This window comes from Labilibaculum euxinicum, from assembly GCF_009795715.1.
GTDB lineage: Bacteria > Bacteroidota > Bacteroidia > Bacteroidales > Marinifilaceae > Labilibaculum > Labilibaculum euxinus.
In genome coordinates this window covers 1-193,916 of the sequence record NZ_WTCR01000010.1, presented here as the reverse complement: position 1 = coordinate 193,916, position 193,916 = coordinate 1, and the positions used below count along the sequence as shown (strand labels likewise).

The window sequence follows — 193,916 nt, the reverse complement described above, 5'->3', positions numbered from 1 at the left end:
ATGAGTTTGTGTTCTGTCTTGTCCTTGCATAAATCTCATACCATAAGATAACAAAGTGTTGAAAACCTGCCAAATACAGCAATTATAACTTATCAACAACTTATCAAGGTTTTTAGACAGTCTGACGTTGAGTATATGCAATGTAGGCGATTGCGGGCTTCAAACTTGTCAAACCGTTACAATTTTGGAGCGGGACTACTATCTCGCCTATTTTGTATATACATTGTTAGCCACTGCTATTTATAGTTTAGATTTCAACAATTCAAATAATTTGGTTTTTGAACTAGGTAATATATCTTCCCACGTCTCTAAATATTCTTTCCAAGTCATTTCGTTATGAACTTTTATTTTAGCTAGAAAAGGAATCAAACCCCAAAGTTCATGTTCGGCTTGAAAAGTGTCATAAAGATTAGTTGCTATTGCACAATTAATCTCTCTGTTTTCACAATTTTCATATAAGGTGGAAAGGTTTTGATTAATCCAGCTCCCTAAGTATTCATCAATGCTATTACTCTTTCTATTCAGGATTTCATCAGCATAATCACTAAGTGCTGCTGAGTAATCTTTCCAGTTTGGATATGGAGGTTTAATTTTCCATGATTCAGCCATTTTTTTTAGAATAAAAATTGAAGCTAATTCACAAATTGATTCCTCAAACCATCCAAATCTAGTGTTCTTACTTTTAAAATTGCTTTCAATGATATGATGGCAATATTCATGAGCAAACTGATAAGCATATTTACACCAATAAGTATCTTTTACATGTAAAAAAATGAAATTAAAATCTGGACCAATTTGAAAAAGAGGGTAATCTATTGAATTCTGATTCTTCTCTGAATTAAATATTACTAACGGTCTTGTAGAGGTATCTTCAATTAATCTATCAAATTCTTCAATTACAGAATTTAAGACACTTGAAATATCGTTCACCCTTGCAGTGCCCCAAAAAGAGGTTTCCAGTATATATCGTTCTTTTATAATTATATTTTCTTGTGTAATTAAGCCTTCGTTCATTTTACTATATCTTCTTGTTTTAGTATTTCTTGTGCAGTTGTTTTTTTATAGTTGTGGCTAACTTCTTAAATTGTGCACCATAGGTGCACTTATTTCTGCTATATCAGATAAAAAGGTGCACAATACATGCCGTATTGGGGTGTATTGTGCACCTTTTTCAATTTTACAATCCCAAACTTAGCAAATTATAATCAATACTTTTGTGCTGTTTCGAAATAATTATGTGTTGAATAAAAATTAAACTGATTGTTCTTCAGTATTCAAACCAAAAACAGATTCGCGAGCTTATACCATTTGGCTTTATAGCTCAAACTATAGTCAATTTGGTCTAAAGTACTAAATCGAAATAAAGATTCAAGCCGTCAAACCTGCCAACTTTTAGGGATGTGAGTAATTGCACAAAAAAAGCTTTTCTATTTTGGAAAAGGGCCAAGGGAGAGCCATTTTTTCTATTTGCGTTGTGCTGTTTTAGCATCTTGCTATTATAAAATCAACTACTAATCGATGTTATTTATTTTATGTGGCTAAAGCCTATCTATTCACTTCATGTTATCAGTTGCTTAAAAGCAACTGCAATAGATGTTTTGCATTAGTTTCATTTCACTTTCTCAATCATTTATATTTTTTTTTGCCTAAAAAATAAGAGCAATAAACAGTCTGGTTTTCTATTTACATCAGTAAATGCTTTGTGTTTTTTATCTATTGCAGTTCGGCTTTAGCCAACTGGAATTAAAATATTCTTAGTGTTTGGCTTTAGCATCATCTTACTTCTTCAATCTCTTGCTTGCAAGGGTATCATTAAAAAACAAAGGGCTTCACATAGTGTGAAACCCTTAGCCTTAGCTTTAAACCAATTCGCTGTCTGCCACCTTTGTTTTTTTGCGGCGTTTTACCAACTCATTGTTTTTATCGATTAATTCGGCCATGGTTTTGGCGGTAGCTTCGTAGGTGGCAGGATTTACCTTTGCCATGGTATTCATATAGCCAACCAAGTTATTATTAATCGCTGCAATGCCCTCTTTCTTTAACTTACTGGTCGAAGCCAAATCTTTCTTCACGCTTTCAGCATGCTACTGTGGTTTTACTCGAAACCTGCTGTGCTTTTGGTCAAAACCTGCTGTGGTATTACTCGAAACCATACGTGCTTTTGGATGAAACCACACGTGGTTTGCATCGAAACCTGCTGTGGTTTTCTGAAAATATCAGATTTTGTTAAATCCAGTGTCTTTTATTGCTTTTATGGGTGTTTGTAAAAAAAGACATCCCGGGCTTCTGCCTGGGATGTTTCTGATATTTTTCTTGTTTGTTGAATTGTTATTCCAATTTTGGCTGTAATGTTTTTATCTGAAAAAAGTTCCTGTAGCTGTGTCGGGAGCATTTCGACGGTCGGCAGCTTTTTTAATTACCTCTTCTTTTTCTTTGTTGGTGTACAGCGACCAGTTGCCTATTTCTTCTGTTGTTCTTCTGCATCCAAAGCATACGCCGTTGCTGTCTTGCCGGCAAATGCTAATGCATGGTGATTGTATATCTTCCATATTCGTTAAATCAATTTATTGTTATTTAATAACTATTACTTGTTTAATAAACTTCCATACCAAAAATTAGAAGTTTTTAGCTAATAGCCCTTGGCTAAAAGCTATTTAAAACAGCAGGAAATATAAATTTGGAATGCGATTCATCCAAAAAGAAAGTAAAAATCGCACATGCTATTTAAATTGAATACAAATAAAGATAAAGTTATCTGTTTTTCAAAATGGAGACGCAGATGATTGTGATTTTTTATGATCTCTGCAAATGATTTTACTTCGTGGAAATCTGTGAATTTTTAGATTAAATTTTATCAAATGAAAAATCCCGAACTGCTAAGTCCGGGATTTTCTCTAACCCTAATTACTAACCTAAATCTAATCTATGAAAAAAAACTTATCTGTTTCTACATTACAAATATAGGGTATGGAAATGCTAAAAGGATTGAATTAAAGTTAATGAAACTTAAAAGGTTATTGGTTTATTTTGCATTTTTCAGGCATTCAGTGCCCTTAAAAAAAAGAAGCTAAAATTAGAAGAAGATTTTGCAAGCTTCTTCCTTATGAATTGGTATAACAGAAAAATCCCGAACCGCGAAGTCCGGGATTTTCTCTAACCTAAATCTAATCTATATGAAAAAACATTTTCTGTTTTGTACACTACAAATGTAGGGCATAGAAATGCTAAAAGGATTGAATTAAAGTTAATGAAACTTAAAAAGTTATTGGTTTATTTCGCATTTGCATTTTTTAAATAGGCCTGAACATATCGTATTTCAGAGTAAGAGTAATCTGAACCAAGTTCTTGTTTGCATTCATTCAAGCTTTCAACACCCTCTTTTTCAAGCTGTTTTTTAATTTTTTTGATCTTTTTTTTCTCCACAAATTTATCGAGAGGTAGCATTCCCAGACCTACGTAATGCGCCAGATGTTTATCTATTGTTGTAACGGTAAGATCTCTGAATGCGGAAATTTCACGCACTGTCCGGCCATTTTTATACAATTCCAGACTTATCTCTTTCGTATCTTGTTTGTTACCGGATTTTATTATTTTCTTCGGTTCAGCCGATGTGAAATTCAACAGACCCAGATTTTGCCCCTGGCGATATTCCGTAACCATTTTGATTACATCTGCGCCGTAGTGTTCAATTTTTTTCTTTCCAAAGCCTTTCACAGCTTTTAATTGATCGGTTGTGTAGGGCAGATTGTTGGCAATATCAACCAGACTTTGCTGCGAGGCGATGTAATAAACCGGAGCATTTATTTTATCGGCCAGATTCTTCCTCCATTTTTTTAGTGTCCGGAATAAATTGGGATGTTTTACGTTTTCATCAACCACCTCTTTAGGACTCTTTAAACGGAAGTTTTGTTTTTCGAAATGAGCCTTGGCCCGCACAGTTTGGTAATTGGCAGTATCGAATTTTTTCAAACACGATTTTAAACTAACAAGTTTAACGCTTAGCTTTTCATTCAACTGTTTTAAATGACCCTCAATTACTTTCTTTATATTTTGATTATCGGTATCGAAACTAAAATCTTTCAGAATGGATTGCAGGTGTTCCTCCAGTTTCCCCACGAAATAGGCCGAAGCTTTGCTGATCCTTTCCTGCGCCTCTTTGTTTTCATGCAAGTTCTGATTATCGGCACAATATCGTTTTACCGATGGAATAAATTTTTCGCCAACCACCAGAATTTCAGGTCCAAGAAATGGAAAGGCAGCATTCATTTTATCAGCTAAATTGCCCTGAATACTGTTTCTGTTATCCTGTAAGTGCTTGTTGCAGTAATTGCAGATTCGGTAGATATCATGAAAAGAAAACAGTTCTTCGAGAAGCTGAAACTGATATTTACGAATGGAATTCTCCAGATTTTCTTCCCCCGGAGGATTGGCTTCAATATTTTGAGTGAATTTAGATACGGCGTTGTCGCAGATGATTCCCGATTTACTTAGCGTTGATTTAAGAACCAATCCTTCCAGCGACTTGCATCGGCTCAAGGCCACGTAAACCTGCCCGTGTGCAAAAGCCGCATTGGCATCAATCACCGCTCTTTCAAAAGTCAATCCCTGACTTTTATGAATGGTAATTGCCCAGGCAAGCTTTAGTGGGAACTGCGAAAAACCACCCGAAATTGTTTCTTCAATTTCTTTGCTTTCCGGGTTGATGCTGTAATTGATGTTGTGCCAGTCTTCAGGATACACATCAATTTCGAAATTGTCTGTTTTGCATTTTACATGAATTACATCATCGCCAAAACCGGTAACCGTTCCTATTTTGCCGTTAAAATAGAGCTTTTCGGGCGAGCTGTCGTTTTTTACAAACATCACCTGTGCCCCTGTTTTCAATTGCAACTGCTCTTCGGTAGGAAAGGAGTATTCGGGAAAGATGCCTGTAATGTTCGCCTTAAATTGCTGCGATTTTCCCTTTAATTGCTTTAGTTTTTCTTCGTTTATCTTCTGAGCCCGGGCATTGTGTGTTGTTAAAGTGATGTAACCATCCTTATCGGTTGGTTTAAAATCGGGCAAATATCTTTTTTCCAATTCGGTATAGGATTCCTGCGAGAGTTGGTTGTTCCTGATTTCATTCAGAATTTTAATAAAGCTTTCGTCTTTTTGGCGGTAAACATGTGTAAGTTCGATACTTATGTGCTGCGATTGCAGAAATGCACGACTGCTAAAAAAGAAAGGGGTTTCGTAATGATTCCGAAGCAAACTCCATTCTTCATTTTTCACCACAGGAGGCAATTGCTGCAAATCGCCAATCATCAGTACCTGAACACCACCAAAAGGCAGGTTTCTGTTTTTAAATTTGCGAAGCACTTCATCTATACCATCCAGTAAATCGGCGCGAACCATACTAATTTCATCAATAATCAGCAGGTCGAGAGATTTTATAATATCGATTTTTTCTTTTCGGTATTTCCGGATGGGAGAATTGGATTCGGTTTTGGGGTTTTTATCTTCGTTTAAGATTTGCCCTGGCATTATGGGGCCAAAAGGCAGCTGAAAAAAGGAATGAATGGTTACACCACCAGCATTAATGGCCGCCACACCGGTGGGGGCAACAACTACCATTCGTTTGGGCAGTTCCTCTTTTAGCTGGCGCAAAAAGGTAGTTTTTCCGGTACCGGCTTTACCCGTTAAAAAAATTGTGGTGTTTGTGAATCGTACAAACTTGTGAGCCAGATCCAGTTGTGAATTGCTTTCCATTTTGTAAACATCTGTTTTTTGAGAAACTAAAAATACGAAATGTTAACGGGATACGAATGGAAATTTATGTAAGATCCGATAATTATACTATCAGGCGGTTAACTTATTTCAATAATTCTGTTTTTTACTGCATACATTACCAAGGAAGTTGAATTTTTACAAGCCGTTTTGCTTAGTAAATTAGACCGGTGGCGGTCAACCGTTCTTTGGCTGATAAATAATTCCTCTGCAATTTCAGCATTGCTGTAGCCATCACAAATTAGTTTTAAAACTTCCAATTCCCGTTGTGATAATTTTACGGTTTCAGTTCTTAATTTGTGCAGTCTTTTCTGATCAAGAATATCAACTAAAAGTTCCTGAGAGAAGTAACTTTTTCCGGCCATTACTGCCTCAAGTGCTGCTATCAATTCATCCGCATCGGAGTTTTTAAGCAGAAAACCTTTAACCCCGGCATCTAACATCTGATCGTAATATTCCTCTTCTCCATGCATGGACAGAACAATTATTTTCATGTCAGGAAATTTCTCGAGAGCTTTTCGGGTGGCTTCAATTCCATTCATTTCAGGCATGTTAATGTCCATTAAGGCAATATCGATCGGAATAGTATCTGCCATTTCGAGAAATTCTTTTCCGTTCGAAGCTTCCCCTACGATGTTGATGTTAGGAACACTATTTAAAAGAAACCGCAACCCACTTCTAAACATTTTGTGGTCGTCTACAATCATTACCCTGTACTCACTCATGCTTTTTAATTTACAGATTAATTTCTACTACTGCCATCATGCCGCCACGTTTTGGGTGGCTTTTTATTTTGTGCGAACCATTTAACGACTTAATCCTGCTAAATACATTATACAATCCCATTCCCGTTGATGTTCCGGCATTAATCTCCTTGGCATCAAAACCAATTCCGTCGTCAATATAGATAAGAGAAACTAAATTTTCTTCTCTTGACAAGTTTATTTCAATATTTGTTGCCTTAGCGTGTTTAATTGTATTGTTAATTAATTCGCTTACTACCCTAAAAATAACGACTTCAACCTGATGGTTGATTCGCTCTTTCATATTTTCAGCATAAAAACTAATGCTGATGGCCTGCGATAAATTGATTTTGTTGGTGAAAGAACGAATGGCTTTTTCCAATCCGAAATCGTTCAAAATATGCGGGCTCAGGTTGTTCGAAATTTCTTTGATGCTTACCAACGCTTCATTTACCGCTTCAACAGAAGCTTTTATAATGTTCTTTTTCTCTGCTTCCGATTCAAATTTATTTATGGATGACAGATACAAGTTGATGCTGGAAAGAAGAGGACCAATAGAATCATGCAAATCGGTAGCGAACCGTTTTCGTTCACTTTCTTCTGTGTTAATTACTGCATTTAGAATTTTGCGCTCGGTTTTCTGGCGTTCACTAATATCATTTACCAAAGACAAAATGAGTTTACTGTCCTGCAATTCTATCAGGCTAAGGTGAATTTCAACAGGAAAGCTTGATCCGTCTTTTCTTTTTTGCATCGACTCAAAAGAAAGAGAAGGGTAGGAAGCATTCAATTTTCTCCAATAAGAATGAAGTTCCGAACTGCTGTGTCTGGAATCTATTTCGCTGTAATTCAGTGTCAGAATTTCATCAGCAGAATAGCCCAGCCAATTGCATGCTGCTGAGTTGGCATCCAGAATATTGCCGTCAGTATTGTAAATTAATATTCCATCTGATGCCTGCTCAATTAAGGAACGCCATCTTTTTTCCGATACTCTCAACTTTCGTTCTTCGCTTTTTATTGTTTCTTCGGCTTCTTTTCGTTGGGTGATATTAATAAGTGTGCCAACAATGTTTAAAGGTTTTCCATTTTGGTCATAATCAAGAATTTGTCCTTTTGCTTTGAACCACATCCAGTCTTTAGTGGTTGTGAAAATTCTGAATTCGACAATAAACAATGCACTATAACCCAATTTGTTTTGCCGGTGTTTTTGTTTGATGATGATTAAATCTTCCGGATGAATAATTTTGCAGAGAAGATCTTTGGTGTTTGAAATGGTGACAGATTTATAACCCAGTTTATCCCAGATGATCTTACTAATGTAGGTTTGATCGTTTGCGAAATTATGCTCCCAAACACCATCCGAATTTGCATCTAACATTCGAAGAAGCCTGTCCCGGCTGCTTTTAAGTTCCAGATTTGCTTCTTCTAAATTTTCGGTTCGCACTTTAACAAGTTCCAAAAGATTGTGCCGGTGATCCTCCAGCTCCTGATTTTGTTTGATAATTTGTTCGGTTTGCAACTCCAGTTTTTCGTTCGCAAACACAACTTCTTTTGTTCTGTCGGCTACTCTTCGGTCCAATTCTTCATTTTGCTGAATCAGTTTCTTCTCATTTTGCTCCCTTTTCAATTTCGAGTATCTTAAAATGATTGCAATGATTAAGCCGAATATAATTATTACAAATAGTGATGTTTGGTACTGGGGAACAATAGGAGGTGGTTGATTACTGATGATACTGCCTTTTGGAAGTTGTTTAGGGAGAATTCCAAAATGTTTCATTTGTTCAAAATCGAATTTGAAATTGTTGTATCCTGATTGTACAATTGGAATTTTATTGATCTCTTTCCCTTGCAATACCTGAAGAGAAATTTTAGCTGCTAATTCCCCTTCTTTATATCCGCTTGTGAGCATTCCTCCAACAATACCCTCGTTAAAATAGAATTCCCAACTGCTATAGATTGGTAGTTTTGTTGCCTCTCGTATAATTTCAATATTTTCCTGATAGGAGATAAAATTGCCTTCTTTATCGCGGCTAAAATTCAGGAGGTAAATAATGCTGTTGGGGTCAAGGTGTTTAACCTGATCAACCAGTTCATCAATGAGTAAATTCTCCAAAAAAACAAGTTCAACATCGGTATGTAAGTCGGGCCAAAAAGATTTAATGTTATTTCTGTTTAAGATTGCCGACTGGGTCTGATTGTCGTTAATCACAACTAATTTTGTTGCTTTTGGATGCAAGCGCAAGGCAACTTCAATTGTTTTTCTGGAGTCAATTTCTTCGGTAACGCCTGAAATGTGTTCGATCCCTTTCACCAGCTGATCGGAGAATTGATTAATAGAACAGAAAATTATTGGTGTGTTTTTAAAGAAATCGGTATAATAATCTCTTACAAAATCCAAGGCATTGTTGTCAGAAACAATGATGGCATCAAATTTATTTTTTAGATGCTTGAGGCCATAAAGATTCGCGAATTCTTTCAGATATTCTGGATTTGAATTCCTTTTTGTGTCCATGTATTCAAACATCAGCTCAACATCGTCTTCATGGCCCAAAACAGACTGTATTCCGGCACTTACATTATCGGTCCAATTCAATCCCTGATGGTAAGAATGCAAAACAAGTACTTTTTGTTTTCTTGCAGAAGCCCGAAATGCAAAAAGGAAAACGAAAAAAATCAGAAGGAGAGTCTTCCAACGAATGTTACTTCTATTACTCATATTCAGTTTATACTTCTCCATCATAAAATGGTTATATCGGGTCAGTTTCAAAGGAAGGGTAAGATACAAAGGCTAAATATGATATGCTATGTTGTAAAATACCCAATTTGGGCACCTTTATGGTTTCGGATTTTCAGATTTATTGCCTGAAATATATCTATTTAATGTTCTGTGTTAGAACAGCTTCTCCGCTTAGGATTTTTTTTGCAAGACTTTGTATGGTTCGTTTTTTTACAAGAACAGTATAATTTTTTCTTAATTCTGAAAAATCATCATGCAAAGGGCATTTGTTTTCATGATCACAATTCTTAAAGCCAAAACTACAGCTGATAAAAGATTTTTCTCCATCAATTGCTGTAATAATTTTATAGAGTTGAAGATCTTCATGCTCTTTATCAAAGAAAAATCCGCCATTTCTTCCTTTCAAGCTTTTTATTAGATCGAAGCGTGTTAGTACCTGCAATATTTTTGCAGTGAAATGTTCAGGTGATTCTATATTTTTGGCTATTTCCTTAAATCCCGGACGTTTTTCTTTCCAGTTTTGCAACTGGATATAAACCAGTGCACGAATCGCATATTCGGCAGTTTTTGAGAGCATAAATATTATGAATTGCTAGTACTTATTTAAACTTATTATAACAGAAATTAAAATCCAGAAAAAGACAAAGGGGTCTTTTAGTCGCTAAATTAGATTAATATTTTAACAATTACAAAAGGGAGGAAATAAGGGGAATGGGATTACAGAAGGTGTTTTGAGAGGGAACAAAAGAGGCAAAATCAATTTTGATTCTGCCTCTTTTTCTATTTTCAGCTCGAAATAGTCTCAGCGCTAACTGCTGACACTAATTTATTTACAATCCCAATACGTTCATTCCCTGTTTAAATACAACATCTTTTGGAATACCGGCACTGTTAATACGATCTAAATCTTTCTGAAGATCTTCACGAATAAAACCTCTGTCGGCAATCATTTGTTTTGCCGCTTCATAGTCACCATCACCCTGAACAATTAGAATTTGTTTTCCCAATTCATTCATAGCAGCTTTCATTTTCCCGAAATCAACTTTGTAAGTTCCTGTTTCTGCATTTCTTGTAAAGGCACCTTGCTCTTCGAAGAAATAGAAACGAATCATATTTGCTTTTCCGTGAGCACTGGCAGCACCAAAACGTACCGAACGGAAAATACCTGCCATAAAAGTAACATAGTTATCCATCAGCTTGTCAGCATCGAGTTCGCCCCATTCAGCCATTTGTGTAATCATGTACAAACCAAGAATATCTGCTTTTCCTTCTTCAATAGAAGTATAAGTATCCTTCAATGCTTTGCGAACGCTTTCATGATCTTTTAAAGTGTATTTAATACCCAAACCGTGAGCTACTTCGTGAAACATTACATTCTCGAAGAAAGCATCAAAAGTTACGTTCTTGCGTTGACTTTCGTCCATCAGTAAATCAGAAATAGGAACTAAAATCTTATCGAATTTAGCTTTCATTGCATTTTTTAACTGCAATTTTCTTGATCCTTTTTGAGCATGAACACGAGGATCGTTTGGCAGGTTAATAGCAATGTTCTTGCTGCCCGCGTTGCAATCGCCGGCATAGTAAATCACATCGTAAACATTCATATCCGCGTTGGCGTTCGCTTTTTCTGCTTTGTATTTGGCAGGAACAGGAAGACCTTCCTGCAGGCGTGGCAGTAATGAAGCAAATTTTGATAATTTTTTGCTCCAAACTTTGTCTTTTACCAAAATCTGACCCGAATGAGAAGCTTTGTATCCGTAAAGAGCATCTTCGTATGTTTCGATAGGACCAACTACGAAATCAAGCGTGTTGGTTTTCATATCCATCCAAGCCAAATCAGAAGCCAGATAATCATCAGTAAGAAGAGCCGTAGAACGTAGCTCAAGATATTTTTTCAGACCAGCATCTTCAGCTAATTCTGAGGCTTTTAGTAACAAATCAGCAGCTTTTTTAATTTGTTCTTTGTAAACAACATGATAAGGAACCACTTTCAGTTCTCCGTTCTCGTCACGTTCAATTTTTGTATACCAATCGGTTTTCATTTCGTCTGGAATGGCATCAAATTCTTCTTGAGTCATGTCGCCTGGATAGAAGTTTGCACCTTTAGGTTTTGCCCCAAATCCGTCTATAAAAGGCAGGTTGTCGTTCAGACGATCCCAAGGGCCGTAATTTATTTTTGAATAAGCAACAGCAGCAGGATCAGTAAGTGCTCCTAAAAATTCCGCTTTGTCTCCAATTGCATCTTTCCAGAATAACTCTTCCATAATATCAGCAACTTCCATTAAAATAGGAAGCATTTTCTTTTCTTTTTTAGTTAGTTTACTGATGTCTGTTGTAAGTTCAAATTCAGCGTACTGATCTACTAATTTTTGTATTGGAGAAACCTCAGTTTTTTTGGCTGGTTTCTCATTACAAGCTACAAAGCCTATACTCATAGCCAGCAACAGTGTAATTGAAGCGATTTTTTTCATTTTTGTGTGATATTTAAGTTAGAAAATGTTGTTTGGTTTTGATTTTTCCAACAATAAAATTGTTGAATTATTTTTACATTGCATGATCTTTTTGTTAATAATCAAAAATACAGCAAAGAATTGTTTTATCAAGATTTACCTGATAATAATTAACTTAAACAAGCTAACAATTATAAAAATGAAGAATAAATATTTAATTGCGGCCATTCTTGCATTTGGCCTGTTTCAAACATCTTCTGCTAAAAAAAAGGAAGAGGTAAAGAAAAGCTATCAGTTTACTATTGAAAAGCAATTGAAAGCAACGCCGGTGAAAAATCAGTACCGATCCGGAACTTGTTGGTCTTTTGCAAGTATTTCATTTTTGGAATCGGAAATTATTCGGTTGGGAAAAGGAGGATTGGATCTTTCGGAGATGTTTATTGTGAACCGTAACTATCATTTACGTGCCAGGGATTATGTCCGTTTTCACGGGATGAAAAGTTTTTCTGCCGGAGCTGAAGGCTGGGATGCTTTAAATGTGGTGAAGAAATATGGTCTGATTCCGCAATCGGCTTACTCAGGAAATACATTTGGTGAAACAATGCCGGTGCACGGCGAAATGGATGAGGTTTTGAAAGCCTATGTTGATGCTGTGGTGAAAAACAAGAACAAAAAAATTACTCCGGTTTGGATGAAAGGTTTTGATGGAATTTTAGATGCTTATTTAGGTGAGATACCAGAGACTTTTACGTACAATACTAAAGAATACACACCAAAGTCTTTCGCAAAGGAACAAGGCCTTAATATGGACGATTACGTAACAATTACTTCCTATACACATCATCCGTTTTACGAAAGCTTTATTTTTGAAGGACCGGATAACTGGTCGTTGGGTAAGGTGTACAATTTACCAATGGATGAAATGATGCAGGTTGTTGATAATGCCATTGAGAATGGATACAGTCTTGCCTGGGGAAGCGATGTTAGTGAAGATGGATTTGCATATCGTAAAGGTGTGGCTGTAGTTCCCGAAACCGAAGAAAAAAGCATGGATAATGCGGAAATTTCGAAATGGGAGAAAATGAGCAAGGATCAGAAAGCGGCATACGGAACAGAATATCCTGTGAAAGAAAAAGAAATAACACAGGAAATGCGTCAAACTGCGTTTGATAATTACGAATCGACTGAAGATCATTTGATGCACATGGTGGGTACTGCGAAAGATCAAAACGGGAACAGGTATTACCTGATTAAAAACTCGTGGGGAACCGACAACAATCCTTACGATGGATATTTTTATGCATCGAAGGCATTTGTACAGTACAAAACCGTTGGTTTGCTATTGCATAAAGATGCGATTCCTACCGAGATTGCCAAGAAACTGGGATTGAAATAAAATCCAAATACTAATGAAGTGGGCTTGGATGAAAATTCAAGCCCTTTTTTATACAAAACACCTCCTCCCACGTGGGAAGGAGGTGAAAAAAAAGCAATGGAAACGAATTTCCATCACGAATATCTTTTGAGCTTATCCAATTTTCGCTTTATCGGTCACTACATAGTATCTCGGATCATCAATATCTCTCAAAATAACGGTTCTAAAGTGATCATCGGCACGTTGCAGTAAAGTAATACAGTCTTCACTTAAGTGTTTCAATTTAATGGTTTTTCCGGCATTTTCATACTTCTGAACCAAATTACTAATTGCTTCAATTCCCGAATGGTCGGCTACACGCGATTCGATAAAATCAATTTCTACCGATTCAGGATCATTTTCGACATCAAATTTGTTATTGAAAGTGGTTATGGAACCAAAAAACAGAGGTCCCCAGATTTCATATATTTTAGTACCATCTTCCCGAAACGATCTTCTTGCACGGATTCTACGGGCATTTTCCCAGGAAAAAGCAAGAGCACTTACGATAACACCAACCAGTACTGCAATGGCAAGATCGAAGATAACAGTTAGGCCGGATACAAGAACCAATACAAAGGCATCGGCTTTTGGTATTTTAAGTAATACATTAAAGGTTGACCAGGCAAATGTTCCGATAACCACCATAAACATTACTCCCACAAGTGCAGCGATTGGCACCATTTCGATATAAGGAGAGGCAAAAAGAATAAATATCAATAAGGTAGATGCAGCAATAATACCTGATAGTCTTCCTCGTCCGCCCGATTTTACATTAATCAGCGATTGACCAATCATGGCACATCCACCCATTCCACCGAAAAATCCGGTAACGATATTTGCAGCTCCCTGAGCCATACATTCGCGGTTTCCGTTTCCACGGCTGTTGGTAATTTCATCCAGTAAATTCAAAGTCATTAGCGACTCAATAAGACCAATGGCTGCTAAAATTACCGCATAAGGAAGAATAAATGCAACGGTAGTCCAGTTGAAAGGAACCATTACAAACAATTGACTCTGGAAAGAAGGCAAACCACCTTTAAGACCAGTACCGCCGCCATCTCTAATAAATGATCCAACAGTGCTGACATCAAGATTCCCAAATATTACAATGGCCGATACAGTTAAAATTGCAACAAGAGCTGCAGGTATTTTACTTGTAATTTTAGGAAGAAGATACATGATACTCATGGTGAGAATTACCAAACCAACCATCGTATATAGAACTTTATCTGCTGCCCAAAAAGTTTCACGGTTTATATGTAGGGTGTAGTCTGAGAAAGAAATGGCATCCCAGTTAATTACCTGTGGAAACATCCCAAGCTGCGACATGAAAATAACAATTGCCAAACCATTTACAAACCCCATCATAACAGGGTGGGGAATGAGTCTGACGAATTTACCAAACTTGAAAACACCGGCTAAAAATTGAAGAACACCTGCCAGAATTATTGTTGCGAACAAATAGTTCAAACCCATATCCTGAACAGGATTAGCCATTGCCATTCCCAGATCATTTCCTTCCTTTACAAGGCTGACCAAAACAACTGCCATGGCTCCGGTAGCTCCGGATATCATTCCCGGGCGACCACCAAAAACAGAAGTAATTAAACCAACCATAAAGGCAGCGTAAAGTCCAACTAAAGGATCAACACCAGCCACAAAGGCAAAGGCAACCGCTTCTGGTACCAACGCAAGAGCTACGGTTAATCCGGATAATATATCATCTTTTGAATTTGCTGCTTTCTTTCTAAAAAAATCTACCATATGTTATCATCAAAATTTTGAATAAGTCGGCAAAACTAGGCTTTTAATATTTAGGAATGCTGGTATTGGGGTATAGAATTCACTTTTATTTGAGCGAAAACGATTTATGTGCGACCCAAGATGTTTCGGGAAGCTTGATTTCGTTCTCATTTTCAATTTTGTACCATTAAATTGGAAATATAAATAGACTTCTTTCCGGAGAATATTTTTTTTCATTCTCTTAAATTCCTTAAATTGAGATCAGTAATAAAAGAGGGAATGATTCTGTTTGAAACTCTTATCTGCCCGGACCAGTTTTAGGGGAATGTGAAAAAAGATTGATATCGATTATTAATCAGTGTGTGATGAAAAGAGTAATTAAGGACTTTAAAAGCATTGGTATTGAGTTGATTCAACGTCTGATAAAAACCTTTCCCGATGGAATTTATGAAGATGACTTGATCAGTATTACCAAACCAAATGGTGATAAAATAAATGTTGTGGAGTTGCGTACCGAAGACACAATCTATCTAATTAAAATGAATCAGGAACTTCAGGCCCGAATTGATTCTTTTACAGGAGATTTCGAAGGGCTTGATCCTTATTCTGATGGATATAGAGATAATCATTAACCCTCAGTTTCGGCTAAAATTTCGGTTACTGATTCTATGATTCCCAATTTGTCGTATCCACATTCACGATACAATTCCTGCTGAGTACCTTGTTCTACCCACTTATCGGGTACACCCAATCGTTTTACTCTTACCTGATAATGATTATCATTCGCAAACTCGATGACTGCAGAACCTAATCCGCCAATAATACACCCATCTTCAAGAGTGATAATTTGATTGTGCTTTCCAAGAACCTCATGCAATAATCCGGTATCAATAGGTTTCAGATATCTCATGTCGTAATGGGCAATCGAATAGCCGTCTTTTTCCAGTTCTTCAATGGCATCCACAGCTTCCACACCAATGGCACCAATCGACAAAATTGCAAGATCTTTTCCGTCTTTTAGTTTTTGGCCTTTGCCAACAGGAAGAATCTCAAAAGGTTTTTGCCAATCAAGAATACGACCCTTACCTCGAGGGTAACGAATAGAAAAAGGACCCATATTTTCTTGTTGGGCAGTAAACATCAAATTTCTCAACTCAATAGCATCAAGAGGAGAAGCAATTGTCATATTTGGAATGCATCTGAAAAATGCAAGATCGTAAACGCCGTGATGAGTTGCACCATCGGCACCAACAATACCACCGCGATCCAGGCAGAAAACAACATTTACATTTTGCAAAGCTACATCATGAATCACTTGATCGTAAGCTCTTTGCATGAATGATGAGTAAATGGCACAGAATGGTAATTTTCCTTTTGCAGCCAATCCTCCCGAGAAAGTAACGGCGTGCTGTTCTGCAATCCCAACATCAAATGCACGATCGGGCATTTTTTCCATCATGATATTTAATGAACTGCCTGTTGGCATTGCTGGTGTAATTCCAACAATTTTATCATTCATTTCGGCCAGTTCAACCAAAGTATTGCCAAAAACTTCTTGAAATTTTGGTGCTTGCGGACTCGTTGATTCAGGTTGTAAAATTTCACCTGTTACCTTGTCGAACATTCCTGGGGCATGCCAGTAAGTCTGATTCTGCTCTGCCAGTTTAAACCCTTTTCCTTTTTTTGTAATAACGTGCAAAAGTTTTGGTCCGGGAATTTTTTGTAAATCACCCAAAATTTTCACCAAGTGATTCACATCATGACCATCAACAGGTCCAAAATATCTAAAGTTAAAAGCCTCAAAAATATTACTTTGTTTTAGCAGAATGGTTTTGATTCCTTGTTCTACTTTCTGAAATAATTTTTGAGTATTTGGATTTAACCGGTTTAATTTCCCAAGAAACCGCCAAACATCATTCTTTACTTTATTATAGGTTTGAGAAGTGGTGATATCCAGCAAATAGTTGTTTAAGCCTCCAACATTAGGATCGATAGCCATATTGTTATCGTTTAGGATAACCAGTAAATCAGCATTATTGTTGGCCGCATTGTTTAATCCCTCAAAAGCCAGACCGGCAGTCATCGATCCATCACCAATTACAGCAACTGTTTTTCGATCGGTCTCTCCGTTTAGATGGGCAGCAGTCGCCATTCCTAATGCGGCAGAAATCGAAGTAGAGGAGTGTCCAACAGTAAAAGTATCGTATTCACTTTCGTTCCTGTTAGGGAAACCACTTATTCCTTTGTATTTTCTGTTCGTATGAAAAACATCTTTTCTTCCGGTAAGAATTTTATGTCCGTATGCCTGATGACCCACATCCCAAATCAGGTTGTCGTAGGGAGTATTTAGTACGTAGTGAAGTGCAACGGTAAGTTCTACCACACCCAAACTGGCACCAAAATGCCCTGGATTACACGAAACTTCTTCAATAATTTCCTGGCGCAATTCTTCGCAAACCTGAATAAGGTCGTCTTCAGATACCTTTTTCAGATCGGATGGAAAATTGATTTTATCTAAAAATTCTTTTTCAGACTTGGCCATGTACGAAATCCCCTTTTTAATCGTTTAACAGAATAAGAATTTGTTTCCCAATCATTTTTTTCAACTGATAGCGGATAAACAGATTATTCTGGAAGAAAAATATTGACGAAGATAATAATAAAAACTAAAGTATTCTTCTGTCTGGTGATGACGATACCATGTCAGATTCTTATATTTGCTTGTGTAATTGCAAGTTTCATTACTAACAAAAGTACAATTTAAACATGTTCAAAAAAACGAGTCAGCTGGTATTTATTTTAGCATCAGTTTTTCTATGCTTTTCTTGTGTTCCGACAAGACAATTTCAAGAACTCCAATCTAAGCAGCAAAACTGTCAGGACGAATTGGAGATGGAAAAGGAAAAAAATCTCACGCTAAGCGAATTGAATAATGAATTGAGTGGAAAACTTGAGGTTTTAGATGGAAAATATAAAAATATTCTTGCCGATACATTGCTGATATCAAGGCGTCTTCAGTCTGCACGGGAACGATTAAGTAGAATTGAAAAGAGTAATCAGGATTTACTAAATCAATTGGCAGGAATGCAGGCCGGAAATGCGAAAGAAACCAAAGCTTTATTAGGTCAGATTAAAAAAGCTCAAAATGAATTGAGATTGCGCGAAGACGAGGTTCTTTCATTGGAAAAAGAAATGGATGCCCGCAAACGAACCCTTGATACTTTACAGTCTGAATTGAACCGGAGAGATAAGCGATTGCAGGAGTTGGAATCGGCTTTAAATAGAAAAGATGAGGCCGTAAAGGCTTTAAAACAAAAGGTAATGAATGCCCTTACCGGATTTGAAGGCAATGGTTTGTCTATCACTACTAAAAATGGAAAGGTTTATGTCTCTATGGATGAAAAACTCCTTTTTAAATCGGGAAGTTATCAGGTGGATCAAAGAGGAGTGGAAGCATTAGGGCATTTGGCAGGTGTATTGTCCCAAAACAAAGATATTAATGTAATGATTGAAGGTCATACCGACAATGTTCCTTACAAGGGCAGCGGTGAGCTAAAAGACAACTGGGATTTAAGTGTGAAAAGAGCAACATCGATTGTTAGGATACTGATTTTAAATGCTGGAATTGATGCTGAAAGACTTACCGTTGCGGGTCGTAGTAAATACGTGCCGATTGGTACTAATGCAACCGCCGAAGGTCGTAGTAAAAATCGTAGAACTGAGATCATTCTCACCCCAAAATTGGATGAGTTGTTTAAGATTCTAGAAAGTAACTAAATAATGTTTTAATGATCTCATATCTTAATTTTGATATCTCAAATCCTTAAAATATGAAGCTTAATAAGTCGATCATCGGAATGGTGCATGTTCAGGCATTGCCTGGAACGCCGAAGAATAAATATTCCTTGGCAAAGATTTGTGAACTTGCTGTAAAAGAAGCCAGGCAGTATGAAACAGCCGGTTTGGATGCAGTCATGATTGAGAATATGCACGACGTTCCTTACCTAAAAGGTTCGGTGGGGCCGGAAATAACAGCAGCTATGGCAGTTGTTGCAAAAGCAGTGCGTGATGCGGTAAAATTACCTTTAGGAATTCAAATATTGGCAGGAGCGAATAAAGAAGCTCTGGCGGTGGCAAAAGCGGCTAATTTTCAATTTATCCGTGCCGAAGGTTTTGTATTTGGACATGTTGCCGACGAGGGTTATATTGATTCTTGTGCCGGGGAGATGATGCGCTATCGAAAAGAGATTGGGGCAGATGATGTTTTTGTGTTTACAGATATTAAAAAGAAGCACAGCTCACATGCCATTACTGCGGATGTTGATATTGCAGAAACAGCGGAGGCTGCCGAATTTTTCTTAAGTGATGGAGTTATTATTACAGGCTCTTCAACAGGGAAAACTGTTTATTTGCACGAATTAAAAAGCCTGAAGGATAAAATTCATATTCCAGTATTAATTGGATCAGGTATTACTGCTGAGAATCTTTCGGAGTATTGGGATTATGCTTCTGCTTTTATTGTCGGTTCGCATTTTAAGGAAGATGGATATTGGGAGAATGACATTTCTGATGAGCGATTGAAAATATTTATGCAGATAGTTAAGAAATTAAGAAACTAATAATTGTAAAAAAAGCTGCCAACCGGCAGCTTTTTTCAATTATTATATGGTCATGATATCTTTCTCTTTTTCAACCAGCAAGTCATCAATTTTCTTGCTGAATGTGTCGGTAAGCTTTTGAACAAAAGCTTCTGCATCTTTTTCAATATCTTCCGACAAACCATCTTTCACCAGTTTTTTTAATTCAACATTGGTATCTCTTCTGGCATTTCGGACGCTAACTTTGGCGTGTTCACATTCAGCTTTAGCCTGTTTTACCAAGTCGTTTCTGCGTTCTTCGGTCAAAGGAGGAATATGAATTCTGATTAATTCTCCGTTATTATCCGGATTAAATCCCAAATTTGAATTCATAATCGCTTTTTCGATTTGTACAATCATTGGTTTTTCCCAAGGCTGAATAGCAATTGTTCTAGGATCAGGTACACTTAGGTTGGCAACCTGAGCAAGAGGAGTCAAGCTTCCGTAGTAATCCACCATTACACCATTCAACATGCTTGGATTTGCTCTTCCAGCACGAATTTTCACTAATTCTTTTTCAAGATGGTCAACAGCCGCTTCCATCCTTTCCTGCGTATCATCCAGATACATTTGAACTTCTTCATTCATCGGAGAAAGATTTTTATATGTTTTTATTGATCAATGTATAGTGCTTACAAAAATAGCAAAAATCTATGATGAAATAAAGATAGTCCTTTTTTACTAAAACTAAAATGTATCAGTAGTAAAGAGCTTTTGGCTGTTAATTGTGAACTAATGTTCCAATATTTTCACCTTCAATCACTTGCTTTAAATTTCCTTTTGTATCCATATCAAAAACAATTATTGGTAAATTGTTTTCTTTACACATTGTTGTTGCAGTTAAATCCATAACTCTCAAATCTTTGTGATAGATTTCATCGAAGGTAATGGTTTCAAATTTTGTAGCAGTACTGTCTTTTTCAGGATCAGCAGTATAAATGCCGTCAACACGGGTTCCTTTAAGCATTACGTCAGCTTCTATTTCAATTCCTCGAAGCGAAGAGCCAGTATCTGTTGTGAAATATGGATTACCTGTTCCGGCAGAGAAGATCGTAACACAACCTTCTGAAAGGTAGTCTACCGCTTTTTGCTTTGAATAGAATTCACCAATTGGTTCCATTCGAATGGCTGTTAAAACCCTTGATTTGCATTGAATGGCTTCCAATGCGGAGTTAAGAGCAAGGCTGTTAATTACTGTAGCCAGCATTCCCATCGAATCGCCTTTTACACGGTCGAAACCTTTAGCTGCACCGCTTAGCCCGCGAAAAATATTACCGCCGCCAATTACGATTCCAACTTGAACACCTAGATCAGTTATTTCTTTAATTTGTTCGGCATAGTCACTTAATCGTTGTGAATCAATTCCATATTGTTGATCACCCATTAATGATTCGCCGCTTAATTTTAGCAGTATACGTTTGTATTTAACCATTCTTTCAGATTTTTATACCCAAAGTTGAGAAAATTCTACGATAAGATAAAAAAAAAGAGTTCCGGAAAGGAACTCTTTTTATATGTAATAATAATTGTATTAAGCATTTAATGTGAAACGCATCATTTTCGTCACAGTTAAATCTTTGTCAGATTCAGCAAGATACTGCTTAACAGTTTGCTTGTTGTTTTTAACAAAGTCCTGGTTCAATAATGTTGATTCTTTAAAGAATTTAACCAATCGGCCTTGTGCAATTTTATCAAGCATAGCCTCAGGTTTTCCTTCTAAACGAGCTTTTTCTTTTGCGATTTCAAGTTCTTTTGCAACTACATCAGCAGCAACATCATCCTTATCAATACTAATTGGAGCCATAGCTGCAGCTTGCATAGCAACGTCTCGGGCCATTTGCTCATCCATTGATTTGTTAAAACCAATCATAGTAGATAATTTGTTTCCTGCATGAATATAGGCAACAGAATATTCTGCTTCCATTTTACCAAAGAAACTCAAATCGATTTTCTCACCGATAACACCGGTTTGCTCAGTAACGTGTTCTTCAACTTTTCTTCCTTCAAGCTCTAAAGCTTTCAAAGCTTCAAGATCTGCAGGCATGTTTGCCAAAGCTAAATCAAGAATTTTAGTTGCAAATTCTACGAAACTATCATTCTTCGCAACGAAGTCAGTTTCACAGTTTAGAGTGATCATTACACCACTTTTTTTATCTTCAGAAACTTTTGCTAATACAACACCTTCAGTTGCTTCTCTGTCGGCACGTTTATTAGCAATCGCCATTCCTTTTTTACGAATAATGCTTACCGCTGCGTCAAAATCCCCTTCAGCTTCAGTAAGAGCATTTTTACAATCCATCATTCCTGCGCCAGTTGCTTTACGCAATTTGGCTACGTCTGCTGCTTTAATAGACATGATATATCTAATTTTTTGTTAGTTAATTATTCCTTATCATTCTTTTCTTCTTCAGTAGCCGGAGCTTCTGGAGTCGTTTCTGCAACTGGAGCTTCTGGTGCAACTTCTACAGCTGGAGCAACTTCAGTAACTGGTGCTTCTTTGGCAGGAGCATCTGCTTTCTTAGCTTTTTTAGGCTTAGAAGCTTTCTTTTCAGTTGATTCACTATCTTTTTCTACTTTTCTTTCCGATAAACCTTCTTTAATAGAAGCGGTTACAATGTCAAGAATGATAGAGACAGAGCTGGAAGCGTCATCATTACAAGGAACTACGAAATCAATACCATCTGGGCTTGAGTTTGTATCAACCATTGCGAAAACAGGAATACCCAAACGGTTTGCTTCTTTAACAGCGATATATTCTTTCATTACATCAACTACAAATAGAGCTGCCGGTAATCTGGTCAGATCAACAATACTACCTAAGTTTTTTTCCAACTTAGCTCTTTGACGAGATACTTGTAGTCTTTCTCTTTTAGACAGGTGGTTAAGAGTTCCGTCACCTTCCATTTTGTCAATGGTAGACATTTTCTTAACAGCCTTTCTGATAGTAGGGAAGTTAGTTAACATACCACCTGGCCAACGCTCAGTTACATATGGCATATTTACTGCTGCTACTTTTTCAGAAACGATTGATTTTGCTTGCTTTTTAGTAGCAACAAATAGAATTTTTCTTCCTGATTTAGCGATTTGTTTCAATGCTGCGGCGGCATCATCCAGCTTTACAGCTGTTTTGTGCAAGTCGATAATGTGAATTCCATTGCGCTCCATGAAAATATAAGGAGCCATTTTTGGATTCCATTTTCTAGTCAAGTGACCAAAATGGCAACCTGCTTCTAATAATTCTTCAAATGTTGTATTTGACATTTTTGTTTTTTTTAATCGTTTACATTCATTTTATGGCAATTGCTAAGTAGTTCGAAAATCGAAGTCTTACCAATTTAGATACTAAACTTGCCACAAAAATTTTAACGCTTGCTAAATTGAAATTTCTTACGTGCTTTAGGTTGACCTGGTTTTTTACGTTCAACCTCACGAGGATCGCGAGTCATGAAACCAGCAGTTCTTAGTGCTGATTTTGATTCTGCATCAATTTTAACAAGTGCTCTGGAGATTGCCAAACGAAGAGCTTCTGCTTGACCTGTAACTCCACCACCATCAAGATTTACTTTGATGTCGTATTTTTCAGCTACCTCTAAAAGGTTTAAAGGTTGCTTTACGATATACTGTAGAGTTCCGGTAGTAAAGTACTCTTTAAGCTCTTTTTTGTTGATGGTAATCTGACCTTTACCTTCGCTTACGTATACACGGGCAACAGCTGCTTTTCTACGTCCAATAGCATTAATAACTTCCATACCTACTTATTTAATTGTGTTTAAATCTAATTTTTTTGGCTGCTGAGCTTCGTGTTTGTGCTCAGGACCTACAACTACATATAGGTTTGTGTAAAGAGTTCTTCCTAAACGATTTTTTGGAAGCATACCTTTAACAGCCTTCTCAATTAATCTTTCTGGGTGTTTCGCCAAAAGATCAGCTGGAGTTTTAATTCTTTGTCCACCTGGGTGTCCGGTGTAAGAAAAATACTTTCTGTCTGTCATTTTATTTCCAGTCATACGTACTTTCTCAGCATTGATAATAATCACGTTGTCTCCACAGTCAACATGAGGAGTGTAATTAGGTTTGTATTTACCTCTAATCAGCTTTGCTACTTTAGAGCTAAGTCTACCTAACACCTGATCTGCTGCATCAATAACAATCCACTCTTTAGTAGCAGTTGCTTTGTTTGCAGAAACTGTTTTGTAACTTAATGTATCCACGTTAAAAACTTTTAATAAATAATACTTTTAATACAATTATTCCAATTTGGCTTGCAAAAGTACAAGAATCCTATAAATACACCAATTTTTTTAACGATTTATTGATGAAGAACTTAACCTGATGTGGATAATCGGGTAATGTGGAGGAGTTAAGTCTGTCAAAAAATCAAATTGATATATTTCCCAATAATGAATCCTTTACTTGCTAAGGGTAGTAGAATCAAGTTGTTGGGGTAGGGAGTCATAGTAAGTAAGCCCATCGTTACAATTTCTCTGCAAAAGTATGAAATAAATTTATTTTTGAAGTCTCTTTTTAGTATTTTTTTGGAAAGAATTGCAATTGGAAGATTTGATATGCAGGAACTAAGGAGTTTTACATTTGGTAATTAAAAATATTGAAACGAATGAGTGTTCGATTAAAAAGAGATTTTTTTCTGAAGGATATCCATATTGTTGCCCATCATCTGGTCGGAAAAATTATTGTGAGAAAATTTGATACAATGAAAGAAGAGCGGTTTCGAATAACAGAAATTGAAATGTACGTGGGGGAGGTGGATTTGGCCTCTCACGCATCAAAAGGGCGTACTAAAAGAACAGAGGTTATGTATTCTTGCGGTGGCTGTGTCTATGTTTATCTAATTTACGGGATGTATTGGATGCTGAATATTGTAACCGGGAAAAAGAATCAAGCTCAGGCAATATTAATTCGTGGTGTTGAAGGAATTGATGGTCCTGGTAAAATCGGACAGCAATTGAAGTTGAATAAGAGTTTTTATGGAGAGAATCTGGAGAACTCGAATCGAATTTGGGTGGAAGATGATGGCATGTTATGCAATTATACCCTTCATCCCAGAATTAATGTGGAATATGCGGGTGATATTTGGAAAAACAAGTTGTATCGTTATAAAATTGAGAAAGCAAAGCTTTAATTCCAGCTAATTTTTTTCAGAAAGAAATCTCCATTGATTCTTAGATAGATTGCTGTGGCGTAATTCGCATTTGAATTGACTGGATTATAATATAAATCAATTTTTCCTCCCAAATGGATGCCTTTACTTATCTTCCGCTCATAAAAATACTTAAAGGTAGCCAGTTCTCTTCTGTTTTGATATGAACCGGGTTTGCTATAGGATATTGATTGAAATAATTCTGAACCTCTTGAGGCAATGAAATGATATGCATACCAATATCCTAGTCTAAATTGAGAATGTTTCGTGTTAATGCCAATCTGCGGGTAAAAAGCATGTCCTTTATTAAAAAGGAATTCTCTAACAGAGGAGTTGTCGCTGACGTAATAAGCTAAAGCTCTGATATACCATGAAGTAAATCTGGAATTTTCAACTTTTCTTAAAAAATCAAGGCCGGATGAAAAGTTGCCAATGGTTTGAACGGATTCGTCGGAAGAGTCAATTTCACCGCCTCTGTGTGCGAAAAGAATTTGAACAGGTATAGATAGTCTGTTTTGTGAAGATGTATTATTTAATTGATAGCTGCTTGAAATTCCGAAAGTGAATTTTTCCTGAAAAGGATCCCCTTTTAAGATGAATTGTTCCCAATTAATCCATGTGTCAAGTTTTAATCGTTTTGTATGATACAAAAGTTGAATTCCACTTTCTGCTTTATCTGTAAAAAACTTTTCCGGCTCGAACATGGGCTCTGAAAGCATATGGTTGTTGTTTTGGTTTAAGCCTCCTAAAATTAAATTGACTTTACTTGAGGCTTGATAGTTTACAGAGAATATTGCTTGTGTTTCATTAAAGTTTGTTCGTCCTGAATATTGCTGAAACCGCACTCCAGCTTCAATTCGAATTTTAGAAGATGGATAATAAACCAATTTTGGTGTTGCTGAGTAGCCGATCCAGGTTGTTCCATTGGAGAAAGTGCCGGAATACTCATTGTTTTTCACAAAATTGAAATTTTCAAATCGTAAAAATAATTTATTACTGTCAGCTTTTTGAAATTCTTTATAATGTAAAAACGGCGTATTAAAATCTTGTGCCAATAATGAATATTGACTTGTCAACAGCCATAATAATATGATGAATACCTGTGTAAAGAGTCTAGCCATATTTTGATTTTACGGTAGCCAATGTACAATTATCTGAAGAAATATTTGAAAAGAAGGGGTAAATAATTATTTTTTATTTAGAAAAAGGGTTTCTCTGATTGAAGAGAAACCCTAATTTAATGAATGCTTTGGTTGTGTTTCGGTGAAAAAGACTAAATACCTTTAGAACCAAATTTGGGATAAATATTGCATTCAAATCAGACTATATTTTTATGTGCTGTTTTATGCTGTTTCGTATGAAGAATCAGGCAAAACCAATGCCAGTATAAAGTATGCAAGAAGCATTAGTGGATTGAATAAAGTTAATATCAGCCACGCAGTTCTTATAATTATTGGGTCGAGTTCCGGATTTATGTATTGAGAAATACCTCCGCAAACACCAGCTATTTTTTTCTCCTTTGATCTTATTAAGCGTTTCATCTGTCTATAATTTTAAGTTTTTGTCAGGTGGAACTTACCTTGAGTAAATAATTATTTAATCATGGACGTTTCATATTTCCTAAGTTTTTTATGTTGTTATTCCTGATCTTCGTCTTCATCGTCAAAAGTGAAGTGGGACAAAGTTTTTAATTCGTCAACACGAAAATCACCAAAAAAGGAAACTAATGAAGTTCTGTTTTCATTATGGTGTAAGACATGAAATTCGCTATATTTTTTTCCGTTTCCTTTTGCGAAGAAATGAACATCATCAGAATTTTTATCATCCCTGTCAGTTAATACTTCTTTATAGGCATTTCCTTTTGATAGTTGTGAAGAGACAATTTTTTTGAATTTGGTTTCGTCTCCGTTTACATGTTTAAACGTTAGGAATTTGATGTTTTTACATTCTCCGGTGATATTTTTCTCCAATTCGTCTTCATCAACATCAAAGTCGAGGTTTTTTAGGAAGCTACCGGCAAAACTAAAACTGCTAAAACCATCTAAATTTGAATATTTAGCATGTATTTGCTCACCTTTGGTTTGAGCTTGCATCAGGATTGGAAATACTATTGCGGCAATTATTACTACTAATTTCTTCATGATATTTTATTTTTTAGTTTACCACGTTTACACCGGCAAAGTGTGTGTTGAAAAAGGAGCCGGTGTAAAGCATGGGTTTATTTGTCGTGATATTTTAATTTGCTTAGGCCTTCTTTTTTCATGATCCACATCTTGTCAAGCATGTCGTAGTCCCATGTATTATCTACATTATCAATGTCGTGAATGATTTTTCGCATCGACTTGTCCAGATAAATCACTTTTCCTTCGGGCACCTTAATTGTGATGTGTAGTTTTTGATTTCTCCATTTACTATCTGTTGGTAGTGTGAAAAATTGATTGAAGACAATTAGGGAATCAGTTTGTTTCCATTTGTATTCAATGTTTTCAGCATTTTCGTTTGCCTGTTCATTGGATCTTCCACGTGATTTCTTTTTCAATTTAATTTCAAACTTGCCACTGTTGCTCTTTTCAATATCAAGAGTAGGTTCTCCAACTATAATTTCTTTATCATCTTTAACTATTATTTTTATATTGTCCAGACCGATGTGTCCATTATGCCAGTCAAAATCGATATTGTCAGTTGATTTTAAATATAGTGTATCTGTTTGGGTAGGCTGTATTTCAATGTTTTCTGAATAACGGGTACTGCTTTGCATGTATCCCTTTATTTGAGAAAAACTGAGACTAACCAAAAGGATAATTCCAAGTATCCAAAATGCAAGTGCTGAGAATCCTATTATTTTATTGTTGGTTTTGAAATTGAACAGGAGTTTTAATCCTGCAAAAATCAGAAGGAGTAATGGGATTCCAATCACCACAATTACGCCAATTGTGAATAGAGTGATACTGCTTCCGTCAAGAAACATGTGTGGGAGTACGGTGCCGGGAAAATGGAAATCAGAAAATGGACCAAAAAAGCTATTCACAAAAATCATTGAACCAATAAAGCTGATAAGGGTAACAAATCCTGCAAATACGAATCCAATACCAAGCAAAATAATAATCACTTTAAGGATGAGTCGAAGCGCTGTGCCCAGAAAATCAATAACTCTGTCGAAACCATCCCGAACTTGTGGTCCGTTTTTATCTCTTATTTTCTCGAAGCTTTCTTTAACTTCCTTGTATTCATCTTTAATGGTTTCTTCGATATTCGAAATATTGACTTTTTTCCCCTTCATTTCCAATTTTTGGGTTGTGGTGATTGCTTTAGGAACAGCAATCCATAAAATCACGTAAAGAAGAAATGAAAATCCATATCCCAAGAAAAAGAAAAGTGCAAAAAGAAGACGGATTACAACTACATCAATTCCAAAGTAAGCAGCTAAACCACTTGCGACACCACCCAAAACTCTATGGTCAGGATCGCGGAATAATCTGCGCTTTTTCTTTTCGGAAGTTTGTTTTGTGTCAGTTTCCTGATTCGACTCGTCTTCAATACTTTCCTCGTCAATAGCAAATATTTCTTCAGGTTTCCCCATAATTGATATAGTTTCTTCGATCATATCAACATTTACTACCTGATCTTTTGTACTCAGTTTTTCATGAAAAATTTCTGAAATTCGAGCTTCAATATCAGACATGATTTCCCGGCCTTCTTCGCTCGGACCATAGTGAGAATTGATGGTGCGTAAGTAAGCCTGTAGTTTTTCAAAAGCATCCTCGTCGATATGGAAAATGCTTCCGCTTATATTAATTGTTAATGTCTTTTTCATTTGTATGTCGGTTTAGGGGTCTTACTTTTTAATTGTATTTACAGCATCAACTAAATCTTGCCAGGATTGATCCAATTCTTTAAGAAATCCACTTCCAAGTTCGGCAATCGTATAGTATTTCCGAGGTGGACCTTGAGTTGATTCCTCCCAACGGTAGCTTAGCAGTCCGTCGTTTTTTAATCGGGTTAGAAGTGGATATAATGTTCCTTCCACAACAATCATTTTTGCCTCTTTTAGCTCCTTGATTATATCTGAAGCGTAAGCATCATTTCTTGATAAAATGGATAGAATACAATATTCCAGCACTCCTTTTCGCATTTGGGCTTTAGTATTTTCGATCTTCATGGTTGGAATAAATTAAATTCTTGATTTTGTATTTCCCGGATTGTTCCAGATGCTTTTGTGTTTCTTCTTCTCAACTACCTTAGTTTCCTCCTTTGTTAGAACAGTATCTTTTTCAATTAGGATCTGTTCCCTTGTTTGAGATGAAATATTTACAGTATCAGTGCTGTCATTATTGCCGGCTAAAATATCTTTACATACTTGTATATTTTCTTCAAAAAAGAAAAGGCTTGAGTTGAAATAGCTTTTTTCTCTGTCGATTTTTGATTCACATCCTAAAATTGCATCAGATATAATTTTCACAATAGGAGATAGTATTTTCGATTGTTTCGCAGTAGAAACAAATTGAGCATTGGATTCTGTTGTCCACGAAAATAGAACAATTAGAATCAGGCTGAGTTTGCATAGTGAATTGTTTCTCTTGTTCATGGTGATTGTATTTATATCATATACTACTGTTGCAAGCACGCAAGCTTGTTATACAAATATACGTACAAAAAAAGGTAATATGCAAAGCATAGTACTAAAAATATTTCAATTAAATATTTAAACCCCTGTAAATCAACAATGTAAATTTAATTTAAAATTATCTTATATTTGAAGATTATAAAAAAATCAATATTAAGCAGGGGTGTTATTAAAAAAATGACAAGAATAAAGCATTTTAGAGATAGGTGTATAGGTTGTGCTTATTGTGTGGGAGTAGCACCTGAATTTTGGGAGATGTGTACTGAAGATGGCAGATGTGACCTGATTGGCTCGATAAGGAAGAGAGATTGTTACGAATTAGAAATTTTTAATGATGAGGTTCAGAAAAATAGGAAAGCAGCCGATGTTTGTCCAGGCAAATGTTTTCGGGTGGAAACCAATTAATGGAATTAGCAGGGGAAAACCTGGTATTTTAGAATGTAAAAAGAGCGATTTCACAACAAGGAAATCGCTCTTTTAAAATATTGCGTTTTTAAATTTCAGTTGAAATTAAAAAATTATTTGCCTGATCTTTTACGATCGGTTTCTTTAAGAAGTATTTTTCTTAAGCGGATTGAGTTAGGAGTAACCTCAACATACTCGTCACCTTGGATGTATTCCAATGCTTCTTCAAGAGAGTGAGTGATCGGAGGTGATAATCTCACCTTATCATCAGTACCTGAAGTACGCATGTTGGTTAGTTTTTTTGTTTTAGTTACGTTAATAACCAAGTCGCCGGCACGATTGTTTTCTCCAATTACCTGACCTTCATAAATTTCAACCGTTGGGGCAACGAAAAATGTACCTCGGTCTTGTAGTTTATTTAAAGCATAAGCAAAAGTTAATCCGGTTTCCATAGCAATTAACGATCCGTTAACACGGCCTGGAATTGGGCCTTTGTGCGGTTGGTATTCAAGAAAACGATGCGAAATTACTGCTTCACCGGCAGTAGCAGTCAACATCTGATTTCTTAAACCAATAATACCTCTTGATGGGATATGGAATTCAAGGTGAATACGATCCGCCTTACGTTCCATAGTCAGCATTTCTCCTTTACGTTGAGTTACGATCTCAATGGCTTTTCCTGAAACATCTTCCGGAAGATCGATGAATAGGAACTCAACTGGCTCACATTTTTCACCACCAATTTCTTTGATGATAACCTGTGGTTGACCAACTTGAATCTCGTATCCTTCACGACGCATAGTTTCGATTAGTACAGACAAATGAAGAACACCACGTCCGTATACAATATATGAATCTGCAGAATCAGTTTTTTCAACTCTAAGAGCTAAATTCTTTTCCAGTTCTTTATTTAGTCGGTCAATTAAGTGACGGGAAGTAACGAATTTACCATCTTTTCCATAAAAAGGAGAATTGTTGATCGTAAATAACATACTCATTGTAGGTTCATCAATGGCGATTGGTTTTAGAGGTTCCGGGTTTTCAACGCTGCAAATAGAATCTCCAATATCAAAACCTTCAATACCTACTAATGCGCATATTTCTCCGGAAGCAACAGATTGAACTCTTTCTTTGCCCAGTCCCGTAAAGATATGTAGTTCTTTAATTCGTTGTTTTTTGATGCTTCCATCAGGTTTAACCAAACAAACATCCATTCCTTCACGAATCTCTCCCCGGTGAACTCGCCCTACGGCGATACGTCCAACATAAGCTGAGTAGTCAAGAGATGTGATAAGCATTTGCGGCGTACCGTTAATGGTTTTTGGCTCAGGGATGAACTCGATTACCGCATCTAAAATTGCTGTAATATCGGTCGTCGGCTTTTGCCAGTCTTTCGACATCCAACCTTGTTTGGCCGAGCCGTAGATGGTTGGGAAATCCAATTGCTCTTCAGTAGCCTCTAAATTAAACATCAATTCGAAAACCTGCTCCTGAACTTCTTCCGGTCTGCAGTTTGGTTTGTCAACTTTGTTAACAACCACAACAGGTTTAAGACCTAGAGCTAAAGCTTTTTGCAGTACAAAACGAGTTTGAGGCATAGTTCCTTCAAAAGCATCTACAAGCAGTAATACTCCATCAGCCATATTCAAAACACGCTCAACTTCTCCACCAAAATCCGAGTGACCGGGAGTGTCTATGATATTAATCTTTACACCATTGTATTCAAGAGAAACGTTCTTCGACAAGATGGTGATTCCTCTCTCTCTTTCCAGGTCGTTATTATCAAGGATTAAATCACCTGGGTTCTCATTTTTTCTAAAAATGTTACTATGCATTATCATTTTGTCAACCAAAGTGGTTTTTCCATGGTCAACGTGGGCGATAATCGCAATGTTTCTCAATTTCCTCATCTTGTATTTTATTAATTTGAGAAAAAATATCCTCTAAAAGCTAATGAAATGGGATATTGTGTTCTCTTTCTTTTTATTGTACTAGTCAAATTGAACATTCATCTAATCATCACATTCGTTGAAATTGTTGTGAGTGAATCGATTGCGCCGCTCAAAATGCGGCTGCAAAAGTACGCTTTATTTTTGAAAATATTCTTTTCATGTAGATTTAATTTTGTTTTAGATATTAATTTAATTCTTTCCTTTAATTTAATGTTAAATTAACAAACCGTTGCTGATGAAATTGTTTCTTTGTGACGTCAACGATATTTAGTGATTATCTAATTTAGAATTGAAATAAGTAGCAAGTTGTGGCATCAGAGTAAAAACTTTACAGTCCTTATATATTCTAAATTGTAAATAATAACTTTTTTATTGAGATGTTAAAATAAGTTTTAAACTAAGTTTTTGGTTAATTTTGCGATTATGGATTTCGAAAGAAAAATATTATCTTCCGTATCCATTTTTTAACAGACCTATTTGGTTAAAACTTTTGTTCTTTTTTTGTGTGATTGTTGAAAAACTGTCCCTGTTTCAGGTTTGAAATGAACTTTTTCGATGAAGAGCTAAAAGAGGAAGACGAACGGTTATTATTAGTCCGTCGAATTTTTGTTAAATAGTTAAAAAGCAACCATTTTTGTAATCCTTTTCTCCAGGAAATGTGAGATGATTTTGTGGCGACATTGCCACACAATTACTAACCTAACAAATTGTTTTATGAAAAATGCTATGAGAAGTATTTTGACAATGGCAGCAATTATGATGTTGTCCATTGCAGCTATTGCTCAAACCACTGTAAAAGGTGTAGTCGTAGATGGTAGTACCAACGAAAGTTTGCCGGGTGCTTCTATTGTTGTTGCCGGAACAACTTCCGGTACCGTTTCAGGTTTTGATGGCTCGTTTGCTTTTGAATTGCCAAAAGGAGCTACAAAGCTTGTTGTAAGTTTCGTGGGATTTCTTGACAAAGAAATTGCCTTAAAAGGTGCTCAGGATTTAGGAACTATTAAGTTGGAATCTGATGCTGTTGGATTGAAAGAAGTTAGTGTAATGGCTTCTATTGTAACAGATCGTCAAACACCAATTTCGGTATCTACTATTTCTTCGGATATAATAGAGAATAAATTGGGATCTCAGGAATTTCCTGAAATTTTAAAGTCTACACCATCTGTATATACTTCGAAAGAAGGTGGTGGATTCGGTGATGCTACAGTATATATCCGTGGTTTCGACTCGAATAATGTTGGTGTGTTGATTAACGGTATTCCTGTTAATGATATGGAATCAGGTAAAGTTTACTGGTCAAATTGGGCCGGACTTTCTGATGTTACACGTACTATGCAGGTTCAGCGCGGTTTAGGAGCTTCTAAATTGGGTCTTTCTTCTGTTGGGGGGACTATTAATGTTCTAACTAAATCTACAGACGCTAAAAAAGGCGGAGTAATTAAATCGAGCATTGGAAATGATGGTCTTAAGAAAAGCCTAATCTCTTTATCTACAGGTTTATTGGATAATGGATGGGCTGTTACAATCTTAGGTTCTCACACATCTGGTGATGGATATGTAAAAGGAACAGATTATGATGCGTGGTCCTATTTTGCGAATATCTCTAAAGTAATTAATGAAAAACACACTTTGTCTTTCATGATTACTGGCGCACCGCAATGGCATAATCAGCGTGGAAACAAGCACACAATCCAACAGTATCGCGACCATAAAGATGAATTTAAGTACAATTCAGATTATGGAATGCGTGAAGGAAAAATTTATGGTGGAGCTTATGGTTACAACTATTATCACAAACCTCAGGCACAGTTGAACCATTATTGGACTATGGATGATAAAACATCTTTAGCTACGTCATTCTATGCATCAGTTGGTTCTGGTGGTGGTCGTCGAGTATATGGAACTCAAGCTAAATTATTAGGTGTTAATTATAGTTCAGGTGAAGATTATGATGTGACAATGAGAACTCCTGATGGCTTATTGGATTTTGAAGGTGTTGCTGCTATTAATGCAGCATCAACAGCCGAAGGTTCTCAGGCAATTATTGCTAATTCAGTAAATAATCATGCTTGGTATGGTTTATTGTCTACATTAACACATGAATACAAGCAGTTTACTTTTACTGCAGGTTTAGATGCGCGTTACTATAAGGGAGAGCATTATAACGAAATTCATGATTTATTGGGAGGAGCATTTTTTCTTAATTCGAAAAATGTAAATCGTGATGCTAATACTTGGTTAAAGGCTGATGATAAAATCAATTACTATAATGATGGAGAGGTTCTTTACACTGGTCTTTTTGGTCAAACAGAATATGTAACTGATGATTATTCTGCATTTATATCTGCAGCAGTATCAAGAAAGGCATACAAGCGTACTGATTATTTCTTGTATGAGCCAGGTAACCAGGCATCGGATTGGGAAGATTTCCTACCTTGGAATGTGAAGGCTGGTTTTAATTACAAGATTAACTCTATTCACAATGTATTCGTAAATGGAGGATATGTGCAAAGAACACCTTATATGTCAAATGTATTTTTGAATAATACAAATGAAGTAAATAAGGATGTGAAGTACGAAAAAATCATTACTGCTGAAATAGGTTATGGTTATACTTCTACAAATTTTAATGCAAATGTTACTTTGTATCGTACCAATTGGAAAGACAGAGGTCTTGTAAAAAGTCTTGGTGGTGAAAATGTTAATATCTCAGGTTTAAATCAACTTCACCAAGGTATCGAGGTTGAGGGAGAATACAAGCCATCTAAGAAATTAACTGTTCGTGCTATGGTATCTATAGGTGATTGGGTTTATCAGGATGATGTGCACGCGGTTGTTTATGATGATGCACAAGTGAAAAAAGGTGAGTTTACAGCATATCTAAAAGATGTTCATGTTGGTAACTCAGCTCAATTATCAGGTTCTGCTTCTATCGATTACGAAGTTCTTCCTAAATTAAATGTAAGTGTTGATTATACCTACTATGGTAATCATTATGCTGATTTTGATGCAACTAAAAGAACTGATTTGGCAACCAGTGGTGATTCATGGGAAATGCCGGAAGCAGGGCTAGTTGATGCTGGTTTCCGTTACAAGTTTCAGATTGCTGGTCTTGACGCAACTTTAAATACAAATGTTTACAATTTGTTTGATACTGAGTATGTTTCTAAAGCGCAAGATGGTTTAAACCATACAACTAACGAAGCTTTAGTGTATTACGGATTTGGAAGAACTTGGTCAACTGGTCTTAAAATTAAGTTTTAATCAGACTTATTGTTTAATAAAAAAAATTGAAAGATGAAGAAATTATTATATATGGCTTCCTTCCTTGCTTTGGTTTTCACTTCTTGTGACCCAATGGAAGATGCTTACAAAGAAGTAGATGAAGCGAATGCTGATGCTGTAGCAGATGCGAAATTTTTCTCAGATAAAGTATTGTTAGAAACAGGATATACTTTGACTGATGCTGATTATGCATTATCCAGTAACTCTAGTGTTAGCGGTCACATGAATTTTTCGAGTTCGGCAACTGCGGCAGATAATTTACCTGAAGTATTAACAAATATGAAGGTCTATGGTGAGGCCGGTTCTGAATATACCATAAATTATAATTTTTACAGAGGTAGTTTGTCTTATGTTGGAGAATACCTTGATTACCTTGAGGTATTGGCAGCTATAGATTCTTATACTCTAACCACAGCAGATTATGATAGTATGGGAACTGCAGCTGGGGAGCCTGGTAAATACAATAATTTTGATGCTACAGTAAAAGCTTCTGATTATTTACCTAACTTTTTATTGACTAAATATCCTGATGCTGCTGATGGTTATGAGCTAGCTGTAACTTACAAATATTACAATGGTTCATCAACTTCTATGGTTACTGAATTTTGGGCTTTTGATGGTTCTGTTTGGACTAAATCTGATAAAGTTGCTCCGGCTATTCCTGGTGATGTAATGATTTATGAACTGACTACTGCGGATTACGATGAAATGGGAACAGGTTCTAACCAACCAGGTAAATACAACAACTTCTCAAGTTCTATTGTTCCTGCTGATTATTTACCAAACTTCCTTAGTTTTAAATTTCCTTTTGCTTTAGAAGGAAATAAAATTACACCGATTTACAAGTATTATGCTGGTGATGGTGTGACAGAAACAAAAGCTGTTGAATATACTTTAACTAAAGGAGTGTGGGTTGCTTATCAAAGTACTGTTGAAGCATCTTCTTTGGTTGCTTACAAAGATAAAACATGGTTGTTTGTTCCTCCAATCAAATTTGTGAAGTCGGAGAAGGCCCCAACTGTAACTTTTACTTTGGTTTATGAAGATTATGCTTTTGTTGGTAACAGTCAGTATGGTAACTTCGATGAAGAAGAAGCTGTTGTTCTTGAAAAAATTGCTAAGATTATCAAAAACAATTATGAGGTGGCTGTAGGTCAGGTTTATTCTGTTACTTACAAATATTATAATGCTGGAGTAACTGATAAAACAGTGATACTTGAAGCTGTTGAAGATATTTAACAGAAAAGAATATAATACTAAGCCCGAATCCTTATGGATTCGGGCTTTTTTTATGTCCATTGCTTAGACTGTATGCAGAGTAGATGTTTTGATTGGCGAACAGACAAACCTGTTCAGTAACATAATAATTTAACGGCTCAGATCTTGACTTTTTTACGGAAGTGTCGGAACTTCTTATTTTAATTAAAGTTAATCAAATCACATTATTATGAGTAAAGTAAATGTATGGTTATACGATAACCTGTTGACTCCCGACCCCAATGATTTCTACGGAAAAGTTAAGCCTCAGGGTACACTCCGCAATAACGATATCGCCGATGCTATGATAAAGGAAGGCACCGAATACCAAAAGGAAACCATTTTAAATATCCTCGATCGAAGCGACCGGATTAAAGTCTCTAAATTGGTTGAGGGATATAGCATTAATACAGGCGTATGTTACAGCCATATTGGTATAAATGGTGCTTTTCACGGAGCAACAGATCGTTTCGATCCTAATGAGCACCGCATTACAGCATCTTTTACCAGCAGTACTGCTTTGCGCGAAGAGTTAAAGAAAACACAAGTAGAGATTATTGGAGCTGCCACTACCGAGCCCGTTATCGGGAAAGTAATCGACAATTTAACTAAAGCAGAGGATAGCACGATTACGCCCAATAATGTAATTGTTATTAAAGGAAACAGAATTAAGATTGCAGGAGACGATTCTGGTGTAGGTGTTTATCTGGTAGATCAGGGTACCAATACGCGCTGCAAATGTGAACAAATCGTAACCAATGAGCCAAAACAATTGATGGTAATGCTTCCTGATCTGCCGGCAGGTAATTACATTTTAGAGATTGTGACACAATATTCATCTAATAACTCTACCCTAAAAGAGCCCAGAACTACACCCTTTGAACATGTTCTGATTGTAGAATAAACCAACTGAGATTGAATACATTTTATCCGGACAGAACCATCTGTCCGGATTTTTATTGATGACAAACTCAAACCTTTCGTCGTGGTAGTCTGCCATGTGTACAGGTGGTGACCTTCCACGTATGGGAGTGGTGGTCTCCCACCTGTACACATGGCGGTTCGCCATCAGGAGGGGTGGTTGTTTCGGATCTTAAAGATATTTAGAGTCCTCTACCCCAAAAAAAAGACTGTTCCATACGAGAACAGTCTTAATTAACTAGAATTTTACAACTTATTGTTTTAGTAATTTTTTGGTAATTCGTTTTCCGTCGAAAGTAACAAAGGTCACAAAATACATCCCTTTTGGCAATTTGCTAATGGAGATTCGTGTATCAGGTGATTTTATTTCCATGATATTTCGCCCGGTTAAGTTCGAGATATACATCGATTCTACATCATTCATATTTTTCAGTCGAATTTCGTTCACAGCAGGGTTAGGGTAAAAAGATGGAATTCCATCAGTATATACGTCATCAATTCCGGTAGGATTTTCTGTAGTAAAAGACCAGTCTGTAGGGGTGCTAATGCCAGCAAAAGCTATATCCTGAGCACTTACAAATGCATTATTATCAATGTTAATGTAGTATTCGGTTCCTGTTTCCAGATCATCTGATAAATCAATACTAACTTGTGTGCCGTTATAGGTTACCAAAGCGTCGGAAGCTGCAATTGCTGTTTCACTTCCATTGGTAAGGATGCGAATTGAACCATTTCCAGCTTGTACCTCTTTATCAAATGTAATTTTTAAATTGGTGCTTATTGGAATATTTTCACTCTTATCAGCCGGTGTGAATTCGGTAATTACAGGAGGGGTGTAGGTTGCTGTGAAATTCCATATCGTTTTGTCTGAAATCCCATCAAAAGCATTCGAGGAAGCATCGGTTACTACGCCGTTATCAATAACGACATAGTATCTAACTCCTTCTTCGTATTTGGCTTCGGAGTTTATTAATAGCTGATTGCCTGAATAAGTTAATCTGGCACTTGGAATTGTTAGTGTTTCAAAAGTTGTTTCGTCATTGTATCTTTTGATGGTAACACTGCCTGTTCCTTCTTTTATATCTTCGTTGAATTTGATAATAAGATTTGCGGTTAAAGAAACACCAATAGAATTATTGACAGGAGATAATTCAGTGATAGCAGGACTCTCGGTATCGGGTGGCCAGATTTCGTCAGCCCATTCGGGATAATCAATAAAAGGATTTCTGTTGCCCTGAATCGTATAAACCTTTTCGTTTCTTGCTTTTTCGGCTTCGTCAACCGGATCCTGTGTATTCCAGACTAATAAGGTGGATAGTTTACCAAAGAAAGGAGCTGAGTAATTAACCATACTGTAGGTCATGTCGTTGGTCATTTCCAAATCAGGATCACCATTTTCGCCTTCGTAACAAACTGCCATGTACAATATCATTCTGGCAATATCGCCTTTTACAGCATCGCGTGGTTCCCATGAGTCTCCATCAAACTTGCATTCTGCAGCTTCGGAATGAACCGTTCCGCCATTGTCAAAAAACTTATTGCTTCGATCAGTATTTACACTTCGGTCGCAGGCCCTAAGGTGGTGAATGTCGGTTCCAGCCCCACGCTCCGTTCCAAAATCGCCATGCGATTTAGCCCAGATGTGTTCTCTGTTCCATGAATCAGGATCATTACTTACTCCATCATCTTGTCTTGTTTTCACTTCACTTCTTCCAGTATAAATTAGAAGAATATTGTCTGTATTAGTTGGATCTTCATCCGTTATTTTAAGAGCTTCCCAAACATTGTATTGGTCACCGGCATCCTTAGTTGTGTAAGGCAGTTCGGTATGATTTCTAATAATCGAATGCAATGCAGTCTTCAATTCATCACCTGTTTTTCCGGCAGCATTTTGGTAGTATTCTTCAATAGAGGTCTGAGCTGTTGCCGAAAGCGCAAATGCAACAAAAACAGAGAGGAAAAATAAAATTTTTACGTGTAGAGTTCTTATCATATAATATGCCTTAACATGTTATTAATTTGGTTGAGTAGCATAAAATGGTTGAGTGGTTTTTACTGTACGAATAAATCAGCAAAAAGTGACTCTATTTGTTGATTTACTTCGCCTGCAAATTATAAAATATAATGCAGAAGACCTTAATTAATCTCAATAGTTTTGATGAAAAAGACAAAAAAATCCCACCGGAGTGGGATTGCGTATTTTAGAATCTCTTTTAATAGAGTTCTTACTTGTAGTTTATTGCGCTTTTTTGTTCAGTAGTAATCTATCGTAAAAATAGAGAGCAGTAACTGAGAAAAATCCGATGGCTAGTATCACATACCAAATATTAGAAGGGTTATAGGTATTCCAAAGATACTGAGTGAGCTGGTTTTGATCCATTCCCATAAGTTCACCGGCTTTGTTGAAATAATCAGTTGCACTAAAATCCTTGGATATTTCAGGAATTTGCAGTCCTCTTGCAGTAACTTCGCGAATCATTAAAGTTACTTTGTCGGACATGCTTCCATAAATATTTCCAGAGATAACACCACCTATTGTACTACCTGCAAATACGGGTAAAAATGAGCATCCCATATAAAGTCCAACTTTATCCTTGGGAGCTATTCGCCCAATGTATTCGGTAATTTTTGGAGAACTGGCCATTTCCCCAACCGAGAAGATGAAGATTGCAAGAATTACAAAAAGAACGTTTTGTGTTAGCAGGGTGAGTCCCATTCCAATTGTACAGATAAGAATTCCGCCCATCATTGCCTGCAGAGGTTTCCATCTCATTACAATTGTAGAGATGACAATCTGGAAGATAATAATAAACATGGCATCGAAATTCGTGATGAATTCTGCGTCCATTTGACCGTTAGTTCCATAAGTTTCGGTTACCGCAGGCATAAAGCTTTCGAAAAAGTGATAGACGCTTGAAGTGTCTACCCATTGGGCAATAAATACTGGCAACGTGAAGAATAATTGATAGTACATACTCCAAAATGCAGCAACCAAAAGAAGGAAAATTACAAACTTAACATCGCTGAGGGCTTTGCCAATATTGCTGAATACAGTAGCGATTGCGGCTCCAATGGATTCATTTTTAACTTCACGCTCCGGCTCCTTGTAAAATAATATCAGAATAAAATTGATTAAAATGATACCGGCAGATATGTAAAAAACGGTTGTGTATCCACTGTCTTTGTAAGCAAGAGTAACTAATGGTCCAATAAATGCACCAATATTAACCATCATATAAAAAATTCCAAAGCCAATCGATGAGGTTTCTTCGTTGGTAGTTTTTGCAACCGTCGCTGAAATAATAGGTTTAAAAAGTGCGGCACCTAATGCTAAATAAAGGTACATGGCAAATACTCCGGCAAATGTGTCAAAAAGAGGAAGTGCTATAAATGCAGTGCTGTAAATAACAAATGAAATAGCTAAAACCAGCTTGTATCCGTATTTGTCGGCTATTGCACCTGTAATTACAGGAAGGAAATACAGAATTCCTGTTCCCACTCCCATAATCGTTCCTTTTTCTGCCTGAGATAAACCTAGTGCGCCGATGTCAGTTGATCCGGTAAGGTAATTTGCAAAAAGCATGAAAAAACCATACCATGCCCATCTTTCGAATAGTTCTATAGAGTTTGCAACCCAAAAGGTTTTCGGGAATTTTTTAAAGACACTTGTTAAGCTCATAATATTGGGTTTTGGGTTGTATGAATTTGTTTGGTTAAAATTTGATTACAATTCCATTTCCATCGAAAATGACAGATTGGTTTTTTCTTTTGTGAAAATAAAGGCCTGCAAAATAGCCAATTCCTCCTCCTAAAACAACATCGGAAAACCAATGTTTGTTTCGGTACATTCTTGCAAAGCTCACGGAGGCTGGAATCGCGTAGATCCACTTGCTGTATTCTTCGGCAAAAGGAGTGAATACTGCCCAGGATACAAAAGCGTGTCCGGAAGGGAATGATTTTGTTTCGTTGCTGGTTCCTCCAAAAGCATTAAAATGCATATTTCCTCTGTTTAAGGATGGTCTGGAGCGACCGGCTATTATTTTTGTGCCTTCGGTTAAGATTGCGGCAGTGATTAAAGCTTTTCCTGAGTTGAGCGCAGTAGTTGAAAGCCTTTCATCCTTAATTGCTGTGCCAATAATCCAGGTCGCAAATGTGGCAGGAGCAATGTATTTCTTCTCACCAAATTCATTAAAGATATTGGTGTAGGAATCTAAAAAGGAATTTTGATTTAATTTCAGGCGTTTGTTCGACCATTCGTCGAGTAGAAATGAAGTGCCTAATAATCCACCAAACACCAATAGATTTTCTTTATTAAAAACCCTTTTGCCTAATCCAGGATTTAGCCGGGTTTTAGGAAATGTAACTGTAGTATCAATTTTTACCTGAGCATATCCATGAGTTGGGATACTTAAAAGCAGGATCAAAAAAAGACATATGGGTAATGAATAGTGTTTCAAAGCGTAGAATTTTTTCAATTCCAACAAAAATAGATGAAAATTTTGGATCGGAGTATCTAAAAAAAGAAAAAGCCATCCGCAATGGATGGCTTTCTGCTCCCTCTCTAGGACTTGAACCTAGGACCCTCTGATTAACAGTCAGATGCTCTAACCAACTGAGCTAAGAAGGAATACTCTGCTAAAATTGTTTTGAAAGCATTTAGCTTGCTTTTTTTTGCTCCCTCTCTAGGACTTGAACCTAGGACCCTCTGATTAACAGTCAGATGCTCTAACCAACTGAGCTAAGAAGGAATACTCTGCTAAAATTGTTTTAAAAGCATTTAGCTTGCTTTTTTTTTGCTCCCTCTCTAGGACTTGAACCTAGGACCCTCTGATTAACAGTCAGATGCTCTAACCAACTGAGCTAAGAAGGAGTATAACTTCCAAATTTTCTTCTGAGTTGCACGAATGACGTACATTCTGGAGGAAAATTGCGATGCAAAACTAATAGGATTTGTTCAATAATACAACATCTGCCGGAATATTTTTTCAAAAAAATGATTTTTTAATCTGAATTTGACTTGTTGCTATCTGTACGTAATGGCTATATGATTGTTTTTCAAGGATTGAGTTTTGCAGGATGAGTTGGTCTGAAAGGAAAATTATTTGGTTAAAAACGGAATTTGATAATAATCAACAACAAAAAAACAGTTTTTGAAAAACTCAGAAGCGAAATTTTATTGTAATTTTGGCTTGGAATTTAGAAACATATTAAACACCTAACACATATAAACAACAAACACTCATGTACGGAAAATTCAAAGATTATTTGGCAGAGGAAATTCAGTCTATTAAAGATGCCGGCTTGTATAAAAACGAAAGAGTTATAACAACTCCACAAGGTGCAGAAATTAAAGTAAATACTGGTAAAACAGTATTAAATTTTTGTGCGAATAACTATCTGGGTTTGTCTTCCAATCCTCGGGTTATGGAGGGAGCTTCAAAAGCTTTAAAGTCGCATGGATATGGAATGTCGTCTGTTCGTTTTATTTGTGGTACAACCGATATTCATAAAGAATTGGAAGAAAAGATTGCGACTTTCTTCGGAACTGAAGATACTATATTGTACGCAGCAGCTTTTGATGCAAACGGCGGCGTTTTTGAACCATTATTCGACAAGGAAGATGCGATTATTTCTGATGAGTTGAATCATGCTTCGATTATTGACGGGGTTCGTTTGTGTAAAGCGGCCAGATATCGTTACAAACATGCTGATATGGAAGACTTGGAGGCCCAGTTAAAGATCTCTCAGGCACAGCGTTTTCGTATAATTGTTACCGACGGAGTTTTCTCAATGGATGGAGATATTGCGAAACTGAATGAAATTTGTGATTTGGCTGATAAGTACAATGCATTAGTGATGGTTGATGATAGTCATGCTTCCGGTTTTATTGGTGATACCGGCCGGGGAACTCACGAATACCATAATTGTATGGATCGTGTTGATATTATCACAAGTACGTTAGGAAAAGCATTGGGTGGAGCTTTAGGCGGATTTACAACTGGTAAAGCAGAAATTATCGATATGTTGCGTCAAAGATCCCGTCCGTATTTATTCTCAAACTCGCTTTCTCCAGTAATTGTAGGAGCTTCATTAGCGGTGTTCGAAATGTTGACCGAATCTACAGAATTACGCGATAAGGTAATTTCAAATTCTAAATATTTCAGAGAAAGATTATTGGCCGCAGGTTTTGATGTAAAACCATCAGAGTCGGCTATTAATGCTTTGATGTTGTACGATGCAGTTCTATCGCAGCAGTTTGCAGCTAAATTATTGGAAGAAGGTATTTATGTGATCGGATTTTATTATCCGGTTGTAGCGAAAGGACAAGCAAGAATAAGAATTCAACTTTCTGCTGCGCATACAAAAGAGCATTTGGATAAAGCTTTGGCTGCTTTCATTAAAATTGGAAAAGAATTAAAAGTAATTGAGTAAATTCAATTTAAGATAAGGAAATGGGAGCCAATTTGGTTCCCATTTTTTTGTATTTTAGTGGCTGATAAATTAAAAAAATAGAATCGATGAGGTTTAAATCTATTATATTTTCCCTTTTGGCAATTGGTATCTGTTCTGCAGGGAAAGCTCAATACTACAAGGAAAAGGAATTGTTAGTCGGGGCTTCAGTAGGCTATCAGTATCCTTTGGGTGATTTTGGAGATCAAGCAAAAGGAGGACCAGCATTTAGGGTAACCGGTCAGATGATGCTGAATAAAAGAATAGGCGTAGGTGCCGAGATTGCTTACAGTATATTAGGACAGGATAATTTTTGGAATGGCAATCATTTTGGAAATTACGATGTGAATTACAATATTGCATCGGCCCAGTTTAAAGGGTCTTATTTTTTTGAAAGTTGGGATCGGGATTTTCGACCGTACACATCGCTTGCTTTTGGTTATTTCCATTATCAAAACAGCATTAGCTTTATTTCGACATCGGTTGGGAACTTAAATCAGAAGAGAACAATTAAAGAAAATAAAGTTGGTTTAACACCAATTATTGGTTTTTTATACAATTTATCGAGTACATGGAGTTTCGATATGAATTTGAGATACACTTATATTCCGGATTTCCCGGAAACTGTAACTGCAAAAGATGAAAATGGAGATCCGTATCAATATTTTCTTGGATTTGATAAAATCTCTCTTCCTGAATTATCAATCGGATTGTTTTACCGTTTTTAAAACAATCCGTGAATTTGAGCCTCTACCTTATCCATAATATTGTTTAAATCTTCAGGATTATCCAGAAAATCAATATTGTCGGCATCTACAATCAATAGTTTGCCACGATTGTAATTCTGAATCCATGTTTCGTATCTGGCATTCAGGTTTTTTAAGTAATCCAGACGGATGGTTTCTTCGTAATTGCGGCCTCTTTTCTGAATTTGATTGACCAATGTAGGAACAGACGATCGCAAATAGATTAGCAAATCGGGAGCTTGAACCATTGATCCCATTAATTCGAACAGGTTGTTGTAATTTTTAAAATCGCGTTGCGACATCAAACCCATATCAAATAAATTCGGAGCAAAAATCATGGCATCTTCATAAATGGTACGATCCTGAATTACATTTTTTCCCGCCTTACGGATTTCCATAATTTGGTTGAACCGACTTTTGAGAAAGTAAATTTGAAGATTGAACGACCATCGTTTCATGTCATCGTAAAAATCATTTAAATAGGGGTTCTCGTCAACGTCCTCGTAATGAGCCTCCCATCCATATTGTTTTGCAAGCAGTTCGGTAAGGGTAGTTTTACCAGAGCCAATGTTTCCAGCTATTGCGATATGCATAATTTGAAAGAATTATCAGTTTTGAATTATAAATTCGGAATTGGATTTACAAGCCAGACAGTCTTAACCTGTAATCATCAATTCACAGCTTCTTTTTAAAAGAGTCCGTTTAGCTGAGCATCAATTTTGTTGATTACCTCACTTAAGTCTTTAGGGGTTTTCAGGAAATTAATGTTGTCCACATCAATAATCAGCAGTTTACCATTTGCATAGCCCGATATCCATGCTTCATAGCGTTCATTTAAACGCTTCAGATAATCTAAACGAATGGTTTCCTCATAATTACGTCCACGCTCCTGAATATGACTTACCAGCGTAGGAATGCTTGCGCGTAAATAAATAAGCAGATCCGGTGGCTGAATTAATGAACTCATGATATTGAAAAGAGACAGATAGTTGTCAAAATCTCTTCTGGGCATTAAACTCATCGATTCCAGATTGGGAGCAAAAATATAGGCATCCTCGTAGATGGTTCTGTCCTGAATGATGTCTTTCCCGGATTTGCGTAAGGCCAAAACCTGATTAAAACGACTATTTAAAAAATGAATCTGAAGAGCGAACGACCATCGCTTCATATCATCGTAAAAATCATTTAAATATGGATTTTCATCAACATCTTCGAAATGAGCTTCCCATCCGTAGTGTTTAGCTAATAATCCGGCTAGTGTAGTTTTACCAGCTCCAATATTTCCGGCAACAGCAATGTGCATATTTATGTTTACTTTGTGTGAAAAAGGCAACTAAAATTAAGAATATTTTTCAGGAATTCAATTGGAAAAAACACCAATAAATTGCAGGTTATTTTTAATCAGAGTGTTAGTGCTTTAATTGATATTGACTTTTTATTGGAGACATACAAAATGTTGTTTTGGATGGTAAGCTGAGCATCTTTCGAATCTTCTAAATTGAAAATTAATTTGTCTTCTTTAGCCATTGGCTGAAAGGAATAAATTCCTGATTCAGTTGTGTATAGAAGTGTGTTTTTGGATATTTGGAAGTTTTTGATGCCCGGCAGTGAAATTTTTTTCTTGAATTGGCCGTTCCGATCCAGATTCAGAATTCCCATTTCCGGATAAAGGAGGTACAAATCGTTGTTGTATTCCAGCATTTTATCAGGAATACAATCCTGAAAAAAGGAGTTCAGTAAGCTGCTTTGATTTATTATTTTGCCAATGTCCGAAATATGAATTGCCTGATTGTCATTTGAATTATAAATCCAAAACCCACCATTTGCAGAAGTGCAAACCAATTCGGTTTCGTTATCCGAAAATTCAAATAAATCAATTTCGCCGCCAATTTCTGCCAGATTACGGTCCAGAAATAATATTTGATTAAAATCATTGTAAAAAATTAGTATTCGAAGTGGGTTCGAGGCATCAATATGACAGATAGAACCCAGCATGGAATTCGAAAAAACGGCCAATTTCTCTCCCTTCGAATTGAATTCCATTAATTCGGACTTATTCACGACAAATATATTGCCTAGGTGATCAACCGAAATAAAATCATGAATCTGATTGATTTGAACATTATTTTGAGATGGAAACAAAAGAGATATCCAAAGAAGGAATTGCAGCATAAATAATTAGTTGTTTTTTTGTAGTAGTTCCTCAATTAAATCACGATTATTTGAAAGTCGGGGCACTTTATTCTGACCGCCCAATTTCCCTTTTTCTTTCAGCCACTGATAAAATAAACCAGGTTTAGCGATGGTAATGTGTGGTTTCTCAAGAGTAATGTTTTTGTATCTTTTTGCCTCATAATCAGAGTTTGCACTCATTAAGGCATTGTCTAATATGAAATTGAATTCGTCAATGTTGCCGGGTGCTTTTTCAAATTCAATTAACCATTGGTGAGCCCCTTTTTGATTCGATGCCATAAACACAGGAGCGGCTGTATACTCTTTAATGATTGAATTGGTTTTGGCACACGCTGTTTGAATTGCCTTTTCGGCATTGTCAATAATTAATTCCTCACCAAAGGCATTGATGAATAGTTTGGTTCTGCCCGAAATCTTAAATTTAAACGGGGCTTTTGATGTAAATCGGATGGTGTCTCCAATTTGATAACGCCACAATCCTCCATTGGTTGTAATAACGATTACGTAGTTTGTATGAAGTTTTACCTCTTCTAAACTGATGGCTTTTGGATGATCATTGGCCAAACATCCGACAGGAATAAATTCATAATAAATTCCGTAATCCAACATCAAAAGAAGTGAATCATCCAAAGGATTATCCTGAATTCCGAAAAAACCTTCGGAGGCATTATAAGTCTCCAGATAGTTCATATTCTGCGATGGCAATAATTCTTTAAATTGTTCACGGTAAGGGTCGAAACTAACACCGCCGTGAACAAAAAGTTCAAGATTAGGCCATATTTCGTGAATGTTGTTTTTGCCTGAAGCATTTAAAATATGTTTTAACAGAACCAGAAACCAGGAAGGTACACCAGATAAACTGGTTACATTCTCATTCAGTGTTGCTTCTGTCATTTTATTCAGTTTTTCTTCCCATTCATCCATCAATACAATAGACGTATCAGGTGTTCTTATAAAATCAGCCCAAAAAGGTAAATTTTGAATTAGAATAGCCGACAAATCGCCATAGTAAGAATCATTTTTGATGTTGTTAATCTGATGACTTCCTCCAAGTGTTAATCCTTTCCCTCTAAAAATCCCGGTTTCGGGGAACAGAGAAGTATAGATGGCTAAAATGTCTTTTCCTCCTCGAAAGTGACAGTCTTCCAAAGCTTCTTTACTCACCGGAATAAATTTACTTTTCGAATTGGTGGTGCCTGACGATTTGGCAAACCATTTTATTTCGGAAGGCCAAAAAATATTTTGCTCACCATTCCTAAGTCTGTTAATGTAAGGTTCAATATCTTCATAGGTTTGAACCGGCAATCTATCTTTAAATTCAGAAAGTGTGCGAATACTTTTAAAGTCATACTTTTTTCCCCATTCAGTATTCGAAGCTTGTTCGATTAATTGCGTAAGGGTTTCTTTCTGAGTTTCAATCGGATGATTTTTAAAAAAATCGATCTGAGAGAGTCTTTTCGTATTCAGCCAACTAACAAGAGAGTTTATTAAAGCCATATTTGAATAGTTTACTGATTTAAATATAAAGAAATTTTAATTGAGGTCTTGTTTCTTATCTAAATATTATGCTCAGGTTATGTTGGTTTTTACTTATATTTGGTGATCATTGTCAAATTAGAAACGCATTACAAATGAATATTATCGATATATTGATAGGTATTCCATTGCTTTGGGTAATGGTTAAAGGTTTTAAGAATGGTTTCATCTTTGAGATTGCTACCTTGATTGCTTTAGTATTAGGGATCTATGGTGCCATTCATTTCTCCGATTTTACGGCGCAATTCATAAGGGATCGTTTTAATTACGACTCCGAATACATGGGATACATTTCATTTGGAATCACATTTATTGTCATTGTAATTATTGTTCATATCATTGGCAAGCTTCTAAATTCACTTGTTGAAGCTGTTGCTTTAGGGATGTTTAACCGAATTTTGGGAATGGTATTTGGTTTAATGAAGGGGATTATTATAATCGGTATTATTGTCTATTTTGTTGATTATTTAGATCGAAAATTTGAATTTATTTCAGATGAAAAAAAGGATGAAAGCTACTTATATAGTCCAATGACAACTGTTTCGGAAAAGATGTTTGAATTGTTTAATTCAGATTTTAGTGATACGAAAGAAAAGATTAAGGAAAAAGTGAAAGAAGAACTCCCTCTTGAAGTCTAATGAAAGAAATAATTAAGAAATACATCCAAAAACTTCCCAAAAGGAAAGTTTTTCATTTTGAGGGGTTTTGTGCTAATTGTGAACATCCGGTTAATGGAAGTTTTTGTTCCAATTGTGGTCAGTCGGTAAAAGATTTTCACAGACCTTTTTTTAGTGTCTTGTCCGAATCGCTTGGTGATGCTCTATCGCTTGATAATAAATTTCTTCATACGATAGTCCCGCTATTTGTTCGTCCGGGTTATCTTACCAAAGAATTTATGAAAGGAAAAAGAGCCAGATATACGCCACCTTTTCGACTGTATCTATTTCTTACTTTTTTTGCATTTTTACTGCTTTCCCACAACCACATGCCCGAAACTCAGGCAGAAAAAAACTTTACTTTTACAACAGAGGAAGGAAAAGATGTTGATGTATTATCCTATTTCGAGGATATGGTTGATGAAAATAAAAACCAGATAGATAGCTTGGAGTCAGATTCTTTGACCAATTCAGAATTAAAAAAAGGATTGTTTAACTTAAATATTAGTCAGGATACTGCACAAACGGCGCAATCAATTACTTTTGGCGGAAAGGGAGGGAAGAATAACAAGTTCGGAAATTCTGATATAAAACGTGTGATTGACATGTGGAAGTTAAATCCGACCTTGATGATGGATAATGTCTATAAAAAATTATCACAAACCTTGCTGATTATACTTCCGGTATTTGCTTTGTTTTTGGCACTGTTTTACATCCGAAGGAAGCATTATTTGTTAGAACATTTATTAATATCACTTAATTTCCATTCTTTTATTTTTGTGATTGTGATTGTTAGTGAGTTGTTGATAATGACTAAGTTAGAGTTTTTACAATCGTTTGCTTTTTATCTTTATTTATTGATTCCCGTACAGCTTTTTCTGGCCTTGAAATTTTATTATCGGCAATCATGGATAAAAACAATTGTGAAATTCTTTATGCTTTCTTTTATCTATAATATTTTACTGATATCGGGGATTTTATACAGCTTGATTTCACTGGTTGTTGAATAGAAAAAATTACAGCATAATAAAATGGTAAAATTCTTATCTTTGCCATTCAAATAGAAAATTGATAATTAGATTCCTATCAGGAAATTAAATACAGAACAGATGAATTTTATAGAGGAACTCCAGTGGCGGGGCATGATTCACGATATGATGCCTGGAATAGAAGAACAACTTGCAAAAGAACTAACATCAGCTTATGTAGGAATTGATCCTACGGCAGATTCACTGCACATCGGACACCTTGTTGGTGTAATGATGTTAAAACATTTTCAGGTATCAGGGCACAAGCCAATTGTATTGGTAGGTGGAGCAACCGGCATGATAGGAGATCCTTCAGGGAAATCTCAGGAAAGAAATCTACTGGATGAAAAAACTCTTCGTCACAATCAGGAATGTTTACGTGCGCAGCTTTCCAAGTTCATGGATTTTGATTCAGATGCCGCAAATGCTGCCGAAATGGTGAACAATTACGATTGGATGAAGGACTTTACTTTTCTTGATTTTATTCGTGATATTGGCAAACACCTTACTGTGAACTATATGATGAGTAAGGATTCTGTAAAGAAAAGATTAAGTGCTGATTCTAAAGCAGGAATGTCTTTTACCGAATTTACTTACCAATTAGTGCAGGGAACCGACTTTTTGGAACTTTACCGAACTAAGAACTGCAAATTGCAAATGGGTGGTTCCGATCAGTGGGGAAACATTACTACCGGAACAGAATTAATTCGCCGAAAAGAAAGTGGTACTGCTTTTGCGATAACTTGTCCGCTGATTACTAAAGCAGATGGTGGAAAGTTCGGAAAAACAGAATCAGGAAATATTTGGTTAGATCCTAAACGTACTTCGCCTTATAAATTCTACCAGTTTTGGTTGAACACCTCTGATGAAGATGCCGCGAAATACCTTAAAATATTCACACTTCTTCCGAAAGAAGAAATTTTTGCTCTGATAGAAGAACATCAGGAAGCTCCTCATATGAGAAAATTGCAGCAGAGGTTGGCTAAAGAGGTAACTATCATGATTCACTCCGAAGAAGATTACAATACAGCAGTTGAAGCATCTCAAATTTTATTTGGAAAAGCCACAGCTGATGTTTTGAAAAAATTGGATGAAGAGACATTCTTATCAGTTTTTGAAGGAGTACCTCAATTTTCTGTTAGTAAGTCTGAATTTGACAATGGCATTGATGTTTTGGAATTATTGGCTGTTAAAACAGATGTATTTCCATCGAAAGGAGAATTAAGAAGACTTTTTAAAGGCAATGCAATCAGTATTAATAAGGAAAAAGTAGATAATCCGGAGATGTTAATTACAAAAGAACATTTAATTGCAGATAAATATTTTTTGGTTCAAAAAGGTAAAAAGAATTATTTCCTTGTAGTTGCTTGCTAGTTTGCTAGCTATCAACTATTTTTATTACATAAAACTAAATCACAAACTAAAATCAGATTATATGAAATTCTTAAAGTATGCCCTTATCGTTCTTTTCTCAATAGGTATGATGAGTTGTGGCAGTAGTGGTGGTGATGACAAAGAAGATACTGTTGATCCTACAGTTACAATTGCTAGCCCAACAACAAGCACAGTAGTTACAGCAGGTTCAAATTTAAGTGTCAACTTTACTGCCACGGATAATGTTGCATTAGCATCTTATACTGTAACTGTATCGTATACTGGAGTTAAGTCTGCAAAAACTGTTGAAGAGTTTAGTTTTAATAGCCTTTCAGATACTGATGCTGCTGGCAATGCAGTACCTGCTATTTCCGGAGTATCAAAAGTAATTAGTTTTAATATAGCAACTCCTGATAATGCTAAGCCTGGAGCTTATAAGTTTTCTGTAACAGTTAAAGATACTGCTGGAAAATCAGTCTCAAAAGATATCGCTTTCGAAATACAATAAGGAAATCTTATTTAAATGTAAAAAGGACCGGCATTAGCCGGTTCTTTTTACATTTGTGTTGTTTTGAATTCAATGCCGAACAATGAGATATCATCTATTACGGCCTTATTCTTTTTTCCGATGTCAATGTGATGTATCAGATCTGCAAAGGTATCTGAAATATTTTTTTGTGTTGCGAACGTTTTGGTTAGGAACTGAACGCCTACTTCCATTTGATCATCTCTTTCCAGTTCTATTAATCCATCGGTATAGCAAAGCAGCTTTGAATGCTCATTAATCGTAATTTCTCCAATTGATATGGCTGGAATTTCATTAAGCATACCCAAACCAATACATCCTTTTTTTAGTGAGGTAGTTTCTCCATTTTCAAAATTGTAAAGAAGTGGAGGGTGATGACTGGCATTCACATATTTTAATTTTCTTGTGGTGTAATTGTAAATTCCGATAAAAAAGGTCAGGAATTTCTCACTGCTTGAGTTGTCGCATACTTTTTGGTTCAATTGAATCATGAGTTCATCCAGCGGTGTTTCAGGCCGGAAAAGCGCCCGCAATGTAGCTTGAAAATTAGACATGATTAGGGCTGCCGGGATTCCTTTTCCTGAAACATCGCCAATGCAAAATCCCAATTCCTGATCGTTAAAGTTGATAAAATCATAATAATCGCCGCCAATTTCAAAGTGTGGCTGATAATATCCGCAGGTAGAAATATATTGATTTTGCGGTAAAGAGCTTTGATTGGGTATTAGAAGGCTTTGGATTTTTGAAGCCAATTCCATTTCCTTCTTAAAAGCTTCCTGAATCAATAATTGTTTGTACAGGCGTTTGTTCTCCATTGCCACAATAATAATATTGGAAATGGTTTGTATAAAGCTAAGGTGTTTGATTGCCGGGCTCATCCCTTCCATTTCTTCATCAATATCACCAATTAGGATGTATGCAAGAACCGAATTTTTGTGGATAACCGGAATAATAAAATCAAAAGACCAGAGTACTTCGGGTAAATCACGCGAGATATATGTGATTTCAGAAATACTGCTTAAGTGTTTTCCAATTTTGATCTTATCAATGCATTCTTTTGAAATACCGGATATCAATAATTTTTCCCAGTGAGAACTAAATTTATAAACCGCAATTTTCCCAATCTTAAGATCATTAAATAAGATATTCTTATACTGCTGCAAAAGCTCATCAATTGATAAGTTTTCATTAATCGCCTGAGTAATTTTAAGGATTAGGTTGAGCTTAAATTTGCTGTTAACAGATTGTTGCTTGATCACGATAGGGGGGTTTATGTTCCATGCTAATTTAATAAATATCAAATCATCAGCCAATCGGAAATATGAAAAAAAAAAAGGATTCCATAAAGAATCCTTTTTTGATGATGAGTTTATAGGAATTATGCTTTTACGCGCTCTGAATAAGAGTGATCGCGCGTGTCAATTTTAATTAAATCGCCTGTGTTGATAAATAAAGGTACCATTATGGTCGCACCACTTTCTACAGTTGCTGCTTTTAGCGATGAGGTCGATGAACTATCGCCTCTTAAACCAGGTTCTGTGTAAGTAACTTCCATAACAACATGAGCAGGAAGATCAACATACAATGGCGTTTCTGTGTCGGCGTGGAAAACCGCCTCAACCATTTCACCTTCTTTTAAAAGGTCAGCTGCGTTAAACAATTCTTCAGGTAAAACAATTTGTTCGTATGTTTCTGTATGCATCAAATTATATCCCATATCATCTTTATAAAGGAATTGATGAGGGCGTCTTTCAATACGGGCTATGTCAATTTTCACACCAGAGTTAAAAGTATTGTCAATAACTTTACCTGTTTTAACATTTTTAAGTTTTGTTCTAACAAAGGCAGGACCCTTACCTGGTTTTACGTGTTGGAATTGAACAATGGTATATAAATCTCCTTTATAGTGGATACACATTCCATTTTTAAAATCTGTAGTAGATGCCATGATATAATATTAAATTTTAATAATCATTTCTAAGAAAAGAAAAGTTTCGTTTTCTTTTGAGTTTTGCAAAAATAGGGTAAACAATTAATATTCTGAAATATTATAAGGCTTTGTTTGAAATAGATACCTCGGAAATGGCAAAAAATTAGTCGTTATCCAATAGTGAGTCATAGGAGAAATCTGAAAAATTCATCAAATCGCAACGCAATGAACCAATAAAAAGATCGAATTGTACGCGGACCGGAATCCGGTTTGCATCAGCAGATATCCAGATAGTCATATCATCTTCATCTTTAAATGCTCTGCCTGTTGCAACAATTGGTATGAACTTATAACAGTTCACATCTCCAATTTTGCTGTTAATTGTTTCATATCCCATGAATCGGAATTGAAGAAGAAACAATTCATCAGAGAAGTGAGTTTGAATCTTGACTACTTCTCCAACTTTTAAATTTGAATTGAAATGATTGGCTCTTGCAAAGTAAAAAGCCGATAAAATATCATGTGTTCCTGCTGGTACTTTATGAATTCCGGAACGTGTTGAGTTCACTTCATTCTTTTCCCGGTTAAAAACAATTTCAGTATATCTTTTGTAATTCCCTTCGCGAATATCTCTAATTGCTTTTACCGGCAACAGAGTTTCTGTATTAATAAAACTCTCGTATGTATCTTTTACTTTATACAGCGAATTGAATAATCCGATGGTTTTCCCAGTTAGAGTTGCATGATACAGATCTTTGCCATCTATTTTTTCACGTCTGATTTTTAGGCTTGCTTTTCCTCCTCGAATAATTCCATAATGTATAACATATCTTAGATTTTCCCCCTTTTCGGCATTCTTAATAGGTGAATCGGCCAGTAAAAGTGTATGGCTTAGAAAAATTAGAAGAATGCTAAGAGATAATTTATACATATGGACTATTGTTGATTCTTAATTAAAGATATTCTTTTTAGGAGTAGTTGCAACAAAATCTTTCAGATAAAAGGGCTCAAAATAAGCTACATCTTCAAATTCCTGATTCTGAAATTTTATTTCAGCCAGTTCTATCATTCCTACTGCCGATGGTGTTACATTATCAAGAAAGATGCCATTTTTACTTTTGATTACTTCTTTGCACTTTGAAGAGCCATCACCAAAGAAAATAATTTCTCTTTCCGAAAGTTCTTTCGAGTAGGAGTTTTCATCAATAATATCAGCAGAAATATCTCCGGCCAATTCATTTTTGCAATTGAAAAAGGCCGTGTAAACTTCCATCCTTCTTGCATCAATCATCGGACAGTAGTAGGCTTTTTCAGGATTAGTCAATAGAGACGTAATTTCTTTATTCTCAAGTAATGGCTTTGTCATTGCCTGCAAAGTATTTATTGAGATTAGAGGCAGGTTAGCTCCGTAACAAATCCCTTTGGCTGTTGATACCCCAATACGTAAGCCAGTATACGATCCAGGGCCCATACTAATAACAACACCGTCTAAATCGGTTGGAGTTAAATTATTCTCCTTTAAAATGTTTTGAATAAAAACGGTTAGGTGAGTTGCGTGTTTCATTCCTTCTTTCGTTTCTTTAAGAGCCAGTAAATCACCATCTTTCCCTAATGCAACAGAACAAACCGCTGTTGATGTCTCTATATGTAATAGTAATGCCATTTGATAAAATTTAAAATCAATGCAAAATAAAGGATAAAATACTAATTGTGAACGATAACAGTTCAAATAATATGACCAATGCACTATCCAAATTTATTAAAATGGGGAAATGATATGGTTTTAAAACAGTTCTATTACTAAGACAAATAATTAGAAGGAAATACTTACTTGATAAAAAAAACTCTCAACCCGAAATGGGCTGAGAGCTTTTTTGAATTTGAAACTTGATTATAAATTTATTTCGATTCCATTATAGAAATCAAGAATTTTGGTGCGGAATATGTATTCGTATTTCGCTTGCAGTAAATCCGATTTAGATTTGAAAAGATTGTTTTTTTCCTGATTGTAATCAACTGAATTTACCAAACCTAAGTTGAATTTTTCTTCAGTATAACGGAAGGCTTCTTCGGTTGAAGAAACTGCTGTTTCACTAGAGAAAAACTTTTTCATGGCAGCCTTTGCATTGGCATGTGCTTGTTGAATATCCTTTCTCAGTGCGTTTTTAGAGTTCTCCATATTCAATTTGGAACGGTCGATATTTACTTTTGCGTTGCTAATGTTTCGATTAACACTACCTCCGTTAAAAATTGGAATGCTTAAATTGAAACCAAAGCTTTTAGATTCAAACAATCTTAATTGATCGTTCAATTTCATTTCTTTTCTGATAATAATAGGGCTTCCGTCTGTGGCGAATCCATATTCAGGTTGATTTCTGCGATAACCCGAATTCCATGATCCTGACATTGATAAAGTTGGAGTACGTTGACCTTTAGCAATAATCAAACCTTTCTCAGAGCTTTCCAAACGGTATTGTGCCGCTTTCATTTCCGGACGGAAGGTTAATGCATTAATAAAAACTGATTCAGGATCAACCATTGATTTGGTTGCATTTAAAACAGGTAGTTCAGGTGTCTGGATATCAAAATTTTTCGTGTCTTCTAAGTCCAATAGCTGAGCCAAATCGAGCAAAGCGATATCAAGAGAATTTTGTGCGTTAACTACAGCAAGATCTTCGCGTGCAGCCTGAGCTTTTTGTTCCATCAAAGTTCCTTTTGGTAAAGTTCCTGCTTCTACCAAAACTTCTGTTCTTTTAATCTGAAGCTCAGTAACTTTTAGTTGTTCCTGGGCAACTTGAAGAAGTTCTTTTTTAAATAAAATATCCAAATAGTAAGATGTGATATTTAGTGCTAAATCTTCTTTTGCTTTTTCAACATCCTGCAAATTTGCTTTAAGATCCAATTCGTTTTGTTTAACTGAATTCCATTTTTGAAAACCACTGAATAGAGTAACTCTGGAGGAAAGGCCAAGAGAACCAGTTTGACTGTTTTCGTTTACATATGTATTGTCAGCGCTTAGCGAACGTCCATAGTTAAAGTTGTATCCTGTATTACCATTTAAGTCTGGTAAAAGATCCAATTTTGATTGTCTGGTATTGTTTGCCTGAACGTCAGCATCCAGTTTTTGTAACTTAAGGTTGATATTGTGTTCCTTTGCATGTGTTATGCATTTTTCCAGATTCCATAATTCCTGAGCATAAATACCAGAAAAGGAAAAGGCAAAAGCAAGGACAAGTAATAATATTTTTTTCATGTGTGTATGTATTTTTTTGATCCGACAAAACTAGTTCTTCCGTTATTAATTTAATAATGACAAATTAAAGATGCTTATTCAATCTTTCCACTGCAATGGAAATTTTTCCTAGTCTTTCTTCTCTTTTATTTCTTCAATTTTTTTCCTTTTTTCTCCTTTAAGCTTATCGTCTTTTGTAATGCCTTCTAAAACTTCAATGTTGATACCATCCGAAAGACCAGTTTTAATAAATCTTTTTTCGAACTTTTGCTCAGAAGTTTCTACCTCTACAAAAGTTGAATCATTTTTAAACTCTAAAAGACTTTCGTTTACAGCCAATACTTTTTCTCTTTTATCAAGTACAATTTCAGCATTAGCACTGTATCCTGAGCGAATAAAGAAGTCTTTTTTAAGCTTAACAGAGGCTTTTATTTCAAATTGAATGGCACCATTCTCTTCCACACCTTTTGGAGATATGTATTCCAGATGAGCGTCAAACTTCACATCTTCAATTGCACCAATTGTTAATTCAAGGTTCATTCCCTGAACAATTTTCCCAACTTCAGTCTCATCAACTTTACCTTGGAAAATCATTTCGCCCATGTCAGCAACAATAGCAACTGTGGTTCCATCATTAAAAGTATTGCTTTGAATTACTGAATTTCCTTCTTTTACCGGAATATCAAGTATCATTCCTTCAATTGTTGAACGAATAATGGTATTGGTAGCTTTTGCAGAACTTTTGGTTACACCTTCTTTAATCAACTGCAGATTATCTTTTGCTGATTGTAACTCTTCCTTAGAATTTCGGAAAGACAATTGTGTTTTTTGGAAATCAGATTCTGATATTACTTTCTTTTCAAACAAAGCTTTATCTCGCTGATAGTTAATTTCTTTATCCTCGTAATTAATTTGTGCAATTTTTACTCTCGATTCAGCACTATTCAAATTAATCATATCAGGAATGATCTTTATTTTAGCAATAGGATCACCTTTTTTAAGCATATCCCCGGCCTCAACATATAAAGTTTCAATAATTCCGGAAACTCCCTGAGGTTTAATTGCGATTTCTTTCCTTGGTACAACAGATCCGGTTGCAACCGTCTTTTTAATAATATCTGTTATTTCAGGTGATTTTGTGTTGTAAACCACAGGTTTATCCTGCGACTTTTGATATAGGAATACAATGGTTCCTACAAAAAGGAAGATAAAAAATACAACCAATACAATTCTAAAAACTTTTTTCATGACTAGTATTATTTTCGGATTATGAATTATTTTTTTTATTCGTATCTCAATGCATCTACGGGTTTAATTCTGATGGCTCTTTGTGCTGGAAGCAACCCAGCCAAAACACCAAATAAAACCAAAACACCGAGTGCTATAAATGCAACATTTATATCAACATAAGGATTTAAAATCTGCGGGTTAGGATCACCTTCTGTCATTTTACCGATTCCTTCAACAATTAAAACACCTAAAACCAGTCCCCAGAATCCCGCAAAGGTGGTGAGGAAAACGGCTTCATTTATGATTTGACCAACAACTTCACGAGGACGTGCACCAATGGCACGTTTAATTCCTAATTCTTTTGTTCTTTCTTTTACAACTACATGCATAATATTGCTAACTCCAATAATACCGGTTAGAAGAACTCCAAAGCCTATCACCCAAAATAAGAATCCAATGCTGTTAAAAAGGCCAAATATTTTGTTGAACATCTTAGCAATATTAAAATTACCAATGGCTTGTCTGTCATCAGGATGAATGGAATGCCTTCTGGCCAGAATCTCAAATATTTTGTCTTCCAAGTCGGCAACCGATTCTCCAACCTTAGCCGTTGCTAAGAATACACGGAATTTGTCTCCTTGGTTATACAATTGCTGCAGGGTGGTAAATGGCATTTGAAGAACGTCATCGCGCATTCCCATATTTCGACTTAATGGTTTAATTGTACCAATAATTCTAAAATAAATTCCATTTACTTTAAGGTACTGACCAATTGGATCTTCATCTTTTTCGAACATTAGTTCCTGAACTCTTGGTCCAATCGTAATTACTTTTCGAAATTCTTTTAAATCATTCTGATTGATAAAACGACCGGCAGTAACTTCAACCGGGTTTACATTGTTCATTTCAGGTGAAGTCCCTTTGATTCTGAAATTTCCTTTTTTATCTTCCCGGAATGTATTGTTGGTGGCATTTCCGCTCCATCCATTTATATCAGGGGCAATATCCTGCAGCTCAGGTATCGATCTTTTAAGTACTTCCAAATCATCATTGGTAAACTGATACGATCTGTTTCGTGGCAAACCTTTATAAGCTTTGGTAGTTTTTTCTACCCAAAAAACTGTTGAATTTGTTGCGAAATTACCTAATGAGGATTGTATATTATTTTGAAAACCTCTTCCAATACCCAGTAAGGTTACCAGAATTAAGATTCCAAACATTACCCCGAGACCGGTAAGTATGGTCCGTAGTTTATTCTTTTTTAGTGCGGCAGTAATTTCCTGCCATTTATCCAAATCGAACATTAGCTGATCGTTTATTAGTCTGGTTTATTATTCGTCTCTTAAAGCTTCAATGGGTCTGATTGAAGCGGCTTTTCTTGCCGGGAAAAAACCCGCAAGAGCACCGGTTACAACCAAAACAATGGTTGCACCTATAGCTATTCCTAAATCAACCTGTGGATTTAAAAAGTAAATTGCTGCAGGTGGGTATATTTTGTTGATAAGATCAAATTTGGTGATTACTTCGAGTAAGCCTACCCCGGCAATTAGTCCGACATATCCCGAGGCTGCTGTTATAAATATTGCCTCCATTAATATCAGTCCAACTACGGAGCTTGGAGAAGCCCCAATTGCTTTTCGAATTCCGATTTCCTTGGTTCTTTCCTTAACAACAATCATCATAATATTAAAAACACCAATTACTCCTAATGCAATAGTGAAAATTCCAATAATCCATACAAACATTTCAATTGCGCTAAAAAGACCCGCAAATTGCTGAGAATTTTCGATGTTGTTCTGTATCCAAAGAGCATTCTTATCTTCTGGACTAAATTCATGTCGTTTAGCCATTTGGTAAGTAATAAATTGCTCAACTTTTTTACTCTCATCTACAGAAATATCGTTTAGTGTAAAGGATATTCTTTGAAGGTGATCGTTGTTGTTAAAAATATTTTGAGCAACAGTAATCGGGATGTAAATTTCTCTGGAATTATCATCGAAACTTGGCTGATTAAAAACACCAACTACCTTAAATTTGATGTTGTTGATATTAATTAATTTATTGATTGCCGTTTCTTTAGGGAAGAGAACCTCCTTAACAACATCCTGAATGGCAACAACTTTTCGGTTTTCCTTAATATCCTTTTCATTTAAAAATCGTCCTTCAAGTATTTCGAAATTTTTAATCTCTTTATAAGTTTCATGAACAGGAGACACATTAAAATTTCCGTAATTGTTTTTATAGGATATTATTTCAGCTCCGGGAATGTAAGACATTGCAGAAATTACATCCAATTTTTCAATTGATTTTTTAAACCCAAGATAGTCTTCATTAACCATTTGAATTCGTTTTCCTTCGGGAGTTCCTTTGTATGCTTTGGTTGTTCTGCCACCATATATTTGCATGCTGTTGGTTGCATCTTGTGCAAAAACTGAAGTCATTCCATTTCTAAGACCTCGTCCTGCACCCAAAAGAAAAATCAACATGAAAATTCCTGTTGCTACCGAAAAACCGGTCAGAACGGTTCTGGTTTTATTTTTACTAATGGTACTAAATATTTCTTGCCATTTATCTCTGTCGAACATAGCTTTATTCTAGGCGTTTAGGTTTAGATAGTTTGGTTATTCCTGAGGAACTCTGATAGTTTCCTTACTATTGATTTTATTATTCTCAATAATGGATTCGATTCTACCATCTTTTAGATTAATAATCCGATCTGTCATATGGGCGATATCATTTTCGTGTGTTACGATAATAACTGTGATACCGGATTGATTAATTTCTTTTAAAAGATTCATCACTTCAACGGAGGTTGCAGAATCTAATGCACCAGTTGGTTCATCTGCTAAAATAATTTTTGGTTGTGTGATTATTGACCGGGCTATTGCAACTCTTTGCTTCTGACCACCTGAAAGCTCATTTGGCATGTGCTCAGCCCAATCTTTTAGTCCCATTTTATCCAGATACTCCAAAGCTGTTTTATTCCTCTTTTTTCTGGCAACCTTCTGGTAATACAATGGAAGTGCCACATTTTCCATGGCATTTTTAAATGAGATCAGATTAAAGGACTGGAATACAAAACCGAGTAGATTGTTTCGAAGCTTAGCGGCTTTTGTTTCACTCATGGCTTTTATTTCTTCCTGATTAAGAGTGTAAACTCCTTCATCATGATTGTCTAAAAGACCAAGTATATTAAGAAGCGTAGATTTACCTGACCCGGACGATCCCATTATGGAAACTAATTCGCCTTCTTTTATATGCAAATCAATCCCCTTTAAAACGTGAAGTTTATTAGTACCGGTAATATACGATTTGTGAATGTTTTGTAATCGAATCATAATAGCTGTTGGTATTAAAAATAAATCTGTATACAATATTAATGTTATTACATTTTATTGCAAACAAAATTAGACAAACATGTTTACCTATCGACAAACCAGCATTTATAACTGATAATGTCTTGTTTTAATCGATAAAATAACCAAAGAAAATATTCACCCCAAATTATTGTTAGTTTATCAATTGGTGTGCCATAGGGTTAATTGTGCTGATATTTAGATTTTTACATGTAAAATGGTTTGTGGAGATTTGTGTTTTGTGTCCACTTATATTACATTGAGTGTACGATAATGTACGGTAATTTTGGTATTATGTGAGTAATTTAGTGTGAGTTGTCTTAACAAATGTGAATAAATACCAAAGGATAAGAGCAAAGCCAAATATTAGTGTAATTTTAGGTTCTATAAATTGAAAAAATGAAGTGGAATAGCTTACTATCAGCAAAAAGGTTTGGTCAGGAAGACCAATTTTCTTCTGTTCAGCAGAAAGATATCAGATCTCAGTTTCAGCGCGATTATGATCGATTAATATTTTCATCTCCTTTTCGTCGCTTACAGAATAAAACACAGGTATTTCCGTTACCTGGAAGTATTTTTGTACACAACCGTTTAACTCACAGCCTTGAGGTTTCCAGCGTAGGACGATCATTGGGGAATGCACTTGCCGACAAGCTTATTCAGCTTGATTTGGTTGATGAATCTCATTTAATTAAAGAAATTGGGAGTATTGTTGCCGGAGCGTGTTTGGCTCATGATTTGGGCAATCCACCATTTGGGCACTCGGGAGAGAAGGCATTATCTCATTTCTTTTCGGATGGGAAAGGGAAAAATTTGCAAGATAGATTTACTCAGAATGAGTGGCATGATTTGATCAACTTTGAAGGAAATGCAAATGCTTTGCGATTGTTAACCCATGCATTTCACGGAAGACGAAAGGGTGGTTTTGCATTAACTTATTCGAGTATTGCATCTATTGTTAAATATCCCTGGGAAAGTAGTAAGATTGAGGTAGTAAAGAAAAAAAAATATGGTTTTTTTCAAGCTGAAAAGGCAGATTACCTTGTGATTGCCCAAGAGCTGGGGATTCCTGAATTGTCATCAGGAATATTTGCCCGTTTCCCATTGGTTTACTTGGTTGAGGCTGCTGATGATATTTGCTATCAAATTATGGATATTGAAGATGCTCATAAGCTGAAGATACTAAGCACCGAAGAAACAAAGGATTTGTTGTTGAGTTTTTATCATCCGGACAAGGACAAAACTATTCTGAACCGAATTGATGAAACCTGTAAGGAGGTTACCGATATTAATGAGCAAATTGCATACATACGGGCAGGAGTTATTGGGAAATTAATTTCGGAATGTGTAGGTGTGTTTGTTGATCATTATGAATTAATAATGGAAGGTAAATTTCAATCAAGTCTAATTAAAGAGATCAATGAAATTTCGTTGTTTGCCTATAAAAAATGCACTCAGGTTGCTGTTTCACGAATCTATCGTCATCGTTCAGTTGTGGAAATAGAACTTGCCGGTTACAAAATTTTAGGAACTTTGCTCGATGAGTTTGTTACTGCCGTTTTGGAACCCGAAAATTTTTATTCCAGGAACTTGTTGTCATTAATTCCTGAGCAGTATAATTTGAACGGCGAATCTGATTACGAGAAAATTATGTCTGTTCTTGATTTTATTTCTGGAATGACAGATGTTTTTGCTTTGGATTTGTACAGAACTATAAAGGGAATAGAACTGCCCGGAATTAATTAATGAATTTATTTGCAAAAATTGAGATTCTAAAATTCGATTTAAATGTATCAAATGAGAAAAATAGTTGTTTTACTAGTGTTGCTTAACCTTGCAGCACCTGCTGTATACGCACAAAGCGATTGGGTAAGATCAGGATCGGAAAAATCAAAGATTAGTTTTGAATTGCCCGAAAATCCGATTATTCAGGATAAGGAGCTGAATGGAATAAAAATAGAGGTTTTTAGTTATAAAGATGCGGCAACGGTTTTTGGTGTTGTAGCTTCCGATTTTTCAGAGGTAGGTTTGGATTTTACTTATTCCGATCCCTCGGAATATTATCAGGAAATGAAAGAGGGGAGTTTGGTAACCGGAAATGCGATTTTAATTTCGGAAAACTCCGTAGCGTATCAGAAAATGTTAGGGAAGGAAATTGTTTATACACAATTGGTTGGTGAGCATGAGTATACCTACTACAAACGATTTTTCTTTCGTGGAAAGTTTATTTATCAGATTGCTATTGGAGGTCCTTCAAGAATGAAGCAATTTTTAGTTGATAAAAAGAATCTCTTTTTTGATACCGTAGAGTTTAAAGATTAGTAAAATGAATCAGATTGTAATTTCACATTACGTAAGTGTGAACTGAAAATACGTTATTAGAAACTCATATTACGTAATTATTAAATTGCCCTGAATGGTCTTGATTTTGTCCTTTAATCCTCTTAATTTTATGTTATCAGAAAAATGATAATACTCGGATTATGAAGATTTTAAGAATGATTAAAGAGTTGTTTTCTTTCTCAAGAGATGAGGATTTTGTTGTGGTTGATTTAACTACAAAAATGATTCAGTCGATGAATACTAAAGACTGGGGCAAATTGCAGAATAAGAAGAATTATATGGTGATAAAGTAATCTTTGAATTATTGCCGACTCTTTCTTTTATAAAACACAGCAAGAGTGTTTTATAAGGTATTTCTGTGTGCATTTATAAACCTTTTTAGTTCCCTTAAAATATATTACTGAACGAATAAGTAAAACGAAATTGATTTCTACAAGCTTTATTAATTCTCTTAGGTTTTTTATAGTCTGATTGCGAGGCAAATTGAAGAGAACTACAATCCCCTCATCCATTCCGGTCTCAACTGCGCGTTGGCCGGATCGTCCAAAACACCATTGATACGATTCAGCATTTCTTGTTTGTCGCGGGGGAAGTTTCCGCGCAGAATCAAATAATTGGAAGCATGATCGCTTCGAAAAATAGACTGGCTTAATTCCAGGTTCCCGATAAAGACTTTCATTTCGGCAATCAGCTCGATGGTATTGAGAGGAATAAAGTCACCTTTAAATTTTTTTATGAAATGATCTTCGCCGTAAGGGTAGCTGAGAACAAGGGTTGAAAGGAATTCAGGTTGAATTTTGTTGATAAGTTTGGCCGAGTTAAGGGCATGTTGCTGAGAAAAGATTTTGCCACCCAAACCATTTAGGATCATTACCGAAAGTTTAATGCCTGCTTTTCGGGCACGCTGCAGGGCACGACTCGTACTTTCAAAATTTTCACCTTTATCAATTGCCTTCAAAAGCTCATCATCTCCTGATTCTATACCTACATAAAGTAGTTTTAGTCCTTTTTCAGCAAGAATTTGAAGTTCTTTATCTGTTTTTACTTCTATGTCTTTTGGTATTGCGTAGGCCGAAACACGGGTTAGTCGAGGGAAAGTCGTATTTAGCTGATCCAATATCCGCGAAAGCTTATCGAAAGAAAGTACCATCGCGTTTCCATCTGCCAAAAACACCTTGCGGTAATGGTTTGAATAGGGAGACATGCTTTGGATATCAGCAAAAATGTCTTCCTCTTTACGGGCTTGAAATTGTTTACTGCTGTACATTTCGCAAAAAGCACATTTGTTCCATGCACAACCTAATGTAACCTGAATAATTAGGGAATGAGCTTCGCTTGGCGGTCTAAATAATGGTTCGTGATAATTGATCATGGGGCAAAAGTAGAAAAAGATGTTTCAAGTATCAAGTTCCAAGTGCTGGGGAGAAAGTAACAAGGTTTAAGGATAAAGTAAAAGGGGCCAAGTAGAAATATCAAGCAAGACTTAAAATTTTAGAATGAAATTCTCCCTTTTTACTGGAGATGATAGACTGAGGAGTGTTTTAATTATTAATTCTAAATTCATCATTTAAAATTCTATCTTGCATTAAAAGTGCAACAAAATGGAATGGAAATCTGTAAGCATACAAGTGTCGGGTAGGGTACAGAATGTTGGATTTCGGTATCATGCCAAGGAGGCTGCAAAGCGTTTTGGTGTTAAGGGATTTGTGCGAAATCAGCCGGATGGCACGGTTTATGCGGAAATTGTTGGGATGGATTTGGGTGTTGAATTGTTTTGTGAGTGGTGTAAAAAGGGACCTGATTGGGCTAAAGTGAAGGATGTTTTTATTTGTAATTTGCCGAATCAGGATTTTACTGATTTCGTCATAAAATAAAAAAAGCTTCTGATGAAATCAGAAGCTTGTGTTGACCCGTAAGGACTCGAACCTTAAATGCCTGGACCAAAACCAGGTGTGTTACCATTACACCACGGGTCAATTCCCGTTCAGTCATTTCTGACTAAGACGGTGCAAATATAGTAGAAATATTTGTTAGGCAAAACCAAAAAATGCAAAAATATTGCAGACTTTTATTCGTTGTTGTTGTTATATATTTGTAATTATTCTGATTGTCAATTTGAAAGGGTAGAAAAGATGGAGCAAAAAAAAATAGAATCATTAACAGGAAAGTGGCTTTACGAGGAAGATTATGGCTATGGAAGTGCAAAAGGAGAGCTTTTATTGACTCAAAACGGGAGAAAATTGAGTGGTAAAATCATTTTTTCTGAAAATGTGGAAGATGAGGAGACGTTCATGATCCAGGAAAAATTGGAAGGAGAGATAAATCTTAATCGAATTCAACTAAAAGCTATAGAGTATGATGTTATTCACTCCGATTTTGATATTTGTTACGAATTGGATTCCTGGGATGGCATGTTGATTAATGAGACAACAATTGAGGGAGATAGTTTAGATGATCAGGGAATTTCGGGTAGCTTTAAGTTTGAGAGGATTGTTGAAAAATAAACATAAAGGATAAAATAAAAAAAGCTTCGAAATATTTCGAAGCTTTTTTATTGTTGTCCCGTAAGGACTCGAACCTTAAATGCCTGGACCAAAACCAGGTGTGTTACCATTACACCACGGGACAATCATAATTGTCCTTTTTGCAAAGAACTCTGCAAATGTAATACTTTTTTTATTTGCTCAAACAAAAAGTGTAAAATTTTCAGATAGAATTCGGGGGAACTGTTAAAATTGACTATTTTCGTTCAAAATATTATCCTGCATATCGAATATAATAAACAAAAATACACACAAGATGAAATCTAATTACAATGTGGTTAATAATGTGTTAGGCTGGATGGCTTTTGTCATTGCTGCACTTACCTACTTGTTTACTATTGAGCCTACAGCCAGTTTGTGGGATTGTGGAGAATTTATTACTACCGCCTACGGATTAGAGGTTGGACATCCGCCGGGAGCACCTTTGTTCATGATTATGGCGAGGTTTTTCTCTCTTTTTGCGCCCAATCCGTCTCAGGTAGCCCTGCTAGTGAATTCCATGTCAGCTTTAGCATCGGCTTTCACAATTCTATTTTTGTTTTGGACAATTACACATCTTGCCAAAAAACTGGTAACAACTAATGGTGAAATCTCAAAAGGAAATTTAATTGCCGTGATGGGAACGGGAATGGTTGGAGCGCTTGCTTATACTTTTTCTGATACATTTTGGTTTTCGGCTGTTGAAGGGGAAGTATATGCTTTGTCATCACTGTTTACGGCAGTTGTTTTTTGGGCAATTCTGAAATGGGAAAATGTTGCGGATGAGAAGTATGCAAACCGATGGATTATTTTAATCGCGTATTTAATGGGATTGTCGATTGGTGTTCACCTGCTGAATCTTTTGGCTATTCCTGCAATTATATTTGTTTACTATTTTAAAAAATATACACCTACCCGAAATGGAATAATAGGAGCATTTTTACTTTCGGTTCTTATTTTGGGAGTGGTTATGTATGGGGTTATTCCTGGTGTAATTACGATTGCATCGTGGTTCGAGTTGTTATTTGTAAATCAATTTGGTTTGCCTTACAACACTGGTGTAATGTTTTATGCGGTAGTGCTTATTGCTCTTGTAGTTTGGTTGATTAACTTCTCCATTAAACGTGGAATGGTGGTTTTGAACACGATTGTAACAGCTTTTGTGGTGATCATGATTGGCTATTCTTCTTTTGCCATGATCGTGATCCGCTCTTCGGCTAATCCCCCAATGGACGAAAATAATCCGGATAACGTATTTGCTTTGCTTTCCTATTTGAATCGGGAGCAATATGGCGACAGACCTCTTGTGTACGGAGAGTATTACAATGCTCCTGCAGTTGACCTGATTGAAACCAGTCCTGTTTACATTCAAAAAAAGGATAAAAATAATAAGGATAAATATGTTATTGCATCGCACAAACAGGAATATAAATTCGATTCACGTTTCAATACCTTGTTTCCAAGAATGTATAGTTCCCGGGCCAATCATGTTCATGAATATGAATACTGGGGAGATGTAAAAAAGAACAATCCAATTCAGGTTGGCGATGAGACTCTTTACAAACCAAGTTTTGGATCAAATCTTAGGTTTTTCTTGACCTATCAGGTAAATCACATGTATTGGCGGTATTTCATGTGGAATTTTGTAGGCCGTCAGAACGATATTCAGGGGCATGGCGATATCCTGAATGGAAACTGGATTTCGGGGATTCCTTTTATCGATGAAATGAAAATTGGAAATCAGGATAAGTTATATCCTGAAATGGCAAATAAAAAGTCAAGAAATACTTACTTCTTTTTACCGTTTATACTTGGTTTAATAGGTTTGTTCTATCATTATAAATCGAGCAAAAAAGGCAAACAGGATTTCTTTGTGGTGATGTTGCTTTTTATTTTTACAGGTTTGGCAATTGTTGTTTACCTGAATCAATCACCTTATCAACCACGTGAACGTGATTATGCATATGCCGGTTCATTCTACGCGTTTGCCATTTGGATAGGTTTTGGGGTAATGGGTTTGTATCAATGGTTGAGTAAAAAAGGACCATCTGTTGTTACCGCAGGAGCAGTTACTGCAGTTTGTTTAATTGCCGTTCCCGGATTATTGGCTCAGCAGAATTTCGATGATCATGATCGTTCGGGAAGACATGCTACTTTGGCCTATGCAAAAGATTATCTAAATTCTTGTGCACCTGATGCTATTTTATTTACCTATGGCGATAACGATACCTTTCCGCTTTGGTATGCGCAGGAAGTGGAAGGGATTCGAAGAGACATCCGGATTGTAAATTTGAGTTTACTTGCCGGCGATTGGTACATCAATCAGATGAGACGAAAAGCCTACGATTCAGATCTGATTCCTATGTCGCTTACTGCGGATAAAGTTGAACCAGGTATTCGCGATCAGGTTCCTGTTGTAGAGCGATTGAAAGGACAAGAGCTTTTGAGTGAAATGATAAAATTCGTAGGAAGCGATAATGATGCCGCAAAAGTAGAAACCCAATCGGGTAAAAAGCTTAATTATTTCCCTGGAAGAAACGTTTATATTCCTGTTGATTCGGCTAAGGTGCTTGCAAATGGTACTGTTCAGCCCGAAGATGCTCATTTAATTGTAGACAAGTTAGAGTGGAAGATCAAGAGAAGTTATTTGTATAAAAATGACATTATGGTTTATGATATCATTGCAAATAACAATTGGGAACGCCCTGTTTATTTTTCTGTAGGAATGGGGACTGAAAGCTTTCTTGGCTTAGAGAAATATTTTCAGTTGGAAGGTGCTGCTTATCGTTTGGTTCCAATTGAAACAAAACCGGAACGAAATGGTATTGGCCATGTAAATACAGAATTGTTGTATGATAATTACATGAATAAATTCACTTTTGGCGGGATAAAAGATCCGGATGTATACGTTGATCAATTTCATATTTTGACAGTGAATATCATGTCGTTCAGAGCAAATTACAGCCGATTGGCCAGTGCTTTAAATGACGAGGGAAAGAAAGAAAAAGCCATTGATATTTTGGATAGATGTATGGAAGAACTGCCAACCAATAAAATACCGGTTGATAATACACTGATTGGATTCATTCAGGAGTATTACAGAGCAAATGCAGTAGATAAAGCAAATGCTTTACTGTTGAAAGTGGCACAACAATCATACGATAAAATGAATTACTTCTTAAGTTTGGATCCTCAGCATGCCAATGCTTTTAGATCAGAACAGGAGCGTGAAGTGCGGGTTGTGCAGATGCTTTTAGGTTTAGCTGATATGGGTGAGCAAACTAAGTTGAGGGAAGATTTACAATTAAAATTCGAACTGCTTTTTAAGTCTGCTGCAGGGGAGTAAAAGATTTATAATAAACTTTAAATGGCTGTCTTCATGTAAAGACAGCCATTTTTTTATGTCGTTTTTTTGATTTCTTAAATCAAAGTAATTCTTCTTTCTACAAACTAATGCAAAGCGTTCATTTGTAAAAAAGAATATTGACGACTATGTTGATCTTGAAATATCGAAAGTCTGTTAAGATTTTTTCACATAATACAAATCAATTCTTTTTGTCAAAAGTGGTAACTTCGCTGTCTGTACCATAAAATCTAACCTTTATTTTGATAATATATGAGTAAGTACCAAAAAACAAATATTATTGTCGGATGGATATCATTTGCAATAGCTGCAGTTGTCTATTTTTTAACCCTTGAACCTACAGTTAGTTTTTGGGATTGCGGAGAATTTATAACTTCTGCTTATAAATTAGAAATTGGACACGCTCCGGGAGCTCCGTTTTTTCTGCTGTTGGCTCGTTTTTTCTCTATGTTTGCTTCGGGTACCGAGAATGTTGCTCTCATGATAAATTCCATGTCTGGTTTGGCAAGTGCTTTTACCATTCTGTTTTTATTCTGGACAATCACCCATTTGGCTAAAAAGTTGGTTGTTGCAGGAGATAAAATATCAGAATCTCAGATATGGACAATTATTGGCAGCGGATTTATTGGAGCCATGGCTTATGCTTTTACCGATACATTTTGGTTTTCAGCTGTTGAGGGAGAAGTTTATGCTACATCTTCACTGTTTACTGCAGTTGTTTTCTGGTGCGTTTTAAAATGGGAAAACGAAGAAGGCAAGGCTTATGCAAACAGGTGGTTAATTTTGATTGCTTATCTTATGGGTTTGTCGATTGGAGTTCATCTTCTGAATTTATTGGCAATTCCGGCCATTGTAATGGTTTACTATTTTAAGAAGTATGAACCAAGCAGAAATGGAGTTTTAAAAGCTTTGGGTGTTGCTTTGCTTCTTTTGGGTGGTGCAATGTATGTAATCATTCCAGGCGTTGTAAAACTTGCTTTTGTTTTTGATTTGTTCTTTGTAAATGTAATTGGTTTGCCTTTTAATTCAGGCGCTTATGTATTTATTATTCTGCTGATTTCAGGTCTTGTATTCGGTATTCGATATACAATTTCTCATGGCAAAGTGGTCTTGAATACATTGCTTACTGCACTAACAGTTGTTCTAATTGGATATTCGTCCTATTCGCTTATCATGATTCGTTCGGCGGCAAATCCTGGTTTGGATCAGAATAATCCTGAGGATCTGTTTTCTTTACTTTATTATTTAAACAGAGAGCAGTATGGCGATAATCCTTTGGTGTATGGCGAATATTTTAATGCTCCGTATGATGAAAAGGAGAGTTATGTAGATGGCAAAGATGTTTACATTAAAAAAGACGGGAAATATGTAGTTTCATACACGCCAAAGAAACCAAACTATAGCAGTTCTTATAAAACAGTGTTCCCTAGAATGTATACCAAGGGAATGACAGGTAGGAACCCCGAAGAATATGCCAAATGGACAGGACTCAAGGCTGATCAGAAAACAAAACCGAGCTTTGTGCAGAATCTGGACTTCTTTTTTAGTTACCAGATTAATTACATGTACATCCGCTACTTTATGTGGAATTTTTCCGGTCGTCAATCCGACCGGCAATCCTATAGTGGTGTTGTTGATGGAAACTGGATTTCCGGAATACCATTCGTAGATAATTATCGTTTGGGAGATCAGAGTCTGAGGCCAGACCATATGACCAATAATAAAGGGAATAATAAATATTACTTTCTGCCGCTTTTGTTGGGCTTGGCAGGATTACTTTATCAGTACAAAAAAAGTACCAACGGGAAGAAAGACTTTTTTGTCGTTTTCTTGCTGTTTTTATTAACCGGATTAGCCATTGTTGTGTATCTGAATCAGCCTCCATTGCAGCCCCGCGAAAGGGATTATGCCTATGTGGGATCATTTTATGCCTTTGCTGTTTGGATCGGTTTAGGATTTCTTGCAGTACTGCAGGTTTCTAAAAAAGTGCTTCGAAAAGATAAGATCGCTATTCCTGCAGCATTCACTCTTTGCCTTTTGGCAGTTCCTGCTTTGTTGGCGCAACAAAATTGGGACGATCATGATCGGTCGGATCGATATGTGGCAAGAGATTTGGCTTACGATTATCTGAATTCGTGTGCCCCAAATGCGATACTATTCACAATGGGCGATAACGATACTTTTCCATTATGGTATTTGCAGGAGGTAGAAGGCGTAAGAACTGATGTTCGCGTTTGTAATTTGATGTATTTAACCGCCGATTGGTACATCGATCAGATGAAACAAAAGAACTATGATTCCGATCCTTTACCAATTTCTCTTACTAAAGAAAAATATCTGGCGGGTAAGCGCGATGTTGTTTATGTTCTTGATGATCCGCGTTTGAAGGCTTACGTTGAGAAGAATGGAGGATTGGATCTGAAAGACGCGATAGAATATGTTGCGAGTGAAAAGGAAAGTACCAAAAAAATATACGGATACGATGAGCGGATTGATCATTTTCCGGCAAATAAATTTCGCCTTGTAATTGATAAGGAGCAAGTCGTAAAGACCAATACTCTTTCCGAAAAAGATTCTGCAAAAATTGTGAATCAAATGGAATGGGAAGTGAAAACAAACTACGTGGATAAAGGTGGTTTAATTCTTTACGATATGCTGGTGCAAAACAATTGGAAACGACCTGTTTATTTTTCCATAACAGTTCCGTCGAGCGGATATTATGGCTTAGAAGACTATTTTCGTTTGGAAGGTTTTGCTTATCGATTGGTACCGATCAAATTTGAAAATGAGGAAATGCAGATAGGGGGTGTAAATACGGATGTAATGTATACCAATCTGATGAATAAGTTCAAATGGGGAAATATGAACCATCCGGATGTTTATATCGATGAAACAACTTCGCGTTTGTGCACCAACATGAGAAATAATTTTCTGCGGTTGTCAGAAAGTTTACTGGATGAGGGAAAAAGAGATTCTGCAGTTCAGGTACTGGATAAATGTGTTGAATTGGTGCCTAATGAGAAGGTACCCTTCGATTATTTAGCTATTCTTATGGCTCAGTCCTACTATCGTGCAGCGGAGGATGAAAAAGGCAATCAGATGATTCAAACCATATCAGATCGATTGGTACAGGAATTAGATTATTATATGACTCTAACTCCGGTTTCTACTTCGGAATTTCATCGGTTAAAGAGTAGGGATCTGGCTTTATTGCAGGAATTGTACCGCATTACAAATCAGTACAATCAGAAGGAATTGAGTCGGAAAATTGAATTGGAATTTAAAAGATTATTAGAAAGCTATAAAAAGGGATGATGAAGTTGAGATGGATGAGAGCGCCGGGGATATTTAAAATCTTATTTCCGGACTTTATTTGGCGATATAATTCGGGAGCAAAAAAAGTTTATCTGACATTTGATGACGGACCTGTTCCGGAATCTACTTTGTGGACATTGAATATGTTGAAGGAGAAGAATGTAAAAGCTACTTTTTTTTGCGTAGGCGAGAATGTGCATAAATATCCTGAGCTATTTCAGAAAATTCTGTCTTCAGGTCACGCCGTTGGAAATCATACTTACAATCACTTAAAAGGTTGGTCTGTTGATACACAACTATATCTTGAGAATGTAATAATGGCTTCCGATTTAATTAATTCAAAATTATTTCGGCCTCCTTACGGCCAAATAAAAAGATCTCAGGCAAAACATTTACTGCCAGGGTATAAGATTGTTATGTGGGATGTTTTGAGTGGGGATTACCGGAAGGATATAACTCCCGAAGAGTGTTTGAAAGATGTTCTTAAAACGGTTCGTCCAGGCTCCATAATATCGTTCCACAATCATCAGAAATCGGAGGCGAATATGCGTTTTACAGTACCCCGGCTGATCGATGAATTAAAGCTTCAGGGTTACGAGTTTGATGTTTGCCAATAAGAAATCAAAAAAACATTTCTTTTCCATCAGGTAAACTGCAATTGAATACGTAAATTTGCTCTCGATCAAACTATTAATACCATTTTATAACCAAAACCATTTGATAATTCCCGTTTGCAGACAGCAAATTGGGATTGGTTGCTAATTAATACTATTAGATGAAAGTACTTCTTTTGGGTTCAGGAGGCCGTGAACATGCATTTGCATGGAAATTTGTTCAAAGTGAAAAATTGGAAAAATTGTATGTTGCTCCGGGAAATGCCGGAACTGCTGCAATTGCAGAAAACATAGATATTAATCCTAACGATTTTGCAAAAATAAAAGATTTTGTTCTTGAAAAAGGAATTAACATGGTTGTTGTTGGTCCGGAAGACCCGTTGGTAAATGGAATTCACGATTTCTTTCTTGCCGATGAGGCTATCAAGAGTGTTCCAGTTATTGGTCCGGAAAAATTAGGTGCTCAATTAGAAGGAAGCAAAGATTTTTCAAAGGAATTTATGTTCCGACATAATATTCCTACCGCAAAATATAAAAGTATCACTTCTGAAAATTTAGAAGAAGGATTAACTTTTCTGGAAAGCTTAAAAGCTCCATACGTATTAAAAGCAGACGGTCTTGCTGCAGGAAAAGGTGTTCTAATTATTTCTGATTTAGAGGAGGCAAAACAATCTCTAAAAGAGATGATCGATGGAATGTTTGGCGACGCAAGCAGTACTGTTGTTATTGAAGAGTTTTTGGCAGGTATCGAGTTGTCGGTTTTTGTTTTAACCGATGGCAAAAACTATAAAACACTTGCCGAGGCAAAGGATTATAAGCGAATTGGAGTAGGAGATACCGGTTTAAATACAGGTGGTATGGGCGCAATTTCTCCGGTTCCTTTTGCAACTGCAGATTTCATGCAAAAAGTAGAAGATCGCGTGATTGTACCAACAATTGAAGGCCTTCAGAAAGATAATATTCCTTACAAAGGTTTTATTTTCATTGGATTGATGAACATTGGCGGAGATCCATATGTAATTGAATACAATGTTCGAATGGGCGATCCGGAAACAGAGGTAATCATTCCGAGAATCAAATCAGATTTACTGGAATTGATGGAAGCCGTTTCGAAGCAGGAATTGGATAAAGCTCCTTTTGAGATGGATGACAGAACAGTAACTACTGTAATGTTAGTTGCGGGAGGTTACCCGGAAGCGTATGAAAAAGGCAAAACTATTACTAAATTAGATGAGGTAGAAGGAAGCATTGTATTTCATGCGGGAACAACTTTTTTGGGTAATGATGTTGTAACTAACGGGGGGCGTGTTATTTCGGTAAGCTCATACGGTGATACGATGCAGTCGGCCTTGGATAAATCCTTTAGAAATGCTGAACTGATTAATTTTGAAGGGAAATATTACAGAAAAGATATTGGTTTCGATTTAAAGTAATTGATTTATAAAAACTACTGCTCTTTTTTTTTATTTGAAAATTGAGTGGTAGTTGTTATTTTGCACTTCTGGTTCGCTAAAAGCTTAAATTCATGCTCTTAAAGACAATTAAAGGACGCCATTCTATTTTACTGATACTAATGCCGGTTGTTATCGTATTGCTTTGGATGGGTACGTTACTGCATTCGGAATCCTTAACGGCTGGACAGAACCAAATGCCATTGTATGAATTGTTGTTATTTCTTACGGGAGGTAATAATTTCGTTCTAAATCTAATTGCCTGCCTGCTTTTAATATTGATCGCTTACGGAATGGTGCGCTTAAATGAGCAGTATATTTTTATCCGGCAACGAACAGATTTGCCTGCATTCGTATTTGCTCTTATTGCCACGGGAACTGTCTCATTAGGAGGTATGCATCCTTCATTATTTGCCGCATTTTTACTATTTCTTTCTGTAGATCGGGTATTTAAAATTTATCAGGGAACAGCAACTCTTTCCAACTCTTTTGATGCCGGGTTTTTAGTAGGCCTGGCAAGTTTGTTCTATTTGTTTGCAGGAGTATATATCTTTTGGTTTTGGATGGCTCTTGCGGTTTTAGGATATTTGCGGGGTAAAGAAATTCTGGCGGGATTAACAGGCTTTATTGTCCCTGTTTTTTTTGTTGTTGCCTGGTACATTTGGAACGATAATTTGACTGAACTCTTAAATACAATTAGGAATCTCTTTTCATCTAAAAATAGTTTAGGGGTTGTATCAGTTTTCCAATATTCATACTGGGGAATACTTGGCTTTTTGGTTATTCTCTCTTCTTTGTATATGCTGAATGTTTATGAGGAGAAAAAAATTAGCTCGCGTAAATATTTTATTATTTTGTTGAGTTTCTTTCTTGTTTCGGCTCTTAGTTTTGTGTTTTTTAAAGGGGCAGGTGTTGAACAGTACTTTATCAGTATTATTCCGGTAACCTACATTGCAAGCCACTATTTTGTATTTCAAAAACACTCTTGGATTGGAGAGTTTTTGTTTTATATTCTTGTGATCTCAAGTATTCTTATCCACTTTATTGGATAAAAAAAGTGCCATCTCCAAAGAAATGGCACTCCATATAATTAAGTTCGATTTTATTTTTCTACAATATTAGTCATGTCGAAGGCTGTTGCTATATTAGCATCTTCCTCGTTATCATTAACTGTGAAAATAATGTCGTTAAAATCTTTGTCTCCAGCGGGTAGCTGAGTATCTTCGAAACACAATACAATATCTTTACAATTTTTCTCTTTGAACAATACATGTTGTTGCGTTGCGTCTTTGTTCCATTCAATATTGGTATAATGACGATAAACACCATCAACGGTAGTACCGTTTTTCCAGCCTTGAGCAATTAAGCAAAATCCAATTACTGTATTTTGCGCAAATGGAGCATCACCTAGCTGAACACGATCACCAGTCTTTAATCCTCCTCCTGATCCTTCTTTTGAAGCATTAGGGAAAAGCATGTGAAGTTCTATTTCGTCAGCACTTGCAGGAGGATTTTCAGCATCATAAGTGTAGTATGCCAATGAATTTTTCCATCCAGCGCCTTCATCAACGAAAGTTAGATAAACAGGAGATTCTTTAGTTAATTTTAGAATCAAGTTGTTCTCATCTGAGAATAATTCAGAATTCGCTGCGCGGTTATCCTTATTTTCATGGAACATGGCAATAATGTTATCTACCAAAGTTTCGCAAGGTTTTGTTGGAATGATATCATCCGGCACTCCTTCGTCCATTTCAATGGTAATAATTTTAAGTCCGCCGGTTCCGGCAGCAACAAAAATGTAGTTTCCTCTCGATTCAACAAAATTCACCGATGAACCAAAATCCATACTTCCTAACAGAGTAACATTATTATCATTTTCAGGAATCATAGCGCCAACGTATACACCAGCACCACCATTACCAATCAGCAATAGTTCTTCATTTAAGCATACCGAGTTGGTTACGTAATCCTCATCAAGGCCACCAGCAGGAGTTTCAGGACGGTTAAAGCGCTCTTTTAAAGTTCCGTCCAAATTACGAATATCTAATCCAGATACGTTTAATGCTGCAAGAATATAGTTGTCGGTAACATCAATTTCAGTTTTTGATTCATCAGTAATCGGACCTTGAACTTCAATTGCCTCTAATTCTGTAAAATCAGCTTTTTTGAAAGACTGTATTTTTTCATTGGTTGCATTAAGCACATAAATATTTTCATCATTACTACTTAAAGATCTGGCATCATTAATATCAATTCCAGTTACTAAAGAGTAGTCGCTGCGTTTAAGAATGCTTAATTTTCCATCAGATCCACTAGTTGCATAAATGTAATTTTCATCAATTTCAACATCTGTAGCAACATAAGAAGGAAGATCAACCAGTCCTGAAACAGACATGATTTTTTTAGAATTACTTAACTCCAAACTAATTAAAACAGCAGGAGATGCAAGAACATAACCAGCACTTTCCGGATCTACTGCACCTACCAGATAAATTACTCCATCATAATAATCAACAGCACTAACGTCAACATCAGGAAATAACGCCTGAGCTTGTAATACTGGATTGTCTTGATCTGAGATGTCAAACAATTCAACACCACCACTATATTTACTTCCCTTTGTATTGTAGGAAACAAATGCCATGTTATCGATAATTTTGACGTGAGTAGCTTGAACTGCTTCACCTTTTACTTTAGGTGCTTCAACTTCAGCTTTTAGTTTAAAAGCATAATTTTTAGTCAAATCAATTTCAATTTCCGTCGTTCCTTCTTTTGTAGTTCCAGCTGGAAGATTGTTGATAATAACTAAATCATTCATTGTTTTAACCCTACTGGAAAGATCCGCAGGGTTATTATTGATAGAAATGCCTTCTTGAATTGTTTTCTTTTGATCGGTTTGCTGATTGTCATCATTATTGTCCGAGCAAGAAGAAACAATTATGAAAAGCCCAATCATTAATAGTAGATATTTTCTCATAAGTATTTTTTATTTTTACTGAATTGCAAATTTAGTTTACTGTTGCAAGTTACGTTGTTTGTTTTAAATGATAAGTTTAATTATTGTTAAGCGACCTAAAGATTTGATGAATCGCTTCTTTTTATTGGTGAATAATTATAAAAACTTGTTCAGGATGATGTTCTATCTATTGATAATCACGATTCTATCTGTGTTCGATAAGTAGGTGAATACTGTCTGAATCCCTTTTAAATGTTGGGTAATTCTTGTTTTTCGCGTTAATTAATACGGGTTGTACGATAGTTTGCGGTTTATTGTTATCTGTTTGATTTGATATTCTCCGAAGTTATTTCGAATGCAAAAACATGTTGAAATATGTGTGGTATCTATTTTTTAAAATGCTTTTTGATCCATTTAGGAAGAATAAAGACTCCAATTAGGAGATAGGGGTAGTATGAAATTAGTCGCCAAATTAATGCCATGGCTGCTGCGATTCCTACTGATGGAAGAAATTCACCTAGATATTTTGTGAATACCCATTCCGAAAATCCACTTCCGCCAGGAGTCGGACTGACAAGCATCATGATCCACATGACTAATTGCCTTGCAAATATCATGATATGCTCTGTAATGCTGTATCCTTGAAACATGAATGCAAGAAGAATCACATTTACAACCCAATATCTGGCTGTCCAGGAACAAAAAGTTGCCATGAATGCTTTAAACCAAAACCAGAACGGTTTTCTTTGCAGTTCCTTGGAACTTTCAATTATGTCGGTGCCAGCCTGATTTGCTCCTTGTTTCCATTTTCTAAGAACCGGAAGTTTGAATATCCAAAGCAGCAACCACTTTAATCCTCTTGGGTTCCAAAACAATCCATAAGTTAAAACAATAAAATAAGCCGTTTTTACAAGGTAACCAACTAAAGCAAAATATAAAAGAGAATCCAGCCAGATAGAATGTTCCTGAATATCTATCATGAATAATTGGTTGATATCCAAAAACAAGATCAGGATTGGGAACATGAGAATAAAATACAGCTCGTCGAGAAAAGAAGTAGACATAACTACTGCTGAACTTTTTCCAACTTTTAAGCCTTCCTTGTTAAGATACAGAATTGCAACAGATGTTCCTCCTATTGCAGAAGGAGTTATTGCCGAAGTAAATTCCCACAGCATGATAATACGAAATGCCTTGCTCCATGAAAATGTATTATCTGTAAGTATCCGCAAACGAGCCATATAACCTAAATCGCGAATAATCATCATGATTAACGCAAAACAAAGCCAAAAAAGTGAATACCACGAAAATTCAATTAAGGAAAGAGTTTGGCCATCAACTTCATTCATCAACATGTAAACAACAACAGCAACGCCAATCAGAATTGGATATACAATTCTACCAGGGCGAACCCCGTTAAGTAATTTTTTTTGACTGTCAGGTTGGTTTTTGTTCATTTTTAACACTTAAGGATGTTAAACTTACGGATTTAAAGAGTTTATTTGATCACGTTTTAATGAAGATTTTGTTAAAATACTCTAAAATTGAGATGAAGAAATTTCAAATTAGGATCATTTATATTCCATCTTAAGACTGAAATTTAAATAGCTTTTCCTTAAAATAATCAAAACTTTTTTCACTGATTAGCTTCCTGAGGAACCAAATTAGTTTTGCATGCCTTGGTACAATATATCTTATTTTTGGATTGTTTGAAAGGCTCGCTTTCACAATTACTTCTGCAACTTTTTCTGCTTTTACTTGAATTTTCTTCGATTTTATAAGAAGATTTTCAAGTTGGATAGTCATTTTGCTATAAACTGAGTTCTTTGAATTTTCTTTCGCTTTAGATAAGGCGGTATTTGCCCAATCTGATTCAATAACACCGGGATTAATTAGGATTACTTTTATTCCAAATGGTTTTACTTCTTGGCGCAGGCAATCAGAAATTCCTTCCAATGCATATTTTGAAGCGTGATACCATCCGCCCATAGGAAGTGTCATTCTGCCAAGAATGGAGCTAGTATTAATAATTTTCCCTTTACAATTTGCTCTCATTATGGGCAGAACCATCTGAGTTAATTGTACCAAACCAAAAAGATTAACCTCGAATTGTTGGCGGGCATCCTCCGGCGAAACATCTTCAATTGCACCATAAAGACCAAAACCTGCATTATTCACTAAAATGTCAATGCGTTTGGATTCTTTATAGATGTGATTTACAACTTGCCGGCAATTTTCAGAATTAGTGACGTCAAGCTGTAAAATTTGTGCCCCTTTTTCCTCCAAATCTATCATAGCAATGGTTGAAGGAGCTGTTGCATATACGGTGTATCCTTTTTTAAGAAAAAGTAAGGCGGAAGCTTTACCTATTCCCGAAGAAGCTCCGGTGATTAAAACAATTTTTTCTTTCATTAAAATGAATCGTATGCCTGTTAATGTTTATAATGTATCATTGCAAATATCAGAAGATACATAGAATTTGAGTTTATTTCAATGGGATAGGGTCGATACCTGCTAAGATCTTAACTTTATTTCTTTTATCAGCTTACTATACACATTTATAGTGGTAGTTTTTTGCTATTTTTAGTACGCAAACTTTTACAACCGAATCTATGCCTACAACTACTTCTACTAAAAAATTTGGGACAGCTCCTGTCTTTTTCACAGCAATTTCTACCATTTTAGGCGCAATTTTATTTCTCCGCTTTGGTTTTGCGGTTGGGAGTTTGGGTTTTTGGGGAGTAATTTTAATTATTCTCTTAGGGCATTTGGTTACGATACCAACGGCTATGGCTATTTCTGAGTTGGCGACAAATAAACGTGTTGAAGGTGGTGGAGAGTATTTTATTATTTCACGCTCGTTTGGTTTAAATATTGGTGCGACTATAGGTATTGCCTTATTTTTTTCACAGGCAATAAGTGTTGCATTTTACGTAATTGCTTTTACTGAGGCCTTTGAACCCTTATTTAATTTGGCTTTTAGTACCTATGGGTATGAGTTTCCGCGTCAGATAGTTAGTGTTCCTGCAATGCTCTTTTTATCGATATTGATTCTGAAAAAAGGAGCCAATTTGGGGGTAAAGGCTTTGTATTTTGTAGTTGCTGTTTTAATGGTTTCACTCGTACTGTTTTTCTTAGGTTCAACCGATCATGCATCTGTTTCAGATTTTGGTCTAATGAATGCAGAATTTAGAAATGCAGATCAGTTCTTTATTGTATTTGCAATTATATTTCCTGCCTTTACTGGAATGACCGCTGGTGTTGGTCTGTCGGGAGATCTTAAAAATCCATCTAAATCAATTCCTTTAGGTACCAGCACTGCAACGTTATTGGGAATGATTGTTTACTTTTTTGTAGTTTACAAGCTGGCATTTTCGGTCAGTAGTGCCGATTTGATGGAAAATCAGCTGATAATGGCAAAAATTGCGATAGGCGGAAGTCTGGTGATTCCTTTAGGACTTGCGGCTTCAACAATTTCATCAGCGCTGGGTTCAGTAATGGTGGCTCCACGAACTCTTCAGGCACTATCGGCCGATCGTTCTTTTCCGTCAAAAAAAGTAAACAGATGGTTGGCAAAAGGCCGGAAATCTGATAATGAACCCATAAATGCGTCATTGATTACATGCATAATCGCAATGGTGTTTGTTGTTTTAGGTGATGTGAATGCGGTAGCACAAATTATTTCTATGTTTTTTATGGTAACTTATGGATCTTTGTGCCTGATATCTTTTCTAAATCATTTTGGATCATCGCCAAGTTATCGCCCTTCTTTTAAATCAAAGTGGGTATTATCTCTGATAGGATTTGTAACATCAGTTTGGGTGATGTTCAAGATTAGCTTTCTATACGCTTTTGCTGCCGTAGCTGTTATGTCACTAATTTATTTGTTCATTAACCGATATCATAAAAATAGGAATGGAATAGAGTCAATCTTTCTAAATGCTCTTTATCAGCTAAATAGGAACATGCAAGTGTTTTTGCAGAAAACAGGAAAAGGAAAAGCCCGCGAATGGAGACCAAGTGCTATTTGTATCTCAAAAGAATCTTTTGAGAGAGATACTGCTTTTAAACTTTTAAACTGGATATCCTACAAATATGGGTTTGGAACGTATTTACATAGAATTGAGGGATATTATTCAAAAGCTACTTATCAGCAATCAAAAGAAGAATTGGATCGATTAATTAAAAGTTTTGATAAAATAGAGAATCACGTTTACGTTGATACCATCATCTCTCCATCCTATACTTCGGCTATTGCACAAGCAATTCAGTTGCCTGGTGTTGCAGGAATGGAAAATAATATGGTGATATTTGAGTATGATAAGGGAAACCCTGATCGTTTGAATTTGATCATTGATAATTATTCGTTGGCGCGTGCGGGTAATTTTGATTTCTGTATTTTGGGAAGTTCTTCACGGACGTTAGATTTCAAGAGCAATATCCATGTATGGATTAAATCTTCGGATACTTATAATGCGAATTTAATGATTCTGCTTAGTTTCATTATTGCAGGTCATTCTGATTGGAAAAAGGCGGATATTAAGATATTCAACATCTGTAAAAAGGAACAGGCCGATGAAACCAGAAAGCAATTGGATGATTTGGTAGTTTCGGGCCGACTACCGATTATAACCTCTAATATTGAAATCATCCATGAGCAGGAAAATGTATCATCGAAAGAAGTTATCAATCAGCGTTCGGCCGATGCAGGCATAACAATAATTGGATTTAGAGGTGAATCGCTTAAGCACGAGAAAGCTGAACTTTTTAAGGGATACGACAAACTTGGGAATATTCTTTTTATCAATGCAAATAGTCGAAAGCTTATCGAGTAGCAAGAAAACAAACAACCAATGATATTGGAAAATATTTTTACTTAGAGTAATTAAGACCAGGTTGTTTGGGGCTAAACAATTTTTTTATCCATGATTTTTCCCTGAGCATCCAGCAGTAAAGAGTAACGGATAAGGTTTTGATCACGAACAATAATTTCAAAATTTTGCAAGTCCGAATAATTAATTTTAATTGCATTCATAACCTCGCCGTGTGATTTAATTGCCTGATAAATGGTATTAGGAATCGACTCCAGCTGAAGATTGATTCAATTGTAATGCAAAACAAAGAATTAGCAACTCAAGCACCAAAAGGAAAAGAAGGTGTTGCAGCATTGGAAGCAATCAAAGGTGATATCAGCTTAATCGAAGCTTCTTTAATCGATGTTGCAGGTCTTGTTTTACAAGATCAACTTATTGCTGCCTTGGATAAAGTTAAAGCCACAAAAGAAAAAGCATTGGAAATTAATATCGAATTAAACGAGGTAATTGCAAAATATGCCAGAAATAAAAGAAAATAGTATCAAGTATAATTTATAATCAAATCATATAAAATAAAAAGTCCGGGAACCACCCCGGACTTTAATCTAACCCATTTTAATCTATGAAAACCTAATCCTCTCGGAAAGGATAGTACAAACTTATGAAAACTATCTGGATTGAAAATGCTAAAAGATGTTAATTAAGGTTAAACAACTTAACCGGTATTTTTAAGCTGAAAATTTTTACGTATGTATATAACATACTTAACTATTGTGTGTTATGTCTTTTTTGTTATGGTGTTATGGAGAAAATGAAATAATGTATCGTTCTGGTTACTAAAGTATTTGTGGCATAGGATTAATTTATTCTTTTCTAAATGAAAGCAAGATTGGAATTTTGGGTATAAAACAATATTCTCAATAATTCATTATATACATTTTGTCCAAGATGTTTTTTATATGATATTTGCCTTTGGTTTCAAAACGGAAATGAAAATTTCATCAACAATATCAGTTAATTGCACCTCGTGAGAAAGAGTATTTCCTATGGTAAGGAACCCTTTTTAAGTTATATGAACGATGCAAATTATCTTCTTATTAAATGTATTTGGTACATACTAATCTTAAATAGTTTCAGATATCTTAAAATTGTTACTATAAAGGGAGAAGTGCAAGAATTTTAGATCAAATAATTTAAAATGGTGTGAACCTTGTAAATCTTGAATGCAAACCGTAAGGTGTTGATATGTAGCTTTTGCGTAGTTGATTTGCAGGTTTATACGGAATTTCGCAATACTTGCATAGTGTAGAAATCATGTAAGGAATAACATCATCCAAAATCATTGAAAAGTTCACGGTATAATTGAAGCTTTTATAGATGGGATGAGCTATTTTCTCATGTATTTAAACTTCCTGAGTACTAATTTATTAATAGATCATCTATAAATTGGAACCAGAATGTTAGCGAAGCATAAAAAAAGCGCCCACGGTGGAAGCCCGTAAACGCCTTATCTTTAGTGTGGAGAATACCGGAATCGAACCGGTGACCTTTTGACTGCCAGTCAAACGCTCTAGCCAACTGAGCTAATCCCCCATCATTTTTATGAGGAGTAAAAGAAAAATACTTGATCCCCTCAATTGGAGTGCAAATATAGATGAAAATTACACATCTCAAAATATAAGTAGGATGATTTTTTTGAAATTAAAACATTTTTTAATTTTATACGTAAGGATAATAGGGTGGAGAATCTATTTTAGTTCGAAAATTGTTTGTCAATAGACAATTGATTGGTAGCAATGTATAGTGTGTGTATTAGGTAGGATGAGTACGAGCTTAATAGATTCTTCACTCTTATTATGTGTAAATTATAATTTAGATTGGCTATAAAGAAAAAATCGACTAAGTTTATAGTTCATTTATACACAGAGGTTTTATCCTAATTTAAATCACTGCAAACTTCCTATCTGAAATGTGAATTTTCAATCGTTTATCGGCTGAGAATCAAATTTATTGCTTAGGAAAATCAGTTTGCTTTTAATTTTTATATCTTTATGCCTCGAATTAATTTTCTAATCGAAAAGGATTTTGATTATAAAATTGAATTACTTAGTTTTAAGCGCTGAAATTAAAAGAAAATTAAAAGAAGATTATGGAAGTTAAGAAGTCACCAAAAGCAGATCTTGAAAATAAGAGAGGTCTTTTTCTTGAGATTGGTCTGGCTCTTACTCTTGCCTTTGTACTTCTTGCATTTGAATGGAGTGTAGATTCTAGCGAAGCTACCGGCCTGCAAGATCAACAAGAAATGGAGGCAGAGGAAGAAATGATTCCTGTTACCAGACAAGAACCAATTAAGCCACCACCACCACCACCACCAGCTCCTAAAGTTGCTGATGTCTTGAACATCGTAGACAACGAAGAAGAGATTGAGGATGAACTAGAGATTGAAGATTCAGATGCTGACATGGATGCTGAAGTTGAAATTCAGGTTGTAGCGGAAGAGGAAGAAGAAGATGAAGCACAAGTTTTTGTAATTGTAGAAGATATGCCTGAATTTCCAGGAGGAGCTTTAGAATTACAAAAATGGATTGCAAAATCTGTTAAATATCCTGTGATAGCACAGGAAAATGGTATTACTGGTCGTGTTTTTGTAACTTTCGTTGTGAACAAAGTTGGAGCGGTTGAGCAAATTCGTGTAGTACGTGGAGTAGATCCATCTTTGGATAAGGAAGCTGTTCGCGTAATTAGTCAAATGCCTAAATGGAAGCCTGGTAAGCAGCGGGGTAAAGCTGTTAAAGTATCTTATACTGTACCAATTAACTTCCAATTACAATAAAACAAATCTATAATTTTTTTAGATAGTAAAGGCTCTGATTTTTCAGAGCCTTTTTTTTATGACTTAAGCACTGTTGCTTTCTCGAATATTGTTTATTTTTGCCCCGTAGTTTACGTATCTTGTTATTGGTATTTGTTTTAAGGTAGTCTTCTTACCATCTACCTCTAAAAAGGAAATATTATTGATAAAGGCAACTAAGCCTTTGTTTTTTTGCAAATTGATTAAATGGGAGAGAACCTGATATTAGATAGAGAAGTAGAAAAAGCAATTTTGATTGGTGTTATCGATAAATCAAAAAATATGACTGAAAGCTTAGTTAAGGAGTATCTTGACGAACTGGACTTTCTTGCTTTAACTGCTGGAGCAGAAACGGTTAAGCGTTTCACTCAGAAGATGGACTATCCTCATCCAAAAACGTTTATTGGGACGGGAAAGCTTGAGGAGATTCTTGATTACCTGGAAAGGAATGATGATATTAAATTGGTGATTTTCGATGATGAACTTTCACCATCACAGCTTAGAAATATTGAGCGGGCATTGCAGCGTAAGATTTTGGATCGAACAAATTTAATTTTGGACATATTTGCCAGTCGTGCTCAAACGGCTAATGCAAAAACCCAGGTTGAGTTGGCTCAATATCAATATCTTCTTCCTCGATTAACAAGAATGTGGACTCACCTTGAACGTCAGCGTGGTGGTATCGGTATGCGTGGTCCGGGTGAAAGTCAGATTGAGACCGACCGTAGAATAATACTTGATAAAATATCTAAGCTTAAAGAAGATTTGCTTAAGATTGATAAGCAAAAAGCAACCCAGCGTAAAAACCGGGGAAAAATGGTTCGAGTTGCTCTGGTTGGATATACCAATGTTGGTAAATCAACTTTGATGAACATGATTAGTAAATCTGAAGTATTTGCTGAGAATAAGCTCTTTGCAACATTAGATACTACTGTTCGCAAAGTGGTTATTCAAAATGTGCCATTTTTATTGGCCGATACTGTTGGATTCATTCGGAAATTGCCTCATAATTTAGTCGAATCATTTAAATCAACTTTGGATGAGGTACGTGAGGCAGATATAATTTTGCATGTGGTTGATATATCTCACCCTAATTTTGAGGATCAAATTAAGGTTGTGAATGAAACAATGCTTGAAATTGACAAACGTGAAAAACCAACCTTCTTGGTTTTTAATAAGATTGATGCTTTTACTTATGTGAAAAAAGATGAGGACGATCTTTTACCAAAAACAAGAGAGAATTACAGTTTGGAGGAATTAAAACAAATGTGGATTGCAAAAGGAGATACCCCTTGTTTGTTTATTTCCGCAGTGCATAAGCAAAATGTTGAGGAGTTTCGTGAGGTGGTTTACAATGCAGTAAAGGAAATACATTCGGCACGTTTCCCTTATAATAACTTTTTATATCAGGATTATTCTAATTTAATGGATTAATCTATAAAGATGCAATTGATACTTAGCTAACATGCGAATTGTTCTTATGTAATTTAAATGATTGCTGTTCGCAAATAAAATGAAGGCCAATGAAATTATTTTCATTGGCCTTATTTATAGTCTTATACAAGATTATTTTTTGTAAGGTACTCTGCAATTTGAACTGCGTTTGTAGCTGCACCTTTTCGCAGGTTGTCTGAAACAATCCAAAGATTCAAAGTATTCGGATTTGAAAAATCTCTACGTATTCTTCCAACAAATACTTCATCTTTGCCATGAGCATATTTTGGCATTGGATATTCGTTTGTATCCAAATTGTCCTGAACAATTACGCCTTCCGCTTCCGAAAGAATTTTTCTTACTTCGTCAAGATCAAAATCATTGGCAAATTCGATATTTATAGATTCTGAATGCCCCCCAACTACAGGTACTCGAACAGCAGTAGCAGTTACCCTAATGCTGTCATCTTTCAAGATCTTCTTAGTCTCGTTGGACAATTTCATTTCTTCTTTGGTGTAGCCATTTTCGGTAAATACATCGCAATGAGGCAGACAGTTTTTATCAATTTCGTATGGGTAAGCCATTTCTCCATCAATCCCATTTCTCTCATTTTCCAATTGTGAAACTGCTTTAACACCTGTTCCTGTGATTGATTGATAGGTTGAAATTACCAAACGTTCCATTTTGTATCGCTTATGCAAAGGAGCAAGGGCTACAACTAATTGTATGGTTGAGCAATTCGGATTCGCTATAATTTTGTCTTCAGTGGTTAAATCGACAGCATTTATTTCCGGAACAACCAATTTTTTGTTTTTATCCATTCGCCAAGCCGATGAGTTATCGACAACTGTGGTACCTGCTTTTGCGAATTCAGGAGCCCATTTTAAAGAGGTGTCTCCTCCAGCAGAAAAGATTGCAATTTGTGGTTTTAATTCAATTGCATCTGTCATACTGATAACCTTGTATTTTTTTCCATTAAATACAACTTCTTTTCCTATAGATTTTTCACTGGCTACAGGATACAACTCACTAATCTGAAAATTTCTTTCTTCCAGAACCTCCAGTATTTTCTGACCAACCAAACCAGTGGCGCCAACAACTGCAATTCTCATAACATAATGTGGTTTAAATTGTTGATTATAAATTAGATTATAGTTAAATTAGCTTTTTATTCAAAAGCCAAGTCAAATTTAAAAGGATTTTTCCATGAAAAAAACTCTTTCTATTAAATTGTTTTTATTGCTGTTTCTACTGAATAGTAATTGTTTATATGCCGATGATATTTGGAAAATTGATTTTACCAGTGACATAGGCAAAGGTTATTGGGGTAGTAACTCAGATTTAACCGGAATTACGGATTGGTCTTTGGATGTTTCCAACTGTTCTCTTTCTGACGATGAGGATTATGCAATGGTGGTGGGAACAAAGGGGGGAAGGTTTGAAGCCAGGGATTGTGAAGGAGAGGCCGTGTGGAAGAGTAGGTCGGTTGATATTTCCGGTTTTACCGATGTTGCCATTTCCGTTTTATTAGCAGAAACCGGAAGTTCAACAAGTTCAAGTAAATATGCGAAAGTCTTCTATAAATTGGACGGTGCTGATGAGGTTCAATTTGAATTGAATGGTGAGAATAGTGGCAATTGGGGTAGTGTAAATGCAACACAAGCTAATTTAAACGGATCGAGTTTAGAAATCGTTGTTAGGATGAATAATCCTAATTCGGGTGATTTGGTTTGTTTTGATAATTTGGTGGTTGAGGGAAGTCCTGTTGTTCCCGAGACTGAAGACCTGACTCAAATTAAGGCTTCTGACAATCCTGTTGAGTCGAAACTTCTCAGCACAAATTGTAATGAAAAAGAAAAGGCATTAACCTGCTTTCGATTTGTTATTGACGAAACGGCAGAAGCTGCAGATGGCCTTCCAACTAAAATATCAAGAATGATCTTTTACAATTCAAAGCCGGATAATGGGATGAATTGGAAAGATTGCCTGGGTGGCCTTTGTCTGTTTGTAAATAATGAGGAGATTATTCCTCAAAATTTCATCATCGAATCAGATTCTATTTTAATGGATTTTGAAGAAAATCAAATAAGTATTCCCGATGCAGAAAAAATGGAATTTGAATTGCGCTGTTATTTAAACTCAGATCATCCTTTAACAGATGGTGAAACATTTCAATTGTATTGTAAAGATTCAGCGAAAGGCTTCGAAACTTTTGTGTCGGGTTCTGGTTTTAATCCAGCTAATGAAGAGCTTCTCTCTGCAATTCATAGTGTCGAGGTTGAGGCCACAAGAATGATCTTCTCTGACTGTCCTGATACTCTTATTCGCAATAGTGATTTTTCCATTTTAGTAAATGCTGTAGATGATTTTAATAATAAGGATTTTGATGCAAATCAGATGGTTATATTATCCTTGGAAACAGGAATCGGCAATTTGGAATCGCTGAATGGATTTCAGAATTCATTTGTTAAAGGTGAGGTGAGTTTTGAATCATTAAAATATTCCCATCCTGAATTCATAAAATTGGCTGTAAGCAATGATGTGCTGCCTAAGACAATTTCAGAAAATATAAGGGTTGAGAATACATATGAATCATTTGTAAATGTGAATGATTCGTATTCTTCAGACTCTATCATCTCTTCGCGTCGTATTCGGGAAGAGGATGCGTTTGAAGTTTTTCGATTTTCGGTGACGGATTCGGGGAATGATAATGCTTCAACTATTCTTGAGCAGATAAGATTGATCGGATCGGAGAAAAACCAAGTGAATTGGAAGAAATCAATTGAAAAGTTCTTTGTAAAAGTGGAAGGGGAGGTATTGGATGTTGAATGTACTATAAAAGATAAACAGGTAGATATTCATTTTATAGAGTCTGAACTAAATAAGGAGATATTAAGTGAAGAAAGTGTCGAATATTCTGTTTTTTGCTTTTTAAAAGAAGGAAAAACCATTGATGAAGAATTATTTCAAATGAAAATAGATTCTTTGCATGCGGGTTGGATTATTTCTGATAGAAGCAGTGGACTTAGTCCTAATTTTGGCGGTAATTTGGTAGGGACAGAGTTTACCCTTGAAGTAGAGGCCAAAGAAATGTTGTTTCAAACAGTTCCTGAATCAGTAAATTATCAGGAACAATTTACTGTCGTTGTTCAGCTTGTTGATAGTTTGGGAAACATTGATACGAACTCTGAGTTTGAAATAGAACTTTCCCTGGCTTCCGGGAATGGAGGGCTTTCATCCGAAAATCTAAAGCTTACAAGTGAGGATGGAGATTTTCGATGGGAGGATTTAATTTATAGTGAAGCGGAAAAATTTACTCTTCAGGCAGAATGCGACAACTTCCCAACAATATTGAGTGATAATATATCAGGTGTTGACAAAACCTCCGTAATCGGCTCTGCAGATCCAATTTTAGCAAAACCACTCAGCTCATTGGCAATCACTCAAGATGATGCCATATCTGTTCTCAATTTTAAAATATCAGATTTCGCAACTCACGATCAGCTGCCAACAATAATTTCAAATTTGAAGTTTTACAACAAATATCCTGAGCATTCCTTTTCCTGGGCAAAACATATTTCCGGAGCGGTTCTATTATCAAAAGGAGAGATGATTGCTGCAACATCAAACATTAGTGACAATCGGATTGAGTTTAATTCATCGAAAGGCGTATTGGAACTGCCAAACAATTCGGAGATGAACTTATCTTTGGCGATTTTTTTTCGCAAGGGACAGCTTCCTGATAATGCGACTTTTCAGGTTGAAATACCAAAGTTTCATGAATGGAAGTGTTTGGAAAGTGGCTCGAAGATACAGCCGATCTTACCGGACGACATTATATCTGAAATCCATTTTATTAACGTTGAAGCTAGTCAACTCTCTTTTTCTTCGTACCCTTTCGGGATTAATAATTCTGATGAGAAATTTTCTTTAAAAATTGCAGCCTGTGATTATTTTAAGAGTATAGATAAAGATGCAATTGGAGCTGTGAATCTCAGTTTGTTGGATGGGAATGGAGAGTTAATTGTTATGGATGAGAATCTGGAATTAGTAAATGGGATTGTTGATTGCGATTCTATTCAATACAATGGAACTGATGATTTTAGTCTGAAGATTGAATCCAGTTTAGCATCTGATTCAATTCAAATTCTTTTGGGAGAAGATGAATTAGCTATTGATGAAAATTTTGAATCAAAAAGTATTGAAAATTGGATAAATACGAAGGATTGGTGTGTTTCGTCTTATCGGCCAATAGCTGGGGAATATTCATTGAAACACAATTTGTCAGAAGAATTAGGTTCAAGCTGTATTTGTACTCCTTTGAAAGGATTTAACCCCAAAGCGGGTGCAATTAATTGGCGTTTTATTATTCAAAATGGTGATTGGGATCCATCCTCGGGAAATAAATTTGTCTTTCATTTGCTCATGGATAATTCTGATCCGAGTGCAGCCACTACTAAATATTCTGTTGGTGTAAATCAAAGTGGATCAAATGATATTTTGAGTTTGTGTACTTTGAATAAAGATCAGAAATTGAAAGTTTTATTAGAATCAGAATTTAACTGGAATGAAAATGAGGCCGTTGCAATTCAGATCACTTATTACCCAAATGGTCTATGGAAAATGGAATACAACCGATTGGGAAAAAAAGAAAATTGGATCGTTGCAGGAGAAATTCAATCTGAAATTATGCCAGACGCAAAGGAATGGTTTGCGGGTTTGGATTTTACCTATGAAACAGCCTCCCGAGCAGGAAATCTTTGGTTTGATGATTTGGAAATAAAATCCATTAATACACCGCCATTTTTTAAATCTTACGAGATTTTAGCAACGGATTCTTTGCTTTTGGAATATTCGGAGAAGCTTGATTTTTCAAAATCAGCTGAAATCGAAAATTTTAAACTGACAAGAACCAATGGTGAATATTTGGGAATGAAAGTTTTGCCTGGAGTTGAAGATAATTGCTTACTTCTTGTTTTGGATGATGAATTAAAAACAGGGAGTTATTTATTAGATCTGTATAATATTACTGATGCTAAGGGGGCAGTGCAGGAAAAGGAGTCAATTAATTTCGGATATTTTGCTCCTGCAAAAAGTAATGATTTGGTCATTAACGAAATCATGGTCGACGAAACACCTTCGGTTGGGTTGCCGGAATATGAATTTATTGAATTGTACAATTCCAGTGAATATCCGATATCCATTGAAAATTGGATTTTAAAAGCAGGAGAGAAGGAGACTGTTTTAGCTGCGGACACAATTCCCGCCAAAGCATATTTAATTTTGTGTTCAAATTCTGCAGTAGAAGAATTTACTTCGTTTGGTGATGTGCTTGGAGTTAGTAGCTTCCCTGGATTAACAAATTCAGGAGGAACAATTGAAATACAATCTGCAGAGAAGATCGTTATTGATCAGGTTTTTTATTCTGATTCATGGTACAAATCTGATGAAAAATCGAACGGAGGTTGGTCTTTTGAAAGAATTGATCCTTTGAATGCCTGCAGTACCAATGGCAATTGGTCAGCGTCGAAGAGTGAAACAGGAGGAACACCGGGGAAAGAAAATTCCATTCATGGAAATAATATTGACAATTTAGCTCCGGCTGTTTCTCATTTAAGAGTTTTGTCCAAAAATCACTTGTCAATAGAGTTGAGTGAGCAAATTGACACATTCTCCTTGCTTAGTTTCCAGAATTATTCGTTGGCTGATAATCCTGTTTCTACAATTACGGTGGAAACGCCAATGATTGTTCACCTTGAGTTTGCCAATTCTTTTGAAGATGGTCATGAACAGCAACTAAATATTACGAGCTTGCTGGATGAGTGCGGCAATGTGTTGGATACAGTTGTGAGTTTTATTTGGTATGAGGTTCATTCCAACGATGTTGTGATAAATGAAATCATGGTGGACGAAACACCTTCTGTTGGGTTGCCGGAATATGAATTTATTGAATTGTACAATTCCAGTGAATATCCGATATCCATTGAGAATTGGATTTTAAAAGCAGGAGAGAAGGAGACTGTTTTAGCAACGGACACAATTCCCGCCAAAGCATATTTAATTTTGTGTTCAAATTCTGCAGTAGAAGAATTTACTTCGTTTGGTGATGTGCTTGGAGTAAGTAGCTTTCCCCGATTAACCAATTCAGGCGGAGCAATTGAAATACAATCTGCAGAGAAGATTGTTATTGATCAGGTTTTTTATTCTGATTCATGGTACAAATCTGATGAAAAATCGAACGGAGGTTGGTCATTGGAACGAATTGATCCGGCAAATACATCTTGGCAGGCAAATAACTGGAAGGCTTCTGAAAACGAATTGGGAGGAACTCCGGGTAAAGTGAATTCAATTTACTCAGTAAATCAGGATCTGATTGCTCCAGGTATTGAATCCTGTAGATGTATTTCATCTAACTGTTTAAAGCTTGTTTTTAGCGAGCCAATTGAAAATAGAGGTCTTGTTTTATCAAATTTTCAACTTTCTCCTGATTTAGTTTATCCTAAGGAAGTGATTCAGTCTGATTTAGCAGGTAAAGAGTTTCAATTGATTTTCAATGAGGATTTTGTTAGGAACAGTCAATGTCAACTCATCTTATCTGATGAAATTAAAGATTTAGCAGGCAATTCCATGATAACCAAAGAATTTGAGTTCTGGGTACCGGGAATTGTCACGAAAGGTGATCTGGTGATAAATGAAGTATTGTTCAATCCTTATCCCGATGGATCGGATTATGTGGAAATTGTAAATGTATCGGAAAAAGTAATTGATTTGTCAAGCATAAAATTGGCTGCGCGAACAGATAATTTTGAATTAGACAATGAAGTTTCAATTTCAGACAAATACCTGCTTCCCAATGAATATATATTAGTGACAGAAGATACTCTCAATGTTCAACAAAACTATTTTACATCCAATCCTGATGTTTTTTGTCAAGTTAAATCTCTACCATCTTTTTCAGATGATGCAGGAAGAGTCGTTCTTATTTCCAATAATGAACTTATTGATGATTTTGCATACAATGAAAATATGCATTTCGAATTATTGGCTTCGGTTGAAGGTGTATCTTTGGAAAGGATAAATCCAAAAGGTGAAACGAATAGTAAATCAAATTGGCAATCGGCGGCTCAAAATATCGGATTTGGTACTCCGGGAATTCAAAATTCAGTTTACAATGATCTCAGCAGTTCAAATTCAGAAATAAGTCTGTCTCCTAAAATATTCACTCCGGACAATGATGGTTTTGATGATCGCCTGCTGATTACTTTTAATCTGGAAATGGATGGTTACCTCGCTTCGGTAAGAATTTATAATTCGATGGGGATTGAAATTAGGAAATTAGCGAACAATTTGAATTTAGCCAATGAGGATTCTTTATTTTGGGATGGACTAACTTCACAAAAAGAGAGAGCTTCAATAGGAATCTATTTGGTGTATATCGAATTATTTAGTCCGGATGGAAAACGTAAAATTTTTAAAGAGTCCTGTGTTTTGGGTGGAAAATTCAATTAAGACAGCATTTAATTGAACGGCAATAGAGTTTTTCCAAAAAAAAGAAATTAACTGTTGATTATTTATGTTTGTTTTTGTAACTTAATGATGCATAGGGTGTTTGAATGCTTTTGAAATTAAATGTATCTCAAACTGCTTTTAGTGATAGCTGTTAATTAATGTAGTGGTTAATTTAATGGTAAAGTAAAGAGGAATCAATTTGATTCCTCTTTTATTTTATATTGAGTCGGTCTTGATGTTATGCAGATTGCTTGAACGCTTATTTTTCTGCACATAGTTCATAATCTGCACATCGAATTTTGACTTGTCTTCATTCAAAAATTTTATCCGTAAGGGAATATAGAATAAATGCTTTTTTATCGATTCATGATTGATATCCATATCGTAAAATCGAGTCGCATCTTTTTCCGTTGTAACAATTATTTTATTTTCACCCTTCAGGTGTTCAAATTTCGAATGAATTAAATCAATATCTTTTGTTCCAAATGAATAATGATCCGGAAACTTCAATTCTTCTACCAAATCAGAGAAATTCTCAAGGTATTCTCTTAAAGGTTTAGGATTGGCAATTCCAGTTACCAAAAGAATAGAAAAATTATCTTTATCCCAATCTTCGTTAATAATATTGATAGCGTTATCTCTAAAAACGGGTTCTAAATTTCCGTAATCAAGGCTTGTGAAATATAAGGACTGAAAGGGAAGAAGATCAAGTTCTTTAACAATTATTCTTCTATCGATAGGAGTCATATTTTCCGGCGATTTACTTACAATGATAATGTTGGCCCGGTCTTTTTCGCCTGCACTTTCGCGCAGTCTGCCATATGGCATAATATAATCCTGAGTAATTGGCCGGTTGTAGTCTATTAATAAAATCGATAAACCGGCTTTTATAGATCGGTGTTGAAAAGCATCATCAAGCAGTACTGCAGCTAAATCGGTACCATGTTCAGATTGAAGCAGATTCTTTACGCCGTTCACTCTTTTTTTATCAACTGAGACTAAAATATCTGGGAATTTTCTTTTAATCTGCATTGGTTCATCACCAATCTGATATGATGTTGATGCTCCATCAGCAAGGATATATCCTTTTGATTTTCGTTTATAACCCCGACTTAATGTGGCTATTTTATAATCATCTTTTAGTAAGGTGATCAGGTATTCGATATGAGGAGTTTTACCGGTTCCACCTACAGTAATATTGCCAACAGATATAATGGGAATTTTAAACTCGGTACTTGGTAATATATTAAAATCGAAAAGTAGATTCCGTACAGATACAATCAGCCCATATAGTAAACTAAAAGGAAAAAGCAGACTTTTCAGGATGGGAGATAGTTTCTTCATTGGATGTTAGATTTGAAAAAGGAAATGAACCTTTCCCAGACATGTTTTTTGGTTAGCAGATTATTTTGCTAAAATTACTGAAATAATTCAAATGATAATAATTTTCTTGCTTCAGCCAATAAAAGTCATTTCTGCTAAATCCTTAAGATAAGGAATCAGTAATTGAATTGATAATTAAATAATGTGTTTTTCAGAAATATATTGATTCATGAGAAAAAAAAATCCTCATGTTATTCATGAGGATCTTAATTATTTACAGTTAATTTTTCCTAGTGCAGGTCAATTTCATAGGGAATACGGGCTTGAATTCCACCAAGTTGTATAAGGTCTTGAGTTTTTTCATAGGTGTTGTAAAAGCTTCCCAATTCGTTTTTAAGAATTTTGATTTTTGCCTTGCCAGTTAATTCTTCTATGATTGCTTCGAAAGGATCTTTTAATTTTGGAAGAGAAACGATTCGATAATCTTCGATTCCGGCTTTTTCTTTGGCTATTTGAATGGCTGTTTCCAATCCTCCCAAAACATCAACCAAACCATTTTTCTGTGCATCCATTGCATTCCAAACTCTGCCCTGAGCAACTTCGTGCACCTGTTCAACAGTCATGTTACGTCCTTCAGCAACTCTACTTACGAATATATCGTAACCGTTATTAATGATACTCTGAACAATTTCTTTCTCTGTTGGAGTAAATTTTCTGGATGAAATAGGAAGCATCAATGGATAGCTGCCACCAAAAGCAGCATGTTCATTGGTTCCGTAAGAATCGGTTGTCAAGCCAAATTTCTCCTTTATTAGCTCTTCTCCCGAAAAGAACAAACCATAAATTCCAATCGAACCGGTAATCGTATTTTTATCAGCAACGATTGTATCAGCAGTACATGCAATATAATACCCACCAGAAGCCGCAACATTTCCCATTGATGCAATTACAGGTTTTGCATCCGAAGCTAATTTAACTTCTCTCCATATAAAATCAGATACATTTGCATATCCTCCCGGAGAGTTAACTCTTAATACAATTGCTTTAATTGTAGAATCAAGACGAGCCTCACGAATGGTTTTAGCTAATCCGGGTCCAATTGAGCTTTCGTTTTGTTTTAAACCTATTGCACCACTGGCATAAATAACAGCGATTTTATTTTTCGAAAATTTATAGTTTGCATCTGGCGCATTTGCATAATCAGAAGTGCTAACCAATCTTAGTTTTTTATTTTCTTTAATATCAGATAGTTTTCTTAGCTTATCCTCCATTTCATCTTCGTAGATAACTCCGTCGATTAAGCCATATTTTTCAGCATCGGCAGCTTTTCTAACGGCTACTTCATCAATCAGTTGATTCAGTTTTTCAACAGTAATATTTCTCTCTTCCGATATTCCTTCAAGAAGTTGATTCCACATAGCTCCAACATAAGCCATGGTTTGTTCTCGACTTTCATCACTCATATCGTCTCGGAAATATTGTTCGGTTGCCGATTTGTATTTCCCAACTCTAATTACTTGAGCTTCAACGCCGATTTTCTCAAGAAATTTCCTGTAAAAGGTTCTTTCACCTCCCATACCTAATAGAAATAAACCAGCTTCAGGGTTAAGGAAAACACTATCAGCAATAGAAGTTAGATAATATGCTTTCTGGGAATGACCAAAATTATTATAGCTAACTATGAACTTACCTGTTGTTTTAAATTCCTTTAATTTATTTCTGATTTCTTCGATAGATGCCATGCCTCCAAAATTGGCAGGGATATCAGTTACATTAAGGTAAATTCCTTTTATTTTTTCATCTGTTTTGGCTTTCTCAATATTTTCAAGAACGGTGTTTAGTCCGATGTTGGCATCAGCACTCATGGTGAAAAAATTGAAGTTAGACATTGGGTTGTCTGAACCTCGATCTACTAATTGTTTATTTAATTTTATTTCCAGAATACTTTTGTCTTTTATGTCGACGGGTTTATCACTACTTGATGCAATTGCAGCAATGATCATTATTCCGAGAAATAGTAATATAAAACCTCCTATAATAACTCCAAGAATTGAGGCGAAAGTAAATTTGAAAAAACTCTTCATACTATATATGTTTTGTTGATAATCAATTAATAACTAATAATTGTAAATTATGGTAAATTTAGACACAAACAAATATATTTAATTTAGTTGAGATGGGCTTGGTGTAATGCCTTATTTTCGATATACATTTTGATATCGGGGTTTTCTTTGTTTCTTTTACCGATAAAAAGAGAATTTTACATGGAGAGAGTATATTTTTTATTGGGAGGTAACTTAGATGACCGAGAAAGAATCCTTTCTGAAGCAATTTCAAAAATGAAATTGGAAATAGGGGAGTTGGTGGATTGTTCTTCTATTTACGAAACTGAACCATGGGGTTTTGAACATGAATTGAATTTTTTAAATCAGGTTGTCGTAATTGAAACCGAGCTTGAGGCGAAAGAAATATTGGATGTAACCCAGCAAATTGAGAAAGATTTAGGACGGGTTCGTAAGAAAGATCAGTACAGTGAAAGAACAATCGATATTGATATTCTTTTTTACGGGGATCAGATTATTTCTACCGACCGTTTGGTTGTTCCGCATCCCAGAGTTCAGGAACGATTATTTGCACTGATTCCAATGCTAGATGTTGCACCCGAATTAATTCATCCGATCGAAATGAAAAGCATAAGAGAATTGCACGCGGTCTGTCCGGATAAAATGGAAGTGAAAAAATTCAAGCACTAAAAAAAGGGTTGTTTCAAAAAACAACCCTCTTCTGATAAATATTTTATTTATCCCAGTTTAGCACCAAATGCAAGATCGCCTGCATCGCCGCATCCCGGAACAATATATGATTTCGAATTTAAATCTTTATCAACAGCACCCATCCAAATAGTGATATTTTCATTAGAAAGTTTACTTTTTATAAACTCAACACCTTCTTCACTACCAATAACCGCAACAATGTGAACGTGTTTAGGTGTTCCTTTTGTTAGCATTGCTTTATACGCTAATTCCATTGAAGAACCTGTAGCCAGCATCGGATCGGCAAGAATAACAACTTTGCCATCTATCGATGGAGATGAAATGTATTCAAAATTGATTTTGAACTCGCCATCATCAGAATATTTTCTGTAAGCAGAAATAAAGGCATTTTCCGATCTGTCGAAGTAATTTAAAAGACCAGTGTGTAAAGGTAAGCCTGCCCTAAGAATGGAAGCTACTACAACTTCGCAGGATGGAAGGCTTGTAAGTGATTCTCCAAGAGGAGTTTGTATTGAGCTTTCAGTGAAATCCAATTCCTTACTGATTTCGTACGCAAAAATCTCGCCCACTCTTTCCAGATTTCTTCTAAAGCGAAGAGGATCTTTTTGAATATTTATATCTCTGATTTCAGCTATGAATTGATTAAAAAGAGAGTTTTTTTCTCCTAAAGTATTGACCACCATGATTATTTATTTAAAATTTAGCTGAGCGCAAATATAGCCATATTTCAAAAATATTAAACAAGGAATTCCTTAAAAAATTGATAAGACTAATTCATTCTAAATTAGTCCTTCATCTGCAAAGCTAAAGAATTGATTGTCTGCAATTATTAAATGATCCAATACCGAAATATTCATTAGTTTACCTGCCTCACTGGCTTTTGAGGTTACATCCTTGTCTGCATTGGAAGGTTGAAGATTGCCTGACGGATGATTGTGGCAAAGAATTAAGTTGGTTGCACCTAAAAGCAGGGCATCTTTAAATACTAATCTTACATCAAAAACAGTTCCGGTGATACCTCCTGATGAAACGTTTTTAATTTCGACTATTTTATTTGCTTGATTAAGAAAAATGACCCAAAACTCCTCATGGCCTAAATCTTCAACATAGGGAGATATGAGTTCAAAAGCATCCTGACTGCAGGTTATTTTTTGTTTTTGTTTGGAGGGAAAAGCTTTTTGTCTTCGGCCTAATTCTAAAGCTGAGATGATACTTATAGCTTTTGCTTCCCCAATACCTGGGATTTTCACTAAATCATGAATGTTTTTTTTTGCGAGCAGATTAAGATCATTGTCACAATCAGATAGAATTGATTTGGATAATTCAACCGCAGATTGCTTTCGGTTACCACTTCCAATAATAATTGCCAGAAGCTCGGCAGAAGATAAACTTTTAACGCCTTTATACATTAATTTTTCTCTGGGGCGATCTTCAATAGCCCAGTCCTTAATGCTTAATTTCTTATATTCGTCCATTTCGCGATATGTTATAACTTAATTAAAGTTATGAAAATATGCGAAATAATCAAATGAAAATTTATTGCATGACAAAAAGGGTTCTCAGTGAGAACCCTCTATTATAGAGTAGTAATTTCTTACCTACAGTTTGTTAACGTGTAAAGCTAATTTAGATTTTAAGTTAGCCGCTTTGTTTTTATGAATTACATTGATTTTTGCAAGTTTATCTAACATTGCAGTAACCGTTGGTAATAATTCGTTAGCAGCTTCTTTATCAGTAGTAGCACGTAACTTTCTTACAGCATTTCTAGTAGTCTTAGCGTAAAACTTGTTGTGTACTCGTTTTGCTTCAGACTGTCTTATTCTTTTAATTGCAGATTGATGATTTGCCATCTCTTAAAGTTATCTAAATTTATTTATCTTGGTAGTCCGTAGGGGAATCGAACCCCTGTTACCAGGATGAAAACCTGGCGTCCTAACCCCTAGACGAACGGACCATTATCTTTATTTTTGCGTAGCAAAGGTAAGTTAAAAAATAACTTGCTACAAACTTTTCGTAGTCCGTAGGGGAATCGAACCCCTGTTACCAGGATGAAAACCTGGCGTCCTAACCCCTAGACGAACGGACCATTTATTTTAAAGAGATGCAAAGGTAAATCAAAAATTTAATTTTGCAAATACATTTTTGTGTTTTTTCTTTTTAAAAGCTGAAGAACTAAAAGGAGCAATCGTGATCACTATTTTTTTCTTTAGCGATGCAAAGAAAGAGATAATTCTTTGAATTGGCAATACTTTATTTGAAAAAAAACAAGACTTTTTTTATCTAAAATTCCTAACTGCTTCTTTCTTAGAATAAAGAGTAATCAGCGCCATTCAACAATTGTTCCTCTTGTACTATTTAAAAGGTCTTTAGGGATGATGTTTTGGATACTTACGGCCAAAAGATCGAGTAATTTATTCTTTGAGTAATGACGGGAATACACCAAACTAACTTCTCGTAAAGGGTGTAGATTTGTGAATCTCTTAACTTGATTTAACTTGTCTTTGGGTAAATATTGAGTGGCTAATTCGGGAATCAACGTAAAACCACCTTCTTTATCCACAATTTTCATTAAAGTTTCTAAAGAATTACTCTCAAACTCGAAAGGCAATTCCTGATGTTGCAAATCGTGCATTTCACAAAGATTGATGACCTGATTTCGAAAACAGTGACCATCACCAAGCATCCATATTTCCGGAGTGGCAATATCTTTTACCTCAATAACTGATTTTTTAAGAAGCTCATGATCTTTGTGTGCATAAATCATCATCTCTTCGTAAAATAGTGGCTTTTCATTTATTTTATCTTCCTTGGCTGGTGTCACAAATATGCCGACATCTATTTTGTCTTTTTTTAAACTCATTATTATATCTTCAGATACCATTTCTTCCACTTCCACTTTAAGAGCAGGGTAATTTCGGATATAGTCTCCAATAAACATGGGTAGGAGGAATGGAGCAAGGGTTGGAATGATACCTATTTTAAGACTTCCTACAATTGTATTTTTATGATCATGTATAATGTCGTTGATTTTTTTTGTGTCTCCTAAGATTATCCTGGCTTGTTCTATTATAGATTTACCAACATCCGTTGGGATAATTGGCTGTTTGCTGCGATCAAATATATTAATATCCAGAAATTCTTCTAATTTTTTAATTTGCATACTAAGCGTAGGCTGTGTAATAAAGCACTTATCAGCAGCAGTGGCAAAATGACGGTATGTATCAACTGCAACGATATATTCCAACTGGGTAATTGTAATCATGTTTATTGAATTTGGATTTAAGCTCAAATATAAAGATTATCTATCGGATTATAAGCATTATTGATTTGATAGATGATGAAAAGTACACTACATTTGGTAGTACTAATATAAAACAACAATTATTTTTTATTTCGGCAGAAAGTTATAAAGAGCTAAAGTAGCATACTTTGCGAAATAATAGGGTTACAAAAATAATAGTTTGATAGTTTTTGTTATTTAAGTTTTATTAGATGTTTGGGTTTTGCAGCCGGAAATTTATTTCCGGCTTCATTTTTTATGTGATTCTGCGTTTTAACTACTCCTGTAAGAATTTGTCACCTGTTCCAAGATACATTTTTAAATTCCATTTAAGTGGTACTGATTTTATTCTCAATTATTTCTGGAAATTGAATCGCAAAAGCTTAGTTATGAACCGATAATGCAGATATGTTTTGTAGCATTAATGCTGAATAGCAGAAATTGGACTCAAAAAATATACTACTTTAGTCGGCGATTTAGGAATTATTAAAAAACATCATAAAATCGATTAAAAGATGCACAAAGAGATCAAAATAGTTTCTTTTGAGGAAGCAGCGAAGGTGATTAAATCTGGGGATAGAGTACATTTACATTCCGTGGCTTTGGCTCCGCAGAAGTTTATAAATGCAATGTGTGAAAGGGGTCGTAATGGCGAAATTTACGATGTGGCAATACAGCACCTCCATACAGAAGGTCCGGCTCCTTATGCAGACGCAGAATTTGAAGGTATCTTTAATTTGGAGTCATTGTTTGTTGGTGCCAACGTACGGAAGCAAACACAGGCAGGTTATGCCGATTATATTCCTGTGTTTTTGAGCGAAACGCAGCAGTTGATTCGTGAAGGAATTTTGAAAGTGAACGTAGCCGTGGTTCAGGTAAGTGTGCCGGATAAGCATGGATATGTATCATTGGGTACCTCTGTTGATGCTACAAAAGCAGCTGTTGAAACAGCAGATACTGTTGTTGCGGTAATCAATCCTAATGTGCCTCGTGCATTCGGTGATGCCTTGATGCCTTTGAGGTATTTTGATGTGTTTTGTGAGGATAATACTCCGCTAATAGAGCACCATAATGCACCATTATGTGATATGGATATTCAGATTGGTAAAAATGTTGCAGGTTTAATTCCTGATGGAGCTTGTCTTCAGATGGGTATTGGTGGTATTCCAAATGCGGTTTTAGCTCAATTAGGCAATCACAAGAATCTTGGTGTGCACACTGAAATGTTTGCTGACGGTCTTCTTCCTTTGGTTTACAGCGGTGTTGTTAACGGAATGAACAAGAAATTAGATAAGGGTAAGATTGTTGCTGGTTTCTTAATGGGAACAAAGGAGCTTTACGATTTTGTTGATGATAATCCCGGAGTTTTAATGATGGATGTTGCTTATACTAATGGTGTTGGTATCATCAAGCAAAATCCTAAAGTATGTGCAATTAATTCTGCATTATCTATTGATATTACAGGTCAGGTTTGTGCCGATTCAATTGGAACAAGACACTACTCTGGTGTTGGCGGACAGATTGACTTTACACGTGGTGCTTCTGCTTCAGAAGGTGGTGTGCCAATTATTGCAATGCCTTCTGTTACTGGAAAAGGAGTTTCAAAAATCACTCCAACTCTACTTCAGGGATCTGGTGTTGTAACTACCCGTAACAACATGAGATGGTTTGTAACTGAGCATGGAGCAGTTAATTTGTTTGGAAAAACATTACAACAAAGAGCTAAAGCTATTATTTCTGTTGCACATCCTAATTTTAGAGAAGAATTGGATCAGGCAGCTTTCGAAAGATTTGGTAGTCACTACCATTTTGTTGCTAAAAAATACTAATATAGTTCAGATATTCTGATCAAAATAAACGAGGCTTCACATGAGGTCTCGTTTTGCATTTTGTTCGTTCTTAAAAAATAAATCAACATTTAATTAATTGAAGTTCGGTCGGTAAATTACAAATTAGACCATAGGGATTTAAGAAATACAGGTTTGTATTGGTGGAGTTGTACTTCGCTTATTGATCTTCTATTTTAGGAACGGAGCCCATTAATTTATCTGATTTAGGAATGGTAATGTAAAAACTACTTCCTTTTCCTTCTTCACTATCTGCCCATATCTTTCCGCCATTTTTCTCAACGTATTCTTTACAAAGCAACAAGCCAATTCCAGCACCTTTTTCCTGGGCAGTTCCTAATGCAAGGTAATTATTATCCAAACGGAATATTTTGTGAAGATTGGTTTTACTCATTCCAACTCCTTCATCAGAAATATCCAATTCTACCCAGTATTTCTTTTCCCGGGCCGAAATCGTAATTTTCCCTTCACGATAGGAGAATTTTATTGCATTGGAGAGCAGATTTTTAAATACTTCGCAGATAGCTGCTGTGTCTGCGTATGCTTTGGAGGTACTGTCTAAATTAAAAATAATCTTAACATTTTTCTCAACAAGTTGTTCTGAAAGCTTTGTTAAACTATAATCTAAAAGTTCTTTCACATTAAAAAGGCGAGGTGAAAATTTTGTTTTTCCGGACTGAGAGGCTGACCACAGTAAAATATTTTCAACAAGATCATAAGTTTGGAAAGACAAGTCTCTGATATTTTTCGATAAATGCTTTTGTTCTTCAATTTTAGCCTGATCAAAACTATCAAGAAGTTTTGAACTCATAAGCTTCATATCAATAAAAGGGGTTCGTAAATCGTTAGAAATAATATTGAATATTTTGTCCTTAGTAAGATTCAAATCTTTAAGTGTCACTTCAGTCTCTTTTAATCTGGAGTTCATTTCTTCCAGTTCATCATTCTTTTCTGTTAAGGCTTGCGTAGCTTCCTTTCTAATTTTGATGTTCTTGTTTGCGACATAACCTATTATTCCTGCAAGTATTATTAAGGCTATAAAAAGATAGATTACGATGGTTTGCTGACGATTGTAAGCTTTTAAGCTCTTGATTTCATCTTTATTTTTCGAAATCTGATAATTAGCCTCAAATTCAGATATTTTATCTTTATCAATCTGATCTATAATACTGTCGTATTGGGTACTCGAGTATTCACGGAAGTATTCCAATGCTTTCTTATAATCTCCTTGGTTCGAGAAATACTCGAACAAATTCTCCGATGCAATTTTTTGCAGGCTTCTGTCTTTGCACAAATTAGCATGATCAAATGCTGAAAGCAAATAGTCTTTGGCTTCCTCGCTTTGGTAATATTTCATTAATATTTCTCCAATGCTGTTCGAGGAATATGCTATTCCTTTGTTATTTCCTATTCTGCGGTGAAGACTAAGTGATATTTTATGATATTCCAGACTCTTATCGAAATTATTATAGCTTTCGTATAGATTCCCAATTAACGAAAAGACATTTGCCTGTTCCTTTTGATCATTAATCTCATCGTAAATTTTTAAGGCTTCATTGTAGTTCTTTAAAGAAAAATCCAGTTCATTTAGATCCTTGTATACCGTTCCTATATTTTTGAGAGTAGCGGCAATAAATATTTTATTTCCTATTTCTTTTCTTATTTCAAGAGATCTGTTGTAGTAGGCCAAAGATTCATTGAAATTGCTTAATCTCCAATATATTCCTCCAATATCATTTAGCGAAAATGCAATAAGGGTTTTGTCGCCTATTTCTTCTCTAATTTCAAGAGCTTTGGTGTAATAATCGAGTGCTTTGTTTGGTTTATTAAGATTCTTATACACATTCCCGAGATTGTTGAGAGAGGATGAGATGTCCGATTTGTCTCCTAAATCAGATCTTATTTCCAGAGATTTAAGATAAAATTCTAAGGAGTTGGCGTAATCCTTTTTTAGCCAAAAAACACTTCCGATATTATTTAAGGTGTAAGCAACTTCTTTTTGAGTTCCATTTTTCTCCCTTATTTCAAGCGACCGGTTAAGATGAATCAGGGCTTCGTCGTATTTATTGAGTATTTTATATATTTCTCCTATGTTATTCAACGAACTGGCAGTTCCTTTCAGGTCATTAATCGTTTTTCGGATTTCCAGAGCCTGTTTGTGGCAATCGAGCGCCAGTCTAAGATTGTTAACCCGACGATATAAATTTCCCAGATCGTATAATGAAGCTGATTTTTCAGCAGGATCTGCAGAGTTGAGAATGACAACTTCTTTTGCGTAGTCGATACTTTTGTCAGGATCTATATCAATATATAAACGCGATAGTTCTTTAAGTAAACCAATTCTTTTACCACCTTCAGTACTTTTTAATAACTCTTCGGCCTTCTGAATTTGAACCTGAGTTTCGCCCAACACAGCAGTTGTTGGGAAAATCAGAAGAATTAAAAAAAAATATTTAAGCTTACAAAGCATAACAGTCCTGACTTTGGGGTTCATCATACCGTAAAAATAGTATTAATTTATCTTTCGGCAACATAAAGAGATTTGAAATAGTGCACTTTAGCTTATTTTGTATTTACTATAATGTTTTCGGCAAGATGAGGGAGGTTTACACCTGTAAAGTTTCCCGAACTCATCAATAAAACATTTGTATTCTTAAAATCTATTGAAAGTAAATCTGAGATTAGTTGATCGGAATTAATATATACTTTAAGATTAGTTCCTCCAAACGCTTCTTCTACCTGTTTGCTGGTTATTGGTTCCAGTTTTTTGTGTTCAATTGTTTTCGGATCAAAATACACAAAAGCCTGATCAGCCATACTCATTGTATTTTTATAATGAGGTAGAAATTCTTTCTTCAGGCTGCTGAAAGTATGAAGTTCCATACAGGCAATCAATTTTCTATTCTGATATTGCTTTTTTACAGCTTCGGTTGTTGCCTTTAATTTAGAAGGAGAATGAGCAAAATCCTGAAACACACTGCAGTTATCGCTTTCAGCCAACTTTTGCAGGCGACGGGCGGCTCCGGAAAAATTTTGAATCGATTGGTAAAAATCAAGGTCTTTTATTCCAATACTTTTACAGATATGATAAGCACCCATAAGGTTTTGTAAATTATGCTCCCCAAATATTTCAAGAGCAAATTCGTTATCATCTGTAGTTAAAATGGTTTGGTTGTTTTCCAGTCTGAATGGATGCGTATTGTATGGAATGTAGTTTACATCATCTCTTCTTTTAGTGAGAATTTTTTGAATGTGCTCGTCCTCTTCAAAATAGATTAGACTCCCATTGGGCTGAATAAGATTTGTGAATGTCTCGAACTGCTCAACATAGTTTTCAAAAGTTGGAAAAACATTGATGTGATCCCAGGCTACACCGGTAATTAATGCGATATGCGGATGGTACAGATGAAATTTTGGTCTTCGGTCAATTGGAGAAGACAAATATTCATCACCTTCGAAGATTGCGATTTTAGCTTCTTTGGTCAACTTAACCATGGTTTCGAAACCTTCAATTTGGGCACCTACCATATAATCAAAATCAATATCATTTTCTTTAAGAACATGCATAACCATTGATGTTGTAGTTGTTTTTCCATGGCTGCCACCAATTACAATTCTGGTTTTGTCTTTTGTTTGTTCGTAAATGTATTCAGGATAAGAGAAGATTTTTAAGCCTAATTCCTGAGCTTTTAAAAGTTCCGGATTATCAATACGGGCGTGCATTCCAAGAATAATAGCGTCGAGATCAGTATTTATTTTTTCAGGAAACCAGCCCCATTCTTTTGGCAGTATATTGTGTTTTTCCAAACGTGATTTTGAGGGGTTAAAAATTTCGTCATCAGAACCTGAAACAGTAAAACCTTTTAAATGCAATGCTATTGCGAGATTGTGCATGGCGCTGCCGCCAATTGCTATAAAATGTACTCTCATTGGTATTCGTTTTTAAAAATTGTATTTTTGATCTGTATTGAATGAATAGGTCTGTAAAGCTGTATTTACAGTGCGATTCAAGATTAAAGATAACATATTTACTTAAAAATAATGGAAATATATAATATAGAAACAGGCAATTTTAAGTGCGATGGAGGTGCTATGTTCAGTGTGGTTCCAAAACTTCTTTGGAGTCGAAAATACCCAAGCGATGAAGATAATTTGTGCAATTGCGCAATGAGAAGCATGCTTGTTGTTGACGGGGAGCGAAAAATACTAATCGATAATGGTACCGGAGATAAGCAAAGTGCTGAATTTTTTAAACATCATCATTTGAATGGAGAGGCTGATTTATTGTCTTCTCTTGCGAATATTGGTTTTCAGCCAACAGATATTACAGATGTGGTTTTTACTCATTTGCATTTCGATCATTGTGGTGGTGCCGTAAAGCATAATGAAAAGGGAGATGGTTTCGAACTGGTTTTTCCGAATGCCACACATTGGGTGAGTAAATTGCAATGGGACAATCTCAGAAATCCAAATATTCGTGAAGCAGATGCCTATTTTCAGGAAAATATTGTTCCAATAAAGGAGGCTGGAAAATTGAAGTTTGTAGAGAAAGAAGGAGAGTTGTTTCCTAATTTCGAAGTGAGGTTGGTTAATGGTCATACCCCAGGTCTGATGGTTTCTATTATTAAAAATGAAAACTTTACCATTGTATTTGCTGGAGATTTTATTCCTACAACGGCTAATGTTCCTGTAAAATGGTTGGCCAGCTACGATTTAAATCCAAAGGCATCTTTGCATGAGAAGGAGGTTTTTCTGAAGGAGGCAGTGGAGAATAATTATATCTTATTTTTTCAGCACGATATAATAAACGAGTGCTGCAGTTTGGTGCAAACTCCAAAAGGTGTAAAAGTTGACAAATGTTTTTCGCTTACTGATATTATATAACACTGAATTCGCTTTGGTATCCGTAATTTGCCAAAGTCTGCTCGATAGTTATTATCCTTTGAAAGATCGTTTTTTTGGTTCCAAAATCCTTGTAGGATGAATTGAGTGAGTGCAAATAATACTCCAGTACACGAAGCTGTGTGGTAAGAGTCGAAGTTTCAAATTTCTTTTCCAGATCAAGATGCTTAATGCCATGTTGATCCATTAATTCCTGCACAAAATATCCGGCTCGATTAATCCTTTTGGAAAGATTGAGTTCATTGTGGATATGTAAAACCATAATACTGGTCAGAAGTGCGAGGAATACAATCACAAGTAGTGCTGACATAGTGTAAGGATTTGTTTAATAAAGATTAACTCACCCGTAGTTTACGATGGACTTTTGAAAAAGTTTTAAAGTGAAAAGGATTAATGGTCTGAAGGCCAGATAAAAGCCTATTAGGGACAGTGTGATATCCATTAAAATAGTAGGTTTTATCAACTGAAATTTATCGTTAATCAAAGAAAATGATAAGACTCTAAAAATAAACTGAAAGGCAAAAAAAAGAAAAATATGTAAGCCGTAAGGGTTGAATGTCTTAGCCAGTGGAAGATCACCTCGCACAATTGCAGAGAAGCTTCGTGACAGACCGGTAGACGGACTTATTTCGTTTGTAATTTGGGTGTAAAAAGAAGGTATGGGATGATTGCATTCTTTAGGAGAAAACAGAGCAGAATAAATAAAAATGCAAAGAATAATTCCGGCTAAAGAGAGGTTAATTATTTTGTAATTCTGTTTAGCCGAATATTGAGAATTACTCATTATCAATTTTTATTTCGATGTTGATGCTGTCTGTTTTAATATGAATTGAATCCACACAAACTTCATCAAGTTGTTCTTCCAGCTCTTGCAGGGCATCTTGTAAGTCAGCATTTTGAGTAGACTCGTCAATCACTTCTTCGATTGCGTCTTCTACAAAACCTTCTATTTGATCTTCGCTTAGGTTAGCAATACCAACAACAAATATCAGCCAAAGCGATGCAACTAAAACCCCGATAATAGAAACGATTAAAGCCGCAATATTAATTCCACGAGCACCATTATCTTTGTTTGCCTGACTTAGTCCGACTGCACTTAAGACGATCGCAATAATTCCAGGTACAATTGCAATAATTCCTACACAGGGAATAAATCCTATCATGAAAGTTATAATACCAAGTATTAATCCAATTATTCCTAGCGTTTGTCCTGCATTTGTGCGCTCTTGTTCCATGATTGAGTTGATTAGTCTAAAGCATAAAGGTACTAATTTTTTGAGATTATTAGTAAAAGATCTTTTTCCAAAGATTTTTTCGGACTTTCGATAATCCTACCAATTTCCTTGCTATTTCGGTAGATGATAGCCGTTGGAACATTGGTAACCTTATTGGCTTTTGCATCAAAATCCGGTGAAGATTTGCCGGAGTCTAAAGCATTCATATTTAATTGATCGAACGGAAAATTTATTTCTTCCAGTATTTTGATGAAACGAGGCACTTCTCTATGACTGTCGTGACACCATGAACCGATAATCAGGTGAATTGAAATATCCGTTAGATTTTGTTCCCGAAGCTCTTTTAGAATCGTTGTGTCCGGCAGATAAGAATCGTGCTCCGGAGTGTACCAAGGGGAACAAATATCCATGTTAAATGCATCTAAAGTCAGTTGTCCGAAAAGAATCTTCATCTTGATTCGGGAATCTTCTTTGGTTTGGTTTTGTGCAGAAATATTCAAAATTATTAATGAGAGAAAAAGAAGAATGGCTGGTCTTTTCATAAAGTTTGAAGTTTTAATTTAAGCTAAAATTTAGCACAAAAAAAGACAGGAATATGATTCCTGTCTTTAAATATAATGATAATAAAAGAACTAGTCTTTGTATTGCTCAATTAGGATATCCAACATTTGGATAGCACATTTTGATACTTTGGTACCAGGACCAAATACACCAACCACACCAGCTTCGTATAAGAAATCGTAATCCTGAGCTGGAATAACACCACCTGCAGTAACCATGATATCTTCGCGGCCCAATTTTTTCAATTCCGCGATAACTGCAGGAACTAAAGTTTTGTGACCAGCAGCTAATGAAGAAACACCAACGATGTGTACATCATTTTCTACAGCTTGCTTCGCAGATTCTTCCGGAGTCTGGAACAAAGGTCCCATATCAACGTCGAATCCTATATCTGCAAAACCGGTAGCAACAACTTTACCACCACGGTCATGACCATCTTGTCCCATTTTTGCAATCATGATACGAGGACGGCGTCCTGTCATTTCTGCAAATTGATTTGCTTTTTCTTTCGCTATAGCGAAATCAGCATCTTGTCCTGATTCTGATGAATATACTCCTGACACGGTTCTAATTACAGCTTTATACCTACCACAAACTTTTTCACATGCATCTGAAATCTCACCAAGAGAAGCACGTAATTGTGCCGCTTTAACAGCAAGATCCAATAAGTTACCTTCACCTCCGTTTGCACAAGCGGTGATGGCTTCAAGAGCAGCTTGAACAGCTTTATCGTCACGGTTAGCACGAAGCTTAGCCAAACGTTCAATTTGAGCAATACGTACAGCAGTGTTATCTACTTCCAAAATATCCAATGGATCTTCTTTCTCCAAACGATATTTGTTGGTACCTACAATAGTTTGAGTGTTCGCATCAATTTTAGCTTGAGTACGTGCAGCAGCTTCTTCGATACGAAGTTTTGGAATACCGGATTCGATCGCTTTCGCCATTCCACCTAATTTCTCAACTTCTTCGATGTGAGACCAAGCCTTATTTACTAACTCTTGAGTTAATGACTCAACGTAGTAAGAACCAGCCCAAGGATCAACAGCTTTACAGATTGTAGTTTCATCCTGAATAAAGATCTGAGTATTACGGGCAATACGTGCAGAGAAATCTGTTGGCAATGCGATTGCCTCATCCAATGCATTGGTATGAAGAGATTGAGTGTGACCTAATGCAGCAGCCATTGCTTCGATACAAGTACGTCCAACATTGTTGAATGGATCTTGTTCGGTTAACGACCAACCTGAAGTTTGCGAGTGAGTACGCAATGCCATCGACTTAGGATTCTTAGGATTGAATTGTTTTACAATCTTAGACCATAGTAAACGACCAGCTCTCATTTTAGCAATCTCCATGAAGTGATTCATTCCGATCGCCCAGAAGAAAGACAAGCGAGGAGCGAATGTATCAACATCCATACCTGCAGCAACACCTTTTTTCAAGTACTCCAAACCATCAGCAAGAGTATAAGCCAACTCGATATCAGCGGTAGCACCTGCTTCCTGCATGTGGTATCCAGAGATAGAAATGGAGTTGAACTTAGGCATGAAATTCGAGGTAAATTCGAAAATATCAGCAATAATTTTCATTGAGAAATCTGGTGGGTAAATGTATGTGTTACGCACCATGAATTCTTTTAGGATATCGTTTTGGATAGTACCTGAAAGTTCTTCCAGTTTAGCACCTTGCTCTAAACCTGCAACAATGTAAAAAGCCAATACTGGAAGTACTGCTCCGTTCATTGTCATAGATACTGACATCTGATCCAATGGAATTTGATCGAAAAGGATCTCCATATCCAAAATAGAGTCGATAGCAACCCCTGCTTTACCCACATCACCAATCACACGTGGATGATCTGAATCATAACCACGGTGAGTAGCTAAATCGAATGCTACAGAAAGACCTTTCTGACCAGCAGCAAGGTTACGACGGTAGAATGCATTTGATTCTTCAGCAGTAGAGAAACCTGCGTACTGACGAACTGTCCATGGACGCAAAGGATACATCGCTGAATAAGGTCCACGTAGGAATGGAGGTAAACCTGAAACATAGTTAAGGTGCTCCATACCTTCTAAATCTTCCTTGTTAAAAGCTGTTTTAACAGGAATTTGTTCTGGTGTCATCCACGATTTTTCAATGCCGTTTTCTTTTTCCCACTCCTGAGAAGTAGCAGTTGATCTTGAAGATGACTTGATATTTATATCTTTAAAATTTGGCTTCATTTCTTTTTAGATTTTAGATACAAGATTTTATATATGAGATGATTTACACCTTAGATTTAGAATCCTGAATCAATTTTTAGTAATCTAATATTGATTTTTAATATTTTGTGAGATCTAAGATCTCACGTCTCATATCTCAAATCTATTTAATTCCTAACTTGGCTTGGTATTGTTTCAAAGTTTCAAGAACGTTCGACTTCACGTTAATAAAGTTCTCAACACCCTTAGCTTTTAGTTCATCAGCACATGCCGGAGCACCTGCAACAACGGTAACAGCTTTTCCTTTAAGAGCTTCGTAAACTTCAGGAACGATAGTTGCATACTCATCATCAGAGCTGCAAACAACAACAATCTTCGCGCCTTTTTCTGTTACGAATTTTACACCTTCTTCTACTGATTTAAAACCGTTGTGATCTTCAACATCAAATCCGGCACAAGCAAAGAAGTTACAAGCAAACTGAGCACGGGCTTTACGCATGTTTAAGTTTCCGATAGGGAACATCATCACTTTAGGACGACCATTTGTTTTGCTGTAAATATCTGTTTTGTTACGAAGAGTTTCGAAAGCCTGAGCACCACGATATGGTTTAAGAGTTTCGCAAACAGCATTCGCTGCAGTTTTATCTGCAGGAGCAAGAACAGCTTCAGGAAGAGCGTCCAATACTTCTCCAAAATTTGGGAATTGGTTGGTTCCTAAGAAATTCTCCTGGCGTGTAGCGATTTGGAAATCACGTTTCTGTGCAGTTGCTTTGATCGTAGATTGAACGAATCCTGCTTTGAAGGCTTCCAGGTATCCACCTTTGTCTTCAACAGTCAGGAATAGTTTCCAGGCTTCGTCAGCAATTGATTCAGTTAATGATTCAATATAGTATGAACCTGCAGCCGGATCAGCAATCTTAGCCAGGTGCGATTCTTCTTTTAATAATAATTGTTGGTTGCGGGCAATTCTCTCAGAGAAAACAGAAGATTCAGCAAATGCAGAATCGAAAGGTTTTACTGTAAATGAATCAAGACCACCCAAAACAGCCGACATTGATTCTGTTTGAGTACGCAGCATGTTCACATAAGGATCGTAAACAGTTTTGTTCCATTCTGAAGTTTCACCATGAACATTCATTTTGCAAACTTCTTCGTTTGAAGCACCAAATGCTTTCACGATGTTTGCCCATACCATACGTCCGGCTCTCAATTTGGCAATCTCCATAAAATATTTAGAGCTGGTTGCAAAGTTGAAACGGATTTTTGGAGCTACCTCATCAACTGAAAGACCTGCATCAATCATTTTGCCTAGATATTCAGCACCAGCAGCTAAAGAGAAACCTAATTCTTCAACAATTGAAGATCCTGAGTTGTTGAAAAGGCTTCCGCCTACTGCAACAACTTTATAGTTAGGAAGAGCTTTTGCTGCTTCGATAGCTTCTTTTAAATAATTAAAAGAACTTTCTTCTGACTGACAGAAGTTACCAACAGTACTGAATCCTGAAAGAATATCGATAGAAACCCCGCCATTTAATTTATCAAGAGCGATACCTTTTTCAGTTGCAATTGCCTGTAGGTTTTTAATTAATTCAACAGAACCGTGAGATTTTTCGAAGTTGATTTCAACACAATCCAGAAAAATACCATCCAACAAAGTTGCTAATTCATCTTTGCTTAGGTCTTTCCAATTCAATACGAATCCAATTGAGTCGATACCTTTGTTCAGAACATCAAGAGCTTTTTCGTTAGCTGCTTTTACATCTTCTACAATAATATCCTGACGAACCAACCAGTCGTTATTGTCTTTTTTATTACCACGAACATAAGGAAAATCTCCAGGATAGGTATTCATGAAGGCTTTGTCTTCCATGTTCTCCAGTCTGTAGAAAGGCTGCACATTGAATCCTTCATTAGTTCTCCAAACCAACTTTCTATCAAAGTCAGCACCTTTAAGATCTTTAGTGATTTTGTCAATCCACTCTTGTGTAGATTGAGGAGCAAAGTCACTAAAAAGTTTATTATCTGCCATAACTGTAACTGTTTAAAAATTAGAGCCTAAAAATAAGGCCTTTTTATCATTTAAGGAAGGTTTTAAAAATGTTCTTAATCATACTTTTAAAACACGTTCGAATTAGGAATTATTAATAAAATAGGATTTCCGGTCAAGTAAAAATGGAAAAAGCTGGAAGTAAATAATGAGTTAAGATCTTATGACTTACCCATTAATAATTTCTGACTCATAATTTATAATTCACAACAATAGGGGCATGATCAGATACTTGCATCCATTGTTGATGTGTATTTCCGCTATTTTGAACAAAGTGACCATTGGTAAACAAGTAATCTACCTTTCGGTTCCAGTACCCGTTTTTATCTGTCGTGTGCGAAAAATGTTTCGAATTGTTCTGTTTAAATTCTTCCAAAGGAATTGCCGCTTTATAACTTTCGTAAAAAGGCATCATCCATTCTGTTTCGGAGCTGTAATTATCCGCTTCAAAATCGCCGTCGGTGCATGCAGAATCGTCGAAATTGCTGGTTTGCTTACTAAACGGAGGAAGAGAGTTAAAATCGCCGCCTAAAATGAATGTTTGTCCTTTCAGGTTAATAGAATCGACGTAAGTCTTCAAAACTTTCAATTGTATTTTCTTGGTGTCATCTTTAGCATAGGCCGACAGATGAGTTGTTAAAAGTTTAATTTCTTCACCCTTGTGTTCCAGATTTATTTCCAGAATATTTCGTTTGAGATAAAAATAACGAACAATGAAATTTTGTGATTGAATAAGAGGCAGAGGAGTTCGTTTTGCGTTGGTAAATTTCCATTTGGATAAAATGGCATTGCCCGAATCCATTTTTCCGATGCCGTCGCTGGGGATGTACTTGGCTTTCCATTGTGAGGCGTAAGCGGCATAATTAAAATCGGTATTGTCAAGCAGATATTGAACCTGATCAACAAAAGCACTTCGTTTTGCATTCACATCGGCTTCCTGAATAAACAGGATATCGGGGTTTACTTCACGGATTTTTTCAGAAAGCACGTTCATGTTATCCAGCACTTCTGACTTTTCCATGATGACCCGGTCGCCATGACAATCGAAAAAGAAATCGATTCTTCCACCACCAAATTTAATGTTCCAGGTCATTACTTTTAAGGTATCCGGAAAGGCGAATTCTTGTTTTTCCAAGCTTTCGTATAAGGATACTTCGGTTCCGATTTCGGTTTGAAAAGGATCGCAGGCACTGGATATCAGGGATACTACGATCAAATATATTTTTCCTAAAAACTTCATCTTATTAGTGATTGTTGAAATTAGCATGGGGTGAAAAATTTCTTTTGTTAATTATTCTTTATCAGGGTGAATCATTTTGTTTGGATCCACCCACTTGTCAAATTCCTCATTGCTTACATAGCCAAGTTCAAGAGCAGCCTGGCGCAGACTTTTGTTTTCAGAATAGGCTTTTTTAGCAATTTCGGCTGATTTTTTATATCCTATATGAGTGTTTAGAGCGGTTACCAACATTAGCGAATTGTCTAAATGTTGTCTGATTCGTTCCTTGTTGGGGAGAATTCCTTCCACGCAGTTTTTGGCAAAGGAATTACAGGCATCGCCCAGCAATTGAGCCGATTGTAAAAAGTTGTAAATGATTACCGGTTTAAAAACATTTAGCTCGAAATGACCGCTTGATCCAGCAATGGTAATTGTTGTATCGTTACCCATTACCTGTGCACAAACCATGCTTAGTGCTTCCACCTGTGTGGGATTTACTTTTCCCGGCATGATTGAAGATCCGGGTTCGTTGGCAGGGAGAATGAGTTCACCAATTCCCGAACGCGGTCCTGATGCCATCAAGCGAATATCGTTGGCAATTTTCAGCAGCGAAACAGCAGCTTGTTTTAATGCACCATGCGATTCAACAATTGCATCGTGAGAGGCTATGGCCTCAAATTTATTTTTTGCTGATGTAAAAGGTAAATTGGTAAATTCAGAAATATAATCAGCCACTACTTCAGCATACATGTGCGGGGTATTGATGCCTGTGCCCACCGCAGAACCTCCAAGAGCAATTTCGCTTAAATGCTCCAGACTGTTTCGGATTGCCTTTGCTGCATGATCTAATTGTGAAACATATCCGGAAAACTCTTGTCCAAGACTTAATGGCGTTGCATCCATTAAGTGAGTTCTTCCTATTTTCACAACATCTTTCATTGCATGGGAATGGCGGGCCAAAGCATTTCTAAGATTTTCAATGGAAGGAATGGTGTGCTCCTGAAGTTTTTTAAGACCGGCAATATTCATTGCCGTTGGAAATGTATCATTGGATGATTGTGATTTGTTGACATCATCATTGGGGTGAACGAATGCACTTTCTGTTCCTATTTGTAAGTCCATAAGTACCTGAGCCCTATTGGAAATTACTTCGTTCACATTCATGTTGGTTTGTGTGCCGGATCCGGTTTGCCAAATAACCAAAGGAAAATGTTCATCGAGTTCGCCCCTGCAGATTTCATCACATACTCTTGAAATAATTTCCTTCTTATCAGCATTTAACACTCCCAACTGGTGATTTGTAAAGGCTGCCGCTTTTTTCAGATAAGCATAGGCTCTGATCAGCTCAATAGGCATAGAAGCTATGGGGCCTATCTGAAAATTCTCAAGAGAACGCTGCGTTTGCGCTCCCCAGTATTTGTCGGCAGGAACTTTAACTTCTCCCATTGTGTCGGACTCTATCCGGTATTTCATGATCTAAATTTGACTAATGAATCAGAAATCATAAGAAAGCAACTACAAAATCTCTTCTACATTTTCAGCAGGCACAGCGAATATTGCTTTGTGGTCTTTTACAACAATAGGGCGTTGAATCAGGTTTGGATATTCAATTAAGATTTTGATCCACTCATCGGCATTAAAATTTTTCCCTTTAAAATCGGTTTTGTATAATTTTTCGTGAGTGCGGATAATTTCCCAAGGTTGTTTAGCCATTCTCATCAATACATCAGCAAGTTCGGCTTCGGTAAACTCATCTTTTAGATACAAACGAATTTCAGGTTCCAAGCCTTTGTCTTGTAAATATTTTAAACCTGCTCTACTTTTGGAACAACGCGGATTGTGATAGATTTTCAACATTTTTATTTCTGATTTACTATTTAATAAGTGATACAAATATACGGCTTTACAGATAATGGAAAGACAGATTTGAAGATATTCACCTATTTATTGCAATCCCTGGCTTTAGATGACTGAAAATTTGAAACCGGCTTACTTCCTGTTGTCAGATTATTTGTAAGGGCACACAAACCCCCTTTTCGTAGTCTGAAAAATTATACTCGTCTGATCGGTTCGTACTTCCAGAATCCGGGAAATGCCGTTCGACTAAAAAGAAGGCTTTTCGGGTGCAGTAAAATGCCGTTCCACTCATCCGGTGAGCTTTTCATTTGGTAAAAAACAGCGTACGACCATTCAAATGTTATTTTCCAATTGTAGAAAACCCCCTTCGATCAACAGTACGGGCTTTTCTTGTACTGGAAATGTCCGTTTGACAAACCGGATGCACTTTTCTGCAGCAAGGGAAGGCCATTCTACTAAAAAAACATCAAACTATTTCGTGAACACTCTCCCATTTTACATTTTAGGGGTTTGTGTTATCTGTATTAATGACCTCTATAGGATATTCATCTTTTGTACGACCATTTTTAAACATGGCTTTTTGATTCACACTTCCATCTTCATTATAGGTAGTCCATTCTCCTTCTCTCACACCATTTTTGTAAGTCCCCTTTTCCTCTAGCTTTCCGTTTTTGGAGTACCAGTGCCATTCACCTTCTTGTTTGCCATCCTTATATGTTCCCTTTCTATTTGTGTTTCCATTCTCCCAATACCAGCTCTCTTGTCCTTCTTTTTTTCCGTTTTTATACTTCCCTTTGCCCCATAACTTTCCGCTTATAAAATAATCTTTCCATTTCCCCTCTTTCCTTCCATTTTCAAATCTTACTTTACTTGCTCTTTTACCGACTTTTTTAAGTTTTAAACGGGTTTTATACAATTCCCGGTTCCTGTACCAAATTTGCTCTCCTTGTTTTTTTCCGTCTTTATACTTTAGCTTGCAGAAGCTTCTATCCCAATTCGTGTATTCTGTCCACTTTCCTTTTTTTTTCCATTTTTATATGCTCCAGTGGCAGCTAGCTTTCCATCTTTGAAATATTCTTCCCATCTGCCTTCCTTTTCTCCCTCTTTATTAAGCCTGTTTTTCTGAGCAAAGAGATTTGCTTGTGAGAATAAAAAAAATGCCAATAAAAAAGTGATATATGTTTTCATTTTTTTTCTTAAAAAGTGTTTGTTGATGTTTCCTTTTTTATGCAATAAAATCAATCCAATACAGGATATTTATCTTTTGTACGGCCATTTTTAAAGATTGCTTTTTGGTCCACACTTCCATCTTTATTGTAGGTAGTCCATTCACCTTCTCTCACACCATTTTTATAATTCCCTTTTTCTTCTAAATCTCCATTTTCGAAGTAGAAAATCCATTCACCTTCTCTCACATCATTTTTATAAGTACACTTTTTCTTTAAATTTCTGTTTGCCCAATACGAGATCCATTCTCCTTGTTTTTCTCCGTTTTCATATACTCCTGTGGTTGATAATTTTCCATTATAATGGTAAGCTCTATATCTCCCCTCTTCCTTTCCATTTTTAAATCTTATTTTACCTGCTATTTTACCAACTTTTTTAAGTTTTAAACGGGTTTTAAAGAATTTCTGGTTTCTGTACCAAATTTCTTTTCCCTGTTTTTTTCCATTTTTATACCTTATTATCCGAAAGCTAATATTCCTATTCGTGTATTCTTCCCACTTCCCTACTTTTTTTCCATTTTTATATGCCCCAGTTCCAGCTAGTTTTCCATCCTTGAAATATTCTTCCCATCTGCCTTCCTTTTCTCTCTCTTTGTTCAGTCTGTTTTTCTGTGCAAAGAGATTTGCTTGTGAGCATAAAAAAAATGCCAATAAAAAAGTGATAAATGATTTCATTATGGAATATTCTTTACTAAGTTTAAATTATATAAATAGATACATATGTTTGAGATGGTGAAAAAGCTAATTAAAAATAGAAAATTTGAAATTATAGGAGGGCTGCTTGGTCTGCTGGGTGGATTCCTTTACTGGAAATATGTTGGTTGTGTTTCAGGTACTTGCCCCATTCAGGCCAATTGGTACACAATGGTGCCTTATGGTTTACTTTTTGGTGTGCTGATAGGAGGGATGTTTAAACCAAAAAATAAAAAAGAGTAGGGATCTTGCATGCAAGATCCCTACTACAGGATATCTTTTATTTTTTATCTTCCTCGCTGAATTCCATTAGGAATGCTTTGATGAATCCATCCAAACCGCCATCTAAAACGGCTTGAACATTGGAAGTTTCGTGGCCTGTTCTTACATCCTTAACCAGTTTGTAAGGTTGCATTACATAGGAACGAATTTGTGAACCCCATTCAATTTTCTTTTTCGAACCTTCAATTTTGTCCGTTTCCTCCTGACGTTTTCTTAGTTCCAATTCGTATAGCTGCGATTTCAGCAATCGAAGTGCATTTTCGCGGTTCCCAAATTGGGAGCGGGTTTCGGTATTTTCAATGATGATTCCGGTTGGAGCATGTCGTAACCGAACACCTGTTTCCACTTTATTTACATTTTGTCCGCCGGCACCACCCGAACGGAAAGTATCCCAACTGATATCAGCAGGATTGATTTCAATTTCGATGGTATCGTCAATGGCAGGATAAACATAGACCGATGCAAAAGTAGTCATTCGTTTGTTGGCTGCATTAAATGGAGAAAGACGAACCAAGCGGTGCACGCCATTTTCGGATTTTAAAAATCCGTAAGCAAAATCACCTTCAAATTCGAGAGTTGCCGATTTAATTCCGGCTTCGTCACCTTCCTGATATTCCAATGAACTTACCTTATAGCCATGAGCTTCGCCGTACCGTAAATACATTCGGTAGAGCATTTCGCACCAATCACAACTTTCAGTTCCACCGGCGCCCGAATTTATTTTTAGAATGGCTCCCAGTTTATCTTCTTCTTTTCGGAGCATATTTCTTAACTCAAGAGCTTCAATTAAGCTTTGTGCAGCTGCAAATTGCTCGTCTACCTCCTCCGGTGATGCTTCATCTTCCTTGGCGAAATCGAATAATATCTGAAGGTCGTCAATTGCTTCTTTTGCTTCATTGTAAGAATCTACCCAGGATTTAAGCCCTCTTACTTTTCGCATTTGAATTTCAGCCTCTTTTGCATTGTCCCAAAATCCGGGAGCCTGAGTTCTCAATTCTTCTTCCTGTATCTGAATTATTTTGGCATCAACGTCAAAGATACCTCCTTAACGCTTCCGTGCGCTCCGCTAAACTTTTTAGCTGGTCTGATGTGATCATTTTTGTAAATTATTAATTGAAGTGTAAAGGTAATAAACAAAGAGGAAGGAACAATTTGAAAAGAAGGTGTAATGTTGTTTTCAGAAAAAAGAAATAACACTTCGATGAATATTTTAAGATTCAGCTTTGCAAAAGGAAATCAGAATTGTTTTGGCATCAACATCAAAGATACCTCAGATCACTTTTTTTGCACTTCTGTGCTGTGTTCCGGTTAGTCTGAATATGATCGCGGAAAAGAAATGGGTTTGAATATGAGCTTGTTTCGTTTGTGTAGATATAGGTTTAGTATACAGGTAATAGGTGTTGATTTAAATTTGTTTGTTTATTGTGAAACAATTAAATTTCATATTGTCTTCGATATTCGGAGTAAGTAATTTTAAACCTAAAACTAAAATTATGGAAAAGAAAATTTTATTTCTAATTGCTGTTGCCGTTATGATTTTTGCAGGCCTTGAAGCAAGTGCACAGATGAAATTGGGCGGAAATTTGGTTCTTGGAACTAAACTTTCTATTGATGATGACGGAAGTGAGGCTGCGGCATTTGGTATTGGAGTTAAAGGATTGTATGAGTTGAATGAATCATTTTCAATTGCTCCAGGATTTACTTATTTCTTCCCAAGTTCTCCCTCTGGTATAGATCTTACTGAATATGTGTTGGATGTGGATGCACATTATAATTTTGTAAAGGAAGAGACTTTAAAAGTATATGCCATAGGAGGTTTAAATTATTCTTATATCGATGCGTCGGTAAATTTTGGCGAGTTCGGAACTTTTTCAGGTTCCGATTCAAAAGTTGGTTTGAATTTAGGTATCGGAGCTAGAACGGGTGGTGATGTTCAGTTTTTTGGTGATTTTAAATACAACACAGCTTATGAGAATGTTAACCTGGCTGTTGGTGTACTTTTTAATATTTAGATTATAGTATTTTTTTGATTTTAAAATGGCCATTTCTTATGAAAGGAATGGCCATTTTTTCAGCTTATATTAGAATATTGTTTTTTTTTTGCTTAGAATCCTCTTTGCTGAGCTTCCAGTTTTTGCATCTCGGTATTAAAAGTTTCTTTGAATTTTTCGTAATCGTAATCAACTTTTAACTTGTCATCCTGCGATAATTTTTGGTTGATTGCTTCCTCCAAATCTTTTGAGCTCATCTCCAGGGCAATGTATGTTTTGTATTTGTTTTCACCGGTTTTAGTTTGCTTCTCGCAAATTACTTTGATGTTGTTCAATTGTTGGTTAATCACCTCGCGGGTTAAACCTTCAAAACGTTCTTCAACTTGTTCAACATTATTTAATTCAGTTGAGTTCACGTAGTTGTCAATAGTTCCTTTAATTGTAGACTGAATTAGTGTCGCCAGTTCGGCACGTGCATTGGTGCCGGCTTTCTTTTTAGACACCATCTGATCTAAACTTTCGCCAATAGCAGAAGCTCTAAAATTGTTTTTATCACTTTGGTAATCTGGTCCGGTGCAATAAACTTCAATCAATTCTTCGCCTTGTGCTTTAGTACTAACTGCTTTTTCAGCCGATCCGCAAGAACTCATTCCTGCAATCAGTAAAATTCCTAATCCAAGGAACAAGCTTTTGTGTAATTTTCTTGTTTTCATATTTTCCTGCTTTAGATTTTAGAAATGAGATGGGAGAAGCGAGATGATTTTTATTGTTGAAAAATGCTTCTCTTTTGAAAATCTCAATATCTATCTTTTAAATTATTTTACTATTTAATTTATTTCAATGGAGATGTGATCTCTCAAATCTATTCTTATAAATCAAGTTGATTTAGTTTAGGAACAATCGTGTTGTTTATTTCATCAACAGCTTGTTCGTAAGCTTCTTTCACTGCGTAATCGTAGCTAATGGGTTTCATGCCTTTTACTTCGTATATGGCATCGTTAAAAATTTCCATGCCTGTTTTAACATCGGTAAGCGAGAAAAAACAATCCAGATATACGATGTAAACTTTGTAGTTGCGGCCTTCTTTAATTTCACCTTTTGTTACATTGGTATTGATATCAAGAATAACTTTGGCCTGATCTTTATTATTTGTAAATGAGAAGAAATTTTCAGATAATTCTTTCTTTAAATTGTTCTCTAAAATTCCTCGTTTAGAATCTTCTCCAAATATTTTTTCGCTAAAATTTAGGTAAGCCTTTAGTCGCTCTACATTTAAAATGATTTTACTTTTTGGTGCTGATTCTTCAGTGAAGAAGAGTTTGTTTAATTCGTAATTTTCGTTGCTTTCATCCAAAATTGATGAAAGATCAAGAGAAACAGTAATTTCCTGTAGTTTTTGGCGCGACGTAACTTTTGATAATACAGAAGATGCATAACCAAACTGGTCTGTCGATACGTTTCCATTCAAAATGCCTTCTCCTTTTGTGAATTTAAGTTTCAGGGGCAATTGAGAAATCAATTTTTCACCTTCATCGGCCAGCCAAACAGCTTTTACCAGAATTGGTTCCTTTTGTGAAGTTGATATTTCGAGTTGAATGGCCTTTTTTGCCGGAGTGAGTTGTGTTCTGGTAAAAATGTTTTGGATGGAATTGTAAATATCTGTTCCTAAATTGATAGTTCCATCCAATGTCATTACGCTAAGATCTTCATCCAGATGATTTTTTATTGCATCCAGAGATTTGGCATAGTAATTTAATGCTTGAAAAAGGTCGAGTTGGTTCTCGTATTGTTTTCCTTCTTCAAAATAGCTTTGCGACAGCTTTTTTGCTTTGTTCAGTTTCACTCTTTTTAGCAGAGCATACTGATTTTTTGACAATTGATAGTAAACCCAATATTCTCCTTCTTTTTTATTATCCCAGGAAGCAACCATTTCGTATCCTTCCAAATCCTGAACAAGAGATGTTTTGATATCTGCTTCAAACTCTTCTTTAAAACTCGTGTTGTTTTCGAATTGATGCAGAACAGAATTGGAGGAAATAGAGATGGAAATTTCGGAACATAAATCCTGTAAAGCCTGATTTCTGGCCAATTGCATATAGCTTGTTTCATTGGCATTTTTTTTAACCACAGCTATGCCGATATAATATTCTGATGAAATTGGACGCTCTTTTACCCATTCCGGAGGTCTGCGTTTAGCTGCTGTCGTATTTGGCGAACAGCTCACTATAAATGTAAGAATAATGGAAAAGTGCAATAAGGTGCGTAAAGATTTAATCATTTTTATGATTTTGAATTTTTGTGGTTTAAAGATAATAATTGTAAACAATAAGGATGCCAAAGTTAATTTAAAATTTAGTCCTTTTTCGAAATTAATTTATCAATTATCTGAAGAGAAAGCTGAGATTCAAAACCTCTTCCTTGTGCAAATCGGAATAATTTGGCTTTTAGTTGATAGGGATCTTCTTCCCGGATGGATTTTATTTTACCGGATAATATGTCTTGAAGATTTTGAGTGTATTCTCTTTCATCCAATTGATCTATTGCATCAGAGATAATGTATTCCGGAATTTGTTTTTGTTTCAGATGATGAGTGATCTTGATTCGTCCCCATCGGTTAAAACGGAATTTATCGCGAACGTAAAAATTGGTGTAACGTTCATCATTAAGGAATTTCTCGTCAATTAATGTTTGAATAATCTGATCCTGATCGGCAGATGAAATTTCCCATTCGCAAAGCTTTTTACGAATATCAAAGCAGCATTTTTCTTGTCTGCTGCAAATAAACATGACTTTTGATAAAGCAGATTCGGCACTGACTTCCCTTTTCTTCCTTTTGTAATCCATCATTGCGGTTTTATAGCTGATATCATTCTGTTTTTTCCGTTGATGTCTGATCTTAGACGTATGCTGTTGAATCCTTTTTGTTCCAAAAGTTCCACCATTTCGTTTCCCAAACTTTCGTTGATTTCAAAATAAAGTTTCCCGCCTTTTTTTAAATGCAGAAGAGCCATTTCAGAGATGGTTCTGTAAAAAATTAAAGGATCGTGATCTGTTACAAATAGTGCTGTATGAGGCTCATAATCCAGAACATTTTTCTCCATTTTACTTTTTTCTGCTTCGGTAACGTAGGGAGGATTGCTCACGATGATATCAAAATTGTCCCAATCAACATTCTTCCAGTTTAGAATGTCGCGATGAAAAAAATGAACATCAACCTGGTTGAGTTTGGCATTTTCTTTGGCCTTCTCAATTGCCTCTGCCGAAATATCAGCAGATGAAACGTGAGCATTTTTTAAATTTTTTGCCAGTGAAATGGGAATGCAGCCACTGCCGGTTCCAATATCTAAAATGTGTAAGCCTTCTTGCCTGTTTTCATTGATAATTGCATGAACCAGCTCCTCAGTTTCTGGTCTGGGAATTAGGGTGTGCTTATTTACTTTAAAAGTAAGATCGTAAAATTCAGTTTCACCTAAAATATACTGAATTGGTTTATTGGTTTTAAGTTCGTGTGTATAGGCAGCAATTTGTTTAAAATCATCATCGCTAATATTTTCCGATCTATTCAACTGAATTTGAGATTTTGAATTGTTTAGAACGTACTCTAGAAGAATGTATGCCATACTTTCTGTTTCTCGGGCATGATATAACTCCGCGAGTTCTTTTTTTATGTAATTTATTGTAGATTGTATTGTGTTTGATGGAGTCATCTGACGTAAGAATATTGGTTCAAAATAGAATCATTTAAATGTAGAGGAATTGAAAATTAGTAATTGATTACTTAAAATAGTAAATCACTGTCTTATTTCTCACATCTAATATCTCAAAACTATTAAATTAACAAAGATACAAATCTTCTGAAGTAGTCGGATATATGCTGTTAACAATTAATTGGTCTGAATTCTGGATGCATTTTTTCGAAGTGTTGGCTGTTTTATATGTCATCACCATTATCTCTACGGTAATTATTGTAATTCTTGAAAACAGAAGTCCTCTAAAAACCATTTCCTGGATTCTCGTTTTAGTTTCTTTGCCAGTTTTTGGTTTGATTTCCTATTTGGTTTTTGGACAAAGTTTTCGGAAGCGAAAAATGTTCAACATGAAAGAGTTGGGCGATATGAAGTGGCTGCAGGTAATGAGTCAGGATCAAAAACTTCATTTGGATAAAAGCCGTTGGTTGAAGGATGAGCGGATTCATGAAAAAAAGAATTTGATGACCTTGCTTTTGAACAACTCAAAGGCATTGCTTACCGGTTACAACAGGGTAAAAATTCTGAACGATGGTGAGGAAACATTTCCATCTATTTTCAAAGCTCTACGGAAAGCAAAAGATCACATTCATTTGGAGTATTATATTATCGAAGATGGAGAGTTGGCATCGGAATTACTCGAAATATTGATGCAAAAAGCAAGAGAAGGGGTTGAGGTTCGTGTGATTTACGATGATGTTGGAAGTTGGAAATTAAGTAAGGAATATGTGAAATTATTACAAGATGCAGGTGTGAAGATACACGCTTTTCTGCCTGTTCGTTTCCCTATTTTAACCAGTCGGGTGAATTACCGAAACCACCGAAAAATTATTGTGATTGATGGCAAAGCCGCCTTTGTAGGAGGATTGAATTTTGCTGATCGTTATCTTCATGGTCTGCCTGAAATTGGCTCATGGCGCGATACTCACTTAAAAATTACGGGCGAGGCAGCCAGCAGTTTGCAAATTGTATTTTTAATCGATTGGTATTTTGTTCGGCAGGAAGTTTTGCTCGACGAAAAATATCTTCCTTACAAGAAAGTGAAGCAAAAGTGTTTGTTACAAATTACCGCGTCCGGAGCTGATTCTGACTGGGCAAGTATCATGCAGGCGTATTTCTCGGCCATTACTTCGGCAAGAAGAAATGTGTACATTTCATCGCCATATTTTATGCCTAACAGCAGTATTTTAATGGCACTTAAAACATCGGCCATGAGTGGGGTTGATGTGCGTGTTTTACTTCCCAAAAAATCAGATTCATTCATGACCTATTGGGGAACACTTTCCTATATTGAAGAATTATTGGAAGCAGGTGTGCGAATCTATTTTTACAAAGGAGGATTTAATCACAGCAAAATAATGATGGTGGATGGAATTATGGCAACGGTAGGAACAGCAAATATGGATGTAAGGAGCTTTGAACAAAATTTTGAAGTAAATGCCTTGATTTACGATGAGGACATAACTTTGGAACTCAGAACACGTTTTTTAGCTGATTTGGAAGACAGCGAAGAATTGCATTTACAGGAATGGCAGAATCGATCCAAAGGTCAAAGAGTGAAAGAATCAATGGCCCGGTTATTTACTCCTCTTTTGTAGTTTCTTCCTGATATCTTTTAAATAAAAACAGGATTTGTTTCATCACGTAGTACTCTGAAGAATTTGGAGTTACTTTAATTTCCGAACCTGCATATTCCATAAATTTCAGTAATTCTTCCCCCTCTAAACCTGTTGCATCGGCCACTATCTTAGCATTGTATTTCGAACTGATCTTTTTTGTCTTGCCCTCGTTTCTTATTATTTTGGATAATTGCTTTTTTGATTTTTCTGATTTGCTCAATTTGCTGTACAAAAAATCTGTGGGCGCAAAAATTGCACCTAAAACGCCCATTTTACCATCTCTTTTAGGGCGGTATTGAGCAGGCACAATGTTTGGTTTTTTCGTATTGTAGGGAGCCAATTGTTTCATAATGCTTTTATTAATTGGATCCTTTTCTTCCAGTTTGGTTTTGATGAAATCTTCCTTAAACTCATCCCAGGTTCCCAATGCATAAATATCCACTTCATCTAATAAGTAGGAAATGTCTTCCAATTTAATTTGAAAAAATGGAGGAAAATCGGCATTAAAAATGAATGGAACCGCCCAATCAATTGCTTTGTACCCTAAAGCACTAATTCGAAGTGTATCGTACTGCTGAATTTGCAGATGAAAAACGCCAAGACTATCGCAAATAATTCCTTTGCGTGTTCTTTTTATACTAACCGTTGCCAATGGAATCGGAGTTAAACTTTCCGAATGGAGAATTTGTCCGGAAATACTGATAATGGAATCTCTTTTAGAGTTTTCCGAAAAAGAGCAGTAACGGGAGCTAAGAACTAGAATTAATGAAATGTACAATACCCTTTTTAATTTCATGAGAAGAGTTTAATTCATTGTTTAAGGGCGCAGATGGTTTCTTATGGTACCTAAAGAATCAGTAAAGCTCAGATCGTTCTCAAACTGTGGTTTTTCCTGTAAAAAATCTGTGTAAAGTTGTTGAATTCTTACTCCTATATACATTTCACTGGTTTGATATGTGAAATTCTGCTTCGAATTAATATACTGCATTAACTGATCTAATCTAAAACCGGATTCGTGAGTTAATTCAGCAATTACCTCTTTGTTGTATTTTTGCTGAAGAATCCGAAGTTGCCAATCAGTCATTTCTACAATTCCTTTTCGAGCTCTTCTTTTCTGTCCAATAGATTTTATTGCACTAATTCCATCGAGTAGATTGAATCCAAGACCCTTTCTGCTCAATGCATTGGCTTCCGCCTGTGCAAGTTTCAAGTTTCCAAAATCAAAGGATGCAGCTATATTTTCTTCTTCGGGGGCATCGGTCTTAATAAAATTTTCTTTAAACTGGTTCCAGGTTCCCAATGAATAAATGCTTACTTCGTTAAGCAGAATACTTCCCTGTTCCATGAATATTTCTTGAAAAACTTCCTCTTCTTCAGCTTGCGGAGGTGTAATACTCACAGATTGTTCTTTAAATCCGAGAGCAGATATTCTTAAATTTTGATCGGGATGAATTCGTAAGCGGAAAAAACCGGCGCTGTCACATACAATTCCCCAATTGGTTCCTTGAAGATTTACGTTAGCAAAGGAAACTCCTTCCAGATTTTCAGTATTTATTACCTTTCCGGATACAATAAAACTATCATCATTCATTTCTTCCTGAGCAAAGACTCCAAAGGCAAAAAATAATGTGAGAAATAAGGTCAGTAAACTTGTTTTCAATTGGGTCGGTTTTTTTATTTAACGCTAAAGATAGGTTTCAATCTTAATGAATACTGTAATTGTTACATTTTTTAACAGACTTTAACCCAAATTAATATTGTGATAACGATCTATCTGCCTGTCCAGTTGACGAGTTGGCTGGTTTTTTGAAACGGATTTATATGACCATAAAGAATATCATTTTCACGTTGATAACACATCATTGGATGAGTGGTCTCTATTTTGTTGGAAATTTCAATGTTTTTTACCACTTGGTGAGCGTTGTTACCCCATAAGAACCAAACCATCTCAGGATTTGCTGCGGCAATAAATTGCAGTAATTTTTGAGTAAACGGAGCCCAAAGTTTGGTGTGCGAATTTGGTTTGCCTATTTCGCAGGTAAAGGCAGTATTTAGCAAGAGTACATTTTCGTGTTCCGACCAATATTTAAACAGTTGATTGGGGGGGAGTATCTTAAAATCACTATCCATCACCAATTGGTCACCTTCGTTAAGCAGACTCTTAATTTCGGAATATTTACGTTCCTCATTTGTTGCAGCCTTGTAAATGCAGCGCAGAATATTTTTTAACGATACATTACGAAATTTATCATGCCACGAGTTTAATCCATTCACTTCAAAAGCTCTTCCGGTAGCAACTCCTGCTTGAGGATAAGGATCCTGTCCTAAAATTACAACCGGTATTTTATTCAAATCCATTTCTAAAAATCGCAGCGTTAGATTTGACTTTGGAGTGGATTTTTCAATGTGAATTGATTTTTCGATGTCCTTAATCAAGCAAATAATTTCTTCTGATAGAAAAGTAGTCCAGCTTTGGTGTATTGACAGTTGAGAAAGGAAAGTAGATTTATGCATTTTGACAATTGTTTTTGTAGTCTCAAAAATAGTAAATGCAATTATTAATTAATAATAATAAGTTAAGAATTGTATCAACAGGAATATTGGCTGTTTTTCAGGTACCTGCGTAAATTTAGATCTTATTTTGATTCATTTTTGGAACAGTCAATTTTACAATTGGTTAGACTGTTTTACTTTTCGACTTTTTAGACACTTGCAGACCTTTCTACTTTTGTTCTTTTTGACTAGTTTTGTTACCTACATTAACCAAAATAGATAAGATACAACTGATTATGTACCAGAAATTGAGAGAAAGCATTGAAGCTGCATGGGATGACCGGTCACTTTTGAGTACTCCTGCAGTACAAAAAAACATAGAAGAAGTAATTGAATTGTTGGACAAAGGAGTTCTTCGCACTGCAGAACCACTGGCAGATGGATGGCAAGTAAATGAATGGGTGAAAAAAGCCGTAATTCTTTATTTTCCGATTCGTAAAATGGAAACTATTGAAGTCGGTCCATTTGAATTCCATGATAAAATGGCATTGAAAACCAACTATGCTGAATTGGGAGTTAGGGTTGTACCTCATGCAGTGGCACGATACGGAGCCTTTATCGCCAGAGATGTGGTAATGATGCCATCATACGTGAATATTGGTGCATATGTGGGCGAAGGAACCATGGTCGACACATGGGCAACAGTAGGATCTTGTGCTCAGATTGGAAAACATGTTCACCTTAGCGGCGGTGTTGGTATTGGCGGTGTTTTAGAGCCGATTCAAGCCGCTCCGGTAATCATCGAAGACAATTGTTTTATTGGCTCCCGCTGCATTGTTGTTGAAGGAGTCCATTTAGAAAAAGAAGTTGTTTTGGGAGCTAATGTAGTGCTTACCGGATCAACAAGAATTATAGATGTAACAGGCGAAGAACCAGTTGAGTACAGCGGATTCATCCCGGCTCGTTCGGTAGTGATTCCAGGAACAAGAACCAAGAAGTTTCCTGCAGGGGATTATCAGGTTCCTTGTGCTTTAATCATCGGAAAAAGAAAACCATCAACAGATTTAAAGACTTCGCTGAACGATGCATTGCGTGAATACAATGTAGCGGTATAGTTTGGGTAATAATTAAAGTAATAATGAGTAATCAATGAAAATTGATTACTCATTTGTTTCTAATGATTTGAAAGAATACTAACAAATTAGAAATGCACAACGACATTAAAAAAGCTTTGGAAGTACTTCACGCTGGTGGAGTTATTCTATATCCTACCGATACTATCTGGGGAATAGGCTGCGATGCAACAAATCCTGAAGCGGTAAAAAGAGTTTATGAAATTAAGAATAGGGAAGATTCCAAAGCCATGCTGGTTTTAATGGAGAATCCTAATCGCCTGAATTCATATGTTGATGAGGTTCCGGAAATTGCCTGGGATTTAATTGATACGAATGATCAGCCGATGACTCTGATTTATCCCGGGGCTAAAAATCTGGCGCCAAATCTGATTAATTCAGATGGAACCATTGGTATTCGAATTACCAATGAAGAGTTTACGCAAAATTTGATTCAACGATTTAAGAAACCCATTGTTTCTACTTCAGCAAATAGAAGTGGAGACGTTTCACCTGCCAACTTTTACGAGATTGGTGATGAAATAAAAGAAGCGGTAGATTATATTGTGGAATACCGGCAAGAGGATATGGAAAAATGCAAAGCTTCCAGTATCATTAAAATTGGATTGGGAGGCGAGATTCAAATTATAAGACCGTAGGGATACAGTGTTCTGTTTCCCTACGGATTATTTTTTACATTCCAATTGACTTTATGTGACCCGAACCTGCAGATTTTGAATCCACGTAATCCGGTTTTCCGCGGTAGTAAATGTCACCGCTGCCAGCTACTCTTGCCGTCAGTTTTTTTGTGGCATATACCTTACAATCTCCCGATCCTGATACATGCACATCAACATTTTCAGATTTCAAATAGCCTGCATCAACATCACCCGAACCACTAATGTGAATTTCAAGTTCTTGTAACCCATCACCTTTTAGATTAATATCTCCCGATCCGGAAATATGACATTCAACATTTTCGGCAGATAAATCTTCAATAAAAATATTGCCGCTGCCGCTGATTGCATATTTTGCATTGGTAGTTTCTATTGGGCTTTTGGCGACAATATTACCCGATCCGGAAATGCTTAAATTTTTTATTTGCGAGGAAGAAATATACACTTCAATATTTTTGAATGAATTGTTCCAGCCCCAGCTTTTATTTTTTTTGCGCTTAATTTTCAGAGTTCCATTTTCAACTTCAGTAATAATTTCTTCTAAATCATCAGCATCGCCTTTCATTTTTACTGAAGTAGAATTTTCCTGAGTGATAAATACCTTGGCATGAATGGCAAGACTAACTGATTCGAATGATCCAACATTCCGGGTTTCTGTTTTTTGGGCAAAGGCCAAACTACCACTCAAAACAAGAGCAAAAACGGCCAGCAGGGAAGTAATACGTTTTGTGTTCATATAAATTAGTTTTAGATAAAAAATCATGTTCTAATAAAGGACGAACAAGTCGGCGAAAAGTTGCACTAAAAAATATTTTAAAGCTTTAAATATTTGAGTAACTAAATTTAAAACATACAATTTTGCAGTGCATTAAGTATACTTAGGAACAGTAGTGCACCTTAAAAAAAATCATAAAATCTGCATCTCATTGATTCTTTTCACAATTTGTATATACATTCGCATAAAAATTAGCAAAATGGAATTCAAGCACAAAAAGAAAATACAAATCCGCTTTGGCGATATCGATTTAATAGGACATGCGAATAACGGAGTTCAGTTAAGCTACCTCGATTTGGCCCGAATGGATTATTTTCAGCAAGTATATGGGGAAGTAATTGATTGGAATGAATCTGCATTAATCGTAGCTCATTTGGAGATAGATTATTTGTCATCCATCACCCTGAGTGATAAAATTGAAGTGCAAACAAAAATTTTCCGGATTGGCAATAAAAGTGTAGGAATGTACCAGAATATTGTCGATTTAAAAACAGGCGAGATTAAAACCAAAACATCACAGGTAATGGTAGCCTACAGTCAAAAATTAGGAGAAAGCATAAAAGTTCCGGAAATCTTAAAGATTAGAATTCTTGAGTTCGAAGGAGAGCTGCTGATTAAATAATATACAGATAACAGCTTTTTATTTTGTAAGGTACAAGAAAATAAGTTTTGTAATGCAGCAGAACAGGAAGTGATTTATTCACTAAGATACATATCGATAAGTCCATCAGGAGTTTCCATGGTGATGGTTTTATTTTCCTCATTTATTTCAATGAAGTTTTCTTCGGCAAAAGGAATCAAAACTTCCTGGTTATTAACCGAAATAACAAGTACAATGTTGCCGGAGTAATCCTGAATATCTTCAATTTCTCCCAATTCACCTTTTTCCTCATCAATGTACAGGAAACCAATCAGCAAATTCGGATCAAGATCATCCGCTTCTTCAATAAATTCCGGAGCATCCTTCATGGGAATGTAAATATCACAGCCAATAAATCGCTGAGCCTTTGCTTCCGAATCCAGATCTTCTATAACAATACGAACTGTAGAGTGATTTCGGGGAGTAATTCCGTTTTTAGGAATAAAAAAAGGAACCAGTCCTCCGTCGATATCGACAAAAACTGATTCCAATTTATTTTTTTCAAGAAGGTTGCTGTTTTTCTTGGCAACTAATTCGCCTTTAACTCCATGAGTTTTAGTAAATGTTCCGGCAAGATAGCAATCTTCTATTTTAAGCATGCATTCAATATTAAGCTTCAGTTTCTTCCGAACCTTCTTCAGTTGCAGCCTCTTCGCTAGTTGCTCCAGCTTCTTCAGCTTTGGCAGCAGCTTCAGCATCAGCAGCTCTCTTAGCGATAGCTTCTGCTCTGTTTGCGCTAATTTTAGCTTCAGCTTCTAAACGAGCTTTCGATGCATCATCAGCATTTTTCGAAAGACCTTCTTTCTTAGCGTTGATTTTTGCTTCTTTCTCTTTTTTCCAAGCTTCGAATTTTACTTCAGCAGCAGCTTCATCAAAAGCTCCTTTTTTCACACCGGCAAGCAAGTGTCTTTTCATCATTACACCTTCGTAAGATAAAATTGCTCTTGCAGTGTCAGTAGGCTGAGCACCGTTTCCAAGCCAGTTAACAGCTTTGTCAAAATCCAAGTTAATTGTAGCAGGATTGGTGTTTGGATTGTAAGATCCAATACGCTCAATGTATTTACCATCACGTGGTGATCTGCTATCTGCTACCACAATGTGGTAGAATGCGTTTCTTTTACGACCGTGTCTAGCTAGTCTGATTTTTACTGGCATAACTTTATTTTAATAAATGAATAAGTTGTGGTATGCATACCACGATTTATAAGCGCGACAAAGATACTATTTTATTTTTGATTAAAATAACGCTTAAAAAGATTATTTCATAGTCTAATACTCATGTATATAAGAATGTAGCATACAAGCCCTTTACCATATTATACAGATGTTGGTAATTTAGAAAGAATAGTATGTCTATATTTACTAATTTTGTTTGGATGAATTCCTTAAATCTTCACAAATCGCCACTCATTTTAAAGGCATAACTATAATAATTCTGATACTGAGATGTTTTTAATATTTGATACAGAAACTACAGGCTTACCCAAAAAATGGAAAGCACCGTTAAGTGATTTTGACAACTGGCCGCGCATGGTGCAGCTGGCTTGGCAATGTCATGATATGGAGGGGAAATTTCTCTTTGCTAAAAATCATGTTATCATACCTGAAGGCTTTACTATTCCAGAAGATGTAGTGGCGGTGCATGGTATTTCAACTGAAATAGCTCAGGAAAAAGGAATTCCGCTCAAAGAAGCCCTGCTTGACTTTATGGAGGATGTCCGGAAATCGAAGTATGTTGTTGGGCACAATGTTTCCTTCGATATAAATATAGCAGGCTGTGAACTGCTGCGTTGTGAGATGGACGAACAGGAGCTTATTACAACACCTGCTCTTGATACCATGACCGGCAGTAAGGAATATTGTGATTTGAAACGCAAAGGCCAGCTTAAAAATCCTACTCTTACCGAACTTCATATGAAGCTGTTTGGTGTTCCTTTTGCTGAAGCTCATAATGCGGCCGCCGATGTGGAGGCTACTTCACGTTGTTTTCTGGAGTTGATTCGGGTCGACGGACTAAGATCTGAACTTCTGAAAATGTCTTTGGAGCAGATTCAAGCCTTTAAACTCAACAATCCCGACGCTATTGAGTTGGTAGGTATCGAATACGAATCTTTTAAGGTTAATACTGCTTTCGACGAAATTTCCATTGAAGAAGAAGAGCGCAAGAGACAGGAGGCTGCAAAGAATATCATTCCACAGGCTTTTGTTCATTTGCATGTTCATTCTCAGTATTCCATACTCGACGGAGCTGCCAAAACAGCTGATATTGCAGCAAAAGCTAAGGAAGATGGTATGCCGGCTGTTGCAATTACCGATCATGGCAGTATGTTTGGTGTAAAAGAGTTTCACGTAGCCTGTGGCAGAGCAGGCATCAAACCAATTATTGGTGTTGAAGCCTATATGGCAAGACGTGGACATTTAATAAAAGAAAATAAAGGAGATGGGTCAGGTCATCACATTATTTTACTGGCTAAGAACTATAAAGGGTATCAGAATCTTTTAAAGTTAACTTCTATTGCCCACATTGACGGTATGTATTACAAACCACGTATCGACAAGGATTTACTTGAAGAATATAGCGAAGGACTAATTGTAAGTAGTGCTTGCCTGGGTGGTGAAGTCGCGCAGCACATCATGGGCGGTAATATTGATAAGGCAAGAGAAACGATCCTTTGGTTTAAGGATGTTTTTGATAAGGATTATTACCTTGAGATTATGCGTCACCCCAACAATGACCCACGCTTAAAAAGCGATGTTTGGGAAAATCAGGTGAGAGTGAATAAAGTGATTCGTAGATTGGGAGCAGAACTTGGTGTTAAAGTGATTGCCACGAATGATTCCCATTTTGTTAATCCCGAAGACGCTGAAGCGCACGATGTACTTGTGTGCCTAAATACAGGGCGTGATTACGATGATAGTACACGCATGCGTTACACCAAGCAGGAGTGGTTTAAAACAAGCGAAGAGATGAATGAGCTCTTTGCCGATGTACCGGATGCACTTGCTAATACCATGGAAATTGCTGAGAAAGTGGAAGCTTTTGAGCTAAACTCCAATCCCATAATGCCTTCGTTTGACATACCTGAAGAATTCGGCACTTTGGAAGACTATAAGGAGAAATACGACGAAACAACACTTATTAAGGAGTTTGAAGAGGAGCGTTATGAGAAGCTTGGAGGTTATGATAAGGTGCTGCCGATTAAGTTAGAGGCGGACTACCTGGAACATCTTGCATTCGAAGGTGCGAAAAAACGTTATGGTGATACTCTGGAAGATCATGTAGTTGAGCGCCTGAATTTTGAGTTGAACACCATTAAAACGATGGGTTTCCCCGGATATTTCTTGATAACGCAGGATTTTATTAATTGGGCAAAAAATAACGGCGTGATCGTAGGTCCGGGGCGTGGTTCGGCGGCCGGTGCTGTGGTAGCTTACAGCATTGGTATTACTGATGTTGATCCCATAAAATATGATTTGCTGTTCGAGCGTTTCCTAAATCCCGACCGTATCTCGATGCCCGATGTGGATATTGACTTTGATGACGATGGTCGACAGGAAGTGTTGGATTATGTAACGGATAAATATGGACACGATAAAGTAGCTCATATCTGCACCTTTGGTACAATGGCTACCAAAAGTTCTATTAAGGATGTAGCGCGTGTATTGGGTTTAGAATTATCTGAAGCCATCCGCCTGACCAAACTGGTGCCCGAAGCACCCAAGATGAGCTTTAAAAAAGCATACGCAGAAGAGCCTGCTCTTTTGGATGAAAAAGATTCTCCGAATCCGCTCATCGCCCAAACAATCAAATTTGCAGAGTCCCTGGAGGGATCGGTACGACAAACCGGAGTGCATGCCTGCGGTATTTTAATAGGGAAAAATCCTCTGGACGAGCATTTGCCGGTTATGCCTACTAAAGGAGAGGACCTGTTGACAACGCAGTACGATGGTCGTTTTGTGGAAGATATTGGTCTGCTAAAGATGGACTTCCTCGGCTTGAAAACATTGTCCATCATCAAAGAAGTACTGGCCAATGTAAAGCTGTCCAAAGGTATTGATGTTGATATCAACAATGTAGATCTTGAGAACGAAGAGACTTTCCAGATGTTTAGTCGTGGTGAAACAACTGCTATATTTCAGTTCGAGTCTCCGGGAATGAAGAAACACCTTCGGGCTCTAAAACCGAACCGTTTTGAAGATTTGGTTGCGATGAATGCCTTATATCGTCCGGGGCCAATGGAATACATACCTTCGTTTACCCGAAGGAAGAACGGAGAAGAGGAGATTGCTTACGATCACCCAATAATGGAGGATTACCTGAAGGATACGTATGGAATTACGGTTTATCAGGAGCAGGTGATGCTTCAATCCCGTGCTTTGGGTGGATTTACCCGAGGCATGTCGGATACTTTGCGTAAGGCGATGGGTAAAAAACAGATTGCCATGATGGATAAGCTTAAGGTAGAGTTTATTAATGGATGTCATGACAATCCTAAGTTTATGGAAGGCGTTGGCGGCGATAACGTTAAGGCTGATAAACTGATTGAAAAAATTTGGTCCGATTGGGAGGCATTTGCAAAATATGCTTTTAATAAGTCTCACTCGGTTTGTTATGCTTATATCGCTTATCAAACTGGTTTCCTAAAGGCGCATTATCCAGCTGAATTTATGGCTGCGGTGCTTAGCCGTAACTTATCTGATATCACGAAAGTGACTATTTTTATGGATGAGTGCAGGCGCATGGGAATGCCTGTGTTAGGACCCGATGTGAATGAATCCTATGCCCGGTTTACGGTAAACAAAGAAGGCGCAATTCGTTTTGGTATGGCTGGGGTGAAAGGAGTTGGAGAGCAAGCTGTTGATGATATTATTAAAGAAAGAAAAAATGGTCCGTTCAAAAACATTTTTGATTTTATAGAGCGGGTAAACTTAAGATCGGTAAATAAGAGAACTCTTGAAAATCTTGCCATGTCGGGAGGTTTCGATAGCTTTGGATTAAAGCGGAGTCAATACTTTCATCCAGATGAAACCGATGTTACCTTTATGGAATATTTGGTGAAGTATGGGAACAAACTTCAGGCAGAAAAAGACAATTCGCAGCAAACCTTATTCGGCGATGTAGAAGATTATGTGGTTACACCGCCAAAAATCCCTGAATGTGCAGAGTGGAATAAGCTGGAGCGCTTGAATAAGGAGAAAGAGTTAATTGGAATTTACCTGTCAGCTCATCCACTTGATGATTACAGATTGGAAATCGATTCCTTTTGTAATGCATCTTTAACACAGTTATCAGCGGATATTGTCAATTTTAAGGATAAGGATGTAAATATTGCAGGAATGGTAACTGCTATTCGTCGGGGAACTACAAAAAACGGCAATCCTTTTGCAATTGTTAACATTGAAGATTTCACAGGCTCGTTTGAAATGGCTTTCTTTGCTAAAGATTTTGTGGAATACAGCAATTATTTTATTGAAGGTTTATCGGTATTTATAAACGGGAGGGTGCAAACCCGATCCTGGCCACGAGGTTCGACCGAATTGGAGTTTAAAGTTAAAGGGATAAACCTGCTTTCCGAGGTAATGGAGAAGCGGGTGAAAGAGGTTACCATTGAGATTCCGGTAAGCAGTCTTTCAGATGAATTAGTAACTGAGATGGCAAGTTGTATGGAGGGGAGCAAAGGGAATTTGAAGGTGAATTTTGTGATCACTGATGATAGAAATGTGAGGGTGAAAATGTTCTCAAGAACTTGTAGGGTAAACCTTTCCAATGAATTGATCGAATATTTTAAAAATAATTCTGATATTGAATTCAAAATTAATTAACTTGCACGGGTAAATATAAAATTCAAAACAATTAAAAATAGATTACCATGACAATTGCAGTAAACGATGCTAATTTCGAAGAGGTTGTGTTGAAATCAGATAAGCCTGTATTGGTTGATTTCTGGGCCGAATGGTGTGGCCCTTGTAGAATGGTTGGCCCAATTGTAGACGAACTTTCTAATGATTACGACGGTAAAGTTGTAGTTACAAAAATGGATGTTGACAGTAGTCCTGCTACTTCTGCAAAATTTGGAATCCGTAATATTCCTACTATCCTTTTCTTTAAAGGTGGTGAAATTGTGGACAAACAAGTTGGTGCTGTTCCAAAATCAAGTCTTGCTGAAAAAATTGACGCTTTATTGTAGGTGTTGATTGCAAAATATTTGGGCATAGAGAGATTCTTTCTATGCCTTTTTTTCTTTGTTCACATTCAAAATAGATTTTTTTGAAGCAACTCTCAGATCTGATACAATTCGAAGAGTTTGATAATCTGGAGCTTTTGGCCAAGCAGATTGTTGAAGGATTTTTAATTGGTTTACACCGAAGTCCGTATCACGGATTTTCAGTAGAGTTTGCTGAACACCGACTTTACAATAAAGGGGAGTCAACCAAACACATCGACTGGAAGCTATACGCACGAAGCGATAAGCTGTTTGTAAAACAATTTGAGGAAGAAACGAACCTTAGGGCTCATATTGTTGTAGACACCTCTTCTTCAATGCTGTTCCCTTATCAGCAAAAACACCAAACCAAATTGGGATTTTCGGTACTTTGTGCAGCCGCTTTGGTTCACTTATTGCGAAAACAACGAGACGCAGTTGGTTTGTGTACCTTCTCCGATAAAATAGATATTCTTACTCCGGCAAAACTTTCTAATACTCATGCACATTTGCTGTATGCTCATTTAGGCAAGCTCTATAACAAAGTAGGAATTGATAAAAATCGGGAAACTAAAATTTCGGATACATTACACAAGCTTGCCGAAGGATTGCATAAGCGTTCACTCGTAATTGTTTTTTCTGATTTCATGGGTGATGAAACCCCAAAGGAAATTCTGGAATCTTTGCAGCATTTACGATTCAATAAGCATGAGGTTTTACTTTTTTCCATTCGGGATAAAGAATTCGAAAACGAGTTTAATTTTGCAAATCACCCCAGTCAGTTTATTGATTTGGAAACAGGAGAAAGCATAAAATTAAATCCTTCGGAAATTAGAAGTTTATACAGTAAAAAGCAGAAAGAGTTCTTTACAGAATTAGAGATTTTGTGCGGACAATTTGCGATTGATTATGTTGAAGCAGACATCCGCAAAGAATTTCATACCGTTCTTAAGGCTTATTTACTGAAAAGAAAGAAAATAATGTAAAGCTGCCATTTCTCATTACTAAATTGATCAAAGACTTACCTTCCATTTGTTTACTGTTTATTTGTTGATGAATAATTTTCATCTTCCATACCTTTGCAGTATTTTTATGAGACACTCAATAATTTCTAACACGTAGAGAACTCCCCAAATGAAAAATTGGATTTGCCTATTCGGATTGGTTTTGCTGTTTGCCTGCGAGCAAAAGAGAGGGAAATCGGTAAGTTCGAAGGAGATTTATGTGGAAAATGGAGTTGTTAAGCAGTATGATGATGCGAACAGATTAACTGCAGAAATTACTTTTCGAAATGGTGTGCGTCATGGCGTCTGTAAAATTTATTATTCTTCAGGTGAGTTGAGTGATGAAATTATGTATGTTGATGACCAGAAGAGCGGCATTGCCAAAAAATTCCATAAAAACGGCAAATTGTATAGCCTTACTCCTTATTACAAAGATGAAAAGAATGGTGTGCAGAAGAAATACTATTCCAATGGTAATCTCTGGGCTGAAACTCCTTATATGAAAGGCCAGCCAGGTATTGGTTTGAAAGAATACAGGCAGGATGGAAGTTTGCGGACTGGTTTTCCAGGTATCGAGATTCAGAAATTTGTGAAGGAAGATGTTGTGGTTTTAACATTGTCGTTAAGTAATTACTCTAAGAATGTGATTTTCTACATTACCGATTTAATGGAAGACAAATACATTCCATTTGCAGCCAAGCCTCTTTATGCAAAAGGCGGATTAGCACGGTTCGAAATTCCTTACAATCGTGTTGCAGGACTTGATACCACATTGAATATTGTTGCAAAATATCAAACGCAGGATCACAATATCAACGTTTCTCAGCGAAAATTCCAGGTAATTATTAAATAAAAAGCTTATTCTTTAACAAAGGAGAGTTTGGATAGAATAGGAAAATGATCGGAGAATTGTTTTTTGATTCTCTGATACTCGCTGCAGATCGTATGCTCATCATGAAGAATATAATCAATTCTGAACGATGGAAAATCTCCCGCATAAGTTGTGCTGATTCCACTGCCTTTGTCTTTAAAACAGTCGCTAAACTGATCACTCAAAGTTTTATAAGTAAATGATTGAGGTGTGTCGTTAAAATCACCACAAACAATTGTAGGATGAGGCGATTTATCGATATGTGCCCGAATTATTTGGGCTTGTTTGGCTCTGCGGATAAATGCATAACGCAATCGGAAGGAAATGTCTTTAAGTTCATTTAATTCCTGCTCATCAGCTTTGAACTCTTTTTTGTTGATGAATTCGTAATTTTTACCTGCAAAACGGTTCGACTCCAAGTGAAGATTATAAACACGAAGTATTTTTTTCCCAATTTGTAAATCTGCAAAAACAGCGCTGCATAAATTTCCCTTCTCAAAATTAATTTCTCCATGATGTATAATTGGATATCGGGAGAAGATTGCGACACCAGTTCCATGCTTGCTTCTGATTGAATTTTTCGCGTTCAATTCTTTTTTTAAATTACTAATCGAGAGTAAACCTGATTTTGTAGTCCTGAATTCTTGAAAACAAATAATTCCAGCTCCTAGATCTTTAGAGAGTTGAATGATATTCGAAGGGGTTTTGGGATCTTTTGTCCATTTGTAAATATCAAAGGAGCGCACATTGTAACTTAAAACTTTAATGGCATTCTCATCGTTTTTAGATTCGCCGGAGAAGTTAAATTGGATGAAATTGGAAAAAGACTGATAACCAATTAGAATGACCAAAAGAGGAATTAAAAAACTCCAGCGCCTTCTGACCATCCAATAAATAGAAAACAAAACATTAATAGCCAGCAGATATGGATAGGCCAATCCCCAAAAGGCTGGCGGCCAAAAGTTGTCGGGGTTAATGTAAGCTGCCAGATAGGAAATCAGAAGTGAGCCTGAAAATATCAGGCTAAAAATAACAAGTGATTTGTGCAGAAAGTTCTTCAAGTTATTGCTTCCGGTTACTGGATTTAAAAAGGATTTCTTTTTCTTCTTTACTCAGGCTGTCGTATCCCGATTTTGCAATTTTCTCCAATATAGCATCTAAGTGTTCCTGATGTTGTTTTTTTGCTTTATTGTACTCTTTATCGTCCATTTTCTGGGTGTTCTTATAACTTACTTTCATTTTTCTTTTCTTAAAAAGACCAAAAAACGAATCCGTAAGTGAATTAAATCCAGAAGAAATATCTTTACCCTTACGAAGCTGATTAATGAACAACCAGCCATAAAAAGCACCGCCTAAATGAGCAATATGACCACCTGCATTACCCATTGGAATGCTCAGTATATCTGTAGCAATAAAAAATAAGGCGATGTGCTTAATTTTAACGGGGCCAATAAACATGAGATGAACAACATGGTTTGGCGTATAAATTACCGTAGCAAAAACAACCGCCATAACCGAAGCCGAAGCTCCAAGAGCGTACGATCCAAATCGAACACTTTCGAAAACAGGAAAGAGATTATAGGCAAATATATATGTTGCAGCACCGGTTAAACCCCCAATCAAATAAATACTTACCAATTTTTTCTGATCAAGATAACTTAGGAAAATTCTTCCAAACCAGAATAACCAAAGCATATTCATTAGTATGTGCAGAAATCCTTCATGCAAAAACATGTAGGTAAACACTGTCCAGGGTCTGCTTAGCAATGCATTGGTTTCGGCAGGTACCGATAGCCATTGAACAAGGAATGGAACTTGCGAAGGTTCCAGATTAAAAAGAAAGGTAAGTACGCCTACAATTTTAACAATCAGAAAAACACCAAAGTTGATATAGATCAGTCTTGTTAAATTACTTCCTTCTTTGAATGAGTCTTTAATTCCGTCCCAAATACTCTGGTGGGAATAAGACTGATATGGATTGTTGAAATTCATGCTCATGAAATATCAATCATTAAACTATTAATAAAATCGTTTTGAATTCTTCTGCCAATACTTTATCAGGATAAATCCAAATAACATTCCACCTAAGTGAGCGAAATGGGCAATGTTATCACCGCTTACATGACGAAAGCCCATAAATAATTCAACAGCACCGTAACCAATTACAAAATACTTTGCTTTGATTGGAATGGGAGGGAATAAAAGCATCAGCTCAGTGTTTGGGAATAGCATACCAAAAGCCAAAAGAATTCCGAATACTGCTCCTGAAGCTCCAATTGTAGGAACATTAATGTTTTCAGTAATCATTTGGTTTACCATGGCAACAGCCTTTTGAGTATCGAAGACATTATTAGGATGTTCGGCCCAGCTGTTTACAAAATCGGTAACCCAAGGTTTAACCGGTCCCATGTGTTCACGAATAAACTGTAACATTAAATCAGGAGATGGCGTATTGCTAAATGCATTTGCAGCAGCTTTCATTGAGGAATAGTCAAGCCATCCTACAAAAGTGTGAAGTGCAGCGGCACCAAGTCCTGTTACCATGTAGTACAGTAAAAATCGTTTTGGTCCCCAAACTTCTTCCAGCACACGGCCAAACATGAACAGGGCAAACATATTAAAAAATAAATGACCTATTCCTCCATGCATAAACATATGCGTAATGAACTGATGCGGTCTGAAATATTCTGATGCCGGTTGGTGCAGAGCAAAAAGATTATCCATACTAAAGCCAAACCGGTCGCCGATTATCATGGTTCCGAGCAGGACTAGCACATTTATAATTATCAGGTTTTTTACAACCGGAGGGAGGTTTAGTAGAGAAGATCTGAATTGACTCATTCGAATTTATTTTAATATTTCCTTTTAGCTAACAATAGTCAGACCAATTTATAATTTGTGCTTGTGATTAACAAATCTAAGACAGATTGTCACCCTATTTAAATCTGCTTTCCAATTCCTGAGATTCAAGAACCGAAATAATTGCTTTTCCATCGGGGGTGAAATTAGGAGTTGAACAGGCAAAAAGTTGATCGATTATTGAACTCATTTCCTCATTCGAGAGGGTTTTTCCATAATTTAAAGCCGATGCTTTTGCCAATGCTTTTGCCAGATTTTCGCGAATTTTCAGTTTTACATCCATTTGGTTCGATTTGTAGTTCGCCAGCAGGTTTTCAACCAGTTCTTTTGGTTCGCAATTGTGGATATCAGCCGGAGTTCCATTAATCACAAAGGTTTTCTTCCCAAATTCCCTGATGTCAAACCCCAAGGCTCTTACATCTTCAATAATTACCTGTAAAAGAGTGTAATCCGAAGCATTGAGTTCTATGGTTTGCGGGAATAAAGTTTGCTGAGCAATTCCTTGATGATTTTCCAACGAATTGATGAATTTCTCAAATAAAATGCGCTCATGTGCTTTACGCTGATCGATGATCATCAAGCCGGAGCGAATCGGTGTTAATATGTATTTGTTTTTTAGCTGAAAAAAATTCTTTGCTTTCTGAATTTGTTCCTGCGGATGCAGTTTCTTTTGCACAAATTCTTCCGGTGGTTTTTGCGGCTGAAAATAATCCGGAATATTTTCCCGATCAATTTTCGCCTGATTTAATTTCTCATCCGACTCTCTTTTAGAAGGTTCTTCGTATAGAGTTTCCCATTTTTCGGGTACAGGCTTTCTGGTACCGCCACTTTGCTGAGGAGGTGTTTTCGCTTTAAATTCCTGATAGAATTGGTTCGATTCAAAAGATCTTCGTTCCTCGTCAAAAGGATTGTAGCTTTTTTCTCCATCAAAAGGGTTGTAGTTCAAATCTGCTTCGAAAGGGTTGAATTCAGGATTCACCTTAATCATTGGAGCCTCAATATCGGCATTGCTGTCAGCTACAGGAATTTCCAGACTGTTGTCTTCATCAAAATCGATGGAAGGCACAATATTAAATTTCCCCAAGGCCTCCCGGATAGATGCTTGAATAATTTGATAGATTGCTCTTTCGTCTTCAAACTTAATTTCTGTTTTGGTCGGATGAATATTGATATCAATAATCTGTGGATCGACTTCAAAAAAGATAAAGTAAGGCGGGATGGTTTCAGGCGGCAATATTTTATCGTAAGCCTGCATAATTGCTTTGTGAAAATAAGGGTGCCGCATGTAGCGGTTGTTCACAAAAAAGAATTGTTCCCCTAAATTTCGTTTTGCATTTTTCGGTTTTCCGATAAAACCGGTCAATTTAACAATGCTCGTGCTTGTATTTATACTGATTAACCTTTGGTTCATACCTTTGCCAAAAACATTGATAATTCGTTGGCGGATATGACTGGCAGGCAGGTTGTATATTTCAGAGTCGTTGTGAAGAAGTTGAAAGGCAATTTCGGGATGTGAAAGCACGATTCGATGAAATTCGGTAATGATATTGCGAAGTTCGGTAGAATTGGCCTTTAAGAATTTTCGACGGGCTGGAACATTAAAAAAGAGGTTTTTAACAATGAAATTACTTCCATCGCTGCAAGCTGAAACTTCCTGGGAAATTGCTTCGGAACCACTAATAACAATGTGAGTACCTAATTCGTCTTCGGTTCGTTTGGTTTTTAATTCAACATTGGCAATTGCCGCAATTGAGGCAAGTGCTTCGCCGCGAAAACCCATGGTTCGAATGGCAAACAGATCTTTCGCTTTTCGGATTTTAGAAGTTGCATGCCGTTCAAAAGCAAGACGCGCATCGGTAACGGACATACCACATCCATTATCAATTACCTGAATTAATGTTCTTCCAGCATCTTTTAAGTTGATTTTTATAGAGTTACCTCCAGCATCAATGGCATTCTCCACAAGCTCTTTTACAACTGAAGCTGGTCTTTGAACTACCTCACCTGCAGCAATTTGATTGGCTACATTGTCAGGCAGAATCTGTATCAAATCCGACATATAAATTTCTACTTCTAAAGTTTAACTTTCTAGTAACGTGTTGGGTGAAATTTAAATTGTCTGATTTTAGGAATTCTGAAAAAGAGACAAAAATAAATTTTAGAAAAGGAGAAATTTAAATGACTCCATTCCATCCGTAAAGGTAAATGTAAGTTGCCAGTGCAAGCAAGACAAAGATAATTAACAATCTAATGTTCGATTTGTTTCTAGAGCCATTAGAATCGAAGTGACCATGACGCAGTTCACTTTTCATTCGTCCTTTTATATTGGGGATGTATGGTTCATTTTCATCCTTCAAACCCAGTTCTCCTCGTATTCTTCTTTCTCGATCTTCTCTTGCTTCTTTTGCAGGATCCCAATATCTGGGTTGAATATTAAATCTTTTGTATTGAGGTTTTTTAAAAAAACTTGTAAATCCCATGATAAAATGTTTTATACCAGTTAAAAGTGTAATGTTGTAGGTATAATTTGAATGCTTCTGCTGTTCAATTTGGAAAATTGCCCATCCAAAGCAAAAGATTCAATACAAGCAATACTTTTCGTCTAAAAAGACATACAAATATACCGATTTTTTCTGAATTTATTTCTCCTCCAATTGCACATCCATGAGTTAATATATCCTAAAAAAAATAGGATTTACTTGTAGGGTTTTAAAATTATTTCTTTCGTAAGAACTGGGTCTGGTTAAGTTTTTTACCACACAGATTGCAGTACAGAGCATCTTCGGTATGATTGTCGGCCAAACAATTTGGGCAAACCTGGGTGGATGCATCTTTTGAATTTTGTTTACTCAGTTCAACAGTTACAATTCCTGTTGGAACTGCGATGATGGCATAACCAATAATCATTACGAAGCTGGCAAAAAACTGACCAAGAGATGTAGTCGGGGAGATATCGCCATAACCAACGGTGGTAAGCGTAACAACTGCCCAATAAATGCCGCGGGGAATGCTGGTGAACCCATTTTCGCCGCCTTCAATCAAATACATGATGGTTCCGATGATGATTACCATGGTTAGAACAGCAAAAAGAAAGACGGATATTTTTATTCTGCTTTGTCGAAGTGCTCGAACAATAATAGCTCCCTCTTTAATATATCTGTTGAGTTTTAAAATCCGGAAAATCCGAAGCAAGCGTAAAGCTCTGATTACCATAAATCCGTGAGTTCCAACTATTACAAGGCCTAAGTAGGATGGTAGAACCGAGAGTAAATCGATAATGCCGTAAAAGCTGAAGATATAGGCTTTTGGTTTTTGAACGATCCATATTCGCAGCATGTATTCCAAAGAGAAGATCCCGGTAATCAACCATTCCGAAAGTTTCAATACATCGTGATAATCTCTTTCGATGGAAGGCACACTTTCCAAAACAACTAAAAGGATGCTTAGAATAATAACAATAAGCAGTGAAATATCGAATATTTTCCCCGATTTGGTGTCAGCCTCAAATATTATTTCGTAAAGACGATCTTTTGTAATACTCATGAAAGAAGGAGATTAGGGATTCAGAACATAAACTTACTAAAAAAGTCTGGAAAGAGCTTGAAAAGTCGAACTGTCAAATGGTCGGGGAAATCTTAAAATAATATAAAACTTGCGTGTTGAATGAATCTGACGCCTTATCACGTAAATCTCATTGCTCTTTTTTTTATACTTTTGAATAAAATTTGAACACGATGATTATAAATGACATAAAAGAAAGCTTTTTGGATGCACAAAAAGTTTTGAATGAATTTATTGCCGATGAGGCTAATTTTTCAGCAATTGAAGCGGCAGGTGACGCAATGGCAAAATCCATAAAAAACGGCGGAAAAATTATTTCCTGCGGTAATGGTGGTTCGATGTGCGATGCCATGCATTTTGCCGAAGAATTAACGGGTCGTTTTCGAGGAGACAGACCCTCGATGCCAGCCGTAGCCATTTCAGATCCAAGTCATATAACTTGTGTGGCAAACGATTATGGTTTCGATTATATTTTCTCGAGATATGTGGAAGGAATGGGTCAAAAGGGAGATGTATTTTTAGGAATTAGTACTTCGGGAAATTCAGCGAATATTATTAATGCAGTAAAGGCGGCCAAAGAAAAAGGACTTGTGGTTGTTGGTTTAACAGGGAAAACGGGTGGTGAAATGGCTGCTCTTTGCGATGTTGAAATTCGGGTGCCATGGGAAAAGTATTCCGATAGGGTGCAGGAAATACACATTAAAGTGATTCATTGCCTGATTCAGTATATCGAAGCAAAAATGAAATAATTCTGGAAGATGTGAGTTTTTAGATGTGAGAAGTGAGCTTTTATTTATTTCAGAGATAATGTAATAAAAAATTAAATAGCTGCTGAAACAGAGTATATGTATAAAAGGATGTTGGAATGACATCCTTTTTTTATGTCTGAATTTTTGAATGTGGATTGCTGTTCTATAATTTGAATTATGTTTTGGTTAGTTTGTGTATTATTGTTACATTCACGGGTTGATTTTGTTTATTGGTAAAACTCATAAATATGCTTGTTAAAACCTACGGAAGTGCAGTATATGGCATTCATGCCACAACAATAACAATAGAAGTAAATGTTTTTCCCGGAGTTCGTTTTTCCTTGGTTGGATTGCCCGATAATGCGGTGAAGGAAAGTCAGCAGCGAATAGATTCTGCCTTGCGCGAAGTTGGCTACAAAATTCCCGGTAAAAAAATTATTATAAATATGGCGCCTGCCGATATCCGAAAAGAAGGATCGGCTTACGATTTGCCGCTGGCGATAGGAATACTCACAGCAACCGAGCAAATTAACTGCGAAGTGCTTGGCAAATATATTATTATGGGCGAATTATCGCTCGATGGCAGTTTGGTTCCCATTAAAGGAGTATTGCCTATGGCCATTCAGGCCCGCGAAGAAGGTTTTGAAGGTTTGATTTTGCCAAAAGCAAATGCACGCGAGGCTGCTGTTGTTAACAAGCTGAAAATAATTGGCGCCGATACGATTAAGGAAGTGATTGAATTTTTGAAAGGTGATTTGGAGATTCCACCCACCGAAGTGGACACCCGGGCTGAATTTTACGCGCACTTAAATAATTTCCCTCATGATTTTGCCGATGTAAAAGGACAGGAGAATGTGAAACGTGCTTTGGAGATTGCAGCCGCCGGCGGACACAATATTATTATGATTGGGCCTCCGGGAGCAGGGAAAACCATGCTTGCCAAACGAATTTCAGGAATTTTACCTCCCTTAACACTTCAGGAAGCATTGGAAACAACAAAAATACACTCGGTGGCCGGTACTTTGGAAAAGAACAGTGCCCTGATGACACAAAGGCCGTTTCGATCGCCACATCACACAATCTCTGATGTAGCTTTAGTGGGTGGCGGCACATTTCCACAACCTGGTGAAATAAGTTTGGCTCACAATGGAGTGTTGTTTTTAGATGAGCTGCCAGAATTCAGACGAACCGTGCTGGAGGTGATGAGGCAACCTTTGGAGGATAGAACCATTACCATATCACGAGCTAAATGTACCATTGAATATCCTGCCAGCACCATGCTGATTGCTTCCATGAATCCTTGTCCGTGCGGCTACTACAACCATCCCGATAAAGATTGCCTGTGCGGGCCGGGAATGGTGCAAAAATACCTGAGTAAAATCAGCGGTCCGCTTTTAGATCGCATTGACATTCACATTGAAGTAGTACCTGTTTCTTTCGATAAAATATCGGATCAGCGCTTGTCGGAAAAAAGCGAATTGGTTCGGTTGCGGGTTGAAAAAGCCAGACAGGTTCAGGAGAAACGATTTGCAGAGCACGATGGCGTTCATTGCAATGCTCAAATGAGTTCGAAATTGTTGCGGAAACACTGTCAGCCAAACGAGGCCGGCAACCAGCTACTAAAAACCGCCATGGAAAAGGTGGGACTTTCGGCCCGTGCCTACGACCGGATTTTAAAAGTTTCGCGCACTATCGCCGATTTGGAAGGCTCTGAAACCATCGAAACCGATCATTTGGCGGAAGCCATTCAGTACCGCAGTTTAGATCGTGATGGTTGGGGAGGATAGATGAGAATTATGAATTGGAAATTAAGAGTTTAAAGCTATACCGAATAGTAAATAAATGATTCTAAATTGAAATATAAATGAGACAACTTTTATTCTTTTTATTGATAGCACAGTGCTTTATGTGCTACTCTCAAAAAGCAGAATTTGGCAAATTAAGTAAGCAAGGTAGTTTTACTGAATACCTTAGTAAGAATGGAGACTTAATTGAAGTAGGTGATACATTGGTTGTGGGATTACCCTCTGCATATACCGGGTTTAATTTTATTTTGGAAAATGGAGAAAAGCTTAGCCCGGATATATCCGGAACTTCTGTTGTAATTAATAAGCTAAAAGCGTTTGGTGAAAGATGGAAGGGCTTTAAAATTTACGTTCAGATTAGAGGTTCGGGTTTATCGTCTGTATTTATAGATTATGAGTCGGCTATAGTAACTGGAGAAGTTAAAAATCCTAAGGCAAAATTAACAAGAGAAGAAGCGATAAGTAAGCTAAAAGAGGCAAAAGAACTTTTAGACCTTGAAGTTATTAGTCATGAGAAATACGATACTATTAAGAATGATTTAACTCCTTTAATTTTGAATTAGAAATTATAAATTTTCGTACTGAGGGTCTCACTTGTAGTGAGGCTCTCAGTTTGTGTTTGAAGGCTGGGGTTAAAATCCGAAACCATTGATGTTTTACCCCTGAATCCTGAACTTTGAATCCTTCGGATTCAGATGTTTATAGCAGAATAATCAGTCCACACAATCATTTTTCTATAAATAGATAATCCCTTCGGGATATTTTGCATTTAATTATTGATTGACTGTAGGGTCATGCCATGGCGCGACCTTTTTTTCGTGGTTTATGATTTGGGATTGGGGTGAATGTGTTTCTGCATTGGAACAATGTGTTTTGATTGGTATTTGTAGGGTCATGCCATGGCGTGACCGTTTTGTTTTTAATGTTATTTGAATGCGATGATCTGAATTGTGGATACGACATGTTGTATCCCTACGGTGTTACCAAATAGATTTGTAATTGTTTGATGATCTGAATTGTGGATGCAATAAAAACAATGTAAAAGGAAATTTGGGGCAGGATGGCTTAGGGATTGAAGAGGAAAGCCCGCAGGCAGATTCGGCTGGCGGGTGAGGTGGCGAGGACTTGGAGCGAAAAGCCCGGCCGACTAAAAGGAGGTAAGCCCCACATTTACATGGCGGAAATCACTCAATTATCAGATTTAACGGAAAAGAAAAAGACGATTGGTTCGTTTTTTATATTGTTTTCTTACATTTGTTTTACTTAAATAATGAGATCGTTGTGCTAAAAAACGAAGCTTAAAAAGAAATACTTACTATGGGAAACAAATTGAATGATCCTATCGCAAGATTAATGGGATTGCGTTACAAGTCTCATCCTTGGCATGGGCTGGATGTTGGAGACAATGCGCCGGATTCGGTGATGGCTTTTATTGAGATGGTTCCTACCGACACCGTTAAATATGAAGTAGACAAAACGAGTGGTTATTTGAAGATTGATCGTCCTCAGAAATATTCGAATGTTGTTCCTGCTTTGTACGGATTTTTACCTCAGACTTATTGTGGAGAATCTGTTGGTGAATATTGCAGTGAAAAATCGGGCAAGGAGAATGTTCAGGGTGATTCGGATCCTTTGGATATTTGTGTGCTGACTGAAAAAGTGATATCGCACGGTGATATTATTGCAGAGGTTCGTCCGATTGGTGGTTTTCGAATGATTGACGGAAACGAGGCTGATGATAAGATTATTGCTGTTTTGATGAATGATGCTACTTATGGTGCTTATACTGATATTTCGGATTGTTCGGATGTGGTTGTGGGCCGTTTGAAACATTATTTTTTGACCTACAAGGATATGCCGGGTTTGGACAGCGAAGCCGAAATTACCCATATTTATGGGGTTGAGGAGGCAAAAGAGGTAATTATTCGTTCGATGAACGATTACAAAACCAAATTTGAGAATCTGGAAGATATTTTAAAACACGTTTAAATCAATTAATGATTACGAATTAGTAATTACAAATTACAAAACGATATAAAGCGACGGTTCGAAAGGGCTGTCGTTTTTTTTGTAGGAATTCCACACCGAAAATAATTCTTTGAGTTCTTTGTGATTATACTTAGTGTTTAAGTTGAGTGTGAAGTATTAATTGAAACTTACTTGAATATTATATTTTGGTCTAAATAAGAATCTATTTGTCTAAAAACTTGCACAATTGGCAGATATGTGCGAGATTAAAAAAATTGATTTTTTAACGAACAAAGGAGAGCTGGGAATGAAAATATTGTTTGAAACAGAAAGATTGTATCTACGGGAAATACTGCCAACTGATGCCGAAAGCATGTTCGAGATGGACTCGGATGCTGAGGTATATAAATTTTTAGGAAGAAAACCCATTCGGAATATCAACGAGAGTAAAAAAATGATTGAATCGATTCGGGATCAGTATGAGCGGATTGGTATTGGACGTTGGGCAATTGTTGAAAAGGAATCGGGGAATTTTATTGGCTGGACTGGTTTTAAATTTGAAAAGGAAAACCAGAACGGGCACAGTGATTTTTACAATCTGAAATTTAGATTGCTGCGTAAGTATTGGGGCAAAGGATACATTACTGAAGCAACAAAGGCTGCTATTCATTATGCTTTTACCGAGCTTAAAATTCCCGAAATTTACAGCATGACCTTGCTTAGTAATCTAAAATCGCAGCGGGTGCTGAACAAGTTAGGCTTTCAGTTGGAAGATAAATTTAAGTTTCAAGGGGATGATATTACCTGGTATAAACTGACAAATAAATAGTGATTACCAAATACAGGGGACAGCTGATGAATTCGCATCATCTGAAAATTAATGTTTTGCCTCTGGCTTTAGGCAGAGGATTTTTTAAAGCCCCTTTAGGGGGTTGGGGTGTTTTTTGGTAATTGGTTTTTCCGAAAAAGGACACGCCATTGCATGTCCCTACGGTTTTCGTGAACAGATTATTAGATCTATTCGTAACGTAAACTCTCCACCGGATTCCTTGTAGCTGCCCTCCACGATTGAAAAGAAACCGTAAGCAATGCAATTCCCAGGGCAATGAGTCCTGCCAAGGCAAAAATCCACCAGCTTAGTTCTGTTTTGTAGGCAAAGTTTTCGAGCCATTTGTGCATGGCATACCAGGCAATTGGACAGGCAATTACAAAGGCGATGACTACCCATTTTGCAAAACCTTTGTTAAGCATTGCAATTACCTCAAAAGTTTTGGCTCCGTTTACTTTGCGGACACCTATTTCTTTGGTGCGTTGTTCGGAGGTAAAATAGGAGAGTGCACTAATTCCGAGTATGCTGATGATAATTCCAAGAACAGAGAAACTCATCAATATCCGTCTCAGGATGTTCTCCGATTTGTATTGCTGTGCAATTTTATCGTCAATAAAGAAGTAGTCCATTTTTTGGTTGGGGTAATGTTTTTGCCATTCTTCCTGAATGCTGGTCATGGCGCTTCTTATATTCCCAGGAGACATGCGAACATGCATAAACCTTGCTCTGTTTTGGGATTCATCGATGAGGAAAACATAGTCGCCAATTTGATTGTGTGCAGAACTGTAATTAAAATCTTCTACAACGCCAATGATATCAACTCTTCTCTGATCTGCTTCCAATGGGATTCCGGATCGAAATAAATTCAGTTCCTCAAGAGTTTTGTGTTTTTCCATCAATCTTTTAAACAAATGCTTGTTGATAACCATTCCTTCAATGGTATCCAATGAAGTGTTGATGTAGTTGTGAACAAATGGAATGTTCATTGTTTTCAGAAAATCATAATTGGCCATCGACATTTCAGCGGTTCCTTCAATCCCAAAACCATCAAGCGATAAGGTTTGTGTGGGATATCCAAAATGCTGCATTGTAAAGCCAATTGATTCGATGGATGATTTTTTTCTCAATTCATTGGCAAACACATTGGGGTCTTTTGAAAAATCTTTAATGTTGAGGACAACAACATTGTCTTTTGTAAAGCCAAGAGGCTTATTCAGTAGGTACGAAATTTGTTTGTTGACCAAAATAGCAGATGAAATGAGCACAATTACAATCAGGATTTGAAAGATCATTAATGGTTGTAAAATACGTCTTCCGGTTAAAGATGTATGACCTTTAATGATATCGCTGGTTGAATTGTTTTTTAAAATAAAAAAGCGCACAAAAAGGATGCTTAGAATACCACTGAATATCAGAACAGTTAATATTGCCAGATAAATGATTGGTTCGGAATAGAAAATATCGAATTGAACTTCATAGAAGTTATTAATGTAAGGGGTTAGCGCCTCAATTAAAATTAGAGCGATAATGATTGACAATGAACAAAGCAGAATTACTTCAATAAGAACTTGTGTGAGCAAATGTTTTTTGTGAGCACCAACGGATGTTTTCAATCCAAATTCTTTTGATCTTTTAAAAAGGTTAACTGTGATTAAACTAACAAAGTTGATTAATGAAACCATCAAAATAATAACGGCAACTGAAGTGAATAAATTGATATTTATTTTTGTATTGCTTTCTTTTAATTCAAATCTGAAATTGGATTTTAAGTGAATGTCGGAAAGTTTTGTGAGACTGAATTCGTAGTCTTTGGGTCCACGGGTTTGTCTTAAGCTTGAATTATTGAATGCATTGAGGAGTTTCTCTTCAACAAGCGAAGGAGAAACTCCTTTTTTTAATTTTAGATAGTTGTAAACCCATTGAGTTTTTCTTTCAGACAAAGAGGCATAGGCTGCATCGAGCGAACCTTTTTGGGAAAGCAGGATTTCGCAATTGAAATGAGTTTTGATGGGGGTGTTTTTAACGATACCAACAATTTCATATTTCCCAAGATCTCTTCTGTATTGCAGCCCCTCAACATCAATGTATTCACCAATTGGGTTTCTGTCTTTAAAATGTTTTTCAGCAAATCGTTCAGAAATGAAGGCAACATTGGGTTTTGTAATGTCAGACAAATTGCCAATCAAACTTTCAATACCGAATAAGTTCATAAAATTGGTATCGACTGATAAAATGTCTTCTTGCGATACATTTTGTTCGTGTATTTTAATAGTTCCCGACTGACAATGTGAAAATTGTGTTGCGTCTTCTACTTCCGGAAAATCTGTTGAGGTTTCCTTAATAAATCCTAAACTTCTGGCCCAAGGATCTTCTACATGCGAAGGAGTTGATGCTACTCTGTAGATATCCTGATAATCTTTTATATGCCTGTCATAGCTGCGTTCGTTTTGCACATGAATGAAAAGGACAAAGAAGGAAGCGATGCCAAAACTTAGGCCAAGAATATTGGTCACAGAAAAGGCTCTGTTCTTAAGTAATCGTAAAACCGATAATTTTAAATGATACCAAAGCATATTTTCGTTTTAGATTTATTCATACCTCAAACTCTCCACCGGATTCCTTGTAGCTGCCCGCCACGATTGAATTGAAACGGTAAATAGGGCAATTCCCAGGGCAATGAGTCCTGCCACGGCAAAAATCCACCAGCTAAGTTCTGTTTTGTAGGCAAAGTTTTCGAGCCATTTGTGCATGGCATACCAGGCAATGGGACAGGCCAATACAAAGGCGATGGCTACCCATTTTGCAAAACCTTTGTTAAGCATTGCAATAATCTCGTAGGTTTTGGCTCCGTTTACTTTGCGGATACCAATTTCCTTTGTCTTTTTTGAGATTGTATTGAGTACCATGCCCAATAATCCCATTATCGATAGCGCAATGGCAAGTAAGGAGAAGGCACTGATTAGCTTTGCTTGCTGCTGTTCTGTCTGGTAGAATTCAGTGATCTGATCGGTTAAGGAATAAACTCTTACCATTTTATCGGGAGAAATCTCTTTAAATAATTTTTGAACAGACTCTGTAATTGCAGTATCATTTATCCCATTTGTTTTTATGGCAAACAGCCTCATTTTTCTAGGGGCTTGCTGAAGAATAACCAAGGGTTGTATCATTCTTCGTAACGAATGAGCATTAAAATCTTTAACGATTCCTTTTACATAACATCCATTAAACATTTCACCAGCTTTCAGATTATACTGTTTGGCAGCCGATTCGTTAAAAATCATTTCCGTTTGATCGGTGCGAAAGGCTCCAAAATTTTCACCTTCTATAAGTTTAAGTTCCAGAAGTTCTGCCATCCCCTTACCCATAATTAGTCCGTCGAATTGAATACTTTCATTTTCGTATCGCAAATTAACCGGAAGAAAGCTGTTAAAAGGAGGAATAAAAGAAGATCCGGCGGAATACATAACCCCGGGAATTTTTTCAACTTCGGTTTGAATAACATCGAACTGATTTCTTAATTCCGGAGAGTTTAATTCGCAGATAATAATATTTTTCGGATTGATGTTTTGGGAATTGTTTTGGGCATAATGGAGTTGTTTTTTTACCGTTAGAACACCAACAACCAACACAATAAATATGGCAAAATGCAAACTAAGAAAGGAGTTGTTCCAGGATTTAGTTTTGGGTTTTTGAGATACTTTACCCAAAAGCAACAGTACGGTTGAAACTTTGGAAACATGTATGCCGATTGCTAATCCGGCAACGGAACCGGTAAGCAAAACAATGATAATTAATAAGAACCACACCTGCCACATCGAGAACAATTCCATACTCAGGTTCCGATCCAAAGTTGCATTTAGAAATGGAATGCCAATAACAACAACGAACAAAGCAGGAATAAGGCTAATGAAAGAAATTAAATTTGATTCAAGAACGATTTGTTTTCTGATGGAAATGCCTGATGCTCCCAATGCTTTTTGAGTTCCCAATTCTTTTAAGCGGGAGGTTATTTTTGCTTTGGTAAGAAAAATATAGTTGACAATTGCGATGAGTAAAATAAATAAGGCAATGGCCAAAAAATAGATTAATTGCTTCGAATTTCCCGACGGTGTAAATGTATCTCCGGTAACATCATTTGACTTTAAATAGATATCGGTAATTGCCTGCAATTTAAAATCCATTGTTTTCCGTTCCTCATGATTTGTTCGTTCTTTGTAGGTTTGGATGCTGCGAACAATCTTCTCTGGATTTGCTTTTGAATTCAGGAGCAAATAACTATGAAACGGAAAGTGATTCCAGTCTTTAAACTCTTCGTTTTGCTGGCCATAATGCCCGAACATTTGTTGGTTGTGACTGAGAACCTTTTTTGTTAATTCAATATCAGCAATGAAATTGGCATTAAAAGTAGAATTGGTAGGAAAATTTTTGTAAACGCCTGTAATCCGTAAAGATATAAATTGATTATTCAGCTTGATTTTTAGAAGCTGATTGCAGACGTTGAGGCTGTTAAAGTATTTTTGTGCAGTAGTTTCAGAAATGCAAACTTCAGATTTTGATTGGGCAGGTTTTCCCTGTATAAAACGGATACCAAGACAATCAAACATGCCGGCATCTGAAAATGCAAACTGATGATCCTGTACAATTTCATTGCGGGAATCTTTTAGTTCAACATCGGCAGTTTGATAGTACCTGAAATAATTATCAATTAAAGGAATTTCATCTTTACTTGTGCTTGCCAAAGGAAATGAAGTGCGACAATCGTTGCCTTGCAAAACTCTGTAGAGTAATTGTTTGTTTGAGAAGGAACCATTAAATGAATTTTCGTGGATGTAAAGCAACATCAAAAGAAAAACACAGCCTACACCTATGCCCAATCCTAAAATACTGATTATGGATTGTGTCTTCTTCTTGAAGATATTACGGATTGCTAACGTCAGGTTTAGTGGAAGATTCATATTCGTTTTTTATGTAGTTTCGTTACTCTTGTTATTCCATTTTATTTGTAAGCAGATATCTGCCCAATTTTGTTTATTCGTACCTCAAACTCTCCACCGGATTCCTCGTAGCTGCCCGCCACGATTGAAACGAAACGGTAAGCAATGCAATTCCCATGGCAATGAGTCCTGCCAAGGCAAAAATCCACCAGCTAAGTTCTGTTTTGTAGGCAAAGTTCTCGAGCCATTTGTGCATGGCATACCAGGCAATTGGGCAGGCAATTACAAAGGCGATGACTACCCATTTTGCAAATCCTTTGTTTAGCATCTGTACAATTTCATAAGGTTTGGCTCCATTTACTTTCCTCAATCCAATTTCTTTGGTTTGGGTCTCAACTATAAAAAAAGTTAAACTAATCAGACCTAAACAAGAAAGTAAAATAGAAATTGCAGTCGCATAATTTAGCATTTTCTGAAACTGTTTTTCTTTTGTATATAAGGCCTCCCATGAGCTATTCATAAACTTAATTTCTAAAGGGAACTTAGGAGAGAGCTTAGTCCACTTTTTTTGAATAGCGGATAAGCATTGCTTAAAAGCCATGCCATTGGTTGTTATTAGTTTAAAATAGGCTACTTCATCCACATTATTTCTACATCTGAAACCAACAGGTCTTATGGGAACGTGCATAGATTCGAAATTAAAATCTTTAACTTCCGCAATAATAGGCTCTTGTTTTGTTCCATTCCAATTCAAAAGTTTAGCATCTTCCAATTGTTCAATTCTGAACTTTTTAATTGCGGTTTGATTAAAAATCCAATCTCCTGTTTTTGGCGAATATTCATTAAATTGTTTTCCTCGAACCAATTCAATTCCGAAAAACTTGAAAAAGTTAGGAGAAACATAAAAATTAGAAAACCATATATTATATTGTTCCGTCTTATTTAGTAAGTCACGTCCCCAATTCGATTCATTATACCCAATTACTGATGATGAGAAGGTGATGTCTTCTACGCCTGCTATTTTTTTCATTTCATTTTGAAATGCATCTCCTAAGTTTGAAATTTCTTCATTTGTTGTTGTATAAATAATATTTTCTCTTTTAAACCCAGGGTCTTTGCTGATAAGGAAATTATTCTGCTTCTTAATGAAAAGAATACTTGTTAGTAATATAATGGAAATTGTAAATTGAAAAACCAATAAAATATTGCGAAGATAATTTTTATGATTTATGGAGATTTTATTTTTAAGTAGTTGAGTCGTTTCATTACTACTTAGAATAATGCCTGGTATGATTCCTGTAATTAGCAGTGTAACAATTAATATTAGGATGAACACAACTAGATTCCATCCTGAAAGAATTTCAGCAAGGGTAAACTGAGATTGAGTAAGACGATTTAAACCTTCTGTTAAGAAATAAAGCAATGTGATAACCAGAGCAGATGTAATTAATAGAACTAAACCAGATTCAGTACTAATCAATTGAATGATTTTCCTCTTTTTACTTCCCAGAACTTTTAAGATTCCGATATTGCGCAATCTTTTTATTTTTTGAGTTGACACTAAATTAATGTAGTTGATACAGGCCAAAAGTAGGATTAAGATGCCAGTGATTCGTATAATTATAATTGTAAGATGATTTCCATGCCTTTGTATTTCGATGTCTGGTGCTTCGAAATAAGAATTCTGTAATGGGAGAGAGCTAAGTTTAATGCTGCTTTTAAAATCTTCTTCAACATCTGTTAATGGAATATTTTTAAGTTTCTGATTAATCAAGTTTATATTGCCATTAGTCGGTATTCTAAAATAAGAGATATAGTTTTGAGTGCCCCAGCTATTTTTATTTCCAATATACCAATCGATTTTGTTATTTGTATCTTCTGATAAAACGGCATCAAATTTAAAAGAACTGTTGTGAGACAAATCTTTAATTACAGCGCCTACAACAATTAATTCATTTTGCAAATTGGTTGCATTGTATGTAATTGTTTTACCAATAGGATTTTCATTTCCAAAAATCTTTTTTGAGAGCGTTTCAGTAAGTACAATTTTGTTTGCTGTTGTTAGTGCAGTTGATGGATTTCCATATAAAGCTTTCATTGGGAGAACCCGAAAAAAAGCTGAATCTGTAACAATTAAATGCTTTATTTTTATTTTTTTATTGTTGTATTCAACAAATACTTGTGGAGACCATTCATTTTGAGCATATGTAATGTGCTTTATTTCAGGAATATTCATGCGGATCAATTCAACCATTTTGGAAGAGACATATGAATCTTGATCATTTTCCAGAACAAATATATTGTCAGACTTAGAAATACATTTGTCCATTGATTCTTCCTTGTCTACGAAAGCAAAAATCAATAAACTAATACTTATGCCAAGTGCAAGTCCACCAATATTAATTGCACTTACCACTCTGTTTTTTAGTAAGCTCTTTAAAGATAATTTGATGTTATAAAAATTCATTGCATTAATTATTCATTTGTAATCGTTAATTGATTTACTCATACCTCAAACTCTCCACCGGATTCCTTGTAGCTGCCCGCCACGATTGAAACGAAACCGTAAGCAATGCAATTCCCATGGAAATGAGTCCTGCCAAGGCAAAAATCCACCAGCTAAGTTCTGTTTTGTAGGCAAAGTTTTCGAGCCATTTGTGCATGGCATACCAGGCAATGGGGCAGGCAATTACAAAGGCAATGGCTATCCATTTAGAAAATCCTCTGTTTAGCATGCTTATGATTTCGTAGGTTTTGGCTCCGTTCACTTTACGAACACCTATTTCTTTTGTGCGTTGTTCCGATGAGAAAATTGCGAGACCTAAAATTCCAAAACAAGAAATAGCAATAGCCAATAGAGCAAATAGCCCAATCGTTTTGGCGAAATGTTCTTCTTTCTCATACATCTGATCAAACCAATCATCGAAGAATTGATACTTAAGAGGATAGGCTGGCATTATTTCTCCCCATTTTTCTTTTATTGTTTTCATTGCAGAGGGAAGACTATTTGCTGCAATTCTTATGCTCAGATTATAATAATTATTATTCTCAGCAAATATAATACAGAGTGGTGCTATTTTATTGTGCGAAGATCCGTATTGAAAATCATTCACAACGGCTATAATATCTAAACCATCGTCTCTGTAATTATCATATTTTTTATTTTCTAAATTGGCAAATTCAAAGTAATTATAGAATGATTCATTAACCATACAAACTTTTCCGTAATCTCCGGATTCTAAATTTCGACCTTTTACAATCTGAAGTTGAAAAGTGGAAATAAAAGCTGTATCAACAATTAAACAAGGAATAGCAAGATCTTTATTTTCGATTCCAGATCCCATTTGAAAATTTATTTTGCCGGGTACACCATTGGTTAGAGATATATTTTGAAAAAACGGATAGTTTCTTAGTTCATTTACCAATGATTGAGTTTTTGATTTTTCTTCCTTTGGAAGATAGGGGATTGAAAGGCAGATCAGATGTTCTTCTGAGAATCCGGGATTTTTGTTTTTGACAAATGAAATTTGTTTTTGCACAACCAGTAAGGAGATAATCAAGACGATTGAAACCGTAAACTGAAAAATGATAAGTGCATTACGAAAGTAGGATTGAGTTTTGCCTTGGCGGGCAGTTTTTTTTATGATATCGTTTGGATTCGATCTGGATAAAACAAGAGCCGGAGCTATACCACTAATGCAACCAACGATTAAAATACACACAAGCAAGCATAACAGGACAGAGGTGTCGAGCAATTTGTCAATATAAATGGGAGAACCAAATACCGAATTATATAGAGGAGATAAGGCATAGACCAAAACAATAGATAAAGTGAAAGCAATTGCAGATACGATTACCGATTCAATAATAAAATGAACAAATAAATCGGAAGTGGATGCTCCAAAACTTTTCTTGATGCCAGTAGTTTTATTTCGCTTATTTTGTTGAGCCAGTGTTAGGTTGATGTAATTAACCATGGCAAGGATTAATATAATGAAGGCAATTGCTGCGAGTAATTTTAGAAGTTCCGGGTTTCCTCTTTTTGAGTGACTCCCGATAGTGGAGTCATTTAAGTACATGTTTTTAATAGGAAGAAACCCAATTTTATCAATATATGGTTGTAATGAACCAAGCTTGGAATTGATTTTTTCACTTAGAGCATGATGATCTATGTCTTCACCAATAAGAGTATATATTCTAAATTCCCAGCGATGAGTACTTTTATCTGAGTATTTCTCGCAACTAAATGAGAATTTAAAATCGTCATTTTCAGCATTTAATAATAAACCTGCCGATATACTGGAATTGGATGGGAAATCTTTAATAACTCCTGTTATGGTTAAAAGATTTGTTCTTTCAAATAAAACTTCCTTTCCAATGGGATTTTCCGAACCAAATAATTGTTTGGCCTTACTCTCTGTAAGAATTGCCGAATTGATATTTTCAAATGGTTTTGATGGATTTCCATATAAAAATGAAGTCGAAAATAATTTAAAAAATTGATCGTCAACGGACATGATATCTGAAATGCTAAATGCTTTGCTGCCAATATTAATATTTGTTGGATTCGTTTCTCGTTGTACCAAACATGCATTTTCAAATTCAGGATAGTTTTCTAATAAGATATCTTTTACTCGATAATCTATATTACTTGAGTTTTTATTCGAATCAATAATTCGAACAATACGATCAGCATTTTGAGGATAACTATCGTAGGAATACTCTTGAAGTAAAAATAAGGAGATAGCCAAACAGACAGATATTGCAAAAGCAAATCCAATTATATTGATCAAAGTGAATTTTCTATCTGAGAAAAGACTTTTTAGAGCTGATTTTATATCGTATGTGATCATGGGATATGTTTTTACTGTTGGTGTTTTTCTTTTTGCTTCAGGAGTTTTTTGAAACGATTATTTACTCATACCTCAAACTCTCCACCGGATTTCTTGTAGCGGCTCTCCACGATTGAAACGAAACCGTAAGCAATGCAATTCCCAGGGCAATGAGTCCTGCCAAGGCAAAAATCCACCAAGATAGTTCTGTTTTGTAGGCAAAGTTTTCGAGCCATTTGTGCATGGCATACCAGGCAATGGGGCAGGCAAATACAAAGGCGATGACTACCCATTTCAGGAAATATTTATTAAGCAGGTGTATGATCTCAAAAGATTTGGCTCCATTCACCTTTCTAATGCTTATTTCTCTTTTTCTTGCTTGTATAATTGAAATAGAGATTGCAATTAGGCCGATACAAGCAATTAGGATTGCCAGTAAGGATAAAGCACTGAGGAAATTCCGCTGGTTGATGTATTGTTGATATCGTTGTAAATACAAATCATCAATGAATTGATAGCTTAGTGCATAATCAGGGAATAATTCTTGCCATGTATCTTGAATGCCACTTAAAGCACTTTGAAGGGCTTCTGGGGTAAAGCGTATGCTTATGCACGAATTAACCATGTTTTGATAATGAATTGCCAATGGTTTTTCCTTTTCATTCATGCTGGTTAAATGCAGATCATCACAAATTCCAACGATTTGTCCTTTGGGTAAAAGTTTCTTGTAAAAAAAGTTGAACTCAAATGATCTGTTTAGGAAATCTTCGGCTTGTAGTTTTGGATCAATGTATTGTAATGCTGTTTTATTAAGAATATATTGTTTGCTTACAGTATCTGAAGTGAAGTTGTTTCCAGCCAATATTTGTACATGATAAAAATCAAGGAAATTGTGATCACATGTAAATACATTTAACGGATTACTGGAGAATTCTTCTTGGGTAACACCTTCCAGATGATAGGGAAAAGCATCCATTATTTCACCACTGGGTTCCTCCATTGAAGCAGTAACGTTTTCAATTCCTGAGATTTTTAATAATTTATTTTTAAAGAGATCATATTTAGAAGTTAGAGAGGGCGATACATCGGTAATGTTGATAATATTTTTGTTCGTTCCTCCCAGTCGGTTTTCCATTAACAGATTAATTTGACTTTGAATAACGAAAGTGGTAATTAATAAGCCGACTACAATTGCAAATTGAAGAGATAGTAACACTCCTCTTGTTTTTTTTCCAGATTTGGCTTGTAAACTTAGAGAAGTCTTATTGAGTAAATTAGATTTTAATTTGTGCTTTAGTAATGGTAAGGTTCCTATTAAAGAACCACATACAATAAGAAAAAAGATTATTTGTAAGAAGTGCTTGAGAGTAGACTTTGTAATAATAAAATCTGGTAAGTAAAATAATTGTTGAAAACTCGAATAAGCAATTCGAGCCAAGCCAATTCCTAAAACAACCGAAACCCCAACAATTAGTAAGTTTTGCCACAAAGCAACCATTGCAATGTGCTGCAATTTTCCACCCAATAAATGGTTTATTAATATGTTTCTAGATCGTTCTTTTGTAGAAACGATATTAATATTTGTGAAATTTAATAAAGCAACAAGAAAGATAAGAATGGTCAATAGTATTAAGAAATGAATGTTTTTTATATCTCCATTGATTTCAATTTCTCTGTCCTTGTTACTATGAAGATGAATATCATGAATAGCTTGCAGATGAAGAATGTTGGAGGTTATATCTTTTTCACTAAAATGTTTTTTCTTAAATTGATTAAACTGTTTACTCACCCTTTTAATACTCTCAGCTTTGTCTAAGAGTAAATAGGTATAATTCCATGCTGAATAATCAGCTTGATTTTCGAGAGAGATTAGAATTTCAGGATGAAAATGAGATTGTGCGGGAACATCTTTTAGGATTCCAACAATAGTATAATTATGAAATTTTGGATCGTGTAGATGCTCCAAAGAAATTTGCTTGCCTATCGGATTTTCTGGGCCAAAGAATTTGTTTCGAAGCGATTCTGAAATAACAGCCTGACCTTTAGAATTTAATATTTTATTGGGATTTCCCAACAACAATGTGCCATTGAAAACTTTGAAATAATTCGAATCGGTGGCATAAGCTCCTTTGCTGTAAAATTTGTTTTCACCAATTTTTACAGCACACTGTTTAAATGGAGAAAGACGAGCCATATATTCTACCTCCGGAAAATCATCAGCCAAGTATTGAATAACAGGATTTTTTACTCGTGCAAAATGATTGTTGTAATCTTTTTTTTGATATTCTATTGTGAAACGGACAACTCTATCACTATTAGAAAAATATTGATCAAAGCCAGTCTCAAATTGAATGTAATAAAGAATTAAAAAAACGGAAGCAAGCGAAACGGACAAGCCAATAATATTTGTGATACTATAGGTTTTCTGTCTAAGAATGTTTCTTATTGCGTATTTAAAATTGTACCAAAGCATATTGTCATTTTAGATTTATTCATACCTCAAACTCTCCACCGGATTCCTTGTAGCGGCTCTCCACGATTGAAACGAAACCGTAAGCAATGCAATTCCCAGGGCAATGAGTCCTGCCAAGGCAAAAATCCACCAAGATAGTTCTGTTTTATAGGCAAAGTTCTCGAGCCATTTGTGCATGGCATACCAGGCAATGGGGCAGGCAAATACAAAGGCAATGACTACCCATTTCAGGAAATCTTTGTTTAGCATAGCCAGTATTTCTTTGGTTTTGGCTCCGTTAACTTTGCGGATGCCGATTTCTTTTCTTTTTTGCTGAACGTAATAAAGCGACATGGCAAACAATCCCATAACCGAAATAATTACAGTTAGCAGAGTAAAATACATTACAATTTTGCCGGTTTTGTCTTCCTTTTCGTACCAGTTGTGAACCGTTTCGTCAAAGAATTCCAATTGTAATGGCGTACCATCAGTAAAGTCGCTGTGTGCTTTTTTAATTTTTTGAATGGTTTCGTAATTATTTTTACCATTTAATTTTATTACATAGCTCCAGGCATACTGACCGGGTTTTAGAATGTGAAAATAAGCAGGGCCTAATTTGCTTTTTAAATCCCTGAAATGGAAATTTTTGACGATTCCGTAAATGGGGTATTCAGTACCTTGTAGTTTGAAATTGCTCTCATTTTCGGGCAATTCCAATTCTTTTACCGCGGCTTCATTCAGCAAGCAAATGTCTTTAGAAAAGGCAATGCCTGTTTTTCTAATCGGAATGTTCAACAATCTAAAAAAACTGGTATCTACAATAAAATGTTGAAAGCTTAGCTCTTTGTCGTTATAGGTAAAACATAAGTTGTTCCCTCCGTCAAGGGGTGTGCCGGCACTTAAACAAACATCTTCAACTCCGGGGATTTTTTTCAGTATTTCCTGCAAAACACGCTGTTTCTCACGAGGTATTTCGCTCTCAAAACAAAGCATGTTTTCCTGTTCGAAACCCAGTTGATGATTCCGCAGAAAATTAGTTTGTTTATTGATGAAAAAAGCACTTGTGATTAAGGTAATAATAATGAGGTATTGAAAACTAACCATGATTCGGGAATAGATACTTTTCTCCTTCATTCTGATTTTACCTTTCATAACATCAATGGGATCAAACCTTGCAATTTTAATGGCGGGGATTATTCCTGAAATAATGCCAATAGCACCCATAAATAAAAGAGCAATGCAAATATTGATCCATGTGAATTCATCAATAAAATTGAGTTTTGCATCCAGTAAATAATTGAAAACCGGAACTACCTGAAAACACAAGATAACTGCAAGGAGTAAAGAGAAGAAGCTAAGGATAATCGATTCGGACATACTTTGCAAAAACAAGTCTTTTTTCTTTCCGCCAATTAATTTTTTGATTGCAATTTCACGGCTTCGAAACGACGATTGAGCGACCGTAAGATTCACGTAGTTGATAATGGAAAGCACCAATATCAGAAATACAATACCCGATAATATCTGAAGAAAACCTTTGCTTTTATTCTTAGTATCGTAGGATATGGACGTACTGAAGTACGAATCAACAATTGGCTCTAATTCAATAGATGTTGCATATTCTCGTTTAAACATCCAATTAACTTCCTTGAATATTTTTAATATTTCGGGAGCTTTAGCCTGAATATTGGTATTGGGTTTCGTTAAAATATACAAGCCGTAAGAATTGCTGTTATACGATTCCAAAAAATCACTCATCCCAAATACTTTTCCCAGAGTAGGGAAATTAACAAGCATATCAAATTTCTGAAAGTGCGTGTTGTCAGGTACATCTTCCATAATGCCGGTTACTTCAAGGTCAAAATCATCGTTAATTGTAAGAGTCGTTCCCAATTCCGGAAGTTTACCAAACAGTTTATAAGCAAAAGATTTCGTTAAAACAACTGCGTTTCCCCTGCTTAATGCAGTTTTATTATCGCCGTTAAGCATCTTGAATGAGAAAATGCTAAGAAAGGATGAATCTGCAAATAGTGTCAGGTTTTTCAATTTAGGAGTGCCGGGAGCTTTTACATAAACTCCTATATTTCGGGTTCTGGCAAAATTTTCTACTTCCGGAAATTTTTGCACCAGCAATGGTCCGGATGGGGGTGCAAAACCAGATTCTTCCCCATGAGTCATACGAAAAATCCTGTCTTTTTTCAAATGAAATTGATCGGCCGAATATTCATTTTTTATATAAATACTCAAAAGGAGAATAAACATGATTGATATGGCAAAACCCAAAATAGTGATCACACTATAAAGTTTATTTTTCCAAAGGTGCAGAGCAAAAGATTTCAAATGATTAGATATCATGATTTACGCATTTAATAATTATCAATAAATTTTGAGAGAATAGAATTACATTACTTCCTCAACCAGACTTTCTTCCATCACAACTTTTCCATCAAACAGATTGATGATTCGGTGAGCATAGCCGGCATCTTGTATGGAGTGAGTTACCATGATGATTGTTGTTCCTTCGCGGTTTAGTTCGGTAAGCAGTTCCATTACTTCTTGTCCGTTTTTCGAATCCAGATTACCCGTTGGCTCATCGGCAAGAATTAATCCTGGGTTGGAAACAACCGCACGGGCTATTGCCACACGCTGCTGCTGACCACCGGACAGCTGTTGAGGATAGTGTTGTGCACGATGACTCATGTTCATTCGATCCAGAACTTTGTTCACCATCTCTTTTCTGGTTTTACTGCTGATTCGCTGATAAACCAATGGCATTTCAACATTTTCGAATACATTCAACTCATCAATCAGGTTAAAACTCTGAAAAACAAAACCAATGTTACCTTTTCGCAGATCGGTGCGCTGACCTTCTTTTAAACCCGATACTTCGGTACTATCAAACGTGTATTGTCCTTCCGAAGGATTATCGAGCAAACCCAGAATATTCATCAGGGTAGATTTACCGCAACCCGATGGACCCATAATGGCAGCAAATTCGCCTTTGTTGATTTTCAGATTTACATTGTTAAGAGCCAAAGTTTCAATCTCATCGGTTCTAAATACCTTACTTAGGTTTACTGTGTTAATCATAGCTATTTATTTTTTTGTTGAATAATAAAGTGTTATTACTTAAGTCCCTGCAGGGGATTTACGGGTAAATTACTAAATTCTATTTATTATGATGTTTTACGATCAGTATGGTTGTTGTTATTTAAAATCAATCCGTTCATTATCTCCGAAAGTATCGTAACTGGATGTAATCACTTTCTCACCTGTCTGCAATCCTTCCAATACCTCGAAATATTGAGAATTTTGTCTGCCGATTTTGATGTTTCGTTTGGTGGCAAACCGTCCCGATTCATCCAAAACAAATACCCATTGTCCGCCCGTGCTTTGAAAGAATCCACCACGGGACAGCAGTGTAGCTTCAACGGCTTGTCCCAATTCCAGTTTTATGTGATAGGTTTGTCCGGTGCGCAGATTCTCCGGCGATTTTCCATCAAAAATCAGATCCACCTTAAAACGGCCATCGCGAACTTCCGGATATACTTTTTTAGTTTTCAAAATAAACTCCTGATCGTTTCGCTGCAGCGAAGCACTTAAATCGCGGCGGACACGGTCAATATAATGTTCGTCGACCTCGGCAAGCACTTTAAAATTGTTCAGAATATGAAGCTGGCCTATTCTTTCGCCCCGGTTAATCGATTGACCGATTTCAATATCCAGACTTCCCAGCTGACCATCAGCCGGAGCTTTAATGTTCAAATTCTCCAAGCGCTCCCGAACCATTTCGAGGTTTTGTTTCATGTTATTCAGACTGCTGTTCATTTGTGTTTTCTGATTCTCCCGAAAAATGGAGTCCTGAACCATTCGTTGATATCTTAACTGGCGGTCTTGCAGGGAAAGGTCATAATCTTCCTTCGATCTTAAGTAGACTTCTTTGGAGATAAATCCCTTTTCGAATAAAAGTTGGTTCTGTTCGTATTGTCTTTTTTGTCTGATGATATCACTGTCGATGCTAAGAATTTGCTGTTTGTTGCTGATTTTCTGCTGTTCCATATTAATCAAAGTATTGCGCAGCTCATTGGCCTGATAGGCAAGCGACGACTCGGTATTGAGAATCTGCAATTTAAGATCGTTGTTAATCAGCCTGATAATAATATCGCCTTTTTTCACCAATTCTCCTTCGTCAATTAATTTTTCGACAACTTTACCACCTTCTTCAACATCCAGATAGATGGTTGTTTTGGGTTCAACCGTTCCGATAATCGAAATGTAATCTTTAAACTCTGCCTGCGAAACGTCTGATATGGTGAGTTTATCGAGTTCGGTTCGATAGGTAGAGGTAGAACTGCTCAAGAGCAACCACACTAAAAATCCAAGAAATATGATCCCAATAAGGATATAAATATGTTTGGTTTTAAAACCCTTCTTCACTTCAATTTTACGATCCATTGACATATGTAAGCTCTTTTTGTTTTATCGCGGAATATTTGATTCCTTGTTTGTATTTTTTCTCTGTGCACTTCTCAGTGTGCTCTGTGGATTATTCTTTTCTGCATCATCAAGAATAAATTCGATTGAACAATTTCAAATACATGTTTATTCCAATTCATTCACCCAATGCTTATCCAATCCTGTGCCAAGGCTTGTAAGTTCCATATTAACAGATGGTTGTGTTGTGGTTGTAAAATGGGAGTGTAAAAAAAATAGACAATCGTTGTCTAATTTTTTGAAAAGCTTTTTACTTTAGATAAAAATTAGATAATGTACCATTGAGGATCTAAAATCTCAATTCTCACATCTCATATCTTTACTAAAAATGAAAGAAGCCAAAATTTTAATTGTTGATGACAATAAAAGCATTTTAAGCGCTTTGGATTTGTTACTGACAGGAAGCTGTAAAAAAGTAAAATGTTTGTCGAGTCCAAACGCCTTGCTTTCAGAATTGAAAAGTGACAGCTACGATGTTGTGCTTTTGGATATGAATTTTAAAGCAGGAATTAATACCGGAAACGAAGGAATTTATTGGTTGAATCAGATTTTAGAATACAATTCGGGATTGAGTGTTGTCATGATTACTGCCTATGGAGATGTAGAGTTGGCTGTGAAAGCAGTGCGTTCGGGAGCTGTCGATTTTGTTCTGAAACCTTGGGAGAATGAGAAGATGCTGACGACTATCGAGATGGCCTGGAAATTAAGCCATTCCAGAAAAGAGGTAAAGAATCTTCGCTTAAAGGAAAATGAATTGATTGCTGAAATCAACAAAAATAAGAATCACATTATTGGAAGTTCGCCGGCTTGGGAGAAAGTGATGGATGTGGTTCGAAAAGTGGCCATGACCAATGCGAATATTCTGATTACGGGAGAAAATGGAACCGGAAAGGAATTGGTTGCCAAAGAGATTCATCGGCTGTCGAACCGAAGCCAGAATGTGATGGTTACCGTTGATATGGGATCCATAGCCGAAAATTTGTTTGAGAGTGAATTGTTCGGGCACAAAAAAGGAGCATTTACCGATGCCGGAATGGATAGAATGGGGAAAATTGAAGCGGCCAACGAAGGCACACTCTTTCTCGACGAAATTGGAAATTTATCCATGCCAATGCAGGCGAAGCTGCTATCGGTACTGCAGAACAGGACACTAACCCGACTGGGCGAAAATTTGCCTGTTGATATTGATGTACGATTGGTTTGTGCGACCAACTGTAATCTGGTTAAAATGATTGGAGAAGGACGTTTTCGGGAAGATTTGCTTTACCGGATCAACACCATACAAATTGAATTGCCGTCCTTGCGCGACCGTATTGCTGACATTCCCGAATTGGTGCAGTTTTTTGTGAAGCTTTACGCTGAAAAATACAATAAGAACGGACTTGTTATTGCACCGGAAGCCATCGCGAAATTACAAACTTACCGTTGGCCCGGTAATGTTCGTGAATTGCAGCATGCTATAGAAAAAGCTGTAATCCTTAGCGATACACACTTAATTAGTGCAAAAGATTTTGTTTTTAAAATGGATGAATTCTCGGCTGCTGAAGCCTTTGGCGGCACATTGGAAGATATGGAGAAGCAGTTGATTTTGGGAGCAATCGAAAAGCAAATGGGGAATCTTTCTGCTGTATCGGCGCAATTAGGAGTAACACGACAAACTTTGTACAATAAAATTAAGAAGTATGGCTTATAGACACTACAATTCAGCTTTATTCGTACGGCTTGGTTTTGTGATTTTTTTCGCAGTGCTGATTGGCTGTTTTCTTTCGCAGGCATCCTATTATTTCGCGTTCCCAATTTTCTGCGCCGAAATTGTTTTGGTATTTCAATTTGTGCGTTTTTTGAACAAAACGCACAAGGAGATGAACTACTTTGTTCAGTCCATTAAAAATGAAGATACCACTTTGCGTTTCCCCATTAAAACAGGCAATGCCATTATTAACGAACTGCATCAAAGTTTGAACGAGCTGAACGGTATTTTGCAGCAAGTGCAGGTGAAAAGTAAAATTAAGGAGAAATATTTCGGAGAAATTCTTCAAAATATTGCAACCGGAGTTGTGGTACTTGCCGAAGATGGTTACGTTACTGATGTGAATTCGGCGGCCTTGGAACTACTCAGCTTAAAGACTTTCACACATATTAAGCAACTCGATCAGGTCGATTCAAAATTTACATCAGGTCTTACAGAACTAAAAAACCGCCAGAAAAAAGTATTGGATCTCATTTTAAAAAAGGAACGGATACAGGTGATTTCGAGATGTTCGGTAATTCGTCTGGAGAATGAAGAAGTGAAGCTGATAACTTTACAGGATATCCGGGGAGAATTGGAACGCAAGGAAATTGATGCCTGGGTAAAACTGATTAGAGTACTGAGTCACGAAATAATGAATTCATTGGCTCCGGTTACTTCAATTTCACAGTCCCTGAAAAGAATATGGGAGCAGAAATTGGGCGCCATAACGGATGTGTCTGAAGATATTCATGTAGAAAAAACGATTAACGGTTTGGGCGTGATTACCGAGATGAGCGAAGCATTGATTCGTTTTGTACAATCGTATCGGGTGTTGTCCAAGGCACCGGAACCTAAATTAGCTATCATCGATACTCATTCTTTTTTCGAGCGTTTGAATATTCTGTTGTCGCCCATAAAAGAGAGTTTTTCCGGAAATTTAAAGTTGACACCACCCGTTAAAAATTTTCGGTTTACGGCTGATGAACAAATGATGGTTCAGGTAATTATTAATCTGGTGAAAAATGCGGCAGAAGCTTTCAACGGACAGCCTTCCGGAGCAGATTCCAATGCAGCTATTGCTGTAACTTCCATTCAAAAGGGCGAAATCACTGAGATAAGAGTATCAGATAACGGTCATGGTATTTCGGAGGAAATTGCAGATGAAATTTTCATTCCTTTTTTCACCACAAAAGAGAACGGATCGGGCATTGGCTTGAGTTATTCCCGTCAGATTATGCGTGCCCATGGCGGCAGTCTTCTTTGCCGTTCGAAAGTGGGAGAGACTGTTTTTACCGTGAGGTGGTAGTGCTTTAATTAAGGAATGAAAAAGGAAATAATTATATTTTGCCAAAATTCTGCGGTAAACAGTATGAACGTGTAAAGTTTGAATTTTAATTTTTAGATTTTTAAATAAATAATAACTTAGCGCTCTTTATAAAAATCATAAAACTAATTATTGATTCATGGAGAATTTAGAAACACAAGGAACTGAAATTAAAAATGAGTTGTTGTTGGAAACTCAGGCAGAAGTATATTTACGTGAAACCGCAAAATGGGCCAAGTTTTTAGCCATTGTTGGCTTTATTTTTATGGGATTTATGGTGTTGGGATCATTTGTAGTATTTGCCTTGGCCGGATCAATGGCAAGTATACTGCCATTTCCTATTGGAGGAATCGGGGTTTTATATTTGGTACTGGCGGGAGTGTACTTCTTTCCAATCTATTATCTGCTGCAATTTGCAAATAAAGCAAAGCTTGCACTTGCAGGTAAGAGCACGCAAAGCCTTACCGAGTCGATGAAGTACATGAAATCGCACTACAAGTTTATGGGAATTTTCACAATTGTGATGCTTGCCTTATACCCAATCGGAATGATTGTTGCAATTATTGTTGCTGCAAGTCAGGGCTTCTAAAAAAAGATATCAATACCTGTAAAAGCTCCCTTTTTGTTTCAACCGAAAGGGAGTTTTTTTATATCTTGACTCTACCTTTTACAATACATTTAAATCTAAAGAATGATCACACTAAAACCACTTACCCCCGAAAACCTTCCGTCATTCTACAAATGGATTAAAGATGAGGAAGCAATCATTTACTCCTTGTCAATATTTCAGGGAATGAAAACCGACCAACAGATTGAAGATTGGTATGCACAGGCCATTAGTGATAAAAGGAACAGCAATCACGGAATTTTTGTGGATGGTGTTTTTGTTGGTTACGCAGGCATCAGCGGCATTTCAACGATTAATAAATCCGGAGAATATTTCATTTTCATAGGCGATAAGGATTATTGGGGAAAGGGAATTGGTACCCAAGTCACCCAAATGATTGTGAAAATGGGCTTTGAAGAATTGGGATTGAACCGCATCATGTTAAGCGTATCGGTTCCTAATGTTGGGGGAGTAAAAGCTTATGAGCGGGCAGGTTTTATTTTGGAAGGTCGTTACAGGGAAGCTGCACTTCGAAATGGAGAATACCATGACAAATTGGTAATGTCGGTACTGAAATCGGAATGGAAGGATTGGAAATAACAAATCCCATTAAAAACTCCATCGTAATCTTCCAAAAGATACTTGACCAATGTCTCCAAATTCACTGCCATTCTTACCAAAAAACAATTGAGTGGTCAGCATTAGTTCAATGTTTTCGCTAAGAGAGTAGCTAAACGAAGGATTGAGGTAACAGGAATGATCCGAAGGGTTAAAAATTGTTGAAAAGCTGGCATTGAATAAGGGAGTAATTGGATAAGCCAGTTGTCCAAATACCGAATATTTAGCCCGGGAAAGCATTTTCGCTGACAAGTTTTGATCAAAAAGAACATTTGAACCGACCGCATTTTTTGTGCTTCCGTTGCTGTTGAATAAACCTTCAATTGATAGGCTAAGGCTATTTTTAAGGGTATAATCGTAGGATAATGAGGCAACCGTTGCTTCTTTGGAGTTATTATTGGTTGAACGCGGGCGAAAGTAAGATATTTCACCTCTGAAACCGCCACCCATTATATCGCCTGACCATCCGCCGCCTGCCATATAGTCATCGCCAACCCAACCGGATAACAATTGAAAATCGTAATTCCATTTCGAGAATCGGTACATGGCGGCTAAGGCCATTTCACTGGAATGGTCTGCCATTTTAAACACCAGTTCCATCGAAGAAGTAACGCCCGTATAATGTCTGATATTGACGGCATCGCTGCCCGGACGTTCTTCATAGTCAAAATCGAAATAAGAGAAGCTGTTGAAAACATCATTGGGATTCCAAACCTTGCTGATTCCCCAATTGATTCTCTGACGCCCAATACGAAACTGCCAATCGCCTTTGGTGCAATCCAAATAAGCCCTGTCTACTATCGAATGCAAAAACCATTTGTCCGAATAAGCACTTATCCACGATAAATCCATGTATCCATTGTCAACATCTGCAGTAGCCCGGTAATTGGGAATTTCACTTACCATATTTCCCATGATCAAGCGATTTCGCATTCCCATTGAAAAGCTAATCTTCTCGTTAGCGTACCAATTGAAATTTAACCGGTTGTGAATGGTGTTCAAATGATAATTTGGCAACTCAGGCCCAATAGGAGGCTGTTCCGGGTGATAAAACATGTACAGATCTTTCACATATCCATCTAGATTCCACTTCCGTTCCTGCGAATAGGAAAGAATAGGAAGAAAAAGAAGTAGGATAAGGACAGTTTTTTTCATTTCAAAGGGTGGTGTTTTTATGAATCAGAGCCTGTTCCTTTTTTGCGTTCGTCACTAATAATTTTTCCATCCTCAAGGGTGATTACCCGGTGAGCCTTGTTCACAACTCTTTGGTCGTGAGTTGAAAAAATAAAGGTGATGTTCTCCTTTTTGTTCAGGTCTTCCATGATCTCCAATAGATTCTCGGTCGATTTTGAATCCAGGTTTGCAGTTGGTTCATCAGCCAAAACAAATTTGGGTTTCGATGCCAAAGCTCTTGCCACAGCCACACGTTGCTGCTGTCCGCCGGAAAGCTTACTCGGGCGACTGTTTTCGCGACCCTTTAGTCCTACGGCATCTAATAATTCCATGGTTCTTTTTTCGCATTCTTTCTTTGGTCGATTTTGCAAATGCATTATGAATTCCACATTCTCCTTAGCCGTTAAAACCGGAATCAGGTTGTACGATTGAAAAACAAAACCAATGTTCTGCATCCTGAATTGAATCAAATCAGAAGATTTTAACTCACTTAAATCGGTATTGTCGATCAGTATTTTACCATCGGTAGGTTCATCGAGACCACCCAGCATGTTTAGCAAGGTCGATTTCCCTGAGCCGGAAGGTCCTACAATGGCCGCAAATTCGCCCTCTTTAAAATTTAAACTTACGTTGTTTACGGCATGCACATTTACTTCCGATTCGTTGTATATTTTATGAAGGTTTGTAATTTCTATGATGTTCATTTTTTTGTTCTTTTAAGGTGGATATTAACCCGGTTACTCAGTTCTTATCGCTTCAGCGGGATTGTATTTTAAAGCTTTTCGTGCAGGATAAACAGAGGCAGCAATTCCGGTAATTAGTACCAGTATGGCAATAGTAACCAGCGTTTCCAATTCAACCACCGGATATATATGTGAACTGTACCCCATATCTTCGAGGCCGGCTGCATAATCCGACAGATCAATTCCTTTTTCCATTGTGGCGTATGTGGCCCCCAAGCCAAGAAGAATGCCCGTAAAGCCTCCTGTAAAGGTAAGCAGAACGGTTTCCAGCATCAGCATGCCAAAAATCCGGGCCTTACTCATTCCTATTGCCATTAGCATTCCCAATTCTTTTATGCGTTCAAGAATTACCATAAGCATGGTGTTTACAATTCCAAATCCCAGAGCCAATAGTATGATGATGACAAAAATATAGGTATACAGATTCCCAATTTCATTGATATAACCCAATTCGGGCATGGATTCTTTCCAGGTCTGAACCAACAAATTTTTGTGCTTGTTCTTTAGCAGCAGGCTCTGTTGATCGATCAGTTCCGTATCATCCAAATGCACCAGTATTTCGTGCGACACACTACTCTCAAGATCCAAGAGCCGGGCCAAGTCGGTTTTGCGCACAAACACATTGGTTTCTTCGAACATACCGCTGGTAATATCGAATATGCCGCAGACTCTAAAAGCTCCACCGGTAATATTTCCCGATGCATCCTGAACGGTAATTACCACCTTCGACCGCATTTTCACCTTCAATTTTTTGGCTAGTTTGGCTCCAATCAGAATCGGATTTCTCTTTACCCCTTCGAAGTATTTTCCTTCGGATAATTTAGAGTGCAAATTGGTAACGGTTTTTTCCTTTTCCGGATTTATTCCAATGATTTTAACACCTGTTCCTGTTTCGGCCGAGGCAAGCATCGATTGAATCACAATTCTTGGACTGATTCCGTTAATGTGATCCAATTTGGAAATTTCATTCACTAACGATTCGCTGTTCGGAATGGACTCTTTCAAATCGTAATTCTCTCCAAATTTTGGTTGTTGAATTCGTATGTGCGAAGCCTCGGTTTCAACCCCTGCTTCCAGTCGCTGATTCATCCACCCTTTGGTAAAAGTGGTGGTAAATACACCTGCCGACATGCCAACACTTATTGCAGCAATAATAATTCCTGAACGAAGCGGACTGCGCCATATATTTCTCCATGCTACTGATCTGATCATATCTTTTTCTTTTAAGCTTTTAAGGCTTTAATTACTTTAAACCGGAATATCGAAATTACCGGGTAAATGGCAATTATGAGAGTAATAACAGATACACTAATGGCCTGCTGACTAAATACCTGCCACGCGGTGGAGAAAAACATGTAGGGCTCAAAACCGAACTCTTCCATTAGTTGAGCTGCCTGTCCGGTAAGAGGTATCGGGTTGGCACTTTGCAGGAGCAGCAAAGGATAGCTGACCAGCAAACCCGAGAGTATACCTAGCAGACCAATAAAAAGAGTCTCGAAAAAAATGACACTTGCCAATTTACCTTTGCGCATGCCAATGGCAACCATAACACCAAATTCGCGTCTTCTTTCCATAATCATCATCATGATAGTACCCAATATTCCAAATGCAATAACGATGTAAAGTATGGCTTTCATGATGATACCGCCGGCACGATCACTTTCAATTTGTTGTACTACTTCAGGCTGCATTTCTTCCCAACTCATAATGGAGTAGGGCGCTTTCATTTTCTTTTTCAGATCATGAAAAGCACGTTTCATTACATCATTGTCGGCCACATTAATTACCAGCGAAGTCAAGCGGTTTTCAGCACTAAAAAATTCCTGACATTTCGCCAGACTCATGTACACAATGGTTTTATTCAGCTCGGGCGATACATGTTTAATAATGCCTCGAACCGGGAATTTTTCTGCGGCACTCACTCCGTGATATCCCTGACTGATTATCACCAAAGTATCGTTTACACCTAGCTGTAAATATTTCGCCAAACCAGCACCCATCAATACTCCCTCATCTTCTGCTTCCAGATATTTTCCTGACCTGACCTTATCGGCAATTTTGGTCAGCTGATTTTCGCCCAAGGGATCAATACCAAAAATCATGGCCCCCTTGGTTAACTCTTTTGATGAGGCCAGACCAAATGATTCCAGACGTGGGAAAACAAATTCAACATCTTTGTTGGCGAGTAATTCGTCTGCCAATTCCTGATTGTATTCGAAGGAGTTGTTAATGCTTTTGTTTTCCCAATAATCCTCATGATGCACCTGCATGTATCCCGAGTAAAATTTCACCACAATATCAACCATTTTCGTGTACGAACCCTCTTGCATGGAGGTCATATAGGCCGATAGCATAACCCCGAAAAAGATAGAGGCTACAGTAATTAAGGTTCTCCTTCTGTTTCGCCAAAGATTTCGCCAGGCTAGTTTAATATTCGTATTCATATTTAAATGTATATACAGTTCGGAACTACCTGATTCGTTTCATGTTTTGAATGGAGAAAAACGATTCCTTCAGTGGAATATCGAATTCGGTTTCGCCATAAATCAGAATGGTTTTCTGATCCTCCTCATCGGCAGGAATCATCTCCAAACGGGTAGGCATTTCGCGGTCGTCAACCATTTTGATATCCGACAACACCTCATATTTCATCAGATAATCATCTTCGTCGTAATACTCGGCACGCAGCCAGTGTTTCTCTTTTTTACTGATCCACATGTAAATTTTACCCCAAACAACCGGAGCATCTTCAGTAGGAATCAATTCAATCTTATAACAGTCGTATCCCTGCAGCTGCTCTTCGGCCACCAGTTTGTGAGTATAATCTTTTGCCAGCGACGATTCTTTTACCAAATCGTCGTTGGTAAAGTCCGATCCCATCCACGATTGCATCATCATCGAAGGTGGAATTTTTACCATTCGTTCAATGCTGGGAATCCAGTTCCACATTTCATTGCCGCGTTTCAGAAACACCTGTCCTTTTTCCTTGGCAGGAGATACGATGTACATTAGAGAATAGTCATTTCCAATGCTCCAGGCTTTCATGGTAATGGTTCGCGACCACGATTTTCTTTCAATGGTCATGCTAAAGATGCTTTTGCTCGATGTACCCCTCATTTTTTCATCGGCCTCCTGCACCCATTTTTTCACATCCAATTCCTGGGTAAATCCCGAAAAGGATAACAAAGCAAGAAGGATTGATATTGCTGTTTTATACATGCCTGTTGATTTGTATTTAAAATTAGATTGAAAAACCTGATAATTGATTGACTGCTTGACTAATAAACCTAAGGAGAAATACGATAAAAACAAAAAAAATATACTGCCCCAGCTAAAGCAGAGGACAAGTGATGCGTTTTGCTTACCCCAGTTAAAGCAGAGGATAAGTGATCTTATTCTATGCAGTTATTTATTCTTTGTCTTTAGTCAGAAGATTTTCTTTGATTGCCTCAGCTAAAAGGAGAGGGAATAAAAATATTTCAAGCTGAGGATTATGAATAAGCATATTTTAAGCAATAGATAATTATACATTCCCTCACATTTTCTACCTTGTTGCATCAGAGCAAGTGCATTTCGAAAACGAAGAGCATCTCTAAGCTAAAATGATTCATATGAAACGAGCCATGAGAAGATTTTTCACACACACACAAGGATGACTAAGTTGGCGAGTTCTCCCGAAACAAGTTCGGGACAGGCTATGTGGCAATAAAAAACAAATTTAGATACATGAAAAAGGTTGATTTAAAGAAAAAATACAAGCCATTTTATTCCGAGAGGAAAGGCAGTATGTCGATAGTTGAAGTTCCGGAATTTAAGTACTTGCAATGCAGCGGACAGGGAAATCCAAATACTTCGGCTGATTATCAGAATGCAATTGAGGCTTTGTATGCCTTATCGTACAAAATTAAATTTGCCATACGGGAAAGTAAAGATGTGGATTATGGGGTAATGCCCCTGGAATGTTTGTGGTGGATGGATGATATGAACGAATTTTCGAGAGACAGGATTGATGAATGGAAATGGTCGGCCATGATTATGCAGCCCAATTTTATCACCAAAGAAATTGTGGAGGCTGCCTGCCAAGAGGTCAGCAAAAAGAAGCAACTGCCCTATTTGGACAAGATCGAATTGGTCGATTTCTGCGACGGCCTGTCTGCGCAGATCATGCACATAGGTTCTTATGCCGATGAGGCTCCAAGCATTGATAAACTGCACAAATACATTGCCGGTAATGGTTTCGAACGACACGGAAAACACCGCGAAATTTACCTGAACGATCCCCGAAGAACCGCCCCCGAAAACCTAAAAACAATCATTCGCCAGCCCATTGTGAAATTGTAATTGCCCCATCTAAAGCAGGGAATAATTGATGAATCCAGATCATTTGTAAATTCATTCTTTGCCTTTGGCTTCAGCCAGAGGATTTGTAAGAATCGGATTCTTTGTTTTCATCTAAAGGAGGATTTTGAAGAAGCCCATCATTTGATTTCATCCAAAAGATTTTGAAAAATTGTTTTGTTCAATAAAAAGGTGTAATTTTTTTGTTCAAAAAAAACATAAAATTTATGCCACACGTCAGAGTGTATATTCATTTTGTATGGAGTACAAAATATCGCGAACCATTTCTAAAATCAAGTTTGATAAGAAAAAAGATTTGGAAACACATGAAGGAAAATGCGGAAGAAAAAGGCATTCATATCGATTTTATAAATGGATATCATGATCATTGCCATTGTTTGGTGGCACTTCAGGCAAACCAGACCATAAGTCAGCTGATGCAACTGATTAAGGGCGAATCTTCTTTTTGGATCAATAAAAATAAATTGTGCCAAGATAATTTTGAATGGCAGAACGATTATTATGCTGTATCGGTGAGTAAATCGGCTCTGCAGCAAGTCCGCAATTACATCAAAAATCAAGAATCTCATCATCAATATAAATCATTTGAACAGGAAGAAGAGGAGATGATTGAGAAATATGGATTTATAAAAATAGTCTCGCCAGCTAAAGCAGGGGACAAATGATAAATCCTGATCATCTGTAAATTCATCCTTTGCCTTTGGCTTTAGCCAGAGGATTTTGAATCATGTTTGATTGCCCCAGCTAAAGCAGGGGACAAATGATAAATCCTGATCATTTGTAAATTCATTCTTTGCCTTTGGCTTCATCCAGAGGATTTTGAATCATGTTTGCTTACCCCAGCTAAAGCAGGGGACAATTGATGAATTCAGATCATCTTGTAAATTCATCCTTTTGTCTTTGTCTTTAGCCAGAGGATATTTTTGATTGCATTTAAATGGATGATGTATTTTTAATTGCCCCAGCTAAAGCAGGGGATAATTGATGAATCCTGATCATTTGTAAATTCATCCTTTGCCTTTGGCTTTAGCCAGAGGATTTTGAATCATGCTTGCTTACCCCATCTAAAGCAGGGAATAATTGATGAATCCTGATCATTTGTAAATTCATTCTTTGCCTTTGGCTTCAGCCAGAGGATATTTTTGATTGCATTTAAATGGATGATGTATTTTTAATTGCCCCAGCTAAAGCAGGGGATAATTGATGAATCCTGATCATCTGTAAATTCATCCTTTGCCTTTGGCTTTAGCCAGAGGATTTTGAATCATGTTTGATTGCCCCAGCTAAAGCAGGGGACAAATGATGAATCCTGATCATCTGTAAATTCATTCTTTGCCTTTGGCTTCAGCCAGAGGATTTTGAATCATGCTTGCTTGCCCCATCTAAAGCAGGGGACAAATGATAAATCCTGATCATCTGCAAATTCATCCTTTGCCTTTGTCTTTAGCCAGAGGATTTTGAATCATGCTTGCTTGCCCCAGCTAAAGCAGGGGACAAATGATAAATCCTGATCATCAGTAAATTCATCCTTTGCCTTTGGCTTCATCCAGAGGATTTTGAATCATGCTTGCTTGCCCCAGCTAAAGCAGGGGACAAATGATAAATCCTGATCATCTGCAAATTCATCCTTTGCCTTTGTCTTTAGCCAGAGGATTTTGAATCATGCTTGCTTGCCCCAGCTAAAGCAGGGGACAAATGATAAATCCTGATCATCTGCAAATTCATCCTTTTGTCTTTGTCTTTAGCCAAAGGATTTTGAAGAAGCCCATCCTTTGTTTTCATTAAATGATATTGAAATAATGTTCATGATCAAAAAAATCCCCCAAACACAAAGGTCTGGGGGATGAGAAATGAGATGTTTATTGATTGAAAAAAATGATTTTTAGTTTTCTGCCACTATTATTTCCTGTTCATCTTTAGTCTCTTCGTTAGGTTTGCTGTTGCTGGCAGCAGGAAACTTGAACCATTTTAAAGTTTCCTCGTTGTCTTCGTATAAAATGCGCGCCGCTTTAAAGTAAACAGCCATTTTCTCATACAAACTATTCAGTTTAAGCATCCGGTTGTCGGTTGCACGGCTACGATCCATAATACAGTCCGATTGCAAAATCATATTCGCCTTAAGGCTGTCGCGGTGAGCCAATATCTTACTAAAGCTTTCATCTGTCCATCCTAATTTTAGTAAGGGTTCCGCATTACGGACCGAAACCATATGAAGATCGGTTAAAAACATATACATGTTCTTTCCGCTTTTCCGGGCCTCTTCGTAGTCGTTAAAGCCAAACTGATCCCACATTTTTTTATCGTTGGGAAATGCCATTTGGATATCGAATTTGCATCGCTGAAAAAATTTACAGCAAGCATCCAGATCGAGCTTTACATTTTCGGTTGCCTTTGCCTGTATGTCTACATAAGCATTATCGGAAGTGATGTTGCAGGCTTCATCGTAAACAGCCTTTAGGTCGGTCAGCCCCTCAGGAGTAAAAATGGGCGAAAAATTGATAAAATCATTGTGTTTTTCTTCGATTAGTTTAATTCTCGGACCCGAGAAACTGATAAAATTGGCATCTGTGCCATAATAGGATCTTGATTGCGTCATATCAATTGTTTTTTAAATTTTAAAATAAACAGTATGAAAATTACTAGATATTGATGCGAAAAGCAAGAGGAAATAATTAAATAATTAAGTTTACATGCATGCAGACAGGTGAAACGCCCTAAAACAAAGAGAAAGTAATCATATTGTTTTTATTTATGAATATTTTATTTTCATAAGTAATCATCGCTTTAAAAATGTAAAGCTTCTGTATGTACTTTTTTAAAGGGTATTTTGCAAGGATGTTTAAATATTTTTCGAAATTATTCCTGAAGAATTCAAAAGCAGGTTTGGCAGTGAGTCAGTTTGCTTTTAAAAGCTGTTTTCACTTCTGGTTCAATAGATTATGTTGTTTTCTATGGTCGTTTTGGTTGTGTTAAATCATTTATGTTTCATTGTTATTTAGTTTGAATTATTATCGAACAAGTCTGAAGTGTTCCGGCATAAGTCTGAAGTGTTCCGCCCTAAGTTTGAAGCGTTCCGCCGTAAGTCTGAAGCGTTCCGCCCTAAGTTTGAAGTGTTCCGGCATAAGTCTGAAGTGTTCCGCCCTAAGTTTGAAGCGTTCCGCCCTAAGTTTATACTTGTGCGATGCCCGACAATCCGAAACTGATTCCTCAAACAGATAAACCTAAAACGGCAAGTAAGAAAGTGGGGAGGAGGAAACAAAAAGGTGTGCTCACAAGCAACACACATTTACCACCAGATGACAGGATTTTTGTAAATTGCGAAGGGGCCAATAAGAATTTTATGACCGACACACATTCCAAAGAAACACGATCTTACAACATGTCCCGAATAAAAGGGAAGAACACCAAACCCGAGTTGGTGGTACGAAGGTTTTTGTTTGCCAACGGATTTCGCTACCGCCTGCACGCAAAGAACCTGCCGGGCAAGCCGGATATTGTGCTGCCCAAATACAAAACGGTAATCTTTGTAAACGGATGCTTTTGGCACGGACACCAAAACTGTAAATACTTTGTACCGCCCAAAACACGAACCGAGTGGTGGCTGCAAAAAATCACCAACACCCAAAAGCGCGACAGGCAGGCCAAAACCGAACTCCAAAGCTTGGGCTGGCGCGTAATCACTATTTGGGAGTGCGAACTAAAACCGAAAAAGGTGGAGGAGAGGCTTAATGCCCTTTTATCATATTTGCTCAGTATGAAATAGTGGAAGTTTATCGTGTTTATTTTAAGTTTATTAAAAAGCGTATTAATTATTGAAAAAGAATTGGTAGTAGTAGTAGGCTTTCTTCTTATGATATTTTTTCTATTTTTACATAACCTGAAATAACCTAAGCTAACTTAAATTGCATGCGAAACCCGAATTGGACAAGAGAAGAATTGGTTCTTGCCTTTAACCTTTACCTGCAAACCGAATATCGAAAGATTACCCAAACAAATCCTGAGATTATTCAATTGGCCGAACGCATTGGCCGAAGTCCCGGCGCAGTTAGTTTTAAACTTTCGAATTTAGCCAGCCTCGATCCTGTTGTAAAAAGCAACGGAAAAAAGGGACATGCAAATGCAGGGAAAGCCACTGAAGATATTTTTGTGGAGTTTCAGAACGACAGGGAAGCACTGATATTTGAAAGTGAACGAATTCTTGCACAATTCGAAGGCTGCAGCATCGAAAATAAATATCAGGAACAACTTCCCGAACTAGGTAACTTGCTTGGCGAAACCCGCGAGCGATACGTGAAAACAAGAGTGAACCAAAACTTTTTCCGCAAAATGATACTCACCAATTACCACAGCAAATGTGCAGTTACGGGTATCGACTTGCCACAACTGCTTATAGCCAGCCACATCATCCCTTGGGCCGAAAACGAAAAGGAAAGATTAAACCCCGAAAACGGCATTTGCCTTTCTGCCCTATATGATAAGGCATTCGACCAACACCTGATTAGTTTCGATGAGGATTACCGCATGATCCTCTCCAAAAATCTAAAAGAACATTGCACCAAAACATACTATCAAAATCACTTTGGCAAACTCGAAGGACAGGAGATGATTTTACCTGACAGAGGATTGCCAAGCGAGGTGTTTTTGGAGTGGCATAGAAACAAATGTGACTTATAGTCCGTTGATTCGCACGACTTATTCGTTTATTTTTAGGGTGAAATATAGAATGAATTAGGTCGAGTTAATTGGACGCAAAATGTATTTAGATGATATGATGTTTTTTGGGGGACAAGATGCTGTCTTCATTTATAAAATTTCGAATTTAGACTTACCAGATGAATTAATCTATAAGATTAATTTCATTGCAACTAGTAGTAAAATAAGAGATCGAATAAGTCGAATTATAGAGTTAGGTGGTTCATTGGAATTTTTGAAAACAGAGAACCCTATTTTTTCAAATAACTTAACATTAATTGATAGTTTATTACCACGGATTGTTTCAGAAATACTTGTTCTGTTTTATTCAAATGGGCAAAAGTCATTAAAAGAGTTAATTGAAATGGTTGAAGAGAATAACTCATTAAATTTTGACCAATCTCAACAACATCAGTTTTATATCTATAAAATGAAACGATTTTTAACTGATATAGCACTGGGTATGATGCCGGCAACAGTATGGACTGGGCAGTATGACGCGACAGGAGGATATCTAGTTGTGAAAGAGAATGGGGATATTTTGTGTTATCATATTTATAATAGGAATGACTTTGAGAATTACTTGTTAAATCATATGAAACTTGATACAGCTAGCTCTTCTAGACATGGATTTGGTCTTATTTATAAAGAATCAGAGGAGTTATTTTTTAAATTGAATTTGCAAATTAGATTTTTAAAATAATTGTAAATACCCCGCCTCAAGCGGGGTTTTCCTTTCCCATCCATTGCCCTGGGTTTTAACGGTGATTTTTGTAAGCAATGGCAATTCCATTTGTTTGTGCATTTTGTTTGTGTAGTTTTTTAGCCCAAAGGTTTTAAAAATGAATATCGCATGCATTGCGCGGTAGGGTCACACCATGGTGTGTGCGCAACATGACATGTCGTGTTCGTAAAACACCATGGTGTTACTGTTTTAATGACCATTCACCGAATCCCAAGTTTTGATATGATTTTTTTATTGCATAAAGGATTGTTTCATTGAATTATAAGATAATTTTTAAATTTATATTCTAATTAATTCTCAAAATATTCTTTAATGCACTCTACTTACTATCTTGATTTTTTAAAAAATACGTAAATATACTTTCCACCTGCTCTAGAATTTAAATCCACATTAATCCTTGTCCATCCTTCACCATAAATAATACGTTGGGAATCGCCTGAAACAATTGCAATTTCTGTAATTCTGTCCGATGGAATAGGTGTGTAATTAAAAAAACCATAAACATAATCACCCCCAGCACCTTTATTCATATCATAAATTCCATTACCATCAGATATATAACGAGTAAAGTAATTTGAATTCATGTAGGAATCTATGTCAAAATTACTTCCGGATGTCGTAAAATTTAACATGTTAATCCCAATATAATTACTTTTTTCATAACATAAATAAATATATTTTCCACCAGCACCTTCATTCAAATCTACAGGAATTGCATTTGGTATTATATTGTTTGAAATATACAAATTTGATATAAATGAGCTCGAATAAAAACCATTTCCACTAGCCCCACTAGCTTTTGTTTTACTTTCAGTAGTAAATATTACTGTTCCTTTTTCATCTATTGGAAATTCAGGTTTTTCTCTAAATATTCCTTTTTCTATTAAATCACCTTTTTCCAAATAAAAAAATGGAACTGTTGTCGATTCTAGATTAGTAGAAGAAAGTTTAATATCATCCTCTTTTGAACAAGAAGCAAAAATGAATGAAAGACAACATAGATACAAAATTTTTTTTTTTATTAAATTCATAATGTTTTTTTTTATCCTAGGAGAAATTTCGCTAGAGATTATTATTTTCTTTCAAAACTAATTATTTTTATTTTAAATAAAAATAATTACATGTTGATTAATTTAATTTTTTATAGTTTATTAAAAAATACATATTATTCCCATAGGATAATTTAACAAAACATTCTTTTAGTTAGAAAGCTAAAAAATCCACCCAATGTAAATCAATTAATGAAGAATTAATAGACTAACAAAACTAATCCAGTAAATCCTGATTAATTGGATAATTACATCTGTTTTAGTCTTGCTTTGTTTCTTTTTAATTTCGTATGAAATATTTTAATTGGTGACTAGTCACCAATTAAGATAATTGCGAAGCAAACCAATTTCTAAAAGGGGTAAATAAATTATACAGATAAGATTTATTCTTCTTTGGTTTTTTAGGATTATTAAATGAGCAGTTGTTGTAAGTGTCATTTTTAAATCAATAATTTCCAAACAATCCGCAAATTGTTGCAATCATCAACAATCAAACATTTTATTGAATTTGAAAATCAGGGACACCTGAAAATAAAAGGCCGCGACATGTCGTGCCCCTACGGTTTCCGTGAACCAATTATTTGTGTGAATTTATGTTGTATTGTGTATTGTAGGGACATCGCCATGGCATGTCCGTTTAAATGACCATTCACCGAATCCCAAACAATCCGCAAATTGTTGTCATCATCAGCCAAATATTTTATTGAATCTGAAAATCAGGGACACCTGAAAATAGACGGCCACGACATGTCGTGCCCCTACGGTTTTCGTGAACCAATTATTTGTGTGGGTTTGTTGTATTGTGCATGGCGTGTCCGTATTTGATGTTTGTGGCCGTTATCCCATCAATTATTCCCAAATAGTCCGCAAATTGTTGTCGTCATCAAACAAACATTTTATTGAATTTGAAAATCAGGAACACCTGAAAATAAAAGGCCATGACATGTCGTGCCCCTGCGGTTTCCGTGAACCAATTATTTGTGTGGGTTTGTTGTATTGTTCATGGCAGGGACATCGCCATGGCGTGACCGTTTGAATGACCATTCACCGAATCCCAATCAATAATTTCCAAACAATCCGCAAATTGTTGTCGTCATCAAACAAACATTTTATTGAATCTGAAAATAAAAGGCCACGACATGTCGTGCCCCTACGGTTTTCGTGAACCAATTATTTGTGTGGGTTTGTTGTATTGTGTATGGCAGGGACATCGCCATGGCGTGTCCGTTTAAATGATCATTCACCGAATCCCAATCAATTATTTCCAAACAATCCGCATATTGTTGTCATCAAACAACAATTTTATTGAATATTGAAAATACAGGCACCTGAAAACAAACGGCCATGACATGTCGTGCCCCTACGGTTTCCGTGAACCAATTATTTGTGTGGATTTATGTTGTATTGTGCATGGCAGGGACATCGCCATGGCGGATCTGTATTTGATGTTTGTGGCCGTTATTTCATCAATTATTCCCTGCCATTCTGCAAATTGTTGTCATCCTCAACCAATTATTTTATTGAATTTGAAAATCAGGGACACCTGAAAATAAAAGGCCACACCATGTCGTGCCCCTACGGTTTCCGTGAACAAATGTTGGTTGAAATAACCCATTCATTGCCCCGGGTTTTAATCCGGGAATTGTTGCAGGCAATGGCAATTCCATTTGCAGGAGGTTTTAAATTTGATTATTGCGTTGTTGGCAGATTTGTTGTAACTTCTTGTTTATCAAAAAAAACATACAAACAATGAAAGAAAAAGACATTGATTATCAGAATTTGTCATTAGACGAACTAGAGACCGAATTGGCCAATGAATTCGAACAAATTTCTTCCGAAGGCAGTTTGTTTTCGGTGGAAGAAGAATCTCTTATTACCCCATCTTTTAATGCTATTTTTCCTGAAAACCTATTACAGCCAAAGCTTGGATCATCTGCTTTTACTTTGGGGGTGATGCCGGATCATATGGATAGTTTTGATTTGGGACGATTGAGCAGAGAGCAGGAATTTCAGCAGCTCAGGAAGATTCCTCACATCGTTCTGCCTGTTCAATTTGAAAATGTACGTGAGAAAATCAGAAACATTTCTTTTTGGTTACTCAGAGAGCTGAAACCTCATTTTAAAGATCATCCAAAAATTGAAGCCTTTTGCGATGAACCAAGCAAAGAAGCTATAAAGGAAGTAGCTCCTGAATTATTGCGCCTGTTAAGAACAAATGTGATTAATAAACTCCCTATTCCTTTCACCATTAAATTTTGTTGTTATTTGCTTTTATTAATACTACAGGGAGCAATTGAATGGCAAACCATTTAAAAAGGAAGATGCGATGAAAAACCACATGATGATGTGGTTTTTTTTTATTGTCTTTGTTTGTATCCTTTGTTTTTGTGGGTCTAAGCTAAAACAGGGGATAAATGCTTCCATTACAAGCCATGTTCATTTATTCATTGCCTTTGGTTTCAACCCAAAGAATGTAAAGAGAAAGAGGGAACAAAGCCTACAAATCGTAGCCCAGTTTATCGGCCGAAGAAATCACGAAAGTGCTGTTGAAGCGGCTGATGTGTTCAAATTTCGATAGTTTCTCCTGAATGAAAAACTGGAAGGCCTTCATGTCTTTCACCATTAGTTTAAGCAAGGCATCATAGTTTCCCGAGGTGTAGTAAAACTCCATCACTTCGGGCAGTGCCAGCACTTCCGCCTCAAATTTATCCACCACATCGCGGGTGTGCTTGGTGAGTAAAATAGAGATGAAAACCATCATGCTCCGGTCTATTTTATCGGGGTCGAGACGGGCTACATAACCTTTAATAATACCGCTTCGTTCCAGCTTTTTTACCCTTTCGTACACAGGAGTGTTGCTTAGATGCAGTTTTTCTGCAAGCTCCTTGGTGGTGATGCGGCAATCCTGTTGCAGCAGTTGTAAAATTTTACGATCGGTTCTGTCCAGTTTATCCATGAGAAGAAAAATTTTCTACTAATATCAGTATAATGCCTGATGCAAAGATATAAATTCTTTCATATTCTGTTTGTGTAGATCAGTTTACTGTATTTATTCTCTGTGCTAGTAAATATTTCCTGCAAACCATACATTTACAAAGTATTTTAACAGAAAACAGATACGGATTTTCACAAAAATCACAACACACAACAACAAACACAATATGGCTCCGATTTGCGTCGGAGCCAAAGACTTACAAACAACAAAAAGAGTTTGCCGAAGCGGTTAATGCTCAGATTACTTACTGCCGGGGACTAACTACTAATTACTATAAAAAACATGAAAGAAATCAGATGGCATGGAAGAGGAGGACAAGGTGGTTTTACCGCTTCCCGTTTGCTGGGCATTGCTGCCAGTGTTCACGGAGGCAAGCATGCTTTGGCATTTCCATCTTTCGGTCCTGAAAGAAGAGGTGCTCCGGTTTTGGCTTTCACCAAAATCGACGATACCAAAATTCACGACCGCAGCGAAGTTCAGAACAGCGATTACGTGGTGGTCATGGATGAAACATTAATCACTCCCGGTTTCGAAAAGGGAATCAGATCAGGTGCCACCATTTTGGTGAATACCGAAAAGATAGAAGTGTACCAAAAGGCATTGCCGGCTTTCCAACTAATTGGCATCGATGCATCAAGTTTAGCCATGGAGATATTGGGCCGGCCCATTACCAACACCGCTATGTACGGGGCATTGGCTGCTGCATCGGGATTGGTAAGTCTGGAAGCGGCCCTTGCCAGCATCCGAACCGAGATGAAGCCAAAACTGGCCGAATTGAATGTGAAGATTGTAGAACGGGCCTTCAAACTAATTAATAATTACTAATTGAAACAAGGTTACCCCATCCTGAAATTCGGGACGAAGGACAGAGGGGTATTTTTATTTCGACAACAAAAACAACTAACAATACAACTGAGGGCCTCACTTAAAGTGAGACTCTCAGTAATAAGCTGAATTTTCACCCTTTCGCCTGTCGGCACTTCCCCTTAAAAAGGAAAGAATTTGAAATTACGTATTCTCCCTTTCAGGGGATTCCGAAATTCGGAACGAAGGACAGAGGGGTGTTTTTATTTCGACAACAAAAACAACTAACAATAAAACTGAGAGCCTCACTTGAAGTGAGACTCTCAGTAATAAGCTGAATTTTCACCCTTTCGCCTGTCGGCACTTTTCCTTAAAAGGGAAAGAATTTGAAATTACGTATTCTCCCTTTCAGGGGATCCCGAAATTCGGGACGAAGGACAGAGGGGTATTATTGAAAATGTTAATTCATAATTTTTAATTCATAATTGAAACAATGAACCGTCCAAAAAAACAGGAATTTACATTTCCTACACATATAGATGAATATCCTACCGGCCCGCAGTACAAGGCTGGTTTCCTGCCGGAGACGAATGCAGGCTGGAGATCAGTCCGTCCGCTTGTCGATCACGAAGCATGTGTTTTCTGTCTGCGCTGCTACCTGCTTTGTCCGGATGGCACCATCCTAAAAGAAAACGGCAAAATTGAATTCGACATGGATTATTGCAAAGGCTGTGGTGTTTGTGCCTACGAGTGCCCAAAAGATGCCATTAAAATGGTGAAAGAGTAGGGACATGCCATGGCGTGTCCTAAACAAAAATTAAGATTTGTTAAAATGCACCCTTTCGCCTGTCGGCACTTGGTTCACATTCAATTATATTTTCAAATGTGTTCACGATCTCTGCTTCGCTCCGATTCCCTTAAAAGGGAAAGAATTTGAAATTACGTATTCTCCCTTTCAGGGGATCCCGAAAGCTTTCGGGAGCGAAGGACAGAGGGGTATTTAAAAGCTAACAACTATTATCCAATAGCTAACAGCTTTCCAATTAAATATCAACAGTAGAATAAACTGGATAAGAAATTTAAGAAAGATGAGTACAAATAATAAGATTTTCATATCAGGTGATGAGGCAGTGGCTCAGGGCGTAAAGTTATGCCGTCCGCATGTAATTGCTGCTTACCCAATCACCCCGCAAACCATCACCGTTGAGCGGCTGTCAGAAATGGTAGAAGCCGGCGAAATGGAAGGAATTTACATGCACGTTGAGTCGGAGCATTCGGCAATATCAGCAACCATGGGAGCCAGCGCTGTTGGAGCCAGAACATTTACTGCATCATCATCGCAGGGTTTGTTGTACATGGCCGAAGGATTGCACTACTGCAGCGGTGGTCGTTGGCCGGTGGTAATGATGAATGCCAACCGTTCGGTGGCTTTGCCCTGGAGTATCTACGGCGATCAGCGCGATTCATTGTCATTGTTGGATTGCGGATGGATTCAGGTTTATGTGGAAGATGCACAGGAGGCTTTGGACATGATGATTCAGGCTTACAAAATTGCCGAGCACAAAGATGTATTGACTCCGATGATGGTGAATTTGGATGGTTTTATTCTGACTCACACTTACGAGTTGGTTGATATTCCTGAGCAAAAAATGGTGGATGAATTTCTTCCTGCTTTCGAGACACCCAACAAAATGTCGTTCGAAGAGCCTAAAAATTTAGGATTCAGCTCTAAGCCCGATGACAATACCGAATTCAAGTATCAGCAAAACGAAGCCATGTTTAAGGCCATTGATGTAATTCGCGATGTAGATCAGGAATTTGCAGAAAAATTTGGTCGTAAGTACTACGATATGGTGGAAGAGTACCGTTGTGAAGATGCCGAAGTGGTATTGGTAGCCCTGGGAAGTGTTTGCGGAACCATTCGTGTGGTGGTGGATAAGATGCGTGCCGAAGGCAAAAAGGTTGGTTTGCTGAAGATTCGTTACATGCGTCCGTTTCCCGAAACAGAGGTGAAAGATTTGGCCCGTCGCGTAAATGCAATCGGAGTCATCGATAAAGATATTTCATTCGGATACGAGGGAACTGTTTATACCAATGTGAACTCAGCAATTTCAAAAATCGACAAGTACGTGTACAAGAGCAATTTTGTAGGAGGCCTCGGCGGAAGAGATATCACCAAAGATGAGATTGAAGAAATGTTCGATAAGCTGTTCTTCGGAGTGGCCGATAAGAGTGAAGAAAAAGTAGAATTTTTTAGCCTAAACGTAGAAACCAATGACTAATCCAGTAGATATCCCAAAAGTGAATGCGAAAAACATGACCGAGAAGGAATTTTTCTATGGTCATAAGGCTTGCGCCGGATGTGGCGGAAGTGTTGCCGTTCGTTTGGCACTAAAAGTTTTGGGTGAACGCACCTATACAGCATTACCAGCCGGATGCATGTCGGCGGTAGGATTTATTTATCCGCAAATGGCATTCAATACCAATGCCTTGATCACCACATTTCCGGGCGCTGCAAGTATGGCATCAGGAATTGCTGCCGGAGCCAAGGCTTTGGGGCAAAAAGATGTGAAAACAGTTGTGTTTGCCGGCGATGGCGGAACTGCTGATATCGGATTTCAGGCTCTTTCAGGAATGATTGATCGGAACGATGATGTTTTGTACATCTGCTACGACAACGAAGCTTATATGAACACCGGTATTCAGAAAAGCGGCCTGACTCCTTACGGAACAAAAACGACTACAACGCCTGCCGGTGAGAACCTGCCGGGAACTGTTACTCACAAAAAGAATCTATTTGAGATTATTGCTGCGCATGATATTGCTTACGCAGCAACAGCCAGTATTGGTTATCCTCAGGATTTTCTGAATAAGGTGAACAAAGCCAAGCACATTAAAGGGGCAACTTTTATTCACGTGTATGCATCATGTCCTACAGGTTGGGGAACACCCACCGAAACATCTATCGAAATTGCAAAAGAAGCTGTAGACTGTGGTCTGATTTTCTTAGCAGAATATGAGGATGGCGAGTACAAATTGAACCGCAACCCGAAAGAATTTGCCTCGGTAAAAGATTATTTGAAAAAGCAGGGCCGGTTCAAGCACATGAATGATGCCGATATTAAATGCGTAACAGAAAACCGCGACAAGAAATGGGCACGCATGCGCAAGAATTGGTTGTAAAAAATATACCTCATCCTAGCCTTCTCTCAAGGAGAAGGAATAAGATTACAATTCAAGATGCGGTGATTTTCTCTCCCTTTCAGGGGATCCCGAAATTCGGGACGAAGGACAGAGGGGTGTTTTTATTCCGATACAAGAAAAAACAACTAAGGCAAAACTGAGGGCCTCACTTCAAGTGAGACTCTCAGTAATAAGATTCCAGAATTGGAATAGGATGATGAATTTAAGTTTCTCCCTTTCAGGGGATCCCGAAATTCGGGACGAAGGACAGAGGGGTGTTTTTATCCCGGTACAAGAAAA

At 36.6% G+C, this 193,916-nt stretch carries 161 protein-coding genes and 8 tRNA genes; 63 read left to right on the top strand and 106 right to left on the bottom strand.

Annotation, left to right across the window (positions count from 1 at the left end; translation table 11 throughout):
- Window positions 1-240: 240 nt before the first annotated feature.
- The 8 genes from GQR60_RS14385 to GQR60_RS14350 all read right to left on the bottom strand — a co-directional run bounded on the left by GQR60_RS14385 (window position 241) and on the right by GQR60_RS14350 (window position 11,717).
- Complete coding sequence (locus tag GQR60_RS14385) at window positions 241-1,014, bottom strand: hypothetical protein (RefSeq protein ID WP_124993600.1); 774 nt, start codon at window positions 1,012-1,014, stop codon at window positions 241-243.
- 845 nt (window positions 1,015-1,859) lie between these two features.
- Complete coding sequence (locus tag GQR60_RS14380) at window positions 1,860-2,072, bottom strand: hypothetical protein (protein WP_124993599.1); 213 nt, start codon at window positions 2,070-2,072, stop codon at window positions 1,860-1,862.
- 282 nt (window positions 2,073-2,354) lie between these two features.
- Window positions 2,355-2,549, bottom strand: coding sequence for a DUF1289 domain-containing protein (locus tag GQR60_RS14375; protein WP_124993598.1), 195 nt, complete (start codon window positions 2,547-2,549; stop codon window positions 2,355-2,357).
- 721 nt (window positions 2,550-3,270) lie between these two features.
- Window positions 3,271-5,748 carry a helix-turn-helix domain-containing protein gene (locus GQR60_RS20290; protein WP_124993597.1) on the bottom strand — a complete coding sequence of 826 codons (2,478 nt, stop codon included), beginning with the start codon at window positions 5,746-5,748 and terminating at the stop codon, window positions 3,271-3,273.
- 98 nt (window positions 5,749-5,846) lie between these two features.
- Window positions 5,847-6,491 carry a response regulator gene (locus GQR60_RS14365; RefSeq protein WP_124993596.1) on the bottom strand — a complete coding sequence of 215 codons (645 nt, stop codon included), beginning with the start codon at window positions 6,489-6,491 and terminating at the stop codon, window positions 5,847-5,849.
- Window positions 6,492-6,501: 10 nt separating this feature from the next.
- A complete protein-coding gene (locus GQR60_RS14360; protein ID WP_160463491.1) occupies window positions 6,502-9,246 on the bottom strand; it encodes a sensor histidine kinase in 2,745 nt (914 codons plus the stop codon).
- Window positions 9,247-9,382: 136 nt separating this feature from the next.
- Window positions 9,383-9,823, bottom strand: a complete 441-nt coding sequence (locus GQR60_RS14355; RefSeq protein WP_124993594.1) for an RrF2 family transcriptional regulator — start codon at window positions 9,821-9,823, stop codon at window positions 9,383-9,385.
- 253 nt (window positions 9,824-10,076) lie between these two features.
- Window positions 10,077-11,717, bottom strand: coding sequence for a dipeptidyl-peptidase 3 family protein (locus tag GQR60_RS14350; protein ID WP_124993593.1), 1,641 nt, complete (start codon window positions 11,715-11,717; stop codon window positions 10,077-10,079).
- 178 nt (window positions 11,718-11,895) lie between these two features.
- Here GQR60_RS14350 and GQR60_RS14345 point away from each other — a divergent pair, with 178 nt between their 5' ends.
- Window positions 11,896-13,092, top strand: a complete 1,197-nt coding sequence (locus GQR60_RS14345; protein ID WP_124993592.1) for a C1 family peptidase — start codon at window positions 11,896-11,898, stop codon at window positions 13,090-13,092.
- 132 nt (window positions 13,093-13,224) lie between these two features.
- On the opposite strand, the gene GQR60_RS14340 is transcribed toward GQR60_RS14345, so the two are convergent.
- Entirely contained in the window at window positions 13,225-14,877 is a 1,653-nt protein-coding gene (locus GQR60_RS14340) for a SulP family inorganic anion transporter (RefSeq protein ID WP_124993591.1), read from the bottom strand.
- A gap of 344 nt (window positions 14,878-15,221) precedes the next feature.
- On the opposite strand from GQR60_RS14340, the gene GQR60_RS14335 reads away from it, so the two are divergent.
- Window positions 15,222-15,488 (top strand): hypothetical protein, encoded by a 267-nt coding sequence (locus GQR60_RS14335; RefSeq protein WP_124993590.1) that lies wholly within the window; start codon window positions 15,222-15,224, stop codon window positions 15,486-15,488.
- Here the strand turns inward: GQR60_RS14335 and dxs are convergent.
- Window positions 15,485-17,398: a 1-deoxy-D-xylulose-5-phosphate synthase gene (gene dxs / locus GQR60_RS14330; protein WP_124993589.1), complete on the bottom strand. Its 1,914-nt coding sequence runs from the start codon at window positions 17,396-17,398 to the stop codon at window positions 15,485-15,487. The two genes, GQR60_RS14335 and dxs, sit on opposite strands and share 4 nt — an antisense overlap.
- Window positions 17,399-17,748: 350 nt before the next feature.
- On the opposite strand from dxs, the gene GQR60_RS14325 reads away from it, so the two are divergent.
- Both GQR60_RS14325 and GQR60_RS14320 read left to right on the top strand, forming a co-directional pair.
- Complete coding sequence (locus GQR60_RS14325; RefSeq protein ID WP_124993588.1) at window positions 17,749-18,633, top strand: OmpA family protein; 885 nt, start codon at window positions 17,749-17,751, stop codon at window positions 18,631-18,633.
- A gap of 53 nt (window positions 18,634-18,686) precedes the next feature.
- Window positions 18,687-19,475 carry a BtpA/SgcQ family protein gene (locus tag GQR60_RS14320; protein WP_124993587.1) on the top strand — a complete coding sequence of 263 codons (789 nt, stop codon included), beginning with the start codon at window positions 18,687-18,689 and terminating at the stop codon, window positions 19,473-19,475.
- A 42-nt stretch (window positions 19,476-19,517) separates the two neighbouring features.
- On the opposite strand, the gene frr is transcribed toward GQR60_RS14320, so the two are convergent.
- The 6 genes from frr to rplM all read right to left on the bottom strand — a co-directional run bounded on the left by frr (window position 19,518) and on the right by rplM (window position 23,704).
- A complete protein-coding gene (frr, locus tag GQR60_RS14315; RefSeq protein ID WP_124993586.1) occupies window positions 19,518-20,081 on the bottom strand; it encodes a ribosome recycling factor in 564 nt (187 codons plus the stop codon).
- Window positions 20,082-20,214: 133 nt separating this feature from the next.
- Window positions 20,215-20,925 (bottom strand): UMP kinase, encoded by a 711-nt coding sequence (pyrH, locus tag GQR60_RS14310; RefSeq protein ID WP_124993585.1) that lies wholly within the window; start codon window positions 20,923-20,925, stop codon window positions 20,215-20,217.
- Window positions 20,926-21,024: 99 nt separating this feature from the next.
- Window positions 21,025-21,849 (bottom strand): translation elongation factor Ts, encoded by an 825-nt coding sequence (gene tsf, locus GQR60_RS14305; protein WP_124993584.1) that lies wholly within the window; start codon window positions 21,847-21,849, stop codon window positions 21,025-21,027.
- Window positions 21,850-21,875: 26 nt separating this feature from the next.
- On the bottom strand, window positions 21,876-22,754 hold the full coding sequence (gene rpsB / locus GQR60_RS14300; RefSeq protein WP_124993583.1) for a 30S ribosomal protein S2: 879 nt from the start codon (window positions 22,752-22,754) through the stop codon (window positions 21,876-21,878).
- 101 nt (window positions 22,755-22,855) lie between these two features.
- Complete coding sequence (gene rpsI / locus GQR60_RS14295) at window positions 22,856-23,242, bottom strand: 30S ribosomal protein S9 (RefSeq protein ID WP_101261689.1); 387 nt, start codon at window positions 23,240-23,242, stop codon at window positions 22,856-22,858.
- A gap of 6 nt (window positions 23,243-23,248) precedes the next feature.
- A complete protein-coding gene (rplM, locus tag GQR60_RS14290) occupies window positions 23,249-23,704 on the bottom strand; it encodes a 50S ribosomal protein L13 (RefSeq protein ID WP_124993582.1) in 456 nt (151 codons plus the stop codon).
- 404 nt (window positions 23,705-24,108) lie between these two features.
- Between rplM and GQR60_RS14285 the strand changes: the two genes are divergently transcribed.
- A complete protein-coding gene (locus tag GQR60_RS14285) occupies window positions 24,109-24,633 on the top strand; it encodes a DNA-3-methyladenine glycosylase (protein ID WP_124993581.1) in 525 nt (174 codons plus the stop codon).
- Here the strand turns inward: GQR60_RS14285 and GQR60_RS14280 are convergent.
- From GQR60_RS14280 to GQR60_RS14255, 6 genes are all read right to left on the bottom strand, one after another.
- Complete coding sequence (locus GQR60_RS14280) at window positions 24,630-25,772, bottom strand: hypothetical protein (RefSeq protein WP_124993580.1); 1,143 nt, start codon at window positions 25,770-25,772, stop codon at window positions 24,630-24,632. The two genes, GQR60_RS14285 and GQR60_RS14280, sit on opposite strands and share 4 nt — an antisense overlap.
- 222 nt (window positions 25,773-25,994) lie before the next feature.
- Window positions 25,995-26,192 (bottom strand): PspC domain-containing protein, encoded by a 198-nt coding sequence (locus GQR60_RS14275; RefSeq protein ID WP_124993579.1) that lies wholly within the window; start codon window positions 26,190-26,192, stop codon window positions 25,995-25,997.
- A gap of 96 nt (window positions 26,193-26,288) precedes the next feature.
- Window positions 26,289-26,792: a DUF4252 domain-containing protein gene (locus tag GQR60_RS14270; protein ID WP_124993578.1), complete on the bottom strand. Its 504-nt coding sequence runs from the start codon at window positions 26,790-26,792 to the stop codon at window positions 26,289-26,291.
- A 77-nt stretch (window positions 26,793-26,869) separates the two neighbouring features.
- Window positions 26,870-28,465 (bottom strand): PspC domain-containing protein, encoded by a 1,596-nt coding sequence (locus GQR60_RS14265; RefSeq protein WP_124993577.1) that lies wholly within the window; start codon window positions 28,463-28,465, stop codon window positions 26,870-26,872.
- Between the two features lie 21 nt (window positions 28,466-28,486).
- Entirely contained in the window at window positions 28,487-28,810 is a 324-nt protein-coding gene (locus GQR60_RS14260; RefSeq protein WP_101310290.1) for a PadR family transcriptional regulator, read from the bottom strand.
- 12 nt (window positions 28,811-28,822) lie between these two features.
- Complete coding sequence (locus GQR60_RS14255; RefSeq protein ID WP_124993576.1) at window positions 28,823-29,236, bottom strand: hypothetical protein; 414 nt, start codon at window positions 29,234-29,236, stop codon at window positions 28,823-28,825.
- Window positions 29,237-29,452: 216 nt separating this feature from the next.
- Between GQR60_RS14255 and GQR60_RS14250 the strand changes: the two genes are divergently transcribed.
- On the top strand, window positions 29,453-29,680 hold the full coding sequence (locus GQR60_RS14250) for a ferredoxin (RefSeq protein ID WP_124993575.1): 228 nt from the start codon (window positions 29,453-29,455) through the stop codon (window positions 29,678-29,680).
- A gap of 113 nt (window positions 29,681-29,793) precedes the next feature.
- Here the strand turns inward: GQR60_RS14250 and typA are convergent, their stop codons facing one another.
- Window positions 29,794-31,590 carry a translational GTPase TypA gene (typA, locus tag GQR60_RS14245; RefSeq protein ID WP_124993574.1) on the bottom strand — a complete coding sequence of 599 codons (1,797 nt, stop codon included), beginning with the start codon at window positions 31,588-31,590 and terminating at the stop codon, window positions 29,794-29,796.
- 756 nt (window positions 31,591-32,346) lie between these two features.
- On the opposite strand from typA, the gene GQR60_RS14240 reads away from it, so the two are divergent.
- The 3 genes from GQR60_RS14240 to GQR60_RS14230 all read left to right on the top strand — a co-directional run bounded on the left by GQR60_RS14240 (window position 32,347) and on the right by GQR60_RS14230 (window position 37,078).
- The gene (locus GQR60_RS14240; RefSeq protein ID WP_124993573.1) at window positions 32,347-34,896 is read left to right on the top strand and encodes a TonB-dependent receptor; all 2,550 of its coding nucleotides are present in this window, start codon (window positions 32,347-32,349) and stop codon (window positions 34,894-34,896) included.
- 33 nt (window positions 34,897-34,929) lie between these two features.
- On the top strand, window positions 34,930-36,156 hold the full coding sequence (locus GQR60_RS14235; protein ID WP_124993572.1) for a hypothetical protein: 1,227 nt from the start codon (window positions 34,930-34,932) through the stop codon (window positions 36,154-36,156).
- Window positions 36,157-36,364: 208 nt separating this feature from the next.
- Window positions 36,365-37,078: a DNA-binding domain-containing protein gene (locus GQR60_RS14230; RefSeq protein ID WP_124993571.1), complete on the top strand. Its 714-nt coding sequence runs from the start codon at window positions 36,365-36,367 to the stop codon at window positions 37,076-37,078.
- Window positions 37,079-37,348: 270 nt separating this feature from the next.
- On the opposite strand, the gene GQR60_RS14225 is transcribed toward GQR60_RS14230, so the two are convergent.
- From GQR60_RS14225 to GQR60_RS14200, 6 genes are all read right to left on the bottom strand, one after another.
- Window positions 37,349-39,088: an endonuclease gene (locus GQR60_RS14225; protein WP_124993570.1), complete on the bottom strand. Its 1,740-nt coding sequence runs from the start codon at window positions 39,086-39,088 to the stop codon at window positions 37,349-37,351.
- Window positions 39,089-39,331: 243 nt separating this feature from the next.
- Complete coding sequence (locus GQR60_RS14220) at window positions 39,332-40,774, bottom strand: MFS transporter (protein ID WP_124993569.1); 1,443 nt, start codon at window positions 40,772-40,774, stop codon at window positions 39,332-39,334.
- A gap of 34 nt (window positions 40,775-40,808) precedes the next feature.
- The gene (locus GQR60_RS14215) at window positions 40,809-41,552 is read right to left on the bottom strand and encodes a phosphatase PAP2 family protein (protein ID WP_160463490.1); all 744 of its coding nucleotides are present in this window, start codon (window positions 41,550-41,552) and stop codon (window positions 40,809-40,811) included.
- Window positions 41,553-41,648: 96 nt separating this feature from the next.
- Window positions 41,649-41,722: transfer RNA gene (locus tag GQR60_RS14210), tRNA-Asn, on the bottom strand.
- Window positions 41,723-41,769: 47 nt separating this feature from the next.
- Window positions 41,770-41,843 (bottom strand) — tRNA-Asn (locus GQR60_RS14205).
- A 48-nt stretch (window positions 41,844-41,891) separates the two neighbouring features.
- Window positions 41,892-41,965, bottom strand: a tRNA-Asn gene (locus GQR60_RS14200).
- Between the two features lie 371 nt (window positions 41,966-42,336).
- Between GQR60_RS14200 and kbl the strand changes: the two genes are divergently transcribed.
- On the top strand, window positions 42,337-43,527 hold the full coding sequence (gene kbl / locus GQR60_RS14195) for a glycine C-acetyltransferase (protein WP_124993567.1): 1,191 nt from the start codon (window positions 42,337-42,339) through the stop codon (window positions 43,525-43,527).
- 86 nt (window positions 43,528-43,613) lie between these two features.
- On the top strand, window positions 43,614-44,273 hold the full coding sequence (locus GQR60_RS14190; protein WP_124993566.1) for an outer membrane beta-barrel protein: 660 nt from the start codon (window positions 43,614-43,616) through the stop codon (window positions 44,271-44,273).
- Here GQR60_RS14190 and GQR60_RS14185 read toward each other — a convergent pair.
- From GQR60_RS14185 to GQR60_RS14170, 4 genes are all read right to left on the bottom strand, one after another.
- Window positions 44,270-44,884: a deoxynucleoside kinase gene (locus GQR60_RS14185; protein ID WP_124993565.1), complete on the bottom strand. Its 615-nt coding sequence runs from the start codon at window positions 44,882-44,884 to the stop codon at window positions 44,270-44,272. The genes GQR60_RS14190 and GQR60_RS14185 overlap by 4 nt on opposite strands.
- 95 nt (window positions 44,885-44,979) lie before the next feature.
- A complete protein-coding gene (locus GQR60_RS14180; RefSeq protein WP_124993564.1) occupies window positions 44,980-45,594 on the bottom strand; it encodes a deoxynucleoside kinase in 615 nt (204 codons plus the stop codon).
- A gap of 98 nt (window positions 45,595-45,692) precedes the next feature.
- On the bottom strand, window positions 45,693-46,463 hold the full coding sequence (locus GQR60_RS14175) for a hypothetical protein (RefSeq protein ID WP_124993563.1): 771 nt from the start codon (window positions 46,461-46,463) through the stop codon (window positions 45,693-45,695).
- A gap of 6 nt (window positions 46,464-46,469) precedes the next feature.
- Window positions 46,470-47,981, bottom strand: a complete 1,512-nt coding sequence (locus GQR60_RS14170; protein WP_124993562.1) for a GH3 auxin-responsive promoter family protein — start codon at window positions 47,979-47,981, stop codon at window positions 46,470-46,472.
- Window positions 47,982-48,115: 134 nt separating this feature from the next.
- Here GQR60_RS14170 and GQR60_RS14165 point away from each other — a divergent pair, with 134 nt between their 5' ends.
- The 4 genes from GQR60_RS14165 (at window position 48,116) to GQR60_RS14150 (ending at window position 51,586) form a co-directional block, all read left to right on the top strand.
- A complete protein-coding gene (locus GQR60_RS14165; RefSeq protein WP_160463489.1) occupies window positions 48,116-48,658 on the top strand; it encodes a CvpA family protein in 543 nt (180 codons plus the stop codon).
- The gene (locus GQR60_RS14160) at window positions 48,658-49,686 is read left to right on the top strand and encodes a DUF3667 domain-containing protein (protein WP_124993560.1); all 1,029 of its coding nucleotides are present in this window, start codon (window positions 48,658-48,660) and stop codon (window positions 49,684-49,686) included. The genes GQR60_RS14165 and GQR60_RS14160 overlap by 1 nt, the downstream gene beginning before the upstream one ends.
- Window positions 49,687-49,785: 99 nt before the next feature.
- Window positions 49,786-51,078, top strand: a complete 1,293-nt coding sequence (tyrS, locus tag GQR60_RS14155) for a tyrosine--tRNA ligase (protein WP_124993559.1) — start codon at window positions 49,786-49,788, stop codon at window positions 51,076-51,078.
- 61 nt (window positions 51,079-51,139) lie between these two features.
- Window positions 51,140-51,586 (top strand): DUF4625 domain-containing protein, encoded by a 447-nt coding sequence (locus GQR60_RS14150; protein WP_124993558.1) that lies wholly within the window; start codon window positions 51,140-51,142, stop codon window positions 51,584-51,586.
- 47 nt (window positions 51,587-51,633) lie between these two features.
- On the opposite strand, the gene GQR60_RS20285 is transcribed toward GQR60_RS14150, so the two are convergent.
- The 9 genes from GQR60_RS20285 to GQR60_RS14105 all read right to left on the bottom strand — a co-directional run bounded on the left by GQR60_RS20285 (window position 51,634) and on the right by GQR60_RS14105 (window position 61,334).
- A complete protein-coding gene (locus GQR60_RS20285) occupies window positions 51,634-52,863 on the bottom strand; it encodes a PP2C family protein-serine/threonine phosphatase (protein WP_124993557.1) in 1,230 nt (409 codons plus the stop codon).
- Between the two features lie 119 nt (window positions 52,864-52,982).
- Entirely contained in the window at window positions 52,983-53,552 is a 570-nt protein-coding gene (gene efp / locus GQR60_RS14140) for an elongation factor P (RefSeq protein ID WP_101310267.1), read from the bottom strand.
- 145 nt (window positions 53,553-53,697) lie between these two features.
- Complete coding sequence (locus GQR60_RS14135) at window positions 53,698-54,465, bottom strand: DUF3108 domain-containing protein (RefSeq protein WP_124993556.1); 768 nt, start codon at window positions 54,463-54,465, stop codon at window positions 53,698-53,700.
- An 18-nt stretch (window positions 54,466-54,483) separates the two neighbouring features.
- Window positions 54,484-55,197, bottom strand: coding sequence for a tRNA (adenosine(37)-N6)-threonylcarbamoyltransferase complex dimerization subunit type 1 TsaB (gene tsaB, locus GQR60_RS14130; RefSeq protein WP_124993555.1), 714 nt, complete (start codon window positions 55,195-55,197; stop codon window positions 54,484-54,486).
- A 228-nt stretch (window positions 55,198-55,425) separates the two neighbouring features.
- Window positions 55,426-56,787, bottom strand: a complete 1,362-nt coding sequence (locus GQR60_RS14125; RefSeq protein WP_124993554.1) for a TolC family protein — start codon at window positions 56,785-56,787, stop codon at window positions 55,426-55,428.
- A gap of 108 nt (window positions 56,788-56,895) precedes the next feature.
- On the bottom strand, window positions 56,896-58,014 hold the full coding sequence (locus GQR60_RS14120) for an efflux RND transporter periplasmic adaptor subunit (protein WP_124993553.1): 1,119 nt from the start codon (window positions 58,012-58,014) through the stop codon (window positions 56,896-56,898).
- A 35-nt stretch (window positions 58,015-58,049) separates the two neighbouring features.
- Window positions 58,050-59,300 (bottom strand): ABC transporter permease, encoded by a 1,251-nt coding sequence (locus tag GQR60_RS14115; protein WP_124993552.1) that lies wholly within the window; start codon window positions 59,298-59,300, stop codon window positions 58,050-58,052.
- 27 nt (window positions 59,301-59,327) lie between these two features.
- Window positions 59,328-60,581, bottom strand: coding sequence for an ABC transporter permease (locus tag GQR60_RS14110; protein ID WP_101310261.1), 1,254 nt, complete (start codon window positions 60,579-60,581; stop codon window positions 59,328-59,330).
- A gap of 36 nt (window positions 60,582-60,617) precedes the next feature.
- A complete protein-coding gene (locus GQR60_RS14105; RefSeq protein ID WP_124993551.1) occupies window positions 60,618-61,334 on the bottom strand; it encodes an ABC transporter ATP-binding protein in 717 nt (238 codons plus the stop codon).
- A 417-nt stretch (window positions 61,335-61,751) separates the two neighbouring features.
- On the opposite strand from GQR60_RS14105, the gene GQR60_RS14100 reads away from it, so the two are divergent.
- The 3 genes from GQR60_RS14100 (at window position 61,752) to GQR60_RS14090 (ending at window position 63,988) form a co-directional block, all read left to right on the top strand.
- Entirely contained in the window at window positions 61,752-63,098 is a 1,347-nt protein-coding gene (locus GQR60_RS14100; protein WP_124993550.1) for a deoxyguanosinetriphosphate triphosphohydrolase, read from the top strand.
- A gap of 51 nt (window positions 63,099-63,149) precedes the next feature.
- Window positions 63,150-63,674 (top strand): hypothetical protein, encoded by a 525-nt coding sequence (locus tag GQR60_RS14095; protein ID WP_124993549.1) that lies wholly within the window; start codon window positions 63,150-63,152, stop codon window positions 63,672-63,674.
- 161 nt (window positions 63,675-63,835) lie between these two features.
- Window positions 63,836-63,988: a hypothetical protein gene (locus GQR60_RS14090; protein ID WP_154675807.1), complete on the top strand. Its 153-nt coding sequence runs from the start codon at window positions 63,836-63,838 to the stop codon at window positions 63,986-63,988.
- Window positions 63,989-64,188: 200 nt separating this feature from the next.
- Here GQR60_RS14090 and GQR60_RS14085 read toward each other — a convergent pair whose 3' ends face one another.
- On the bottom strand, window positions 64,189-65,067 hold the full coding sequence (locus tag GQR60_RS14085; RefSeq protein WP_124993548.1) for a radical SAM protein: 879 nt from the start codon (window positions 65,065-65,067) through the stop codon (window positions 64,189-64,191).
- Window positions 65,068-65,296: 229 nt separating this feature from the next.
- Between GQR60_RS14085 and GQR60_RS14080 the strand changes: the two genes are divergently transcribed.
- Window positions 65,297-65,569 (top strand): acylphosphatase, encoded by a 273-nt coding sequence (locus GQR60_RS14080; RefSeq protein ID WP_124993547.1) that lies wholly within the window; start codon window positions 65,297-65,299, stop codon window positions 65,567-65,569.
- Between the two features lie 31 nt (window positions 65,570-65,600).
- Here GQR60_RS14080 and GQR60_RS14075 read toward each other — a convergent pair.
- Window positions 65,601-65,671: transfer RNA gene (locus tag GQR60_RS14075), tRNA-Gln, on the bottom strand.
- Window positions 65,672-65,827: 156 nt separating this feature from the next.
- Between GQR60_RS14075 and GQR60_RS14070 the strand changes: the two genes are divergently transcribed.
- A complete protein-coding gene (locus GQR60_RS14070; protein WP_101310255.1) occupies window positions 65,828-66,199 on the top strand; it encodes a hypothetical protein in 372 nt (123 codons plus the stop codon).
- A gap of 53 nt (window positions 66,200-66,252) precedes the next feature.
- Here the strand turns inward: GQR60_RS14070 and GQR60_RS14065 are convergent.
- A tRNA-Gln gene (locus tag GQR60_RS14065) sits at window positions 66,253-66,323 on the bottom strand.
- Between the two features lie 171 nt (window positions 66,324-66,494).
- Between GQR60_RS14065 and GQR60_RS14060 the strand changes: the two genes are divergently transcribed.
- From GQR60_RS14060 to GQR60_RS14040, 5 genes are all read left to right on the top strand, one after another.
- On the top strand, window positions 66,495-69,563 hold the full coding sequence (locus tag GQR60_RS14060; RefSeq protein WP_124993546.1) for a glycosyltransferase family 117 protein: 3,069 nt from the start codon (window positions 66,495-66,497) through the stop codon (window positions 69,561-69,563).
- A 270-nt stretch (window positions 69,564-69,833) separates the two neighbouring features.
- The gene (locus GQR60_RS14055; protein WP_124993545.1) at window positions 69,834-72,896 is read left to right on the top strand and encodes a glycosyltransferase family 117 protein; all 3,063 of its coding nucleotides are present in this window, start codon (window positions 69,834-69,836) and stop codon (window positions 72,894-72,896) included.
- Window positions 72,896-73,513, top strand: a complete 618-nt coding sequence (locus GQR60_RS14050) for a polysaccharide deacetylase family protein (protein ID WP_160463488.1) — start codon at window positions 72,896-72,898, stop codon at window positions 73,511-73,513. The genes GQR60_RS14055 and GQR60_RS14050 overlap by 1 nt, the downstream gene beginning before the upstream one ends.
- A 158-nt stretch (window positions 73,514-73,671) precedes the next feature.
- Complete coding sequence (gene purD, locus GQR60_RS14045) at window positions 73,672-74,943, top strand: phosphoribosylamine--glycine ligase (protein WP_124993543.1); 1,272 nt, start codon at window positions 73,672-73,674, stop codon at window positions 74,941-74,943.
- A 92-nt stretch (window positions 74,944-75,035) separates the two neighbouring features.
- On the top strand, window positions 75,036-76,013 hold the full coding sequence (locus GQR60_RS14040) for a DUF6427 family protein (protein ID WP_124993542.1): 978 nt from the start codon (window positions 75,036-75,038) through the stop codon (window positions 76,011-76,013).
- 50 nt (window positions 76,014-76,063) lie between these two features.
- On the opposite strand, the gene GQR60_RS14035 is transcribed toward GQR60_RS14040, so the two are convergent.
- From GQR60_RS14035 to GQR60_RS14025, 3 genes are all read right to left on the bottom strand, one after another.
- Window positions 76,064-77,938, bottom strand: a complete 1,875-nt coding sequence (locus GQR60_RS14035) for a DUF4114 domain-containing protein (RefSeq protein WP_124993541.1) — start codon at window positions 77,936-77,938, stop codon at window positions 76,064-76,066.
- Window positions 77,939-78,303: 365 nt separating this feature from the next.
- Window positions 78,304-79,374, bottom strand: a complete 1,071-nt coding sequence (locus tag GQR60_RS14030; protein WP_124993540.1) for a lysylphosphatidylglycerol synthase transmembrane domain-containing protein — start codon at window positions 79,372-79,374, stop codon at window positions 78,304-78,306.
- Window positions 79,375-79,504: 130 nt separating this feature from the next.
- Entirely contained in the window at window positions 79,505-80,329 is an 825-nt protein-coding gene (locus tag GQR60_RS14025; RefSeq protein ID WP_124993539.1) for an oxidoreductase, read from the bottom strand.
- A gap of 200 nt (window positions 80,330-80,529) precedes the next feature.
- On the opposite strand from GQR60_RS14025, the gene GQR60_RS14020 reads away from it, so the two are divergent.
- Window positions 80,530-82,752, top strand: a complete 2,223-nt coding sequence (locus GQR60_RS14020; protein ID WP_124993538.1) for an APC family permease — start codon at window positions 80,530-80,532, stop codon at window positions 82,750-82,752.
- Between the two features lie 71 nt (window positions 82,753-82,823).
- On the opposite strand, the gene GQR60_RS20235 is transcribed toward GQR60_RS14020, so the two are convergent.
- On the bottom strand, window positions 82,824-82,952 hold the full coding sequence (locus GQR60_RS20235; RefSeq protein ID WP_262885276.1) for a hypothetical protein: 129 nt from the start codon (window positions 82,950-82,952) through the stop codon (window positions 82,824-82,826).
- Between the two features lie 75 nt (window positions 82,953-83,027).
- Here GQR60_RS20235 and GQR60_RS14015 point away from each other — a divergent pair, with 75 nt between their 5' ends.
- Window positions 83,028-83,270 carry a hypothetical protein gene (locus GQR60_RS14015; RefSeq protein WP_124993537.1) on the top strand — a complete coding sequence of 81 codons (243 nt, stop codon included), beginning with the start codon at window positions 83,028-83,030 and terminating at the stop codon, window positions 83,268-83,270.
- A gap of 980 nt (window positions 83,271-84,250) precedes the next feature.
- On the opposite strand, the gene GQR60_RS14010 is transcribed toward GQR60_RS14015, so the two are convergent.
- Window positions 84,251-84,324: transfer RNA gene (locus tag GQR60_RS14010), tRNA-Ala, on the bottom strand.
- A gap of 556 nt (window positions 84,325-84,880) precedes the next feature.
- Between GQR60_RS14010 and GQR60_RS14005 the strand changes: the two genes are divergently transcribed.
- Window positions 84,881-85,564, top strand: a complete 684-nt coding sequence (locus tag GQR60_RS14005) for an energy transducer TonB (RefSeq protein ID WP_124993536.1) — start codon at window positions 84,881-84,883, stop codon at window positions 85,562-85,564.
- A 225-nt stretch (window positions 85,565-85,789) separates the two neighbouring features.
- Complete coding sequence (hflX, locus tag GQR60_RS14000) at window positions 85,790-87,016, top strand: GTPase HflX (protein ID WP_124993535.1); 1,227 nt, start codon at window positions 85,790-85,792, stop codon at window positions 87,014-87,016.
- 122 nt (window positions 87,017-87,138) lie between these two features.
- Here the strand turns inward: hflX and GQR60_RS13995 are convergent, their stop codons facing one another.
- Window positions 87,139-88,128: an aspartate-semialdehyde dehydrogenase gene (locus tag GQR60_RS13995; protein WP_124993534.1), complete on the bottom strand. Its 990-nt coding sequence runs from the start codon at window positions 88,126-88,128 to the stop codon at window positions 87,139-87,141.
- 94 nt (window positions 88,129-88,222) lie between these two features.
- Between GQR60_RS13995 and GQR60_RS13990 the strand changes: the two genes are divergently transcribed.
- Window positions 88,223-94,525, top strand: a complete 6,303-nt coding sequence (locus GQR60_RS13990) for a lamin tail domain-containing protein (RefSeq protein WP_124993533.1) — start codon at window positions 88,223-88,225, stop codon at window positions 94,523-94,525.
- A 216-nt stretch (window positions 94,526-94,741) separates the two neighbouring features.
- On the opposite strand, the gene lpxK is transcribed toward GQR60_RS13990, so the two are convergent.
- Together lpxK and sppA are read right to left on the bottom strand one after the other, a co-directional pair.
- Complete coding sequence (gene lpxK / locus GQR60_RS13985; protein WP_124993532.1) at window positions 94,742-95,869, bottom strand: tetraacyldisaccharide 4'-kinase; 1,128 nt, start codon at window positions 95,867-95,869, stop codon at window positions 94,742-94,744.
- Window positions 95,870-96,138: 269 nt separating this feature from the next.
- Window positions 96,139-97,932, bottom strand: a complete 1,794-nt coding sequence (sppA, locus tag GQR60_RS13980) for a signal peptide peptidase SppA (RefSeq protein WP_124993531.1) — start codon at window positions 97,930-97,932, stop codon at window positions 96,139-96,141.
- A 180-nt stretch (window positions 97,933-98,112) separates the two neighbouring features.
- Here sppA and folK point away from each other — a divergent pair, with 180 nt between their 5' ends.
- Window positions 98,113-98,601, top strand: coding sequence for a 2-amino-4-hydroxy-6-hydroxymethyldihydropteridine diphosphokinase (gene folK / locus GQR60_RS13975; RefSeq protein WP_124993530.1), 489 nt, complete (start codon window positions 98,113-98,115; stop codon window positions 98,599-98,601).
- A 47-nt stretch (window positions 98,602-98,648) separates the two neighbouring features.
- Here folK and upp read toward each other — a convergent pair whose 3' ends face one another.
- The 6 genes from upp to GQR60_RS13945 all read right to left on the bottom strand — a co-directional run bounded on the left by upp (window position 98,649) and on the right by GQR60_RS13945 (window position 101,884).
- Window positions 98,649-99,305 (bottom strand): uracil phosphoribosyltransferase, encoded by a 657-nt coding sequence (upp, locus tag GQR60_RS13970; protein ID WP_124993529.1) that lies wholly within the window; start codon window positions 99,303-99,305, stop codon window positions 98,649-98,651.
- Between the two features lie 96 nt (window positions 99,306-99,401).
- On the bottom strand, window positions 99,402-100,097 hold the full coding sequence (gene radC / locus GQR60_RS13965; protein ID WP_124993528.1) for a RadC family protein: 696 nt from the start codon (window positions 100,095-100,097) through the stop codon (window positions 99,402-99,404).
- A 123-nt stretch (window positions 100,098-100,220) separates the two neighbouring features.
- Complete coding sequence (gene rpsT / locus GQR60_RS13960) at window positions 100,221-100,472, bottom strand: 30S ribosomal protein S20 (RefSeq protein WP_101309993.1); 252 nt, start codon at window positions 100,470-100,472, stop codon at window positions 100,221-100,223.
- Window positions 100,473-100,501: 29 nt separating this feature from the next.
- Window positions 100,502-100,576 (bottom strand) — tRNA-Glu (locus GQR60_RS13955).
- Between the two features lie 60 nt (window positions 100,577-100,636).
- A tRNA-Glu gene (locus GQR60_RS13950) sits at window positions 100,637-100,708 on the bottom strand.
- Between the two features lie 234 nt (window positions 100,709-100,942).
- The gene (locus tag GQR60_RS13945; protein ID WP_124993527.1) at window positions 100,943-101,884 is read right to left on the bottom strand and encodes a hydrogen peroxide-inducible genes activator; all 942 of its coding nucleotides are present in this window, start codon (window positions 101,882-101,884) and stop codon (window positions 100,943-100,945) included.
- 533 nt (window positions 101,885-102,417) lie between these two features.
- Here GQR60_RS13945 and GQR60_RS13940 point away from each other — a divergent pair.
- The gene (locus tag GQR60_RS13940) at window positions 102,418-103,731 is read left to right on the top strand and encodes an acetyl-CoA hydrolase/transferase family protein (protein WP_124993526.1); all 1,314 of its coding nucleotides are present in this window, start codon (window positions 102,418-102,420) and stop codon (window positions 103,729-103,731) included.
- Between the two features lie 178 nt (window positions 103,732-103,909).
- Here the strand turns inward: GQR60_RS13940 and GQR60_RS13935 are convergent, their stop codons facing one another.
- Both GQR60_RS13935 and GQR60_RS13930 read right to left on the bottom strand, forming a co-directional pair.
- A complete protein-coding gene (locus GQR60_RS13935) occupies window positions 103,910-106,246 on the bottom strand; it encodes a tetratricopeptide repeat-containing sensor histidine kinase (RefSeq protein ID WP_124993525.1) in 2,337 nt (778 codons plus the stop codon).
- Between the two features lie 65 nt (window positions 106,247-106,311).
- Window positions 106,312-107,679, bottom strand: a complete 1,368-nt coding sequence (locus tag GQR60_RS13930) for a UDP-N-acetylmuramate--L-alanine ligase (RefSeq protein ID WP_124993524.1) — start codon at window positions 107,677-107,679, stop codon at window positions 106,312-106,314.
- Window positions 107,680-107,790: 111 nt separating this feature from the next.
- On the opposite strand from GQR60_RS13930, the gene GQR60_RS13925 reads away from it, so the two are divergent.
- Window positions 107,791-108,633: an MBL fold metallo-hydrolase gene (locus GQR60_RS13925; RefSeq protein WP_124993523.1), complete on the top strand. Its 843-nt coding sequence runs from the start codon at window positions 107,791-107,793 to the stop codon at window positions 108,631-108,633.
- Here the strand turns inward: GQR60_RS13925 and GQR60_RS13920 are convergent.
- The 12 genes from GQR60_RS13920 to GQR60_RS13865 form a co-directional block, all read right to left on the bottom strand.
- On the bottom strand, window positions 108,626-108,961 hold the full coding sequence (locus GQR60_RS13920) for a hypothetical protein (RefSeq protein WP_124993522.1): 336 nt from the start codon (window positions 108,959-108,961) through the stop codon (window positions 108,626-108,628). The genes GQR60_RS13925 and GQR60_RS13920 overlap by 8 nt on opposite strands.
- Window positions 108,962-108,991: 30 nt before the next feature.
- Window positions 108,992-109,435, bottom strand: coding sequence for a hypothetical protein (locus GQR60_RS13915; RefSeq protein WP_124993521.1), 444 nt, complete (start codon window positions 109,433-109,435; stop codon window positions 108,992-108,994).
- Window positions 109,428-109,886 (bottom strand): hypothetical protein, encoded by a 459-nt coding sequence (locus GQR60_RS13910; protein WP_124993520.1) that lies wholly within the window; start codon window positions 109,884-109,886, stop codon window positions 109,428-109,430. The genes GQR60_RS13915 and GQR60_RS13910 overlap by 8 nt, the downstream gene beginning before the upstream one ends.
- 32 nt (window positions 109,887-109,918) lie before the next feature.
- Complete coding sequence (locus tag GQR60_RS13905) at window positions 109,919-110,428, bottom strand: thioredoxin family protein (RefSeq protein WP_124993519.1); 510 nt, start codon at window positions 110,426-110,428, stop codon at window positions 109,919-109,921.
- A gap of 90 nt (window positions 110,429-110,518) precedes the next feature.
- Window positions 110,519-112,675 (bottom strand): methylmalonyl-CoA mutase, encoded by a 2,157-nt coding sequence (gene scpA / locus GQR60_RS13900; RefSeq protein ID WP_124993518.1) that lies wholly within the window; start codon window positions 112,673-112,675, stop codon window positions 110,519-110,521.
- Between the two features lie 142 nt (window positions 112,676-112,817).
- Window positions 112,818-114,683: a methylmalonyl-CoA mutase family protein gene (locus GQR60_RS13895; protein ID WP_124993517.1), complete on the bottom strand. Its 1,866-nt coding sequence runs from the start codon at window positions 114,681-114,683 to the stop codon at window positions 112,818-112,820.
- Window positions 114,684-114,891: 208 nt separating this feature from the next.
- Complete coding sequence (locus GQR60_RS13890; RefSeq protein ID WP_160463487.1) at window positions 114,892-115,941, bottom strand: endonuclease/exonuclease/phosphatase family protein; 1,050 nt, start codon at window positions 115,939-115,941, stop codon at window positions 114,892-114,894.
- Between the two features lie 51 nt (window positions 115,942-115,992).
- The gene (fumC, locus tag GQR60_RS13885; protein WP_124993515.1) at window positions 115,993-117,393 is read right to left on the bottom strand and encodes a class II fumarate hydratase; all 1,401 of its coding nucleotides are present in this window, start codon (window positions 117,391-117,393) and stop codon (window positions 115,993-115,995) included.
- 42 nt (window positions 117,394-117,435) lie between these two features.
- Window positions 117,436-117,777, bottom strand: coding sequence for an arsenate reductase (glutaredoxin) (gene arsC, locus GQR60_RS13880; RefSeq protein ID WP_101310007.1), 342 nt, complete (start codon window positions 117,775-117,777; stop codon window positions 117,436-117,438).
- 502 nt (window positions 117,778-118,279) lie between these two features.
- A complete protein-coding gene (locus GQR60_RS13875) occupies window positions 118,280-118,693 on the bottom strand; it encodes a toxin-antitoxin system YwqK family antitoxin (RefSeq protein WP_124993514.1) in 414 nt (137 codons plus the stop codon).
- Window positions 118,694-118,746: 53 nt separating this feature from the next.
- Window positions 118,747-118,965: a hypothetical protein gene (locus tag GQR60_RS13870; protein ID WP_124993513.1), complete on the bottom strand. Its 219-nt coding sequence runs from the start codon at window positions 118,963-118,965 to the stop codon at window positions 118,747-118,749.
- A gap of 50 nt (window positions 118,966-119,015) precedes the next feature.
- Entirely contained in the window at window positions 119,016-119,678 is a 663-nt protein-coding gene (locus tag GQR60_RS13865; protein ID WP_124993512.1) for a toxin-antitoxin system YwqK family antitoxin, read from the bottom strand.
- Between the two features lie 54 nt (window positions 119,679-119,732).
- Here GQR60_RS13865 and GQR60_RS13860 point away from each other — a divergent pair, with 54 nt between their 5' ends.
- Window positions 119,733-119,939, top strand: coding sequence for a hypothetical protein (locus GQR60_RS13860; RefSeq protein WP_124993511.1), 207 nt, complete (start codon window positions 119,733-119,735; stop codon window positions 119,937-119,939).
- Window positions 119,940-119,976: 37 nt separating this feature from the next.
- On the opposite strand, the gene prfB is transcribed toward GQR60_RS13860, so the two are convergent.
- A protein-coding gene (gene prfB, locus GQR60_RS13855) for a peptide chain release factor 2 (RefSeq protein ID WP_124993510.1) occupies window positions 119,977-121,075 on the bottom strand; the annotation gives its coding sequence in 2 pieces (ribosomal slippage) (window positions 119,977-121,011 and window positions 121,013-121,075; 1,098 coding nt in all).
- 396 nt (window positions 121,076-121,471) lie between these two features.
- Here prfB and GQR60_RS13850 point away from each other — a divergent pair.
- On the top strand, window positions 121,472-121,990 hold the full coding sequence (locus GQR60_RS13850) for an outer membrane beta-barrel protein (protein ID WP_124993509.1): 519 nt from the start codon (window positions 121,472-121,474) through the stop codon (window positions 121,988-121,990).
- Window positions 121,991-122,082: 92 nt separating this feature from the next.
- Here the strand turns inward: GQR60_RS13850 and GQR60_RS13845 are convergent, their stop codons facing one another.
- The 4 genes from GQR60_RS13845 to prmC all read right to left on the bottom strand — a co-directional run bounded on the left by GQR60_RS13845 (window position 122,083) and on the right by prmC (window position 125,676).
- Complete coding sequence (locus GQR60_RS13845; RefSeq protein WP_124993508.1) at window positions 122,083-122,682, bottom strand: hypothetical protein; 600 nt, start codon at window positions 122,680-122,682, stop codon at window positions 122,083-122,085.
- Window positions 122,683-122,837: 155 nt separating this feature from the next.
- The gene (locus GQR60_RS13840) at window positions 122,838-124,247 is read right to left on the bottom strand and encodes an LPP20 family lipoprotein (protein ID WP_124993507.1); all 1,410 of its coding nucleotides are present in this window, start codon (window positions 124,245-124,247) and stop codon (window positions 122,838-122,840) included.
- Between the two features lie 74 nt (window positions 124,248-124,321).
- Window positions 124,322-124,813 carry a regulatory protein RecX gene (locus GQR60_RS13835; RefSeq protein WP_160463486.1) on the bottom strand — a complete coding sequence of 164 codons (492 nt, stop codon included), beginning with the start codon at window positions 124,811-124,813 and terminating at the stop codon, window positions 124,322-124,324.
- Window positions 124,813-125,676 carry a peptide chain release factor N(5)-glutamine methyltransferase gene (gene prmC / locus GQR60_RS13830; RefSeq protein WP_124993505.1) on the bottom strand — a complete coding sequence of 288 codons (864 nt, stop codon included), beginning with the start codon at window positions 125,674-125,676 and terminating at the stop codon, window positions 124,813-124,815. Before prmC ends, GQR60_RS13835 begins: the two co-directional genes overlap by 1 nt.
- Before the next feature lie 164 nt (window positions 125,677-125,840).
- Between prmC and cls the strand changes: the two genes are divergently transcribed.
- Window positions 125,841-127,313, top strand: coding sequence for a cardiolipin synthase (gene cls / locus GQR60_RS13825; protein WP_124993504.1), 1,473 nt, complete (start codon window positions 125,841-125,843; stop codon window positions 127,311-127,313).
- Here the strand turns inward: cls and GQR60_RS13820 are convergent.
- The 3 genes from GQR60_RS13820 to GQR60_RS13810 form a co-directional block, all read right to left on the bottom strand.
- Window positions 127,297-128,130, bottom strand: a complete 834-nt coding sequence (locus tag GQR60_RS13820; protein ID WP_124993503.1) for a carboxypeptidase-like regulatory domain-containing protein — start codon at window positions 128,128-128,130, stop codon at window positions 127,297-127,299. The genes cls and GQR60_RS13820 overlap by 17 nt on opposite strands.
- A gap of 21 nt (window positions 128,131-128,151) precedes the next feature.
- Entirely contained in the window at window positions 128,152-128,994 is an 843-nt protein-coding gene (locus tag GQR60_RS13815; RefSeq protein WP_124993502.1) for a carboxypeptidase-like regulatory domain-containing protein, read from the bottom strand.
- Window positions 128,995-129,104: 110 nt separating this feature from the next.
- The gene (locus GQR60_RS13810) at window positions 129,105-129,848 is read right to left on the bottom strand and encodes a uracil-DNA glycosylase (RefSeq protein WP_124993501.1); all 744 of its coding nucleotides are present in this window, start codon (window positions 129,846-129,848) and stop codon (window positions 129,105-129,107) included.
- A gap of 275 nt (window positions 129,849-130,123) precedes the next feature.
- Here GQR60_RS13810 and GQR60_RS13805 point away from each other — a divergent pair, with 275 nt between their 5' ends.
- Together GQR60_RS13805 and GQR60_RS13800 are read left to right on the top strand one after the other, a co-directional pair.
- Window positions 130,124-130,942, top strand: a complete 819-nt coding sequence (locus GQR60_RS13805; RefSeq protein WP_101310021.1) for a 2,3,4,5-tetrahydropyridine-2,6-dicarboxylate N-succinyltransferase — start codon at window positions 130,124-130,126, stop codon at window positions 130,940-130,942.
- Between the two features lie 92 nt (window positions 130,943-131,034).
- A complete protein-coding gene (locus tag GQR60_RS13800) occupies window positions 131,035-131,598 on the top strand; it encodes an L-threonylcarbamoyladenylate synthase (RefSeq protein WP_101310022.1) in 564 nt (187 codons plus the stop codon).
- Window positions 131,599-131,632: 34 nt separating this feature from the next.
- Here GQR60_RS13800 and GQR60_RS13795 read toward each other — a convergent pair whose 3' ends face one another.
- Window positions 131,633-132,352, bottom strand: coding sequence for a head GIN domain-containing protein (locus tag GQR60_RS13795; RefSeq protein ID WP_160463485.1), 720 nt, complete (start codon window positions 132,350-132,352; stop codon window positions 131,633-131,635).
- 238 nt (window positions 132,353-132,590) lie between these two features.
- Here GQR60_RS13795 and GQR60_RS13790 point away from each other — a divergent pair, with 238 nt between their 5' ends.
- Window positions 132,591-133,013 (top strand): acyl-CoA thioesterase, encoded by a 423-nt coding sequence (locus tag GQR60_RS13790; protein ID WP_124993499.1) that lies wholly within the window; start codon window positions 132,591-132,593, stop codon window positions 133,011-133,013.
- Between the two features lie 74 nt (window positions 133,014-133,087).
- Here the strand turns inward: GQR60_RS13790 and rimM are convergent, their stop codons facing one another.
- On the bottom strand, window positions 133,088-133,630 hold the full coding sequence (rimM, locus tag GQR60_RS13785) for a ribosome maturation factor RimM (protein WP_160463484.1): 543 nt from the start codon (window positions 133,628-133,630) through the stop codon (window positions 133,088-133,090).
- A 10-nt stretch (window positions 133,631-133,640) separates the two neighbouring features.
- Window positions 133,641-134,186: a 30S ribosomal protein S16 gene (locus tag GQR60_RS13780; protein WP_101310026.1), complete on the bottom strand. Its 546-nt coding sequence runs from the start codon at window positions 134,184-134,186 to the stop codon at window positions 133,641-133,643.
- Window positions 134,187-134,477: 291 nt separating this feature from the next.
- Between GQR60_RS13780 and dnaE the strand changes: the two genes are divergently transcribed.
- The 4 genes from dnaE (at window position 134,478) to GQR60_RS13760 (ending at window position 141,091) form a co-directional block, all read left to right on the top strand.
- Window positions 134,478-138,854, top strand: a complete 4,377-nt coding sequence (gene dnaE, locus GQR60_RS13775) for a DNA polymerase III subunit alpha (RefSeq protein WP_124993497.1) — start codon at window positions 134,478-134,480, stop codon at window positions 138,852-138,854.
- A gap of 47 nt (window positions 138,855-138,901) precedes the next feature.
- Window positions 138,902-139,219, top strand: coding sequence for a thioredoxin (trxA, locus tag GQR60_RS13770; RefSeq protein WP_101310028.1), 318 nt, complete (start codon window positions 138,902-138,904; stop codon window positions 139,217-139,219).
- Between the two features lie 80 nt (window positions 139,220-139,299).
- Complete coding sequence (locus GQR60_RS13765; RefSeq protein WP_124993496.1) at window positions 139,300-140,220, top strand: DUF58 domain-containing protein; 921 nt, start codon at window positions 139,300-139,302, stop codon at window positions 140,218-140,220.
- A gap of 148 nt (window positions 140,221-140,368) precedes the next feature.
- On the top strand, window positions 140,369-141,091 hold the full coding sequence (locus GQR60_RS13760) for a toxin-antitoxin system YwqK family antitoxin (RefSeq protein ID WP_124993495.1): 723 nt from the start codon (window positions 140,369-140,371) through the stop codon (window positions 141,089-141,091).
- 5 nt (window positions 141,092-141,096) lie between these two features.
- On the opposite strand, the gene GQR60_RS13755 is transcribed toward GQR60_RS13760, so the two are convergent.
- The 6 genes from GQR60_RS13755 to GQR60_RS13730 all read right to left on the bottom strand — a co-directional run bounded on the left by GQR60_RS13755 (window position 141,097) and on the right by GQR60_RS13730 (window position 147,511).
- On the bottom strand, window positions 141,097-142,170 hold the full coding sequence (locus GQR60_RS13755) for an endonuclease/exonuclease/phosphatase family protein (RefSeq protein WP_124993494.1): 1,074 nt from the start codon (window positions 142,168-142,170) through the stop codon (window positions 141,097-141,099).
- Between the two features lies 1 nt (window position 142,171).
- Entirely contained in the window at window positions 142,172-143,101 is a 930-nt protein-coding gene (locus tag GQR60_RS13750; protein ID WP_124993493.1) for a rhomboid family protein, read from the bottom strand.
- Between the two features lie 27 nt (window positions 143,102-143,128).
- Window positions 143,129-143,950, bottom strand: coding sequence for a rhomboid family intramembrane serine protease (locus GQR60_RS13745; RefSeq protein WP_124993492.1), 822 nt, complete (start codon window positions 143,948-143,950; stop codon window positions 143,129-143,131).
- A gap of 94 nt (window positions 143,951-144,044) precedes the next feature.
- The gene (gene mutL / locus GQR60_RS13740) at window positions 144,045-146,027 is read right to left on the bottom strand and encodes a DNA mismatch repair endonuclease MutL (protein WP_124993491.1); all 1,983 of its coding nucleotides are present in this window, start codon (window positions 146,025-146,027) and stop codon (window positions 144,045-144,047) included.
- A 115-nt stretch (window positions 146,028-146,142) separates the two neighbouring features.
- On the bottom strand, window positions 146,143-146,448 hold the full coding sequence (locus tag GQR60_RS13735) for a hypothetical protein (RefSeq protein WP_124993490.1): 306 nt from the start codon (window positions 146,446-146,448) through the stop codon (window positions 146,143-146,145).
- A 235-nt stretch (window positions 146,449-146,683) separates the two neighbouring features.
- Entirely contained in the window at window positions 146,684-147,511 is an 828-nt protein-coding gene (locus tag GQR60_RS13730; RefSeq protein WP_124993489.1) for an ion transporter, read from the bottom strand.
- 191 nt (window positions 147,512-147,702) lie between these two features.
- On the opposite strand from GQR60_RS13730, the gene lpcA reads away from it, so the two are divergent.
- From lpcA to GQR60_RS13705, 5 genes are all read left to right on the top strand, one after another.
- On the top strand, window positions 147,703-148,278 hold the full coding sequence (lpcA, locus tag GQR60_RS13725; protein ID WP_124993488.1) for a D-sedoheptulose 7-phosphate isomerase: 576 nt from the start codon (window positions 147,703-147,705) through the stop codon (window positions 148,276-148,278).
- Window positions 148,279-148,526: 248 nt separating this feature from the next.
- Complete coding sequence (locus GQR60_RS13720) at window positions 148,527-150,065, top strand: YifB family Mg chelatase-like AAA ATPase (protein ID WP_124993487.1); 1,539 nt, start codon at window positions 148,527-148,529, stop codon at window positions 150,063-150,065.
- A gap of 77 nt (window positions 150,066-150,142) precedes the next feature.
- Window positions 150,143-150,646, top strand: coding sequence for a hypothetical protein (locus GQR60_RS13715; protein ID WP_124993486.1), 504 nt, complete (start codon window positions 150,143-150,145; stop codon window positions 150,644-150,646).
- Window positions 150,647-151,400: 754 nt separating this feature from the next.
- The gene (locus GQR60_RS13710; RefSeq protein WP_124993485.1) at window positions 151,401-152,072 is read left to right on the top strand and encodes an inorganic pyrophosphatase; all 672 of its coding nucleotides are present in this window, start codon (window positions 151,401-151,403) and stop codon (window positions 152,070-152,072) included.
- 235 nt (window positions 152,073-152,307) lie between these two features.
- Entirely contained in the window at window positions 152,308-152,880 is a 573-nt protein-coding gene (locus GQR60_RS13705; RefSeq protein ID WP_124993484.1) for a GNAT family N-acetyltransferase, read from the top strand.
- A gap of 188 nt (window positions 152,881-153,068) precedes the next feature.
- Here the strand turns inward: GQR60_RS13705 and GQR60_RS13700 are convergent, their stop codons facing one another.
- From GQR60_RS13700 to GQR60_RS13665, 8 genes are all read right to left on the bottom strand, one after another.
- Window positions 153,069-155,453, bottom strand: a complete 2,385-nt coding sequence (locus tag GQR60_RS13700) for an ABC transporter permease (RefSeq protein ID WP_124993483.1) — start codon at window positions 155,451-155,453, stop codon at window positions 153,069-153,071.
- A 15-nt stretch (window positions 155,454-155,468) separates the two neighbouring features.
- A complete protein-coding gene (locus GQR60_RS13695; protein WP_124993482.1) occupies window positions 155,469-157,835 on the bottom strand; it encodes an ABC transporter permease in 2,367 nt (788 codons plus the stop codon).
- A gap of 73 nt (window positions 157,836-157,908) precedes the next feature.
- Window positions 157,909-160,281, bottom strand: a complete 2,373-nt coding sequence (locus GQR60_RS13690; protein ID WP_124993481.1) for an ABC transporter permease — start codon at window positions 160,279-160,281, stop codon at window positions 157,909-157,911.
- Window positions 160,282-160,315: 34 nt separating this feature from the next.
- Entirely contained in the window at window positions 160,316-162,667 is a 2,352-nt protein-coding gene (locus GQR60_RS13685) for an ABC transporter permease (RefSeq protein ID WP_124993480.1), read from the bottom strand.
- Between the two features lie 61 nt (window positions 162,668-162,728).
- Complete coding sequence (locus GQR60_RS13680) at window positions 162,729-165,119, bottom strand: ABC transporter permease (RefSeq protein WP_124993479.1); 2,391 nt, start codon at window positions 165,117-165,119, stop codon at window positions 162,729-162,731.
- 15 nt (window positions 165,120-165,134) lie between these two features.
- Window positions 165,135-167,453, bottom strand: a complete 2,319-nt coding sequence (locus GQR60_RS13675) for an ABC transporter permease (RefSeq protein ID WP_124993478.1) — start codon at window positions 167,451-167,453, stop codon at window positions 165,135-165,137.
- A gap of 45 nt (window positions 167,454-167,498) precedes the next feature.
- A complete protein-coding gene (locus GQR60_RS13670) occupies window positions 167,499-168,188 on the bottom strand; it encodes an ABC transporter ATP-binding protein (RefSeq protein ID WP_124993477.1) in 690 nt (229 codons plus the stop codon).
- Window positions 168,189-168,305: 117 nt separating this feature from the next.
- Window positions 168,306-169,559: an efflux RND transporter periplasmic adaptor subunit gene (locus GQR60_RS13665; protein WP_225441424.1), complete on the bottom strand. Its 1,254-nt coding sequence runs from the start codon at window positions 169,557-169,559 to the stop codon at window positions 168,306-168,308.
- Window positions 169,560-169,920: 361 nt separating this feature from the next.
- On the opposite strand from GQR60_RS13665, the gene GQR60_RS13660 reads away from it, so the two are divergent.
- The 4 genes from GQR60_RS13660 (at window position 169,921) to GQR60_RS13645 (ending at window position 173,855) form a co-directional block, all read left to right on the top strand.
- Complete coding sequence (locus tag GQR60_RS13660; protein WP_124993476.1) at window positions 169,921-171,285, top strand: sigma-54-dependent transcriptional regulator; 1,365 nt, start codon at window positions 169,921-169,923, stop codon at window positions 171,283-171,285.
- A complete protein-coding gene (locus GQR60_RS13655; protein WP_124993475.1) occupies window positions 171,275-172,630 on the top strand; it encodes a sensor histidine kinase in 1,356 nt (451 codons plus the stop codon). The genes GQR60_RS13660 and GQR60_RS13655 overlap by 11 nt, the downstream gene beginning before the upstream one ends.
- A 157-nt stretch (window positions 172,631-172,787) precedes the next feature.
- Entirely contained in the window at window positions 172,788-173,237 is a 450-nt protein-coding gene (locus tag GQR60_RS13650; RefSeq protein ID WP_124993474.1) for a hypothetical protein, read from the top strand.
- Between the two features lie 102 nt (window positions 173,238-173,339).
- Window positions 173,340-173,855, top strand: a complete 516-nt coding sequence (locus tag GQR60_RS13645) for a GNAT family N-acetyltransferase (protein ID WP_124993473.1) — start codon at window positions 173,340-173,342, stop codon at window positions 173,853-173,855.
- A gap of 9 nt (window positions 173,856-173,864) precedes the next feature.
- Here GQR60_RS13645 and GQR60_RS13640 read toward each other — a convergent pair whose 3' ends face one another.
- From GQR60_RS13640 to GQR60_RS13620, 5 genes are read right to left on the bottom strand one after another with little or no spacing between them, the layout of a single operon-like run.
- A complete protein-coding gene (locus tag GQR60_RS13640) occupies window positions 173,865-175,028 on the bottom strand; it encodes a hypothetical protein (protein ID WP_124993472.1) in 1,164 nt (387 codons plus the stop codon).
- Window positions 175,029-175,045: 17 nt separating this feature from the next.
- Window positions 175,046-175,750, bottom strand: a complete 705-nt coding sequence (locus GQR60_RS13635; protein WP_124993471.1) for an ABC transporter ATP-binding protein — start codon at window positions 175,748-175,750, stop codon at window positions 175,046-175,048.
- A gap of 33 nt (window positions 175,751-175,783) precedes the next feature.
- Window positions 175,784-177,001, bottom strand: a complete 1,218-nt coding sequence (locus tag GQR60_RS13630) for an ABC transporter permease (RefSeq protein ID WP_124993470.1) — start codon at window positions 176,999-177,001, stop codon at window positions 175,784-175,786.
- 11 nt (window positions 177,002-177,012) lie between these two features.
- Window positions 177,013-178,233 (bottom strand): ABC transporter permease, encoded by a 1,221-nt coding sequence (locus tag GQR60_RS13625; RefSeq protein WP_124993469.1) that lies wholly within the window; start codon window positions 178,231-178,233, stop codon window positions 177,013-177,015.
- A 25-nt stretch (window positions 178,234-178,258) separates the two neighbouring features.
- Entirely contained in the window at window positions 178,259-179,008 is a 750-nt protein-coding gene (locus GQR60_RS13620) for an outer membrane lipoprotein-sorting protein (RefSeq protein ID WP_124993468.1), read from the bottom strand.
- 507 nt (window positions 179,009-179,515) lie between these two features.
- Between GQR60_RS13620 and GQR60_RS13615 the strand changes: the two genes are divergently transcribed.
- Together GQR60_RS13615 and tnpA are read left to right on the top strand one after the other, a co-directional pair.
- On the top strand, window positions 179,516-180,130 hold the full coding sequence (locus GQR60_RS13615) for a GyrI-like domain-containing protein (protein WP_124993467.1): 615 nt from the start codon (window positions 179,516-179,518) through the stop codon (window positions 180,128-180,130).
- 224 nt (window positions 180,131-180,354) lie between these two features.
- Complete coding sequence (gene tnpA, locus GQR60_RS13610) at window positions 180,355-180,813, top strand: IS200/IS605 family transposase (RefSeq protein ID WP_124993466.1); 459 nt, start codon at window positions 180,355-180,357, stop codon at window positions 180,811-180,813.
- A gap of 1,217 nt (window positions 180,814-182,030) precedes the next feature.
- Here tnpA and GQR60_RS13605 read toward each other — a convergent pair.
- Window positions 182,031-182,744: a hypothetical protein gene (locus tag GQR60_RS13605; protein WP_124993465.1), complete on the bottom strand. Its 714-nt coding sequence runs from the start codon at window positions 182,742-182,744 to the stop codon at window positions 182,031-182,033.
- 585 nt (window positions 182,745-183,329) lie between these two features.
- Between GQR60_RS13605 and GQR60_RS13600 the strand changes: the two genes are divergently transcribed.
- From GQR60_RS13600 to GQR60_RS13590, 3 genes are all read left to right on the top strand, one after another.
- On the top strand, window positions 183,330-183,911 hold the full coding sequence (locus GQR60_RS13600) for a very short patch repair endonuclease (protein WP_225441423.1): 582 nt from the start codon (window positions 183,330-183,332) through the stop codon (window positions 183,909-183,911).
- 143 nt (window positions 183,912-184,054) lie between these two features.
- Complete coding sequence (locus tag GQR60_RS13595; protein ID WP_124993464.1) at window positions 184,055-184,822, top strand: HNH endonuclease; 768 nt, start codon at window positions 184,055-184,057, stop codon at window positions 184,820-184,822.
- A gap of 79 nt (window positions 184,823-184,901) precedes the next feature.
- Complete coding sequence (locus tag GQR60_RS13590) at window positions 184,902-185,543, top strand: HpaII family restriction endonuclease (protein WP_124993463.1); 642 nt, start codon at window positions 184,902-184,904, stop codon at window positions 185,541-185,543.
- Window positions 185,544-185,911: 368 nt separating this feature from the next.
- Here the strand turns inward: GQR60_RS13590 and GQR60_RS13585 are convergent, their stop codons facing one another.
- Window positions 185,912-186,616 (bottom strand): hypothetical protein, encoded by a 705-nt coding sequence (locus GQR60_RS13585; RefSeq protein WP_124993462.1) that lies wholly within the window; start codon window positions 186,614-186,616, stop codon window positions 185,912-185,914.
- A gap of 1,414 nt (window positions 186,617-188,030) precedes the next feature.
- On the opposite strand from GQR60_RS13585, the gene GQR60_RS13580 reads away from it, so the two are divergent.
- Together GQR60_RS13580 and GQR60_RS13575 are read left to right on the top strand one after the other, a co-directional pair.
- Window positions 188,031-188,387 (top strand): hypothetical protein, encoded by a 357-nt coding sequence (locus tag GQR60_RS13580; RefSeq protein WP_124993461.1) that lies wholly within the window; start codon window positions 188,031-188,033, stop codon window positions 188,385-188,387.
- Complete coding sequence (locus GQR60_RS13575) at window positions 188,384-188,947, top strand: hypothetical protein (protein ID WP_124993460.1); 564 nt, start codon at window positions 188,384-188,386, stop codon at window positions 188,945-188,947. The genes GQR60_RS13580 and GQR60_RS13575 overlap by 4 nt, the downstream gene beginning before the upstream one ends.
- Before the next feature lie 184 nt (window positions 188,948-189,131).
- On the opposite strand, the gene GQR60_RS13570 is transcribed toward GQR60_RS13575, so the two are convergent.
- Window positions 189,132-189,590 carry an Lrp/AsnC family transcriptional regulator gene (locus GQR60_RS13570; protein WP_124993459.1) on the bottom strand — a complete coding sequence of 153 codons (459 nt, stop codon included), beginning with the start codon at window positions 189,588-189,590 and terminating at the stop codon, window positions 189,132-189,134.
- A 321-nt stretch (window positions 189,591-189,911) separates the two neighbouring features.
- Between GQR60_RS13570 and GQR60_RS13565 the strand changes: the two genes are divergently transcribed.
- From GQR60_RS13565 to GQR60_RS13550, 4 genes are all read left to right on the top strand, one after another.
- Complete coding sequence (locus GQR60_RS13565) at window positions 189,912-190,454, top strand: 2-oxoacid:acceptor oxidoreductase family protein (protein ID WP_124993458.1); 543 nt, start codon at window positions 189,912-189,914, stop codon at window positions 190,452-190,454.
- A 472-nt stretch (window positions 190,455-190,926) separates the two neighbouring features.
- Window positions 190,927-191,220, top strand: a complete 294-nt coding sequence (locus GQR60_RS13560; protein ID WP_124993457.1) for a 4Fe-4S binding protein — start codon at window positions 190,927-190,929, stop codon at window positions 191,218-191,220.
- Between the two features lie 301 nt (window positions 191,221-191,521).
- Entirely contained in the window at window positions 191,522-192,715 is a 1,194-nt protein-coding gene (locus GQR60_RS13555; protein WP_124993456.1) for a pyruvate ferredoxin oxidoreductase, read from the top strand.
- Window positions 192,708-193,616: a thiamine pyrophosphate-dependent enzyme gene (locus GQR60_RS13550; protein ID WP_124993455.1), complete on the top strand. Its 909-nt coding sequence runs from the start codon at window positions 192,708-192,710 to the stop codon at window positions 193,614-193,616. Before GQR60_RS13555 ends, GQR60_RS13550 begins: the two co-directional genes overlap by 8 nt.
- Window positions 193,617-193,916: the final 300 nt, after the last annotated feature.

Excerpts from the sequence above, each read along its gene's own strand:
- GQR60_RS14385 (WP_124993600.1), bottom strand. The coding sequence starts at position 1,014 with ATGAACGAAGGCTTAATTACACAAGAAAATATAATTATAAAAGAACGA.
- GQR60_RS14375 (WP_124993598.1), bottom strand. The coding sequence starts at position 2,549 with ATGGAAGATATACAATCACCATGCATTAGCATTTGCCGGCAAGACAGC.
- GQR60_RS20290 (WP_124993597.1), bottom strand. The coding sequence starts at position 5,748 with ATGGAAAGCAATTCACAACTGGATCTGGCTCACAAGTTTGTACGATTC.
- GQR60_RS14365 (WP_124993596.1), bottom strand. The coding sequence starts at position 6,491 with ATGAGTGAGTACAGGGTAATGATTGTAGACGACCACAAAATGTTTAGA.
- GQR60_RS14360 (WP_160463491.1), bottom strand. The coding sequence starts at position 9,246 with ATGGAGAAGTATAAACTGAATATGAGTAATAGAAGTAACATTCGTTGG.
- GQR60_RS14355 (WP_124993594.1), bottom strand. The coding sequence starts at position 9,823 with ATGCTCTCAAAAACTGCCGAATATGCGATTCGTGCACTGGTTTATATC.
- GQR60_RS14350 (WP_124993593.1), bottom strand. The coding sequence starts at position 11,717 with ATGAAAAAAATCGCTTCAATTACACTGTTGCTGGCTATGAGTATAGGC.
- GQR60_RS14345 (WP_124993592.1), top strand. The coding sequence starts at position 11,896 with ATGAAGAATAAATATTTAATTGCGGCCATTCTTGCATTTGGCCTGTTT.
- GQR60_RS14340 (WP_124993591.1), bottom strand. The coding sequence starts at position 14,877 with ATGGTAGATTTTTTTAGAAAGAAAGCAGCAAATTCAAAAGATGATATA.
- GQR60_RS14335 (WP_124993590.1), top strand. The coding sequence starts at position 15,222 with ATGAAAAGAGTAATTAAGGACTTTAAAAGCATTGGTATTGAGTTGATT.
- dxs (WP_124993589.1), bottom strand. The coding sequence starts at position 17,398 with ATGGCCAAGTCTGAAAAAGAATTTTTAGATAAAATCAATTTTCCATCC.
- GQR60_RS14325 (WP_124993588.1), top strand. The coding sequence starts at position 17,749 with ATGGAAAAGGAAAAAAATCTCACGCTAAGCGAATTGAATAATGAATTG.
- GQR60_RS14320 (WP_124993587.1), top strand. The coding sequence starts at position 18,687 with ATGAAGCTTAATAAGTCGATCATCGGAATGGTGCATGTTCAGGCATTG.
- frr (WP_124993586.1), bottom strand. The coding sequence starts at position 20,081 with ATGAATGAAGAAGTTCAAATGTATCTGGATGATACGCAGGAAAGGATG.
- pyrH (WP_124993585.1), bottom strand. The coding sequence starts at position 20,925 with ATGGTTAAATACAAACGTATACTGCTAAAATTAAGCGGCGAATCATTA.
- tsf (WP_124993584.1), bottom strand. The coding sequence starts at position 21,849 with ATGTCTATTAAAGCAGCAGACGTAGCCAAATTGCGTAAAGCAACTGGC.
- rpsB (WP_124993583.1), bottom strand. The coding sequence starts at position 22,754 with ATGTCAAATACAACATTTGAAGAATTATTAGAAGCAGGTTGCCATTTT.
- rpsI (WP_101261689.1), bottom strand. The coding sequence starts at position 23,242 with ATGGAAGTTATTAATGCTATTGGACGTAGAAAAGCAGCTGTTGCCCGT.
- GQR60_RS14285 (WP_124993581.1), top strand. The coding sequence starts at position 24,109 with ATGAGTGTTCGATTAAAAAGAGATTTTTTTCTGAAGGATATCCATATT.
- GQR60_RS14280 (WP_124993580.1), bottom strand. The coding sequence starts at position 25,772 with ATGGCTAGACTCTTTACACAGGTATTCATCATATTATTATGGCTGTTG.
- GQR60_RS14275 (WP_124993579.1), bottom strand. The coding sequence starts at position 26,192 with ATGAAACGCTTAATAAGATCAAAGGAGAAAAAAATAGCTGGTGTTTGC.
- GQR60_RS14270 (WP_124993578.1), bottom strand. The coding sequence starts at position 26,792 with ATGAAGAAATTAGTAGTAATAATTGCCGCAATAGTATTTCCAATCCTG.
- GQR60_RS14265 (WP_124993577.1), bottom strand. The coding sequence starts at position 28,465 with ATGAAAAAGACATTAACAATTAATATAAGCGGAAGCATTTTCCATATC.
- GQR60_RS14260 (WP_101310290.1), bottom strand. The coding sequence starts at position 28,810 with ATGAAGATCGAAAATACTAAAGCCCAAATGCGAAAAGGAGTGCTGGAA.
- GQR60_RS14255 (WP_124993576.1), bottom strand. The coding sequence starts at position 29,236 with ATGAACAAGAGAAACAATTCACTATGCAAACTCAGCCTGATTCTAATT.
- GQR60_RS14250 (WP_124993575.1), top strand. The coding sequence starts at position 29,453 with ATGACAAGAATAAAGCATTTTAGAGATAGGTGTATAGGTTGTGCTTAT.
- typA (WP_124993574.1), bottom strand. The coding sequence starts at position 31,590 with ATGAGGAAATTGAGAAACATTGCGATTATCGCCCACGTTGACCATGGA.
- GQR60_RS14240 (WP_124993573.1), top strand. The coding sequence starts at position 32,347 with ATGAAAAATGCTATGAGAAGTATTTTGACAATGGCAGCAATTATGATG.
- GQR60_RS14235 (WP_124993572.1), top strand. The coding sequence starts at position 34,930 with ATGAAGAAATTATTATATATGGCTTCCTTCCTTGCTTTGGTTTTCACT.
- GQR60_RS14230 (WP_124993571.1), top strand. The coding sequence starts at position 36,365 with ATGAGTAAAGTAAATGTATGGTTATACGATAACCTGTTGACTCCCGAC.
- GQR60_RS14225 (WP_124993570.1), bottom strand. The coding sequence starts at position 39,088 with ATGATAAGAACTCTACACGTAAAAATTTTATTTTTCCTCTCTGTTTTT.
- GQR60_RS14220 (WP_124993569.1), bottom strand. The coding sequence starts at position 40,774 with ATGAGCTTAACAAGTGTCTTTAAAAAATTCCCGAAAACCTTTTGGGTT.
- kbl (WP_124993567.1), top strand. The coding sequence starts at position 42,337 with ATGTACGGAAAATTCAAAGATTATTTGGCAGAGGAAATTCAGTCTATT.
- GQR60_RS14190 (WP_124993566.1), top strand. The coding sequence starts at position 43,614 with ATGAGGTTTAAATCTATTATATTTTCCCTTTTGGCAATTGGTATCTGT.
- GQR60_RS14185 (WP_124993565.1), bottom strand. The coding sequence starts at position 44,884 with ATGCATATCGCAATAGCTGGAAACATTGGCTCTGGTAAAACTACCCTT.
- GQR60_RS14180 (WP_124993564.1), bottom strand. The coding sequence starts at position 45,594 with ATGCACATTGCTGTTGCCGGAAATATTGGAGCTGGTAAAACTACACTA.
- GQR60_RS14175 (WP_124993563.1), bottom strand. The coding sequence starts at position 46,463 with ATGCTGCAATTCCTTCTTTGGATATCTCTTTTGTTTCCATCTCAAAAT.
- GQR60_RS14170 (WP_124993562.1), bottom strand. The coding sequence starts at position 47,981 with ATGGCTTTAATAAACTCTCTTGTTAGTTGGCTGAATACGAAAAGACTC.
- GQR60_RS14165 (WP_160463489.1), top strand. The coding sequence starts at position 48,116 with ATGAATATTATCGATATATTGATAGGTATTCCATTGCTTTGGGTAATG.
- GQR60_RS14160 (WP_124993560.1), top strand. The coding sequence starts at position 48,658 with ATGAAAGAAATAATTAAGAAATACATCCAAAAACTTCCCAAAAGGAAA.
- tyrS (WP_124993559.1), top strand. The coding sequence starts at position 49,786 with ATGAATTTTATAGAGGAACTCCAGTGGCGGGGCATGATTCACGATATG.
- GQR60_RS14150 (WP_124993558.1), top strand. The coding sequence starts at position 51,140 with ATGAAATTCTTAAAGTATGCCCTTATCGTTCTTTTCTCAATAGGTATG.
- efp (WP_101310267.1), bottom strand. The coding sequence starts at position 53,552 with ATGGCATCTACTACAGATTTTAAAAATGGAATGTGTATCCACTATAAA.
- GQR60_RS14135 (WP_124993556.1), bottom strand. The coding sequence starts at position 54,465 with ATGTATAAATTATCTCTTAGCATTCTTCTAATTTTTCTAAGCCATACA.
- tsaB (WP_124993555.1), bottom strand. The coding sequence starts at position 55,197 with ATGGCATTACTATTACATATAGAGACATCAACAGCGGTTTGTTCTGTT.
- GQR60_RS14125 (WP_124993554.1), bottom strand. The coding sequence starts at position 56,787 with ATGAAAAAAATATTATTACTTGTCCTTGCTTTTGCCTTTTCCTTTTCT.
- GQR60_RS14120 (WP_124993553.1), bottom strand. The coding sequence starts at position 58,014 with ATGAAAAAAGTTTTTAGAATTGTATTGGTTGTATTTTTTATCTTCCTT.
- GQR60_RS14115 (WP_124993552.1), bottom strand. The coding sequence starts at position 59,300 with ATGTTCGATTTGGATAAATGGCAGGAAATTACTGCCGCACTAAAAAAG.
- GQR60_RS14110 (WP_101310261.1), bottom strand. The coding sequence starts at position 60,581 with ATGTTCGACAGAGATAAATGGCAAGAAATATTTAGTACCATTAGTAAA.
- GQR60_RS14105 (WP_124993551.1), bottom strand. The coding sequence starts at position 61,334 with ATGATTCGATTACAAAACATTCACAAATCGTATATTACCGGTACTAAT.
- GQR60_RS14100 (WP_124993550.1), top strand. The coding sequence starts at position 61,752 with ATGAAGTGGAATAGCTTACTATCAGCAAAAAGGTTTGGTCAGGAAGAC.
- GQR60_RS14095 (WP_124993549.1), top strand. The coding sequence starts at position 63,150 with ATGAGAAAAATAGTTGTTTTACTAGTGTTGCTTAACCTTGCAGCACCT.
- GQR60_RS14090 (WP_154675807.1), top strand. The coding sequence starts at position 63,836 with ATGAAGATTTTAAGAATGATTAAAGAGTTGTTTTCTTTCTCAAGAGAT.
- GQR60_RS14085 (WP_124993548.1), bottom strand. The coding sequence starts at position 65,067 with ATGATCAATTATCACGAACCATTATTTAGACCGCCAAGCGAAGCTCAT.
- GQR60_RS14080 (WP_124993547.1), top strand. The coding sequence starts at position 65,297 with ATGGAATGGAAATCTGTAAGCATACAAGTGTCGGGTAGGGTACAGAAT.
- GQR60_RS14070 (WP_101310255.1), top strand. The coding sequence starts at position 65,828 with ATGGAGCAAAAAAAAATAGAATCATTAACAGGAAAGTGGCTTTACGAG.
- GQR60_RS14060 (WP_124993546.1), top strand. The coding sequence starts at position 66,495 with ATGAAATCTAATTACAATGTGGTTAATAATGTGTTAGGCTGGATGGCT.
- GQR60_RS14055 (WP_124993545.1), top strand. The coding sequence starts at position 69,834 with ATGAGTAAGTACCAAAAAACAAATATTATTGTCGGATGGATATCATTT.
- GQR60_RS14050 (WP_160463488.1), top strand. The coding sequence starts at position 72,896 with ATGAAGTTGAGATGGATGAGAGCGCCGGGGATATTTAAAATCTTATTT.
- purD (WP_124993543.1), top strand. The coding sequence starts at position 73,672 with ATGAAAGTACTTCTTTTGGGTTCAGGAGGCCGTGAACATGCATTTGCA.
- GQR60_RS14040 (WP_124993542.1), top strand. The coding sequence starts at position 75,036 with ATGCTCTTAAAGACAATTAAAGGACGCCATTCTATTTTACTGATACTA.
- GQR60_RS14035 (WP_124993541.1), bottom strand. The coding sequence starts at position 77,938 with ATGAGAAAATATCTACTATTAATGATTGGGCTTTTCATAATTGTTTCT.
- GQR60_RS14030 (WP_124993540.1), bottom strand. The coding sequence starts at position 79,374 with ATGAACAAAAACCAACCTGACAGTCAAAAAAAATTACTTAACGGGGTT.
- GQR60_RS14025 (WP_124993539.1), bottom strand. The coding sequence starts at position 80,329 with ATGAAAGAAAAAATTGTTTTAATCACCGGAGCTTCTTCGGGAATAGGT.
- GQR60_RS14020 (WP_124993538.1), top strand. The coding sequence starts at position 80,530 with ATGCCTACAACTACTTCTACTAAAAAATTTGGGACAGCTCCTGTCTTT.
- GQR60_RS20235 (WP_262885276.1), bottom strand. The coding sequence starts at position 82,952 with ATGAATGCAATTAAAATTAATTATTCGGACTTGCAAAATTTTGAAATT.
- GQR60_RS14015 (WP_124993537.1), top strand. The coding sequence starts at position 83,028 with ATGCAAAACAAAGAATTAGCAACTCAAGCACCAAAAGGAAAAGAAGGT.
- GQR60_RS14005 (WP_124993536.1), top strand. The coding sequence starts at position 84,881 with ATGGAAGTTAAGAAGTCACCAAAAGCAGATCTTGAAAATAAGAGAGGT.
- hflX (WP_124993535.1), top strand. The coding sequence starts at position 85,790 with ATGGGAGAGAACCTGATATTAGATAGAGAAGTAGAAAAAGCAATTTTG.
- GQR60_RS13995 (WP_124993534.1), bottom strand. The coding sequence starts at position 88,128 with ATGAGAATTGCAGTTGTTGGCGCCACTGGTTTGGTTGGTCAGAAAATA.
- GQR60_RS13990 (WP_124993533.1), top strand. The coding sequence starts at position 88,223 with ATGAAAAAAACTCTTTCTATTAAATTGTTTTTATTGCTGTTTCTACTG.
- lpxK (WP_124993532.1), bottom strand. The coding sequence starts at position 95,869 with ATGAAGAAACTATCTCCCATCCTGAAAAGTCTGCTTTTTCCTTTTAGT.
- sppA (WP_124993531.1), bottom strand. The coding sequence starts at position 97,932 with ATGAAGAGTTTTTTCAAATTTACTTTCGCCTCAATTCTTGGAGTTATT.
- folK (WP_124993530.1), top strand. The coding sequence starts at position 98,113 with ATGGAGAGAGTATATTTTTTATTGGGAGGTAACTTAGATGACCGAGAA.
- upp (WP_124993529.1), bottom strand. The coding sequence starts at position 99,305 with ATGGTGGTCAATACTTTAGGAGAAAAAAACTCTCTTTTTAATCAATTC.
- radC (WP_124993528.1), bottom strand. The coding sequence starts at position 100,097 with ATGGACGAATATAAGAAATTAAGCATTAAGGACTGGGCTATTGAAGAT.
- rpsT (WP_101309993.1), bottom strand. The coding sequence starts at position 100,472 with ATGGCAAATCATCAATCTGCAATTAAAAGAATAAGACAGTCTGAAGCA.
- GQR60_RS13945 (WP_124993527.1), bottom strand. The coding sequence starts at position 101,884 with ATGATTACAATTACCCAGTTGGAATATATCGTTGCAGTTGATACATAC.
- GQR60_RS13940 (WP_124993526.1), top strand. The coding sequence starts at position 102,418 with ATGCACAAAGAGATCAAAATAGTTTCTTTTGAGGAAGCAGCGAAGGTG.
- GQR60_RS13935 (WP_124993525.1), bottom strand. The coding sequence starts at position 106,246 with ATGATGAACCCCAAAGTCAGGACTGTTATGCTTTGTAAGCTTAAATAT.
- GQR60_RS13930 (WP_124993524.1), bottom strand. The coding sequence starts at position 107,679 with ATGAGAGTACATTTTATAGCAATTGGCGGCAGCGCCATGCACAATCTC.
- GQR60_RS13925 (WP_124993523.1), top strand. The coding sequence starts at position 107,791 with ATGGAAATATATAATATAGAAACAGGCAATTTTAAGTGCGATGGAGGT.
- GQR60_RS13920 (WP_124993522.1), bottom strand. The coding sequence starts at position 108,961 with ATGTCAGCACTACTTGTGATTGTATTCCTCGCACTTCTGACCAGTATT.
- GQR60_RS13915 (WP_124993521.1), bottom strand. The coding sequence starts at position 109,435 with ATGAGTAATTCTCAATATTCGGCTAAACAGAATTACAAAATAATTAAC.
- GQR60_RS13910 (WP_124993520.1), bottom strand. The coding sequence starts at position 109,886 with ATGGAACAAGAGCGCACAAATGCAGGACAAACGCTAGGAATAATTGGA.
- GQR60_RS13905 (WP_124993519.1), bottom strand. The coding sequence starts at position 110,428 with ATGAAAAGACCAGCCATTCTTCTTTTTCTCTCATTAATAATTTTGAAT.
- scpA (WP_124993518.1), bottom strand. The coding sequence starts at position 112,675 with ATGAAGCCAAATTTTAAAGATATAAATATCAAGTCATCTTCAAGATCA.
- GQR60_RS13895 (WP_124993517.1), bottom strand. The coding sequence starts at position 114,683 with ATGGCAGATAATAAACTTTTTAGTGACTTTGCTCCTCAATCTACACAA.
- GQR60_RS13890 (WP_160463487.1), bottom strand. The coding sequence starts at position 115,941 with ATGAAGTTTTTAGGAAAAATATATTTGATCGTAGTATCCCTGATATCC.
- fumC (WP_124993515.1), bottom strand. The coding sequence starts at position 117,393 with ATGAAATACCGGATAGAGTCCGACACAATGGGAGAAGTTAAAGTTCCT.
- arsC (WP_101310007.1), bottom strand. The coding sequence starts at position 117,777 with ATGTTGAAAATCTATCACAATCCGCGTTGTTCCAAAAGTAGAGCAGGT.
- GQR60_RS13870 (WP_124993513.1), bottom strand. The coding sequence starts at position 118,965 with ATGAAAACATATATCACTTTTTTATTGGCATTTTTTTTATTCTCACAA.
- GQR60_RS13865 (WP_124993512.1), bottom strand. The coding sequence starts at position 119,678 with ATGAAATCATTTATCACTTTTTTATTGGCATTTTTTTTATGCTCACAA.
- GQR60_RS13860 (WP_124993511.1), top strand. The coding sequence starts at position 119,733 with ATGGTGAAAAAGCTAATTAAAAATAGAAAATTTGAAATTATAGGAGGG.
- GQR60_RS13850 (WP_124993509.1), top strand. The coding sequence starts at position 121,472 with ATGGAAAAGAAAATTTTATTTCTAATTGCTGTTGCCGTTATGATTTTT.
- GQR60_RS13845 (WP_124993508.1), bottom strand. The coding sequence starts at position 122,682 with ATGAAAACAAGAAAATTACACAAAAGCTTGTTCCTTGGATTAGGAATT.
- GQR60_RS13840 (WP_124993507.1), bottom strand. The coding sequence starts at position 124,247 with ATGATTAAATCTTTACGCACCTTATTGCACTTTTCCATTATTCTTACA.
- GQR60_RS13835 (WP_160463486.1), bottom strand. The coding sequence starts at position 124,813 with ATGGATTACAAAAGGAAGAAAAGGGAAGTCAGTGCCGAATCTGCTTTA.
- prmC (WP_124993505.1), bottom strand. The coding sequence starts at position 125,676 with ATGACTCCATCAAACACAATACAATCTACAATAAATTACATAAAAAAA.
- cls (WP_124993504.1), top strand. The coding sequence starts at position 125,841 with ATGCTGTTAACAATTAATTGGTCTGAATTCTGGATGCATTTTTTCGAA.
- GQR60_RS13820 (WP_124993503.1), bottom strand. The coding sequence starts at position 128,130 with ATGAAATTAAAAAGGGTATTGTACATTTCATTAATTCTAGTTCTTAGC.
- GQR60_RS13810 (WP_124993501.1), bottom strand. The coding sequence starts at position 129,848 with ATGCATAAATCTACTTTCCTTTCTCAACTGTCAATACACCAAAGCTGG.
- GQR60_RS13805 (WP_101310021.1), top strand. The coding sequence starts at position 130,124 with ATGTACCAGAAATTGAGAGAAAGCATTGAAGCTGCATGGGATGACCGG.
- GQR60_RS13800 (WP_101310022.1), top strand. The coding sequence starts at position 131,035 with ATGCACAACGACATTAAAAAAGCTTTGGAAGTACTTCACGCTGGTGGA.
- GQR60_RS13795 (WP_160463485.1), bottom strand. The coding sequence starts at position 132,352 with ATGAACACAAAACGTATTACTTCCCTGCTGGCCGTTTTTGCTCTTGTT.
- GQR60_RS13790 (WP_124993499.1), top strand. The coding sequence starts at position 132,591 with ATGGAATTCAAGCACAAAAAGAAAATACAAATCCGCTTTGGCGATATC.
- rimM (WP_160463484.1), bottom strand. The coding sequence starts at position 133,630 with ATGCTTAAAATAGAAGATTGCTATCTTGCCGGAACATTTACTAAAACT.
- GQR60_RS13780 (WP_101310026.1), bottom strand. The coding sequence starts at position 134,186 with ATGCCAGTAAAAATCAGACTAGCTAGACACGGTCGTAAAAGAAACGCA.
- dnaE (WP_124993497.1), top strand. The coding sequence starts at position 134,478 with ATGTTTTTAATATTTGATACAGAAACTACAGGCTTACCCAAAAAATGG.
- trxA (WP_101310028.1), top strand. The coding sequence starts at position 138,902 with ATGACAATTGCAGTAAACGATGCTAATTTCGAAGAGGTTGTGTTGAAA.
- GQR60_RS13760 (WP_124993495.1), top strand. The coding sequence starts at position 140,369 with ATGAAAAATTGGATTTGCCTATTCGGATTGGTTTTGCTGTTTGCCTGC.
- GQR60_RS13750 (WP_124993493.1), bottom strand. The coding sequence starts at position 143,101 with ATGAATTTCAACAATCCATATCAGTCTTATTCCCACCAGAGTATTTGG.
- GQR60_RS13745 (WP_124993492.1), bottom strand. The coding sequence starts at position 143,950 with ATGAGTCAATTCAGATCTTCTCTACTAAACCTCCCTCCGGTTGTAAAA.
- mutL (WP_124993491.1), bottom strand. The coding sequence starts at position 146,027 with ATGTCGGATTTGATACAGATTCTGCCTGACAATGTAGCCAATCAAATT.
- GQR60_RS13735 (WP_124993490.1), bottom strand. The coding sequence starts at position 146,448 with ATGGGATTTACAAGTTTTTTTAAAAAACCTCAATACAAAAGATTTAAT.
- GQR60_RS13730 (WP_124993489.1), bottom strand. The coding sequence starts at position 147,511 with ATGAGTATTACAAAAGATCGTCTTTACGAAATAATATTTGAGGCTGAC.
- lpcA (WP_124993488.1), top strand. The coding sequence starts at position 147,703 with ATGATTATAAATGACATAAAAGAAAGCTTTTTGGATGCACAAAAAGTT.
- GQR60_RS13720 (WP_124993487.1), top strand. The coding sequence starts at position 148,527 with ATGCTTGTTAAAACCTACGGAAGTGCAGTATATGGCATTCATGCCACA.
- GQR60_RS13715 (WP_124993486.1), top strand. The coding sequence starts at position 150,143 with ATGAGACAACTTTTATTCTTTTTATTGATAGCACAGTGCTTTATGTGC.
- GQR60_RS13710 (WP_124993485.1), top strand. The coding sequence starts at position 151,401 with ATGGGAAACAAATTGAATGATCCTATCGCAAGATTAATGGGATTGCGT.
- GQR60_RS13705 (WP_124993484.1), top strand. The coding sequence starts at position 152,308 with ATGTGCGAGATTAAAAAAATTGATTTTTTAACGAACAAAGGAGAGCTG.
- GQR60_RS13700 (WP_124993483.1), bottom strand. The coding sequence starts at position 155,453 with ATGCTTTGGTATCATTTAAAATTATCGGTTTTACGATTACTTAAGAAC.
- GQR60_RS13695 (WP_124993482.1), bottom strand. The coding sequence starts at position 157,835 with ATGAATCTTCCACTAAACCTGACGTTAGCAATCCGTAATATCTTCAAG.
- GQR60_RS13690 (WP_124993481.1), bottom strand. The coding sequence starts at position 160,281 with ATGAATTTTTATAACATCAAATTATCTTTAAAGAGCTTACTAAAAAAC.
- GQR60_RS13685 (WP_124993480.1), bottom strand. The coding sequence starts at position 162,667 with ATGATCACATACGATATAAAATCAGCTCTAAAAAGTCTTTTCTCAGAT.
- GQR60_RS13680 (WP_124993479.1), bottom strand. The coding sequence starts at position 165,119 with ATGCTTTGGTACAATTTTAAATACGCAATAAGAAACATTCTTAGACAG.
- GQR60_RS13675 (WP_124993478.1), bottom strand. The coding sequence starts at position 167,453 with ATGATATCTAATCATTTGAAATCTTTTGCTCTGCACCTTTGGAAAAAT.
- GQR60_RS13670 (WP_124993477.1), bottom strand. The coding sequence starts at position 168,188 with ATGATTAACACAGTAAACCTAAGTAAGGTATTTAGAACCGATGAGATT.
- GQR60_RS13665 (WP_225441424.1), bottom strand. The coding sequence starts at position 169,559 with ATGTCAATGGATCGTAAAATTGAAGTGAAGAAGGGTTTTAAAACCAAA.
- GQR60_RS13660 (WP_124993476.1), top strand. The coding sequence starts at position 169,921 with ATGAAAGAAGCCAAAATTTTAATTGTTGATGACAATAAAAGCATTTTA.
- GQR60_RS13655 (WP_124993475.1), top strand. The coding sequence starts at position 171,275 with ATGGCTTATAGACACTACAATTCAGCTTTATTCGTACGGCTTGGTTTT.
- GQR60_RS13650 (WP_124993474.1), top strand. The coding sequence starts at position 172,788 with ATGGAGAATTTAGAAACACAAGGAACTGAAATTAAAAATGAGTTGTTG.
- GQR60_RS13645 (WP_124993473.1), top strand. The coding sequence starts at position 173,340 with ATGATCACACTAAAACCACTTACCCCCGAAAACCTTCCGTCATTCTAC.
- GQR60_RS13640 (WP_124993472.1), bottom strand. The coding sequence starts at position 175,028 with ATGAAAAAAACTGTCCTTATCCTACTTCTTTTTCTTCCTATTCTTTCC.
- GQR60_RS13635 (WP_124993471.1), bottom strand. The coding sequence starts at position 175,750 with ATGAACATCATAGAAATTACAAACCTTCATAAAATATACAACGAATCG.
- GQR60_RS13630 (WP_124993470.1), bottom strand. The coding sequence starts at position 177,001 with ATGATCAGATCAGTAGCATGGAGAAATATATGGCGCAGTCCGCTTCGT.
- GQR60_RS13625 (WP_124993469.1), bottom strand. The coding sequence starts at position 178,233 with ATGAATACGAATATTAAACTAGCCTGGCGAAATCTTTGGCGAAACAGA.
- GQR60_RS13620 (WP_124993468.1), bottom strand. The coding sequence starts at position 179,008 with ATGTATAAAACAGCAATATCAATCCTTCTTGCTTTGTTATCCTTTTCG.
- GQR60_RS13615 (WP_124993467.1), top strand. The coding sequence starts at position 179,516 with ATGAAAAAGGTTGATTTAAAGAAAAAATACAAGCCATTTTATTCCGAG.
- tnpA (WP_124993466.1), top strand. The coding sequence starts at position 180,355 with ATGCCACACGTCAGAGTGTATATTCATTTTGTATGGAGTACAAAATAT.
- GQR60_RS13605 (WP_124993465.1), bottom strand. The coding sequence starts at position 182,744 with ATGACGCAATCAAGATCCTATTATGGCACAGATGCCAATTTTATCAGT.
- GQR60_RS13600 (WP_225441423.1), top strand. The coding sequence starts at position 183,330 with ATGCCCGACAATCCGAAACTGATTCCTCAAACAGATAAACCTAAAACG.
- GQR60_RS13595 (WP_124993464.1), top strand. The coding sequence starts at position 184,055 with ATGCGAAACCCGAATTGGACAAGAGAAGAATTGGTTCTTGCCTTTAAC.
- GQR60_RS13590 (WP_124993463.1), top strand. The coding sequence starts at position 184,902 with ATGTATTTAGATGATATGATGTTTTTTGGGGGACAAGATGCTGTCTTC.
- GQR60_RS13585 (WP_124993462.1), bottom strand. The coding sequence starts at position 186,616 with ATGAATTTAATAAAAAAAAAAATTTTGTATCTATGTTGTCTTTCATTC.
- GQR60_RS13580 (WP_124993461.1), top strand. The coding sequence starts at position 188,031 with ATGTTGTATTGTGCATGGCAGGGACATCGCCATGGCGGATCTGTATTT.
- GQR60_RS13575 (WP_124993460.1), top strand. The coding sequence starts at position 188,384 with ATGAAAGAAAAAGACATTGATTATCAGAATTTGTCATTAGACGAACTA.
- GQR60_RS13570 (WP_124993459.1), bottom strand. The coding sequence starts at position 189,590 with ATGGATAAACTGGACAGAACCGATCGTAAAATTTTACAACTGCTGCAA.
- GQR60_RS13565 (WP_124993458.1), top strand. The coding sequence starts at position 189,912 with ATGAAAGAAATCAGATGGCATGGAAGAGGAGGACAAGGTGGTTTTACC.
- GQR60_RS13560 (WP_124993457.1), top strand. The coding sequence starts at position 190,927 with ATGAACCGTCCAAAAAAACAGGAATTTACATTTCCTACACATATAGAT.
- GQR60_RS13555 (WP_124993456.1), top strand. The coding sequence starts at position 191,522 with ATGAGTACAAATAATAAGATTTTCATATCAGGTGATGAGGCAGTGGCT.
- GQR60_RS13550 (WP_124993455.1), top strand. The coding sequence starts at position 192,708 with ATGACTAATCCAGTAGATATCCCAAAAGTGAATGCGAAAAACATGACC.